Annotated in this window: 201 protein-coding genes and 3 tRNA genes (2 of these 204 cut by a window edge); 137 read left to right on the top strand and 67 right to left on the bottom strand. The window is 70.4% G+C overall.

What is annotated here, in order from left to right; genetic code table 11:
* A protein-coding gene (locus ASD23_RS17440) for an ATP-dependent DNA helicase (protein WP_082571628.1) crosses the window boundary here: on the top strand, positions 1-161 show its final stretch. 3,172 nt of this gene lie to the left of the window's left edge; the window shows 161 of its 3,333 coding nt (coding positions 3,173-3,333); its start codon lies off the left edge, out of view; it ends in the stop codon at positions 159-161.
* Here the strand turns inward: ASD23_RS17440 and ASD23_RS17435 are convergent.
* Positions 89-1,378 (bottom strand): phosphotransferase, encoded by a 1,290-nt coding sequence (locus ASD23_RS17435; protein ID WP_200941752.1) that lies wholly within the window; start codon positions 1,376-1,378, stop codon positions 89-91. The two genes, ASD23_RS17440 and ASD23_RS17435, sit on opposite strands and share 73 nt — an antisense overlap.
* 92 nt (positions 1,379-1,470) lie before the next feature.
* Here ASD23_RS17435 and nudC point away from each other — a divergent pair, with 92 nt between their 5' ends.
* Positions 1,471-2,421 carry an NAD(+) diphosphatase gene (nudC, locus tag ASD23_RS17430; RefSeq protein WP_056014411.1) on the top strand — a complete coding sequence of 317 codons (951 nt, stop codon included), beginning with the start codon at positions 1,471-1,473 and terminating at the stop codon, positions 2,419-2,421.
* 2 nt (positions 2,422-2,423) lie between these two features.
* Positions 2,424-4,238 (top strand): ATP-dependent helicase, encoded by a 1,815-nt coding sequence (locus ASD23_RS17425; RefSeq protein WP_056014997.1) that lies wholly within the window; start codon positions 2,424-2,426, stop codon positions 4,236-4,238.
* Between the two features lie 825 nt (positions 4,239-5,063).
* Here the strand turns inward: ASD23_RS17425 and ASD23_RS17420 are convergent.
* Positions 5,064-6,434 carry a zinc-dependent metalloprotease gene (locus ASD23_RS17420; RefSeq protein WP_056014408.1) on the bottom strand — a complete coding sequence of 457 codons (1,371 nt, stop codon included), beginning with the start codon at positions 6,432-6,434 and terminating at the stop codon, positions 5,064-5,066.
* 150 nt (positions 6,435-6,584) lie between these two features.
* Between ASD23_RS17420 and ASD23_RS17415 the strand changes: the two genes are divergently transcribed.
* The 3 genes from ASD23_RS17415 to ASD23_RS17405 all read left to right on the top strand — a co-directional run bounded on the left by ASD23_RS17415 (position 6,585) and on the right by ASD23_RS17405 (position 11,567).
* Positions 6,585-7,736, top strand: a complete 1,152-nt coding sequence (locus ASD23_RS17415; RefSeq protein WP_235507805.1) for a YlbL family protein — start codon at positions 6,585-6,587, stop codon at positions 7,734-7,736.
* Between the two features lie 71 nt (positions 7,737-7,807).
* Positions 7,808-10,702, top strand: a complete 2,895-nt coding sequence (locus tag ASD23_RS17410) for a UPF0182 family membrane protein (RefSeq protein ID WP_082571627.1) — start codon at positions 7,808-7,810, stop codon at positions 10,700-10,702.
* Between the two features lies 1 nt (position 10,703).
* Entirely contained in the window at positions 10,704-11,567 is an 864-nt protein-coding gene (locus tag ASD23_RS17405; protein WP_056014404.1) for a class I SAM-dependent methyltransferase, read from the top strand.
* Positions 11,568-11,656: 89 nt separating this feature from the next.
* On the opposite strand, the gene ASD23_RS17400 is transcribed toward ASD23_RS17405, so the two are convergent.
* Positions 11,657-13,039 (bottom strand): glycoside hydrolase family 18 protein, encoded by a 1,383-nt coding sequence (locus ASD23_RS17400; protein WP_056014401.1) that lies wholly within the window; start codon positions 13,037-13,039, stop codon positions 11,657-11,659.
* A gap of 286 nt (positions 13,040-13,325) precedes the next feature.
* Between ASD23_RS17400 and ASD23_RS17395 the strand changes: the two genes are divergently transcribed.
* The 9 genes from ASD23_RS17395 to ASD23_RS17355 all read left to right on the top strand — a co-directional run bounded on the left by ASD23_RS17395 (position 13,326) and on the right by ASD23_RS17355 (position 21,231).
* Positions 13,326-13,402: transfer RNA gene (locus ASD23_RS17395), tRNA-Met, on the top strand.
* 170 nt (positions 13,403-13,572) lie between these two features.
* Positions 13,573-14,466 carry a DUF1684 domain-containing protein gene (locus tag ASD23_RS17390; RefSeq protein WP_056014398.1) on the top strand — a complete coding sequence of 298 codons (894 nt, stop codon included), beginning with the start codon at positions 13,573-13,575 and terminating at the stop codon, positions 14,464-14,466.
* A gap of 20 nt (positions 14,467-14,486) precedes the next feature.
* Positions 14,487-15,650 (top strand): LLM class flavin-dependent oxidoreductase, encoded by a 1,164-nt coding sequence (locus ASD23_RS17385; RefSeq protein ID WP_056014394.1) that lies wholly within the window; start codon positions 14,487-14,489, stop codon positions 15,648-15,650.
* Positions 15,651-15,687: 37 nt separating this feature from the next.
* Positions 15,688-16,242 carry a GNAT family N-acetyltransferase gene (locus tag ASD23_RS17380; RefSeq protein ID WP_056014391.1) on the top strand — a complete coding sequence of 185 codons (555 nt, stop codon included), beginning with the start codon at positions 15,688-15,690 and terminating at the stop codon, positions 16,240-16,242.
* A complete protein-coding gene (locus ASD23_RS17375; protein ID WP_056014388.1) occupies positions 16,239-17,354 on the top strand; it encodes an FAD-dependent oxidoreductase in 1,116 nt (371 codons plus the stop codon). The genes ASD23_RS17380 and ASD23_RS17375 overlap by 4 nt, the downstream gene beginning before the upstream one ends.
* Positions 17,355-17,590: 236 nt before the next feature.
* The gene (locus ASD23_RS17370) at positions 17,591-18,094 is read left to right on the top strand and encodes a GNAT family N-acetyltransferase (protein ID WP_056014385.1); all 504 of its coding nucleotides are present in this window, start codon (positions 17,591-17,593) and stop codon (positions 18,092-18,094) included.
* Positions 18,091-19,275 carry an amino acid ABC transporter permease gene (locus ASD23_RS17365; RefSeq protein ID WP_082571626.1) on the top strand — a complete coding sequence of 395 codons (1,185 nt, stop codon included), beginning with the start codon at positions 18,091-18,093 and terminating at the stop codon, positions 19,273-19,275. The genes ASD23_RS17370 and ASD23_RS17365 overlap by 4 nt, the downstream gene beginning before the upstream one ends.
* On the top strand, positions 19,272-20,096 hold the full coding sequence (locus ASD23_RS17360; RefSeq protein ID WP_082571625.1) for an amino acid ABC transporter ATP-binding protein: 825 nt from the start codon (positions 19,272-19,274) through the stop codon (positions 20,094-20,096). Before ASD23_RS17365 ends, ASD23_RS17360 begins: the two co-directional genes overlap by 4 nt.
* A gap of 112 nt (positions 20,097-20,208) precedes the next feature.
* The gene (locus tag ASD23_RS17355) at positions 20,209-21,231 is read left to right on the top strand and encodes an ABC transporter substrate-binding protein (protein WP_056014382.1); all 1,023 of its coding nucleotides are present in this window, start codon (positions 20,209-20,211) and stop codon (positions 21,229-21,231) included.
* Positions 21,232-21,301: 70 nt separating this feature from the next.
* On the opposite strand, the gene ASD23_RS17350 is transcribed toward ASD23_RS17355, so the two are convergent.
* The 3 genes from ASD23_RS17350 to ASD23_RS17340 are packed head-to-tail and all read right to left on the bottom strand — an operon-like array spanning position 21,302 to position 25,114.
* Positions 21,302-22,567 (bottom strand): LLM class flavin-dependent oxidoreductase, encoded by a 1,266-nt coding sequence (locus ASD23_RS17350; protein WP_235507804.1) that lies wholly within the window; start codon positions 22,565-22,567, stop codon positions 21,302-21,304.
* The gene (locus ASD23_RS17345) at positions 22,557-23,927 is read right to left on the bottom strand and encodes an NtaA/DmoA family FMN-dependent monooxygenase (RefSeq protein ID WP_056014377.1); all 1,371 of its coding nucleotides are present in this window, start codon (positions 23,925-23,927) and stop codon (positions 22,557-22,559) included. The genes ASD23_RS17350 and ASD23_RS17345 overlap by 11 nt, the downstream gene beginning before the upstream one ends.
* Positions 23,924-25,114 carry an LLM class flavin-dependent oxidoreductase gene (locus ASD23_RS17340; RefSeq protein ID WP_056014374.1) on the bottom strand — a complete coding sequence of 397 codons (1,191 nt, stop codon included), beginning with the start codon at positions 25,112-25,114 and terminating at the stop codon, positions 23,924-23,926. The genes ASD23_RS17345 and ASD23_RS17340 overlap by 4 nt, the downstream gene beginning before the upstream one ends.
* 231 nt (positions 25,115-25,345) lie before the next feature.
* Between ASD23_RS17340 and ASD23_RS17335 the strand changes: the two genes are divergently transcribed.
* From ASD23_RS17335 to ASD23_RS17305, 7 genes are all read left to right on the top strand, one after another.
* Complete coding sequence (locus ASD23_RS17335; RefSeq protein WP_056014372.1) at positions 25,346-26,680, top strand: M20/M25/M40 family metallo-hydrolase; 1,335 nt, start codon at positions 25,346-25,348, stop codon at positions 26,678-26,680.
* Between the two features lie 163 nt (positions 26,681-26,843).
* Entirely contained in the window at positions 26,844-27,437 is a 594-nt protein-coding gene (gene msuE / locus ASD23_RS17330) for an FMN reductase (RefSeq protein ID WP_056014367.1), read from the top strand.
* A gap of 127 nt (positions 27,438-27,564) precedes the next feature.
* Positions 27,565-27,641 (top strand) — tRNA-Met (locus ASD23_RS17325).
* 294 nt (positions 27,642-27,935) lie between these two features.
* Positions 27,936-28,574, top strand: a complete 639-nt coding sequence (locus ASD23_RS17320; RefSeq protein WP_056014364.1) for a TetR/AcrR family transcriptional regulator C-terminal domain-containing protein — start codon at positions 27,936-27,938, stop codon at positions 28,572-28,574.
* A gap of 120 nt (positions 28,575-28,694) precedes the next feature.
* Complete coding sequence (locus ASD23_RS17315) at positions 28,695-30,635, top strand: alpha/beta hydrolase family protein (protein ID WP_162248762.1); 1,941 nt, start codon at positions 28,695-28,697, stop codon at positions 30,633-30,635.
* A 187-nt stretch (positions 30,636-30,822) separates the two neighbouring features.
* Entirely contained in the window at positions 30,823-31,716 is an 894-nt protein-coding gene (locus tag ASD23_RS17310) for a formylglycine-generating enzyme family protein (protein WP_082571624.1), read from the top strand.
* A 73-nt stretch (positions 31,717-31,789) separates the two neighbouring features.
* Entirely contained in the window at positions 31,790-33,271 is a 1,482-nt protein-coding gene (locus tag ASD23_RS17305; protein WP_056014354.1) for an arylsulfatase, read from the top strand.
* Positions 33,272-33,308: 37 nt separating this feature from the next.
* Here ASD23_RS17305 and ASD23_RS17300 read toward each other — a convergent pair whose 3' ends face one another.
* The gene (locus ASD23_RS17300) at positions 33,309-33,539 is read right to left on the bottom strand and encodes a hypothetical protein (protein WP_056014350.1); all 231 of its coding nucleotides are present in this window, start codon (positions 33,537-33,539) and stop codon (positions 33,309-33,311) included.
* A 299-nt stretch (positions 33,540-33,838) separates the two neighbouring features.
* Between ASD23_RS17300 and ASD23_RS17295 the strand changes: the two genes are divergently transcribed.
* Complete coding sequence (locus ASD23_RS17295) at positions 33,839-34,330, top strand: universal stress protein (protein ID WP_056014347.1); 492 nt, start codon at positions 33,839-33,841, stop codon at positions 34,328-34,330.
* A 126-nt stretch (positions 34,331-34,456) separates the two neighbouring features.
* Here ASD23_RS17295 and ASD23_RS17290 read toward each other — a convergent pair whose 3' ends face one another.
* Positions 34,457-34,852 (bottom strand): SHOCT domain-containing protein, encoded by a 396-nt coding sequence (locus ASD23_RS17290; RefSeq protein WP_056014344.1) that lies wholly within the window; start codon positions 34,850-34,852, stop codon positions 34,457-34,459.
* 163 nt (positions 34,853-35,015) lie between these two features.
* On the opposite strand from ASD23_RS17290, the gene ASD23_RS17285 reads away from it, so the two are divergent.
* The gene (locus ASD23_RS17285) at positions 35,016-35,393 is read left to right on the top strand and encodes a DUF7882 family protein (protein WP_235507803.1); all 378 of its coding nucleotides are present in this window, start codon (positions 35,016-35,018) and stop codon (positions 35,391-35,393) included.
* Between the two features lie 31 nt (positions 35,394-35,424).
* Here the strand turns inward: ASD23_RS17285 and ASD23_RS17280 are convergent, their stop codons facing one another.
* The 3 genes from ASD23_RS17280 to ASD23_RS17275 form a co-directional block, all read right to left on the bottom strand.
* Positions 35,425-36,453 (bottom strand): magnesium transporter CorA family protein, encoded by a 1,029-nt coding sequence (locus ASD23_RS17280; RefSeq protein ID WP_082571623.1) that lies wholly within the window; start codon positions 36,451-36,453, stop codon positions 35,425-35,427.
* Positions 36,414-36,578 carry a hypothetical protein gene (locus ASD23_RS19135; RefSeq protein WP_165877506.1) on the bottom strand — a complete coding sequence of 55 codons (165 nt, stop codon included), beginning with the start codon at positions 36,576-36,578 and terminating at the stop codon, positions 36,414-36,416. The genes ASD23_RS17280 and ASD23_RS19135 overlap by 40 nt, the downstream gene beginning before the upstream one ends.
* A gap of 126 nt (positions 36,579-36,704) precedes the next feature.
* A complete protein-coding gene (locus tag ASD23_RS17275) occupies positions 36,705-37,187 on the bottom strand; it encodes a YciE/YciF ferroxidase family protein (protein ID WP_056014338.1) in 483 nt (160 codons plus the stop codon).
* A 276-nt stretch (positions 37,188-37,463) separates the two neighbouring features.
* Here ASD23_RS17275 and ASD23_RS18945 point away from each other — a divergent pair, with 276 nt between their 5' ends.
* Positions 37,464-37,628 (top strand): hypothetical protein, encoded by a 165-nt coding sequence (locus ASD23_RS18945; RefSeq protein ID WP_157377152.1) that lies wholly within the window; start codon positions 37,464-37,466, stop codon positions 37,626-37,628.
* A complete protein-coding gene (locus ASD23_RS17270) occupies positions 37,625-37,897 on the top strand; it encodes a hypothetical protein (RefSeq protein WP_056014335.1) in 273 nt (90 codons plus the stop codon). Before ASD23_RS18945 ends, ASD23_RS17270 begins: the two co-directional genes overlap by 4 nt.
* Before the next feature lie 82 nt (positions 37,898-37,979).
* On the opposite strand, the gene ASD23_RS17265 is transcribed toward ASD23_RS17270, so the two are convergent.
* The 3 genes from ASD23_RS17265 to ASD23_RS17255 form a co-directional block, all read right to left on the bottom strand.
* Entirely contained in the window at positions 37,980-38,306 is a 327-nt protein-coding gene (locus ASD23_RS17265) for a hypothetical protein (RefSeq protein WP_129232358.1), read from the bottom strand.
* Entirely contained in the window at positions 38,303-39,484 is a 1,182-nt protein-coding gene (locus ASD23_RS17260) for a carboxylate-amine ligase (protein WP_056014329.1), read from the bottom strand. The genes ASD23_RS17265 and ASD23_RS17260 overlap by 4 nt, the downstream gene beginning before the upstream one ends.
* A gap of 136 nt (positions 39,485-39,620) precedes the next feature.
* Complete coding sequence (locus tag ASD23_RS17255) at positions 39,621-40,193, bottom strand: CinA family protein (protein ID WP_235507802.1); 573 nt, start codon at positions 40,191-40,193, stop codon at positions 39,621-39,623.
* 227 nt (positions 40,194-40,420) lie between these two features.
* Between ASD23_RS17255 and ASD23_RS17250 the strand changes: the two genes are divergently transcribed.
* Complete coding sequence (locus ASD23_RS17250; RefSeq protein ID WP_056014325.1) at positions 40,421-41,308, top strand: SDR family oxidoreductase; 888 nt, start codon at positions 40,421-40,423, stop codon at positions 41,306-41,308.
* 52 nt (positions 41,309-41,360) lie between these two features.
* Positions 41,361-41,684: a DUF7882 family protein gene (locus ASD23_RS17245; RefSeq protein WP_056014321.1), complete on the top strand. Its 324-nt coding sequence runs from the start codon at positions 41,361-41,363 to the stop codon at positions 41,682-41,684.
* An 18-nt stretch (positions 41,685-41,702) separates the two neighbouring features.
* On the opposite strand, the gene helR is transcribed toward ASD23_RS17245, so the two are convergent.
* Complete coding sequence (gene helR / locus ASD23_RS17240) at positions 41,703-43,859, bottom strand: RNA polymerase recycling motor ATPase HelR (protein WP_235507801.1); 2,157 nt, start codon at positions 43,857-43,859, stop codon at positions 41,703-41,705.
* 288 nt (positions 43,860-44,147) lie between these two features.
* On the opposite strand from helR, the gene ASD23_RS17235 reads away from it, so the two are divergent.
* The gene (locus tag ASD23_RS17235) at positions 44,148-45,347 is read left to right on the top strand and encodes an AI-2E family transporter (protein WP_082571622.1); all 1,200 of its coding nucleotides are present in this window, start codon (positions 44,148-44,150) and stop codon (positions 45,345-45,347) included.
* A gap of 76 nt (positions 45,348-45,423) precedes the next feature.
* Positions 45,424-45,774, top strand: a complete 351-nt coding sequence (locus ASD23_RS17230) for a carboxymuconolactone decarboxylase family protein (protein WP_056014313.1) — start codon at positions 45,424-45,426, stop codon at positions 45,772-45,774.
* 30 nt (positions 45,775-45,804) lie between these two features.
* On the opposite strand, the gene ASD23_RS17225 is transcribed toward ASD23_RS17230, so the two are convergent.
* Positions 45,805-48,063, bottom strand: coding sequence for a LuxR C-terminal-related transcriptional regulator (locus ASD23_RS17225; protein ID WP_056014310.1), 2,259 nt, complete (start codon positions 48,061-48,063; stop codon positions 45,805-45,807).
* 227 nt (positions 48,064-48,290) lie between these two features.
* Here ASD23_RS17225 and ASD23_RS17220 point away from each other — a divergent pair, with 227 nt between their 5' ends.
* Positions 48,291-48,698 carry a DUF7144 family membrane protein gene (locus tag ASD23_RS17220; protein ID WP_056014308.1) on the top strand — a complete coding sequence of 136 codons (408 nt, stop codon included), beginning with the start codon at positions 48,291-48,293 and terminating at the stop codon, positions 48,696-48,698.
* A 97-nt stretch (positions 48,699-48,795) separates the two neighbouring features.
* Here the strand turns inward: ASD23_RS17220 and ASD23_RS17215 are convergent, their stop codons facing one another.
* Positions 48,796-50,256 (bottom strand): MFS transporter, encoded by a 1,461-nt coding sequence (locus ASD23_RS17215; protein WP_056014305.1) that lies wholly within the window; start codon positions 50,254-50,256, stop codon positions 48,796-48,798.
* A gap of 180 nt (positions 50,257-50,436) precedes the next feature.
* Between ASD23_RS17215 and ASD23_RS17210 the strand changes: the two genes are divergently transcribed.
* A complete protein-coding gene (locus tag ASD23_RS17210; protein ID WP_056014302.1) occupies positions 50,437-51,270 on the top strand; it encodes a carbon-nitrogen hydrolase family protein in 834 nt (277 codons plus the stop codon).
* Here the strand turns inward: ASD23_RS17210 and ASD23_RS17205 are convergent.
* The gene (locus ASD23_RS17205; protein ID WP_056014297.1) at positions 51,257-52,516 is read right to left on the bottom strand and encodes an aminotransferase class I/II-fold pyridoxal phosphate-dependent enzyme; all 1,260 of its coding nucleotides are present in this window, start codon (positions 52,514-52,516) and stop codon (positions 51,257-51,259) included. The two genes, ASD23_RS17210 and ASD23_RS17205, sit on opposite strands and share 14 nt — an antisense overlap.
* Positions 52,517-52,682: 166 nt before the next feature.
* Between ASD23_RS17205 and ASD23_RS17200 the strand changes: the two genes are divergently transcribed.
* The 5 genes from ASD23_RS17200 to ASD23_RS17180 all read left to right on the top strand — a co-directional run bounded on the left by ASD23_RS17200 (position 52,683) and on the right by ASD23_RS17180 (position 58,755).
* Positions 52,683-54,485: a S1C family serine protease gene (locus ASD23_RS17200; RefSeq protein ID WP_056014294.1), complete on the top strand. Its 1,803-nt coding sequence runs from the start codon at positions 52,683-52,685 to the stop codon at positions 54,483-54,485.
* A 145-nt stretch (positions 54,486-54,630) separates the two neighbouring features.
* Positions 54,631-55,662 carry a glycosyltransferase family 2 protein gene (locus tag ASD23_RS17195; RefSeq protein WP_235507800.1) on the top strand — a complete coding sequence of 344 codons (1,032 nt, stop codon included), beginning with the start codon at positions 54,631-54,633 and terminating at the stop codon, positions 55,660-55,662.
* A 5-nt stretch (positions 55,663-55,667) separates the two neighbouring features.
* The gene (locus ASD23_RS17190; protein WP_056014287.1) at positions 55,668-56,480 is read left to right on the top strand and encodes a CDP-alcohol phosphatidyltransferase family protein; all 813 of its coding nucleotides are present in this window, start codon (positions 55,668-55,670) and stop codon (positions 56,478-56,480) included.
* 49 nt (positions 56,481-56,529) lie between these two features.
* On the top strand, positions 56,530-57,375 hold the full coding sequence (locus tag ASD23_RS17185) for a glycosyltransferase family 2 protein (RefSeq protein WP_056014985.1): 846 nt from the start codon (positions 56,530-56,532) through the stop codon (positions 57,373-57,375).
* Positions 57,376-57,456: 81 nt separating this feature from the next.
* Positions 57,457-58,755, top strand: a complete 1,299-nt coding sequence (locus ASD23_RS17180) for a CDP-glycerol glycerophosphotransferase family protein (RefSeq protein ID WP_056014283.1) — start codon at positions 57,457-57,459, stop codon at positions 58,753-58,755.
* 30 nt (positions 58,756-58,785) lie between these two features.
* Here ASD23_RS17180 and ASD23_RS17175 read toward each other — a convergent pair whose 3' ends face one another.
* The 3 genes from ASD23_RS17175 to ASD23_RS17165 are packed head-to-tail and all read right to left on the bottom strand — an operon-like array spanning position 58,786 to position 61,091.
* Positions 58,786-59,250 carry a GbsR/MarR family transcriptional regulator gene (locus ASD23_RS17175; RefSeq protein ID WP_056014278.1) on the bottom strand — a complete coding sequence of 155 codons (465 nt, stop codon included), beginning with the start codon at positions 59,248-59,250 and terminating at the stop codon, positions 58,786-58,788.
* Positions 59,243-60,049 (bottom strand): alpha/beta fold hydrolase, encoded by an 807-nt coding sequence (locus tag ASD23_RS17170; protein WP_056014275.1) that lies wholly within the window; start codon positions 60,047-60,049, stop codon positions 59,243-59,245. The genes ASD23_RS17175 and ASD23_RS17170 overlap by 8 nt, the downstream gene beginning before the upstream one ends.
* A 19-nt stretch (positions 60,050-60,068) precedes the next feature.
* Positions 60,069-61,091: a hypothetical protein gene (locus tag ASD23_RS17165; RefSeq protein WP_056014272.1), complete on the bottom strand. Its 1,023-nt coding sequence runs from the start codon at positions 61,089-61,091 to the stop codon at positions 60,069-60,071.
* Between the two features lie 216 nt (positions 61,092-61,307).
* Between ASD23_RS17165 and ASD23_RS17160 the strand changes: the two genes are divergently transcribed.
* Positions 61,308-71,366 carry a calcium-binding protein gene (locus tag ASD23_RS17160; protein WP_056014269.1) on the top strand — a complete coding sequence of 3,353 codons (10,059 nt, stop codon included), beginning with the start codon at positions 61,308-61,310 and terminating at the stop codon, positions 71,364-71,366.
* A gap of 60 nt (positions 71,367-71,426) precedes the next feature.
* Here the strand turns inward: ASD23_RS17160 and ASD23_RS17155 are convergent, their stop codons facing one another.
* A complete protein-coding gene (locus tag ASD23_RS17155) occupies positions 71,427-72,191 on the bottom strand; it encodes an ABC transporter ATP-binding protein (RefSeq protein ID WP_200941751.1) in 765 nt (254 codons plus the stop codon).
* Position 72,192: 1 nt separating this feature from the next.
* Positions 72,193-73,011 (bottom strand): ABC transporter permease, encoded by an 819-nt coding sequence (locus tag ASD23_RS17150; protein WP_056014266.1) that lies wholly within the window; start codon positions 73,009-73,011, stop codon positions 72,193-72,195.
* An 82-nt stretch (positions 73,012-73,093) separates the two neighbouring features.
* Here ASD23_RS17150 and ASD23_RS17145 point away from each other — a divergent pair, with 82 nt between their 5' ends.
* Entirely contained in the window at positions 73,094-73,642 is a 549-nt protein-coding gene (locus tag ASD23_RS17145) for an ECF transporter S component (RefSeq protein ID WP_056014263.1), read from the top strand.
* Between the two features lie 82 nt (positions 73,643-73,724).
* Here ASD23_RS17145 and ASD23_RS17140 read toward each other — a convergent pair whose 3' ends face one another.
* The gene (locus ASD23_RS17140) at positions 73,725-74,414 is read right to left on the bottom strand and encodes a phosphocholine cytidylyltransferase family protein (RefSeq protein ID WP_268753237.1); all 690 of its coding nucleotides are present in this window, start codon (positions 74,412-74,414) and stop codon (positions 73,725-73,727) included.
* 256 nt (positions 74,415-74,670) lie between these two features.
* On the opposite strand from ASD23_RS17140, the gene ASD23_RS19460 reads away from it, so the two are divergent.
* From ASD23_RS19460 to ASD23_RS17125, 3 genes are read left to right on the top strand one after another with little or no spacing between them, the layout of a single operon-like run.
* Positions 74,671-76,392 carry an ATP-binding cassette domain-containing protein gene (locus ASD23_RS19460; protein ID WP_442854328.1) on the top strand — a complete coding sequence of 574 codons (1,722 nt, stop codon included), beginning with the start codon at positions 74,671-74,673 and terminating at the stop codon, positions 76,390-76,392.
* Positions 76,368-77,942, top strand: a complete 1,575-nt coding sequence (locus ASD23_RS17130; protein WP_056014260.1) for a hypothetical protein — start codon at positions 76,368-76,370, stop codon at positions 77,940-77,942. Before ASD23_RS19460 ends, ASD23_RS17130 begins: the two co-directional genes overlap by 25 nt.
* 10 nt (positions 77,943-77,952) lie before the next feature.
* On the top strand, positions 77,953-78,240 hold the full coding sequence (locus tag ASD23_RS17125; RefSeq protein WP_056014257.1) for a DUF3039 domain-containing protein: 288 nt from the start codon (positions 77,953-77,955) through the stop codon (positions 78,238-78,240).
* 7 nt (positions 78,241-78,247) lie between these two features.
* On the opposite strand, the gene ASD23_RS17120 is transcribed toward ASD23_RS17125, so the two are convergent.
* Positions 78,248-79,567: a nicotinate phosphoribosyltransferase gene (locus ASD23_RS17120; RefSeq protein WP_082571619.1), complete on the bottom strand. Its 1,320-nt coding sequence runs from the start codon at positions 79,565-79,567 to the stop codon at positions 78,248-78,250.
* A 55-nt stretch (positions 79,568-79,622) separates the two neighbouring features.
* Here ASD23_RS17120 and murI point away from each other — a divergent pair, with 55 nt between their 5' ends.
* The 3 genes from murI to rdgB are packed head-to-tail and all read left to right on the top strand — an operon-like array spanning position 79,623 to position 81,855.
* Complete coding sequence (murI, locus tag ASD23_RS17115) at positions 79,623-80,468, top strand: glutamate racemase (RefSeq protein WP_056014975.1); 846 nt, start codon at positions 79,623-79,625, stop codon at positions 80,466-80,468.
* The gene (gene rph / locus ASD23_RS17110; RefSeq protein WP_056014254.1) at positions 80,465-81,238 is read left to right on the top strand and encodes a ribonuclease PH; all 774 of its coding nucleotides are present in this window, start codon (positions 80,465-80,467) and stop codon (positions 81,236-81,238) included. Before murI ends, rph begins: the two co-directional genes overlap by 4 nt.
* Positions 81,239-81,243: 5 nt before the next feature.
* Positions 81,244-81,855, top strand: a complete 612-nt coding sequence (gene rdgB, locus ASD23_RS17105; RefSeq protein ID WP_056014250.1) for an RdgB/HAM1 family non-canonical purine NTP pyrophosphatase — start codon at positions 81,244-81,246, stop codon at positions 81,853-81,855.
* Positions 81,856-81,891: 36 nt separating this feature from the next.
* Here rdgB and ASD23_RS17100 read toward each other — a convergent pair whose 3' ends face one another.
* Positions 81,892-82,140, bottom strand: a complete 249-nt coding sequence (locus ASD23_RS17100) for a WhiB family transcriptional regulator (protein WP_022893204.1) — start codon at positions 82,138-82,140, stop codon at positions 81,892-81,894.
* 204 nt (positions 82,141-82,344) lie between these two features.
* Between ASD23_RS17100 and ASD23_RS17095 the strand changes: the two genes are divergently transcribed.
* Entirely contained in the window at positions 82,345-82,815 is a 471-nt protein-coding gene (locus ASD23_RS17095) for a hypothetical protein (RefSeq protein ID WP_235507799.1), read from the top strand.
* Here ASD23_RS17095 and bcp read toward each other — a convergent pair.
* From bcp to aroA, 3 genes are all read right to left on the bottom strand, one after another.
* Positions 82,812-83,288 (bottom strand): thioredoxin-dependent thiol peroxidase, encoded by a 477-nt coding sequence (gene bcp, locus ASD23_RS17090; RefSeq protein WP_056014247.1) that lies wholly within the window; start codon positions 83,286-83,288, stop codon positions 82,812-82,814. The two genes, ASD23_RS17095 and bcp, sit on opposite strands and share 4 nt — an antisense overlap.
* A gap of 67 nt (positions 83,289-83,355) precedes the next feature.
* Positions 83,356-84,459, bottom strand: coding sequence for a ribosome small subunit-dependent GTPase A (gene rsgA / locus ASD23_RS17085; protein WP_056014243.1), 1,104 nt, complete (start codon positions 84,457-84,459; stop codon positions 83,356-83,358).
* On the bottom strand, positions 84,456-85,823 hold the full coding sequence (gene aroA / locus ASD23_RS17080; RefSeq protein WP_056014240.1) for a 3-phosphoshikimate 1-carboxyvinyltransferase: 1,368 nt from the start codon (positions 85,821-85,823) through the stop codon (positions 84,456-84,458). Before aroA ends, rsgA begins: the two co-directional genes overlap by 4 nt.
* Positions 85,824-85,935: 112 nt before the next feature.
* On the opposite strand from aroA, the gene ASD23_RS17075 reads away from it, so the two are divergent.
* The 3 genes from ASD23_RS17075 (at position 85,936) to ASD23_RS17065 (ending at position 89,171) form a co-directional block, all read left to right on the top strand.
* Entirely contained in the window at positions 85,936-86,616 is a 681-nt protein-coding gene (locus ASD23_RS17075; protein WP_082571618.1) for a sigma-70 family RNA polymerase sigma factor, read from the top strand.
* Entirely contained in the window at positions 86,613-86,864 is a 252-nt protein-coding gene (locus tag ASD23_RS17070) for a zf-HC2 domain-containing protein (RefSeq protein WP_056014237.1), read from the top strand. The genes ASD23_RS17075 and ASD23_RS17070 overlap by 4 nt, the downstream gene beginning before the upstream one ends.
* Positions 86,865-86,939: 75 nt before the next feature.
* A complete protein-coding gene (locus ASD23_RS17065) occupies positions 86,940-89,171 on the top strand; it encodes an MMPL family transporter (protein ID WP_235507798.1) in 2,232 nt (743 codons plus the stop codon).
* A 70-nt stretch (positions 89,172-89,241) separates the two neighbouring features.
* On the opposite strand, the gene ASD23_RS17060 is transcribed toward ASD23_RS17065, so the two are convergent.
* Positions 89,242-93,042 carry a multifunctional oxoglutarate decarboxylase/oxoglutarate dehydrogenase thiamine pyrophosphate-binding subunit/dihydrolipoyllysine-residue succinyltransferase subunit gene (locus ASD23_RS17060; RefSeq protein ID WP_056014234.1) on the bottom strand — a complete coding sequence of 1,267 codons (3,801 nt, stop codon included), beginning with the start codon at positions 93,040-93,042 and terminating at the stop codon, positions 89,242-89,244.
* Between the two features lie 141 nt (positions 93,043-93,183).
* On the opposite strand from ASD23_RS17060, the gene ASD23_RS17055 reads away from it, so the two are divergent.
* The 5 genes from ASD23_RS17055 to ASD23_RS17035 all read left to right on the top strand — a co-directional run bounded on the left by ASD23_RS17055 (position 93,184) and on the right by ASD23_RS17035 (position 98,453).
* The gene (locus tag ASD23_RS17055) at positions 93,184-94,623 is read left to right on the top strand and encodes a GuaB1 family IMP dehydrogenase-related protein (protein WP_056014231.1); all 1,440 of its coding nucleotides are present in this window, start codon (positions 93,184-93,186) and stop codon (positions 94,621-94,623) included.
* 69 nt (positions 94,624-94,692) lie between these two features.
* Positions 94,693-95,127, top strand: coding sequence for an ArsR/SmtB family transcription factor (locus ASD23_RS17050; RefSeq protein WP_056014226.1), 435 nt, complete (start codon positions 94,693-94,695; stop codon positions 95,125-95,127).
* A gap of 491 nt (positions 95,128-95,618) precedes the next feature.
* On the top strand, positions 95,619-96,947 hold the full coding sequence (locus ASD23_RS17045) for a hemolysin family protein (protein ID WP_056014224.1): 1,329 nt from the start codon (positions 95,619-95,621) through the stop codon (positions 96,945-96,947).
* A complete protein-coding gene (locus tag ASD23_RS17040) occupies positions 96,944-97,981 on the top strand; it encodes a hemolysin family protein (protein WP_056014221.1) in 1,038 nt (345 codons plus the stop codon). Before ASD23_RS17045 ends, ASD23_RS17040 begins: the two co-directional genes overlap by 4 nt.
* A gap of 97 nt (positions 97,982-98,078) precedes the next feature.
* Positions 98,079-98,453, top strand: a complete 375-nt coding sequence (locus ASD23_RS17035; RefSeq protein WP_056014218.1) for a VOC family protein — start codon at positions 98,079-98,081, stop codon at positions 98,451-98,453.
* Positions 98,454-98,476: 23 nt separating this feature from the next.
* Here the strand turns inward: ASD23_RS17035 and ASD23_RS17030 are convergent, their stop codons facing one another.
* Positions 98,477-99,115, bottom strand: coding sequence for an HAD family hydrolase (locus ASD23_RS17030; RefSeq protein ID WP_056014215.1), 639 nt, complete (start codon positions 99,113-99,115; stop codon positions 98,477-98,479).
* A 23-nt stretch (positions 99,116-99,138) separates the two neighbouring features.
* Between ASD23_RS17030 and ASD23_RS17025 the strand changes: the two genes are divergently transcribed.
* On the top strand, positions 99,139-99,987 hold the full coding sequence (locus tag ASD23_RS17025; RefSeq protein WP_056014212.1) for an ADP-dependent NAD(P)H-hydrate dehydratase: 849 nt from the start codon (positions 99,139-99,141) through the stop codon (positions 99,985-99,987).
* A gap of 11 nt (positions 99,988-99,998) precedes the next feature.
* Here ASD23_RS17025 and ASD23_RS17020 read toward each other — a convergent pair whose 3' ends face one another.
* The 3 genes from ASD23_RS17020 to ASD23_RS17010 all read right to left on the bottom strand — a co-directional run bounded on the left by ASD23_RS17020 (position 99,999) and on the right by ASD23_RS17010 (position 102,542).
* Positions 99,999-100,760, bottom strand: coding sequence for an amino acid ABC transporter ATP-binding protein (locus ASD23_RS17020; protein ID WP_056014207.1), 762 nt, complete (start codon positions 100,758-100,760; stop codon positions 99,999-100,001).
* The gene (locus ASD23_RS17015) at positions 100,757-101,635 is read right to left on the bottom strand and encodes an amino acid ABC transporter permease (RefSeq protein ID WP_056014204.1); all 879 of its coding nucleotides are present in this window, start codon (positions 101,633-101,635) and stop codon (positions 100,757-100,759) included. Before ASD23_RS17015 ends, ASD23_RS17020 begins: the two co-directional genes overlap by 4 nt.
* Before the next feature lie 76 nt (positions 101,636-101,711).
* Positions 101,712-102,542, bottom strand: a complete 831-nt coding sequence (locus tag ASD23_RS17010) for an ABC transporter substrate-binding protein (protein ID WP_056014967.1) — start codon at positions 102,540-102,542, stop codon at positions 101,712-101,714.
* Positions 102,543-102,637: 95 nt separating this feature from the next.
* Between ASD23_RS17010 and ASD23_RS17005 the strand changes: the two genes are divergently transcribed.
* The 3 genes from ASD23_RS17005 to ASD23_RS16995 are packed head-to-tail and all read left to right on the top strand — an operon-like array spanning position 102,638 to position 105,607.
* A complete protein-coding gene (locus ASD23_RS17005; protein WP_157377150.1) occupies positions 102,638-103,948 on the top strand; it encodes a glycosyltransferase 87 family protein in 1,311 nt (436 codons plus the stop codon).
* A gap of 11 nt (positions 103,949-103,959) precedes the next feature.
* Positions 103,960-104,277 carry a thiamine-binding protein gene (locus tag ASD23_RS17000; RefSeq protein ID WP_056014200.1) on the top strand — a complete coding sequence of 106 codons (318 nt, stop codon included), beginning with the start codon at positions 103,960-103,962 and terminating at the stop codon, positions 104,275-104,277.
* A 55-nt stretch (positions 104,278-104,332) separates the two neighbouring features.
* Positions 104,333-105,607, top strand: a complete 1,275-nt coding sequence (locus tag ASD23_RS16995) for an MFS transporter (protein WP_056014196.1) — start codon at positions 104,333-104,335, stop codon at positions 105,605-105,607.
* 27 nt (positions 105,608-105,634) lie between these two features.
* Here the strand turns inward: ASD23_RS16995 and ASD23_RS16990 are convergent, their stop codons facing one another.
* From ASD23_RS16990 to ASD23_RS16965, 6 genes are all read right to left on the bottom strand, one after another.
* A complete protein-coding gene (locus tag ASD23_RS16990; RefSeq protein ID WP_056014193.1) occupies positions 105,635-106,285 on the bottom strand; it encodes a response regulator transcription factor in 651 nt (216 codons plus the stop codon).
* On the bottom strand, positions 106,285-107,547 hold the full coding sequence (locus tag ASD23_RS16985; protein ID WP_056014191.1) for a hypothetical protein: 1,263 nt from the start codon (positions 107,545-107,547) through the stop codon (positions 106,285-106,287). Before ASD23_RS16985 ends, ASD23_RS16990 begins: the two co-directional genes overlap by 1 nt.
* A complete protein-coding gene (locus tag ASD23_RS16980; RefSeq protein ID WP_056014186.1) occupies positions 107,544-108,701 on the bottom strand; it encodes a sensor histidine kinase in 1,158 nt (385 codons plus the stop codon). The genes ASD23_RS16985 and ASD23_RS16980 overlap by 4 nt, the downstream gene beginning before the upstream one ends.
* Positions 108,702-108,797: 96 nt before the next feature.
* Entirely contained in the window at positions 108,798-110,003 is a 1,206-nt protein-coding gene (gene metX, locus ASD23_RS16975) for a homoserine O-acetyltransferase MetX (protein ID WP_056014183.1), read from the bottom strand.
* Between the two features lie 114 nt (positions 110,004-110,117).
* Positions 110,118-111,440, bottom strand: coding sequence for a bifunctional o-acetylhomoserine/o-acetylserine sulfhydrylase (locus tag ASD23_RS16970; protein ID WP_056014180.1), 1,323 nt, complete (start codon positions 111,438-111,440; stop codon positions 110,118-110,120).
* Between the two features lie 161 nt (positions 111,441-111,601).
* Complete coding sequence (locus tag ASD23_RS16965; RefSeq protein WP_235507797.1) at positions 111,602-112,654, bottom strand: acyltransferase family protein; 1,053 nt, start codon at positions 112,652-112,654, stop codon at positions 111,602-111,604.
* 96 nt (positions 112,655-112,750) lie between these two features.
* Between ASD23_RS16965 and ASD23_RS16960 the strand changes: the two genes are divergently transcribed.
* From ASD23_RS16960 to ASD23_RS16935, 6 genes are read left to right on the top strand one after another with little or no spacing between them, the layout of a single operon-like run.
* Positions 112,751-113,539: an SDR family NAD(P)-dependent oxidoreductase gene (locus ASD23_RS16960; RefSeq protein ID WP_200941750.1), complete on the top strand. Its 789-nt coding sequence runs from the start codon at positions 112,751-112,753 to the stop codon at positions 113,537-113,539.
* Positions 113,536-114,333 (top strand): potassium channel family protein, encoded by a 798-nt coding sequence (locus tag ASD23_RS16955; RefSeq protein WP_056014174.1) that lies wholly within the window; start codon positions 113,536-113,538, stop codon positions 114,331-114,333. Before ASD23_RS16960 ends, ASD23_RS16955 begins: the two co-directional genes overlap by 4 nt.
* A gap of 9 nt (positions 114,334-114,342) precedes the next feature.
* On the top strand, positions 114,343-114,867 hold the full coding sequence (locus ASD23_RS16950; protein WP_056014168.1) for a phosphoribosyltransferase: 525 nt from the start codon (positions 114,343-114,345) through the stop codon (positions 114,865-114,867).
* Positions 114,864-115,589: a Type 1 glutamine amidotransferase-like domain-containing protein gene (locus ASD23_RS16945; protein WP_056014165.1), complete on the top strand. Its 726-nt coding sequence runs from the start codon at positions 114,864-114,866 to the stop codon at positions 115,587-115,589. The genes ASD23_RS16950 and ASD23_RS16945 overlap by 4 nt, the downstream gene beginning before the upstream one ends.
* Positions 115,590-115,598: 9 nt before the next feature.
* Complete coding sequence (locus tag ASD23_RS16940) at positions 115,599-116,285, top strand: uracil-DNA glycosylase (protein WP_200941749.1); 687 nt, start codon at positions 115,599-115,601, stop codon at positions 116,283-116,285.
* A 55-nt stretch (positions 116,286-116,340) separates the two neighbouring features.
* Positions 116,341-116,919, top strand: a complete 579-nt coding sequence (locus ASD23_RS16935) for a GNAT family N-acetyltransferase (protein ID WP_056014160.1) — start codon at positions 116,341-116,343, stop codon at positions 116,917-116,919.
* Positions 116,920-116,973: 54 nt separating this feature from the next.
* Here the strand turns inward: ASD23_RS16935 and ASD23_RS16930 are convergent, their stop codons facing one another.
* Entirely contained in the window at positions 116,974-117,591 is a 618-nt protein-coding gene (locus tag ASD23_RS16930) for a hypothetical protein (RefSeq protein ID WP_056014152.1), read from the bottom strand.
* Positions 117,592-117,639: 48 nt separating this feature from the next.
* Here ASD23_RS16930 and ASD23_RS16925 point away from each other — a divergent pair, with 48 nt between their 5' ends.
* The 5 genes from ASD23_RS16925 to ASD23_RS16905 all read left to right on the top strand — a co-directional run bounded on the left by ASD23_RS16925 (position 117,640) and on the right by ASD23_RS16905 (position 124,203).
* Positions 117,640-119,064, top strand: coding sequence for an amidase (locus ASD23_RS16925; RefSeq protein ID WP_056014149.1), 1,425 nt, complete (start codon positions 117,640-117,642; stop codon positions 119,062-119,064).
* A gap of 101 nt (positions 119,065-119,165) precedes the next feature.
* The gene (locus tag ASD23_RS16920; protein WP_056014141.1) at positions 119,166-120,035 is read left to right on the top strand and encodes an ABC transporter ATP-binding protein; all 870 of its coding nucleotides are present in this window, start codon (positions 119,166-119,168) and stop codon (positions 120,033-120,035) included.
* 64 nt (positions 120,036-120,099) lie between these two features.
* Complete coding sequence (locus tag ASD23_RS16915) at positions 120,100-121,080, top strand: iron-siderophore ABC transporter substrate-binding protein (RefSeq protein ID WP_056014138.1); 981 nt, start codon at positions 120,100-120,102, stop codon at positions 121,078-121,080.
* On the top strand, positions 121,052-123,178 hold the full coding sequence (locus ASD23_RS16910; RefSeq protein ID WP_082571616.1) for an iron ABC transporter permease: 2,127 nt from the start codon (positions 121,052-121,054) through the stop codon (positions 123,176-123,178). The genes ASD23_RS16915 and ASD23_RS16910 overlap by 29 nt, the downstream gene beginning before the upstream one ends.
* A gap of 83 nt (positions 123,179-123,261) precedes the next feature.
* Positions 123,262-124,203 carry a siderophore-interacting protein gene (locus tag ASD23_RS16905; RefSeq protein WP_056014133.1) on the top strand — a complete coding sequence of 314 codons (942 nt, stop codon included), beginning with the start codon at positions 123,262-123,264 and terminating at the stop codon, positions 124,201-124,203.
* On the opposite strand, the gene ASD23_RS16900 is transcribed toward ASD23_RS16905, so the two are convergent.
* The 8 genes from ASD23_RS16900 to ASD23_RS16865 all read right to left on the bottom strand — a co-directional run bounded on the left by ASD23_RS16900 (position 124,166) and on the right by ASD23_RS16865 (position 132,094).
* On the bottom strand, positions 124,166-124,597 hold the full coding sequence (locus tag ASD23_RS16900; RefSeq protein ID WP_056014130.1) for a hypothetical protein: 432 nt from the start codon (positions 124,595-124,597) through the stop codon (positions 124,166-124,168). The genes ASD23_RS16905 and ASD23_RS16900 overlap by 38 nt on opposite strands.
* Positions 124,594-126,102 (bottom strand): dihydrolipoyl dehydrogenase family protein, encoded by a 1,509-nt coding sequence (locus ASD23_RS16895; protein ID WP_082571615.1) that lies wholly within the window; start codon positions 126,100-126,102, stop codon positions 124,594-124,596. The genes ASD23_RS16900 and ASD23_RS16895 overlap by 4 nt, the downstream gene beginning before the upstream one ends.
* 79 nt (positions 126,103-126,181) lie before the next feature.
* Positions 126,182-127,033: an arginase family protein gene (locus tag ASD23_RS16890; protein ID WP_056014127.1), complete on the bottom strand. Its 852-nt coding sequence runs from the start codon at positions 127,031-127,033 to the stop codon at positions 126,182-126,184.
* Positions 127,034-127,121: 88 nt separating this feature from the next.
* The gene (locus tag ASD23_RS16885) at positions 127,122-127,859 is read right to left on the bottom strand and encodes a PspA/IM30 family protein (protein ID WP_056014123.1); all 738 of its coding nucleotides are present in this window, start codon (positions 127,857-127,859) and stop codon (positions 127,122-127,124) included.
* 52 nt (positions 127,860-127,911) lie between these two features.
* The gene (locus ASD23_RS16880) at positions 127,912-129,927 is read right to left on the bottom strand and encodes a TPM domain-containing protein (RefSeq protein ID WP_056014120.1); all 2,016 of its coding nucleotides are present in this window, start codon (positions 129,925-129,927) and stop codon (positions 127,912-127,914) included.
* A gap of 206 nt (positions 129,928-130,133) precedes the next feature.
* Positions 130,134-130,206 (bottom strand) — tRNA-Arg (locus tag ASD23_RS16875).
* 65 nt (positions 130,207-130,271) lie between these two features.
* The gene (locus ASD23_RS16870) at positions 130,272-131,453 is read right to left on the bottom strand and encodes an ROK family transcriptional regulator (RefSeq protein WP_056014115.1); all 1,182 of its coding nucleotides are present in this window, start codon (positions 131,451-131,453) and stop codon (positions 130,272-130,274) included.
* Positions 131,454-131,470: 17 nt separating this feature from the next.
* Complete coding sequence (locus tag ASD23_RS16865) at positions 131,471-132,094, bottom strand: hypothetical protein (protein ID WP_056014112.1); 624 nt, start codon at positions 132,092-132,094, stop codon at positions 131,471-131,473.
* A 39-nt stretch (positions 132,095-132,133) separates the two neighbouring features.
* On the opposite strand from ASD23_RS16865, the gene ASD23_RS16860 reads away from it, so the two are divergent.
* From ASD23_RS16860 to prfA, 8 genes are all read left to right on the top strand, one after another.
* Positions 132,134-133,807, top strand: coding sequence for an arginine--tRNA ligase (locus ASD23_RS16860; RefSeq protein WP_056014109.1), 1,674 nt, complete (start codon positions 132,134-132,136; stop codon positions 133,805-133,807).
* Between the two features lie 26 nt (positions 133,808-133,833).
* A complete protein-coding gene (locus tag ASD23_RS16855) occupies positions 133,834-134,871 on the top strand; it encodes an LmeA family phospholipid-binding protein (protein ID WP_157377149.1) in 1,038 nt (345 codons plus the stop codon).
* Positions 134,872-135,078: 207 nt separating this feature from the next.
* Entirely contained in the window at positions 135,079-136,503 is a 1,425-nt protein-coding gene (lysA, locus tag ASD23_RS16850) for a diaminopimelate decarboxylase (RefSeq protein WP_056014100.1), read from the top strand.
* Positions 136,500-137,810 (top strand): homoserine dehydrogenase, encoded by a 1,311-nt coding sequence (locus tag ASD23_RS16845; RefSeq protein ID WP_056014097.1) that lies wholly within the window; start codon positions 136,500-136,502, stop codon positions 137,808-137,810. Before lysA ends, ASD23_RS16845 begins: the two co-directional genes overlap by 4 nt.
* Positions 137,807-138,907, top strand: coding sequence for a threonine synthase (thrC, locus tag ASD23_RS16840; protein WP_235507796.1), 1,101 nt, complete (start codon positions 137,807-137,809; stop codon positions 138,905-138,907). The genes ASD23_RS16845 and thrC overlap by 4 nt, the downstream gene beginning before the upstream one ends.
* Positions 138,904-139,878 (top strand): homoserine kinase, encoded by a 975-nt coding sequence (thrB, locus tag ASD23_RS16835; protein WP_056014094.1) that lies wholly within the window; start codon positions 138,904-138,906, stop codon positions 139,876-139,878. Before thrC ends, thrB begins: the two co-directional genes overlap by 4 nt.
* A 386-nt stretch (positions 139,879-140,264) precedes the next feature.
* The gene (gene rho / locus ASD23_RS16830) at positions 140,265-142,472 is read left to right on the top strand and encodes a transcription termination factor Rho (protein WP_056014091.1); all 2,208 of its coding nucleotides are present in this window, start codon (positions 140,265-140,267) and stop codon (positions 142,470-142,472) included.
* Between the two features lie 7 nt (positions 142,473-142,479).
* Positions 142,480-143,556 carry a peptide chain release factor 1 gene (prfA, locus tag ASD23_RS16825; RefSeq protein WP_056014087.1) on the top strand — a complete coding sequence of 359 codons (1,077 nt, stop codon included), beginning with the start codon at positions 142,480-142,482 and terminating at the stop codon, positions 143,554-143,556.
* A gap of 82 nt (positions 143,557-143,638) precedes the next feature.
* Here the strand turns inward: prfA and epsC are convergent, their stop codons facing one another.
* Together epsC and cysK are read right to left on the bottom strand one after the other, a co-directional pair.
* A complete protein-coding gene (epsC, locus tag ASD23_RS16820; protein ID WP_056014084.1) occupies positions 143,639-144,217 on the bottom strand; it encodes a serine O-acetyltransferase EpsC in 579 nt (192 codons plus the stop codon).
* A 94-nt stretch (positions 144,218-144,311) separates the two neighbouring features.
* Positions 144,312-145,247: a cysteine synthase A gene (gene cysK, locus ASD23_RS16815; protein WP_056014081.1), complete on the bottom strand. Its 936-nt coding sequence runs from the start codon at positions 145,245-145,247 to the stop codon at positions 144,312-144,314.
* A gap of 122 nt (positions 145,248-145,369) precedes the next feature.
* Here cysK and prmC point away from each other — a divergent pair, with 122 nt between their 5' ends.
* Positions 145,370-146,218 (top strand): peptide chain release factor N(5)-glutamine methyltransferase, encoded by an 849-nt coding sequence (gene prmC, locus ASD23_RS16810; RefSeq protein ID WP_235507815.1) that lies wholly within the window; start codon positions 145,370-145,372, stop codon positions 146,216-146,218.
* A gap of 34 nt (positions 146,219-146,252) precedes the next feature.
* Here the strand turns inward: prmC and ASD23_RS16805 are convergent, their stop codons facing one another.
* Positions 146,253-147,233, bottom strand: a complete 981-nt coding sequence (locus tag ASD23_RS16805; RefSeq protein WP_082571614.1) for a TetR/AcrR family transcriptional regulator — start codon at positions 147,231-147,233, stop codon at positions 146,253-146,255.
* A gap of 131 nt (positions 147,234-147,364) precedes the next feature.
* Between ASD23_RS16805 and ASD23_RS16800 the strand changes: the two genes are divergently transcribed.
* From ASD23_RS16800 to ASD23_RS16730, 15 genes are all read left to right on the top strand, one after another.
* Complete coding sequence (locus ASD23_RS16800; RefSeq protein WP_056014073.1) at positions 147,365-148,273, top strand: ATP-binding cassette domain-containing protein; 909 nt, start codon at positions 147,365-147,367, stop codon at positions 148,271-148,273.
* Between the two features lie 5 nt (positions 148,274-148,278).
* Positions 148,279-149,103 carry an ABC transporter permease gene (locus ASD23_RS16795; protein ID WP_082571662.1) on the top strand — a complete coding sequence of 275 codons (825 nt, stop codon included), beginning with the start codon at positions 148,279-148,281 and terminating at the stop codon, positions 149,101-149,103.
* 124 nt (positions 149,104-149,227) lie between these two features.
* On the top strand, positions 149,228-150,106 hold the full coding sequence (locus ASD23_RS16790; RefSeq protein ID WP_082571613.1) for an L-threonylcarbamoyladenylate synthase: 879 nt from the start codon (positions 149,228-149,230) through the stop codon (positions 150,104-150,106).
* Entirely contained in the window at positions 150,103-151,431 is a 1,329-nt protein-coding gene (locus tag ASD23_RS16785) for an MraY family glycosyltransferase (RefSeq protein WP_082571612.1), read from the top strand. Before ASD23_RS16790 ends, ASD23_RS16785 begins: the two co-directional genes overlap by 4 nt.
* Positions 151,428-151,904 carry a hypothetical protein gene (locus ASD23_RS16780; protein WP_056014070.1) on the top strand — a complete coding sequence of 159 codons (477 nt, stop codon included), beginning with the start codon at positions 151,428-151,430 and terminating at the stop codon, positions 151,902-151,904. The genes ASD23_RS16785 and ASD23_RS16780 overlap by 4 nt, the downstream gene beginning before the upstream one ends.
* A gap of 181 nt (positions 151,905-152,085) precedes the next feature.
* Entirely contained in the window at positions 152,086-152,865 is a 780-nt protein-coding gene (gene atpB / locus ASD23_RS16775) for a F0F1 ATP synthase subunit A (RefSeq protein ID WP_235507795.1), read from the top strand.
* A gap of 45 nt (positions 152,866-152,910) precedes the next feature.
* Complete coding sequence (atpE, locus tag ASD23_RS16770; protein WP_022888426.1) at positions 152,911-153,144, top strand: ATP synthase F0 subunit C; 234 nt, start codon at positions 152,911-152,913, stop codon at positions 153,142-153,144.
* A gap of 28 nt (positions 153,145-153,172) precedes the next feature.
* Positions 153,173-153,736 (top strand): F0F1 ATP synthase subunit B, encoded by a 564-nt coding sequence (locus tag ASD23_RS16765; RefSeq protein ID WP_056014062.1) that lies wholly within the window; start codon positions 153,173-153,175, stop codon positions 153,734-153,736.
* A 3-nt stretch (positions 153,737-153,739) separates the two neighbouring features.
* Positions 153,740-154,534, top strand: coding sequence for a F0F1 ATP synthase subunit delta (locus tag ASD23_RS16760; RefSeq protein ID WP_056014053.1), 795 nt, complete (start codon positions 153,740-153,742; stop codon positions 154,532-154,534).
* 77 nt (positions 154,535-154,611) lie between these two features.
* Positions 154,612-156,252 carry a F0F1 ATP synthase subunit alpha gene (gene atpA, locus ASD23_RS16755; protein ID WP_056014050.1) on the top strand — a complete coding sequence of 547 codons (1,641 nt, stop codon included), beginning with the start codon at positions 154,612-154,614 and terminating at the stop codon, positions 156,250-156,252.
* A gap of 94 nt (positions 156,253-156,346) precedes the next feature.
* The gene (locus ASD23_RS16750) at positions 156,347-157,255 is read left to right on the top strand and encodes a F0F1 ATP synthase subunit gamma (RefSeq protein WP_056014047.1); all 909 of its coding nucleotides are present in this window, start codon (positions 156,347-156,349) and stop codon (positions 157,253-157,255) included.
* A gap of 23 nt (positions 157,256-157,278) precedes the next feature.
* A complete protein-coding gene (gene atpD, locus ASD23_RS16745) occupies positions 157,279-158,742 on the top strand; it encodes a F0F1 ATP synthase subunit beta (protein WP_056014043.1) in 1,464 nt (487 codons plus the stop codon).
* A 2-nt stretch (positions 158,743-158,744) separates the two neighbouring features.
* Positions 158,745-159,005, top strand: a complete 261-nt coding sequence (locus tag ASD23_RS16740) for a F0F1 ATP synthase subunit epsilon (RefSeq protein ID WP_056014040.1) — start codon at positions 158,745-158,747, stop codon at positions 159,003-159,005.
* A 10-nt stretch (positions 159,006-159,015) separates the two neighbouring features.
* On the top strand, positions 159,016-159,588 hold the full coding sequence (locus ASD23_RS16735) for an AAA family ATPase (RefSeq protein WP_056014036.1): 573 nt from the start codon (positions 159,016-159,018) through the stop codon (positions 159,586-159,588).
* Positions 159,588-160,349 carry a YaaA family protein gene (locus ASD23_RS16730; RefSeq protein WP_056014033.1) on the top strand — a complete coding sequence of 254 codons (762 nt, stop codon included), beginning with the start codon at positions 159,588-159,590 and terminating at the stop codon, positions 160,347-160,349. The genes ASD23_RS16735 and ASD23_RS16730 overlap by 1 nt, the downstream gene beginning before the upstream one ends.
* A 58-nt stretch (positions 160,350-160,407) precedes the next feature.
* Here ASD23_RS16730 and ASD23_RS16725 read toward each other — a convergent pair whose 3' ends face one another.
* Positions 160,408-160,998, bottom strand: coding sequence for a DNA-3-methyladenine glycosylase I (locus tag ASD23_RS16725; RefSeq protein WP_056014951.1), 591 nt, complete (start codon positions 160,996-160,998; stop codon positions 160,408-160,410).
* Between the two features lie 5 nt (positions 160,999-161,003).
* Positions 161,004-161,495 carry a methylated-DNA--[protein]-cysteine S-methyltransferase gene (locus tag ASD23_RS16720; protein ID WP_056014029.1) on the bottom strand — a complete coding sequence of 164 codons (492 nt, stop codon included), beginning with the start codon at positions 161,493-161,495 and terminating at the stop codon, positions 161,004-161,006.
* A 189-nt stretch (positions 161,496-161,684) separates the two neighbouring features.
* On the opposite strand from ASD23_RS16720, the gene ASD23_RS16715 reads away from it, so the two are divergent.
* On the top strand, positions 161,685-162,827 hold the full coding sequence (locus ASD23_RS16715; RefSeq protein ID WP_056014025.1) for a DUF4192 family protein: 1,143 nt from the start codon (positions 161,685-161,687) through the stop codon (positions 162,825-162,827).
* 97 nt (positions 162,828-162,924) lie between these two features.
* On the opposite strand, the gene ASD23_RS16710 is transcribed toward ASD23_RS16715, so the two are convergent.
* Together ASD23_RS16710 and ASD23_RS16705 are read right to left on the bottom strand one after the other, a co-directional pair.
* Positions 162,925-164,313 (bottom strand): aspartate aminotransferase family protein, encoded by a 1,389-nt coding sequence (locus ASD23_RS16710; RefSeq protein WP_056014022.1) that lies wholly within the window; start codon positions 164,311-164,313, stop codon positions 162,925-162,927.
* 33 nt (positions 164,314-164,346) lie between these two features.
* A complete protein-coding gene (locus ASD23_RS16705; protein WP_056014018.1) occupies positions 164,347-164,829 on the bottom strand; it encodes an Lrp/AsnC family transcriptional regulator in 483 nt (160 codons plus the stop codon).
* Between the two features lie 181 nt (positions 164,830-165,010).
* Here ASD23_RS16705 and ASD23_RS16700 point away from each other — a divergent pair, with 181 nt between their 5' ends.
* The 13 genes from ASD23_RS16700 (at position 165,011) to ASD23_RS16640 (ending at position 187,189) form a co-directional block, all read left to right on the top strand.
* On the top strand, positions 165,011-166,072 hold the full coding sequence (locus ASD23_RS16700; protein ID WP_157377148.1) for an FHA domain-containing protein: 1,062 nt from the start codon (positions 165,011-165,013) through the stop codon (positions 166,070-166,072).
* A 25-nt stretch (positions 166,073-166,097) separates the two neighbouring features.
* On the top strand, positions 166,098-166,925 hold the full coding sequence (locus ASD23_RS16695) for a PP2C family protein-serine/threonine phosphatase (RefSeq protein ID WP_056014949.1): 828 nt from the start codon (positions 166,098-166,100) through the stop codon (positions 166,923-166,925).
* Positions 166,926-167,058: 133 nt separating this feature from the next.
* The gene (locus ASD23_RS16690; RefSeq protein ID WP_056014013.1) at positions 167,059-168,477 is read left to right on the top strand and encodes a serine/threonine-protein kinase; all 1,419 of its coding nucleotides are present in this window, start codon (positions 167,059-167,061) and stop codon (positions 168,475-168,477) included.
* Positions 168,477-174,365 carry an Ig-like domain-containing protein gene (locus ASD23_RS16685; RefSeq protein ID WP_157377147.1) on the top strand — a complete coding sequence of 1,963 codons (5,889 nt, stop codon included), beginning with the start codon at positions 168,477-168,479 and terminating at the stop codon, positions 174,363-174,365. Before ASD23_RS16690 ends, ASD23_RS16685 begins: the two co-directional genes overlap by 1 nt.
* A gap of 11 nt (positions 174,366-174,376) precedes the next feature.
* Positions 174,377-175,348: an AAA family ATPase gene (locus ASD23_RS16680; RefSeq protein WP_056014007.1), complete on the top strand. Its 972-nt coding sequence runs from the start codon at positions 174,377-174,379 to the stop codon at positions 175,346-175,348.
* Positions 175,345-176,673: a DUF58 domain-containing protein gene (locus ASD23_RS16675; RefSeq protein WP_235507794.1), complete on the top strand. Its 1,329-nt coding sequence runs from the start codon at positions 175,345-175,347 to the stop codon at positions 176,671-176,673. The genes ASD23_RS16680 and ASD23_RS16675 overlap by 4 nt, the downstream gene beginning before the upstream one ends.
* Before the next feature lie 32 nt (positions 176,674-176,705).
* Entirely contained in the window at positions 176,706-179,099 is a 2,394-nt protein-coding gene (locus tag ASD23_RS16670) for a transglutaminase domain-containing protein (RefSeq protein ID WP_056014003.1), read from the top strand.
* On the top strand, positions 179,096-179,707 hold the full coding sequence (locus ASD23_RS18940; RefSeq protein ID WP_158556783.1) for a zinc-ribbon domain-containing protein: 612 nt from the start codon (positions 179,096-179,098) through the stop codon (positions 179,705-179,707). The genes ASD23_RS16670 and ASD23_RS18940 overlap by 4 nt, the downstream gene beginning before the upstream one ends.
* Positions 179,708-179,841: 134 nt before the next feature.
* Positions 179,842-182,814, top strand: a complete 2,973-nt coding sequence (locus ASD23_RS16660; RefSeq protein WP_056013998.1) for an FtsK/SpoIIIE domain-containing protein — start codon at positions 179,842-179,844, stop codon at positions 182,812-182,814.
* Between the two features lie 148 nt (positions 182,815-182,962).
* On the top strand, positions 182,963-184,177 hold the full coding sequence (locus ASD23_RS16655) for an ABC transporter substrate-binding protein (RefSeq protein WP_235507793.1): 1,215 nt from the start codon (positions 182,963-182,965) through the stop codon (positions 184,175-184,177).
* Positions 184,178-184,179: 2 nt separating this feature from the next.
* A complete protein-coding gene (locus ASD23_RS16650) occupies positions 184,180-185,379 on the top strand; it encodes an ABC transporter ATP-binding protein (RefSeq protein WP_056013993.1) in 1,200 nt (399 codons plus the stop codon).
* A gap of 2 nt (positions 185,380-185,381) precedes the next feature.
* Positions 185,382-186,293: an ABC transporter permease gene (locus ASD23_RS16645; RefSeq protein ID WP_056013990.1), complete on the top strand. Its 912-nt coding sequence runs from the start codon at positions 185,382-185,384 to the stop codon at positions 186,291-186,293.
* A 113-nt stretch (positions 186,294-186,406) separates the two neighbouring features.
* On the top strand, positions 186,407-187,189 hold the full coding sequence (locus tag ASD23_RS16640) for an ABC transporter permease (RefSeq protein WP_235507814.1): 783 nt from the start codon (positions 186,407-186,409) through the stop codon (positions 187,187-187,189).
* Between the two features lie 100 nt (positions 187,190-187,289).
* On the opposite strand, the gene ASD23_RS16635 is transcribed toward ASD23_RS16640, so the two are convergent.
* Both ASD23_RS16635 and gabT read right to left on the bottom strand, forming a co-directional pair.
* Positions 187,290-188,279 (bottom strand): asparaginase, encoded by a 990-nt coding sequence (locus tag ASD23_RS16635; RefSeq protein ID WP_115962350.1) that lies wholly within the window; start codon positions 188,277-188,279, stop codon positions 187,290-187,292.
* Positions 188,280-188,284: 5 nt separating this feature from the next.
* Positions 188,285-189,661, bottom strand: a complete 1,377-nt coding sequence (gene gabT / locus ASD23_RS16630; protein ID WP_056013987.1) for a 4-aminobutyrate--2-oxoglutarate transaminase — start codon at positions 189,659-189,661, stop codon at positions 188,285-188,287.
* 82 nt (positions 189,662-189,743) lie between these two features.
* On the opposite strand from gabT, the gene ASD23_RS16625 reads away from it, so the two are divergent.
* Positions 189,744-190,223 carry an OsmC family protein gene (locus ASD23_RS16625; RefSeq protein WP_056014941.1) on the top strand — a complete coding sequence of 160 codons (480 nt, stop codon included), beginning with the start codon at positions 189,744-189,746 and terminating at the stop codon, positions 190,221-190,223.
* A 1-nt stretch (position 190,224) separates the two neighbouring features.
* On the opposite strand, the gene ASD23_RS16620 is transcribed toward ASD23_RS16625, so the two are convergent.
* Entirely contained in the window at positions 190,225-191,163 is a 939-nt protein-coding gene (locus ASD23_RS16620) for a hypothetical protein (RefSeq protein WP_056013984.1), read from the bottom strand.
* A gap of 46 nt (positions 191,164-191,209) precedes the next feature.
* Positions 191,210-191,968 (bottom strand): lysophospholipid acyltransferase family protein, encoded by a 759-nt coding sequence (locus ASD23_RS16615; protein ID WP_056013981.1) that lies wholly within the window; start codon positions 191,966-191,968, stop codon positions 191,210-191,212.
* A gap of 106 nt (positions 191,969-192,074) precedes the next feature.
* Here ASD23_RS16615 and ASD23_RS16610 point away from each other — a divergent pair, with 106 nt between their 5' ends.
* The 6 genes from ASD23_RS16610 to ASD23_RS16585 all read left to right on the top strand — a co-directional run bounded on the left by ASD23_RS16610 (position 192,075) and on the right by ASD23_RS16585 (position 197,629).
* On the top strand, positions 192,075-192,713 hold the full coding sequence (locus tag ASD23_RS16610) for a 4'-phosphopantetheinyl transferase family protein (RefSeq protein ID WP_056013978.1): 639 nt from the start codon (positions 192,075-192,077) through the stop codon (positions 192,711-192,713).
* Positions 192,714-192,763: 50 nt separating this feature from the next.
* On the top strand, positions 192,764-193,855 hold the full coding sequence (gene dxr / locus ASD23_RS16605) for a 1-deoxy-D-xylulose-5-phosphate reductoisomerase (protein ID WP_056013975.1): 1,092 nt from the start codon (positions 192,764-192,766) through the stop codon (positions 193,853-193,855).
* A gap of 68 nt (positions 193,856-193,923) precedes the next feature.
* Positions 193,924-195,249, top strand: coding sequence for a M50 family metallopeptidase (locus tag ASD23_RS16600; RefSeq protein ID WP_115962364.1), 1,326 nt, complete (start codon positions 193,924-193,926; stop codon positions 195,247-195,249).
* A gap of 115 nt (positions 195,250-195,364) precedes the next feature.
* Positions 195,365-196,531: a sensor histidine kinase gene (locus ASD23_RS16595; protein ID WP_056013969.1), complete on the top strand. Its 1,167-nt coding sequence runs from the start codon at positions 195,365-195,367 to the stop codon at positions 196,529-196,531.
* Positions 196,528-197,190 carry a response regulator transcription factor gene (locus ASD23_RS16590; RefSeq protein WP_056013967.1) on the top strand — a complete coding sequence of 221 codons (663 nt, stop codon included), beginning with the start codon at positions 196,528-196,530 and terminating at the stop codon, positions 197,188-197,190. The genes ASD23_RS16595 and ASD23_RS16590 overlap by 4 nt, the downstream gene beginning before the upstream one ends.
* A 76-nt stretch (positions 197,191-197,266) precedes the next feature.
* Complete coding sequence (locus tag ASD23_RS16585; protein WP_235507792.1) at positions 197,267-197,629, top strand: SHOCT domain-containing protein; 363 nt, start codon at positions 197,267-197,269, stop codon at positions 197,627-197,629.
* A gap of 98 nt (positions 197,630-197,727) precedes the next feature.
* On the opposite strand, the gene ASD23_RS16580 is transcribed toward ASD23_RS16585, so the two are convergent.
* Together ASD23_RS16580 and ASD23_RS16575 are read right to left on the bottom strand one after the other, a co-directional pair.
* A complete protein-coding gene (locus tag ASD23_RS16580; RefSeq protein ID WP_056013964.1) occupies positions 197,728-199,014 on the bottom strand; it encodes a low temperature requirement protein A in 1,287 nt (428 codons plus the stop codon).
* Positions 199,015-199,088: 74 nt separating this feature from the next.
* Positions 199,089-200,273: an acetyl-CoA C-acetyltransferase gene (locus tag ASD23_RS16575; protein ID WP_056013961.1), complete on the bottom strand. Its 1,185-nt coding sequence runs from the start codon at positions 200,271-200,273 to the stop codon at positions 199,089-199,091.
* Between the two features lie 121 nt (positions 200,274-200,394).
* Between ASD23_RS16575 and ASD23_RS16570 the strand changes: the two genes are divergently transcribed.
* From ASD23_RS16570 to ASD23_RS16540, 7 genes are all read left to right on the top strand, one after another.
* On the top strand, positions 200,395-201,168 hold the full coding sequence (locus ASD23_RS16570; protein ID WP_056013958.1) for a CoA transferase subunit A: 774 nt from the start codon (positions 200,395-200,397) through the stop codon (positions 201,166-201,168).
* Between the two features lies 1 nt (position 201,169).
* Positions 201,170-201,802 (top strand): CoA transferase subunit B, encoded by a 633-nt coding sequence (locus ASD23_RS16565; protein ID WP_200941748.1) that lies wholly within the window; start codon positions 201,170-201,172, stop codon positions 201,800-201,802.
* A 130-nt stretch (positions 201,803-201,932) separates the two neighbouring features.
* A complete protein-coding gene (locus ASD23_RS16560; RefSeq protein ID WP_056013956.1) occupies positions 201,933-202,649 on the top strand; it encodes a hypothetical protein in 717 nt (238 codons plus the stop codon).
* Positions 202,650-202,795: 146 nt separating this feature from the next.
* Positions 202,796-203,359, top strand: a complete 564-nt coding sequence (locus ASD23_RS16555; RefSeq protein ID WP_157377145.1) for a hypothetical protein — start codon at positions 202,796-202,798, stop codon at positions 203,357-203,359.
* An 87-nt stretch (positions 203,360-203,446) separates the two neighbouring features.
* The gene (ispG, locus tag ASD23_RS16550; RefSeq protein WP_056013951.1) at positions 203,447-204,577 is read left to right on the top strand and encodes a flavodoxin-dependent (E)-4-hydroxy-3-methylbut-2-enyl-diphosphate synthase; all 1,131 of its coding nucleotides are present in this window, start codon (positions 203,447-203,449) and stop codon (positions 204,575-204,577) included.
* A gap of 84 nt (positions 204,578-204,661) precedes the next feature.
* Positions 204,662-205,678, top strand: a complete 1,017-nt coding sequence (locus tag ASD23_RS16545) for a hypothetical protein (protein WP_056013949.1) — start codon at positions 204,662-204,664, stop codon at positions 205,676-205,678.
* Positions 205,679-205,748: 70 nt separating this feature from the next.
* Positions 205,749-205,940 (top strand): hypothetical protein, encoded by a 192-nt coding sequence (locus tag ASD23_RS16540; protein WP_056013947.1) that lies wholly within the window; start codon positions 205,749-205,751, stop codon positions 205,938-205,940.
* 24 nt (positions 205,941-205,964) lie between these two features.
* Here the strand turns inward: ASD23_RS16540 and ASD23_RS16535 are convergent, their stop codons facing one another.
* On the bottom strand, positions 205,965-207,401 hold the full coding sequence (locus ASD23_RS16535; protein WP_056013944.1) for an RNB domain-containing ribonuclease: 1,437 nt from the start codon (positions 207,399-207,401) through the stop codon (positions 205,965-205,967).
* Between the two features lie 26 nt (positions 207,402-207,427).
* On the opposite strand from ASD23_RS16535, the gene ASD23_RS16530 reads away from it, so the two are divergent.
* Both ASD23_RS16530 and ASD23_RS16525 read left to right on the top strand, forming a co-directional pair.
* Entirely contained in the window at positions 207,428-207,646 is a 219-nt protein-coding gene (locus ASD23_RS16530; RefSeq protein ID WP_056013941.1) for a hypothetical protein, read from the top strand.
* Positions 207,647-207,711: 65 nt separating this feature from the next.
* A complete protein-coding gene (locus tag ASD23_RS16525) occupies positions 207,712-209,475 on the top strand; it encodes a proline--tRNA ligase (RefSeq protein ID WP_200941747.1) in 1,764 nt (587 codons plus the stop codon).
* A gap of 60 nt (positions 209,476-209,535) precedes the next feature.
* Here ASD23_RS16525 and ASD23_RS16520 read toward each other — a convergent pair whose 3' ends face one another.
* Positions 209,536-211,059 (bottom strand): alanine/glycine:cation symporter family protein, encoded by a 1,524-nt coding sequence (locus tag ASD23_RS16520; RefSeq protein WP_056013938.1) that lies wholly within the window; start codon positions 211,057-211,059, stop codon positions 209,536-209,538.
* 214 nt (positions 211,060-211,273) lie between these two features.
* Here ASD23_RS16520 and ASD23_RS16515 point away from each other — a divergent pair, with 214 nt between their 5' ends.
* Positions 211,274-213,298 (top strand): PhoX family protein, encoded by a 2,025-nt coding sequence (locus ASD23_RS16515; RefSeq protein ID WP_056014933.1) that lies wholly within the window; start codon positions 211,274-211,276, stop codon positions 213,296-213,298.
* A 75-nt stretch (positions 213,299-213,373) separates the two neighbouring features.
* Here ASD23_RS16515 and ASD23_RS16510 read toward each other — a convergent pair whose 3' ends face one another.
* On the bottom strand, positions 213,374-214,987 hold the full coding sequence (locus ASD23_RS16510; RefSeq protein WP_056013935.1) for a flavin monoamine oxidase family protein: 1,614 nt from the start codon (positions 214,985-214,987) through the stop codon (positions 213,374-213,376).
* Between the two features lie 161 nt (positions 214,988-215,148).
* Between ASD23_RS16510 and ASD23_RS16505 the strand changes: the two genes are divergently transcribed.
* From ASD23_RS16505 to rbfA, 5 genes are all read left to right on the top strand, one after another.
* Complete coding sequence (locus ASD23_RS16505) at positions 215,149-215,706, top strand: helix-turn-helix domain-containing protein (protein ID WP_056013932.1); 558 nt, start codon at positions 215,149-215,151, stop codon at positions 215,704-215,706.
* A 143-nt stretch (positions 215,707-215,849) separates the two neighbouring features.
* Entirely contained in the window at positions 215,850-216,848 is a 999-nt protein-coding gene (nusA, locus tag ASD23_RS16500; protein WP_056013929.1) for a transcription termination factor NusA, read from the top strand.
* Positions 216,849-216,925: 77 nt separating this feature from the next.
* On the top strand, positions 216,926-217,189 hold the full coding sequence (locus ASD23_RS18695; protein WP_082571611.1) for a YlxR family protein: 264 nt from the start codon (positions 216,926-216,928) through the stop codon (positions 217,187-217,189).
* Positions 217,190-217,272: 83 nt separating this feature from the next.
* Entirely contained in the window at positions 217,273-220,101 is a 2,829-nt protein-coding gene (gene infB / locus ASD23_RS16495) for a translation initiation factor IF-2 (protein ID WP_056013926.1), read from the top strand.
* A gap of 126 nt (positions 220,102-220,227) precedes the next feature.
* Positions 220,228-220,716: a 30S ribosome-binding factor RbfA gene (gene rbfA, locus ASD23_RS16490; RefSeq protein ID WP_056013923.1), complete on the top strand. Its 489-nt coding sequence runs from the start codon at positions 220,228-220,230 to the stop codon at positions 220,714-220,716.
* Here the strand turns inward: rbfA and ASD23_RS16485 are convergent, their stop codons facing one another.
* Positions 220,717-221,607: an A/G-specific adenine glycosylase gene (locus ASD23_RS16485; protein ID WP_056013920.1), complete on the bottom strand. Its 891-nt coding sequence runs from the start codon at positions 221,605-221,607 to the stop codon at positions 220,717-220,719.
* Between the two features lie 47 nt (positions 221,608-221,654).
* Between ASD23_RS16485 and ASD23_RS19020 the strand changes: the two genes are divergently transcribed.
* From ASD23_RS19020 to ASD23_RS19130, 3 genes are all read left to right on the top strand, one after another.
* A complete protein-coding gene (locus tag ASD23_RS19020; RefSeq protein ID WP_056013917.1) occupies positions 221,655-222,257 on the top strand; it encodes a hypothetical protein in 603 nt (200 codons plus the stop codon).
* A gap of 271 nt (positions 222,258-222,528) precedes the next feature.
* The gene (locus ASD23_RS19365; protein ID WP_235507791.1) at positions 222,529-224,877 is read left to right on the top strand and encodes an InlB B-repeat-containing protein; all 2,349 of its coding nucleotides are present in this window, start codon (positions 222,529-222,531) and stop codon (positions 224,875-224,877) included.
* 355 nt (positions 224,878-225,232) lie between these two features.
* On the top strand, positions 225,233-226,351 hold the full coding sequence (locus ASD23_RS19130; RefSeq protein WP_200941746.1) for a hypothetical protein: 1,119 nt from the start codon (positions 225,233-225,235) through the stop codon (positions 226,349-226,351).
* A gap of 79 nt (positions 226,352-226,430) precedes the next feature.
* Here ASD23_RS19130 and ASD23_RS16465 read toward each other — a convergent pair whose 3' ends face one another.
* Entirely contained in the window at positions 226,431-227,426 is a 996-nt protein-coding gene (locus tag ASD23_RS16465) for a ketopantoate reductase family protein (protein ID WP_056013914.1), read from the bottom strand.
* 72 nt (positions 227,427-227,498) lie between these two features.
* On the opposite strand from ASD23_RS16465, the gene truB reads away from it, so the two are divergent.
* The 5 genes in view from truB to ASD23_RS16440 are tightly spaced (at most 32 nt apart) and all read left to right on the top strand, a layout consistent with a single transcriptional unit that may run on beyond the window.
* On the top strand, positions 227,499-228,428 hold the full coding sequence (truB, locus tag ASD23_RS16460) for a tRNA pseudouridine(55) synthase TruB (protein ID WP_056013911.1): 930 nt from the start codon (positions 227,499-227,501) through the stop codon (positions 228,426-228,428).
* A complete protein-coding gene (locus tag ASD23_RS16455; protein ID WP_056013908.1) occupies positions 228,425-228,793 on the top strand; it encodes a hypothetical protein in 369 nt (122 codons plus the stop codon). The genes truB and ASD23_RS16455 overlap by 4 nt, the downstream gene beginning before the upstream one ends.
* A gap of 26 nt (positions 228,794-228,819) precedes the next feature.
* A complete protein-coding gene (locus tag ASD23_RS16450; RefSeq protein ID WP_056013905.1) occupies positions 228,820-229,263 on the top strand; it encodes a hypothetical protein in 444 nt (147 codons plus the stop codon).
* Complete coding sequence (locus ASD23_RS16445; protein WP_056013901.1) at positions 229,260-230,192, top strand: bifunctional riboflavin kinase/FAD synthetase; 933 nt, start codon at positions 229,260-229,262, stop codon at positions 230,190-230,192. The genes ASD23_RS16450 and ASD23_RS16445 overlap by 4 nt, the downstream gene beginning before the upstream one ends.
* Before the next feature lie 32 nt (positions 230,193-230,224).
* Positions 230,225-230,686, top strand: the 5' portion of a protein-coding gene (locus ASD23_RS16440; RefSeq protein ID WP_056013897.1) for an MFS transporter. The gene runs 753 nt beyond the window's last position; only the first 462 of its 1,215 coding nucleotides appear in the window; it begins with the start codon at positions 230,225-230,227; the stop codon falls past the right edge of the window.

The following is a 230,686-nucleotide window of genomic DNA, read 5'->3' as shown; positions in this document are numbered from 1 at the left end:
ACGCGAACTGGGCCGGCGTCGAACCCGAGGCGATCGACGCGGTCTTCTACTTCGTCGAAGACGACCAGGTCATCAGGCCCGATGCCATCTACGACGAGGCGGCGTTGCGGCGTGCCTGGGCGTCGGTCGCGGCATCCGAGCCGGTGCCGTCGCCGCGCTGACCCGCCCGCCGATCGTCGGCCGGATCTGCCGGGCCGGCCGGATCTGCCGGCTCGGCCGGCTCTTCAACTGACGGTGACGCGTCGCCCCAGTCCGAGAGGTCGAGCGGAATGGGCGCGGTCGCGTCGAACGGCGCCGCGTCGCGTTCGCCCGCCTCACGGCGCTCGAGATCGGAGAAGTCGTAGCTGTCGGTGAGCAGGCTGCCGCCGGCTTCCCGCGACAGGCCGTCGCGTGGCGTCTCGTCGAGCATGCGCTCGACGTCGCCCACGGTGAGAATGGGTCCGGTCTCGGGGGAGAGCGGTTCGCTCGAGCGGTCGTGCACGCTCTCGACGAGCCCGTCGAGGAGTCCGACCGCGTCGGCGATGATGGCGTCGTCGCGCACCTCGACGCCGTGCAGCAGCCACTTCGCGAGCTCGAGCTCGCCGTAGAGCAGCGCTCGCTGCGGCAGGTGGGAATCGGCCTCACCGGCGCGGGCACCGAAGTAGGCGTCGAGTGCCCGCTCGGCGGCAGCACCGCGCGAGGTGAGCAGCCAGTGCAGATCGCGCGCGGGGTCGCCCTGCGCGAGCGCCGACCAGCCGATCAGGCCGGTGACGGTGTCGCCGTCGACGAGGAGCGAGTCGGCTGCGAGCGCGCCGTTGACGACGGTCGGGCGGAACCGCCACAGTGCGGCGTCGTCGGTCGCCTCCTCCCAGCGCCGGAGCAGCGCGGCGGGCAGGTGTCCGGTGTCGGCGGCACGGTCGATCAGCTCGACGACGGCGTCGTGCGATTCGTCGGCGGTCTGGCGGGGCAGGCCCGCGTCGGCGATGAAGCCCGTCGGCAGCGCGTGCACCGCGGCGAGGGCGAGGCCGACCGAGGTGGCGATGCCGTCGTGCTCGGTGAGCTCGTCGGCGGAGCGCGCGGCGCCGGGAACGAAGGTCGTGACGACGGCGCGGGTGCCGTCGATGGGCGCCTGGCCGACGACCTCGGGCAGGGCGAACGGCAGGCGCGAGCGGATGCCGGGGGTGAGTGCGCGGAGTGCCACGAGATCGGCCGACTGCTCGGACTCGGCGGCCTGCGAGCGGGGCACGCGCAGCACGAGCATGCGGTCGTCAGTGCTGCGCAGCAGCACCGCGTCGTAGGCGCCGTGGCTCCTGCGGGTGTGCGCACGCACGGCTCGCACCTCGAGTCCGGGCACCGCCGCCGTGGCCAACGCGGCTAGAGTGAGAGGAGGTCTGGCCATGGCATTCAGCTTAAGCAGGCAATCGCGACTGCGGGCGACCGCCACGCCTTCCGGCCGACTCCGACTCCGACCCGGGCAACGAGGGGTGGCACGTGATCGAACCGACATCGCCGGTGTTCGCGCAATCGACGATCGACCGGGATGCCGCGTCGCGCGCGGATGGCGAGCTCGAGGCCGTGCTCGACGCCGACCCCGAGACGAAGGTCGTTGCCGTGCACCGGGGGCGGGCGCTGATGGCCGAGCGCATCGACGGTTCGGCGCCGGCGCTGCAGCTGTCGCACCCGCACGCCCTTCCCGAGCCGGTGCTGCGCTGCTACCTCGGCCGGGCCGACGGCTCCCGCTTCGAACTGCGGGTCTTCGATGAGGATGCCGCGGCGACCATCGAGCCCGAATCGGCCAGGTGGCAGGGACTCCGCGATGCCGCGGCCGTGCTGGGCGTTCGCGATTCGAGCCTCCTCGTCGAGGCCGTCGCCCTCGCGAACTGGCACGAACGCCACGGTCGCTGCCCGCGCTGCGGCGCCGAGACGACCCCCGTGCAGGCCGGGTGGGCCCGGCGGTGCACGGTCGACGAGAGCCTGCACTTCCCGCGCACCGATCCTGCCGTCATCGTGCTCGTGACCGATGACGACGACCGCGTGCTGCTCGGATCGAACGCCCTCTGGGCGCAGAACCGCTACTCGCTGCTCGCGGGCTTCGTCGAGCCCGGCGAGGCGCTCGAGGCAGCCGTGGTCCGCGAGATCGAGGAGGAGGCGGGCATCCTCGTCGACCGGGTCGAGTACGTCGCCTCGCAGCCGTGGCCGTTCCCGGCGAGTCTCATGCTGGGCTTCACGGCGCGCATCGCCGCGGGCGCGGTGCCCTCGTCGGCGGTGCCCGACGGTGAGGAGATCCTCGAGCTCCGCTGGTTCTCACGTGACGAGATCGTCGCCGCGCAGGCCGAGATCGGGCTGCCGGGAGGCATCTCGATCGCACGCTGGCTGCTCGAGCGCTGGTACGGTGCCCCGCTCGATGCCGAGGGGGCGGGGCTCGCTTGGTCGACGTCGTGACCGTGTCGGACCCCCTGCTCGACGCGCTCGACGACGAGCAGCGGGTCGCGGCCGAGGCGTTGCTCGGGCCCGTGTGCGTGCTCGCGGGCGCCGGCACCGGCAAGACCCGGGCGATCACCCACCGCATCGCGTACGGCGTGGCCTCGGGGACCTACGACCCGGCTCGGGTGATGGCCCTGACCTTCACCTCGCGGTCCGCCGCCGAGCTGCGGGCGCGGCTCAGGGCCCTCGGAGCGGGTGCCGTGCAGGCGCGCACGTTCCACGCGGCGGCCCTCGCGCAGCTCAACCACTTCTGGCCGATCGTCGTCGGCGGCGGTGCGCCCCGGGTGCTCGAGTTCAAGGGGCGTCTGCTCGGCCAGGCGGCCGAGCGTGCTCGGGTGCGGGTCGACACGGCGACCCTGCGCGACGTCGCGGCCGAGATCGAGTGGCGCAAGGTCTCGGGGGCTGGGCCAGAGAGCTACGCCACTCGCCTCGCGACGCGGGGTGCGCCGGGCAACCTCACCGCAGAGCAGTTCCTCGCGGTCGTCGACGCCTACGAGTCGCTGAAGGACGAACGGCGCATGCTCGACTTCGAAGACGTGCTGCTCGCCATGGCCGGAATGATCGAGTCCGAGGCATCCGTCGCCATGCACGTGCGCGAGAGCTACCGTCACTTCATCGTCGACGAGTACCAGGACGTCTCGCCCGCGCAGCAGCAGCTGCTCGACCTCTGGCTCGGCGGTCGCCGCGATCTCTGCGTCGTCGGAGACGCCAGCCAGACCATCTACTCGTTCGCGGGCGCCAGCGCCGACTACCTGCTCGACTTCGAGCGCCGCTACGAGGGCGCCACGGTCGTACGGCTCGAGCGCAACTACCGTTCGACGAGCGAGATCGTCGACACTGCGAACCGGCTCATGCGAGGTCGTGCGGGCGCGTTGCGGCTCGAGGCCGTCACCGATGCAGACGAGACGGATGCCGCGGCGCCGGCGTCAGCCGCCACCCCGACGCCGTCGGGTGCGACGAAGCCGCAGACTTCCCTGAAGGACACCGGCGAGCCCTCGATCACCGAGTACGCCGACGACCTCGCCGAGGCCCGAGGCGTCGCGACCCGCATCCGCGCGAGCATCGACGCCGGTGCCGCACCCGAGTCCATCGCGGTGCTGATGCGCGTGAACTCGCAGACCGCGATCCTCGAGCGGGCGCTCGACGAGGTCGGGGTGGCCTCGCGCGTGCGCGGTGCCTCGCGCTTCTTCGACCAGCCCGAGGTGCGCGAAGCGGTGCACGCCCTGCGCGCCGCCGCGCTCACCGTGGCGGGCGAGCCGCTCTTCAAGTCGGTCAGCGACGTGCTGCGCGCCCTCGGCTGGAGCGCGCAGGCGCCCGACGGTCCGGGCGCGGTGCGCGCCCGATGGGAGTCGTTGAACGCGATCGCGAGGCTCGTCGACGACGCGCCGCCCGGCACGACGTTCCGGACGTTCGCCGACGAGCTGCGCGCCCGGGCCGAGGCCCAGCACGAGCCGACCGTCGCCGCCGTGACGCTGGCGACCATGCACTCGGCCAAGGGCCTCGAGTGGGACCACGTCTACATCGTCGGACTGACCGAGGGCATGCTCCCGATCGCCTACGCGAAGAGCTTCGACGCCATCGACGAGGAACGGCGACTGCTGTACGTCGGCATCACGCGGGCACGGCGGCGCCTCGAGTTGAGCTGGCCGCGTCAGGGCGGCGGGTATCGAGGCGAACGGGAGCCGTCGCGCTTCCTGCAGGAGCTCGGCACCCGCACTCGGGGTGCCACGGGTGCTGCGCCGGCGTCGCGGTCTCGCCCGGTCGGCCGAGCCTGATCGAGGCGCCCCGCAGCGGGTGCCGCGACCAGGCGAGTCGGTCGTCGACGACTGAGGCGACGAGTGCGGCGACATCGTGCACGGCCCTCGGCGTGCAGCTCGCTGCCGGACGACCGGCGAGTTGGGCGGCGATCACGGGCCAGGCGGGGTCGGAGTCGCGCCGCGCCAGCTCGAGGCAGCGCAGGCACGGCCCGTCGCCCGGCTCGATGAGCGGGCCGATGCGCGCGCCCTCGTCGTCGAACACGATCGCGAGGTGCGGCACGTCGGCACGCAGCCACGGCAGGTGCCGGGCGGGCGAGACCACCCAGGTCGCGGCGATGACCGCGAGCGCCACGTCCTCGGCCGCGAGCGCATCGTCATCGGCGCGCACCGGGTCGTAGCCGAGCATCGTGAGGTGCTCGGCGAGACGGTCGGCGATCTCGGGCGGTGCGTCCACGGCGACGCGGCGCGATCGAGCGGATGCCGCGGCATCCGTCACCGCTTCGAACGCCGGGGCGAGCAGCTCGAGGAATGCCCGCACGTCGTCGGGAGTGCCGCCGAGGGCCGTGCCGATGGTCTGGAGGGTCGAGGTCGATGCGCCGTGCCGGAGCGCCGAGATGAGCCCCGTCTCGAACGCGCCGGGATCGGGCAGCACGACGCGCGGCGTGGCACCGAACTGCAACTCGGTGGGGGAGCGCCACAAGATGGGCAGGATCGGGTCGATGCGCGGGGACATGCCGAGAGCATGCCGGAATCGCGCACCGACGCCCGGAATCCCTCCACAGGTTCGCGCGCGCGGGAGCGGCTCGGCCTGCGAGTCATTCAGCGCGGCGGCTCAGCCCGCGTTCAGCTCGGGGGTTCTTCGCCGTCTTCGCCGGGAGCCGCCGGCGTCTCGCCGCGGAGCAGCTGTTCGAGGGCCTGGTCGAACTCGTCGTCGGCCTCGGTGGTCTCGGTGCCCGTGAGGCGAGCGATGAGGCCCGTGGGGTCGTCGAGGTCTTCGGCGGTCGGCAGCAGGTCGGGATGCGACCAGAGGGCGTCGCGCGCCTCGACGCCCACCGCATCGGTGACCGCGCGCCACATGGCGGTCGCCTCGCGAAGGCGGCGTGGCCGCAGTTCGAGGCCGACGAGGGTCGCGAAGGCCGACTCGGCCGGACCGCCCGAAGCGCGGCGGCGACGGATCGTCTCGGCGATGGCGACGGACTTCGGCAGTCGAGCCGTGGCATCGGCGGTCGCCGCGTCGACCCAGCCCTCGACGAGCGCGAGCATCGTCTCGAGACGTGCGAGCGCCGCCTGCTGCGACTCGCTCTTCGCGCGGATCAGCGCACCGTTGACGACGGCGTTGCGCAGCTCTTCGGTGTTCGACGGGTCGAAGCCCTCTGCGAGCTCTTCGAGCCGGTCGGTGTCGATGTCGATGCCGCGGGCGAACGCCGTGATGGCGGTGATGAGGTGGAGGCGCAGCCAGCGCGCGTGCCGGAAGAGGCGCGCGTGGGCCAGCTCGCGAACGGCGAGGTAGAGCTCGATCTGATCGGTCGGGATGTCGAGGTCGTTGCCGAACTCCGCGGCGTTCTGCGGCAGGATCGCGGCACGGCCGTCGTCGAGGAGGGGGATGCCGATGTCTCCGCCCGAGACGACCTCGGTGGCGAGCTGGCCGACGACCTGCCCGAGCTGCATCGCGAACAGTGCTCCGCCGATGCCGCGCATCATGCGGCTCGCGCCCTCGATCATCGAGCGCATCTCTTCGGGAGCCTGCTCGCTCATGACCCGCGTGAGCGCGTCGGAGATCGAGAGGGCGACGGGCTCTGCCAGCTGGGACCAGATCGGCATCGTGGCGGCGACCCACGCGCGCCGCGTCATGAGCTCGGGAGTGGTGGGCAGCGCGCCGAAGTCGACGGCCTCGTCGAGCCACAGCGAGGCGACCTGGAAGGCCTGGTCGAACCGCGCCCGCTCGTCGTCGCCGACCTGGAGCTGGCCGCTCGCGGCGCGCTCCTCGCCCTGCTTGACCGCGACGCCCCAGTCGATGCCGTCGTCGGCCTTGTTCATCGCCTGCTGCAATTGCGAGAACAGTGCCGCCAGGCTCGCCGGGTCGTTGGGCAGGCCTGCTGCGCCCGCGAGGCTCGACGGATCGATGCCGCCGCCGCCCGAGAGCATCTCGCGGAGCATCTCGCGGAACTCGTCTTCGGGGCTCCGGTCGTCGGGCTCATCTTGCCGATCGGCCACTTTCGCCACCTCCCAGTCGCGTCTGGTTCAACCGTAACGCGGGGGCACGGCGGAGTGTCTGGGAAATGGCCTAGGCTGGGCGTTCCGGGTGTCCGCCCTTCGCGAACAGGGCCGGCACGCGAGTTCGAACACCGCCCGGAAGGATGTCGGTTGAGCATCTTCGACGACGAGACCCCAGGGTCGGACCACACCTCAGCGCCAGACCAGTCCCGCTGGAAGTCCGAGCCGAACGAGGGGCGTCGCCCACTGCGCGAGCGCATCGGATGGATCGCGATCACGGTCGCGATCGTGATCGGCGTGATCTTCGCGTTCATGCCGTCGCCCTACGTGATCGAGCAGCCCGGTCCCGTCTACGACACCCTCGGCGTCGCCGAGAACGGGGACGACGAAGAGGTGCCGCTCATCGAGATCCCCGATGAGACCACCTACCCCACCGACGGCGAGCTCAACCTCCTCACGGTCTCGGTCGTCGGTCGCCCCGGCCAGACGCCGAACTGGCTCGAGGTGCTCGCCGCCTGGTTCGACCGCACGCGTTCCGTCATCCCCGTCGAGGCGATCTTCCCCCCGGGCATCAGCAGCGAAGACCGCGACGCCCAGAACCAAGCCGCCATGGTCGACTCCCAGCAGGACGCGATCGCGGCCGCGCTCGTCGAGCTCGACTACGACTTCCCTCGCGAGGTGACGGTCGCCGGGCTCCTCGAGGGCTCGCCCGCCGACGGCATCCTCGAAGAGGGAGACGTCATCGTCTCGTTCGACGGCACCGACGTGAACTCGATCACCGAACTCCAGACAGCGGTGCGCGAGCACGGCACGGATGCCCCGGCGCAGGTCGACATCACCCGCGACGGCGCCCCGCTGACCGTCGAGGTGACCCCCGTCGACCGCGACGGCACGGCCGTCATCGGCGTGGGCGTGCGCATGGTCTACGAGTTCCCGATCGACGTCGAGCTGCAACTCGACGACGTCGGCGGCCCGAGCGCCGGCATGATGTTCGCGCTCGGCATCGTCGACAAGCTCACGCCCGGGCCCATGACGGGCGGCGAGATCTTCGCGGGCACGGGCACCATCGACTCGGCCGGCCGGGTCGGACCCATCGGAGGCATCCGCCAGAAGCTCTGGGGCGCCGAGCGCGCCGGTGCCGACTGGTTCCTCGCCCCCGAGTCGAACTGCGACGAAGTGAGCGGCAACGTGCCCGACGGCGTCACGGTGTTCGCCGTGAAGACCCTCGACGAGGCCCGCACGATCGTCGAAGACGTCGCCGACGGCGAAGTGACGGGGTCCTACCCCTCCTGTCCCGCCTGAACAGGCGATTCAAAGGAACGCAACTCTAGGATGGAATCCCGATCCCATCCCGACCGAACACGAGGCCGAGAGTGTCAGCACAGCCGCAAGAACCGAGGATCCCGCGCAGGCGCGCCCCGATCGCGATCACGATCGGCGTCGTCGCCGCGCTCGTCGTCGCGTTCTTCGCCTTCGCCGGCATCTACGCCGATGTGCTCTGGTACGACCAGCTCGGCTTCCTCTCGGTGCTCACCACCGAGTGGATCGCACGCATCGTGCTCTTCCTCATCGGCTTCGTGGCCATGGCGCTGCCCGTCTGGGGATCCATCCAGATCGCCTATCGTTCGCGTCCCGTCTACGCGAAGCTGAACTCGCAGCTCGACCGCTACCAAGAGGTGTTCGAGCCGCTGCGCCGTCTCGCGATGTACGGCATCCCGGTGGTGCTCGGCATCTTCGCCGGCGTCTCGGCGTCGAGCCGCTGGGAGGGCACCCTCGCGTGGCTGAACCGCACGCCGTTCGGCACGACCGACCCGCAGTTCGGGTTCGACGTCGGCTTCTACGTGTTCGAGCTGCCGTTCTACCGCTCCGTCGTGGGCTTCGCCTCCGCCGTCGTGCTGCTGTCGCTGCTGCTCGTCATCGCCACGAACTACCTCTATGGCGCGCTCCGCGTGAGCGGTCGCGAGATCGTCATCTCGAAGTCGGCGCGTATCCAGATCGCGGTGACCGCCGGCATCTATCTGCTGCTGCAGGCGGTGAGCATCTGGCTCGACCAGTACGCGACGGTGACCGAGACGGGTTCCCTCATCACGGGTGCCTCCTACACCGACGTCAACGCCACGATCCCGGGCCGGGGCATCCTCGCCGCGATCGCCGCGGTCGTCGCGGTGCTCTTCTTCATCACCGCGATCATCGGGCGCTGGCGCCTGCCGCTCGTCGGCACGGCGCTGCTCGTGGTCTCGAGCCTCCTCATCGGCTCCCTCTACCCCTGGGTCATCCAGCGCTTCCAGGTCGACCCGAGCGCGCGTTCGCTCGAGGAGCCGTACATCCAGCGCAACATCGACCTCACTCGAGACGCGTACGGCATCGCCGACGTCGAGGAGATCCCGTTCGAGGCGAAGACCGACGCCGAGCAGGGTGCGCTGCGCGAAGACGCCGCGACGACGGCGAGCATCCGCCTGATGGACCCGCTCGTGATCGGCCCGGCATTCCAGCAGCTCGAGCAGTTCCGCCAGTACTACCAGTTCCCGTCGGCCCTCGACGTCGACCGGTACGAGATCGACGGCGCCTCGCAAGACACGGTCGTCGCGGTGCGCGACGTGAACCTCTCGGGCCTCGGCGACGCCGAGACCTGGTTCAACTCGCACCTCGTCTACACGCACGGCTACGGACTCGTCGCCGCTGCGGGCAACCAGCGCTCGGTCGACGGCCAGCCGGTGTTCCTGCAGTCCGGCATTCCCTCGTCGGGCGTGCTCGGCGACTTCCAGCCGCGCGTGTACTTCGGCGAGAATTCGCCCGCATACTCGATCGTCGGTGCGCCGAAGGACGCGAAGCCGATCGAGCTCGACTACCCGTCGGGCTCCGAGGGCGCCGACCAGACGCAGACGACCTTCGCGGGCGACGGCGGTCCCAAGCTCGACAACGCCTTCACGAAGCTCGTGTACGCGCTGAAGTTCCAGTCCGAGCAGATCTTCCTCTCCGACCAGGTCACGACCGACTCGCAGATCCTCTACGACCGCGACCCCGTCGAGCGCGTGCAGAAGGTCGCCCCGTACCTGACGCTCGATTCCGACACCTACCCGTCGGTCGTCGACGGCAAGGTCGTCTGGATCGTCGACGGGTACACCCTCTCCGACCAGTACCCGTACTCCAACAAGGTCAGCATGAGCGAGGCGATCGCCGACAGCGAGACGCAGGCGCCGACGCTCGCCTTCGACGAGGTCAACTACATCCGCAACTCGGTGAAGGCCACGGTCGACGCGTACGACGGCACCGTGACGCTCTACGCGTGGGACGAGAAGGACCCGATCCTCCAGACCTGGCAGAAGGTCTTCCCGACGACGCTCGAACCGATGAGCAAGATGTCGGGCGACCTCATGAGCCACGTGCGCTACCCGTCCGACCTGTTCAAGGTGCAGCGCGAGGTGCTCGGCCGCTACCACGTGACCGAAGCGGTTCCGTTCTACTCGCGTGAAGACGCGTGGACGACGCCGAAGGACCCGACCGCCGACACCGGCAGCACGCTGCTGCAGCCGCCGTACTACCTGACGATGCAGATGCCCGGTCAAGACGAGCCGGCATACTCGCTCTACTCGACCTTCATCCCCGAGGCGCGCGGCGAGCAGAGCCGCAACGTCCTGCGCGGCTATCTCGCGGTCGACGCCGATGCCGGTGCCACCGACGGCGAACGCGCCGACGGGTACGGCAAGCTCAGGCTTCTGACGCTGCCCGAAGACGACAACGTGCCAGGCCCCGGTCAGGTGCAGGCCAAGTTCAACTCCGACCCGACGGTCTCGCAATCGCTGAACCTGCTGAAGCAGGGTCAGTCGAACGTGATCAACGGCAACCTGCTGACGGTACCGGTGGGCGGTGGCCTCCTCTACGTGCAACCGGTCTACGTCGAGTCAACCGGTAACACGAGCTACCCGCTGCTGCAGAAGGTGCTCGTCGCCTTCGGCGACCAGATCGCCTTCCAGGACACCCTCGACCTCGCGCTCGACGTGCTGTTCGGCGGCGACTCGGGCGCCGATGCCGGTGACAACGAGGTGGATCCGGGCGCGACGCCGCCGCCGACCGAGGAGGGCGGCGAGACGCCGACCGATCCGACGGCGCCGAGCGATGAGGTGCAGGCACTGCTGAACCAGGCGTCGCAGGCGCTGAAGAACAAGCAGGCCGCACTCGCTGCCGGTGACTGGGCCGCATACGGCGCCGCCGACGCGCAGCTCGCCGAGATCATCGCGAAGCTGCTCGAAGCCACCAAGGCGGAGTGACGTGGGCGTCGATCTGCGCGGAGGCGAGTGGCTCGACGACAATCTCGCGAACTGGGACGAACGCGTCGCGGTGCACGTGGCTTCCGAGATGTACGACCGCACCCGGCTCCGCGAGGGCGGCGACGTGCTCGATCCGATCGTGCGGGAGACGCTCGACCGGCTCTATCCGAACGGCCTCGAGGGTGTGCGGGTGCTGCACCTGCAGTGCCACTTCGGCTCCGACACCCTGTCGCTCGCGAATCTCGGCGCCACCGTCGTCGGTATCGACTTCTCGCCGCAGGCGGTCGCCGAGGCGCGCCGCATGGCCGAAGAGCTCGACCTCTCGCACCGCGCCCGGTTCATCGAGGCGAACGTCTACGACGCCCGCCACATGCTGCCCGAGCCCGAGTCGTTCGACCTCGTGTTCACCTCGTGGGGCACGATCGGCTGGCTGCCGGATGCCGCGGAGTGGGCGCGCATCGTCGCGTGGTTCGTGAAGCCCGGCGGCCGCTTCGTCTTCGCCGACGGGCACCCCGCCGCGTTCGTGTTCGACGGCGACGGCGGGCCAGGTGGTCTGCCGGTGTTCGCCTACCCGTACTCGAACGAGTCGCCCGACGTCATCGACGACCCGAGCGACTACGCCGACGCCGGGGCATCCCTCGCCAATGCGCGCACGTGGGAGTGGATGCATCCGCTCGCCGAGGTATTCGGGGCGCTCCGCGAGGCCGGCCTCGATGTCGAGACGTTCACCGAGCACTACCGCGTGCCATGGCGCATCTTCCCGGCGACCGTCGAGGTGGGCGAGGGCATGTACGGCTGGCCCGCCGAGCAGTGGCTGCCGCTCTCGTACGAGCTCGTCGCGGTGCCGCGCACGCCATCGGCCTGAGCAGGTCGGCGCTCGTCGCGGCCACGGCCCCTGAACAGCACGGATGCCTCGGAGCGAGTCTGCTCCGAGGCATCCGCTGTTCTCCGGTTTCAGTCGAGCGGGCCCTCCTCAGCTGACCGCAGGGCGTCGCCGAGTGCGCTGCCGAGCTCGCCCCGGTAGTCGCCCGAGAGGTCCCACCACATCGCGCCGCCGTAGCCCTGGGCGGCGAGCCACTCGGCCTTCGCGGTGACCGAGTTCGGGTCGTCGAGGCTCCACCATTGGCCGCTCGCGGCGTCGTACCGCCACGAGGCGCCGAGTGCGGGGTCGAAGTACGCCTCGCCGATGTCGCGGATCTCGTAGTACGGCTTCGTGCCGAGCGAGGTGACCGCGGGGTCGGGCGTCCATCCGGCGCGGTCGCCGACCGTCACTCCGGTCCAGCCCTGCCCGTAGGCCGCGAGGCCGACGTTCAGCTGGTCGGGGCGGGCGCCGCCGGCGGTGTAGAGCGCGACGGCGTTGTCGATCGCGAGGCCCCAGTTGTTGGCGCCGTCGGGGTGCAAGTTGCCCTGGTGGCCGGTGTTGCCGGTCCATCCGCCGGCGTAGTCGTAGCCCTGCACGTTGAGCCAGTCGATCGAGTCGAAGAGGCGAGCGGTGTTCCAGCCGCCCGCGTTCGTGTTCCAGCCGCCGGCGGGGCCGAACGCGGTGAGCAGGTAGTCCTCGCCCGTCTCGGCGCCGTAGGCATCGAGTTGCGCGCGGAACTCCTCCATGAGCGCGAGGAAGTTCTCCTTGTCCTCGGGCTTCGCGTTCGCCGTCTCGCCGCCGTTGACGGGCCACTCCCAGTCGACGTCGATGCCGTCGAAGACACCGGCCGCGGCGCCCGGGCCGCCGAGGGTGCCGACCTTCGGCAGGTCGCCCTTGAGGTAGACGTCGATGCACGAGGAGACGAGCGCGGCGCGGCTCTCGGGGGTGGATGCCGCCTCGGAGAAGTTGTCCGACCAGGTCCAGCCGCCGAGGGAGATGAGCACCTTCGTGTCGGGGCTGACCTCCTTCAGCTTCTTCAACTGATTGAAGTTGCCGGCGAGCCGCTGGTGCTTGTTCGCCTTGTCCTTCTTGCCGTCGACGGAGTCGGTCGCCGACACGAGCCGCAGGTAGTCGTTCTGGGCGTCGCCCTCGCCCGGGACATCCGTGATCTCGCACTTCAGGTTCGTCGTGACGTTGCCGAAGGCGTAGTTGATGTGGGTGACGTCGTCGATGGCCCCCGTGCGCAGGAGGTCCTCGATCTGGTAGTCGCGGGTGACCGGGGTGTCCGCCATGAGGTAACCGACGGAGCGGTAGCCGTTGATGTCGGCCGGGCCGCCGGAGCCGGCGTGATCGTGGTGGCCCTGGCCATGGCCGCCGTCTCCGTGGGCGAGTGCGGGGGAGACCGCCGAAGCGGCGATGAGCGCGGTCGCGGCGGCCGTGACGGCCGCTCCGCGGAGCAGGTGGCGTGGTGACATTGAATCCTCATCGATCGTCGTCGGAGCCGTGCTGGGTGAACGGTTGCGGCGACCGTAGCAAGGTCGGATCGAGTTTGGAAAGAGTCCTAACAAAGAATGGGGGATCGGGTGCACCCCGGCGCGGGATCGTTGCGGATTCCTCCATCGAATCGGGCGAACTGTGCAGTCCGTGCACACCTCTTCGGGTGCGTGAAAGCGGATGCCGCGGCGTCCGCCGCCCGTTTCATCACCTCCTCCGCCTCGATTCGACGGGGCCCGACACTCGTGATAGAGTTTCTTCTTGTGCCGCGGGGTGGAGCAGTTCGGTAGCTCGCTGGGCTCATAACCCAGAGGTCGTAGGTTCAAATCCTGCCCCCGCAACCAAATGTTCGTCAGAGCGCACAAGAAATCCCGGTCTCGAACGAGGCCGGGATTTCTGCGTTTGCGGCGTTCCATGACGGCCCCTCCCTCGTCCCGTGACCGGATGTTGCGGTCGGCGGCGATCCGTGACGGAGCCGCTGGCGATGCAGGCTCGCAGGCATGACAGTGGCGACATGACGACACTCGACGCCACTGCCACCGCCACCGCCGCTACTCCTGCCACCACCGCCAAGCTTGATCGCGCCGCCTTCGCACGCGAGTGGGAGGACTGGCACCGCGACCACGAGACCCGTCGGGCCGACCCGCACGGCTTCCTCGCCGTGACGGCGATCCACTGGCTCGACGAGACGCCCACCCGCTACGACGGCGTCCCGGGCAACTGGTGGACGGATGCCACGGGGCCCGTCGTCGAACTCGACGACGGCGAGTCCCTCGTGGCAGCCGACGGCACGGGCATCACGGGTCGCCACGCCTTCGGCCCGATCGTCGAGCGCGGCGGTGTCGTGGTGCGAGCCGGTGACGTCGCCGTCGAGGTGGCGCGCCGCGGTGGTCGCGACATCGTGCGACCTCGCGACCCCTCGAACCCCTATCTGGCGCGCTTCACCGGCACGCCCACCTACCTGCCGAACCCGCGCTGGATCGCTCGCGGGCGGTTCGTCCCCGTCGAGACGGCGCGCGAGGTCACGGTCGGCTCGGCCGCCGAGGGCCTGCAGCACGTCTACGAGGTGCCCGGCGAGGTGGAGTTCGAGCTGCGCGGCGAGACGTTCCGGCTCGTCGCGTTCAACGGTCACGCGCCCGGAACGCTCACCGTGCTCTTCACCGACGCCACGAGCGGGCTCACCACCTACGCGGCCAATCGCTCCCTCGAGATCGACGCTCCCGGCGCCGACGGCGGCGTGCTGCTCGACTTCAACCGAGCCGTGAACCTGCCCTGCGCCTACACCGACCACGCCACGTGCCCGCTGCCGCCCGCCGGCAACCGACTCCCGGTCGGCATCGAGGCCGGCGAGAAGACCCCGATCGAGCGAAACGTCGCCGACATCGCTGACGTCGCTGGCATCGTCTGACCTTCGAGCGGAGAGAACCCATGCGCTTCCAGATCCTCGACATCGTCCCGTACGTTCGGAACCCGCTCACCGGCCGGCTCGTGAGCCCGGCGGAACGGCTCGACCAGACCGTCGAGTTCGCCCGTCGGGCCGAACGCCTGGGCTTCGACGCCTTCGCGGTGGGGGAGCGCCACGCGGGACACTTCCTCTCGTCGTCGCCCACCGTGCTGCTCGGTGCGATCGCGGCCGTGACCTCGACCATCCGCCTGCAGACGGGGGTGACCGTCCTGTCGGTGCTCGACCCGGTGCGGGTCGCCGAGGACTACGCGACCATCGACCAGCTCTCGCGCGGGCGCCTCGACCTCACGATCGGCAAGGGCAACGAGGCAGCGCAGTTCCCGCTCTTCGGGCTCGAGATCGACGACCAATGGGAGCTCCTCGCCGACCGGTACGCACTGCTGCGCCGGCTCTGGCGCGAGACCGACGTCGACTGGGAGGCGACGCCGTACACGCGTGCGCAGCGCGGCACCACGACGCTGCCGCGGCCGTACGCCGGGGCGCCGCGGGTGTGGCACGGGTCGGCGACGACGCTCGCCTCGGCTGCACTGGCCGCGCGCTGGGGCGACCCGCTGTTCAGTGCGAACGCGATCCAGCCGCTGCGCAACTACGCGGTGCTCGTGCAGCACTACCGCGACGAGGTCGCCCGTCACGGCCACGATCCGCGGTTCGCGTACGTGGGGGCCGGCGCCGGTGCGCTGTTCATCGCCGATACGACGCAGCAGGCGCGCGAGCTGTACGGCCCGGTCTACGAAGCGCTCGTCGCGGCGACGAACGTGCCTGGCAACAACTCGACGTTCCGCGACATCGACCACGCGATCGCCGAGGGGCCCGCGCTCGTCGGCAGCCCGCAGCAGGTCATCGACAAGATCGGCCGCTTCCACGGCGCACTCGGGCACGACCTGCAGTCGATCAGCCTGCCGACGACACCGCCGGTCGAGCAGCAGGTCGAGCTCATCGAGCGGTTCGCGGCCGAGGTCGCGCCCGTCGCGCGGCGCGAGTTCCCGAGCACGCTCTGGGGGCCCGGAGATCCGTATGCGCAGCGGCCGGCGGTCAGCGGCGGCGTCGAAGCGGATGCCGCGGCCGTCGTCGAGGCCGCCTCGGCGCCCGCGGGCCGAATCGCCGAGTCTCGGGGAGCGGCCCGGTGAGCGGCGTGTCCGGTGTCCCCCGTAGGATCGAGGATCGATGAGCGACACCCAGCAGCCACAGGTGCGTCTCGCACGACCCGACGACTACGACGAGGTCGCCGCCCTGTCGCTTCGCGCCTACGAGCTCGACTACGAGATCTCCGACGGATACCGCGCCTCGATCCTCGCCGTCGGCGATCGCGCCGCCGAGCACGAGGTGTGGGTCGCCGCAGATGCCGCGACGGGCGCCCTGCTCGGTTCCGTCGCGACGCCTCGGCCGGGCCGCACCATCTCCCCGCTCGCGGAGCCCGGCGAACTCGACTTCCGGCTGCTCGCCGTCGACCCGTCGGCTCGCGGACGCGGTGTCGGCGCGCTCCTCACCCGCCATGTCATCGAACTCGCCCGGCAGCGTGGGCTCGACCGGGTCGTCATGAACAGCGGCCCGCAGATGGTGGGGGCGCACGCGCTCTACGAGAAGCTGGGGTTCACCCGCCTCACCGACCGCGAGCGCGAGATCGTCGACGGGGGCCGCACATTCCGGCTGCTCGCGTTCACCATCGACGTGCACGCCGGAGCTGAGGCCGGGCGCGACGAGCTCGGCGTCGCCTCATGAACGCGCTCGACACCGACGTCGTGGTGATCGGCGGGGGAGCGATGGGCTCCTCGGCCGCGTGGAACCTCGCGCGCCGCGGTCGCGAGGTCACCCTGCTCGAACGCTTCGCGCCGGGCCATCGCAACGGCGCCTCGCACGGTGCCTCCCGCAACTTCAACCTCGCGTACGCCGAGCCCGCACACGTCGCCATGCTGCTCGAGTCGCAGCTCGAGTGGCGCGAGCTCGAGGCCGAGACGCGCACCGCGATCCTCGACCAGGTGGGCCTCGTCGACCACGGGCGCAATCCCGGCCACGACCACGTGCACGCCGCGCTCGCCGCGGCCGGCATCCCGAGCGAGTTCCTGCCGCCCGAAGAGGCGGGGCGACGCTGGCCGGGCCTGCGATTCACGACGAGGGCCCTGCACCTGCCGACGGCCGGTCGTCTGAACGCGGATGCCGCGGTGCGGGCGTTCCAGTCGGCGGCGGCCGCTCGCGGAGCCGACGTCCGGCATGAGACCCCCGTGCGCAGCATCCGCGTGCTCGACGACGACCGCGTGCAGGTCGAGACCGATCGCGGAACGATCACGGCCCGCCGCGCAGTGGTGGCCGTCGGCGGCTGGACCTCGAAGCTGCTCGGCGGCCTCGTCGCCCTGCCGCGCCTCGTCGTCACGCAGGAGCAGCCCGCGCACTTCGCCGTGCTCGACGACACGATCACCTGGCCGGGCTTCAACCACCATCCGGGTGCCGACGACGACTGGTGGTACTCGGGCACCTACGGCATGCTCACCCCCGGCGAGGGCGTCAAGGCCGGATGGCACGGGGTGGGCCCCGTGGTCGATCCCGACCGGCGCGACTATGAGGCCGAGCCCGTGCAGTTCGCGGCGCTCCGCCGCTACGCCCGCGAATGGCTGCCCGGCGTCGACGCTGACGTCGCGACCCCGATCAGCTGCACGTACACGACCACGCCCGACTCGACCTTCGTGCTCGACGCCTCGGGGCCGATCACGGTCGGCGCCGGCTTCTCGGGGCACGGCTTCAAGTTCACGCCCGCGGTCGGCCGCATCCTCGCCGACCTGGCCGACGGGCGTCCGTCCCCGGGCATCTTCCGACTGGGGCGATTCACCACAGCCTGAACCGGCTTCGCTGGAGCCGGCGTAGGAGTTCGCCACATGCCGACGACGGAATTCGTCATGTGTCGATCCGTGAAGGCCGCCATTCCGACGTTCTCGCGCCGGAGTTGACGTGGGGTGACGCTATCGGTCGCCCCATGAATCACCCCGTTGCCCCCGCCCTTCGCCGCTCCGTAGCTTCGACTCGACCCGCTCCATCTCGGCAGCGGAATGCATCGACGAGCAGGACGGAGTGAGCGATGACCACCCAGTTGAGCGTGCGGCACGTGAGCGCGGACGACACGTTGGCGAAGCCGTTGCTCGCCGACCTCGAGCGCGAGTACGACGGCCGGTACGGCGACTTCTTCGGCGAACGTGCGAGCACGGAGCTGAACCGATATCCGGCGTCGGACTTCGCGCCGCCCCACGGCGCGTTCCTCGTCATCCTGGACGACGGCGAGCCGATCGCGGGCGGTGCGTTCAAGCGGTTCGACGACCGCACCGCCGAACTCAAGCGCGTGTGGACGCACCCCGATCATCGTGGCCGCGGCCTCGGTCGACGGGTCGTCGCCGAACTCGAGGACGTCGCGCGGAGCCGCGGCTACACCGCCGTGACGCTCACGACCGGGCCGCGCCAGCCCGAAGCCGTCGCGCTGTACCTGGCGAGCGGGTACACGCCTCGCTTCGACCCGTCGCTCCCGGCCGAGCAGATCGGCATCCACGCGTTCGACAAGGCGCTCGTCACCGAAGGAGTCCGCGCATGAGCCGCATCGTCGCCCCCCGATCCGAGACCACGGCGCATCCGGCAGGAACGGCGACGCCCACGAGCGACGCGGATGGCGCGACCGGCGAGGCGGCGTCGGCGAGCGAGCGACCGGCGGATGCCTCGGCGGACTCCGGGGCGCAGGCCGGCCCGGCGGGTGGCCGGCTGGACGCCGGCCTCCGCGTCGTGCCCGTCAAGCACTGGGGCCGCTGGGCGTTCTCGGCGATCGTCGCGTTCGTCATCCTCCAGTTCCTGTGGTCGCTCGCGACGAACCCGCAGTGGCAATGGGACGTGTTCGCGGAGTACTTCTTCGCACCGTCGGTGATCAACGGCCTGTGGCTGACGCTCGGTCTCACGGTCGTCTCGGGCGTCGCGGGCTTCGTGCTCGGCGCCGTGCTCGCCGTCTTCCGCCTGTCGAAGTCGCCGCTGCTGAACGCGGCGGCATGGTGGTACGTCTGGTTCTTCCGGTCCGTGCCGCTCGTCGTGCAGATCCTCGTCTGGTACAACCTCGGATACCTGTATCCGACGCTCGGACTCGGCACGCCGTTCACCACGGACTTCTGGATCGTCGAGTTCCCCACGACGACGCTCATCAGCGCATTCGCCGCGGCGGCCATCGGCCTGTCGCTCCACCAGGCCGCCTATTCGGCCGAGATCATCCGGGCCGGCATCCTCTCGGTCGATCAGGGCCAGCTCGAGGCCGCCGGCGCGCTCGGCCTGCCCCGCAGCATCCGCTTCTTCCGGATCACGCTGCCGCAGGCCGCTCGCGCCATCGTGCCGAACGCCTTCAACGAGATCATCGGGCTCGTGAAGGGCACCTCGGTCGTGTTCATCGTCGCGCTGCCCGAGCTGTTCTACACGGTGCAGGTCATCTACAACCGCAACCAGCGCGTCATCCCGCTGCTGCTCGTGGCGGTCGTCTGGTACGCCCTCATCACGACGGTGCTCTCGATCGCGCAGTACTACGTGGAGCGGCGCTACGCCCGCGGTTCGGTGCGCGAGCTGCCGCCGACGCCCGTGCAACGGGCCCGGCGCTGGGTCACGGAGCACTGGAACCGGCTCGGCGACGGGCACACCTCGGCCGAGCCGCCGCCCGCTCGACCCGCCCCCGCACGACCCGAACCCGCCACGTCGGCCGCTGCTGCGGCATCCGACCAGTCCCGCACCGGAGGTGCCGCATGACCAGCACGACGCTCACGCCCTCGTTCGACGAGCAGTACGTCGCGACGCGCAAGGTCGCGACCGTCGGCCGCGTCGAGATCTCGGACGTCACCAAGTCGTACGGTGCGAACACTGTGCTCCGCGACGTCTCCCTCGCGATCGAGCCCGGCCAGGTCGTGGCGCTGATCGGGCCGTCGGGTTCGGGCAAGTCGACCCTGCTGCGGGCGATCAACCACCTCGAGACCGTCGACCGCGGATCGGTCACCGTCGACGGGCAGTACATCGGGTACGAGCGGAGGGGCGACACGCTCCACGAGCTGCGCGAGGCCGAGATCCTGCGTCGACGCACTCAGGTCGGACTCGTCTTCCAGAACTTCAACCTGTTCCCGCACCTCACGGCGATCGAGAACATCATCGAGGCGCCGGTCGCGCACAAGCGGCTCACGTGGCCGGACGCTCGCGCGCTGGCCGAGGGCCTGCTCGCACGGGTCGGCCTCGCCGACAAGGCGGACCACTACCCGAGGCAGCTGTCGGGCGGCCAGCAGCAGCGCGTCGCGATCGCGAGGGCGCTCGCGCTGTCGCCCAAGGTGCTGCTGTTCGACGAACCGACCTCGGCGCTCGATCCCGAGCTCGTCGGCGAGGTGCTCGACGTCATCCGCGGCCTCGCCCGCGACGGGACGACGCTCGTGATCGTCACGCACGAGATCGGATTCGCCCGTGAGGTCGCCGATCGCATCGTGTTCCTCGATCACGGCGAGATCGTCGAGCAGGGAACCCCCGGCCAGGTGCTGCGGAACGCCCGGCACCGTCGCACCCGCGACTTCCTCGCGAAGGTGCTCTAGACCAGAGCGCCCGGCGAGAAGGACCCGGTGCTCGCATTGCACTGCGGGCACCGGGCGAATCCGAGAAACCGACCCGGCTATCGGACGGAAACAACACTAGGAGAGTCCTCTCATGGCAATCAACAAGAAGCAGCTGGGGGTGATCGTCGCGGGCGTCGCGGCCATCGCCATCATCGGCGGCGGCGTCGTCTGGGCGGTCGGCGCCGGCAACTCCGCCGCGGCCGAGGATGCGGCGTCCGGCAGCACCGAGGAGCAGGTGCAGGCGGCGTCGCAGTTCGACCTCACGTCGCAGAACGCCGAAGATCGCCCCACGGTCGAGCCCGTGCAGGCCGCGGTCGACGCGCTCGAGGCGAGCGGGTTCACGCCCATCGAGGCCGGCAAGCTCACCGTGGCGATCTCGCCGTTCGCGGCGCCGCTCGGCGTGCTCGCCTCGGACGACGACGCCACGATCATCGGTGCCGAGGCGGACTTCGGCTCACTCGTCGCCGACGGCCTCGGCCTCGAGTACAACCCGGTCGCCGTGAACTGGGCCGACTGGCCGCTCGGCATCCAGTCGGGCAAGTACGACCTCGTCGCGTCGAACGTCACGGTCACCGAGGAGCGCAAGGAGCTCTACGACTTCGCGAGCTACCGTCAGGACCTGCTCGGCTTCTACGTGCAGGCCGACAGCGACATCGACGCGATCGAGAGCGCAGCGGACATCTCGGGCCTGAAGATCGTCGTCGGCTCAGGCACCAACCAGGAGAAGATCCTGCTCGCCTGGAACGCCGAACTCGAGGAGGGCGGCGACGCGCCGGCCGAGCTCGTGTACTACGACGACCAGGCGGCATCGGACCTCGCGCTGTCGTCTGGCCGCGTCGACGCCTCGTTCGGGCCGAACGCGACCGCGGCGTACCGCGCCGCGACGACCGGCGAGACGAAGCTCGTCGGCACCTTGAACGGCGGATGGCCCGAGACCGCGCCGATCGCGACGGGAACACTGAAGGGCAACGGGCTCATCGAGCCGGTGCAGCTCGTGCTGCAGTCGATCATCGACGACGGGACCTACCAGGAGGTCCTCGACCGCTGGGCGCTGACCACGGAGGCCGTCGAGGAGTCCGAGATCAACCCGCCCGGGCTGCCGAAGTCCGAGTAGCAGCCTGAGAACGACGGATGCCGCGTGGCCGATGGGCCACGCGGCATCCGTTCGTTCACGGGCAGCCCGTTCAGGCGCTCGTGAGAGCCTCCCGATCGTGGGCGGTACGGGTGCCCTCGGCGAGATCCGCTGCGTCGGCGAGGCCGGATGCTCCCGCCCCCGACCAGGCGTCGGCGAGCAGCCGGTACGACGCGACTCGTGCGTCGTGGTCGTGTGTGATCGTCGTGACGAGCAGCTCGTCGGCGCCGGTGACGCGCTGGAGGGTCTCGAGCAGCCCGACGACGGTCTCGGGGGAGCCGACGAAGCGCGTGTCGAGCCGGTCCTGCACGGCGGTGAGCTCGATGGAGGCGAGCGCGGAGTCGGGCAGGGCCTCCTCCGGGCGCGGGTACGGCACGGCGCCCTGGCCCTCGCGGATCGAGAGCACCCACTCGGCGTAGCCTGCCGCGATGCGGTGCGCCTCGGCGTCGGTCTCGGCGACGACGACGTCGACCGACACGATCGTGTGCGGTCGGTCGAGCCCTGCCGACGGCTGGAAGTGCGCGCGGTACTCGGCCAGCGACTCGATGACCCCGCTGGGCGCGACATGGTAGTTGGCGCCGTAGGGAAGGCCGAGGCGCCCGGCGATGCGGGCGCTCTCCCCGGCGGTCGAGCCGTGGATCCAGACCTGCACGCCGCTGCCCTCGGCGGGCTGCACGGTGACGGCGATGCCGTCGCCCTCGTAGTCTCCGGCGAAGAAGGCCAGCAGGTCGTCGACCGTGTCGGCGAACCGCGTGGCGTCGCCGGGCTCCCGCCCGAGGAGCCGCCCCTGCAGCGCGAAGCGCGCTCGGTCGGCGTGGAACGGGCGCACCGGGGGCACGACGAGACCGTCGATGATGCGGTTGACGAGGGCCCCGGATGCCGCGACTGCGGGCTCCGCGGCCGGAGCTGACGCCGCGGCCCCCGCCGATGCCGGGGTCGGGAACCCCGAGCGGCCGAGGCCGAGGTCGACCCGGTCGGGCCACAGCGACGCGACGGTGCCGAACGCCTCCGCCACCTGGAGCGGCTCGTAGTTGCCGAGGATCGTCGCGGCCGTGCCGACGCGGATCCGCTCGGTCGCGCCGGCGATGATGCCGAGCAGGGTGTGCGGCGCCGACCCGGCGACGCCGGGGTTCAGGTGGTGCTCGGCCAGCCAGTAGCGCGCATACCCGAACGCCTCGGCGCGCCGCGCGAGGTCGATCGAGTTGCGCAGCGCCCCGCCCGCGGTGTCACCGTCGGCGATGGGCACGAGGTCGAGCACCGCGAGCGGCACGCGCCTCGCACGCGGCCTGCGGCCCGCGGCATCCGACTCAGCCGACACGACGCACCTCCTCGGCGACCTCGGTCGGTTCCGGCAGCCCGAGCGTGCGGCGCAGGGTCGCGCCCTCCTCGTACTCGGTGCGGTATACCCCGCGCTCCTGCAGTTCGGGGATGACCCGCTCGACGAACTCGTCGAGGCCGTGCGGCGAGGTGGTGCCGACGATGACGAAGCCGTCGGTCGCGCGCTCCTGCACGTAGCGGTCGAGCTCACGGGCGACGCTTGCGGGCGTGCCGACGAACGACTGGCGTCCGGTGACCGCGATGACGAGCTCGCGGATGCTGAGCCCCTCGGCCTCCGACCTGGCTCGCCAGGCTCGGGCGACCTGCACGGCGTTGGGATAGCGCGGTGCCCAGCCCTTGGTGATCGACGCCTCGGGATCGGGGTCGAACTCGGGGAGCGGCCCGTCGGGATCGCGGTCGGAGAGATCGACGCCCCAGACCTGCTCGAGCACCGTGATCGCGGTCTTCGGGCCGACCTGCGCGAGCGCGTCCTCGCGGGCCCGCTCCGCGGCCGCGGCCTCGGTGTCGCCGAGGGCGAAGGTGACGGCGGGCAGGATCTTCAGCGAGTCCTCGGTGCGGCCACGCCCGGCGAGCCGGCCCTTCACGTCGCGGTAGAACTGCTGCGCCTCCTCGAACACGCTGTGCCGCGAGAAGATGACCTCGGCGTGATCGGCGGCGAAGTCGCGGCCATCGGCCGAGTCGCCCGCCTGCACGATCACGGGATATCGCTGCGGGCTGCGCGGCACGTTGAACCGGCCCGCTACGTCGAACTGCGGCCCGTGATGCGCGAACGGCTCGATCGCGTCGTCGGCGAGGAAGCGCCCGCTCGCGCGGTCGGCCACGACGGCGTCGGGCGACCAGCTGTCCCACAGCACCTTCGCCACGCTGACGAACTCCGAGGCGCGCGAGTAGCGATCGCCGTGGTCGAGGTAGCCGCCACGGCGGAAGTTCGCGCCGTGGAACGCATCCGAGCTCGTCACGACGTTCCAGCCGGCCCGGCCGTTCGAGAGGTGGTCGAGCGTCGCGAGCTGGCGGGCGAGCTCGTAGGGCTCGTTGAACGTGGCACTCAGCGTGCCGACGAGGCCGATGTGGTGGGTGACCGCCGCCAGCGCGGCGAGCACCGCGAGGGTGTTCGGGCGGCCGACGACGTCGAGTTCGTGGATCCGTCCCTTGTGCTCGCGGAGCCGCAGCCCCTCGGCGAGGAAGAGGTAGTCGAACCGGCCGCGCTCAGCAGTGCGGGCGAAGTGCTCGAAGGCGGCGAAGTCGATCTGGCTGCGCTGCAGCGGGTCGTTCCAGACGGTCGTGTTGTTGACGCCGGGGAAATGGGCGGCCAGGTGCACCTGGCGGGGTGTCGTCGTCATGCTGCGGTCTCCTCCACGGCGTAGCGGTTGGCGGGGCGGTCGAAGCCGAGGCGTTCGCGCAGGGTGGCGCCCGGGGCATCCGCTCGATCGAATGCGGGCAGCACCCATTCGGCGAGCTGCTCGAGGTCGCGAGTGAGGCGGGCGGGGCGCAGTCGCACGCCGTCGTAGCCGAGCGCGGTCCAGGCGCCGATGCGCTCGACGAGTGCCTCGGGCGTGCCGGCGAAGATGAGGGCGTCGGATGTCGCCGGCGCACCGTGCGCGGCGTCGAGGCGTTCGAGCGCGGCGGTCGCCAGCGCGGGAGTCGCTTCGAGCAGCACGACGACGTCGGCGAGCACCGAGAGCGGCCGGCCCGTGCGGCCGACCCGCAGTTCGGCGTTGCGCACCTCGTCGAGGATCGATCTCGCCTGGCTTTCGTCGTGCGGCGTGACGAAGACGAGGTCTGCGCTCGTCGCGGCGAGCTCGTACGGAATCGTCTGGTGCGCGAGCGCGGTCACGAGCGGCTGGCCCTGCGGTGATCGCGGGGTGATCGATGGGCCCTTCACCGAGAACTGCGCGCCCTCGAAGTCGGCGTAGTGCAGCTTGTCGCGGTCGACGAAGCGCGCGGTCGCGGCATCCCGGATGATGGCGTCGTCCTCCCAGCCGTCCCAGAGGCGCCGCACGACCTCGACCGCGTCGCGGGCCTCGTCGAACAGTTCGCGGAGGAGGGCGGAGTCGCCCCGGCGCACCGCTTCGAGGTCGAGGGGCGCGAGGGTCCGGCGACCGAAGTGACGCGCCTCGTGCGCCGCACCCGAGACCTGCACGCGCCATCCCGCACGCCCGCGGCTCGCGAAGTCGAGCGTCTGCAGGCCGGTCGCGACGTGGAACGGCTCCGTGTGCGTGGTCGTCACCGTCGGCACGAGCCCGATGCGGGTCGTCGTCGGCGCGATGAAGGAGGCGATGAGGAGTGCGTCGAGGCGGCCGCGCACCTCGTCGGTCCGGTCGTCGGCGGCGCCGAACGCCGCTGACTGCAGGCCGAGGGCGTCCTCGATCGTGAGGAAGTCGACGCCGGCTCGTTCGGCGGTGCGTGCGAGGTCGATCCAGTAGCCGGTGCTGAAGAGTTCCGTTGGTCGCGCCGAGGGGTCGCGCCACGCGGCCGGGTGCCAGCCGGCGCCGTCGAGGGCGACTGCGATGGTCGTTCGTCGTGTCATGGCGGCCACTCTCCGCCCGGTATCCGATCACTGCAACGGCGCCCGTCACGGGGCGCCGTCGATCGCAACATCCCTTCACGCAGGATGCCGCGGGGCGGATCGCGCGCGTCATCCGCCGTCGCATTCGCTCACATCGCTTCACGGCGCGTCACGCGACACCATGCGGCTTGCCGTCGGTCGTCGGCGTCGGCACAGTGGTGGCGCGCGACCAGCGACAGGAGACTGAACGACATGACTTCCAGCCGAGTCCCCGCCGCAGGCTCGCTCCTCGAGGAGGAGGCCCTGCGGTTCATCCGCGACCTCATCCGCATCGAGAGCGTCAACACCGGCCGTCCCGACACCATCGGCGATGGTGAGACCCGCGCCGCCCGGTACGTGCAGGCCGCGCTCGAGGAGGTCGGGTACGAGACGACCCTGCTCGAGTCCCGGCCGGGCCGGGGGAGCGTCGTCGCCCGCCTCGCGGGACGCGATCCGTCCCGCGGGGCGCTCGTCGTGCACGCGCATCTCGACGTCGTCCCCGTCGAGGGGCAGGACTGGACGCATCCGCCCTTCGGGGCCGAGATCGAGGACGGCGTGCTCTACGGGCGCGGCGCCGTCGACATGAAGAACTTCGCCGGCGTCATCCTCGCGGTCGCGCGAGCGTTCAAGCGCGACGCCGAGGTGCCCGAGCGCGACCTGGTCTTCGCGTTCTTCGCCGATGAGGAGGCCGGGGGCGTGTGGGGCGCGAAGTGGCTCGTCGAGCACCACCCCGAGTTGTTCGAGGGAGCCACCGAGGCGCTCAGCGAGGTCGGCGGGTTCTCCGTGCCGCTCGCGCCCGGGCGCCGCGCCTACCTCGTTGCGACCGCCGAGAAGGGCGTCGCATGGGCCCGGTTGCGCACGCGCGGCCGCCCAGGCCACGGCTCGCGGCCGACGGCGGACAACGCCGTCGTGCGCCTCGCCCGCGCCGTCGCGGCGGTCGGCGAGCACCGCTTCCCGGTGACGCGCACCCCCGCCCTCGACGCGTTCCTCGAGCGGTTCGGAGCGGCGCGCGGCGTCGAGTTCACGGATGCCGCGCTCGAGACGCAGCTCGACGAGCTCGGGTTCGTCGGCGGCATCGTCGGCGCGACCCTGCGCGACACCGCGTCGCCGACCGTGCTCGAGGCCGGATCGAAGACCAACGTCATCCCCGCCGTGGCGACCGCCGCGCTCGACCTCCGGATCCTGCCCGGACACGAGGACACGTTCCGCGCCGACCTGCAGCGCCTCGTGGGCGACGACGTCGAGCTCGAGGTGGGGCGATGGATCCCGCCCATCGCCGCGCCACTCGATTCCCCGCTCCTCGGGATCGCCCAGCATGCGATCGCCGCCGAGGACGAGCACGGCGTCGTCGTGCCCTACCTGCTGCCTGCGAGCACCGACAACAAGCACCTCGCCCGCCTCGGCATCGCCGGCTACGGCTTCGTGCCGCTGCGGGTGCCCGACGACTTCGACGTGTTCTCGCAGTTCCACACGGCTGACGAGCACATCCCGGTCGACGCCCTGTACTTCTCCGCGCGCGTCACGTGGCGACTTCTCCGCGAGGCGTGACGCAGCAGGGCGCGGTCACGCGGCGACATCCGCGGGGCATCCGATCGCGTTCGACGGCCCATTCGTGACACCCGGATACGCCGCGTGAAGGCCCGTTTCGCTCGCTTACCCTGCGCGTCCGATGCGATCCCGGCATGGGCCGAAGGGGGTTAGCGTCCCATCCATGCCGAACATCTCCATCGTCGCCGTCTCCGGAAGCCTGCACTCGCCGTCGAAGACCACCGTGCTCGCCCGCGAGATCCTCGAGGGTTTCGCCACCGCCCTGCGTGCGGGTCAGGGCGATGACCTCGAGGTCGAGACGCACCTCATCGAGCTCTCCGACATCGGCCGCGAGTTCTCGGGAGCGCTCAGCCGCTCCGACCTGAGCCCGATCGCCGAGGAGGCGCTGCGCCGCATCGAGTCGGCCACGCTCCTCGTCGTCGCCAGCCCGGTGTACCGGGCCTCGTTCACGGGCCTGTTCAAGCACGTGTTCGACTTCGTCGGGCAGTACGCGCTCATCGACAAGCCGGTGCTGCTCGCGGCGACGGGAGGCAGCGACCGGCATGCGCTCATCATCGAGCACCAGTTCCGGCCGCTGTTCTCGTTCTTCCAGGCGATCACCCTGCCGATCGGCGTGTACGCCAGCGACACCGACTTCGTCGACTACCGCATCGATTCGCAGGCGCTGCGCGACCGCATCGAGCAAGCCATCAGCCGCGGTCTCCCGGTCGTTCGGAGCACGGTGCTGCCGGTATCGGAGTACGTCGCGACCTGGTAGCCGTGGGGGAGTCGACCCGGCGGTTCCTCTGAAGTGGTCGAGCGGTCTCGAACCGTGACGTAAACTGGTCGAACCACCGCAGATGACTCGATCATCCGGTGGATGACTGCCGCAAGGCAGTCGGTGACGCGGGGTGGAGCAGTTCGGTAGCTCGCTGGGCTCATAACCCAGAGGTCGTAGGTTCAAATCCTGCCCCCGCAACCAAGGTGTTCGTCAGAACCCACGAAGAAATCCCGGTCTCGAATGAGGCCGGGATTTCTGCGTTCACGGTGACGAGTCGTCGCTTTCGGCCAGATGCACGTCAGCTGCCGCTCAGCGGTGCGGTAAGCGGCGCGGCCGACCGTTGACTGCACGAACGTGCACCCTGTTGGGCGGACAGCGGCCCCCTGACTCGTCGACCGGCCGATCGAGCTCGGTTTCCTGGGAGGATGTGCGATTGCTGTTGGTTGTTTACGGCGTATGCTTATGCTGTAAACACGGCTCGGAAATGGAGGGGCGATGCGTGAGAAGCTGACGAAAGATCGAGTGATCGACGCCGCCATCGCGATCGCCGATGACGGCGGCCTTGAAGCGATCAGCATGCGCCGGGTCGGCGAGCAGCTCGCGGTCGAGGCGATGGCCCTCTATCGCCACGTGAGCAACAAGGACAAGCTTGTGAACTCGATGGTCGAGCGGGTGGCCGCCCGGTTCAGCGTTCCGCCGACGGAAACGGGCTGGAAAGGCGCGCTGCGAGCGAGCGGGATCGCCGCATACGAGGTACTGAAGGAACACCCGTGGGCGTCAGCCCCCCTCGCTTCGCGCGGACATGTCGGCCCGGAGCGGCTGCGCTACGTCGATGCCGTGCTGGACCGCCTCCGCGAAGGAGGGCTCTCCGTGCAGCTGGCGCACTATGCGTTGCATGCCTACGACGGTCACGTCATGGGCTCGATGCACCGGCAAGCCCGAAATGACGGCGAGGCGGACGCAGGTGTCGAGGTGGCAGCCCTTCGCGCCGGCGAGCTGTCGGCGCAGTACCCCCGCATCGCGGAATCGATGACCGAAGCAGTTCACGACGAAGACGCCGAGTTCGAGCTCATCCTCGATCTCATCCTCGACGGCTTCGATCGCCTCGCCCAGGCCGGACCGTCGAGGCCCTAGCCGGAGCGTCACCCCTCCAGGTTCCGCGTGCCCTGTCGCCCCAGGCACACACGCCCGGCCTCGTCGTGCGCCCGCGCCGACGAGACGGCAATTCCATGCACGTTCAGAAAGAGGACAATGATGACCTTCGACTCACCCCCCAAGCGTCAGTGGGCGCTCCTGAGCCTTGCGATCGCACTCGTGCTCCTCGGCGGCGCCCTCGGCGCCCTCGTCCAGACAGCGTTCGGCGCTGTCAGCGTCCGCGACATCACGATCGCCGGCGAACGCGGCGAGATGATCGCCGGCAAGCTCTACATCCCAGACTCCGCAACGGCGGAGACACCCGCGCCGGGAATCCTCGCGATCCACGGCGCGAACAACTCCAGCGAGATGCAGGATGCCTACGCGATCGAGCTGTCCCGACGCGGATATGTCGTGCTCGCGCCCGACCAGTACGGCCACGGTGGATCCGACGGACATCAGGAGTCCGGCTGGATCGGCGCGGCCGCCCTGCGCTATCTGCACGAGCTTCCGATGATCGACCCGGACAACGTCGGCATCGGCGGGCACTCCCGCGGCGGCGCCGAAGCCTACGTCGCCGCCGCGACCGAACCCGACCTATACCGGTCGATCGTGTTCGAAGCCTCCGGCCCGGTCCCGTACGCGCTGCCCGACCCCGAAAATCCGCCGACCCTCAAGAACGCGCTGTTCATCATGTCGTCGTTGGAGGAGTTCGCCGAACCGGTCTGGGGCGAAGCCGTACCCGCGAACGTGCCCGACGGTGACATCGCGATGGCCCAGGTCGGCACCGACCAGCCCGTCGTCCTCGACGAGGTCTACGGTGACGTCGCCGACGGTTCCGCGCGGAAGATGGTCCTCGTCGCCGGCAACCACCCGTTCATGACCTTCAGCTTCGATGCGGTCCAGAACGCCGTGGACTGGTACGGCCAGACCCTCGACGGGGGCACGGCGCTGAACGGGCAGGTGTGGATCTGGAAGGAGATCGGGGGAGGCCTCGCGCTCATCGGCGGCTTCCTCGCCGTGTTCGCCGTGGGCGGCCTGCTCTGGGGTTCGCCGGCGTTCGCTGCTGCGCGTCGACTGGTTCCCCCCGCTCGCGGCGAGCGCTTCGGGTGGCCGTGGCTCATCGCGGCGGCGATCACCGGCGTCGTCCCGGTCGTGACGTTCTGGCCGTTCCAGGAACTCGGCAACATCGGCCTGGCGGGCCTGCCGTTCTGGCCGCAGACGTGGGCCAACGGCATCCTCGCCTGGGCCGTTCTGAACGGCGCGATCTCGCTGGTGCTCATCGCGACCTGGTACGCCCGCTCCAAGCGTCGCGGCCGCGTCTCGGTGCACGACCTCGGCCTGACGGCGAGCGGAGGCTTCAGCTGGGCGGTCGTCGGCAGGTCAGCGGCCGTCGCGCTGCTCGCAGTGGGGTCCGCGTACCTGCTGCTCGTGCTCTCCAACTGGCTCTTCAAGACGGACTTCCGCTTCTACACGATGGCCCTCGCGATCATCGACGGGCGGCACTGGGCGATCTTCCTTGCCTACCTACTCCCGTTCGTCGCGTACCTCCTCGTGCTCAACGTCGGACTGAGCTCGCAATTGCGATGGACCGGGGCGAAGCTCACGCCGGCGCGGCAGATGATCGCATTCTCACTCGTCCTGGCTGCTCCGCTGCTCGTCGGCTTCCTCATCGACTACCTGCCGATGCTCACCGGGGGCACGATGCTGGTGAACGAGCCCCTCAAGTCGCAGTTCGTGCTGATCGGATACCAGTTCCTGATCATGCTCCCGCTCGCCGCGTGCCTGTCCGTGTACTTCTACAAGGCTTCAGGCTCGGTCTATACGGGAGCATTCACGGCCGCCCTCCTGATCGTGTGGAACATCACCACGACGACCACGATTCACGCTGACGACGGCGGCGAGTGGGGCGCAGGCGCCATCATCGCGAGGATCGTGGTGCCCATGCTCATCGGCATCGGATTGATCGTGCTGGCCGTCTTCCTCGCTCGAAGAGGACGTGGCGCCCCGGAGGAACCCGAGAGCACCACAGGTGAAGAAGCGCGCGAAGTCCGCGTCTGAGCACCTGACGAATTCCGCAGCAGGAGGCGCCGGTCCACGACGCCGCTGCGGAACAGGAGGGGGCGTCCGCCCGAGATCGGGCGCTCCCTCCGCCCTCTGCCCCGACCACATGAAGGGGTGCGGCGAACAGCACGGCCGGGATCCGGACACTCGGTACGGTTGATGCATGACAGTCGTTGACCGTGACATGGTGCTGATCGAGGGCGGATCGTTCCGTATGGGGTCCGACGAGTTCTACCCCGACGAGCGCCCCGTTCACGAGCGTCGGGTCGACCCGTTCTGGATCGACCGGCACGAGGTCACGAACGAGCAGTTCGCCGAGTTCGTCGAGGCGACGGGCTACGTGACCGTCGCGGAGCGCGAGTTGGACCCGGGAGCGTTCCCCGACGCGGATCCGGCCGATCTCGTTCCCGGGGCGATGGTGTTCACACCGACGAGCGGCCCAGTCGACCTCCGCGATTGGCGAGGGTGGTGGCGTTGGCAGCCCGGTGCGTACTGGCGGAGCCCCTTCGGCCCGGGGTCCTCGATCGACGAGCGCATGCGGCATCCGGCCGTCCATGTCTCCTTCGAGGACGCGACGTCGTACGCGGAATGGGCGGGGCTCCGGCTGCCCACCGAGGCCGAGCACGAGTTCGCGTCGCGCGGCGGCATCGATGGTGCGCCGTTCGCGTGGGGCGAGGAACCCTACCCGGGCGGCGTCGCGCAGGCGAACTCCTGGCTGGGCCGGTTTCCCTACGACAACCAGGGAGTGGGCGGAACGGCCGAGGTCGGCACGTACCCCGCGAACGGCTTCGGGTTGTTCGACATGATCGGCAACGTCTGGGAGTGGACGAGCGACTTCTACACGCCTCGCCATGTGCGATTGTCGGATGCACCGGTCGACGCCGGGAAGCGTGCGAACCTGCTCGCTCGCGCCAGCGCAGACGAGGCGTTCCCCGCGACGGCACGGCGGGTCCTCAAGGGCGGGTCCTTCCTGTGCTCGCCGGAGTACTGCCTGCGCTTCCGGCCGGCGGCGAGGTCGCCGCAATCGGAGGACACCGGGATGTCGCACATCGGATTCCGCTGCGCGAAGGACGCATAGCCGGCACCCGATCGCCGCATCGGCTCTGCTACCGTCCGAACGGAAGCCGAATCCAAGTGGGGGAGACGAAGAGATGGCCGAGAAGCCGAACATCATCCTGTTCATGTCGGACGACGTCGGGTGGGGCGACCTGGGATGCTACGGCGGCGGTGAGAACCGCGGTGCGCCCACGCCGAACCTCGATCGGCTCGCGGCCGAAGGCCTGCAGTTCATGTCGTTCTACGGGCAGCCGAGCTGCACCCCCGGGCGCGCCGCAGCCCTGACCGGTCGGCTTCCGATCCGCAGCGGCATGACGACGGTCGCCTTCCCCGGGCAGGGCGGCGGTCTGCCCGCAGGGGAGTGGACCCTCGCGAGCGTCCTCAAGAAGGCCGACTACGACACGTGCCACATCGGGAAGTGGCACCTCGGCGAGGACCCCTCCGCGATGCCGACGGCCCACGGCTTCGACGAGATGTACAACACGACGCTGTACCACCTGAACGCGTACACGTACACCGACAAGACCTTCAACCCCGACTTCCCGTTCGACGACGAGGCGACCATGAAGATGTGGGGCAACGTCACCGGGGCGATCGAGGGCAAGGCCGGCGAGGAGGCGCGCGAGGTCGAGAAGATCGACGCCTCGAACATCCCCTTCATCGACGAGAAGTCGACGAACCATGCGCTCGACTATCTCGACGACCACGCGAACGGCGAGAACCGGTTCTTCCTCTACCTGAACACCGCGAAACTGCATCAGCCGAACCTGCCGCACCCCGACTTCGAAGGTGCCTCGCTCGCCAAGTCGAAGTACCTCGACTCCCTCGTCGAGCTCGACCATCGGGTGGGTCAGGTCGTCGACAAGGTGCGAGAGCTCGGCATCGCCGAGAACACGCTCATCGTCTGGACGACCGACAACGGCGCGTGGCAAGACGTCTACCCCGACTGCGGGTACACCCCCTACCGCGGCACGAAGGGCACCGACTACGAGGGTGGGAGTCGGGTTCCCGCGATCGCGTGGTGGCCAGGCACGATCGAGGCCGGACGACGCAACTCCGAGATCGTCGGATCGCTCGACCTCATGGCCACCTTCGCGAACCTCGCCGGTGTGGACCTGCCGACCGACGACCGCGAGGGCGAGCCCACCATCTTCGACAGCTGCGACCAGTCCGCCCTCCTTCGGGGCGACGGGCCGTCCACCCGCGACCACTGGCTCTACATGACCGAGACCGAGATGGTCCCCGGAGCCATTCGCGTCGGCAAGTGGAAGGCGGTGTGGAACATCCGCGACGGCTGGCGTGGCCCCGCCTCGTACACGGCGATCGTCCCGGAACTGTTCGACCTCTGGCAGGACCCGCAGGAGCGCTACGACATCTTCATGACGAGTTATGCGGAGAAGACCTGGCAGGCGCCGCAGATGGCCGCACGTCTCCTCAGCGTGCTGCCGACCTACACGAAGTACCCCAATCGCCCGATCCAGTCCGCGGGAATCAGTTACGCCATGTTCGAGATCGAGGACGCGCAGGTGCAGGAGCAGCTCGCGAAGATGCTCCAGGGCTTGTCATCGGCCGGATGAACGCGAACCACGGCTCCGTTCGCGACGAGGCCGCAGCTCAGCCGATCGCCTCGTGGATCGCGCGAAGGGCGTCTTCGAGGCTGCCATAGGTCCGGACGACTCCGAGCCGTGGGCGCATCCACATCATCTCGTACACGCCGTCGAGGTCTTGGAGGTAGCCGATGATCCGGAGGTCGCCGTCTTCGAAGCGGCCGTCGCAGACACGCCACATCGTCTCGCTCAACGGGGTGAGGTCCACCTTCTCGGTGCTGCCTGCTGCTCGAAGCATCCGTACCCTCCCGTCTTGGGCGAAGGGTCGCACGCTCCCGGCGCTTGGGGGAACCCGAGCCGGGCGTGCGCGTCGATCTCGCGGTACCGCGTGCGACCCTTCTGTCGGCTCTCGGAACACCGACTCATTCGATTATCGGGAGCCGATCGACAGTGCAACAGGGACTTGACAAACCCATCGAAGAACGCCCAGAACGTCGTCCCGTGCGGGCGCCCGATCGCCTCTGGCGCGCGCGTGCCCGTCGTGCTTGACTGACCGAGGACGTTCCATGGTGCACATCGGAGAACTGGCGGTCGCGCATGTCGGAATCGGAAACCCATCTCGACGACGGACCGATCGTCGTGGGCGTCAAGCCCGGCATCCCCTTGCGGATCATCGAGACCGCGGAACGCACCGCGGCGTCGTTCGGGTGCGAGGTCGTGTTCGCCTACGTCGAGCTCAACAGCGCCCTCGTCGAGCTCGACGACACGGAGCTGCGCACCCGGGAGTCGCTCGATCCCAAGATGGACGACGAAATGGCGGGCGTCGCCGCAGAAGTCGGCGACATGCTCGAGGGGGCCCTCGCCGGCAGCGAGGTCTCCTGGTCGTTCCGAGTGCTCGCCGGCGATCCGGCGAGCGCGTTGTCGCGACTCGCCGCTGATCTCTCCTCGAGGATGCTCGTGGTCGGCACGCGTCGGCACGGGGGCCTCCACCGCGTCGAGGAGTTCTTCGCGGGCTCGGTCGCGAAGTCGCTCGCGATGGGTCAGGACCGCCCGGTGCTGCTCGTGCCGTTGAACCGCGTCGACCACTGAGTCGCGGCACTCAGGTGGCTCACGCCGCAGGCCCGAGCCGCCGGCCCCAGCCGAGACGAAGGGATCCCGGCCTCATGCGAGGCCGGGATCCCTTCGGTCGTCAGGTCGTTCGACCCACGCGGGGCGCTATGCGGACTGCAGCGCCTTCGCCTTGAGCGACTCGAACTCGGCCTGCGTGATCGCGCCGCTGTCGAGGAGTTGCTTGCCCTTCTCGATCTCCGCCGCCGTCGACGACGAGGAGGAAGAGCCTGCGACGCTCCGGATGTAGTCCGCACTCGCCGCCTGCGACTCCGCCACCCGGGCGGCATTGCGCTCCGCCATGCCGCGACCGCGCGCGATCAGGTAGATGAACGCCGCGAGGAAGGGCACGAACACCAGGAACAGGACCCAGAGAGCCTTCCCCCAGCCGTTCAGCGAGTGATCCCGGAAGATGTCGACGATCACCGTGATGAAGACCCAGATGCACGCGATGACCACGTAGAACCAGAAGAGCCAGATGATGAAGTCCCAGAAGCTGTTCATTGCCGACGGCCTTTCGTTTCGTCTGCCGCAGTTTCACTGCGGCTTCCGCGAGGCTATGGCTTCGGTCTCACGGGCGCATCATTCGAATCGGATGATTCGCCACGATGCGTTCTCGCAAGCCGCAAGGGGTGCCGGGAACTGCTCGAGGGCGTACCCTCAGCGCATGGGAACGTTGTACTACGGCGACTCCGGCACCCCTATCGGCATCGAAGATCGCACGCTCGCACACCTCAAGGTCGCGGTGATCACGAAACTCCGTCGTGGCGAGAGCTTCACCCTCTCGTGGCAGCACACCGAGGATCAGCCGCGCGGGCGGAGCACCATCTGGCTGCATCCCGCCGTCTCGCTGCGCTTCGTCTTCGACGAACCCGAGCAGCCCGAACTCAACCGGCACTGGATCGAGGAGCTCATGCGTTCCGCGAACAGCACCGGCGGGGTCCAACTCGTCGCCGAGGAGCTCGACACCACCCCGATCGAGACGATCCCGGAGCAACCGGTGCGCGTCGGCGTGGACGTCCAGCCCGTGGAGGACGGCGACTGACGGATCCCACGGCCCTCGAGAGACCGGCGGATCAGCCCTCGTCGACGTCTCCGCGTCGGCCGGACTTCCCGCCGAGCCATCCGCGCCGGCGGAATGCGACGTAGAACACGATGTCGAGCGCGAGCAGCGCGATGCCCACGGCGACCCAGCCGTACTCCCACTTGATGAGCGGCAGGTTCTTGAAGTTCATGCCGTACAGGCCCGCGGCGACGGTCGGAATCGCGAGCAGCGCCGCGAACGCCGAGATCGTGCGCATGTCCTGGTTCTGACGCGCGGCGACGTTGCTCTCGTGGCTGGAGACGACGGCGTCGAGTGCCTCGTGCTGGGCGGACGCGAGGCTCGCCACGCCCTCTGCGGCATGCTCGAGGTGCAGGAGATTCGGTTGGAGCGCCGGCTCGTCCGCGGCGAGCGCCTCGAGTTCCGACGTGCCCGCTCGAAGCGCCGCCGCGAGACCCGACGCGGCCCGATCGATCCTGCCGATGCGTTGCCGCAGCCGGTAGATGCGGCGGTAGTCCTCGCGCACTCGGCTGTCGAAGACCTCGGCCTCGACCTCGTCGAGATCCTGCTCGACCTCGGCACCGAGTTGGACGAAGTCGCGGACGACGGCGTCGAGGATGCGGTAGACGGCGGACAGCGGCGACGAGACCGCGTTCAGCGCGGGCGCATCGGGTTCGTCGGGTTCGTCGAGCACTGCCCCGATGTCGCGGATGTCCTCGTCGGGCCCGCGCTGCACGACGAGGAGTTCGTCGCCGTGCAGCACCATCGCGATGTCCGTGACGGCACGCGTGGATCCGTCGGCCGTCGGGTTGAGATCCCAGACGGTGAGGTACAGGTGACCGTCGAAGGTCTCGAACTTCGGATGCTGGCGTCCCTCGAGGAGGTCGGTCACGACGAGCGGGTGCAGCCCGAAACGGCGCCGCGCACGCTCCAGATCGTCCCGGCCCGGATTCACGAGGAGGACGGGCCGGAACTCGGGAGGCACGGCGTCCGCCAGGGGCCGTCCCAGGTCGAGGTCGTGGCTCACACGCTGTTGCGACCCGCGACCATCCGGATGATCCATCCGATCACGGCGATCGCGAGGAGGACCAACCCGACCCAGAGGAGGAAGTTGAGGGATTGCACGAGGCCACCGGTGATCGCCAGGATCACGGCGACGACGACGACGATGATCAGCAGGATGTTCATGGGAGACTCCCTTCGCCGGCCCCGGTCTGGGTGGGAGCGGGGCCATTCAGTGACGTAACAGTAGGCCGTCGGAATATTCGCCGTCGAGGGCTTGACAGGCGCGCCGCCCGCTCGGCGAGGATCTCGCTAGGCGAGGATCTTCTGCAGCGTCGTGCGCAGCTCCTCGCTGGTGTGGATCTCCTGGTCGAGGTTCGCCTGGAGGAGGCCGACCACCTCCGAGAGCCCCATGCTCTCGGCCGGAAGGATGAGCGACTCGTAGGCCGCGATCTCGTAGTGCTCGTTGCCGAGGGCGCAGGAGACGGCGACCTGATCACGCAGTTTGGCAGCGCTGCGCTCCAGCGTCGACGCCGCCTGCTTCGAGATGCCCTTCGTGCTCGGCGAGGGGGCCGTCGAGGACTTCAGGTCGGCGGCCGCGAACGCCTTCTGCAGATTGGCCAGTTGCTCCCTGGTCTCGTCGGCGTGGTGGCGGAACAGCTTCTTCACCTCTGCGCTCTTCGCAGCCTTCGTCAGCTCCTCGAGCGCGGCCAACGAGTCGTTCTCCATCGTCAGCGCCGTTCGCAGCTGGAAGTGAAACAGCTCCGTCGGCGTGTCGAGCGTCTGCTGGACCATTCGATCCTCCTTCACGTGTGGGCCGTCCATCTGGCGATGGGGCCGCTCCGGTCGTGTCCCGACCATGTTGGTCCAACGGCGTCGAGGGGGTGAAGGGGGTTGCCTCGATGGTGCTGCATATGCATCACCGGCTGGCTCCCGGCTCCTCGGCAGCCGAGTCCGCCGCGATGGAGTGCTCCTCGCCGAAATGTCAATCCCTTTCTGCGGAGTGCGGCCCCGCGTAGCTTCGAGATGCCGGCCCCGATGGCGTGGCCGGCCTGAACGAGGAGCACACCGATGAGAGACCCCGACCCTACGGAGTCGAACACGGACGACGAGCTCGACCGGGGGGTCGAAGCGGCGGAGCAGCATCAACAGGCTGAAGAGCACGCCGATCCCCACGAGCAGGTCGTCATCCGCGACCCCGAGACGGGTCGCACGAGCGAGGAGCCGGCACAATGAGTTCCGTACTCGATGAACCGACGCGCGACGAGCGCGCCTTCCGGTCGACCGGACTACCACCGATCGGACTGTGGTGGCCGATGCTCGAGCGCCCGCTCCGACGGGAGGTGCTGGAGAACGTCGATGCACCGCTGCGTGCCGTCGTCGTTCGCCGCATCTTCGAACTCTGCGAGCTCGACCCCGGCCGGGCGCCACGCCTCGGCGTCCGACTCGGCGACAATGAGCGCGCCTACATCGCCGGATGGATGCACTCGGTCGACTGGACCTGACACCTGATCGACCGGACCTGACGTCGTGGGCCTGACGCGTTCGTCGGAACCTGAGGGCCGCGTCAGGTGATCGCGGGCGGCCTCACTCGTCGGGGTGGGTTTCGCCCCGGTCGAAGCGATCACCGCCGTCGACGCTCGCAGCGAGTTCCGCTGCGACGCGGTCGAGTTCGCCCGCGGGAACGGTGAGCTGCGCGTCGCTGAGGCGTTGCGCGAGGGCCTGCCGGATGTCGTCGATGGAGTGGCGGCCGAGATCCGCGCGTGTCTGCGCGATGATGCCCTCCCACTTCGCACGGGTCGACGCATCGTTCTGGTCCATGATGGGTGCGTCCTGCACGCCGTCCGGGGCGGCGTCACTCCAGGCGTTGCCCCGCGAGTCCGGTTCGGAGTGCATTCCGGTGTCATTCGTCATGAGGCCACGCTGCCCTGACGGGCGGTGGGAGGGAAGGGGCTTGACATGAGTCCCGCGACCTCGGCGAACGGCATGGAGAGCGGAGTCGGCGCCCGGCGCTCCCGCCCGTCGCATCCTTCGCGATACAGCCCGCGCAGCCCGATCGCGCCCGAGTCGCGGTGACGCTCCCGTTGGCGCGCGGCACCGGTGCCCTCGAGGCGAATCCGCTCGAGTCCGTCGATCACGAGCTCGAGGTCTCCGGATGCCTCGAGCGAGGGGCGGATCCACTCGACGAGGCCGTCGGCCAGGGCCCACACGGTGCTCATCGTGCCGGAGAGCGGGTCGGGGAGCCGTGCGTCCGCCCCGCGGCGCCCGGCTTCCCAGAGCGCCGCGTCGACCAGTTCGGCCGGCGCGCAGGAGCCGGCGGCCCCCTGCGCGGAGGTGTCGACGATGGCACGGGTCAGGGCGGCTGCCATCACCGAGTCGTCGACCGAGAGCTGCGCGTCGAACACCCGCACCTCGACGGTCGGGAAACGCTCCGAGAGCCGGGCCGCCCATGCGATCGATCCCAGGTCGATGAGCGCTCCCATGTCCACCAGAAGCTGCGTGCGACGGCGATAGTCCGCGGCGTCGTCGAACACCGGCGGGCACCCGGCCGTCGGCATCCGTCGGAGGATGACGTTGCGCCAGCTCTCGAAGCCCGTGTCGCGGCCGTGCCAGAACGGTGAATCGCCGGTGATCGCGAGGAGGAACGGCAGCCAGTCGCGGGTGCCGTTCAACGCTCGGACTCGAGCATCCGGGTCGACGACCTCGACATGGACGTGCAGGCCGTTGACCTGGTGGTCGACGAGCATCTCGCCGAACTCGCTCGCGATGTGCCGGTACCGTTCGGTCGGCACGATCGCCGCGGCGCCGTCGACGTCAAACGGCGTGCCGCCGGCGAGGGGGATGACCGCGAGTTCGCGTGCCGCGTCACCGAGCGCCGTGCGGAACGCGAGGAGTTCCGTTCCGGCGGCCGCGACACCGGTCTGGATCGTCGTCGCGTACTCGAGTTGCGCCGCGAGGAACTCGCCGCCGATCTGCGGTGCCAGCTCCTCGCGTACGGAGAGCCGGTCCCTGATCTCACCCGCCAGGGACACCGGGACGAGGCGGTGAGGGTCCACCAGCATGAACTCCTCTTCGACTCCGAATCGCAGCATGGCCGTGTCCCTTCGCCGGGTGAGTCGAGTGTGACCGCGAACGACGGCGTGCTGGAAGGGGTTGACGGGTCCCCGGCCCGGTGTTAGCCGCTCGGCGCGGAGATCGGCGTCCCCTTCGCGGCTCCTCTCAACCCGCCTACGCCCCGTTCCCCCGGAGCGATTGATCCGGGCCTGGGGCCCGATCCTCCGACCTGCTGGAGGCCGGGTCCGAACCGGCGAGCACCTCGTCCAGCAGGCGGAACGCGTTCTCGACGGTGGCGTCGACGACGTCGGCCGGATCGCCCGCGAAGCGGAACTCCTCGACGACGGTGCGGTCGCCGACGGATGCCGCGATGAAGACCGTTCCCGGCGGGTTGCCCTCCACGGGGTCGGGGCCTCCCGCACCGGTCGCGGAGACGGCGATGCCGGCACCGAGGAGCCGCCTGACTCCCAGTGCCATCTCGACTGCGCACTTCGCCGTCACCACCGGCCCGGGAGTCACGCCGAGGACGTCGAACTTGACCCGGGAACTGTAGGCGACGACCCCGCCGGCGAACCAGTCCGATGCGTCGTCGGTCGCGGCCAGCGCCGCATCGATCGCACCGCCGGTCAGCGATTCGGCGACGGCGACCGTCGATGCCGACGACATCGCCCGGTCGCCGATGCGCTTCGCGAGCACCTCGATCCGCTCATCGTGCGGCGTCTGCGCGGCACCGGTCTCGTCGCTCACGGCATCCCCTGTTCGCCCTCGTCGAAGTTCGCCCTTCGCCCGTTCGCGCGCGGACGGGGCGTCGGTCGATCCCACGCTAGAGCGCGCCCGGCCCGACGAAGAAGGGGTTGACTTCGAGGGCGCGCGGGCGGGCTGTCAACCCCCTTTCGACTCGGGCCGATCGTTCATACGGTGAAGGTCACCGAGAACAGCAACAACGAAATCCCTACGACGATTGGAGGACGACCATGTCGCGATCCGAATCACTGATCGACCCGACCACGAAGCATCCCGCCGGCCCCTTTCCACGCCAGCAGCAGGACCCGCCCGGCCGCACCGAGGAGATGGCCCCGACGCCCGATCACGGGGAGGAGAGCTATCGCGGCGCGAACCGGCTGGTGGGGCGCAAGGCGCTGATCACCGGCGGCGACTCCGGCATCGGGAGGGCGGTCGCGATCGCGTTCGCCCGTGAGGGCGCCGACGTGGCGATCTCGTATCTCGAGAGCGAGGCGAGCGATGCCGAGGAGACGGCACGCTGGATCGAGGACGCCGGCCGCATGCCGCTCCTGCTCCCGGGCGATCTGCGGTCCGAAGCGCATTGCGAGCAGCTGATCGAGCGAGTGCGGTCGACCTTCGGCGGCCTCGACCTGCTCGTGCTGAACGCGGCGCACCAGCGCGACCGGGGCGGCATCGACGAGATCCCCACCGACGACTTCGAGACCGTCATGCGGGTGAACCTGTTCGCACCGGTCTTCCTGGCACGCGCAGCGGTGCCCCAGATGCAAGCCGGGGCGAGCATCATCACGACGACCTCGATCCAGGGGTTCGATCCCTCGTCCCGCCTCGTCGACTACGCGATGACGAAGGCCGCGCTGGTCGCGTTCACGAAGGCACTGGCCGAGGAGCTCGGGCCCCGAGGCATCCGCGTGAACGCCGTGGCGCCGGGCCCGATCTGGACTCCGCTGATCCCGGCGACCGGATGGCCCGACAAGCTGCCCGACTTCGGTCGCGACACGCCGCTCGGCCGGGCCGGCCAACCTGCGGAACTCGCGGGAGCGTACGTCTACCTCGCTTCGGAGGATGCGTCGTACGTCTCGGGCGCGATCGTGCCGGTCACGGGCGGACGCCCGCTGTAGAGCCCCGAACGGAGGTGGGACGCGGGGCGCGCGCGAGTCGTATCATTCGAGCATGGGCAAGCTCATCTACAGCACGTCCCTGCGCGAGTTCGACATCGACGACCGCGCCCTCGCCCACCTCCGCGTCGCGATCCTGACCAAGCTGCGCCGCTCAGAGAGCTTCGCGTTCACCTGGGAGCACGGGATCGAGCGCGGCAGCGGGCGAACGACGATGTGGATGAACCAGTCCATCCCCGTGCTGTTCGTCTTCAGCGGCAACCGGCCGCCGAAGCTCAACCGGATCTGGATCGAGGAGCTGATCCTCTCCGCCAGCAGCACCGCAGGGCTGCACCTCGTTCCGGAGCCCGAGGCGTCGGAGCCCTTCGAGCTCGACTGATCGCCCGACCGCCCGCCTTCACGTGTTCGTGAGGATCACGAGCCGCTGCGTCGCCCGGGTCATCGCGACGTACCGGTCGACCGCTCCCTCGATGCCGGTGCCGAACGACTCGGGGTCGATGAGCACCACGAGGTCGAACTCGAGGCCCTTCGCGAGCTCGGGCGTCAGGGACCTGACGCGCGCGGAACGACCGGATGCATTCGTACCACTGCCGCTCGCTGCGCTGCCTGCGATCACGCACGCGGTGCCCTCGGCGTGCTCGGCGAGCCATGCCTCGAGGATCCCGTCGAGCTCTGCGACCGCGCCATGGGCGACCGGGATGCCGCTGCTGCGCACCGACGTCGGCACGTTGGCATCGGGAATCGCCGCCCTGATGACGGGCTCCGCCTCGGCCATGACCTCCTCCGGAGTGCGGTAGTTGATCGTGAGGTGCGCGAGCGCGACGTGCTCGAGCCCGATGCGCGCGAGGCGCTCCTGCCAGGACTCGGTGAACCCGTGCCTCGCCTGGGCGCGGTCGCCGACGATGGTGAGGCTCCGCGACGGGCAGCGTGCGAGCACCATCCGCCACTCGGCATCCGTCAGCTCCTGTGCCTCGTCGACGACGATGTGGGCGAACGGCCCGACGAGTTCGTCGGCGCCGCGGCTCGGCAGTTCGGCCTCGTCGATCAACGAGTACTGCACGTCCTGACCGCGCAGCATCGTCATGACGCCCTCGCCGTCGTCGTGCACCTGCGCCTCGAGCAGGTTGTCGATGACGCGCGACATCTCCTCGCGCTGGGCGGCGGCGGCAGCCTCGCGCCGTCGGCGGTCGCGGGATGCCTCGGGGTCGCCGATGCGCTGCCGTGCCGCGTCGAGGTAGGGGAGGTCGGCGACGGTCCACGCACGGGGGTCGGGCCGCTGCAGCAGCCGCACCTCGTCGTCGGCGAGCCAGGGGGCGCATCGCCGGAGGTACGCGGGCACCGACCACAGATCGGCGACGACCCCGGCCGGATCGAGCACGGGCCAGGCGCGGTTGAAGGTCGTGCGGAGTTCTCGACTGTCGGCGAGGGCGGCGCGGAGCGCCTCGGGCTCGACGTCCTCGTCATGCTGTTCGGCCAGGATGCTCAGCAGCTCCTCCCAGACCTCGAGGCGGGCCTCGTTGTGCGGGGTGCCGGGCTCGGGAGCGTCGAATGCCTCGGCCCAGTCGTCGGCGTCGACCGACACGTCGGCCCATGGCGTCTCGATCGTCATGCCGGCGCGAGGCGGACGCTCGTAGTATCCGACCGCACGCTCGACGGCCTGCACGAGATCGCCCGAGGACTTCGCCCCGGCGACTGCCGGATCGGGCTCGGCTGCAGCGGCGGCGCCCTCCGGGACGAGGTCGCGGAGGGTGCAGGTCGCGACGCCCTCCTCGCCCAGCCCGGGGAGGATGTCGGCGACGTAGTCGAGGTAGGGCTGGTGCGGGCCGATGAACAGCACCCCGCCGCGACGGTGCCCGAGGCGCGGATCGGAGTAGAGCAGGTACGCCGTGCGGTGCAGCGCGACGACGGTCTTGCCGGTGCCGGGTCCGCCGTCGACGACGAGGGCGCCGCGGGAGCCGGCGCGGACGATCGCGTCCTGGTCGGCCTGGATGGTGCCGAGCACGTCCTGCATCCGGGCCGAGCGGGAGCTGCCGAGGCTCGCGATGAACGCCGACTGCTCGTCGAGCGCGGCATGCCCGTCGAGCGCGTCGGGCGTGAACACCTCGTCCCAGTAGTCGGTGACACGGCCGCGGGTCCAGCGATATCTGCGGCGGCTCGTCAGGCCCATGGGATCGCCGTGCGTCGCCCCGAAGAAGGGTTCCGCGGCGGGGGAGCGCCAGTCGACGAGCAGCCGGCGCCCGTCGGGCGCGGTGAGGCCGAGCCGCCCGATGTACACGGGCTCGCCGCCGTCGGCGGCGACGATCCGGCCGAGGCAGAGGTCGAGGCCGAAGCGGCGCAGGGTCCGCAGCCGGCCCGTGAGACGGTGGATCTCGAGGTCGCGATCGAGCGCGGCCTGGCCGCTCCCGCCGGGCGCCCTCCGCTCGACCGCGAGACGGTCGGAGACCTCGGCGATGGAGTGCCGGAGGGCCTCGGCGATGGCGGCGAACTGCGCCTCGTCGTCCGCGATGAGCGACGGGGCGGCCTTGGCGGCGAGGGAATCGGGAAGGTCGAACACGTGCGAAGTCAGTGCAGCTCCTCTGCGTCGTGAGCGGATGTCTCCGGCTCGGCCGACCAGTATGCGCCGCCGAAGGGGCCTTGCCGCAAGCCCCCCTCCCCGCGATATCCTGAGAGTGGAGAGCATGGGTGCTCTCCTTCGTCGTTTCTCCGCCTGTTCCGCGGGCTGTTCCGCCGGTGTTCGCGGTCATCCAGCTCCTTTCACCCGGATTGGGTGATGACCGCGGCTCCCCCCGGTCATAGGTTGTGCTCGCGTGCCGGTCTCCACGGCACGCGGATCGGAGTCCTCATGTGGTGGACGAAGAAGCGCTCGCCTGCGGTGACCGCGGCGTCGGCACCGCCGTCGGCGACCGCCCCGCCCGAAGCGGTCCTCGTGCGCGACGAGCACCGCAACGCGTTCATCCTCATGGGCATCGGCGGTGGCACGGTCGCGATCTTCGGCCTCGCCGCGATCTCGGGCATCTTCGCCCCGGTCTTCCTCGCCTTCGTGCTCACGATCTGCGTGCACCCCCTGCGGCTCTGGCTCGAGGCTCGCGGAGTGCCCCGGGGTATCGCGACAGGGTCGGTGATCCTCGCGGTGACGCTGCTCCTCGTCGGCCTCGGGTACTTGATCCTCATCGCCATCGGCCAGTTCGGCACGCTGCTGGCCGACTTCAGCGACGAGATCGCGGCGTTCGGCAAGTCCGTCGCGGCCTGGCTGAACTCGATCGGCATCGACTCCACCGAGGTGAGCACCATTGCGGCCGGCTTCGACCCGTCGTCGCTGCTCGGGTTCCTCGGCGGGATCGTCGGCGGACTCACCGGGTGGGTGACGGGCCTCGTGATCATCTTCACGATGCTGCTGCTCATGGCCATGGACGCGGCGTTCCTGCCGCACCTGCACCGCCAGCTGCAGCCGGTCCGCCCGCTCATCGTCTCGGGGTTCGTGAACTACGGCGACAACATCCGCCGCTACATGGTCGTGACCACGGTCCTCGGCCTCGCCCAGGGCGTCGTCAACTGGATCGCCCTGCTCATCCTCCAGGTGCCCGGCGCATTCATCTGGGGACTGCTGGCCTTCATCTGCTCGTTCATCCCGAACATCGGCTACTTCCTCGCGATCATCCCGCCGATCATCTTCGGCGCGCTCGTCGGCGGATGGCCCACGGTCATCGCCGTCATCATCGTCTACGGCGTGATCAACGCCGTCATCCAATCGATCATCCAGCCGCGCGTCGTCGGCAAGGCGGTGAGCCTCAGCCAGACGATCACGTTCTTCTCGGTGCTGTTCTGGGCCGTCGTGATCGGACCGATCGGTGCGATCCTCGCCATCCCGCTCACCCTGCTCGTGCGCCTCCTCCTCGTGGACTCGAACCCCTCGATGGGATGGATCCGGCCCATGCTCGGCGAGCTCGACGAGACGAAGCAGATCATGGCCGATTCCGACGCCGAGACCAAGGCCGCGCGCCAGGAGCGGAAGGCCGCGAAAGCGGCGAATCATCCGTTGTAGGTGATGCGGCGGGGGCCCTGCCGCGATTGTCTGTCAGAACGATGCTGCGCCGACGAGCAGAGGGGGAGGACGTCTCATGGACTACACCGACCGGCTGCGACGCCTGGCGATCAACGACGAACGGCTCGCCGAGACGGAGACCGGCGAGGTCGTCGCCGGAGCAGGCCGACTCGACCCCAAGTCGCTGGCGCTCGCGAGGATCGCCGCACTCGTCTCGATCGGCGGCGCAGAGCCGTCCTTCGGGGCGCAGGTCGACGCGGCGATCAGTGCCGGCACGACGGCGACGCAGATCGTGGACGTGCTGGTCGGCGTCATCCCCATCGTCGGGCTTCCGAGGGTCGTGGCAGCCGCGCCCAAGGTCGCCCTGGCGCTCGGGCACGACCTCGAGGTCGATGTCGACGAACTCGGAGCGGCCGAGCCGCGCTAGGCACCGGGCTCGGCGTTCGGGACCGTCGGCTCAGAGCCCCGAACCGAGCAGCCCGAGCTGCGTTGCACGCTCGACCGCATCGCTCCGTGCGGAGACGCCGAGCTTGCGATAGATCGATCCGAGCTCGGAGCTCACGGTGTTGCGCGAGACGAAGAGCCGCTCCCCGATCTCCCGGACGGAGAGGTGCGTCTGCAGGTACGGCAGGAGTCGCAGCTCCGCCGGGGTCAGCGGCGGGCCGCCGCCGTCGCCCTGCTGCTCGCTCATCGTCACGAGGCGCCGGAACTCCTCGACCTGCCGAGTGAGGGCGCCGAGCCCGGGCCTGCGGAGGAGGATGTCGTCGATCTCGCGCAGCAGGTGGTGCGCGGTCGCGTGATCGGCGACGGCCCAATAGACCTTGGCGAGCTGCAGCCGCGCCCGGACCGCGAGGTAGGGGAGCGCCTCGGTGCAGGCGGGGCGTGCGCGCATCGCACGAGTGAGTTCCCGGCGCACGGCGGCGAGGTCGCCGTGGTGGAGCGCGAGGCGTGCCGCCTGCGTGAACGCGAGCACCGCCGTCGCGTAGTCGTACATGTGCCGCTCGTCGATCGCCTCCAGTGACGCGGTGACGTGCGCCTCCGCCTCGTCCCATCGCCCGTCGTCCATCGACAGCAGCGCGAGCTCGGCCGCACAGGCGACGAGTCCCTCGGCGTTGCCCGTCGCCGAGGCGATCGCCGCGCCTTCGCTGAGCGCCGTCACGGCGCCAGGGACGTCGCCGACGAGCAACCTCGCCTCGCCGAGCAGCTGGAGGGCCTGATCCCGCCACGGGCTCCAGCTCGGCTCGGCCGCGCACGCGAGCTCCGCGTCGGCGAGCGCCTGCTCGGGGCCGGCGGCGCACATCGCCGATCGCAGCATCGCGCGGGCCGAGTCGAACGACGCCGAGCCGTCATCGGGCACGCCGTCGTACGAGATGTTCTCGAGCATCGACGCCCACCGTGCGGCCTCCGTGGACTGACCCGAGAGCGCCATGACCCATCCCGCGAGCACGGCGAGCGGGGGGTACGCCTCGATCGCCGGATCCCCGATCTCCCTCATCCATCGCTGCACGGTGGCGAGCTGCCCGGACTGATAGCTCGGCAGCGCCGTCGCGGCGACGAGACGTGCGGTTCGCGCGCGCTCGGCCGGCTGGTCGAGCAGCAGTTCGATCGCCATGGCCGTCGAGCCCTGCGCTTCGAACCAGCTCGCTGCCCGGCTCTGGAGTTCGGGCACGGCCTGCGATTCGAGGCGCCGGAGCTCGCCGAGCAGGAACTCGCGGTAGAGGGCGTGGTACCGGTACCAGCCGCGGCTGCGGTCGAGCGGCACGATGAACACGTTCGAGGCATCCAGTTCGGCGAGCACGAGCTGGGCGTCGTGGGTGCCGAGGATCGCATCGCAGAGCGGAGCAGAAAGGGTGTCGAGCACCGACGTGCGCCGGAGGAAGCGCTGGTGATGCTCGGGCAGGTTGACGAGGGACTCCCGGTACAGGTAGTCGGCGACATAGCGATCGTCGCCCGAGACGGTCGCCGGCGGCCGGTCGCCGTCGCCGGCGATCGCGGCGGCGAGCACGACGCCGACCGGCCAGCCCTCGGTGCGTTCGACGAGCTCGAGTGCATCGTCGGCCGAGAGCGGCACCTGCGTGTTCGCGAAGATCGCCTGGACGCCGACGGCATCGAGGGCGAGCTCATCGGCCGTGATCTCGAACGCATCCCCTTCGGCGCGCGCTCGAGCGATGTGCCAGGGTTCGCCGCGACTCGCGACGACGAGTTGCGAGCCGGCGGGGATGCCGGCGAAGACGACGCTGAGCACGTCGCGGCAGGCTGGATCACGCAGCTCCTGCAGGTCGTCGAGCACCAGCACGAACGGCGCCGGGGCACGGCGCAACGCGGCGGCGAGCAGCGGTGCCTCGCGGCCGAGCAGGGCGACGCCATGCCCGGTCACCGGGAGCGGCCCGCGCGCGCGACCGGCCTGGATGCGCGCCACGGCAGCAGCGAGGAGCGTCAGCAGTGCGGCCGGATCGTCGTCGTAGCGGTCGAGCGACACCCAGGCGACGGGGCGGCGCTCGCTCCGCGTCCATTCGGCGAGCAGGCTCGACTTGCCGTACCCGGCGGGGGCGGTGACCCCGACGAATCGGCGACCGCTCGAGCGGGCCGCCTCGATCTGCGGGGCGCGACTGACGTAGCCCTGGGCCGGCGGCTCCGGGGCTGAAAGTTTGGCGTCGAGCAGTTGCTGATCGAGCTCGACTCCCGGCGTCTCCGCCGACGGGGCATCACCGCGCACGGTCGAAGCATATTGACCGGTCGGCCGCGCAACAACGCCCCGATGTGGGTGTGTCGAGATGAGACCTGCGACGACGGATGCCCCGTGCTCCGCCGTTCACCCGCGAATCGGCAATCACGCGATGTGAATGATGCCCCGCGCTGCGATCAGGGCCACGCTGACGATTGTTCATTCGAATCGCCGGCCGACGATCACGCCGACGGCGCCGAGCAGGAGGGCACACGATCATGAGCACTGTTCCACAGCAGAGCGGGTGGATCGGATGGATCGGCTTCGCGGCCATCATCCTCATCCTCAACGGTGCGTTCAGCGCATTGCAGGCGTTCGTCGCGCTGCTCGGCTCCAACACGTACTACACGGTCACCGAAGAGGGACTCTTCCTCTTCGACATCACGGGCTGGGGATGGTGGAACCTCATCATCGGCCTGCTGCTCGTGCTCACCGGTGTCGCCCTGCTCTCGGGTGCGACCTGGGCGAGGGTCGTCGCGATCATCGTGGTCTCCCTGAGCGCGCTCGGGCAACTGCTCCTCATCCCGGCGCAGCCGTGGTGGTCGATCATCGTCATCGGCGTCGACATCCTCGTCATCTACGCGATCACCGCCCACGGCCGGGAGCTCGCGCAGGCCGACGGCTAGTCGCTGCCGACCTCGAGACTGCCGCAGGCACTGGAACCGGGGGGTCCAGTGCCTGCGGCCATGTTCGGCCGTGCCGCGGACTGCGCGGTGGCGGCGCTCAGCGAGCGGCCGGCACCGCCTCCGCGGCATCCGTCGGCGCACCCTCGCGGCGAGCCGCGGCATCCGCGCCCTTCGGCCGGATCAGCACGATCGCCAGCACGCAGCCGACGAGCATCGCGACGCCGGCGGCGACGAACGCGGCCGAGTAACCGCTCACGAACGCGTCGAGCTGACTCGCGGCGCCCGTGACGACGACACCGCCGGCGGCGGCCGCGTAGGCCGTGGTGAAGATCGACAGCCCGAGTGAGCCGCCGATCTGCATCGCCGCGTTCACGGTCGCGCTCGCCGCTCCGGCGTCATGACCGGCGACACCCGCGAGTGCGAGGTTCTGCATGGGCACGAAGAGCATCGCCATGCCGATGCCGAGCAGCACGAGCGCGGGCAGCACCTGCACGAGGTAGTCGCCGCCCACGGTGATGAGGCTGAGCAGGAAGAGCCCGCTCGCCGCGACCAGGGGGCCCGCGATCATGAGCGGTCGGGCGCCGAACCTCGACAAGAACCGGGTCGCGAGCGGCGCGACGAGCGCGATCACGATCGTCAGCGGCAGGCTCGCGAGACCGGCCTGCAGCGGTGAGAAGCCGAGCACGATCTGCAAGTGGAACGTCAGGTAGACGGTGGCGCCGATCATCACGCTGCCGGCGATCGCCTGCAGCAGGAACGCGCCGCCGCGCACGCGGTCGAGCACGATGCGCAGCGGCAGCAGCGGCTGGGCCACGCGCGACTCGACCCAGACGAAGAGCGCCAGCAGGGCGATGCCGGCAGCGATGAAGCCGATGGTGCCGATCGAGACCCAGCTCTCCTCGGCGAGCGTGAAGCCGAAGACGAGGGAGGCGAGGCCGAGCGCGACGGTCACGACACCGAGCCAGTCGTAGCGGTTGTCGCCCTCCGCCCGGCTCTCGGCGACGAGCACGGCGCCGGCGACGATTCCCACGATCACGATGGGCACGTTGACGAGCAGGCACCACCGCCAGTCGACGAACTCGGTGAGCAGGCCGCCGAGCACGAGGCCGACGCCGGCACCGGCGCCCGCTACCGAGCCGAACACCGCGAACGCAGTGTTGCGCTCGCGCCCGCCCGGGAAGGTCACGGTGAGCAGTGCGAGTGCCGCAGGCGCCATCATGGCGGCGAACGCGCCCTGCAGGCCGCGGGCCAGGATCAGCTCGCCGCCGCTCTGGGCGATGCCGCCGACGACGGAGGCCGCCCCGAATCCGGCCATGCCGACGAGGTAGGTGCGCTTGCGGCCCCAATAGTCGGCGATCCGGCCGCCGAGCAGGAGCAGTGCGCCGAACGCGAGGGCATAGGCGGTGACGACCCATTGACGTTCGGAGTCGCTGAGCCCGAGGGCGATCTGCGCCTGCGGGAGCGCGATGTTGACGATCGTGCCGTCGAGCACGACGACGAGTTGCGTCATCGCGAGGATCACGAGGACCCACCAGCGCCGGGAGGAGGAATTGGACATGGGCGTAGCCGAACCTTTCGGAGGAGAACGCGTGAATTCCGGGGTTTCCAGCCCGGATCGTTGCGCACTCTTCAGCGGCTCGACCACGCCAACCTCGGGGTTGGCCAGACGTCGAGGATATCAGTCGTCCCGTTGCAGCTGCCCCGAGCGCGCAGCCCAGCAGCGCCATAGGCTGGTGCCATGCAGAGGGAGACCGAGGGCTTCGGCGTCGCCGTCGCGCAGTTCGCGCCGAACGACGACGCGGCGCGCAATCGCAGCGAGATCGAGCGACTCGCCGCGCTCGCCGCAGGGCGCGGAGCAGGTCTCGTGGTCTTTCCCGAGTACTCGAGCCACTTCACGCCCGAACCGGGCGAAGGATGGCTCGCTGCGGCCGAATCGCTCGACGGCGCGTTCACGGCCCACCTCGCCGCGGTCGCCGATCGGCTCGGCGTGCACCTCGTCGCCGGCATGATCGAGCGGCTCGACCGCGACGGCGACGCCGCCGACGACCGACGCGTCGCGAACACCGTCGTCGCCGTCGCGCCCGGCGCCGGCATCGTCGCCACGTACCGCAAGCTGCACCTCTACGACGCGTTCGGGCAGCGGGAGTCGGCGTGGGTCGCCCCGGGAGCACTCGAGGCGCCCGAGATCTTCGAGGCCGGCGGCCTCCGCTTCGGCCTGCAGACCTGCTACGACGCGAGGTTCCCCGAGGTCACCCGTCGCATCGTCGATGCCGGCGCCGACGTCGTGTGCATGCCGGCCGAATGGGTGCGCGGTCCGTTGAAGGAGTCGCACTGGAGGGTGCTCACGACCGCGCGCGCGCTCGAGAACACGATCTACGTCGCCGCCGCCGACCACGCCCCGCCGATCGGCGCGGGCAACAGCATGGTCGTCGATCCCATGGGCGTCGAGCTGGTCACCATCGGCGACACGACGGATGTCGCGGTCACCTGGGTCTCGAAGGCACGCATCGACGCCGTCCGCACGGTCAACCCGGCGCTTGCACTGCGTCGCTTCACCGTCACCTCGCGCTGAGCCCGGCGAGGCGAGCGGAGGCCTCCTCGAGCACCTCGCGCCGCTTGCAGAACGCGAATCGGACGAGGCTGCGGGAGTCGCGGTGGCGATCGGGGTGCACGAACGCCGTGACGGGGACGCCGACCACGCCGGCGAGCCCTGGCAGCGCCCGGCAGAGCTCGGCGCCGTCGGTGTACCCGAGCGACGCGGCATCCGCGATCACGAAGTACCCGGCCTGCGGAAGCGAGAGGGCGAAGCCCGCCGCCTCGAGGCCGGAGGCGAGGAGGTCGCGCTTGGCCGCGAGAGCGGCCGCGGCATCGGTGAAGAAGGCGTCGGGCAGCCCGAGGCCGGTCGCGATGGCCGGCTGGAACGGTGCGCCGTTGACGTAGGTCAGGTACTGCTTCACGGCGAGCACGGCGGTCACGAGCGGCGCAGGCGCGGTGAGCCAGCCGACCTTCCACCCGGTCGTCGAGAAGGTCTTGCCGCCCGACGAGATCGAGATCGTGCGCTCGCGAGCTCCCGGCAGGGTCGCGATCGGGATGTGCGTCGCGCCGAACACGAGGTGCTCGTACACCTCGTCGGTGACGATCAGCGCGTCGTGCCGTTCAGCGAGCTCGACGACGAGCGCGAGGGTCTCGGCATCGAGCACGGCGCCCGTCGGGTTGTGCGGCGAGTTCACGAGGATCACGCGGGTGCGGTCGGTCACGGCCGCCCGTAGCTCGCCGTGGTCGGGCCGCCAGCCGCTGACGGCGCTGGACCCCGGCTCGCTCGCCAGCGGTTCGCGAGACCAGCGCAGCGGCACGGTGCGATGCACTCCGCCGGCGCGGGCGATGATCGCCGCGTACGCGTCGTAGTACGGCTCGAAGGTCACGACCTCGTCGCCGGTGTCGACGAATGCGAGCAGGGTGGCCGCGAGGGCCTCGGTGGCGCCCGCCGTCACGAGCACCTCGGATGCCGCGTCGACTTCGATGCCGTACCAACGGCGCTGATGCGCGGCGATCGCCTCGCGCAGCACCGGCATGCCGGGTCCGGGCGGGTACTGGTTCACGCCGTCGGCGATGGCCTGCCGCGCCGCCTCGAGCACCTCGGCCGGGCCGTCTTCGTCGGGGAAGCCCTGCCCGAGGTTGATCGCGCCCGTGCGCGACGCGAGCGCGCTCATCTCGGCGAAGATCGTGGGGGCGATCGAGCCGTCGGCGGCGAGGAGGCCGGCGCCGGCCGCGGTGCGCTGCCAGGGCGCACGGCCCGGCGCGGGGGAGTAATCGCTCACGTTCTCACCGTACGCGAGGGTAGCGCCGCTACGCTGGCGCAGGCAGCGAAGCTCCCGGCGACGGCATTCGGAGAAATCCCGGCGCGGGGATAGCAGAGTCATAGACTCCGCCGATCGGGCACACAGCTTGCTTCGGGATGCTGGCATCGCTTGGAAGGAGCACACCATGACCGACACCACGAACGGAGCCGCGGGGGAGCCCCGCGAGGACGACGTCATTCCGACGCCCGCGGCCGCCGAGAGCGCTGCCCCCGTCACCCCTGAGACTTCCGCCGCAGCGACCGAGACCGCGTCGCTGAGCGAGACCCCTGCGCCCGAGGCCGAGTCGACGGATGCCCCGGCGCCCGTGGCACCCGCGACCCCGGCCGCCCCCGCGGCGCCGGCAGCGGCAGCGCCCGCCGCCGCCGCACCCGTCGCAGCCCCTGCGGCCGCGGCGCCTGCCGCTGCACCCGCTGCACCCGCGGCCCCGACTCCGGCCCCGGCTCCCGCCGCGACCGGTACCGTCTACGAGCCCGGGCAGGAACCCCAGCCGTACAGCGCCCCGCAGTACACGAAGCAGCCGACCCAGCCGACCCAGCCCGTGGCCGCGGCATCCGCAGCCCCCGCGCAGCCCGGCCAGGTGCCGCCTGCCTTCGGCGGCCCCGCCGCGCCCCAGAACCAGACGCAGCCGACGGTGCCGCTCAACGGCGTCCCGGCCGCGGGCACCGCTCCCGCAGCGCCCAAGCAGCGTCGCGTCGGACTCGGCGTCGCCGCCGCGATCGTTGCCGCCGCGCTCATCGGCGGCGCATCGGGCGCCGGCATCAACGCCCTGCTCGCGAACGACAATGGTGCGCCGACGAGCGATGCCGCGAACTCCGCGCAGAACATCGTCGTCAACGACACCGACTCGGTCAACCAGATCACCGCCGTGGCAGCGAAGGCGAGCCCGAGCGTCGTGACGATCTCGGTCTCCGGCGGCCAGGCCGGCGGAACCGGCTCCGGCATCATCCTCTCCGACGACGGCTACGTGCTGACGAACACCCACGTCGTCACGCTCGACGGCGCGACGGGCGACCCGACCATCCAGGTCAAGACGAACGACGGCCACCTCTACACGGCCGAGCTCGTCGGCACCGACCCGCTCTCCGACCTCGCGGTCATCAAGCTGGTCGACGCCTCGGGCCTGACGCCCCTCGAGTTCGCCGACTCCGACAAGCTCAACGTCGGCGACACGGCGATCGCGATCGGTGCACCGCTCGGCCTCTCGGGCACCGTCACCAACGGCATCGTCAGCGCGCTCAACCGCTCCATCGACGTGGCCTCCTCGGCCGCGCCGACGACCCCCGACGACTCGCAGAGCGACGGCGGCGACCAGGGCGGCGAAGGCGGCGACGGCTCCGACAGCCCGTTCGACTTCTTCTTCGACCTGCCCGACCCCGAGGGCGGCGAGACCCCGCAGCAGCCGAGCGCTTCGGCCGGCCAGGTGTCGCTCCCGGTCATCCAGACGGATGCCGCGATCAACCCGGGCAACTCCGGCGGCGCGCTCGTCGACTCCGACGGCAAGCTCATCGGCGTGAACGTCGCGATCCTCTCCACGGGCGGCGCGGCCCAGGGCGAGACCGCCGGCAACATCGGCGTCGGCTTCGCCGTGCCGTCGAACCTGGCCAAGCGCATCGCCGAGGAGATCATCGAGAACGGCGCGGCCACGCACGGCCTGCTCGGCGCCACGGTGACCTCGGCCGAGGCCGAGGGGTCGAGCGACACCGTCGGTGCGCTCATCTCCGAGGCACCCGAGGGCGGTGCAGCCGCAGCCGCAGGTCTGCAGAAGGGTGATGTCGTCACCGAGTTCAACGGCGTGCCGATCACGGACCAGACCGATCTCACCGCGCAGGTCCGGGCGCTGCCCGGCGGTGCGAAGGCCGAACTGACCTTCACGCGCGACGGCGAGTCGCAGACGGTCACCGTGACCCTCGGAACGTTCGAGGGCTGATCGACCGATCGATCGACCGGCGGGTCCGGGTCCGAGCGGACCCGGGCCCGCTCTCGTGCGCCCACGGTCGCTCGAAGGCGCTGCTGCTAGGCTCGATCGACCCGAGCGACGAGTGAGGAACATGCCCGAGAACCACCCTGAAGCGATGCCCGCATCGCTCCTCGGCGTCTCCTACGTCATGCCGGTGCTGAACGATGCCTCGCACGTTCGAGCCGCCGTCGAGTCGATCCTCGCGCAGGACTACTCGGGGCCCGTCGAGGTGCTCATCGCCCTCGGGCCGTCGATCGACGGAACGAACGAGCTCGTCGCCGATCTGGCGGCTCGTGACGACCGCGTGCGCGTGCTCGAGAACGAGGTGGGCTCGACGCCCGCCGGGCTCAACATCGGCATCCGTGCGGCGCAGTACCCCGTCGTCGTGCGGGTCGACTCGCATTCGATGCTTCCCACCGACTACGCACGCATCGCGGTCGACGAACTCGAACGCACGGGCGCCGACAACGTCGGCGGCATCATGGACGCCCGCGGCGAGACCGCCTTCGAGCAGGCCGTCGCCCTCGCCTACACGACCAAGGTGGGGCTCGGCGGCTCCGCGTTCCACGTCGGCGGCTCGGCGGGCCCGGCCGACACCGTGTACCTCGGGGTGTTCCGCCGCGACGCGCTCCTGCGCGTGGGCCTCTTCGACGAGACCATCAAGCGCGGCCAGGACTGGGAGCTGAACCGGCGCCTGCGCGAGACCGGCGGCGTCGTCTGGTTCACCCCGCGGCTCGGCGTCACCTACCGGCCTCGTTCATCGCTCGATCGCCTCGCCCGCCAGATGTTCTCCACCGGACTCTGGCGCGGTGAACTCGCACGCCGGTTCCCGTCGGCGAACGGCATCCGCTACTTCGTGCCGCCCCTCATGGTGCTCGGCGTCGCGATCGGGCTCCTCGTCGGCATCGCCGGCCTCGTGCAGGCCGCGCTCGGTGCGGCGCCGTGGCTGCTCCTCGGCTTCGTCGTGCCCGTCGTGTACCTGCTCTTCGTGGTCGCGGCCACGCTCGTGTACGCCAGCAGGCGCGGTGCACGCACCGCGGCGTGGTTTCTCGTAGTGTTGCCCTGCATACACGTCTCGTGGGGGGTGGGCTTCGTGCCCGGATACCTCTCGCTGACGAGCAACATCGCCAGGCACACGGGAAGGTGACGCGGATGTCGCAGACCGGTCCGGTCACCACGAGACCCACGTCGATCGCGGAGCTCCGCGAGGTGACCCAGCCGCCCGAGGTGCGCGGTCGTCGCAACGCCGAGCACTGGACGGCGTCGCTGTACCTCCGCAACCTCTCGCCGTACCTCACGTGGATGCTGCTGAAGACCTCGATCTCGGCCAACGGCGTGACGGGGCTCATGATCCTCGTCGGGTGGTCGACGGCCGCGGCGCTGCTCATCCCCGGCATCTGGGGCGCACTGCTCGCGGTGGTGCTCGGCCAGCTGCAGATGCTCGTCGACTGCTGCGACGGCGAGGTCGCTCGCTGGCGCCGCACGTCGTCGCCCGCCGGCGTCTTCCTCGACAAGGTCGGGCACTACTCGACCGAGGCGCTCATCCCGCTCGCACTCGGCATCCGCGCCGCCGCCTATCCGCTGGAGTTCCCCGCCGACTTCCTCTGGACCACGATCGCCGCGCTCCTCGCGCTCGTCATCGTGCTCAACAAGGCGCTGAACGACATGGTGCACGTCGCCCGCGCGAACGCCGGTCTCGCCAAGCTCGCCGACACGCACGGCGAGACGGCCCCGCGCGGCGGCCTCGTCGCGAAGCTCCGCAAGGTGGCGCGATTCCTGCCGTTCCACCGCCTGTACCACTCGGTGGAGCTCACGCTCATCGCCTTCGCGGCGGCGCTCGTCGGACTCGTCGCGGGGCAACCGATCACCGACCGCATCGTGCTCGCGGTGCTCCTGCCGCTCGCCGTGCTCTCCGTGATCGGGCATTTCGTCGCGATCATGGCCTCCCGTCGTGTCCGGTCCTGAGCGGGCGGACGGCGCGGCACCTCCCCGTGTCGGCGTGGTCGTGCTCACGATGGGCAAGCGGCCCGACGATCTCGCGCGGGGCATCCGGAGCATCCTGGGCCAACGGGGCGTCGTCACCGATGTCGTGTGCGTCGGCAACGGCTGGGATCCGGCGACCGCGCAGCCGCCGCTCCCGCCCGAAGTGACGACGCTGCACCTGCCCGAGAACCTCGGCATCCCCGCCGGCCGCAACCGCGGCGTACCGCTCGTGACGGGCGAAGCGATCTTCTTCCTCGACGACGACGCCTTCCTGCCGAGCGACACCTTCCTCGCCGACGGATGCCGCATGCTCGCCGAGCGGCCCGAGATCGGCCTCATCCAGCCCCGGGTCGTCGACCCGACCGGCCGGGTCTCTCCCCGCCGCTGGATCCCGCGCATCCGCAAGGGCGAACCGTCGCACTCGAGCAACGTCTTCTCGTGCTGGGAGGGCGCCGTGCTCATGCCTCGCGCGGTCTTCGACGCGACCGGCGGCTGGGCCGACCCGTTCTTCTACGCGCACGAGGGCATCGAGCTGGCCTGGCGGGTGTGGGACACCGGGCATGTCGCGTGGTACGCCGGGGAGCTCGAGGCGGGGCATCCGGTCATCGACCCTGCACGGCACGCGTACTACTACCGGCTGAACGCCAGGAATCGCGTCTGGCTCGCGCGGCGGAATCTCCCCGCCGTGCTCGTGCCGTTCTACGTCGGCTCGTGGACGGCGATCCAGGTGCTGCGCTGGGCGCGACAGCCCGCGGCGCTCAAGGCCTGGTTCGCCGGATGGCGCGCCGGGTGGCGTGAGCACCCGGGGGAGCGGCGGCCGATGCGCTGGCGCACGATCTGGCGCATGACCCTCGCCGGGCGCCCTCCCGTGGTGTGACGCGGTAACGATCGGCTCTCAGTGCCGGCGCAGCGCCGGCAACGGGGCATCCGCTCAGCCCGACCTCGCTACCCTTGGACAGTGGGATTGAGGAAAGACGCGCGACGCGCCGTCAAGCTGGCCAAGGACATCATGTGGTCCAGGCGTGCACAGCGATCGCTCGGCGTGAAGCTCGCCGAGCAGGAGCCGCTGCAGCCGCACCGCTTCCGCGTCGGCGTCTACTTCGCCGACGGAAAGGTCAACCTCTACCAGCTGCGGCAGTGGTACGCCCCGCTCGCCGAACTCGCCGAGCGCCACCCGGTGCTCATCCTGAGCCGCGCATCAGGTGCAGCGCTCGCGCTGCTCGACGAGTCGCCGGTTCCCGTCGCCTACGTGCGCCGTGTCGCCGACCTCGAGCGCGTGATCGCCGAGCAAGATCTGCACGTCGTCTTCTACGTGAACCAGAACGCCAAGAACTTCCAGATGATGCGCTACGGCCGCCGCTGGCACGTGTTCATCAACCACGGCGAGTCCGACAAGATGTACATGACGACGAACCAGTTCAAGGCCTACGACTACTCCCTGATCGCGGGCGACGCGGCCCGGGCACGGCTCGAGAAGGTGCTCTGGGACTACGACTTCGACAAGCGCGCCATCCCCATCGGCCGGCCGCAGGCCGACCACTACCTCGACGGCGCGGCGCTGCCGTACACGCCCGACGACCGCGAGGTCGTGCTGTACGCGCCCACGTGGGAGGGCGACCGAGGTGCGGCCGCCTACGGCTCGATCGCCACGCACGGCGTCACCCTCGTGCAGGGACTGCTGGCCACCGGGCGACACCGGGTCATCTACCGGCCGCATCCGCGATCGGGCGTCGTCGACCACGAGTACGGTGCCGCGAACCGCGCGATCATCTCCGCGATCGAGGCGGCGAACGCCGCCGACCCGTCGGCGCAGCACATCTACGACGACGGCCCGAAGCTCGGATGGCAGCTCGCCGCGGCCGATGTCGCGATCGTCGACATCTCGGCGATGGTCTACGACCGCCTGGCGGCGGGCAAGCCGCTCCTGATCACCAGACCGACGAACCCCGAGGCGCAGATCGACACCTCGGGCTACCTGCAGGCGTGCGAATGGCTCGACGTGACCGACTCGGCGGCGATGGTCGCCCGGGTCGATGACGTCGCGCACGATGAGGCCGCGCTCGAGCGGCTCGGCGTCTGGGTGGAACGCTATTTCGGCGACCCGACGCCGGGCGTCACCACGGCGAGGTTCCACGCGGCGGTCGATCACCTCATGGCCGAGTGGGAGCGCTTCGCCGCCCTGCACGCCGCTGACGGCGAGATCGACGAGAGCGACGTGCGCGCCGGCGAACAGGACGAGGACGAACTCGAGGCCTAGCGTCGTCGGTCGACTCGGTGGGCGTGGGAGTCAGTGCCGCGGATCGCCGTCGCCGGCGTGATGCCGTCGCAACATCTCGTCACCCGCGTCGACGTAGCCCTCGAAGAGGCCGACGACCGCGTGCAGGCGTTCGCGAGCTCGTGCGTCCTCGGTGAGCGCAGTTCCCGAGCGCAGGGTTCGGATGAGGGTGCGCGTGCGTTCGTGGCTCGCGGCGAGCAACTGCTCGAATCCGCCGACGGCCTCCACGCGAAGTCGTCGACTGCCGGGCTGGGGGATGGTCCGCGCGAGCCCCCAGGAGACGAGCTCCCGGACCGCGGTACTCGCCCCGCCGGTACTGAGGCCGAGTTCGGCTCCGATGGTGTCGAGCGTCTCGGGGCCCTGCCGGAGCAGCAGGAATCCATAGACGCGCCCGGTCGCGCGTGAGAGGTTCCAGGCCGCGAGCGCGTCACCGACCGACTCGATGAACTCGGCGGCCCGTTCGTCGTGTTCACTCATGAGGCACCGCTGCCAGTACCTCGAGGAGCGCTGCCGTCGTCTGGTCGGGGGCATCGAGGGTCACGACGTGACCGGCACCCGTGATCACCCGTTCGCCGACGCCCTCGGCCCTCGCCCACTCCGGCATCGCCGTTGCGATGTTGCCCGTGCGATCGAGCTCCCCGCGGATGAGGCCGAGCGGAACGGGAGCACGGTAGTCCGCATCGGGATCGACGAACCCGACCGCAGCGCGCCAGACGTCGAGGAACACGCGCTTCGGCATCCGCGCGAACATCGCCTCCGTCGCGGTGATCGCCGCGGGCGTCACGGCTGACGCGCGAGCGAGCATGCCGGGCAGTCGCGATGCCGGTACGAGCGACAGGGCGGGAGCGGCGAGGCGCAGCGCACTGCGTTCGCCGCGCGAGAGCGGGCCCGTGTTCCAGGTCGAGTCGACGGCGACGAGTGCTCCGGCCCGACCGGGAACCCGGCGCACGAGCGCTTGTGCGATGTTGCCGCCGAGCGAGTGCCCCACGAGGGTGGGCTGCTGGAGTGAGAGGTGGTCGAGGAGTGCTGCGAGATCGTCGAGTGCGGCCTGCCCGCTGAAGCGAGTGCCGGGTTCGAGGTGCGAGGCGCCGTGGCCGCGCAGGTCGAATGCGACGACCGGGTGTCCGGCGTCGCGCAGCGCGCGGGCTTGCGGCGCGAACATCGAGTGATCCATGCCCGCGCCGTGGATGAGGACGACCGGTCGCGCGTCGCCGTCGAGCATCGCGAAGCGGATCGTCGCGCCCGGGCGCGAGAGGACGCGATCTAGATTCAGCATATTCTGAATATAGCGACATTCAGGTTCCCTCGGGTCGCTCCCCGTCGACCTGGGCGGATTCCGGAGCTGCATCGCCGTCGGGGCGGCGCGTGATCGCGCCTCGTGCGGCCCGGCCCGCGGCACGCCCTGCGGTCTGGATGCCGCGGCTCGCGCTGAGCGCTGCGCCGCCGACGACGGCGCCGGCGCGCGAGAGCCGCGACGCGGCCCCGCTCAGGATGGAGTCCCCCTCGCGCGGCTCGAGTTCGAGCGGCAGCGTCTGCGGAGCCTGGCCGAACGCGAATCGGGACTGCTTCAGGACGCGGCGGCCGAGCACGCTGTTGCCGATGCCGCCGATCGCCGCGCCGATGCCGAACGGGATCGCCTTGCCGATGATGCCGGCGCCGCCGCGCACCGCGAACTGCCTGATGAAGACGGTGCGCAACTTGTCGACCACCGGGCCCATGATCGCCCGCGGCATGCTGTTCGTGATGAGCTCGCCCCAGTAGACGTTGCGTGCGGCCCCGGTGCCCGAGGCCTGCCCGGCGAACTGGCGTACCAGGTCGACGCCTTCGTTGCCGAGCATGAGGGTCATCACGAGTGCCCGAGCGCGATCGGGGTTGTCGACGGCGATGCCGTGCACCTCGGCGACCGACTGCGCGAACAGGGCGGTGGCTTCGAGGAAGCCCGCCGTCTCGACGCCCGACAGCGCGAGCGTCACGCCCGTGCCGATGCCGGGGATCACGGCGGTCGCTCCGACGGCCGCGCCCCCGGTGGTGACGGCGGCGAGGTACCTGCGCTCGAGGATCCGCACGATCTGCTCGGGGCTGGCGCCGGGTGAACGCCGACGGACGGAACGCAGATGGGCGACCACGATCGGCCGCTGGATCGCGAGCACGCGATCGATGCCCCGTTCGACTCCGTGGGCACGCCCCTCGTCGGCGACGAATCCCGGTTCGGCGCTGAATCCCGGGTCGGCGCTGCTCGCGGAACGGTCGGTCTCGGGGTCGCCTTCTCGCGGCGCGCCAGAGCCCATCGAGGTGATCGTGTGCACGCGGTCCTGCATGTGGAGATTGTAAGCGGCCGAGTCGGGAGTCGTCAGTACGCGGCATCCGCCCTGCGATGTCGCAACCGAGGGGCTGGGTCGAAGGGCGTGGTTCGGGGGACATTTGCCCCCCAAAGTGAGGGTTTCTCTTGTCAGCGAAGTCTGCAGGGGAGTAGAACGGGCTCGAGCGCGTGCCGACCCGACATGCGCGGGGTGGCATCGAGCCGGGGGGAAATCATGCGTGCCCAGAACGACCAGAACCGCTTTGCTCTGCGCTCCGCAGGCGGCCGCCGCGAACGTCGACGTCGCGATTGGCGGCCCGGCCTCGCCGTCGTCGCCTCGATCGGCGCATGGACCCTCGCCCTGACCGGTGCACAAGTCGCATACGCGGATCCGGTCGCCGAACCCCAAGACGTCGCGAAGCTGCGCGCGGGGATCGCGGCGCTGGCGGAGGTCGCGCTCGGCGACTACGAAGACGTCGGTCCGCTCGCGAGCGCACTGCCGCTCGCCGATGTCGCACCGGGCGCCACCGTCGTGCGACCGGGCGCCGCGATGCAACTCGCCGCAACCCTCGAAGCGGGAGTCAAGACGGCACTCCTCGGACTCGCCGAGTCCGCGACGACCGCCGACTTCATGGCGGCCGTCGACGGGCTCGATGCGGACATCGCGGGCACGCACCTCGACCTGTCGACCGGAAACCTCGTCGACTCGGGTGACGCACGCGGCTTCGACCTCGCGATCACGGTTTCGCGCACCGTCGATTCGCCGCTCGCGATCGTCGACCCCGACGGCCCCGGCGGCCAACCGCTCCGGTTGGTCACGGCCCAGGCCGATCCGGCGCCGTACGACGTGGCATTCGAGTTCGAGGGTGCCGTGCGCACCGACCCGCAGGGGCTCCGATTCTGGCTCGACACGACCGGCGGCGAACCCGAGGTCGCCTTCCGTGCGGCACTCGCCGGCGATGACGCCTTCGCCTTCCCGGGCGGCGCGGCTGCGGTCGGCGTCGGCGACGTCGAGATCCTCGGCGACAGCTCCGTCGACGTCACGGCCGAATGGACCGGCACGATCGATGACGTGAACGGCGACGGCCGGCTCGCGATGTTCGAGCCAGCGGCCTTCGAGGGCGGTGAGGAGACTCCCGGCGAGCTGACCATGCCCGCCGAGCAGCTCACGACCTTCCACGTCGCGGGTGAGGCGACCGCCGACATCCGCTTCAGCTCCTCGTTGCTCGGGCTCGACGCGATCACCCCGCCGTCGCTCTCGCTGGACGCCGACCTCGCCACGACCCCCGACCTGCTCGCCGAGCTCACCGCGACGGACGGCGACCTCGAGGCGTTCGAGGCGTTCACGAGGATCGGACCGGTCGACCTCGTCTCGGGGCTCGTGCAGTACGGCACGCTGCTGCGCGCCCTGCAACGCCATCCCTCGGTCAACGCGCAACTGCCACTGCTGAGCGGGACCCTCGCCGACCTCTACGACCTCGGCGGCGAGTTCTCCGCGCTGGCGGAGTCGCTCGTGACCATCACCCCGCCTGCCGGTGACGACCCGACCGACCCGGCCGAGCCGCTCATCACCGTCGGCCTCACCACCGTCGGCGACCTCGCCGACGCGATCTCGAGCGAGATCACCGGCGCCGACGCGACGATCACACCGGTCTTCGACCGCGCCGACGAGTCGGTTCGGCTCGACTTCGACATCGAGACGCAGCTCGACGGTGTGCCGGAGGTCGTGCTTCCGCCGATCGATCCGAACCTGCCGGTGCCGGAACCCTCGGCTCAGCTCGCGTTCGGCGACCAGCTCCTCGATCAGACGGGCCTCCGCGGGGTCAGCGCGTCGGGAGGTGCGCAGACGCCGACGACGGACGTGGCCGTCGAGGTCGACCTGCCGATCGTGATCGACCTCTCCGAGGCCTCCAGCGATGGACCCGCAGGTCAGGACGATCCGGCGACGGCAGTCGTCGAGTTCGAGGACCCGATGGTGTTCGAGCGGTTCGAGACCGAACTCGTCGACGGGGCGGAGGTGACCCTCACGCAGGAGGTCGCCGTCGACCTCGTGGGCGAGGGGCAGATCGGCTTCGTGCCGGCCTCGGTGACCGGTGTGTACGAGCTCGAGCAGAACGGCTCGAACGCCACCACCGAAGCCGACGTGGATCCGGCCGCCGGTGGCGACGCCAGTCCGCGACTGACCGACCTCCTCGCGGGGCTCTATGCGAACGGGGGCGACGCGGCGAGCTACCCGCTCACGGAGGCGACCCGCCACGCCGCGGTGTCTGCGGCCCTCGAGGTGCACGGCCATGGCGCTGATCCGGCACAGCACTTCACCGCCGACCCCGGCACCATCACCGTCTCCGGCACGGGCTTCGACCCGTCGACCTACACTGCGGACGGCGCAAACGACGAAATGGCCCTGCTTCGAGCCTTGGACGTCGATACCTCGGCACCCGACCGACTCCTCGGGCGCGCGCTCGACGGTCTCGGCGAGGTCGTCGACGCCCTCGATTCGGTCGACTCCGCCCTCGGCGGCGGTGCCACCGTGCCGTTCCTGAACCGGGGTATCGAGCGTCTGCTGCGCGACGTGACCGGGCTCAAGGACTCGTACAACGCGTTCCGCGGCGGCCAATTGCCCGTCGACCTCGCCGTGTTCGAGACGGAACTCGAAACAGCCCTCGGGCTCGACATCGCGTTCCGCCTCCGCGACCTCGACGCCGGCGGCGGCCTCGACCCGGTGCTCGTCATCGACCTCTCGGGCGAGAAGGCCGCGGCGATCGACGTTCCACTCTCGCTCGCCGATGCCGACATCCCCGCGATCGCGGGAACCAGTGGCGCGGGCGAACTGCACGCGCAGCTCGCTGCAGCGCTCCAGGTCGGCGTAGTGGTCGGCCTCGAACCCGGTGACGCACCCAGTACGCCGCGGCTGCTCGACTCGAGCCGTCTGTCGATCACGGCCGAGGTCGCCGAATCGTCGCCCGGCGCGACGGAGCTCGCCGTGCACCTCGGGCCGTTCGCGGCCCAGCTCGGCGATGCGGCGAACCAGACCGGCCGCATCGCGGTCGGCGTCCAGTTCGGGCTCGAGCGATCGGATGCCCCGGAGCCCGGGGATGCCGCAGAGGCGCCGATACCGGTCGGCGACTTCTTCTCGGGCACGTTCGGCTTCACCGCCGAGTCCCCGGTCGACGGCGGCTACGAGTGCGCGGCACCCGGACAGGCTCCGATCACAGGGGAGTTCGGTTGCGCCGCACTCCCTGTGCTGTACGACCCGGGTACGGGCCTGCAGACGCTGAGCGGCGCACCGCGGGAGACGCCGAGCGCCGACGACTACCTCACGGTGACGATCGACGACCTGACGAGCGCGCCCGAGGTCGATGCGCCTGCCGCCCTCGCGACCGCGTTCGACGCACTCGACTTCAGCTTCGACAGCCTCACCGACGGGCTGAAGTCGATCGGCGTGCTGCTGAATCTCGCGATCCAGGCGAGCCAGGCAGGCGGGCAGCTTCCGGTCGTCGGCGAGGATCTCACGGCGCTCGCCGACGGCCTGGCGGACGTGAAGGCCTTCCTCGACGACCCGCAGATCCCGGGCATGCCGGGCGCGACTGTCGACGAAGCGGTGTTCGGCCCGCAGGGCGTGCGCCAGGCGCTCGCCGACAAGCTCATCGCGGCGGGCGTCCTGCGCGACTCCGACTACGGCGCCGTGGGCACGTGGCCCGCTGAGGCCGCCGGGGACACGACCGCCGACGCCACCGACCTCCGCGTCGTCCCCGTGTGCGACGACGGTGCGGGCGGTGAGGTGGTGTGCCCTGCAGGCGCGCCGCTCACCGACCTCCTCGACCTGCGCATCGAGCTCGAACTCGGGCAGGGTGCCCGCACGATCGCGGGCGACGGATGCCCCGACGCGACCGCCTGCCCCGGCACCGCCGAGATCCCTCTGGACCTCGGTCTGCCCGGCCTTCCGCTCTCGCTGACCGGCACGGTCACCGCGCAGGCGGGATGGACGATCGAGCTCGGCTTCGGCATCTCACGCGATGACGGCTTCTACCTGCTCGACAACCCCGTGCCCGGTACGGGTCTCGCCGACCCGGAAGCCGACGGCGGTCCGCAGGAGATCCGCGTCAACCTCGGTGCCCACCTCGTCGAATCGGTGCCGATCGCCGGCCGGATCGGCTTCATCGGCATGGAGGCGACCGACAACCGACCGGGCGACCAGGCGAGCGGTGCGAGCCTGACCGCACAGCTCGGCGTCGTTGCATCGGAATGCGACGGCCTCGACGGAACCCCCTTCGAAGCCGGTGTCGCGGCACCCGCCGATCACTGCACGGGTGTGATCCCGATCACCTCGTTCCTCTCGGGCGAGGTGGGCGAGTTCCTGACCGAGCCGAGCATCACCGGAGGCATCCACCTCGATCTCGCGATCAACACGGGCATCACGAGCGGTGAGACCTTCAGCACGGTGAACACGACCCTGCCGAGCTTCGTCGCGGACTTCACGCTCGACTGGGAGTTCACCGGCGACACGTCCAGCGACCCGGCGATCGCGCTCGATCACATCGGAGTGAAGGCCGGTGAGCTGTTCACCAAGATGTTCGGTGAGGTCATCTCCACGATCGACCCGATCATCGAGCCCATCGAGCCGATCCGGGAATTCCTGTTCTCACCCATTCCCGTGATCAGCGACCTCTCCGAGTTCTTCGACGGCCCGCCGGTGACCATGGTCGATCTCGCCGAGGCGAGCGGACTCGTCGACGTGTCGTTGCTGAAGGACATCAACCAGGTGTTCGAGTTCCTCGAGCTCGCGAGGACGCTCGCGAACGGCGATTCCATCACGCTGATCGAACACCTCGAGCTCTCGAGCAGTTCGGCGCAGGACTCTGCGCCGCCGACGCCCGACGAGGTGGAGGAGCTCTACGACGAGGACGCCGTCGTGGCCGAGGCGAGCTCCCCGGCGAAGAAGACGCAGTTCAGTTCGACGGTCAAGAGCCCGTTGACAGCTGCGGGTAAGGCCGGTGAGTTCGACGCACTCGGCGCATCTGCCGGGTCGGGCGACGTGTCGGACTTCAGCTACCCGGTGTTCGACGACCCCTCGTGTCTCGTCGGACTGCTGCTCGGCAAGGACTGCGCGGTCGTCGAATGGCGACCGGACCCACTGACGGTCCACATGGAGTACACCATGAGCTTCGGCCCGTTCTTCGGGGTGCTGTACGTGACCATCGGCGGGGCGCTCGACGCGAAGGCCGAGCTCGGCGCCGGAGTCTCCACTCGTGGCATCCGCATGCTCGGTGAGCAGGTGTTCTCGGGCGCCGAGGTGAAGCTCGACGCCGCGACGATCGCTGCGCCGTTCCTGCAGAGCCTGTACCTGACCGACCAGAATGCCGCTGGCAAGGACATCGCCGAGTTCGAGGTGTCGGGCACGATCACGGCCGGGGCGAAGCTCGACATCTTCATCGCCGAGGCCGGGGTGCGCGGCGGGATCACCGCGACCTTCGGATTGAACCTCAATGACACACCCGAGGCCGATGGTCGCATGCACATCGACGAGATCATCGAGAAGTTCCCCACGCCGATCTGCCTGTTCGACATCGAGGGCAAGCTCATCGCCTTCCTGGAGGTGTTCGCGGAGTTCGGCGTCTGCCCGTTCTGCTACTCCGACAGCTGGCGGCTCGCCGAGATCACGCTCTTCGAGTTCTCCTCGTCGTGCGCCGACGCCGAACCGGTGCTCGCCGAGGTGATCGACGATTGGGTCGAGCTCAACGTCGGCGATCGTGCGAACCCCGAGCGCAAGGCGTTCATGGAGGTGACGAACGAGAGTTTCACCGTCCGGCAGATGTCGGCCGAGCCCGACGGGGACGGCAAGTTCCCCTTCATCGTGACCGCGTTCGGGTACAGCCAGCCCTTCACAGGCGTGGGCGTGAAGCTCGCGTCGGGCGACGGCAACGACTCGTTCCTCTTCTCGGGCTCCGGCACCGGCGCGCAGGCCGGTGAGGACCCCGACGTCGAGTCGAATGTCGACGACGGCGAGACGCCCGACGATCCGAACCGGTGGAGCTTCACCGCGCCGGTCGTCGCGAACCTCGGCGTCGGCAACGACTCGATCGCGACCGGGGACGGCGCTGACACCGTCGACGGCGCGGCGGGCGACGACACCATCAGCCTCGGCGACGGCGCGAACATCGCCTCCGGCGATGACGCCGACGGCTCGGGCGACGGCGTCGACCAGCTCACCGGCGGCGACGACCTCGACACGTTGCGCGGCGGGGGGCTGAACGACGTCATCGACGGCGGTCTCGGCGGCGACCGGATCCTCGGCGACAGCGGCAACGACACGCTGCGTGGCGGCAAGGACAAGCTCAAGGTGCCCCCGGGTGCTCCGCTGCCCGAAGGCGTCTCGAACGAGATCGACGGCATCGACACGATCGTCGGCGGCCCCGGCAACGACACCATCCTCGGCGGCAGCGGTGGCGACAAGCTGTACGGCGACAGCGAGATCGCGAATGCCGTCGGCGACGAATCGCCGGCAGCGCTCGGCGATGACGGAACGGACCGCGTCGAGGGCGAGAGCGGAGCCGACCTGATCTACGGCGGAGGCCTCGACGACCTGCTCTTCGGCGGCTTCCGCCTGGCGACGACGGGGGTCGACGACTCCGCCGACCAGATCCAGGGCGGCGACGGCGCCGACCAGCTGTTCGGCTCGAACGGCGCAGACCTGCTCTTCGGCGGTCGCGGCGGCGACACCATCGCCGGCGAGGCGGGCACCGATGAGGTGCACGGCCAGTCCGACGACGACCCCGCGGTCGGCGGCGGCGTCGACGACGACAAGCTGTGGGGCGGACCGGGCGCCGACACGATCACCGGCGACGGCGGCGATGACGAGCTCATCGGCGACGGCGACGGTGCCGATGGCGGGACCATGGGCGGCGACACCGCCGACGGCGGCGACGGCGGCGACCTCGTGCTCGGCGACAACGGCACGATCGACGGCGGGCCCGGCGCGAGGGTCGCGCACCCGAGCGAGACCGTGGGTGTCGGAGACCCGAGGCTCGACGGCGGCGACGGCGCCGACGAGATCTACGGCGAAGGCGGCGCCGACTTCGCCTACGGCGGCGCGGGTCGGGACCTCGTCCACGGCAACGGCGGCGCCGACGAGGTGCACGGCGAAACCGGCGACGACGAGGTGTGGGGCGATGCGGATGCCGACGTCGGCTACGGCGGCCCCGGCAGCGACGTGGTGTTCGGCAACGCGGGCAGCGACCAGCTGCACGGTCAGGAGGGCATCGACCTCATCGTCGGCGGCCACAACGGGCTGACCGGCGCCGATGTCGGCGACGTCATGTACGGCGGGCCCGACGACGACCGTGCGTTCGGTGACGACGTCGACATCGCCGGCGGACTCAACGGCATGCTCGACGCCCTCGACGAGGTGACGATCACGCCATCGGCGGATGCGGCCACCTACGGGCCCGACACCGGCGACGGCGGCACGGGCTCCGACGAGTTCCACGGCCAGGACGCGGTCGACGCTCTCTACGGCGCCGACGACTACGACCAGCTCTTCGGCGAGCTCGACGGCGACCGGCTCGTCGGCGGCGCCGGTCCGGATGACCTCATCGGCGACCGTGGAACCATCGCGCCGCCGGCGCGGCTCGTCGAGGTTCCCGCGGGCGGCTGGGAGCCGGGCACGCCGAACGGGTCACCGATCACGGAGATCGAACTCGTCTCGCCGACGGTGGGCGGCGACGACCTGATCTGGGGTGACTTCGACACCGCTGATGCCCCGTGGCCGACCGGCGGCGACGACCGCGGCTTTGGCGGCCACGGCACCGACACGCTGCGCGGCGGCGCGCATGACGACCACCTCGAGGGCAACGGGGGGCAGGACCGGATCTTCGGCTTCGACGAGGACTCCGACCACTCGAGCGACGGCGCCGACGACCTCATCGGCGGCTCGTCACCGGTGAACCCGCTCGCCGACCCCGAGGGCGTGAACCTCGCACCCGATGAGGGCGAGATCGAGATGCAGGGCAACGGCGAAGACGACGTCATGACGGGCGACAACGCCGTGCTGACACGGCAGCCCGACCCCGACGACCCCGATGCCTGGCGCACCGACCCCGTCACCGGCGGCGTGTTCCGCGAGGTGTCCCTGCTCGACACCGAGAAGACCGGCGCGAGCCTCGACACCGTCTCGGGCGGCGACTTCATGCTCGGCAACGACGAGAACGACCGGATGTTCGGAGAGGGCGGCAACGACCTCGTGCAGGGCAACGCGCACGACGACCTCGTCGAGGGCGACCAGGACGGCGACTGGCTCGAGGGCAACGGCGACGAGGACGACCTCATCGGCGGCTCCTCGTTCCCCGACCAGCCCGACACCGGTGACGTGCTGTGGGGCGGCGGAGGGGCCGATGTGCTGACGGGCGACAACGCGTGCATCGTGCGCGACGTGCCCGGCGTCGACTTCGACCCGAGCTCGTGCGCGGCGCTCGACAGCCCGGCACCCGCGGACTTCCACTACGTGACGAGCCAGCTCGGTGTCGAGACGCGGCGCGGCCTCGTCTCGCACGACCTCGATGCGCCGGTCGCGAGCGAGTTCGGGCGCGACATCCTGAACGGCGGTTCCGGCGTCGACGCCGAGTTCGGGCAGGACGGCAACGACTTCCTGTTCGGCGACGGCGGCGCCGACTTCCAGCACGGCAACGGGGGCGCCGACGTCGTCGTGGGCGACCGGCAGCTCGGCCAGTACGGCGGCATCGTCCTGCCGCCGGAGGTCGGCGGCGTGCTGCCGGCGGTCGTGTCGCCGCCGTCGGGGCTGCCCGGTGCACCAAGCGTCGGCACCGAGCTCGTCGGCCCGGCCGAGGCGGACGGCCAGGACGACCAGTTCGGCGGTTCGAACCTCGCCGGCCACCGCGACTCCGGCGACTGGCTGTTCGGCGACGGCGAGGCCGACTTCCAGCTCGGCGACAACGGGGAGCTGAACCGCACGGTCGAGGGCGAGGGGGCGGATGCCGCCTACGCCGTGTACGAGGAGCGCTATCCGGGCAACGATGCGCCCGCCGACGGCTCGGCCGTCATCGAACGCGAGGTGACCCGCTACGACGTCGGGGCATCCGCGGGCGCGGGCGTGTGGGGTGCCGACCTCATCTTCGGCGGCAACGGCACCAACCCGCTGATCTCCGCAGGGGCCGGCGACGGAGACGACAGCCAATGGGGTCAGGACGGCGACGACAAGCTCTTCGGAGAGGACGGCGACGACGACCAGTTCGGCGAACTCGGTGCCGACACGATGTGGGGCGGCGACGGAGAGGACGCCATGGTGGGCGACCGCGGCGGCGTGCAGACCCGCTTCGTCGAGGTCGACGGCAGCGATGCCGACGACCCGGACATCCTCACGCACACGAGCCAGGGCCCTCCGGGCATCAACATCGGTGGTCCCGACTCCGGCGCGAAGGATGCCGTGCTGCATCCCTTCGAGGCGCACCCGCTGTATCGCGGCACGTCGCTCACGCACGATCGCGACGGTTCGGTGCTCGCACTGAACGGACATGAGGCCGGCGGAGCCGACCGCATGCGCGGCGGGCCGGGTCACGACTCGATGCACGGCGGCGAGGGCGCCGACGTCATGAACGGCGACTCCGGCGGCGACTACGCCTATGGCGACGACGGCGCCGACGTCATGTGGGGCGGGCGCGGCAACCCGGTGGTCGGAACACCCGACCTGCCGGGTCGCAACGCACCCGGTGCCGATGGACAGTGGATCGACGTGCTGTTCGGCGGCTACGGCGCGAACGCGACCGAAGCGGGGGCCGACATCATCGACTACCAGCCGCGTCCCGGAGTCGATCCGGCTCTCTGGGCGACGATGGTCGCGGCGTACGCCGACACGGCGCCTGAGAACTCCGGCGCCGAGACCAGGCAGCACCACCACGGCACCGACTGGCAGTACGGCGGCTGGGACCGCGACGTGCTGCAGGCGGATGTCTCGGCCAACGGTCCGAACGACGGCGACAAGCTGCTCGATTGGGGCGGCGCGTACAACCTGTACACCGCGTGCAACTCCGCCTACGGCGGCTGGAACGACGTGCGCAAGATCGACCCGAACAACCTGCTCGGGCTCGAGAAGCTCGCGTACCTGACGGGCGCCCGCTCCGACTTCGACGGGGCACCGACGCTCGGCGACGTGCAGGCGTCGGGCGGCTCGGCGTTCAGGGAGGCGGCGATCGTCTACACGAAGGACCTCAAGAACAACACGGGCAAGGCCTTCTCGGGCACGCCCGGCCACTTCGAGGACTTCATCTGCACGAGCGACTGACGAGCGGTGCGGATGTCGCGGGGCCCGTGCCCCGCGGCATCCGCATCGGCAGTACTGCTGCTAACCGACGCCGTGGTCGGCGTTGTAGCGGGCGAGCACGTCGTCGATCGGGCCGTCGAGCACGAGCGCGCCCTTGTCGAGGTAGAGGCCGCGCGTGCAGAACCGGCGGAGATCGCGTTCGTTGTGCGAGACGAAGAAGAGCGTGCGGCCGCCGGCGAGCAGTTCGTCGATGCGGCGGTAGCACTTCTCGCGGAACGCCTTGTCGCCCACCGCGAGCACCTCGTCGACGAGCATGATCGGTTCCTCGAGCTGCGAGATCACCGCGAAGGCGATGCGCACCTTCATGCCGCTCGAGAGGTGCTTGTAGGGCGTGTCGAGGAAATCGCCGATGTCGGCGAACTCGATGATCTCGTCGAACTTCGCGTCGATCTGCGCGTTCGTCATGCCGTGGAGTCCCGCCGTCAGGTAGACGTTGTCGCGCACGGTGAGATCGTCGACGAACCCGCCGGTGATCTCGATGAGCGGGGCGACGCCGCCCGTGATCTCGACGGTGCCCTCGTCGGCGATCATCACGCCCGCGACGAGCTTCAGCAGCGTCGACTTGCCCTGGCCGTTGCGGCCGACCACCCCGATGGCCTCGCCGGGGCGCACCTCGATCGAGACGTCCCGCAGCGCCCAGAACTCGCCGGGGCGGGTGCGGCGGCGGCGGCCGGCGAGCAGGTCCTTGAACGAGCGGCGACCACGGCGGTTGCGGCGGAAGCGGATGCCGAGCCCGGTCGTGCGAATGGCGAAGGGTGCCGAGGAGACAGCGGTCGTGGCATCCAAATCAGATCTCCTTCAGCACTTGGCGCTCCGAGGAGCGGAACACCCACAGGCCGACCGCGAGGATCGCGAGCGACATGAGCGCGGAGATCGCGACGTTGAACCAGTCGAGTTCGTCGGGGTAGAACCCGGCACGGTAGATGCCGAAGATGCCGGAGAGCGGGTTGAACGCCGCCCAGAAGTGCAGCTGCGGCGGCAGGTCGGTGACGCCGTAGATGATGGGAGAGGCGTAGAACAGGAAGCGCAGGGCGAGCTTGACCGCTCGCTCGAGGTCGCGGAAGAACACCACGAGCGGTGCCACCACCAGCGCGACGCCTGCGGTGAGCACGGCCTGCATCACGATCGCGATCGGGAACAGCGCGAGCTCCCAGTGGAGCTGGATCTCGTCGCGGAAGATCACGACGAACAGCGCCAGCACGGGCAGCGCGAGCAGGAACTCGATGCCCTTCGAGAGCACGATGCGGTTGACCCAGATCGTTCTCGGGATCATGGTCGAGCGGACGAGCTTGGCGTCCTTCAGGAAGGCGCGCGTCGAATCGGAGACCGACCCGTTGAACCACATCCACGGCAGCAGGGCCGACAGCAGGAAGACGAGGTAGGGCTCGGTGCCCACCGGCCGCTGGAAGACCTGGGTGAAGACGAACCAGTAGATGCCCGCCATCACGAGGGGGTCGAGCACCGACCACACGTAGCCGAGCGCGGACGTCGAGTAGCGCACCTTCAGGTCGCGAGTCGTGAGCAACCACAGCGAATGGCGGTACCTGGCCCACGGCGTCCGCTGCAGCGGATGGGCATCACCGTATGCTCTCGACACCGTGCTCATCACGCTCTCATCGTAGATGCCGTACCGGGGTAGATTTGTCTCAGACGGGTGGCAAGTGCCGAGCCCAGTCGGAAGGAGCCTCGTGCACCGCACCAGCACCCGCGTGATCCTGAGCTGCGCCGCGATCGGCGTCGGCGGCGGCCTGTTCGCCGCAGGAGCGGGCTACGCCGCCGGACTCATCGCCGGCATCGCCCCGATGCTCTACGGCATCACGATCGGCTCGCACTTCCTGCCGAGTGCCGTGGCGCTCGCGCTGCTCAAGCGTCCGGGCGTGGGCATCCTCACCGGTTTCATCGCGGGACTCGTCGGTGCGGCGTTCGCCCCGCACTGGATCCTGCGCTTCCTCGGCACGGGTCTCCTCGTCGGCGCACTGCTCGAGCTGCCGTTCTTCATCACGCGCTACAAGAACTGGTCGCCGTGGCTGTACTACGTCGCCGCGGGGGCCTCCGGCCTCATCCTCGCCGCCGGCACCTTCATCGCCCTCGGCCCCGAGCACTACGCGCCGTGGTTCTGGGCGCTCTACCTCGCGATGTTCGCGCTGAGCCCCATCGCCTTCACCTGGCTCGGCCGGGTGATCGCCGCGTCGCTCGCCAGGGCGGGCGTGGCGCGCACCCTGACGACGGGGCGCTGAGCCCCCTCGGCGCAGACGACAGAAGACGAAGAGAGCGGATGCCTCGTGGCATCCGCTCTCTTCTGCTGCGTTGTGCTGCAGGTCACACGAAGTGGTTCGCGCGCTCCAGGTCTTCGGCGAAGTCGATCTCGACCGCGTAGAGGTCGGAGATGTCCATCGGCTCGACGAGGAGGCCGTTCTGCTCGATCGCGAGCTCGAGGCCGCGCTCGAAGTAGTCCTGGTCGCCCACGCGCTGCAGGTGCGCGAGGAACGTGGCCTTGTCACGGCTCGAGATGTAGTTGATGCCCACGGCCTCGCCGAGACCGCCCTTGACGGTCTTGGACAGCGCCTTGATGTAGCCCTCGGCGCTCGTCGTGTACTTCACCTCTTCATCGGAGACCTTCGAGGTGTTGACCGTGACGAAGGACTGGTCGCGAGCGATGTAGGGCAGCGCGCGGTCGAGGATCGACGGGTCGAAGACGACGTCGCCGTTCATCCACAGCACGCCGCCGGGCTGCGACGCCGCGAGGGCGCGCATGAGGCTCTTCGAGGTGTTCGTCTGGTCGTACTCCTCGTTGTAGACGAACGACGCCTGCGGGAACGCCTCGATGATGTGCTCGAGCTTGTAGCCGACGACGATCGTCACGTTGGCGTTGCCGCCGAACGCGTGCTCGATGTTGTCGAACTGCTGGCCCATGATGGTGCGGCCGTCGCTGAGTTCGGTGAGGGGCTTGGGGAGGGATCGCCCGAGCCGGCTCCCCATGCCGGCCGCGAGAATCACGATCTGGGTCACTGCATCTCCTTCGGTGGGTCGGATGCCCCGGGCCCCCTCCTCGTCGCCGAGGATTGGCCCGGATTTCATCCGGAAGTTCACATATGGACACGCCGTTATGCCGGTACTCAGGATATCGGGGCCGTCCGCTGCCCACCATGTGGGGGTCAAGGTCGTAGTGCGATCGTGATACGACACTCAGCCGATACCCAGTCTCCCTTCGCAATCGCCTCCCGACAAGGCTCGCAAGGGCGGTACTGATTGATAGGTTGTCTGGGTGACTTCCGTTTCGCGCTCCGAACACGACGACGAAACTGCCGAAGGCACCGGCGCGGGGGCGTCCGAATCGACGCAGTCCCAGCCGGCGCGTTCGACAGCGGCGGCGAAGCGCCCTGCGCGCACGTCCGCTCCGAAGACGACCGACGCCACGACGGCGAGGTCGGCGAAGTCGACGGCGGCGAAGAAGTCCGCGGCCGCGACCGGGTCGAAGACCGCAGCCGCGAAGACGACGGCCGCCAAGACCGCCGCCGCGAAGACGACGGCCGCGAAGACGGCTGCCGCGAAGAAGCAGGCCGCCGCTGCAGCCGCAGCCGAGTCTGTCGAGTCCGCCGAAGGCGAGACGCTCGAGACCCCGCCGGCCTCCAAGCGCACGGCCGCGTCGCGCACCGCCTCCGCGAAGGCCGCAGCTGCGCGCGGCGAGGCCGCCAAGACCACGAGGGCTCCGCGTGCCACCGCGGCCAAGAGCACCGCGACCACCCGCACCGAGGCCGCAGCCACGGCAGCGTCGCGCCGTCAGTCGCAGCAGGTCGCTGCGGCGCTCACCACCGAGACGACGGCCGCCGAGCGGCCCACCCGCAAGGCTCCCGACACCGCCGCGGCGACGGTGTCGGAACCCCCGGTCGCGCCCGAGGGTCGCGCCGTGCGGTCCGAGATCGACGAGGAGACGGTGGAGCGCGCGCCGACTCGCCCGATCACCGGCACCGCAGCAGCAGCCTCGGCCGCGGCACTCGCCGGCAGCGAGGTCGCTGAGGCGCCCGCAGCAGAGTCCCCGGTCGTGGCTCCTGCCGCGGAAGCCCCGGTCGTCAGCGCCCCGTCGCCCGTAGCCGAGACGAGCGACGCCGTCGCCGCGGCATCCGGCAGCGCGGCCCAGGCCGTCGCGGTGATCCAGCCCGTCAAGAAGCCCGCGGCCCGCAAGAAGCGCTCGCTGCGCCCGGCTCGCAGCGCACCTCCGGCGACCGCGCCGAGGGTGCTCGCGATCGAGGGGCTCGTGAAGAAGTTCGGCGAGAACACTGCCGTCGACGGCATCAGCCTCGAGGTGCGCGCCGGCTCGTTCTTCGGCATCGTCGGCCCGAACGGCGCCGGCAAGACGACGACCCTCTCGATGGTCACCGGGCTCCTTCGCCCCGACTCGGGGTCCGTCCGCATCCACGACATCGACGCGTGGGCCAACCCCCAGGCGGCCAAGCGCGCCACGGGCGTGCTGCCCGACCGCCTGCGGCTGTTCGACCGGCTGACCGGTGCGCAGCTCCTCTACTACTCGGGAGTGCTGCGCGGTCTCGACAGCCGCACTGTGCGCGAGCGCAGCGCCGACCTGATCACGGCGTTCGGCCTCGACGACGCCGTCGACCGCCTGGTCGCCGACTACTCCGCGGGCATGACCAAGAAGATCGCGCTCGCGTGCGCCATGATCCACTCGCCGCGCCTTCTCGTGCTCGACGAGCCGTTCGAATCCGTCGACCCCGTGTCTGCGGCGAACCTCACCGAGATCCTCGAACGCTACGTGGCGGGCGGCGGCACCGTCGTGCTCTCGAGCCACGGCATGGATCTCATCGAGCGCGTCTGCGACTCCGCGGCGATCATCGTGGCCGGCCGCGTGCTCGCGGCCGGAACGCTCGACGAGGTCCGCGCCGGGCAGACCCTCGAAGACCGATTCGTCGAGCTCGCCGGCGGACGCAAGGCTGCGGAAGGCATGGAATGGTTGCACAGTTTCTCCGACTGAAACTGAGGCTGCTCGGCAACATCTTCCAGCGCAGTACCTGGCAAGTCGTCGGCATCGTCATCGGGCTGATCTACGGGCTCGGTCTCGCGGCACTGCTGTTCGCGTCGCTCGTCGGGCTGCGCTTCGTCGATGACGTCGACACCATCCGCGACGCCTTCGTCGTGGCCGGATCGATCACCGTGCTCGGCTTCATCGTCGTCCCGCTGATCTTCGGGGTCGACGACACGATGGACCCCCGGCGATTCGCACTCTTCGGCCTGCCCGACCGCTCGCTCGCGATCGGGCTCGCCGTGGCGGCCGTCGTCGGCATCCCGGCGCTCGTGCTCGCCATCGTGCTGCTCGGCACCGTGGTGACCTGGTCGCGCGGATTCGGCGAGACCCTCCTCGCGATCCTCGCCGCGGCGATCGCCTTCGCCACCTGCCTGCTGCTCGCGCGCGTCGCCACCGGCCTCGCCTCCCTGCTGCTCGCGACCCGACGGGCCCGCGAGCTCAGCGGCGTGCTCGGCCTGCTCCTGATCGTCATGGCGTCGCCGATCATCGTCGTGCTCGTCTCGGTCGACTGGGAGAGCTCGGGCGCCGAGGTCATGGCATCCATCGCCGGCGTGCTCTCCTGGACCCCGTTCGGCGCGGCCTTCGCGGTGCCCGGCGATGCGGCCGCTGGCGAGTGGGGCGCCGCGATCGTCAAGTTCCTGATCGCCGCGGCGAGCCTCGTGGTCATCTGGTTCGGCTGGAAGTCCCTCGTCGCCAAGATGCTCGTGACCCCCGGCCGCGAGGCCTCGGCGAAGAGCTACCGCGGTCTCGGCTGGTTCGACCGGCTCCCGCAGGGCGCCGCCGGCGCCGTCGCCGCACGCAGCTTCACCTACTGGTTCCGCGACGCCCGCTACTGGGTCTCGCTCGTCATGGTGCCGATCGTGCCCGTCATCGTGATGGTGCCGCTCAGCCTCGCCGGCGTGCCGACCGAGTACCTCTGGCTCATCCCGGTGCCGCTCATGTGCCTGTTCCTCGGCTGGAGCCTCCACAACGACACCGCCTACGACTCGACGGCTGTCTGGCTGCACGTCGTCTCCGGCGTGCGCGGGATCTCCGACCGCATCGGCCGCCTCGTGCCCGTGCTGATCGCGGGAGTGCTCGTCATCGGCCTCGGCAGCGCCGTCACGGTCTTCGTGCTGAACGACTGGCGCCTGCTGCCGTCGCTCCTCGGCGTGAGCACCGCGCTGCTGCTTGCGGGCCTCGGGGTCGGCTCGATCACGTCGGCCAGGTTCCCGTATCCCGCGGTCAAGCCCGGCGACAGCCCGTTCCAGCAGCCGCAGGCCACCGGCACGATCACGGCGCTCGTGCAGTCCATCACGATGATCGGCTCGCTGCTCATCGCGCTGCCCGCCGTGGTGTTCGCCGCGCTCGGCATCCTGGTCGATCCGGCATGGCACGCGGCATCCTTCGCCTCGGGAGTCGGGCTCGGCCTGCTGGTGCTCGTGGTCGGCGTGATGGCGGGCGGCCGGGTCTTCGACCGCCGCGGCCCCGAGATCGTCGGTGCCGCGATCCGCGCGTAGAATCGAACGCATGATCTCCTCCGTGCGCGTGAGCATCGCCGACCCCGGTTCGCCGGGTGGCGGCACCGACGTTCTCGACCGCGAGCTCGAGAAGCTCCTGAACGAAGAGGCCATCGAGCCCGGCGACCACGAGCGGTTCTCGCACTACGTGCAGAAGGACAAGATCCTGCAGTCGGCCCTCACCGGCAAACCCGTGAAGGCGTTGTGCGGCAAGAAGTGGACCCCGGGGCGCGACCCCGAGAAGTTCCCCGTCTGCCCGACCTGCAAGGCGATCTACGAGAAGATGAAGGCGGAGTAGCCCGCGCTCAGCGGTACGACGTCGGGATCACGGGTTCGCCGCGACCCAACCGGAACGCCTCGATCGGCAGCTCCTGCATGACCGTGGAGCGGTGCGCGCGCGCAGCCTCGGTGCCCGCCTCTCCGAGGAACGCGGGGTCGGGTTCGCCGCCGGCCATGAGCTGCACCATGAGCGGGCGCAACTCGGTGCCCGCCTCGAATTCCGCCTCGCCGTCGGGGCCGTCGCCCACGAAGACGAGTTCCTCGCGAGCGGTGAGGGTCGAGTCGAGGCGGCGCGCGGCGTTCTTGCGGCCGCCGACGCTCGCCTTCTGCGTCGACGCCTTCGCGACGGAGACCCACTCGCCGGCGTCGTCGCGACGTGCGACGAGCTTGAACACCATGCCCGCTGCCGGGAACCCAGAGCCGGTGACGACCGCCGTGCCGACGCCGTAGGCGTCGACCGGGGCACCCGAGAGCCCGGCGATCGTGAACTCGTCCAGATCGCTCGTGACGGTGATGCGCGTGTCGACGGCGCCGAGCGTGTCGAGCTGCTCGCGCACCGCGGCGACGACGGTCGGCAGGTCGCCCGAGTCGATGCGCACGGCGCCGAGCTCGGGTCCGGCGACCTTCACGGCGAGCTCGACGCCCTTCGTGATGTCGTAGGTGTCGACGAGCAGGGTCGTCTTCGGCCCGAAGGCCTCGACCTGGGCCCGGAACGCACTCTCTTCGGTGTCGTGCAGCAGCGTGAACGCGTGCGCGGCGGTGCCCATCGTCGGGATGCCCCAGGTGCGCCCCGCCTCGAGGTTCGAGGTGGCGTCGAATCCCGCGATGTAGGCGGCTCGCGCAGCGGCGATCGCCGAGCCCTCGCTCGTGCGGCGGGAGCCCATCTCGGCGATCGGCCGGCCGAGGGCGACGGAGACCATGCGCGCGGCGGCGCTCGCGACCGACGAGTCGTAGTTGAGGGTCGAGAGCACGACGGTCTCGAGCATGACCGCTTCGGCGAACGTCGCCTGGATCGTGAGCAGCGGCGAGCCGGGGAAGTAGGCCTCGCCCTCGCGGTAGCCCCAGATGTCGCCCGTGAACCGGTAGTCGGCGAGCCAGTCGAGGGTCGCCGGCCGCACCACCTCGTGCGCGCGGAGCCACTCGAGCTCGGCCTCCTCGAAGCGGAACCGCTGGATCAGCTCGAGCAGGCGCCCGGTGCCCGCGACGACGCCGTAGCGCCGCCCGTCGGGCAGGCGTCGCGCGAAGGCCTCGAACAGGCTCTCGCGATGGGCGGTGCCGTCGAGCAACGCGGCATCGACCATCGTCAGTTCGTATCGGTCGGTGAAGAGCGCTGCTGAGCCGGTCACCCGCCCAGCCTATCGAGGAGGGTGCGCTCAGCGAGGACCGCTACGCTTGCATGTCGTGACGGATGCACCGATCGGGATCTTCGACTCCGGGGTCGGCGGGCTCACCGTCGCCCGGGCCGTGAAAGATCAGTTGCCCAACGAGTCGATCCTCTACATCGGCGACCTCGAGCACTCGCCTTATGGGCCGAAGAAGATCGCCGACGTGCGCGGCTACGCGCTCGCGGTGCTCGACGACCTCGTCGCGCAGGGCGTGAAGATGCTCGTGATCGCCTGCAACACGGCTTCGGCCGCGATGCTCCGCGATGCTCGCGAACGCTACGACGTGCCCGTCGTCGAGGTGATCCAGCCCGCCGTGCGTCGTGCCGTCGCGACGACGAAGACCGGCAGGGTCGGCGTCATCGGCACCGCAGGCACCATCAGCTCACGCGCGTACGACGACGCGTTCGCCGCGGCCCCGCATCTCGAGCTGTTCTCGCGGGCCTGCCCGAGGTTCGTGGAGTTCGTCGAAGCCGGCGTCACCACCGGCGACGAGCTGCTCGCCGTCACCGAGGAGTACCTCGCGCCCCTCAAGCGGGCGCGCATCGACACCCTCGTGCTGGGCTGCACGCACTACCCGTTCCTGAAGGGCGCGATCTCCTACGTCATGGGCGAGGAGGTCTCGCTCGTCTCGAGCGATGTCGAGACGGCGAACGACGTCTACCGGGTGCTCGTCGGCACCGGCACCGAACGCCGAGCCGCGACTCCGCCGAGCTACCGCTACGAGGCGACGGGCCGCTCGACGAGCGCGTTCCTCGACCTCGCCCATCGCCTCATCGGCCCCGAGATCCCGAGCGTCGAGCTCGTGGAGACGGGTGCCGTCACGATTCCAGACCACGTACGGCTTCGACAGGAGAACGCATGACCGAGGCATCCGAGCCCACCACCCTCATCCGCGCCGACGGGCGCACCGCCGATCAGCTGCGGGCGGTGACCATCGAGCGCGGCTGGAGCGAGCACGCCGAGGGCAGCGCCCTCATCTCGTTCGGCAAGACCAAGGTGCTCTGCACAGCTTCGTTCACGAACGGCGTGCCCCGCTGGATGAACGGCAAGGGCAAGGGCTGGGTCACCGCCGAGTACTCGATGCTGCCGCGCGCCACCAACACGCGCAACGACCGCGAGGCCGTCAAGGGCCGCATCGGCGGGCGCACGCACGAGATCAGCCGCCTGATCGGTCGCAGCCTCCGCGCCGTGGTCGACACCAAGGGGCTCGGCGAGAACACCATCCAGATCGACTGCGACGTGCTGCAGGCCGACGGCGGCACCCGCACCGCCGCGATCACGGGCGCCTACGTCGCACTCGCGGACGCGATCGAGTGGGCTCGGGCCAAGAAGTTCGTGGGCCAGCGCGCCCAGCCGCTCATCGACACGGTCTCAGCGGTGTCGGTCGGCATCATCGACGGCACGCCGATGCTCGACCTCGCCTACGTCGAGGACGTGCGCGCCGAGACCGACATGAACGTCGTCGCGACGGGCCGCGGCCTCTTCGTCGAGGTGCAGGGCACGGCCGAGGGCGCGCCGTTCGACCGCCGCGAGCTCGACTCGCTGCTCGACCTCGCCCTCGCGGGCACCGCCGAGCTCACCCGCATCCAGCAGCGCGTGCTCGCCGAGGCCGTCGCGGCAGCGGGGGAGTGACGCCGATGGGCCTCGAGATCGTGCTCGCCACCCACAACCAGCACAAGGTCGACGAGTTCCAGAAGATCCTGGGCGAGCGGATGCCGGGGCTCACGGTACTCGCCTACGACGGGCCCGAACCCGTCGAGGACGGCACCTCATTCGAGGAGAACGCGTTCATCAAGGCGAGAGCAGCTGCCGCGCACACCGGCCGCATCGCCCTCGCCGACGACTCGGGCATCGCAGTGGACGTCATGGGCGGGTCGCCGGGCATCTTCTCCGCCCGATGGGCGGGGCCCGGTCGGGGTGCGCAGGCGAACCTCGACCTGCTGCTCGCGCAGCTCGGCGACATCCGCGACCCGCATCGCACCGGGCACTTCCACTGCACGATCGCGCTCGTGGTGCCCGAGGCGGCCGGCGGCCCGCACGAGTACGCCGCCGTCGGCCTGTGGCCGGGGCGCATCGCGCTCGAGGAGTCCGGGGCGCACGGATTCGGGTACGACCCGATCTTCATGCCGGAGGGCTTCGAGGTCTCCGCAGCCGAGCTCGCGCCCGAGGTGAAGAACTCGCACAGTCATCGGGCCAGGGCGTTCTCGGCACTCATTCCCGAGCTCGAGCGGATCATCGCAGCTCGATGAGCGGAACGGCGGCCGGGTCGACCGGCCGCCGACTCGCTAGGACGCGCGGCGGGCGCGAGCGGCGCGGCGCTTGAGGGCGCGGCGCTCGTCTTCGCTGAGGCCACCCCACACGCCCGAGTCCTGACCGGTCTCGAGGGCGTACTGCAGGCAGATCTCGGTGACGGTGCAGCGACCGCACACGGTCTTCGCCTTCTCGATCTGGTCGACGGCGGGGCCGGTGTTGCCGACCGGGAAGAAGAGTTCCGGGTCTGCGGTGAGGCAGGCGGCCTTGTCGCGCCAATCCATATGGGGATGCTCCTTGCGGGGTGTACTTCGATTGCAGACGCGCACGATTGCGCTTGCCGAAACCGGCTGCTGCAGGGGGAAAGCCGAATCTCGGGAAGTAGGATCAGAGACTGATCGGCTCACGTCCCTGTGAGCATCAATTCGGCCTCATAAATGGTCGCATAGCGGAGAGATCGAATCAATAGCTGTGTATGGGATAACCCTGTGAATCCGCGCGAGGATGCCCCCCTCGAGGCGCACGACGACTCATCCGACCGCGTTGCAACCCCCGATACCGGTGTGCGCACCGCACTCGTCGTGGTGAGCGTGCTGCTGCTCCTCGAAGCCGCAGCGATGGTCGCCCTCGTGATCTGGCTCGTGATCGACCTGTTCTCGCTCGAGCCGTCGTCGTACGCCACGGCGATCGCACTGCTCGTGCTCGTCGCGATCGGCGCCATCTGGGTGGTGACCGTGGCGCTCGGGTCGCTCCGGCAGGCGCCGTGGTCGCGGGCGGCGGCGATCGTCTGGCAGATCCTGCAGGTCTCGATCGCCGTCGGCGCCTTCCAGGGCCTGTTCGCGCGCCCCGACGTGGGATGGGCGCTGCTGGTGCCCGCGATCACCGTCGTCGGGCTCCTGCTGTGGGCCCCGGTGCGCCTCGCCTACACGCGCCCCGAGGACGACGCGGCCGAGCTCTAGCCGTCGAGGCCGAGGTCGCGGCGCAGTCGCGCCACGTGCCCGGTCGCCTTGACGTTGTAGAACGCGCGCTCGATGCGGCCGTCTTCGCCGACCACGAATGTCGAGCGGATGGATCCGACGACGATCTTGCCGTAAAGCGACTTCTCTCCCCAGACGCCGTACGTCTGCTGCACCGCGAGGTCGGTGTCGGAGAGCAGCGTGTAGGTCAGCCGGTCACGGGCGGCGAACGCGGCGAGCTTCGCGACGTCGTCCTTCGAGACGCCGAGCACTCGGATGCCGGCGCTCGCGAACGAGTTCAGGTTGTCGCGGAAGTCGCAGGCCTCGGTCGTGCAGCCCGGGGTCATCGCCTCGGGGTAGAAGTAGAGCACCACCTTGGAGCCGCGGAGCTCCGAGAGGGTGACCGCGTCGCCGTTCTGGTCGAGCAGGGTGAAGTCGGGAGCGAGGTCGCCGGGGGCGAGTCGTGCATCGGTCATACCTCCATGGTAGGCACGTCGACGGATGCCTCGGCGCCGCTGGAGCCCGCACGCCGGCGTTGCCTCGTCAGACTGCGGTGCCGCCCGCGAAGGTCGTGAGCAGGCGCTGCAGGGACTCCAGGCGGGCCGGGCCGGTCTCGCCGAGCTCTCCGGCGGCGACCGCCTCGGCCATGGCGCAGTCGGGGGCATCGGGCAGGTGCGTGCACCCGCGCGGGCAGCGCTCGGCCAGTCGGTCGAGGTCGGTGAAGGCGCGCAGGATGTTCGCCCGATCGACGTGTCCGAGGCCGAACGAGCGCACACCGGGGGTGTCGATGACCCAGCCGGTTCCCGGCTCTGCGCCGGAGGGCCGTGCGCCGGGTGCGTCGGCGTCGGGGAGGTCGGCGGCGTCGAAGCGCAGCCACACCGTCGACGAGGACGTGTGGCGACCGCGGCCCGTGACGACGTTCACGTGGCCGGTGGCGCGCTTGGCGCTCGGCACGAGGGCATTCACGAGCGTGGACTTGCCGACGCCCGAGTGGCCGACGAACACCGTGCGGTGGCCGACGAGCACGCGTGCGATCTCGTCGAGCGGCATGGAATCCTCACCGCTGAGGAAGACGGTCAGGTCGAGGCCGGCGAAGTTGCGGAGGAACTCGGCCGGGTCGGCGAGGTCGGTCTTGGTGATGACGAGGAGCGGGCGGATGCCCGCGTCGAACGCCGCGACGAGGTAGCGGTCGAGCAGTCGGATGCGCGGTTCGGGGTTCGCTGCGGCCACGACGATGAGCATCTGGTCGGCGTTGGCGACGATGACGCGCTCGACCTCGTCGGTGTCGTCGGCGCTGCGTCGCAGGAGGGTCGTGCGCTCGCCGACCCGCACGATGCGCGAGAGGGTGCCCGGTTCGCCGGACGTGTCGCCGACGAGGTCGACGTGATCGCCCGTGACGACCGACTTGCGGCGCAGTTCGCTGGCACGCGCCGCAGTGATCACGCGTTCGTCGGGGCCGTTCTCGTCGATCAGCACGCTGTAGCGCCCGCGGTCGACGCCGATCACCATGCCGGCGACGGCATCGGCGTGCTCGGGTCGCTGCTTCGTGCGCGGCCTGCTGCCACGGCGGCTCGGCCGCACCCGCACGTCGGACTCGTCGAACTCGGGCTCGTCGTCCTCGTCGTCGTCGGTGCTCCACCAGGTCATGCCAGCATCTGCTCCCAGAGCGCGGTGAACTGGGGGAGGGTCTTGCCCGTCGACGCGATGTCGTCGACGATGACGCCGGGCACCGCGAGGCCGATGATCGCGCCGCTCGTGGCCATGCGGTGATCGGCGTACGCCCGCCACGGCCCGCCGTGGAGGGGCGCCGGCACGATGCGCAGGCCGTCGTCGAGTTCGGTGACGTCGCCCCCGAGCCCGTTGATCTCTGCGGTGAGGGCGGCGAGGCGGTCGGTCTCGTGATGACGGATGTGACCGATGCCGGTGATCGTCGAGGGTCCGTCGGCGAGGGCCGCGAGCGCCACGAGGTTCGGCGCGAGCTCACCGGCCTCCGAGAGGTCGAGGTCGACGCCGCGGATGCCGCGGCCGCCGTCGCTCCGTTCGGGCGCGTGCACGGTGAGCCGGTCGCCCTCGACCTCGACTCGAGCGCCGAACAGCGGCAGGATCTGCGCGAGCTGCGCGCCGACCTGCGTGGTCGCGGCGGGCCAGCCCGTGATCGTGACGGAACCGCCGGCGACGAGCGCCGCGACGAGGAACGGCGCGGCGTTCGACAGGTCGGGCTCGATGTCGACGTCGATCGCGCGGATCGGTCCGGGTGCGACCGTCCACCGACCGGGCTCCGGGCTCGTCACCTCGACGCCGCGCGCACGGAGGGTCTCGATCGTCATCTCGATGTGCGGCATGCTCGGCAGCCGCTCGCCGGAGTGGGTCAGGTCGAGGCCGTGCTCGAACCGCGGGGCCGACAGCAGCAGTGCGGAGACGAACTGGCTCGACGCCGAGGCGTCGATCTCGAGCGGCCCGCCGCCGACCGAGCCGGTGCCGTGCACGGTGAACGGGAGGGTGCCGCGCCGGTCGTCGTCGAGGTCGACGCCGAGGGCGTGCAAGCCGTCGATCACCCCGGCCATGGGGCGGCGGCGCGCATGCTCGTCGCCGTCGAACATCGTGGGGCCGAGTGCGAGCGCGGCGACCGGCGGCAGGAACCGCATGACGGTGCCGGCGAGCCCGCAGTCGATGGTGGTCGAGCCGAGCAGCTCCTCGGCGGGCGTCACCCGGAGGTCGTCGCCGAATCCGCCGTGGCCGGGCACCCGCTCGAACCGGGTGCCGAGGGCGCGCAGGCCCTCGACCATGAGCTCGCTGTCGCGCGACCAGAGCGGCGCGCGCAGCGTCGACGGCCCGTCGGCGAGGGCGGCCAGCACGAGCTCGCGATTGGTGAGCGATTTCGAGCCGGGCAGGCCCAGCACCGCGGAGAGCGGGGCCGCGGCGACCGGCGCGCGCCACCCGTCATCCGTCTCGGTCTGCCGTGCATCGCCGTACGGATCGAATTCGGGTGCGGAATACTTCGAAATCTGCATCGGTTATCAACAGTAGCGTCCGGAAACGCGGAAGGAGTCGGTGTTGCGCATGTCGATCGGAGTACTCGAACGCCCCGCGGTCACAGGGGTCGACGATCTAGGATGGCCGGTGATGACTGCCGACCAGATCGATGCGACGCCGACCGACCCCGAGGCTGCCGAGACCTCCGACCCCGGGGCTTCTGACAGCGAAGCGGCCGCGCGGCCGCTCAGCGAGCTCTTCGAAGAACAGGCGCTGCCGTTCATCGACCAGCTCTACGCCGCCGCGCTGCGCATGACGAAGAACCCGGCCGACGCGCAGGACCTCGTGCAGGAGACGTTCGTCAAGGCGTTCGGGGCATTCGGGCAGTTCACCCAGGGCACCAACCTGAAGGCGTGGCTGTACCGCATCCTCACGAACACCTTCATCAACAGCTACCGCAAGAAGCAGCGCGAGCCGTACCAGGGCACGATCGACGACCTCGAGGACTGGCAGCTCGGCGGCGCCGAGTCGACCACCGCGCGGGCGAGCCGCTCGGCCGAGGCCGAGGCGATCGACCACCTGCCCGACAGCGCCGTGAAGGACGCACTGCAGGCCCTGCCTGAAGACTTCCGTCTCGCGGTGTACTTCGCCGACGTCGAGGGCTTCTCCTACCAGGAGATCGCCGACATGATGAACACCCCCATCGGGACCGTGATGAGCCGCCTGCACCGTGGCAGGCGCCTGCTCCGCGAATCCCTCGCCGACTACGCCCGCGAACAGGGATTCGCCGCGGGAGAGAAGTCAGCCAAACCCACCAGGAGCACGAAATGACCGACTGCGGCTGCGACAAGGCGAGGGCCGAACTCGAGGAGTACCTGCACAACGAGCTTCGGGCGGCGGATGCATCCGACATCCGCGAGCACGTCGCGAACTGCGCCGACTGCCAGGCGGAGCTGCGCGTCGGCGTGGCGATCACCGAGGTCGTGCAGCGCGCGTGCCGCGAGAGCGCGCCCGAGCAGCTGCGGGTGCAGGTGCTGTCGCAGATCCGGCTGTACCAGTCGACGCACACCGTCGCCTGACGGTTCCGAGCGGCGTGCCGGTCTCAATCGTTCGTTCGATGCGGGCGATGACCGCCGCACCGTAGCGTCGGTGATGTGATCGACGACTCCGACCGAACGGCCAAGCGCCGCGTGCCCACGTGGCTGCGCGTCGCCATTCCCGCTGCCCTCATCCTCATCTGGTTCGCGCTCTTCGGCGCCGGCGGCGCGGCGTTCGGCTCGCTGAGCGACGTCTCGACGAACGACCAGGCGCAGTTCCTCCCCGCATCGGCCGAGGCGACCGAGGTGACCGAGCTGCAGGAGGGCTTCCGCGACTCCAATGACATCCCGGCGATCGTCGTGATCGCCGGCGACGAGGCGCTCGACGACGACCAGCTCGCCGAGATCGACGACCTCAGGGACGACCTGCTCGCGGTCGACGGCGTGAACGCCGACGGCGCGTCGCCCGTGCTCGCGTCCGACGACGGCGCCGCGGTCCAGATGATCCTGCCGATCGAGAAGGTCGAGGGCGGGGAGAAGCCGGCCGAGATCGTCGCCGAGGTCCGATCGGTGCTGGACGAGCACCCGATCGACGGGACCACGGCCGCCGTGACCGGCCCCGCCGGCTTCACCGCCGACCTCTCGGCGGCGTTCAGCGGCATCGACGGACTGCTGCTCGCCGTCGCGCTCGCCGCGGTGTTCCTCATCCTCATCGTCGTCTACCGCTCGCCGCTGCTGCCGTTCATCGTGCTCTTCACGAGCCTCACGGCGCTCTGCGCCTCGGTCTTCACGGTCGTGGCGCTCGCTCGCGCAGACATCCTGCTGCTCTCGGGGCAGACGCAGGGCATCCTGTTCATCCTCGTGATCGGCGCGGCCACCGACTACGCGCTGCTCTACATCTCGCGCTACCGCGAGACCCTCGCGCACCACGAACGCAAGTGGGACGCCACGTGGGCGGCGCTGAAGGGCTCGTGGGAGCCGATCGTGGCCTCGGGCGGCACCGTCATCGTCGGCCTCCTCATCCTGCTCGTGAGCGAGCTGACGTCGAACAAGGTGCTCGGTCCGGTCGCAGCGATCGGCATCGTGTTCGCCGTGCTCGCCGCGCTGACGCTCCTGCCCGCGCTGCTCCTCTGGGCTGGGCGCGCCGCCTTCTGGCCGAGGAAGGTCGCCCACGTCGGCGACCGCGCCGAGGTGCACGCCCGTCACGCGGCCGGCGTCGTCGACGCCTCGGCGCCCGACGAGTCCGACCTGCCCGATCGGGGCATCTGGGCGGGTGTCGGCCGACTCGTCTCGAAGCGACCGCGCACCGTCTGGATCGTCTCGGTGCTCGCACTCGGCGCCATGTCCCTCGGCCTCGCACAGCTCGACGCCGACGGCGTCGCGTCGAGCGAGTTCGTGCTGGGCGAGTCGCAGGCGCGCGACGGCCAGGCGATGCTCGGCGAGCACTTCCCAGCCGGGTCGGGCACCCCGGCGATCGTCATCGGCCCCGAGGACGAGCTGCAGCAGATGGCCGATGTCGCGCTCGACACGACCGGCGTGGACTCCGTCGCCGTCGTGAGTGCCGACTCGCCGGCCGGCACCGCGCCGGTCACGAGCGACGGCGTCGAGGCCTTCGGTCCGCCCGGCACGCCGGCACCTGCCCCGACCGTCGTGGACGGCGAGGTGCAGCTGCAGGTCACGCTCACCGACCCGTCGGACTCCCTCGAGGCCGAGGCGACGGTCGGCGAGCTCCGCTCGAACCTCGACGAGGTCGGCACCGACGTGCTCGTCGGCGGCCAGACCGCGGTCGCGCTCGACACCAACGCCGCGGCGATCGCCGACCGCACGCTCGTGATCCCGCTCGTGCTCGCCGCGATCCTCGTGATCCTGATGCTCCTGCTGCGATCCATCGTGGCGCCGCTCATCCTGATCGGCAGCGTCGTGCTCTCGTTCGCTGCCGCACTCGGCGTCTCGGCCCTGGTGTTCGAGCACGTGTTCCACTTCCCCGGGGCCGACCCGTCGGTGCCGCTCTTCGGATTCGTGTTCCTCGTCGCGCTCGGCGTCGACTACAACATCTTCCTGATGACGCGGGTGCGCGAGGAGTCCCTGCGGTTCGGCACGCGGTCCGGCATCATCCGGGGGGTGCGGCTCACGGGCGGCGTCATCACCTCGGCCGGGCTCGTGCTCGCAGCGACGTTCGCGGCGCTCGGAGTGCTGCCGATCCTGTTCCTCGCGCAGATCTCGTTCATCGTCGCCTTCGGCGTGCTGCTCGACACGTTCCTCGTTCGCACGCTCCTGGTGCCCGCGCTCGCGTACGACATCGGGCGAGCCATCTGGTGGCCGAGCAAGCTGTCGCGCGGCAAGGCCTGAGCAGGCGGAACGACGAAGCGAGCGGATGCCCCGGGGCATCCGCTCGCTTCGTTCGTTGCTGTTCGGGTCGCTACAGCGTCGTCGCGGTGCGCACGAGCTCCGCCTGCTCAGCGGCGTGCCGCTTCGCGGAACCGGTGGCGGGCGACGCCGCAGCCGTTCGCGCGACGACCCGCACTGGGCGGTCGCCGAGCTTGTTCGTCTCGATGATGAAGTACGGCCACGCGCCCTGGTTCTCGGGCTCGTCCTGCGCCCACATCAGCTCGGCGTTCGGGTACGAGTCCGCGACGTCCTTCAGCTGACCGGCGGGCAGCGGGTACAGCTGCTCGAGACGGACGACGGCGACCTCGGTGTTCTGCTGCTTCTCGAGCTCGGTGATGAGGTCGTAGTAGATCTTGCCCGAGACGAACACGACGCGCTTGACGGCGGCCCTGTCGGTGATGCGGGCGTCGTCGATGACGGGTTCGAAGCGGCCGCTCGTGAAGTCGTCGACCTCGCTCGTCGCGCCGCGGAGGCGGAGCATCGCCTTCGGCGTGAAGACGATCAGCGGGCGGCGCGGGCGGGCGTAGGCCTGGCGGCGCAGCAGGTGGAAGTACGACGCGGGCGTCGACGGGCGTGCCACCGTCATGTTGTTCTCGGCGCAGAGCTGGAGGTACCGCTCGATGCGGGCGCTCGAGTGGTCGGGACCCTGACCCTCGTAGCCGTGCGGCAGCAGGAGCACGACGCTCGAGCGCTGGCCCCACTTCTGCTCGGCCGACGAGATGAACTCGTCGATGATGGTCTGCGCGCCGTTGGCGAAGTCGCCGAACTGCGCCTCCCACATCACGAGTGCGTCGGCGCGCTCGACGGAGTAGCCGTACTCGAAGCCCATCGCCGCGTATTCGGAGAGCAGGGAGTCGTAGATCCAGAAGCGCGCCTGGTTCTCGGAGAGGTTCTGGAGCGGCAGCCACTCCTGGCCGTTCACCCGGTCGTGCAGCACGGCGTGGCGCTGCACGAACGTGCCGCGACGCGCGTCTTGCCCGGCGAAGCGCACCGGCGTGCCCTCGAGGAGGAGCGAACCGAGCGCGAGCAGCTCGCCGAAGCCCCAGTCGACCTTGCCGTTGCGGCTCATGTCGAGGCGCTTCGTCAGGAGCTGCTGGATCTTCGGGTGCACCGTGAAGCCCGAGGGCTTGTTGTTGAACGCGTCGCCGATGGCGTGCACGACCTCGGTCGAGACGCCGGTGGTCTCGAGCTCGCCGGCGACGGGCTCTTCGGGCTTGGCGGAATCGGTCGCCCCGATGATCGGGATGGCGCCGGTCTGCGCGGCGTGCGTCTCGGCGAAGGCGCGCTCGAGCCGGTCCTGGAAGTCGCGGTGCGCCTCTTCGTACTCGAGCTCGGTGATGTCGCCGCGGCCGACGAGCGCCTCGGTGTAGAGCTTGCGCACGGAGCGCTTCGCCTCGATTAGGTTGTACATGAGCGGCTGCGTCATCGAGGGGTCGTCGCCCTCGTTGTGGCCGCGACGGCGGAAGCAGACGAGGTCGATGACGACGTCGCGCTTGAACTCCTGGCGGTAGCGGAACGCGAGCTCGGCCACGCGGACGACGGCCTCGGGGTCGTCGCCGTTCACGTGGAAGATCGGGGCCTGGATCGTCTTCGCGACATCCGTCGAGTAGATCGACGAGCGGGCGTCGCCCGGCACCGTCGTGAAACCGACCTGGTTGTTGACGACGATGTGGATCGTGCCGCCCGTGCGGTAGCCGCGGAGCTGCGACATCTGCATGGTCTCGAGCACGACGCCCTGACCGGCCATCGCGGCGTCGCCGTGCACGAGGATCGGCAGCGTCGAGAACGTGCCGATCGGCTTCCGGTCCTGCTTGGCGCGCACGATGCCCTCGAGCACGCCGTCGACGGCTTCGAGGTGCGAGGGGTTCGCGGCGAGCGAGACCGGAATCTGGTGCCCGTCGTCGGCGGTGAAGGTGCCCTGGGTGCCGAGGTGGTACTTGACGTCACCCGAGCCCGAGAAGCCCTTCGACTGCTGGGTGCCCTCGAACTCGCGGAACACCTGGCCGTAGGTCTTGCCGGCGATGTTCGTGAGCACGTTCAGGCGGCCGCGGTGCGCCATGCCGATGGCGACCTCGTCGAGGCCCTCCTTCGCGGCGCCCTGCAGGATCTCGTCGAGCATCGGGATGACGGACTCGCCGCCCTCGAGGCTGAAGCGCTTCTGGCCGACGTACTTCGTCTGCAGGAAGGTCTCGAACGCCTCGGCCTCGTTGAGCTTGCCGAGGATGCGCATCTGCTCGTCGTGCGTCGGCTTCTCATAGCTGCGCTCGACCTCGTTCTGGATCCACTTGCGCTGCACGGGGTCCTGGATGTGCATGTACTCGATGCCGATCGTGCGGCAGTACGAGTCGCGGAGCACGCCGAGGATGTCGCGGAGCTGTGCGGTGCGCGTGTCGCCGAAGCCGCCGGTGACGAACTCCCGGTCGAGGTCCCAGAAGGTCAGGCCGTGGCTCGCGATGTCGAGGTCGGGGTGGGAGCGCTGCACGTACTCGAGCGGGTCGATGTCGGCCATGAGGTGGCCGCGCACGCGGAAGGCGTTGATGAGCTCCTGCACGCGAGCGGTCTTGTCGATCGCGCTCGCGATGTCGACCGAGATGTCGGGCGCCCAGCGGATCGGCTCGTAGGGGAGCCGGAGCGCGGCGAAGAGGTTCTCGTAGAAGCCGCGCTGGCCGAGGAGCAGCTCGTGCACCTTCTTCAGGAACTCGCCCGAGCCGGCGCCCTGGATGACGCGGTGGTCGTAGGTCGAGGTCAGCGTGATCGTCTTGCCGATCGCGAGGTGCGCGAGGGTCTTCTCTGAGGCGCCCTGGAACTCGGCGGGGTACTCGAGGGCGCCGGCGCCGATGATGCAGCCCTGGCCCCGCATGAGCCGGGGCACCGAGTGCACGGTGCCGATTCCGCCGGGGTTGGTCAGCGAGACCGTGGCGCCGGCGAAGTCATCGGCCTTCAGCTTGTTCTGGCGGGCGCGCTGGACGAGGTCTTCGTACGCGGCGAGGTACTCGTTGAACGTCATCGTCTCGGCGCGCTTGATCGCGGGCACGAGCAGGGCACGGGTGCCGTCGGGCTTCGGAATGTCGATCGCGATGCCGAGGCCGATGTGCGCGGGCTTGACGAGGCTCGGCTTGCCGTCGGGCTCGGCGTAGTAGACGTTCTGGCTCGGGAACTCCTTGAGCGCCTGGATGAGCGCCCAACCGATGAGGTGGGTGAAGGAGATCTTGCCGCCGCGCGAACGCCGCAGGTGATTGTTGATCACGATGCGGTTGTCGATCATGAGCTTCGCCGGGATCGTGCGGACGCTCGTGGCGGTCGGCACGGTGAGCGAGGCGTCCATGTTGGCCGCGAGCGCCTTCGGCATGCCCTTGAGGGTGACGACCTCGTCTTCCTTCGGGGCGTCGGCGACGACGGGCTGCGGGCTCGTGACGGGCACATCGGCCGGCACGGGCTGCGTGCGCGGGGCGACCGACGTCGTGCGCGCCGCCGGGGTCTGACCGATGACGGGCACGGGTGCCGTGGACGGCGCGGCGTGCTCGGCCGAAGTCGCTGCCGGGGGCGTGGAGCCCGCCGGTGCCGGGGGCGTGGAGCCCGCCGGTGCCGCGGGTGGGGCGGCCTCAGCCGCGGGCGTCGCCGCCGCGGCATCCGTCGCCGGTGCCCCGGTCGTCGGGTCTGCGCCCTCGGTCTTCACCTGGCGGTAGTGCTCGAGCACCGGCCACCAGGTCTTGTCGACCGATTGGGGATCGACGAGGAACTTCTCGTACATCTCGTCGACGAGCCATTCGTTGGCTCCGTATTCGCCCGACGTCGTCTCGTCGGATCCCGACCCGGTCAATTGGCTCGACACAGCCTCTCGCCCACTCTCTCCATTGATGCTGGAATTACCTGCTCCGTGGTCTCGCCATACGCGCGGGCATGACGAATCACCGTCTCCCAGCCTAATCCCCTCGATGGAGCCCTGAGCACGGCGCGGCGGTAGCGTGGCGGCATGGAGTTCTACCGGACGACACCCAGCCACGACCTCACCTACTCGGACGTGTTCCTCGTTCCGAGTCGTTCCGCCGTCACGAGCCGTCTCGACGTCTCGCTCGCGCCCGATGACGGCTCGGGCGCCTCCATCCCGCTCGTGTCGGCGAACATGAACTCGATCACCGGTCCGCGACTGGCTGCCACGCTCGCACGCCGCGGCGGGCTCGGCGTGCTGCCGCAGGACATGCACCTGCAGGACCTCGACGCGGCGATCCGCGCGGTCAAGGCGCAGTCGCCGCGCTTCGACACTCCGCACGACTTCAGTCCGGATGCCACGGCCGCCGACGCACTCGAGGTGCTGCCGCCGATCGCGGGTCACGGCATCGTGCTGCACGACTCGCGAGGCGAGTACGTCGGATGCATCCCCGCCGATCGCCTCGCGACGGCCCTGCCCGATGCGCGCCTCGGCGACCTCGTGCACGGCGGGCTCGCCTCCCTCGACGCCGACGACGTGTCGTCGCCCCGCAGGGCCTTCGATCTCATGGTCGAAGCCGGCCTCGAGTTCGCCCCGGTGCTCGAGCACGGGCGCGTGGTCGGCACCCTCAGCCGCCGGAGCGCGCTGCGCGGCACGATCTACGAGCCGAACGTCGACGCCGGCGGACGGCTCAGGGTGGCGGCCGCGGTCGGCATCAACGGCGACGTCGCGGCGAAGGCGACGGCGCTCGCGGTCGCGGGCGTCGACATGCTCGTGATCGACACCGCGCACGGGCACCAAGAGGGCATGCTCCGCGCCGTGTCGATCGTTCGCGACCTCGGGCTCGACCTCCCGATCGTCGCGGGCAACATCGTGACCGCCGACGCGGTCGCCGACCTCGTCGAGGCCGGTGCCGACGTGCTGAAGGTGGGGGTCGGGCCGGGCGCGATGTGCACGACCCGCATGATGACCGCCGTCGGTCGCCCCCAGTTCTCCGCGGTGCTCGAGACGGCCGAGGCCGCTCGGGAGCTCGGCGCGGCCGTGTGGGCCGACGGCGGCGTGCGCTACCCGCGCGACGTCGCCCTCGCGCTCGCCGCCGGGGCGGCATCGGTCATGATCGGCTCCTGGTTCGCGGGCACCATCGAGGCTCCGGGCCTGCTGCGGCACGATGCATCCGGTCGCCTCTACAAGGAGAGCTGGGGCATGGCCTCGACGAAGGCCGTGCGCGAGCGCTTCGACCGGCTCTCGCCCTACGAGCTGGCGCGTAAGGAGCTGTTCGCCGAGGGCATCTCGTCGTCGGCCATCTCGCTCGACCCGCTGCGCCCCTCGATCGAGGACCTGCTCGACATGATCACCTCGGGGGTGCGCAGCTCGTTCACGTACGCGGGTGCGCGCACGCTCGAGGAGTTCCGCGACCGCGCGCTCGTCGGCATCCAGTCGGCGGCGGGATACGAGGAGGGCAAGGCGCTGCCCGTCAGCTGGTGAACCGATGCAGCCCCAGGGCTGTGGATGGCGCCGGCCGACCCGCCGCTCGCGCGGATACGCTGCGGTGCCATGGCGCATCCGTTCGAGATCATGGCTCAGCCGATCCGTCGCCGGATCGTCGAGGTGCTCGCGGTCGGCGACCACACGGCCGGTGAACTCTGCGACGTCGTGACGGTCGAGCACGGGGTCTCGCGGACCGCGGTCTCCCACCACCTGGCCGCGCTGCGGGAACGCGGCGTGGTCCGTTCGGATGTCGACGCCGCCGATCCGCGGGCCAGACGGTACTTCCTCGATTCGGAGTTCCTGATGCGGCTCGACGACGCCGTCTGCGAGCTCTTCGAGCTCTGGGACCATCGGTACGGCACCGCGCAGGGCCGGGCGCCGCTCGTCGACCCGCGTCGCACCAGGGTGCGCCTCCACCGGTTCGGGGACGCGGCAGATCGACGCCGCGCGCGATCGATCACGGCGTGGACCGACGACGACGCGGCGGAACGCTCGAACTGACCGGTGACCGATGCCCGCTCGCCGGTGACCGGTGACGGCAGTCCTCGATCGTGTCGTTCGAGTCGGAGACCGAACGGTCGTGATCGATGTCTCGCTGAATTCCTCGTGTGAGATCTGCCTCATGTGAGGCAGATCTCACATGGTGAGAGACGAGTGACGTTCGCCCTGGTCGGGATGATCTCGGGCACGGCAGTGCAGGGGAGGGCAGGGCAGGCAGGGCAGGCAGGGCACGGCAGTGCAGGGGAGGGCAGGGCAGGGTGGGCAGGGCACGGCAGTGCAGTGCAGGGGAGGGCAGGGAAGGGTAGGCAGGGCACGGCAGTGCAGGGGAGGGCAGGGCAGGGCGAAGCGTATGCGGAGGGCGTGTGACGCTCCGGTTACAGCTGGGCGATCGCACGGAGCGCGCCGATATACTGAGGCGACAATGGACGATCCTCCCTCTGCCACTGCTCCCGGTCATAGACCCCCGCCCGTGACTGCTCGCGGAGGTGGCGATGTCTGAGTGGATACTCCTCGGCATCGGGCTCCTCCTCACGATCGGCACGGGCTTGTTCGTCGCCAGCGAGTTCGCCCTCGTCAATCTCGATCGGGCCGACCTCGAGGCGCGTCGCGCGAGGGGTGAGACGAAGCTCGCGCTCACCATCGCAGCGCTGAAGATCACCTCGACGCACCTGTCGAGCGCGCAGCTCGGCATCACGCTGACCACACTGCTCACCGGCTACACGATGGAGCCGGCGATCTCGTCGCTCCTCGCAGGTCCGCTGGCCGCGATCGGCGTGCCCGAGGCGTTCGTGCGCCCCGTCGGCACCATCACCGCGGTCGTCGTCGCCACCCTGCTCTCGATGGTCCTCGGCGAGCTCGTGCCCAAGAACTTCGCGCTCGCCCTGCCGCGGCAGACGGCGGTGCTCGTGATCCCCTTCCAGACGGCGTTCACGTGGGTCTTCCGTCCCGCCATCTCGCTGCTGAACGGCAGCGCGAACGGAATCCTCCGCTCCTTCGGCATCGAGCCGAAGGAGGAGCTCTCCGGTGCCCGATCAGCCGAGGAGCTCTCGTCGCTCGTGCGGCGCTCGGCGAGTGCTGGAATGCTCGAGCAAGACACGGCGACGCTCCTCGGCCGCACCCTGCGATTCGCCGACCACGACGCCTCCGACGTGATGACCCCGCGCCCGCGCGTCGCCGCCGTGCAGCGCCAGGAGCCGGCCGAAGCAGTGCTCGAGCTCGCACGGACGACCGGGTACTCGCGCTTCCCCGTGTACGACGAGAACCTCGACGACGTCGTCGGGCTCGTGCACGTCAAGCAGGCGGTCGCGGTTCCGCGAGAGAAGCGCTCCGAGGTGCCGGCATCGGCGCTGCAGTCCGACGCGCTGCGCGTGCCCGAGACGATGAAGCTCGACACGCTCCTCGAAGAGCTCAGGGGTCGCGGCTACCAGATGGCCGTCGTGGTCGACGAGTACGGCGGCACTGCGGGGGTGGCCACCCTCGAGGACCTCGTCGAGGAGCTCGTCGGCGAGGTCTCCGACGAGCACGATCGCACGCGCGCCGGCATCGTCCGGCGCGGCGACGACGTGAGCTTCCCCGGAATACTGCGACCCGACGAACTGCTCGAGCGCACCGGCATCCGCGTGCCCGAGAACGGAGACTACGAGACCGTGGCCGGATTCGTCATGGCCGAACTCGGGCGACTGCCCGCCGTCGGCGACGAGGTGCTCATCGAAGACGGCACGCTCGTCGTGCAGCGACTCGACGGACGTCGCATCGACCGGGTGAGGTTCGTGCCGAACCCCCTGCCCGAAGCCGACGACCTCGAAGGGGGCGACCGATGAGCGACTGGGCCGGCATCGTCTGGCTGATCGTGCTGCTCATCGCGAACGCCTTCTTCGTCGGCGCCGAGTTCGCCGTCATCTCGGCTCGGCGATCGCAGATCGAGCCGCTCGCCGAGCAGGGCAAGCGCAGCGCCAAGACCGCGCTCTGGGCCATGGAGCACGCGACGCTCATGCTCGCCATGAGCCAGCTCGGCATCACGATCTGCTCGCTGCTGATCCTGAACGTGTCCGAGCCCGCGATCCACCACCTGCTGGAGGTGCCGCTGCACCTCACGGGCTGGTCGGCCGAGGTCGTCTCGACGATCGCGTTCATCGTGACCCTCGTGCTCGTGTCCTACCTGCACGTCGTGTTCGGCGAGATGGTGCCGAAGAACCTGTCGTTCTCGGTGCCCGACCGGGCGGTGCTGCTGCTCGCGCCGCCGCTCGTCTTCCTCGCCCGCATCTTCCGGCCCATCATCGTGGCGCTGAACGCCACCGCCAACGGGGTGCTCCGGCTCTTCGGCGTCGAGCCGAAGAACGAGGCGAACTCGACCTTCACGCTCGAGGAGGTGCAGACGATCGTGCACCAGTCGCGCCGCGAGGGCGTCCTCGACGACGCGAGCGGCACCCTGACCGCCGCCTTCGAGTTCACGACGAAGCGCGTGCAGGATGTCGCGGTGCCGCTCGAGTCGCTCGTCAGCCTGCCGCCAGCTGCGACTCCCCGCGACGTGGAGCGAGCAGTGGCTCGTCGCGGGTTCTCGCGCTATCCGATCCTCGACGAGTCGGGTGAGCCCGACGGCTATGTGCACCTGAAGGACGTGATCGACCTCGACGACGACGAGCTCGACGACCCGATCCCGGCCAAGCGCGTGCGTCGTCTCGTGTCGATCTACGCGGGCACCGACCTCGAGGACGCGCTCGCGACGATGCGTCGCCTCGGCACGCACGTCGCCCGCACCTTCGATGAGGACGGCGCGACGACGGGGGTCATCTTCCTCGAGGACATCATCGAGGAGCTCGTGGGCGAAGTGCAGGACGCCACGCGACGCGGCTGATCCGCGCGCGCCGGCGGCGGGTGCTCTCCCGGATGGGGGACTGCCGCCGCCTGGCGGCGCGCGTAGACTCCGGAATGGATGAAAGCGAGGATCCATCATGTTCGAGTCAGCGCGTGCGTACTCCGTCCTTCCGGCATCCGACCTCGAGCGGGCCGTCCGGTACTGGAAGGACACCTTCGACCTCGACCCGGTGATGACCGACGAGACCGGCGTGCTCTTCGAGGTCGCGGGCGGACGCGTGCTCGTCTACGAGACGCAGTTCGCCGGCACGGCTCGCAACACCGCGTTCGGCATCGACACCGACGACCTCGACGCGGCGATGTCGGAGCTCCGGTCGCGCGGCGTCGAGTTCGCCGACTATGACATGCCGGGTCTCACGACCGTCGACGGCGTCGCCGAGATGGACGGAATGCGGTCCGCCTGGTTCACCGACAGCGAGGGCAACATCATCGCCATCGGCGAGCGCAGCTGACCTCCGGCCTGCCCGGGGCCGGCTCAGACGAGGGCGCGGAGCCACGCCTCGAGCGATGCGGCATCCGTGAACACGTGCCCGTCGCCGCCGACCGCCTTCGCGCCCTCGACGTTCTCGGCCTTGTTGTCGATGAACACGAAGTCGGATGCCGCGATGCCGAGCTCGTCGATGACGTGCTCGTAGATCGCGGCGTCGGGCTTCACCAGGTCGAGCTCGCCGCTGACGAACACCCGGTCGAACAGCGGGGCGAACGAACCGTGCCGCAGCCACCCCGAGTAGTCCGCGCCCGCGTTGGAGAGCAGCGCGAGACGGGTGCCGCCCGCCGAGAGGGCGTGCAGCACGCCGAGCGTGCCCGGATCGAGCGACAGCCAGCCCCGGTGATCGATCGCCCAGAGCTCGTGCACGTCGACGGCGTTCCATTCGACGCCCAGATCTGCCGCGACGGCCTGCCAGTACTCGGCGATCGAGGTGGTGCCGCGGTCGAGGCCCGTTCGATGCTCCCAGTAGGCCGTCCAGAACTCCTCGGCACGCTCGCGCACCCCGGCGCGCGCCAGCAGACTCGCTCGGTCGGCTTCGCTCGGCTCGCGTGAGATGACCTCGCCGTAGTCGAAGACGACGACACGGGGAGCGAGGGTGATCGGTGCGGGAAGTGTCTGAGGCATCGCCGCCAACCTATCGTGGGAGCATGAACAGCCCGTGGCAGGAATGGACCGCCGCCGATGCGGCGGAATGGATCGCGGCACCGCTCGCCGATGACGACAAGTACTCGCGAGGCGTGCTCGGCATCGTGGCCGGCTCGCCCGAGTACCCGGGTGCGGCGGTGCTGTCCGTGGAGGCCGCGCATCGCGCCGGCCTCGGCATGGTGCGCTACACCGGCCCCCGGGCGGTGCGCACGGCGGTGCTCGCCCGCCGGCCCGAGACCGTCACCGCGCCCGGCCGGGTGCAGGCGTGGCTCGTCGGCTCCGGCATCGACATGGGGCGGCGCTCGTTCATGCTCATGGGCGACCTGCAGGGATCGCTCGCGTCCGGTCTGCCCGTCGTGCTCGACGCCGGTGCGCTCGACCTCGTCGGCACCCACACGGCACCCACAGTCATCACGCCTCACGCCAGGGAACTCGCCGCCCTGCTCGCCTCGCGCGAGATCGACACGAGCATCGCGCAGGTGCGCGACGACCCGGCCGGTTGGGCGCTCCGGGCCGCGAAGGAACTCGGGGTGGCCGTGCTGCTGAAGGGCGCGGTCACGCACGTCTGCGATCCCGACGGCGATCGCTACACGATCACGGCGCCGACCCACTGGCTGGCCTCGGCCGGCACCGGAGACGTGCTCGGCGGCATCCTCGGAGCCCTCGTCGCCACCCACCACGAGCGCATCACGGAGGACGCGGAGGTGCTCACGGCACTCGCGGCGACCGCGGCGTGGGTGCACGGCGAGGCGGCGCGGCGTGCGACCGCCGCGGTCGGCGGCGGACCGATCACGGCGCTCGACATCGCCGAGTCGATCCCGCCCGTCATCGGCGCCCTGCTCGCGGGCTGAGCGAATCCGCCTCAGCCGGCGAGGAACCTCGCGAGGAACTCGCGCGTGCGCTCTTCGCGGGGCGCCTCGAAGAACTGCCGCGCCGGGGCGTCCTCGATGATCCGGCCGGCGTCGAGGAAGACGACGCGGTCGGCGACCTCGCGCGCGAACGCCATCTCGTGCGTGGCCATCACGATCGTCGTGCCGCCGTCGGCGAGGGAGCGCACGAGCGCGAGCACCTCGCCGACGAGCTCGGGGTCGAGGGCGCTCGTCACCTCGTCGAGCAGCAGCAGCTCTGGCCCGGTCGCGATCGCGCGCACGATCGCGGCGCGCTGCTGCTGGCCTCCCGACAGCCGGTCGGGGAACGCGCGGGCGAAGTCGGCCAGCCCGATCGAGGCGAGCAGCTCGAGCCCTCGGCGCTCGGCCTCGGCGCGCGGCACCCGGTGCACGAGCCGCGACGCGAGCGTCACGTTGTCGAGCACGCTGAGGTGGGGGAACAGGTTGTAGTGCTGGAAGACGACTCCGATGCGGGCCCGCACGCCGTCGGCGTCGACGCGAGGATCGCTGACGTCCTCGCCGCGCAGCAGGATCTCGCCGTCGTCGACCTGCTCGATCAGGTTGATCGTGCGGAGCAGGGTCGACTTGCCCGACCCGCTCGCACCGACGAGCGCGACGACCTCGTGCGCCGCCACGTCGAGGTCGATGCCGTCGAGCACGACGTGGTCGCCGAACGCCCGGCGGACGCCTCGGAGCCGCAGCACCGGCTCGGCCATGGCAGCGGATGGCGCGCTCATACGATGCTCCCGACCTGCTCGCGTGCCCGCATGCGCGCCGACACCCAGTCGGTGAGCCTGATCGTCGGCCACGCGAGCAGCACGAAGAGCAGGCCGGCGACGACGTACGGCGTGTAGTTGAAGAAATGCGCGGTCTCGATCTGGGCCGCGCGCACTGCGTCGACGGCCCCGAGCACGGAGATGAGGCCGACGTCCTTCTGCATCGCGACGAAGTCGTTCATGAGTGCGGGCGTGACCTTCCGCAGGGCCTGCGGTAGCACGACGCGGCGCATCGTCTGGCCGTGGCTGAGGCCCAGCGAGCGCGCGGCGAGGCGCTGGGACGGATGAACCGCTTCGATCCCGGCACGGAACACCTCTGACACGTACGCCGAGTAGACGAGGATCAGAGCGATCGTTCCCCACACCGCGACGGGCACGCGCGGCAGGAAGTCGAGTCCGGGCAGGCCGAAGCCGACGAGGTACAGCACGATGATGAGCGGCATGCCGCGGAAGAGGTCGGTGTAACCGGCCGCGAGCGCCCGCAGCGGGAAGAACACCGGGCCGCGCAGCGTGCGCATCGTCGCGAGCAGCAGGGCGACGAGCACGACGCCGATGGCCGCGAACACGAGCACGCGGATGTTCAGCCAGAGGCCCTCGAGGATGCGGGGGAGCGAGGCGAGTGCGACCGTCGGGTCGAAGAACGTCTGCTGCACCTGCGCCCACCCGGGCGAGCCGATGAGGGCCCACGCGAGCAGGCCCGCGAGCACGATCGTCGAGAGCGCACTGACGAGCACCGAGCGACCGGTCTGGCGCTTCCGGAACGCGCGCCGCTCGAGTTCGAGGGTGCTCGGCTGCCACGCGGTCGACGAGCCGCGGGCGTCGGTCGTGTCGGTCACGGACTCACGCTATCGGCGGTCGGCGGATGTCGCGGCATCCGCATTTCGGACGACCGGGTCGTTCGGAGCACCGGCGTCACTCGAGAACGGGTGCGCCGCCCTCGCCGCCGAGCCATTCGGCGGCGAGCTCGTCGAGCGTGCCCCGCTCGCGGAGGGCGTCGACGGCTGCCGTCACCTCGGCCGTGAGCGGCGAGCCCTTGGCGAGCACGAGACCGAACGCGTCGCCGCCGCCGGCGGTCGCAGGGAGCTGGCCGACGATCTTGCCGCCGTCGAGCTCGACGCCCGTGAGGTAGAACGCGGTCGGCAGGTCGACGACGATCGCGTCGACCGTGCCGCTCTGGAGCGCGAGCTTGGCATCGTCGTTGGTGTTGAAGACCTGGGCGCCGGCGGTCGGGGCGATGACCTCCTCGACGGCGGCGAAGCTCGTCGTGCCGGTCTGCGCGCCCACGAGGAGGTCCTTCAGGTCGGCGATCGAGGTGGCCGACGCGGCGGGCGAGGATTCGGTCGTGATGACCACCTGGGTGGTCTCGTAGTACGGCGACGAGAAGTCCACGTTCTGCTCGCGCTCGTCGGTGATCGAGAACTGCTGCAGGTTGATGTCGAAGTCCTTCGGCCCCGGTGCGATGGCCTGCTCGAAGGTCGAGCGCACCCAGACGACGTCGTCGGCGGCGAAGCCGAGCTCGTCGGCCACGGCATAGGCGACGGCGGCCTCGAAGCCCTCGCCCGACTCGGGGTCGTCGTCGAGCACCCACGGGAAGTAGGCGGGCTCGCCGGTCGCGATCGTGAGCTTGCCGTCGGTCACGTAGTCGCCGCCGCCCGACGCATCGCCCGCGCCACCGGCGCAACCGGCGAGAGCGAGGGTCGCGGATGCCGCGATGATGATCGCGGTGAGGGAGCGTCGGGTCATGGTGGCCTCCATACGGGTGTGCCTCCAGCATCGCGGATGCCGCCGAGCGCCGGGGGGCGCGTGGCGGAATGTGACGCTCGGCTAGGCTCGTCGCCATGACGGACGGGGACGAGCGCGAGGCATCCGCTCACCGCATCCGCCGGTTCCTCGGCACGAGGGCCGCGCTCTGGACGGGCTTCGCGCTCGTGCACGCCGCGCTCATCTGGCTGAACCTGGCCGCGCCCGGCTACCCGCTCGGGGACGTGACGGCCGTGTACCGGCTCTGGGCCGAGAACGCCGCGCACGGTTGGCTGCGCATGGGCATCGACGCGCCGTGGGTCTACCCGATCCTCGCCTTCGCGCCGATGGCCGCGTCGCTGGCATTCGGCTCCGCCTGGTACGCACAGACGTGGCTCGCGATCGTGACCGTGCTGGACGCGATCGCGTTCAGCGTGCTCATCGGCCGCGCGAGCCTCTCGCGCCCGCGCCGGATCGCGGCCTGGTGGTGGCTCGGCTTCCTCGCGCTTCTCGGCCCGATCGCCTTCGGCCGGATCGACGCCATCACGGTGCCGTTCGCGATCACCGGCCTGCTGTGGGCGGCCGGCCGGCCGCGGGTGGCCGCGACCCTGCTCACGATCGGCGCATGGATCAAGGTCTGGCCCGCTGCGCTCGTCGCCGCGCTCGTGATCGCCGCGCGCCGGCGGCTCGAGGTGCTCACCGTCGCGGTGTCGCTCAGCGTCGGCATCCTCGGCGTCAGCCTGCTGGCGGGTGCGGGCACCAACGCGATGGGGTTCATCGCCGAGCAGGCGGGGCGGGGGCTCCAGGTCGAGGCGCCGCTCGCGGTGGCCTGGCTGTGGCAGATCGTCGCGGGATCGAAGTCGGTGCGGATCGTCTACGACCGCCAGATCCTGACGTTCCAGATCGACGGCCCCGGTGCGGATGTCGCGGCAGCCCTGACCACCCCGCTGATGGCCCTCGGTGTCCTCGTCGTCGTGCTCGTCGGAGTTCGCGCAGCTCGCCGGGGCGCCGTGTTCGGACGCCTGCTGCCGCCGCTCGCGCTCTCGCTCGTGGTGGTGCTCATGCTCGCGAACAAGGTCGGCTCGCCGCAGTTCGCGACCTGGCTCGCGGCTCCGGTGATCCTCGGGCTCGTCCTGCGCCCGGGGCGGTTCGCCGTGCCGGCGTTCGTCGCCGCGTCGATCGCGCTCTTCACGCACATCATCTACCCCTACTGGTACGGCTGGCTGCTGATCGCCGACCCCGCCTTCGTCCTCCTGCTGACGGGCAAGTCGCTGCTCCTCGTGGTGCTGCTCGTCTGGGGCATCCGCTCGATCTGGCGGCTCGGCTCGCCGCGCTCGCCGCGATCACCGCGCTCGAGCGTGCGCGAGGCAGACGCGGTCGGCAGCACAATGGACCTCGACGACCACTGAAGGAGACGAACATGCTGGTGGCATTCTCAGTCGCGCCGAGCGGCACGGGCAGGAACGACGGATCGGTGCACGACGCCGTCGCGGCGGCGGTGCGCATCGTGCGGGAGTCGGGCCTGCCGAACCGCACCGACTCGATGTTCACCACGATCGAGGGCGACTGGGACGAGGTCTTCGACGTCGTGCGCCGCGCCACCGAGGCCGTCGGGGAGTACGGCTCGCGCGTCTCGCTCGTGCTGAAGGCCGACATCCGTCCGGGATACGTCGGCGAGCTCGAGGCGAAGCTCGATCGGCTCGAGACGGCGATGGAGGGGCTCGACTCCGGCGCGTGAGGCGCCGTCGACCGACCGCATCGAATCGATTCGAGTTCTGTGCGAGAATCGACGGGTGACCCTCTCCGACGACGGGCCGACGACACTGTCGCCGGCCCGCATCCGTTTCGCGCTCCTCGCGCTCGCCCTCGGCGGCTTCGCCATCGGTTCGACCGAGTTCGTGGCCATGGGCCTGCTTCCGAACATCGCGTACGACCTCCTGCCAGAGCTCTACGCGCAGTCGTCGGCCGATGCGAACGCGAACGCCGGCTGGATCATCTCGGCCTACGCCCTCGGCGTCGTGGTCGGTGCGCCGACGATCGCGGCAGCGGCCGCCCGCTGGCCCCGCAAGCGGCTCCTGCTCACGCTCCTGACCGCCTTCACGCTCGGCACCATCGCGTCGGCCGTGCTGCCGAGCTTCGAGCTCGTGCTCATCGCCCGGTTCATCTCGGCCCTGCCGCACGGCGCCTACTTCGGCATCGCCTCGCTCGTCGCCGCGAGCCTGATGGGCCCCGGCAAGCGCGCGCGAGGCGTCGCCCTCGTGCTCTCGGGGCTCACGATCGCGAACGTCATCGGCGTCCCCGCGATCACGTGGCTCGGCCAGCTCGCCGGCTGGCGCGTCGCTTACCTCGCGGTCGCCGCGATCTTCGCCCTCACCTTCGTGGCGGTGCTCATCGCCGTGCCATGGCAGGCGGGCGACCCCGGAGCGACGATGAAGCGCGAACTGAAGGCGTTCACCCGGGCCCAGGTGTGGTTCGCCCTCGGCATCGGCGCGGTCGGCTTCGGCGGCCTCTTCGCCGTCTACAGCTACGTTGCACCGCTCGCCACCGACGTGACCGGACTGCCCGAGGAGTTCGTGCCGTTCGTGCTCGTCGCGATCGGCGTCGGCATGACCGTCGGCAACCTCGTGGGCGGCCGACTCGCCGACTGGAGCGTGCGTCGCTCGATGTACCTGTTCTTCGCAGTCCTCGCCGGCGCGCTCGTGCTGCTCGGGTTCACGGCGTCGAGCCCGTACGGCCTCCTCGCTGGCGTGCTGCTCGTGGGCGCGGCATCCGCGGCCCTCTCGCCCACCATCCAGGCACGGCTCATGGACGTCGCACGCGACAGCCAGTCGATCGCCGCGGCACTGAACCACTCCGCGCTGAACATCGGCAACAGCCTCGGCGCACTGCTCGGCGGCATCGCGATCGCAGGCGGCCTCGGCTACGTCGCCCCGATCTGGATCGGGCTCGTGCTCACGCTCGCCGGGGCACTGCTCGCCGTGACCTCGTTCGCGCTGGATCGCTCCCGTGCGCGCCGCGGCGTCGCGGTGCCGTATGCCACGGGCGCGATGCACGCCGTCGAGTCGTGAGCCCGACTCGGTCGGCGTGAACCCGACTCAGTCGGACTGCAGCAGGATGCCGTCGAGGATCGCGCGCTTGCGCAGCGCCACCTTGGTGCCGACGTCGTACCCTGCCGCCCGGTACTTCTCGCGGATGCGCTTGAGGTAGCTCTTGGCCGTCTCCTCGGAGATGCCGAGCTGGAACGCCACGGCCTTGACCGGCTGACCGGCCCCGTAGAGCGCCATCACTCGGCGCTCCTGCGCCGAGAGCTTCGGCGACGTGCCCTCTGCGGTGAGCGCGAGTTCGAGCTCGGGCGTCAGGTAGGACTCGCCGATGCGGGCCGCGCGGATCGCCTCGATGATGGTCTCGACCGGCTCGGACTTCACGAGGTAGCCGAGGGCACCCGACCCGAGGGCCTCGCGAACGACGGTCGGCTCCGAGTAGGTGCTCATGAGCATCGTCTGCACGCCGGCGGACTTCAGCATCGACAGCTTCAGCGAGATCGGGATGTTGTCGCGCAGGTCGAGGTCGAGGAGCACGACGTCGACCGGGAACTCGGGATGGGCGAGGAGCTCGGACCACGAGGGCACCGCGGCGAGCAACTCGATGTCGGGCGCTGCCGTTCGTATCCACTCGGAGAGCGCCCCCAGCAGCATGCGATGGTCGTCGACGATCGCCAGGCGGATCGGTGGAGCGCTCTCAGTCATCAGATTCCCCTTTTACGGGCCGCCCCGCGGACGGCCGTACCGCCTGCCGAGACGTTCGGGTCGACCCGGCAGTCGATGTCGATTCGAAAGGATTCGGGCCCAGGAACGACATCGTGTGTACCGACTGTACCGAGTGCATCCCACGTTGCGGGGTCGACGCGACGTTGAACGACGCCTGAGACCTCGATCGAGAGCTGCAGATCGGGCGATTCGGGGTCGGAGGCGTTGCGGGGCTCACGGCAGATGACGTGCGCTGCGAGCTCGGCCGTGCCCTTCGAATGCTCCCCGACGAGGAACCACAGGCCGAGCAGCAGTCCGTCGCGCTGATCGGACGAGAGCACGCCGGCCAACCCGCCGGGATCGTCGACCGTGACCCGATTGCTGAGATACGCCGACTCGGTGACGGCGTGTCGCAGCCAGGTGTCGTTGCGTCCCTCGATGAGCCGCACGCGCAGCCGTGCGGCGAGATCGCCGGCACGTTCGGCCGCTTCGGCGGGGAGCGGGATGGCGATGCGTCCCGAGCCGACGTCGTCGAGGAGCGATTCGGCGTCGAAGTCGAGCTGCGCGAGTTCCTCGGAGGCGCGCATGCCCACGGCGGTGCGGGGCGTCGAGACGGTGCTCTGCACGAGGGAGAGGTCGAGCTCGCGTCGGATGAGCCTGCGGAACCCGCCGATCGCGATCACGGCGACGGCCATCGGCAGCACCGTGGTCGCCGCGACGGTGAGCCCGCTCACCGTGTAGTGGCCCGCCGTCGCGACCTGGAGGAGCGCGGACACGGCGATCGCAGCGCCGATCAGGCTCGCGACCAGCATCGGGATCCGCGTGCCGCGGATCGCGGCCACCGGCATCAGCACGGCCCCCGCCGCCGCCGCCGCGGTCGGCGTGACACCGAGGTGCAGCAATCCCATCGTCGCCGTCAGGTCGAGCCACACGGGTGCGACGAGCGCGAGGAGCAGCACGACGTACAGCACGTCGGGCAGCGGGGCGTTGCGCGACACGAGGCGGGAGACCACGCCGATGCCGACGACGCCGACGAGCGCGAGCCAGGCCGGCCATGGGCCTGGCCCCGGAGGGAAGAGCGGGGCCAGGGTCACGGCGTGCGCGAGGTGGCCGATGATGATGAAGGCCGAGGCGATCGTGATGCCGGTGGCCAGGCGTCGGCCGCCGTGGCTCTCGCGGACGTCGCCGGCTGCCCGTGCCGATCGGCTCGGCCGCCGGAACTGACGCCCGAGCGTGGTCGCTGCGATCCGCGGTTCGCTCATGGCTTCGGCACCTCGAGCATCACCGTCGTGCCCGAGCCCGGCGAGGAGAAGATCCGAGCGCGACCGCCGACCACGCTGAGCCGGCCGACGACCGACTCCGCGTAACCGAGCCGGCCGCCGCCGACCGCGTCGGGTTCGAAGCCCGAGCCGGCGTCGGTGACCATCGCCCTGACCGTGCGCTCGTCGTCGCTGACCGTGACATCCGCCTCGGTGACCCCTGAGTGCCGGCGAACGTTCTCGAGGCACTCGCCGAGCGCGCCGAGCAGCGCGTCGAGCGTGTCGCGGGGCAGCGCGAGCCTGCCGGCACCGTGCCAGTTCACGTCGAGCCCCATGCGTGCGAACCGCTGGCGCACCGACTCGAAGGTGACGCCGAGGCTGTCGTCGTCGGCCTCGGGGGAGAAGACCGCGGTCGAGCCGCGGTCGAGCGGCGCACCGAGCCGCAACTGCTTGAGCAGCCGCGCATCGTCGCCGGCCTGCTGGCGGAGCGCGCCGGCGCCGACCCCGACGCCCGAGTGGGCGAGCAGGCTCAACGTCGCGAGCACGGTGTCGTGCAGCACGCGGGCATCCTGTCGCTGCTGCGACTCCAGCTCGCTCGCGAGCCGCTCGGCCTCGTGGGCGCGGCCGACCTCGTGGATGCGGTCGGCGGCGGCGGCGATCGAGCGGTCGAGCCAGACGCCGATCGAGGAGTTCGCGGCCCAGCCCATGAGCGCGCCGATCGCGACGGTCTGCATCGTGTGACCGGTGACCGCGACGACGCCGACGGCGATGAGCACGGCCGCGAGGAGTCCGAGCACGATGAATGCCCCGTCGGGCCGGACGATGAGCGGGATCGCCACCGACGACGCCGTGACCGCGGCGGTGACGGCCATCGCCGAGACGGCGACGGGATCGATCACGGGCGCGGCGCCGAGCACGCTGATGAGCGCCACCGAGCAGGCCACCGCCCCGAGGGCGGGCGCGATGGCACCGCGAGCCGTGTACACGACGATGCAGACGATGACGCCGGCGCTGAGCACCGCGGCGAGGAGGAGTTCGAGGCCCGTCGACGCCCCGGGCACGAGCAGGCACAGGAACGACCCGACCGCGCCGCTCAGGCCCGACACCCTCGCGAGTCTGCGGAGCAGCCGGTCGCGTTCCTTGTGGATGCGCTTCATGACACCCCCTCGGCATGGTCGGCACCGTGGAATCGCACGCTGTCCTTCGAAGGGTAGCGGAGTCCGCGCACGCAGGGGAGGTCGGCGTCGCGGCGCTCAGGCCGAGAGCAGCTCGCCGATCGCGGCGGCGATCGCGTCATCCTCGATGAGGAAGGCGTCATGGCCGTATTCGGAGGCGACGACGACCGGCGAGCGGCCGTGGATGCTCGCCCGCAGCCCGGCAGCGATCTCGACCTGGCCGGCGAGCGGGAAGTAGCGGTCGCTGTCGATGCCCAGCACGAGGCTCTTCGCCTCGACCTGCGCGAGCGCCGCCGCGACGCCGCCGCGTCCCCGCGCGATGTCGTGCGAGTTCATCGCCTCGGTGAGCACGATGTAGCTGTTGGCGTCGAAGCGCCGCGTGAACTTGTTCCCGTGGAAGTCGAGGTACGACTCGACCGCGAACCGGCCGTCGCCCCCGAGCGGGTCGAGGTCGGACTGCCAGCTGCGTGCGAAGCGCTGGTTGAGTTCGCTCGCCGTGCGGTAGTTGAGCATCGCCATGCGCCGGGCGAGGGCGAGCCCGCGGGTCGGGCCGTCGCCGTCGGGAGCGTCGTAGAACTCGCCGCCGCGGAACGCCGGGTCGGTGCGGATGGCCTCGATCTGCACCGAGTTCAGGGCGATCTGGTCGGCCGTGCTCGCGGCGGGAGCCGCCAGCACCGCGATGCGCTCGACCGCGTCGGGGGCCATGATCGCCCACTCGAGCACGTGCATGGCGCCCATCGACCCGCCGACGACGGCGGCGAATCGCTCGATGCCGAGTTCGCGCGCGAACGCGATCTGCGCGCGCACCTGGTCGCGAATGGTGAGGAACGGGAAGCGGATGCCCCACTCGGCGCCGTCGCTCGCGAGGGAGGCCGGTCCGGTCGAGCCCTGGCACCCGCCGAGCACGTTCGGCGCCACGACGAACCAGCGGTCGGTGTCGATCGCGAGGCCCGGACCGACGATGCCGGGCCACCAGCCGGCGCTCGGGTGAGCGGGGCCGGCTGGCCCCGCGACGTGGCTGTCGCCGGTCAGCGCGTGCAGGACGAGGATCGCGTTGTCGCGGGCGGGGGAGAGCGTGCCCCACTGCTCGTAGGCGATGCGCGCCGACGGCAGGATGCGGCCGGACTCGAGGGCGACGTCTCCGATGCCCACGAACCGGCGATCGCCCACGGCGTCGCCCTCTCGCCAGGCGCCGGTGGTCGGCGCGCGGCCGGCGAGCGACGCGGCACGCGCCTCGGTGACGATGCTCGCGGGCACCGCATCGGCCGTCGTCTGCCAGTCCATGCTTCGATTCTTCCCGAGCCGGGGGGCCCGCCGTGCATTGTTACGCCAGTCGTGGAGACGACGGATGCCGCGGGCCCGACCGGGCCCGCGGCATCCGTGTTCGATGGTCGCGTGTCAGACGCGAGCGGCCTCCGTGGCGGCGCGCGCCGCGGCGAAGCCGGCCTGGAGGTCGGCCTTCAGGTCGTCGACGTTCTCGATGCCGACCGAGAGGCGCACGAGGCCGGGCGTGACGCCGGTCGTGAGCTGCTGCTCGGGGGTCAGCTGCGAGTGCGTCGTCGACGCGGGGTGGATGACGAGCGAGCGCACGTCGCCGATGTTCGCGAGGTGGCTGAACAGCGACAGGTTGTCGACGAGCGCACGGCCGGCGTCGACGCCGCCCTTCAGCTCGAACGAGAGCACCGCGCCGACGCCCTTGGGCGCGTAGGTGTTCGCCGCCGCGTACCAGGGGCTCGACGGCAGGCCCGAGTAGTTGACGCTCGCGACGTCGGGGTGGTTGTCGAGCCACTCCGCGATCTCCTGCGCGTTCTGCACGTGCCGCTCGATGCGGAGCGAGAGCGTCTCGATGCCCTGGATGAGCAGCCACGCGCTGTTCGGCGCGATCGCGGCACCGAGGTCGCGGAGCAGCTGCACCCGGGCCTTGATGATGTAGGCGAGCCCGTCGCCGACCGCGGCCGTGTAGCTCGCGCCGTGGTACGAGGGGTCGGGCTCGGTCAGGCCCGGGAACCGCTCGACGTTCTTCGACCACTCGAACGTGCCGCCGTCGACGATGACGCCGCCGATGGTGGTGCCGTGGCCGCCGAGGAACTTCGTGGCCGAGTGGATGATGATGTCGGCGCCGTGCTCGAACGGGCGGATGAGGTACGGCGTCGCGATCGTGTTGTCGACGATCAGTGGCACGCCCGAGTCGTGCGCGACGTCCGACACGAGGCCGATGTCGAGCACGTTGATCTTCGGGTTGCCGATGGTCTCGGCGAAGAAGAGCTTGGTGTTCGGGCGCACGGCGCGGCGCCACTCGTCGGCGTCGTCCTGGTTCTCGACGAAGGTCGTCTCGATGCCGAGCTTGGCGAGCGTGTACTTGAAGAGGTTGTAGGTGCCGCCGTAGATCGACGACGAGGAGACGATGTGGTCGCCCGCCTGCGCGATGTTCAGCACGGCGAAGGTGGAGGCCGACTGGCCGGAGGCCACGAGCAGTGCGCCGGTGCCGCCCTCGAGGGCGGCGATCCGCTCTTCGACCACGGCCTGCGTCGGGTTCTGGATGCGCGTGTAGATGTTGCCGAACTCGGCCAGCGCGAACAGGTTCTGCGCGTGCTCGGCGCTGTTGAACACGTACGAGGTGGTCTGGTAGATCGGCGTGGCGCGGGCGTTGGTCACGGGGTCGGGAGCGGCCCCCGAGTGCACCTGCTTGGTCTCGAAGCGCCAGTCGGCGGTCTCGGTCATGGAGTCTCCTCAGGAACGGCTCGGGCGGGTTCGCCGCAGCTTTCGAGCAACGTTAGGCGCGCCGGTGGCGGCGGGCAACGGATGCCGCAACACGGCGTCACCTCGGCGGCATCCGCTCGTCGGCGCACACCGCGCGGCGGGCGGGTCCTCCCGGTCGGCGGCTAGCGCGGCTCGCCGTCGGGGGGCAGCACGAGCGTGCCGGTCGCGGTCGACGGCTCGGGGCGGAACATCCACCGCGCCCGAGGCTCGACGAGCGGCCGGAACACGCGCCGCACCGGCTTCAGCGAGAGCACGATCGAGATCCCGATGCAGAACAGCATCATCGCCGGAAGCACCCAGAACGGCTGGTCGCCTGCGAGGACCGGCGTCTCGCGGAACGGGAAGAGGACGAAGGAGTGCAGCAGGTAGATGTACATGGTGGCGGTGCCGAAGGGGGTGAACCAGTGCGCACCACGCGGCATGAGCACGAGGAACGCGACCGACAGCAGCATCGCGAAGAGCAGGAGCCCCAAGCGGATGGCGCCCGACCACGGCTCGTCGTAGCCGATCGCCTCGTACGACTCGTCGTAGAGCATGAAGCGACGCAGCTTCAGGTCGCGCCACGTCTCGATCGCGAGCGGCATGAGCGCGAGCGTCGTGCCGAACAGCACGATCGCCCCGGCGCGCCACCGCCAGGCCACCGCCGAACTGAGCTCGAGCCATCGCCCGGTGAGCTGCCACTGCCGCAGCTTCCACCCGAACACGAAGAACGGCAGCATCCCGAGCGTGCGGGAGAGCGCGAGGGTGGAGTCGATCGTCTCGGTGTAGCCGGCTCCGATGGAGATCGCGATCGCGATGAGCAGGGGGAATCGCAGGAGCACGAGGTAGGGCAGCACGATGCGCCAGACCGCGAGGGCGATGAGGAACCAGAGGGTCCACGACGCCGTCGTGTAGTCGAGCGCGAATTCGCCCCCGAGCAGCCACTTGATGATCGTCCAGATCGTCTCGAAGATGAGGAAGGGGAAGACGATGTCGGTGAGGATCTGACGGAGGGCCCTCGCGTTCGGCGGGCCGGACTTGGCGAAGTACCCGCTCACCGTGACGAAGACCGCCACGTGGAACGAGTAGATGAACAGGTAGACGCTGTACGCCGAGTTCGACTCGCCGATGAGCGGGAGGATGCCGTGGCCGATGACCACGAGCGTGATCGCGATCCACCGGGCGTTGTCCCACATGGGGACACGTCTGCGCTTGGTCGGGGGTGCCGGCTGTCGCGAGTGCATCAGTCCATTCAACCGCACGAGCAGCGTCGGGCAGGGCAGAATGGGCGCATGAGCGAGCTGCGAGTGGTCGTGACCGGTGCGAGTTCCGGGATCGGCGAGGCGACCGTGCGGGCGTTCCGCGCGGCCGGTTGGGACGTCGTCGGGGTCGCCCGCCGCGAGGAGCGCCTGCGGGCGCTCGCCGAGGAGACCGGGGCATCCGTCGTCGTCGCCGACCTGACGAAGCAGGCCGACGTCGACCGGCTCCGCGACCATCTCGAGGCGACCGGCCCCGTGCACGCCCTCGTCAACAACGCGGGCGGCGCCAAGGGCCTGGATTCCGTCGAGGCCTCCGACGTCGACGACTGGGCGTGGATGTTCGAGGTCAACGTGCTCGCCGTGAAGCGCGTGACGAGCACGCTGCTGCCGCTGCTGCGGCGCGGCGCCGTCGAGCGCGGGGTCGCCGACATCGTGAACGTGACCTCGATCGCCGGCCACACGGCCTACGTGGGCGGCGGCGGGTACAACGCCGCGAAGTTCGCCGCGCACGCGCTCACCGAGGTGCTCCGGCTCGAGCTCAACGGGGAGCCTCTGCGGGTCATCGAGGTCGCTCCCGGCATGGTCAAGACCGACGAGTTCGCGCTCGTGCGCTTCGGCGGCGACCGTGCGAGGGCCGATGCCGTCTACGACGACGTGCCGGAACCGCTCGTGGCGGAGGACATCGCCGCGGTGATCACCGACGCCGTGCTGAAGCCCCGGCACGTCGACCTCGACCTCATCGTCGTCAAGCCCGTCGCCCAGGCCGCGCCGTACCGTCTGACGAAGGGCGAGCTCGCGGTTCGGCCGGAGGTCGTCCGGTGACCCTCCGAGGCGCGTCGGAGGGCGACTCGGAGACGGCTCGCCGCACCCGCTACGTCGACGTGACCGCACGCGCCCTCGCGCTGCTCGGAGTCGCGTTCGTGACGGCGTACACGGTGTACGTGCTCTGGCAGGAGCGACCGCAGTGGGTGACGACGGTGATCTTCTCGATCCTCCTGCTCACCTGGGCGATCTTCGTCGTCGACGTCGTCATCCGCATCGTGCTCACGCCGCACGGCCGGCGCTGGCACTACGCCTGGCATCATCCGCTCGAGGTGCTCTCGGCCATCCTGCCGGTGTTCCGCGCGCTGCGGGTCGTTGGCCTCCTGCAGGATCTCCCGGTCCTGAAGCGGCACACGCCGAGTGCCGTGCGGGCGCAGTTCATCATCCTCGCCCTCGCGTACGCCTGCGCGTGGGTGTTCTTCCTCGCACTGGCGACGCTCGAGGCCGAGCGCTATGCCGAGGGAGCGAACATCGTGACCTTCGGCGACGCCATCTGGTGGGCGATCGTCACGATCGCCACGGTGGGCTACGGCGACGAGTACCCGGTGACCGCGCTCGGCCGCTTCTACGCGGTGCTGCTCATGGCGGGCGGCATCGCCATCGTGGGAACGGCCTCGGCGACGATCATCTCGGTCCTGAACGAGCGGGTCGCCGGACTCAGGCACGAGGGGCACGGGCTCGCGGCGCCCACGCTCGGCACCGGCGAAGAGCCCGATCCGACCGAGACGCATGCACTGCCACCCGAGTCGGCGGAGAGCCCCGACGTCGAGCGTCCTGCCGGGGCCGGCGGGTAGCCTGTCAGGATGACCTTCGATGCCAACGACGCAGCCCTCGGAACCGATGGCATCCGCCGTGAGATCCTCACCTGGGACGAGTTCGGCGAAGCGGCGCGCACCCTCGCCGCCGACGTGCTCCGCTCGGGATTCCGCCCCGACGTCGTGATCGCGATCGCCCGTGGCGGCCTGCTGCTCGCGGGTGCGATCTCGTACGCGCTCGGCACCAAGGCGTGCGGCTCGATCAACGTCGAGTTCTACTCGGGCATCGACGAGCGCCTGCCCGAGCCGGTGCTGCACCCGCCGATGCTCGACGCTCCGGCGCTCGGCGGCAAGCGCGTGCTGCTCGTCGACGATGTCTCCGACTCGGGCCGCACCCTCGCGAAGGTGCTCGGCCTGCTCACCGACGAGGGCGCCGAGGTGCGCACCGCGACCCTGTACACGAAGTCCCACACGGTGCTCGCGCCCGACTTCGACTACCGGCGCACCGACGACTGGATCGTCTTCCCGTGGTCGGCGCTGCCGCCCGTCGAGGTCGTCGAGGGCGCCGCGTGAGCATCCACCTCATCGGCGGCGGGGCGACCACGAGCGCGGATGCCGCGTTGCACGCGCCGTTCGTCGCCGAAGCCGCTGCCCGGGCCCGCGCGGCGGGCCGTGATCGGCCGCGCATCGCCGTGATCTCGCTGCACCCCGAGGCCGAGGAGAAGGCGGCGGCGCTCGCCGAGCTCCTGACGGCGGCGGGCGACGGAGGCGGCATCGAAGCGCAAACCACCGCAGGTCGGCCCGGCGAGCCGGTCCCGCCCGGCGCGATCGCCGACGTCGACGGCGTCGCCGTCGGCGGCGGCGTCGTCGAAGACGTGCGCGCCGGACTCGAACCGCTGTTCGGCGAGCTGCGCCGGCTCGTCTCCGTCGGGGTGCCCTACCTCGGCGTCTCGGCCGGGGCGATGATCGCGGCCGAGGGGTCGCTCGCGGGCGGCACGCGCATCGGCGGCGTCGCCGTCGCGCCAGAGGAGCCCGGCGAACCGGGGCTCGAACTCGAGATCGAGGCCGGCATCGGCCTGGTCGACGTCGCCATCGAGGTGCACGTGGCCCAGCGGGGCATGCTCTCCCGGCTGGTCGCCGCCGTCGAGTCCGGGCTCATCACCGGCGGTCTCGGCATCGACGAGCGCACGGCGCTGATCGTGGGCGACGGCCGCCTCCGAGCCGAGGGTCACGGCAGCGTCTGGCGCGTGCTGCCGACGGAGGGCGGCGTGCTCGTCTCGACGATCGGCGCCTGAGTGGACCGGGTGACGTTGCCCGACGAGTTCGCGGCCGGTCTCGTCGACCCCGGGTGGGCCGCGGCCCTCGCGCCGGTCGCGCCGACGATCGCCGAGCTCGGCGGGTTCCTGCGCGCCGAGACGGAAGCGGGCCGCGGGTACCTCCCGGCGGGCGAGCACGTGCTCCGCGCGTTCCGGGCCCCGCTCGACGACGTGCGCGTGCTCATCGTGGGCCAGGACCCGTACCCCACGCCGGGGCATCCGATCGGGCTCTCCTTCGCGGTCGACGGGCATGTCCGCCCGCTGCCGCGGAGCCTCGCCAACATCTCGCGGGAACTCGTCGACGACCTCGGCGCACCCCCGCTCGAGCACGGCGACCTCACGCACTGGAGCGCGAACGGCGTCATGCTGCTGAACCGCGTGCTGACGGTCGAGCCGGGTGTGCCGGGTTCGCACCGGGGCAGGGGATGGGAGGCCGTCACCGACCACGCGGTCCGGTCCCTCGTCGCGCGTGACGCACCGCTCGTCGCGATCCTCTGGGGCAAGGACGCGCAACGACTCGCGCCGCTCCTCGGGTCGACGCCGGTGATCGAGTCGGCGCATCCGAGCCCGCTCTCGGCCTCGCGCGGGTTCTTCGGTTCGCGTCCGTTCAGCCGCGCGAACGCGCTGCTCGAGGCGCAGGGCGCCGACCCGGTCGACTGGAGCCCGCCCGCGTGAACGACCAGGCGACCGCGTAACCCGGCGGCAACACGCCGCGGGTATTCTGGGCCGCATGCTCGAAGAGGAATACCAGGAGCGCCGCGTGCTCCCACCCCACCTCCGCAAGCCCGTGCCCGCCGAGTCCCCGTTCGAGTACGCGATCCGCGATGCCGTCGCCACCGACCTGCCCGCGGTGCGGGAGATCTACAACTACTACGTCGCCAATTCCACGGTCACGTTCGATGAAGACGCGATGACGCTGAAGGAGTGGAAGACGAAGTTCGCCTACCTCGACAAGCTCGGCATGCCGTTCATCGTCGCGGAGTCGCCGAGCGGACAGTTGCTCGGGTACGCCCTCGTCGCGCCGTGGAAGCCGAAGCGGGCCTACCGGTTCACGGTCGAGAACTCGATCTACCTCGGCCCCGCGGCATCCGGCAAGGGTCTCGGGCGAGTGCTGCTCACCGAGCTCATCGAGCGCTCGAAGGCAGCGGGTCTCAAGGAGATGATCGCCGTCATCGCCGATCAGGGCGCCGAGGCGTCGATCGCGCTGCACGAGAAGTTCGGCTTCGAGGAGATCGGCCGCATGGGCCGGGTGGGCTACAAGTTCGAGCGCTGGCTCGGCACCGTGCTGCTGCAGAAGTCGCTCAAGTAGTCGAGCGGATGCCTCGGCGCGCGCCTCGCACGCGAGGGCGACGGGGGCAGGCGCTCACGTGAAGAAGCTGACCTCGACCTCTGCCGCGAGCATCGCGAGCAGCGCCGAGGCGAGGCCCGTCGCGAGCAGCAGGCCGGGGTGCGCGAGTCCGATCGTGATCCGGCGCAGCCCGGGCGCGTTCGCCAGCAGTGACGCCGGCACCTCGCTCGACGCGGGCGCCTCGCCCCAGCCGCGGAGTCGTGCGAGGAACCACGAGCAGCGCACGATGAGCGCGGCCCAGAGCACGGTGGCGGCGAGGGGTGTGATCGCGGAGAGCACCTCGAATCCGATGCCCGTGATCTCGTCCTCCTTGCCCTCGGCGGCGAGCTGGATCGAGGTCGAGATGGCGGCGCCGAGCACGACCGAGCCCGACCAGGCGAAGAAGGCGAACACGAGCGTCAGGTAGCGCGAGAAGAAATGACCGAACACCGAGCTGCGGTGCTCGAGATGATCGCGCGGCGTCGCCCGCAGCACGGCGATCGTCGCGACGAGGCTCGGCGCGACGAGCAGCACGACGAGGAGCGCCCAGAGCCACGTCGGCCAGTCGAGGAAGGCGGCGACGACGATGACGACGACGAACAGCGCGGCCCAGACCGCGCCCCAGACGAGCGGATGCCTCGTGATCGCCTGCATGGCCCCACGATAGCGTTGCGGCGCGGCATGCAGCCGTAGGCTCGGAGCATGACGTCCCTGCACGATCACACGGCCCTCGAGCTCCATCAGATGCTGCAGCGGGGCGACATCTCGCCCGTCGAGGTGACGGAGCACTACCTCGCCCGCATCGAGCGGCTCGATCCCGAGGTCGGGGCGTTCGCGACCGTCACGCCCGAGGCCGCACTCGAGCGGTCGGCCCGCGTGGCGTCCGAGGTGCCGAAGACGGCGCCGCTGTGGGGGTTGCCCCTCGCCGACAAGGACCTGCACCTGCGGGCCGGGGTGCCGGCGCGGTTCGGCTCCCGGGCGTTCACCGATTTCGTGCCGGACACCTCCGACGAGCTCGTGCGGGCGGTCGACGTCGCCGGGGCCGTCAGCCTCGGGAAGACGCAGACGCCCGAGTTCGGACTTCCCTCGTACACCGAGGGGGTCGGCACGATTCCGACCAGGAACCCGTGGGACCTCGCGCTCGGCGCCGGCGGCTCCAGCGGGGGAGCGGCGGCGGCCGTGGCATCCGGAATGCTGCCGTTCGCGCCGGGCTCCGACGGCGGCGGGTCGATCAGGATCCCCGCGGCGTCGTGCGGGCTCGTGGGCGTCAAGCCCAGCCGCGGACGGGTGCCAGGGGGCTCAGGGCTCACGAGCCTGGCGGGGCTCGGCGTGGCCGGACCGCTCGCCCGCACGGTCGCCGATGCCGCCCTGCTCCTCGACGGGATCATCGCGCCGTCGGGGTATCCGGCGGGGCATCGCTTCGCGGTGCGCGCGCCCGGCGACGACGGACCGTTCCTCGGCGCGGCCATCCGAGGTGAGGGCAGATTCCAGCTCGGCGTCATGACCGACTCGCCGTGGGACGAGGCCTACGACATCGCGATCGACCCCGAGGCCCGCTCGGCGCTCGACCTCGCCATCGAAGCCTTCGAGGGCCTCGGACACGGCATGGAGGCGATGGCTCCTGCCCCGGAACCCGGGTACCCCGAGGCGTTCCGCACGATCTGGCAGGCGGGAGCCGCGACGATCCCCGTCGACGGCGAGGCCGAGGCGATGCTCGAACCGCTGACGCGCTGGCTGCTCGCCCGAGGGCGGGCGCTGCCGGCTCGTCAGCTCGCCGAGTCGCTCGCCTGGCTGACGGGCTTCGAGGAGCGGGTCATCCGCCGGTTCGCCTCGTACGACGCGGTGCTCACGCCGGCGCTGGCACTGACGCCGCGGCCCGTCGGCTGGTACGACCCCGATGACGGCGAGCGCAACTTCGCCCAGCAGGTGCAGTTCACGCCGTTCACCTCGTTCGTCAACGTCTCGGGGCTGCCGGCGATCACCGTGCCGGTCGCCGAGACGGTCGATGGCGTGCCCATGGGCGTGCAGCTCATCGGGCGCCCCGGAGGGGAGGCGACGCTCTTCGCGATCGCCGCGCAGCTCGAGCGGCGGATCGGCCGGAGCAGGCGGCATCCGGCGATCTGGTGACGTCGGCGACGATGGTGCCATGCGGCATCGACGACGGACTGTGACGAGGTGGCCGAAACCCGGATTGACGGAGTTAGGTAAGCCTCACCTATAGTGGAGCCATGCTCGGTCTCGACCTCACCCTCTCCTACGACGGCGCCCCCGTGGTGCACGGCGCGGAGATCCACCTCGAACCGGGCAAGGTCACCGCGCTCGTCGGCCCGAACGGCAGCGGCAAGTCGACGCTGCTGCGCTCGCTCGCCCGCCTGCACCGGCCCGACGCCGGGCGCGTGCTCCTGGCCGACGACGGTCGCACGATCAGCGAAGGCTCGCACGCCACCGAGCCCGCCGACCTCCTCGAGCACGGCATCGACGCTGCGACGCTGAACGGCCGCGAGTTCGCCCGCCGCGTCACCCTGCTCGCCCAGAGCCGCCCGACACCCGGCGGTATCACGGTGCGCGAGCTCGTCGAGTTCGGTCGCCACCCCCACCGGGGCCGGTGGGTCGCCGGCGACGCCGACGGCGCCGCGATCGTCCGCCGGGCCATGGAGCTCACCGGGGTCGCCGAGTTCGCCGAGCAGTCCGTCGACCGTCTCTCGGGCGGGCAGCTGCAGCGCGTCTGGCTCGCCTCGTGCCTCGCGCAGGACACGAGCGTGCTCCTCCTCGACGAACCGACGACCTACCTCGACCTGCGCTACCAGGTCGAACTCCTCGACCTCATCCGCGAGCTCGCCGACGAGCACGGGGTCACGATCGGCGTCGTGCTCCACGACCTCGACCAGGCGGCCGCCGTGGCCGATCGGGTGGTGCTGCTCGAATCAGGCCGGGTCCGCGCCGTCGGCACGCCCGCCGAAGTGCTCGTCTCCGACGTGCTGAGCTCGGCCTACGGCATCCGCGTCGACGTCGAGGTCGACGACCGGGGCTGCATCACGACCTGCCCCATCGGGCGCTACAACACGCGTGAACGCGTCGAACGCCTCGCCGTCGCCTAGCCACTTTCCTCCCATCCACCCCCTCGCGTGGGACCCCCATGCCCGCGCACGATCGAAGGACATCATGAGTAGAGCTGCCGCAACCCGGCCGACCATCGCCCTGACCGCCGTCGCCGCGGCATCCCTGCTGCTGCTGACCGGCTGCGGCACGACCGAAGAGGCCGGCGCGGCGAGCGGCGATGCCGCGATCGTGATCACCGACGACCGCGGCGAATCGGTCGAGCTCTCCGCTCCCGCTGAGAAGATCGTCGCCCTCGAATGGAACACGGCCGAGAACCTCGTCGCGCTCGGCGTCATGCCCGTCGGCGTCGCCGACGTCGAGGGCTACACCGACTGGGTGCAGTCCGAGGCGCTCGACGAGAGCGTCACGGATGTCGGCGGCCGCGGCGAGCCGTCGGTCGACGCCATCGCGGGCCTCGCGCCCGACCTCGTGCTCACGACCACCGACCTCTCCGAGTCGGTCATCGCCCAGATCGAGGAGTTCGCGCCGGTGCTCGTCGTGCGCGGCGCCGACGCCTCGAACCCCATCGGGCAGATGGAGTCGAACCTCGAGCGCATCGCGACCGCGACCGGCCGCGAGGCCGAGGGCGAGGAGCTGCTCGCCGGCTTCGACGAGAAGCTCGCCGAGGGCAAGGCCGCGCTCGAGGCCGCCGGTCTCGCCGGCGCGCCGTTCATGATGAGCGATGCCTGGGCCAGCGGCGGCCAGGTCGCCATCCGCCCGTACGCCGAGGGAGCACTCCTGACCGCGGTCACCGAGGAACTCGGGCTCGAGAACGCCTGGACGGGTGAGGGCGACGCCGACTACGGCCTCGGCTCGACCGACGTCGAGGGCCTGACCGCCGTGCCCGACGTGGAGTTCCTCTACATCAGCAACGGCGATGTCGACGCCTACCAGATCGAGCTCGGCGAGAACGCCGTGTGGAAGTCGCTGCCCTTCGTGCAGAGCGGCAACGTGCACCGTCTGCCCGACGGCATCTGGATGTTCGGCGGTCCCTCGTCGATGAACGACTACGTCGATGCCGTCGTCGCGACCCTTGCCGGCTGAACAGGCACGCGCGGTTGACGGTGCACAGACGCTGAGTCCCGCCCGAGGCGGGGCCGCCCGGCCCCGCCTCGGCGCGGTGCTGCTGCTTGCCATCGGTCTCGTCGTCGCCACGCTGCTCGCCGCAGTGCACGTGACGCAGGGATCCGCCGACGTGGGCCTGCCCGAACTGCTCGGACTGCTCGGCGGGGGATCCGACGACCAGGCCGCCGCCGTGCTCGTCGCGTCGCGGATGCCGCGGCTCGCCGCCGGTGTGCTCGTCGGCATCGCGCTCGGCGTCGCCGGCCTCGTCATGCAGAGCATCTCCCGCAACGTGCTGGCCTCGCCCGACACGCTCGCGGTCAACGCCGGCTCGTACCTCGCCGTCGTGGCGGTCACGGCGTTCGGCATCGCGCTCCCCGTGGTCGGCGGCGGCGCCGTCGCCTTCCTCGGCGGACTCGCGGCGGCCGGCCTCGTGCTCGCCCTCTCTGCGGGCGGTGGCCGCGGCGGCGGCACGGTTCGCCTCGTGCTCGCCGGATCGGCGATCGCGCTCGCCCTCACCGCCCTCACCACGATGCTGCTCCTGCTCTACCCGGAACGCACCGAGGGCCTCTTCGCCTGGGGCAACGGCACGCTCGCCCAGACGGGCATGGAGCCCATGCTCCAACTCGGCCCGGTGGTGCTCCTCGCCGTCGCCGCCCTCTTCCTCTTCGCGCGGCAGTTCGACCTCATCGCGCTCGGCGACGACACCGCGACGGTGCTCGGCGTACCGGTGCGCCGCACCCGGCTCATCGGGCTCCTCCTCGCCGTGCTGCTGTCGGCGGCGGCCGTCACGGTGGCGGGCCCCATCGGCTTCGTCGGCCTCGCGGCACCCGCGATCGTCCGGCTCATCGCCGTGCGCGTGCCCGGCATGCAGCGGCACGTGATCCTGATCCCCGCGTCGGCGCTCATGGGCGTCATCGTCGTGCTCGGCGCCGACGTGCTCCTGCGCCTCGCGTTCGGAGGACAGGCCGGCGTCGAGGTGCCGACGGGTGTCGTCACCACGATCTTCGGCGCCGTGTTCCTGATCGCACTCGCGCTGCGCGCCCGCGCATCGTCGGAGAGCGGCACCGGGTTCGTCATCGGCGCCGGGCTCTCGCCACGCGGCCGCCGGCTCGTGATCGCGGCATCCGCTGTGCTGCTCGTCGTGCTCGCCTTCGTGTCGCTCCTCCTCGGCGACGCCAAGATGCTCGGCGGCGACGTGCTCAACTGGGCGACCGGGCAGGCCGGGCCGCTCGTCGAGTTCGTGATGAACACGCGCGCACCGCGGGTCGCCGCGGCGATCCTCGCGGGCGCAGCACTCGCGCTCGCGGGCACGGTCGTGCAGGCGGTCTCGCGCAACCCGCTCGCCGAGCCCGCGATCCTCGGCGTGACCGGCGGCGCCGGCGTCGGTGCCGTGCTCGTGATCACCTTCTGGCCGCTCGCGACGTTCCTCGGCGTGACGGTCGGCGGACTCGCCGGTGCGGCACTCGCGGCGCTCATCGTGTTCGGCCTCGCGATGCGAGGCGGACTCGCCTCGACGCGGCTCATCCTGATCGGACTCGGCGTCTCTGCGGCGGCGGCCGCCATCACCTCGATGCTCATCATCGCGACCGACCCGTACAACGCGGCGAAGGCGCTCACCTGGATGTCGGGCTCGACCTACGGCCGCACGTTCCCGCAGCTGATCCCGCTCGCGATCGTGACCCTCGTCGCCGTGCCGGTGCTCGCCTCGGCGCGCCGCGAACTCGACCTGCTCGCGTTCGACGACGACACCCCGCGCGTGCTCGGCGTGCGGCTCGGCTCGACCCGGCTCGGCCTGCTCGCCGTCAGCGTCGCCCTCACAGCGACCGCGGTCTCGGCCGTCGGCGTGATCGGCTTCGTCGGCCTCGTCGCCCCGCACGCGGCACGAGCGCTCGTCGGCTCGCGGCACGCGCTCGTGCTGCCGCTCGCGGCCCTCCTCGGCGCACTGCTCGTGTGCGTCGCCGACACGCTCGGCCGGACCGTCATCGCGCCCGCCCAGCTCCCCGCCGGCCTCCTCACGGCAGTCGTCGGCGCCCCCTACTTCGTTTGGCTGCTCTGGCGTTCGCGCCGCAGCGGCTGACCTCATCCGACTTCGTCCGGCTGCTCTGGCGTTCGCGCCGCAGCGGCTGACCGACCGCCCCCTTCCGACAGGAGAGTTTCGCAATGGCCAAGCCCGGTTACCGAGTGTTCGACACGAGCGTCGCCGAGATCCGGCGGATGTCGCCGCACTTCGTGCGCGTGACGTTCCGCTCCGACGACCTGCGCGACTTCGGCTGGGACGGCCCCGACCAGCGCATCAAGGTCGTGCTCCCGCTCGCCTCGAGCGGCTTCGACGACGTGCCCGTCGAGGGCGAGTGGTACGCGTCGTGGCGGGCGCTGCCCGACGACCGCCGGAACCCCATCCGCACCTACACGATCCGGGCGACCCGCCCGGATCTCGGCGAGCTGGACGTCGACTTCGTCGCCCACGGCGACAGCGGGCCGGCGTCGCGCTGGATCGCGGCGGCGGCCGTCGGCGACCGCATGCTCGTCATCGGTCCCGATGCCATGAGCGAGGAGGACTCGGGCGGCTGGGAGTGGAACCCCGGCGCGGCACGCACCCTGCTGATCGCGGGTGACGAGACCGCGGTGCCCGCGGTCGGCGCGATCCTCGAGCAGTTGCCGGCGGACGCCCGCGGAGCGGTGTTCCTCGAGGTGCCGGAGGCCGGCGACGTGCTCGAGCTGCGCGCGCCGTCCGGAGTCGCCGTGCACTGGCTTCCGCGCGGCGACGCGGAGGGCGGCGGGCAGGCGGGGGAGTCGCAGTACGGCGCGCGCCTCGTCGACGCGGTCACCGCGTGGGCCGATGCCTGGGTCGCGGCCGACCCCGCTGCGGCCGCCGTGCCGGCGGCAGGCCCCGTCGCGGCGCGCGAACTGCCGGCCCTCGACGACGACGAGATCCTCTGGGAGGTGCCGGCCGCCGCCGACGACGGAGGGCTCTACGCCTGGCTCGCGGGCGAGGCGTCGGCGATCACGACCCTCCGCCGCCACCTCGTGAAGGGGATCGGCGTCGATCGGCGCCGGGTCGCCTTCATGGGCTACTGGAAGCTCGGCCGCGCCGAGGGGTAGGCAGGTAGCCGCCCGCCTCGAGGCCGGCCTCGATCTCGAAGCGGTTCTTCAACGGATTGCGCCCGGCGACGAGGTAGAGCAGCGGGAAGAGCATGCCGTACTTCAGCCACTGCTGCTTGTGCACGGCCTCGTGGCCCAGCACGCGCTCGCCGTCGTTGCGGTTCGTGAGGTAGCAACCGCCCACGCACGAGCCGCCGCGACCGAAGGTCCACTTCGGCATGCCCGTGAAGACGAAGAGCCCGTGCCGGCGTTCGACCCTGCCGGTGCTCCAGATGAAGCCCCACGTGAAGCCGACCGCCGTCGCCCACCAGTACCCGAGACGACTGATGGGGGAGTCCGTCAGGCGGATGCGGAGCGTGCGGTCGCCGGTGCGCGTCGGGAGATCGCCGCTCACGCCGCGGCCTCGTCGGCCTCGTCGGCCTCGTCGGCATCGCCGTCAGCGGATGCCGCGGCATCCGCTGCCCCGGGCCTGCCGAGCGCTTCGAGCAGTCGCAACCACACCTCGCTCATCGTCGGGAACGCCGGCACGGCATGCCAGAGGCGATCGACCGGCACCTCGCCGACGATCGCGATGGTCGCCGACTGCAGGAGCTCGGCGACGTCCGAACCCACGAACGTGGCCCCGACGACGGTGCCGCGACCGGCGTCGACGACGAGTCTCGCCTGCCCCTCGTACCCGTCGGCGTGGATGCCGGCGCCGCTGACCGACGCGAACGACACGTCGGCGACGCGGATGTCGCGCCCGTCGCGCTCGGCCGCTGCCGCGGTGAGGCCGACCGAGACCGCCTCGGGTTCGGCGAACACGACCTGCGGCACCGCCGAATGGTCGGCGGTCGCGACGTGCGCACCCCACGGCGCGGTCTCCTCGGGCCGTCCGAGCGCGCGTGCGGCCACGAGATCGCCCACCGCGCGTGCCTGGTATTTGCCCTGGTGCGTGAGCAGGGCCCGGTGGTTGAGGTCGCCCACGGCGTAGAGCCACGGCCGCTCAGCGTTGCCGTCGGCGTGCGTCGCGAGCATCGTGTCGTCGACGGCCACCCAGTCGCCGGGCTCGAGCCCGATCGTCTCAAGACCGAGCCGTTCGGAGCGGGGCCGGCGCCCGGTGGCGACGAGCACCTCGTCGGCGGTGACGGTCTCGCCGCCGGCGAGCGTGACGACGACCTCATCAGCGGTGGTGCGCTCGACCCGTTCGACGGCGGCACCGAGGCGAACGGATGCCCCGAGCCCTCTCAGCCCGTTCGCGACCGCCTCGCCGGCGAACGGCTCCATGCCGCTGAGCAGTCCGCTGCGGGCGAGCACGGTGACCTCGGTGCCGAGCCCCGCGAAGGCGGTGGCCATCTCGACGCCGGTGACCCCGCCGCCGATGACGACGAGCCTCGTGGGCGGCGCGGTGACGCTCGTCGCCTCGCGGCTCGTCCACGGCCGTGATTCGGCGAGGCCGTCGATCGGCGGAATGACGGGGTCGGTTCCCGTCGCGACGATCACGGCGTGACGGGCCCGGTAGACGACCGTGTCTCCGTCGGCGCGCTCGACGACGACGCGTCGCACGCCGTCGAGGCGGCCGTGGCCGCGTTCGAGGCCGACGCCGATGCTCTCGAGCCAGTCGGCGCCGCCCTGGTCGCTCCAATCGGAGACCCAGTAGTCGCGCCGTGCCAGCACGGCGGGCACGTCGAGCCCGCCGGTGACGGCCTGCTTCGCCCCGTCGACGCGCTGGGCGGCGCGGAGTGCGGCCGCGCTCCGCAACAGCGTCTTCGAGGGGATGCACGCCCAGTAGGAGCACTCACCGCCCACGAGCTCCCGTTCGACGAGCACGACCTCGAGCCCGGCTGCGCGCGCCCGGTCGGCGGCGTTCTCTCCGACCGGCCCGCCGCCGATGACGATGACGTCGACTTCGCGTTCCATCCCGTTCCCCTCCGGCCACCGGCACGTGCCGATGCCTGAAGCCCAGCCTAGGCAGAAGCGGGCGCCGTCGGGCCGGTGGTCAGCGGAGCGCCCCGCCGCCGGAGGTGAGCGCCCCGACGAGGCGCAGGATGGTCGGCAGGTCGTCGTCGGCCGATTGCGGTGACGCAGGTGCGAATCCGGCGATCGCCGCGCCCGCGATCGGGAACCTCGCGGCGACGGCGCGCACGAGGGCGACGAGCTCCGCGGTGCCGATGCCGAAGGGCATCGGATACGAGAGCCCGGCGAGGGCAGCGGGGTCGAGCACGTCGAGGTCGATGTGGATGAAGACCTGCGACGCGCCCGTCGCCTCGAGGGCGGCGATGACGAGCGAGGGGTCGGAGAGGTCCTCGACGGTGAGCGTCGCCACGTCGTGCGCCTCGATGAACCGGCGCTCCTCGTCGTCGATGGCCCGGATGCCGCCGAGCACGAGTCGCTCGGGGGCGACGCGCGTCTCGGGGTCGAGCGCGAGCCCTTCTGCGCCTTCGCCGACGATCGCCCGCAGCGTCATGCCGCCGAATCCGCCCGATGGCGACGTCTCGGGCGTGTTGAGGTCGGGGTGGGCGTCGAGCCAGAGCACGGCGAGGTCGCCGGCCGCGCGGGAGGAGGCGTGACCGACCGAGGCGAGCGAGGCGCCGCAGTCGCCGCCGATCGTGAGCGCCCAGTCGGGGACCCGGGAGAGCGCCTCGGCCGTGCGCTCACGCACCCGCAGGAGGGTGCTGTATCGCTGCACCCCGGTGCCGAGCGACTCGCCCGCCTCGACGGGCACCTCGACGACGATGGTCGAGGAACTCGGGAGGTCGCCGAGGATGGCGGCGGCGCCATCGGCATGGCTCATGGCACGGGAGGAGACGGATCCCTGCCAGAGCGGGACCACCACGAACGTTGCGGGCATGTCGTCCAGTATCGCGCGTTCCGCTGCGGGTCGAGCCGGTCGAGCCGGTCGAGACCGAGGTTTCGACCGGCCCGACCCCGCGGATCGATCAGCCGCCGATGGCGCCCTGGCTCGATCCGCCGGCCTTCAGGGCGGCGAGTCGGGCGTCGACCTCGGTGAGCTCGCCCAGGTCGTCGAGCTCGTTGAACTGCGCGTCGAGGCTGGATGCCGCGAGCTCGGCCTGGCCGCGCACGACGGCCTCCTCACGACGGATCTTGTCCTCGAAGCGGCCGATGTCGCTCGTCGGGTCGAGGATGTCGATCGACTTGACCGCGTCCTGCACCTGGCGCTGCGCTGCGGCGGTCTTCGCCCGGGCGACGAGCTCGGAGCGCTTGTTCTGCAGCTGGACGAGCTTCTCCTTCATGCCGTTCAGGCCCGACTTCAGCTTGTCGACGACCTCGGTCTGCGCGGCGATCTGGGGCTCGGCGGCCTTGGCCTCGTTCTCCGAGGAGATCTGACGGCTCAGCGCGACCTTCGCGAGGTTGTCGAACTTGTCGGCACCCGCCGCGTCGCCGGCCGTGCGCAGTTCGTCGCCCTTCCGGCTCGCGGCCACGGCCTTCTCGCCCCACTCGCGCGCCGCCTCGACGTCTTCGCGGTGGTCGTCCTCGAGGAGGCGAAGGTTGCCGATGGTCTCGGCGATGGCGGCCTCGGCGTCGGCGATCGCGTTCGTGAAGTCGCGCACCATCTGGTCGAGCATCAACTGCGGGTCTTCCGCCTGGTCGATGAGGTTGTTGATGTTGGCTCGCACGAGCTGCGAGATCCGTCCGAAGATGGACTGCTTTGCCATGGTGGTTCCTTTCGTGGTGTTCAGAGTTCGGTCGTGCCGGTCGATGGTCGGATCAGAATCGCCCTCCGCTTCCGCGCCGCGAACGGGTCGCGGAGCCGCCGAAGCTGCCGGCGGAACGGCCACTGCTGCGTCCGCCGCCGAATCCTCCGGAGGAGCGCCCGCCGCCGAAGCCGCCGCCCCCTCCGCCGCCCCCTCCGCCGCCGCCCAGGACCGAGTTGATGAGGATGCCGCCGAGCACAGCGCCGAGGACGTCGCCGCCGCCCGATGAGCCGCCGGTGCCGCCGCCGAAGCCGCCCATGCCGCCCCCGTAGCCGCCGACGTCGCGCTGGGCGAGCGACATGGCCTCCGCTGCGAGGCGCTCGGCCCGCTGTGCCGAGGTGAGCGCGGAGGCGGGGTCGGTCGCGGCGGCGCCCTGTGCCTCCACGAGCAGTCGGCCCGCCTCGGCGAGTCGCGTTCGGGCCTCCGCACCGATCGCTCCCCGGCGGGCGACCAGGTAGTCCTCGGCGGCCTGCACCTGCGATCGCGCGGTCGTGAGCGATCGGGAGAGCTGCGCCTGTACGCGAGCGGCCTGCTCCGCGGCATCCCGCACGCTCTGGATCGCGGCGTCGATCTCGGCGTCGACCTGCTCGAGCTTCGCCTGCAGGGCGATCGGGTCGCGCCCGGGGGCCGCGATCGCGGCACGCAGCGCAGCCGACTCTGCGGCCACTCGATCGGCGAGTACGCCGGCCCCTGCGTCTTGGAGGCCGCGCGCGACCGCGACGTCGCGGTCGAGTTCGTCGACGCCGGCGGCGACCGCGGCGTCGGCAGCCGCGAGGTCGGCGGCGAGTCGATCGACGGCGGCCGTGAGCAGCTCCGTCTGGTCGACCGCCTCCTCGGCCGCGCGGATGCCGACTGCGGCCTGGGCGGCGTCGCCCGCCGAGACATCCGTGCTCGCGGCGGCGAGGGCCTCTCGGGCGAAGCCCATGCGCGACCGTGCCTGCGTCAGGTTGTCGCTGACCGGTACAGTGGCGGATGCCGCGTACTGGGCGCCGAGTGCGGCGAGACGCTGCTCGGCCGGCGCGATGGTCGCCTCGGCCGCGACCGCCGCCTGCTGCACCCGCGCGAGCTGGGCGGGTGCGTCGCGTTCGAGCGCTCGGAGCTCGTCGAACTGCTCCGCCTGCTCGTCGAGCGCCGCGTCGGCCTCGCCCGTGAGGCGGATGATGCCGCCGTACCATTCGCGCCGCTCGTCGTCGGTGTCTGGCGTTGCGTCGTCGAGCTGCTGCTGCAGGGTGAACGCCTGCGCGACCTTCTCCTTCGCCGCGTCGAGCGCGGCGCGGAAGGACTCGGTCGAGGCCTCGCCGTACGAGGCGACGGCGAACCCGAGTTCCTCCTCGCTCGTCTTGACCGCGTCGTCGATCTGCACGAGGGCGCTGCCCGCCTGACGGCGCAGTTCCTCGATCGAGGGCAGCGGCACCCCGCCCTCGCCCGCTGCAGCGCGCTTCTTCTTGCGCCGCGCCAGCACGATCGCGATGATCACGACGACGATCGCGGCGATGGCGATGAACCAGACGAAGCCCCAGCCGTTTCCGCCGCCGCTGCTGCCCCCGCTCGCCGATCCGTCGGCGATCGCGTTCGCCCCCGCGATCGCTGCCCCCGCCCAGTCCTCGTCGCGGAGTTCCGGTTCGATCACCTCGAGGCTGATGCGGTCGAGCTCCTCAGCGGAGATCGAGGCGTCGCTCGCCGCGGAGAGGTAGTAGGCGCGACCGTCGACGGCGACGGCGAGCAGGTAGTCCTCGCTGCCCAGGTTGTTGGCGATGGCCGTCTCATCGGCCCAGTCGGCCGCCGAGGCGGGATTCGTGAACTCGTCGACGTAGGCGACGAAGAGCTGCCGTCCGCTGCGGTCGGCAGCGGCGTCGAGTGCGGCGACGACGTCATCGGCCTGGCCGCCGAGTGCCCCGACGGTGTCGACGACGGGGGAGGAGGTGAACGAGACGGGGTCCTCAGCCCATGCGAGCCCGGTCGCGCCGGCTCCGATCACCGCCCCTGCGACGATCGCGAGAGCCGCGGACCACTTGCGTACTGCGCGCATGCACCAGTGCCTTTCCCCCGTCCGAGCGGACGATCCAGAGTCTATGGGGCGGCGCTGGGGCTCGTCCACGGTCTGAGGGGCAAGTCGGCGCGAGTCGGCCGGAGCACGGGCGTGTACGAGAAAAGCCCCGGCCGACGGGCCGAAGCTTCTCGAATCATGTGCTGGATCATCGGCGCGAAGCGCCGACCCCACCACCACTCACAACGTGCCCCCGGAGGGATTCGAACCCCCGACCTACGGTACCGGAAACCGGCGCTCTATCCCCTGAGCTACGGAGGCGCACAGCTAGAGACATTACCACTTCGCGGGACCCCGCCCGACCCGTCGGACGCGGTCGGTTCGGCTCAGGAGAGGCTGAGGCGGGCGACGGTTCCGAGCAGGTCGTCGCGCACCTTCGCGGTCAGGAACGCGCGTGCGCCGTGCAGCACGGGGTCGTGGTCGATGTGCGTCGCGACGACCTCGGGATACCACCGGCTGATGCTGCGGATGCCGCGCTCCACCGCCTCGGCGAGGGGCTGTCCGCCGACGATCGCGGTGGGGCCGGCGAGCACGAGCCGGCCGGGATCGAGGGTCGCGAGGAGCGGCAGGGAGATGTGCGCGACGCGCTCGCCGATCTCCTCGACGATCGCCGCCCGATCGGGGCTCGCGGCGATGGCCTCGAGTGCGGAGCGATGGTCGGCGTCGTCGAGACCGTGGGCGGCCGCGATGCGGCGCACCGCCACGGCGCCGGCGAGATCCTGACTCGTGACGGCGTGCTCGTCGAGCGCCTGGGCGGCGGCCGACAGCGGGAGGAAGCCGATCTCGCCCGCGCCGCCGAAGCTGCCGCGGTGCAGGTCGCCGGCCACGTCGAAGGACGCGCCGACGCCGTTGCCGAGCCAGAGCAGCGCGAAGACGTCGCGACCCTCGCCCGCGCCGGACTCGCGTTCGGCGATCGCGGCGAGGTTGACGTCGTTCTCGACGAACACCGAGACGCCGAGCTCGGTCGCGAGCGCCTGCCGGAGGCCGCTGACCGGCCAACCGGGCAGGGTCTCGCTGAACAGGGTTCCCTCTTCGCCCGGATCGACGTAGCCGGCCGTGCCGATGCACACCGTGTGCACGACGGAGGGGTCGGTGCCCGCGGCCTCGCTCGCGTCGCGGATCGCCGTGCGGACCTCGCGCACCGCATCGCGATCGGCGGGATCGCGGGACAGCGCCGTGCGCACGACCGGCCGTTCGCCGCCGGCCGCGTCGACCACCGAGGCGCGCAGTTCGTCGGCTTCGATCGCGATCGCGACGCCGAGAGGTCGGTCGGTGCGCGCGGCGTACAGCGTCGCGCTGCGGCCGGGATTGCCGGCGACCTGTCCGCGCTCCTCGACGACGCCCGCGGCGATCAGTCGGGTCATCATCATCGACGCGGTGGGCTTGGAGACGCCGACGAGTTCGCAGATGCGGTTGCGGGTGAGTGGCCCGTGGTCGAGCAGCGCCGAGAGGCCGACGCGGTCGTTGACCGCGCCGAGCCATGAGGGGGTGCCCTGAGCTGATCTCATCGTCGCGGCGGCGTGGGTCAGGCGGCGGGGAGGTTGGCGAGCACGTCGGACACGAGCTGGCCGGCGTCGCCGGGTTCGAAGAGCGCTGCGGAGCGGATCACGATCCAGTACGGGCCGCTGAAGACCTGCACCTCTCCGTTGCCGGCCGCCTGGGTGAAGTAACCCTCGATCTCGGGAGGGGTTCCGTAGGTGGGCACCGGGGTCGACTCCATGGCGGCATCGCTCTGGTGGGCGAGCAGCGCGGCGGGCGGGGGAGTCGCGACGCCGACCTCGATGACCTCGCCGCTCGTCTGGTTCATCCAGCCGCACGCGGTGCCGGCCTCGTCGCCGACGATCGCGGCCATGTGGTCGCCTGAGGCCTCGAAATCGGGAGCCGTGCCGAAGTTCGGGTTGAAGGCGTAGACCTGGTCGGGCGTCAGCAGCGCGTCGCACTCGATCGCGAACGGCACCGCGGGCTCAGCGGTCTCGGTGGGCACCGCCGAGGAGGACGAGCTGGGCGTCTCGCTCGCCTGCGGCGGGGCGGTCGTCTTGTCGGGGTCGGCGGTGGCCCCGGTGCATCCGCTCAGCAGCATCACGGATGCCGCGACCACGAGTACGGCGGCGGCGGGACGGGTGCGGGACAGACGGGGCGAGCGCAGCATGTGACGAACCTTATCAATGGCGGCGGGTAGGATTTGCGGGTGACTCCCGCCGATCTTTCGCACGCCCTGTACGCCCTCGTCCTCGCCATCGTCGAGCGACGTCGCGCGGCGGGCGACGAGGTCGCGTTCGAGCTCACCGCGAACGACGTCGCGCTCGAGCGCCCGAAGAACCGCGAGCACGGCGACTGGGCGTCCAACATCGCGATGCGCGTCGCGAAGCCGCTCGGCGTGAACCCGCGCGAACTCGCGACCGAACTCGCGACCGGCCTCGCCGGCGTCGACGGCGTCGCGAGCGCCGAGGTGGCCGGACCGGGCTTCATCAACGTCCGGCTCGACGCCGCAGCGGCCGGAGCCCTCGCGAAGACCATCGTCGAGGCGGGCGCCGGCTACGGCACGAGCGACACTCTGGCGGGCAGCGTCATCAACCTCGAGTTCGTGTCGGCGAACCCCACCGGCCCGCTGCACATCGGCCACACCCGCTGGGCCGCGCTCGGCGACTCCATCGGGCGCGTCCTCCGTGCCGCCGGTGCCGAGGTGGCCAACGAGTACTACATCAACGACGCCGGCAACCAGATGGAGAACTTCGGCGCCTCGGTGCTCGCCGCGGCGAAGGGCGAACCGACCCCCGAGGGCGGCTACCCGGGCGCCTACATCGGCGAGCTCGCCCGCCAGGTGCTCGAGCGCGAGCCGAAGCTCCTCGAACTCGACCACGCCGTGGCGCTGCACACCGCGACCGAGATCGCCTACGAGCTGCAGCTCGCCGAGATCCGCGCCTCGCTCGCCCGGTTCAACGTGCACTTCGACGTGTGGACGAGCGAACGCCGCCTCCACCGCAAGGGCGATGACGGGCTCTCCGACACCGACACCGCGGTCGAGCGACTGCGCGCCCAGGGCCACGTCTTCGAGCTCGACGGTGCCGTGTGGGTGCGCACGACCGACTTCGGCGACGATAAAGACCGGGTCATCCGTCGCGCCAACGGCGTCTACACCTACTTCGCCGCCGACGCCGCCTATTACCTCGACAAGAGCGACCGGGGCTTCGCGCACAAGATCTACCTGCTGGGCGCCGACCACCACGGCTACGTGCACCGGCTGAAGGCCCTCGCCGGCGCCGCGGGCGACGACCCCGCGCGCGACATCGAGGTGCTCATCGGCCAGCTCGTGTCGATCAACGGCGCCAAGCTCTCGAAGCGCGCCGGCAACATCATCGAGCTCGACGACCTGCAGGCCTGGCTCGGCACCGACGCGCTGCGCTACACGCTCGGCCGCTACCCCGCCGATTCGCCGCTCACGATCGATCCCGAGATCCTGCAGCGCCGCACGAACGACAATCCCGTCTTCTACGTGCAGTACGCGCACGCCCGCACGTGCGCGGTCGACCGCAACGCGGCATCCGTCGGTCTCGACCGCTCGTCGTTCGCGCCCGAGCTGCTGACCCACGAGACGGAGTCGGCGCTGCTCGGCGCACTGCAGGAGTTCCCGCGCATCGTCGCCCAGGCGGCCGAGCTCCGCGAACCGCACCGCGTGGCCCGCTACATCGAGGAGCTCGCGGGCCTCTACCATCGCTGGTACGACAACTGCCGGGTGCTCCCGCTCGGCGAGGAGCCGATCGGCGAGCTGCACCGCACGAGGCTCTGGTTGAACGACGCGACGGGTCAGGTCATTCGCAACGGCCTCGAACTCCTCGGCGTGTCGGCACCCGACCGCATGTGACCCACCACCCCGACACGGAGGCCCCGATGGCGAAGCACGGCGACGAGCACGACGCGGGCGAGACTCCTGAGTCGACGGGGCCGGTCGAACCGGTCGAGACCGACGAGGCGCAGCCGACGGAGGTCATCGAGACGGGTGACGACGGCGCGGGCGCCACGTTGGTCATCGAGACGGATGCCGCGGACGAGCAGCCGACCGAGGTGTTCGAGCCGTACGCGGCCGCGGGCGCTGCGGCCGGTGCGTCGGCCTCGGCCGCCGCCGGAGCTGCTGCGCCCGAGGCGGACCTCACCGAGGCCGGCGACGGCGAACCCCGCCCGCGCCGGCGGCTCGGTCGCGCAGCACGCATCTGGATCGTCGTCGGCGTCGTCCTGGCCGTCGTCGTCGCGCTCGTCGTCGTCGCCGACATCGTCGCCCGCGGCATCGCCGAGGATCGGGTCGCGGAGGAGATCGAGGCCAACCTGCCCGACGGCGTCGACGGCGACGTCAACGTGACCATCGGCGGGTTCTCGGTGATCGCCCAGTACCTCTCCGGCACGATGCAGCACGTCGAACTCGACGCGCCCGAACTCACCGTCGAGGGCGCGCCCGTCGCCGTCTCGGTCGTCGCCGAGGGCATGCCGGTCGATCTGGCATCGCCGGTCGACCGACTGACGGCGACCATCACCGCCGATGCCGACTCGATCAACCAGCTGATCACGGTCGCGGGCGTCGAGACCGGGCTCACCCTCGGCGACGGCACGGTCGGCTACGAGGGCCGCATCGAGATCTTCGGCCTTCCGATCACGTACCAGGTGACCGCCACCCCCGTGGCAGCGGGCGATTCGGTGCTGCTCGAACCCGAAGGCGTCGAGGTCGGCGCGGTCGGCGCGTCGATCGACGTGTCGGGCATCATCGAGCGGCTGCTCGGCGGCGACCCGCTCGAGATCTGCATCGCCGACCGGCTGCCAGAGGGCGTCGAACTCGAGTCGATCGCGGTGGCACCTGGCGCCGCCGCGATCCGGCTCCAGGCCGACGGCCTCGTGCTCGACGCCTCGAGCCTCGAGCAGAAGGGCGCCTGCGGGTAACCCCCGGCGTCGCCCGCTCCGCGAACCGGCCCCAGCACGGTGCCGACCGGCCTCACGACCGGTCGATTCGGCTCGGCATGCACGCCTCGGTAGACTCGCGGTACGCCGACCCACAAGGTCGACGCGCACAGCAGGCTTCAGGAACCGATCCGGGTTCGCTCGCCGCGAGCGATCCATGACATCGTCTTCCGTCCGTGAGGTTCCCCCGTGGCATCCACCGCATCCGTCCCCGGATGGCTCAGCGTGCCCGACGACGCCAACGCACTCGCGCCGCTCGTCTGGCCCGCGGATGCCGTGCGCGACGAGGCCGGCCGGCTCGTGATCGGCGGCCGCGACGCGGCGTCGCTCGCCGCCGAGTTCGGCACCCCGCTCTACGTCGTCGACGAGGCCGACGCCCGCGCCCGCGCGGCCCGCATCGCGCGCGCCTTCGACGCCGCCGCGGCTTCCATCGGCACCTCTGTGACGGTGTATTACGCGGGCAAGGCCTTCCTCTCGGGCGCGGTCGTGCGCTGGGTGACCGACGAGGGCCTCGCCGTCGACGTCTGCACGGGCGGCGAGCTCGCCGTCGCGCTCGCGGCAGGTGCCGACCCGGCTCGCATCGGGTTCCACGGCAACAACAAGTCGCTCGCCGAGATCGAGCGCGGGGTCGACGCGGGCGTCGGCGCGATCGTCATCGACAGCGAGATCGAGATCGAGCGGGTCGCGGATGCCGCGGCGCGCGCCGGCCGCATCCAGCCGGTGCGGCTCCGCGTCAACAGCGGCGTGCACGCCTCGACCCACGAGTTCCTCGCGACGGCGCACGAAGACCAGAAGTTCGGCGTGCCGCTCGACCGCGCGGTCGAGCTCGGCGCCCGTATCCGCTCGCACGCCTCGCTCGACTTCCTCGGACTGCACTGCCACATCGGGTCCCAGATCTTCGACGCCGCGGGCTTCGCCGAGTCGGCCGAACGGCTGCTCGGCGTGCACGCCGAACTCTCGAAGGCGGCCCCGGTTCCCGAGCTGAACCTCGGCGGCGGATTCGGCATCGCCTACACCTCCGCCGACGAGCCCGAGCCGATCGAGCAGATCGCGCAGGGCATCGCCGCCGCCGTCGCGAACGGATGCCGCGTGCACGACGTGCCGGTGCCGAAGCTCGCCTTCGAGCCCGGGCGGTCGATCATCGGCCCGGCGGGCGTCACGCTCTACACGGTCGGCACGATCAAGCCCGTGCCGATCGACGGCGGGGTGCGCCACTACGTCTCGGTCGACGGCGGAATGAGCGACAACGCCCGCACCGCGCTCTACGGCGCCGAGTACTCGGCCCGCATCGCCTCCCGCGTCTCCGATGCCGCGCCCGCGCTCGTGCGGGTCGCGGGCAAGCACTGCGAATCGGGCGACATCGTCGTCGACGCCGAGTACTTGCCGGGCGACGTCGCCCCGGGCGACCTGCTGGCCGTGCCGGCCACCGGCGCCTACTGCTGGTCGCTCGCCTCGAACTACAACCACGTGCCGCGCCCGCCGGTCGTCGCCGTCCGCGACGGCGTGGCGCGCATCATCGTGCACGGCGAGACCGAGGCGCAGCTGCTCTCCCGCGACGCCGGGCTCGAGGCATCCGCCGGAAACGACCGCGCCATCGAAGGGAACCCTGCATGATCGAGTACCGCTCCATCCGAGTGGGCCTGCTCGGAGCGGGCTCCGTCGGCTCGCAGGTGGCACGCCTCCTGCTCGAGCACTCCGACGAGCTCGCCCAGCGCATCGGCGCCCGCATCGAGCTCGTCGGCATCGCCGTGCGGGACCTCGACGCCAAGCGCGACGCCGAGCTTCCCCGAGAGCTCCTGACGACCGACGCCGACGCGCTCATCGTCGGCTCCGACATCGTCATCGAGCTCATGGGCGGCATCGAGCCCGCCCGCACGCTCGTGCTCCAGGCGATCGCCTCGGGTGCCGACGTCGTGACGGGCAACAAGGCGCTGCTCGCGAGCCACGGCCCCGAGCTCTTCGCCGCAGCGGAGCAGGTCGGTGCGCAGCTCTCCTACGAGGCCGCCGTCGCCGGAGCCATCCCGATCATCCGCCCGCTCCGCGACAGCCTCGCCGGCGACCGGGTCGACCGGATCCTCGGCATCGTGAACGGCACCACGAACTTCATCCTCGACCGCATGGACCAGACGGGGGCCTCCCTCGAAGACGCCCTCGCGACCGCGACGGAGCTCGGGTACGCCGAGGCCGACCCGACCGCCGACATCGGCGGGTACGACGCTGCGCAGAAGGCGGCGATCCTCGCGAGCCTCGCCTTCCACACGAGCGTCCCCGTCGAGGCCGTGCACCGCGAGGGCATCACGGGCGTCTCGGCCGAGCAGGTCGACTCAGCACGTCGCGCGGGCTACGTCGTGAAGCTCCTCGCCATCTGCGAACGACTGACCGATGCCGAGACTGGCGAGGAGGGCGTCTCTGCGCGCGTCTACCCGGCGCTCGTGCCCCGCAGCCACCCGCTGGCCGCCGTGCACGGCGCGAACAACGCCGTGTTCGTCGAGGCATCCGCTGCCGGCCCCCTCATGTTCTACGGCGCCGGTGCCGGGGGAGTGCCGACCGCCTCCGCCGTGCTCGGCGACCTCGTCGCCATCGCGCGCCGGCACGTCATCGGCGGCCCGGGCACGGCCGAGTCCACCCATGCGGCACTGCCCGTGCTCGACATCGGGCGCATCACCACGCGATACGCCATCACGCTCGAGGTCGAAGACGAACCGGGCGTGCTCGAGCAGATCGCGCACACCTTCGCTGCACACGGCGTCTCCGTCGAGCAGTTGCAGCAGACCGTCAGCGAGGGCTCGGAGCGGGCTACGCTGGTGATCGGGACGCACGAGGCGAAGGAGTCCGCGCTCGCCGAGACCGTCGCCGCCCTCGCCCAGAGCCCAGTCGTCGCATCCGTCGCGTCCGTCCTCCGAGTCGAAGGAGCAGTGTGAACACCCCCATCACCCCCAAGGCCAACTCGCGTCAATGGCGCGGAGTCATCCGCGAGTACGCGCACCGGCTCGACGTCACCGACGCGACCCCGGTCATCACCCTCGGCGAGGGCGGCACGCCGCTCCTTCCGGCCCCGGCGCTCTCGGCCCGCACCGGCGCCGACGTCTGGGTGAAGTTCGAGGGCATGAATCCCACGGGCTCCTTCAAGGACCGCGGCATGACCATGGCCGTCACGAAGGCCGTCGAGCACGGCGCGAAGGTCGTCATCTGCGCGTCGACCGGCAACACCTCCGCGTCGGCCGCCGCGTACGCCACGCACGCGGGCATCAAGGCCGCGGTGCTCGTGCCCGAGGGCAAGATCGCCATGGGCAAGCTCAGCCAGGCCATCGCCCACAACGCCGAGCTGCTGCAGGTGCAGGGCAACTTCGACGACTGCCTCGACATCGCCCGCGACCTCGCGGCGAACTACCCCGTGCACCTCGTCAACTCGGTGAACAACGACCGCATCGAGGGGCAGAAGACGGCGGCGTTCGAGGTCGTCGAGGCGCTCGGCGACGCGCCCGACTTCCACTTCATCCCGGTCGGCAACGCCGGCAACTACACCGCGTACACGCGCGGCTACCGTGAAGACATCGCGATCGGCAACGCCACGCGGATGCCGCGGATGTTCGGCTTCCAGGCCTCGGGCTCCGCGCCGATCGTGCGCGGCGAGCCGGTGAAGGACCCCGACACCATCGCGAGCGCGATCCGCATCGGCAACCCGGCATCGTGGGAGCTCGCCCTGCAGGCGCGCGACGAGACCGACGGCTACTTCGGCGCGATCGACGACGACAAGATCCTCGAGGCCCAGCGCATCCTCTCGGCCGAGGTCGGCATCTTCGTCGAGCCCGCGTCGGCCATCTCGGTCGCCGGACTCCTCGAGCGCTCCGCCGCCGGCGTCATCCCCGCCGGGGCGCGCGTCGTGCTCACGGTCACAGGCCACGGCCTGAAGGACCCGCAGTGGGCGCTCCGCACGGCCGACGGCTCCGACGTGCAGCCGACGATCGTGCCGGTCGACACCGCGCAGATCGCCTCGGTGCTCGGACTCTCCTCATGACCGCCCCCGCCGCCGCGCAGCACCTCGACGCGTCGTCGGCGCTGATCGGGCGCCGCGTGCTCGTCAAGGTGCCGGCCACCTCGGCGAACCTCGGCCCCGGGTTCGACACGCTCGGGCTCGCGCTGGCCAGGTACGACGAGCTCGAGGTCTCGGTTCCGGATGCGTCGACGGATGCCCCGGGGCTCGAGATCGAGGTGCACGGCGTCGGCGAGGGCGAGGTGCCGCTCGACGAGCGTCACCTCGTGGTGCGGGCGATCGCCCACACCTTCGCCCGTGCAGGGGTGCCGATGCCGGCGCTCAAGCTCGTGGCGCACAACGTCATTCCGCACGGCCGCGGCCTCGGCTCATCGGGTGCCGCGATCGTCGCGGGCGTCGTGGCGGCCAAGGGCCTGCTCGAGGGCATCGTCGACTTCAGCGCCGACGAACTGCTCGACCTCGCGACCGAGCTCGAGGGCCACCCCGACAACGTGGCGCCGGCGCTCTTCGGCGGGCTCACGATCGCCTGGGTGACGCCCGAGGGGCCTCGTCACAAGAAGCTCATGGTGCACCGCGGCGTCTCGCCGCTCGTGCTCGTGCCCGAGCACGAGATGTCGACGGCGCTCGCCCGTTCGCTGCAGCCCGAGTCGGTGCCGCACGAAGACGCCGTGTTCAACGTGTCGCGTTCGGCGCTGCTCGTGGCGGCGTTGATCCAGAGCCCCGAGCTGCTCTTCCAGGCCACCGAAGACAAGTTGCACCAGCACTACCGTGCCGCGGCGATGCCCGAGACCGACCGGCTGATCCGGGTGCTTCGCGAGGCGGGGCATCCTGCCGTCGTCTCCGGCGCCGGGCCGTCGATCCTCGTGCTCGCGAGCGACCCGAGCGAGCGCGCGGCGGCCATCGCCATCGTCGAGGCCTCCGCCGACACGGCCTGGCAGGCGCTGCCGCTCGCGGTCGACTTCAAGGGCGCGACGGTCGTCAACGCGGAGCGTTGACGACCGCCGCGCAAGGCGGCAGCCCCACGGCGACATCGTCGACGTCGTCGGCGCAGCCGGCGGGACTCGGGAGAGCGCTCAGGTGACGCCGCCCCTCGCGGAAGACCGGAGAGCGCAAGGCGGCAGAGTCATGGCGTGATCGCCCGCGCGACATCCTCTCCACAGGCGCGTCGCGTGGCGGGACGAACGGCTCGGTGGTGATAGACTGACCACGCACCCGGCAGGTGACGCACTGTTCGCGTCCCAGCTCGCTCGTGCAATTCCCGGCAATCTATTGCTTTCGCTCTCGCGCGTGTCTGCGCCTTCGTGCGCACCGGCATCGCTCGTGCCAGCGATCAGCTCTCCTGAATCCGCAACTCTTGCGACAGGGGAAAGGAACATACCCAGTGACCAACGGAACCGACCACGCCGATCGCGTGGCCAACACCGCCCGCCTGTCCTCCATGAAGGTCGCCGAGCTCCAGGAGCTCGCCGCATCCCTCGGCCTGGCAGGCGGTTCGAAGCGCCGAAAGGGAGAACTCGTGGAGTTGATCTCCGAGCACCAGGCGTCGGCGGCCGACGGCGGGTCCACCGTCTCGGCCGATCAGCTCGAGGCCCCCGTGGCCGAGCAGGCCGCTCCCGTCGAACTCGACGTGCCGGCTGAGATCGACGCGCCCGCAGAGCCCTCGGCCCCGGCCGCCGAGCTCGCGGCCGAGGCGCCCGCGACCACCGCTCCCACGCGCCAGCGCCGTCAGCCGCGCCGCGCCACGAGCGCGACCACGTCGGCCGTGCAGCACGTCAACGCCGGCGGTGCCGGTGTCGGCCTCGTGCCCGAGACCGCGGCTCCGGCCTCCGCCGAGACCGACGAGGCCCGCGAGGCCGCTCGTGCCGCAGTGCGCGAGGAGCTCGCGGCTGCGACGGGCGAGGGTGCACGCGGCCCGCAGTCGACCGAAGACGGCGACGCGGCATCCGAGGAGCCCCGCCAGGGCCGCAGCCGCAACCGCGGCCGTCGCGGCGGCGAGCGTGGCGATCGCGCCGAGCGCGGCGACGACGCCCAGAAGGGCGAGCAGAAGCAGGGCGAGCGCCAGTCCGGCCGGCAGAACGACCGCCAGAACGGCGACCAGGGCCGGAAGGGCGAGGAGCAGGGCGCGAAGTCCGGCGAGTCCCGTCAGAACGGCGACGCCGACAAGTCGAAGCAGCAGGGCGAGGGCCGTGGCCGCGACAACCAGGCCCGTGACGGCCAGGCGCGCGACAACCAGGGCGGCCGCGACAACCAGGGCGGCCGTGACAACCAGGCTCGCGAAACCCAGGGCCGTGACGGCCAGTCGCGCGACCCCCAGGCGCAGCTCGATGGCGAAGGCGGCCGTCGCAACCGCTACCGCGACCGCAAGCGTCGCGGCCAGGGCATGGGTGACGAGCTCGAGCCCGAGATCCTCGACGACGACGTGCTGATCCCCATCGCGGGCATCCTCGACGTCCTCGACAACTACGCGTTCGTGCGCACGACCGGATACCTGCCCGGCCCGAGCGACGTCTACGTCTCGCTCGGCCAGGTGAAGAAGTACAACCTGCGCAAGGGCGATGCGGTCGTCGGCGCCATCAAGCAGCCGCGCGACAACGACTCGAACAGCCGTCAGAAGTACAACGCGCTCGTGAAGGTCGACTCGATCAACGGTCAGACGACCGACGAGGCGGCGGCCCGCGTCGAGTTCCAGAGCCTCACCCCGCTCTACCCGCAGGAGCGCCTGCGCCTCGAGACCGAGCCCACCAAGCTCACGCAGCGCATCATCGATCTCGTCGCCCCGATCGGCAAGGGCCAGCGCGGCCTCATCGTCGCGCCCCCGAAGGCCGGCAAGACGATCGTGCTGCAGCAGATCGCCAACGCGATCTCGATCAACAACCCCGAGGTCCACCTCATGGTCGTGCTCGTCGACGAGCGCCCCGAAGAGGTCACCGACATGCAGCGCACGGTGAAGGGCGAGGTCATCGCCTCGACCTTCGACCGTCCGGCCGAAGACCACACGACGGTCGCCGAGCTCGCCATCGAGCGTGCGAAGCGCCTCGTCGAGCTCGGTCACGACGTCGTCGTGCTGCTCGACTCCATCACGCGCCTCGGCCGTGCGTACAACCTCGCCGCACCGGCCTCCGGGCGCATCCTCTCCGGCGGTGTCGACGCTTCGGCGCTGTACCCGCCGAAGCGGTTCTTCGGTGCTGCGCGCAACATCGAGAACGGCGGCTCGCTGACCATCCTCGCCACGGCGCTCGTCGAGACCGGGTCGAAGATGGACGAGGTGATCTTCGAGGAGTTCAAGGGCACCGGCAACTCCGAGCTGCGCCTCTCGCGTCAGCTCGCCGACAAGCGCATCTTCCCGGCGGTCGACGTCAACGCGTCGTCCACGCGCCGCGAAGAGATGCTGCTCTCGGCCGACGAGGTCAAGATCACCTGGAAGCTGCGACGCGCCCTCGCGGGCCTCGACCAGCAGCCGGCGCTCGAAGCCGTCCTCGGCCGCTTGAAGGAGACGCAGTCGAACGTCGAGTTCCTCATGCTCATGCAGAAGTCGATGCCGGTCGCCGGCCACGGCAACTCGCACGGGCACGAGACCGACCACCGCTGAGGCATCCGTGTTCGAGTCCGTCCAGAGCCTGCTCGCCGAGCACGCGAAGCTGCAGGAGGAGCTCGCCGACCCGGCGCTCCACGCCGACGCCGCGCGGGCGAAGAAGGTCAACCGGCGCTACGCCGAGCTGAGCCGGATCGTCTCCGCGCACTCGGCGTGGCTCGAGGCGCAGGACGACCTCGCCGCCGCGCGTGAACTCGCGAAGGAGGACGAGGCGTTCGCCGAAGAGGTGCCGGCGCTCGAAGAGGGGCTCGCCGCCGCTCAGGAGCGGCTCCGACGGCTCCTGATCCCGCGCGACCCCGACGACGGCCGCGACGTGATCATGGAGATCAAGGGCGGTGAGGGCGGCGCCGAGAGCGCCCTCTTCGCCGGCGACCTGCTTCGCATGTACATGCAGTACGCGCAGTCCAAGGGCTGGAAGATCGAGCTCCTCGACCAGAACGAGTCCGACCTGGGCGGCTACAAAGACGTCCAGGTCGCGATCAAGTCGAACGCGAGCGACCCGTCACAGGGCGTCTGGGCGCACCTCAAGTACGAGGGCGGCGTGCATCGCGTGCAGCGAGTGCCCGTCACCGAGACGCAGGGGCGCATCCACACCTCGACGACGGGCGTGCTCGTCTTCCCCGAGGTCGATGAGCCCGAAGAGGTCGACATCAACCAGAACGACCTGAAGATCGACGTCTACCGTTCCTCCGGCCCCGGCGGTCAGTCGGTCAACACGACCGACTCGGCGGTGCGCATCACCCACCTGCCCACGGGCATCGTGGTGTCGATGCAGAACGAGAAGTCGCAGCTGCAGAACCGCGAGGCCGCGATGCGCGTGCTCCGCGCCCGCATCCTCGCGCGCCAGCAGGAGGAGATCGCGGCGGCGGCGTCCGACGCCCGCAAGTCGCAGATCCGCTCGATGGACCGTTCGGAGCGCATCCGCACGTACAACTTCCCCGAGAACCGCATAGCCGATCACCGCACCGGCTACAAGGCCTACAACCTCGACCAGGTGATGAACGGCGCGCTCGAGCCGATCATCGAGTCGGCCATCCAGGCCGACGAAGAGGCGCGGCTCGCGCACCTCGGCGACCAGTAGTCGCACCCCACACGAGACGGATGCCCCGGACACCTCGAGTGTCCGGGGCATCCGTCGTCTCATGGACGAGGGCTTCGGCGCCTCAGATGTGCCAGTCGTGGATGCCGCGGGCGGCGTCGGCCGTCTCGTGCGAGAGCGGCTTGAACGTCGCGGGGATGCCGACGACGAGCGAGTGCGCGGGGGCGTCCTTCGTGACGACCGCGTTCGCGCCGATCGCGCTCCACGCGCCGATCGTGATGTCGCCGAGCACCTTCGCGCCGGCCCCGACGGTGACGCCGTCCTCGAGCGTCGGATGCCGCTTCGCCCCGCGGTTGGCGCCGCGGGCGGCCTTTCCACCGAGGGTGACGCCGTGGTAGAGCATCACGTCGTCGCCGACGACGGCCGTCTCGCCCACGACGACGCCCATGCCGTGGTCGATGAAGAAGCGGCGGCCGATCGTGGCGCCGGGGTGGATCTCGACGCCCGTGAGGAACCGCACGAGCTGCGAGATGATGCGGGCGGGCAGGCGCAGCCCGGCCCGCCAGAGGATGTGGGCGAGCCGGTAGCCCCAGATGGCGTGGAGGCCGGAGTACGCGAGGAACACCTCGAGGTTTCCACGAGACGCGGGGTCGTGCGCGCGCGCCGTCGCGATGTCCTCGCGCAGTGCTCTGAAGAAGGTCACGTCGATAGTCAATCAGTCCGTACGTCGATCGGATGCACCGAGCGCCCGGACAACGTCGTGGACGCTGCGCCGGGCGCTCGGGTGCAGGGGTCGCTCAGTCGCGCAGGTCTTCGTACAGCACGGTCGAGACGTACCGCTCGCCGAAGTCGGGCACGACGACGACGATCGTCTTGCCGTCGTTCTCGGGGCGCTTCGCGACCTCGAGTGCGGCCCAGACGGCAGCACCCGATGAGATGCCGCCGAGGATCGCCTCGTCGGTCGCGAGTGCACGAGCGGTCGCGATGGCGTCGCTCGTGGCGACGTCGATGACCTCGTCGTAGACCTCGCGGTCGAGGATGTCGGGCACGAAGTTCGCGCCGAGGCCCTGGATCTTGTGGGGGCCCGGCGTGCCCTGCGTGAGGATAGGGGAGTCGGCCGGCTCGACGGCGATGACCTGCACGCCGCTGTTCTGCTCCTTGAGGTAGCGCCCGGCGCCGGTGATGGTGCCGCCCGTGCCGATGCCGGCGACGAAGATGTCGACGGCGCCGTCGGTGTCGGCCCAGATCTCGGGGCCGGTCGTCGCGTGGTGGATCGCCGGGTTCGCCTCGTTGGCGAACTGGCGGGCGAGGATCGCGCCGGGGGTGGCCGCGACGATCTCGTCGGCCTTCGCGACCGCGCCCTTCATGCCCTCGGAGCCGGGGGTCAGCACGATCTCCGCGCCGTAGGCGCGCAGCAGCACGCGACGTTCGACGCTCATGGTCTCGGGCATGGTGAGGATGACGCGGTAGCCGCGAGCGGCGCCGACGAGGGCGAGCGCGATGCCGGTGTTGCCGCTCGTGCCCTCGACGATGGTGCCGCCCGGGGTCAGCTCGCCCGACTTCTCGGCCGCGTCGATGATCGCGACGCCGATGCGGTCCTTGACGCTCGCGGCGGGGTTGTAGAACTCGAGCTTGGCGAGCACCGTGGCGCCTGCGCCCTCGGTGAGCCGGTTGAGGCGCACGAGCGGCGTGCGACCGACGACCTCGGTGATGTTCTCGTAGATCTGCGCCATGGGCTTGCCTCTCGGGTCAGGTGGTGGACGACGGCCTCAGCCTAGGCTTCGGCTCGCATGGAGGCGAGTGCGTTACATTCCATTGCGTGGATACGACGACTCCCGACGCCCGTGCGCGATCACTGCGCGAGATCCGAGACGAGACGGTGTCGACGCTCGCCTCCGCCGGCGTCCCCGACCCCGAGGTCGACGCCGACCTCCTGATCGGACACGTGCTCGGTCTCTCTCGCGGGGCGGTGCACGCACGCATCGTCGTCGGCGCCGAGGTCGGCCGAGCGGATGCCGCTGCGCTCGCCCCCCTCGTTGCGCGTCGCGCCCTGCGCGAGCCGCTGCAGCACATCACCGGTCGCGCGGCGTTCCGCAATCTCGACCTCCAGGTCGGACCGGGCGTCTTCGTGCCGCGGCCGGAGACCGAGCAGGTGGCGCAGCTCGCGATCGACGCGCTCGCCTCGGCGGCCGAGCCGGAGCCGATCGGCGTCGACCTCGGCACGGGCAGTGGCGCGATCGCCCTCGCGCTCGCGACCGAGGTGCCGCACGCTCGGGTGTGGGCGGTCGAGAAGTCTCCCGAGGCGTTCGTGTGGACGACGCGCAACGTCGCCGAGGTCGCCGCCCCGAATCTCGAGCTCGTCTTCGGTGATCTCGCCGACGCCCTGCCCGAACTCGACGGCCGGGTGGCCGTCGTGGTGTCGAACCCGCCATACGTCCCGCTCCGCGACATGCCGCGGGATCCCGAGGTGCGACTCCACGACCCCGAGCAGGCCCTCTACGGCGGCGCCGACGGGCTCGACGTGATCCGCGTGCTCTCCCGGCGCGCGCTCGCGCTGCTGCGGCCGGGCGGCGCACTCGTGATCGAGCACGGTGAGGAGCAGTCGGCGGCGATCGCCGACATCCTCGCGGCTGACGGCTGGCGGGCGATCGCGCACCACCGCGACCTCACGACGCGCGATCGGGCGACCTCGGCCCTGCGCTGAGGGCGCCTGCCTCGCGTCGCGACCGGCGACGGGCCTACTTCGCCCGCTCCGCCTTCTCGCGTGCGTTCCGCTCGCGCTCGAGCGCGTGCTTGATGGCATCGCGTTCGCGCTTCTGCGCTTCGCGCAGTGCCTTCTCGGCCTCCCGACGAGCCTTCGCCGCCTCTCGGACCTGCTTGTCGCGGGGGAGTTCGAGCGTCGGCGGCAGCGGCTCCGCGGCGCCGGCGGCGGCGCCGGACTCGACGCGGCCGACGTGGTACTCGATGCCGTCGAGGATGCGCTCCAGACCGAATGAGAAGTCGTCGTCGGTCTCCTCGAAGTCGGTGCCGGGCTCGGCGACGTAGCCGCCGGCCGCGAGGAGCGGGCTCAGGTAGGGGAACCGCTCGGGGGTGACGAGCTCGGCGAGGGCCTCGAAGTAGTTCGCCCCCGTGACATCCGCGGGGTCCGCGGCCGCTGCCGCTGCCGCGCCGATGTCGCGCTCCTGCGCCCCGGTGGCCCGCGCGTAGCTCGTCAGCAGCAGCAGGGTCGACATCTTCTCGCCGTCGCTGAAGGGGAGCGAGCGCACCTCGCGCAGGAACCAGTCGACGATGAGCAGGCTGTTGGGCGTGATCGGCGCGCCGGAGACGGGGATGTCGACGAGCCAGGGGTGTTCGCGGTATGCGGCGCGCATCGCGAGCACCCAGGCCGTGACGCCGTCGCGCCAACCGCGCTCGATCGATTCGTCGGGCACGGGCGGCAGCACCGCGCCCTCCTGCATGAGCAGGATCAGGTCGTCCTTGCTCGTGACGTAGCGGTAGAGCGACATCGTCGTGAATCCGAGCGAGGCGGCGACACGGCTCATCGACACCGCGCCGAGGCCCTCGGCGTCGGCGATCTCGACAGCCGCGTCGACGATGCGTTCGATCGAGAGCTCCCGTTTCGGTCCGCGCTGCGGGTTCGCCGCGACACCCCACGCGAGCGCGACGCCTCGGGGCAGTTCGGGATCGCGTCGTTCGGGAGTCGCACGCTCAGGGCTCACAAGGGGTCCGTTCTCGATTGGTGTTGACCACAGTCTAGAACTGTGTATTACTTAAACAACAGTGCATCACATAAACAGTTTGCGTCATACGCAGAACGACGCAGGCGCAGATCAGAGAAACGGAGAGATCCATGTCAGTCGCCATCGACACGCACGGGCTCCGCAAGCGCTTCGGGTCCACCGAAGTGCTCGCCGGCCTCGACCTCAGCGTGCCCGCAGGGTCGGTGTTCGCATTGCTCGGCCCGAACGGCGCCGGCAAGACGACCACCATCAACATCCTGACGACGCTCGTGAAGCCGGATGCCGGTGTCGCCCGGGTCGCGGGCTTCGATGTCGCGGCATCGCCCGAGGAGGTCAAGGGGCGCATCGCCCTCACCGGCCAGTCGGCCGCCGTCGACGAGGTGCTCACCGGCACCGAGAACCTCGTCATGATGGGGCGACTCTCGGGCCTCGGCCGTCAGGCGGCGCGCGACCGCGCGGACGAACTGCTCGAACGGTTCGACCTGACGGATGCCGCGCACCGCCGTCTCGGCACCTACTCGGGCGGCATGCGCCGGCGCCTCGACCTCGCCCTCAGCCTCGTCGTCGACGTGCCGATCCTCTTCCTCGACGAACCGACCACCGGTCTCGACACGCGCAGTCGGCAGGAGCTCTGGAACGTCATCCGCTCGCTCACCGAAGCCGGTACGACGGTCTTCCTCACGACGCAGTACCTCGAGGAGGCCGACCAGCTCGCCGACCGCATCGCCGTGCTCGACCGCGGACGAGTCGCCGCCGAGGGTACCGCCGACGAGCTCAAGGCCCGCATCGGGGGCGATGTCGTCGAGCTCCGCAACGCCGACGGCGCGCTGCTCCTCGAACTGCCGACCGACGGCAGCGTGCACGGACTGCGCGCCGCCATCGACCGGCTCGACCACTCGCCGGCGTCGGCCACCGAGGGCACGCAGGTCTCCATCCGCCGCCCCAGCCTCGACGACGTGTTCCTCGCGATCACGGCCGGCGCCGAGGCATCCGCCCCCGAACTCATCGAATCGAAGTGACCGACATGACGACACTCATCGCCCCGCCCCGCCCCGCAGTTCCGGGCCCGGCGGCACCCGCTCGCGCACGACTCGGCGCGTTCACCGCCGAGTCGACGTTCATCGGCCGGAGCTTCCGCCATTCCGTGCGCGACGTCGAGGCCCTGCTCATGGCGATCATGCTTCCGACGATGCTGATGCTGATGTTCACCTTCATCTTCGGCAACGCGATCGACCCGTCGGGCGGCTACGTCGACTACGTGGTGCCGGGCATCATCCTGCTGTGCGCCGGCTTCGGCGCGTCGTCGACGGCGATCTCGGTCTCGCGAGACATGACCACCGGCATCATCGACCGGTTCCGCACGATGCCGGTGCGGAGTGGCGCGGTGCTCACGGGTCACGTGGTCGCGAGCCTCGCGCGAAACCTCGTCGCGACCGGCGTCGTGATCGTCGTCGCCCTGCTCGTCGGCTTCCGCCCCGACGCGACGCTGCTCGGATGGCTCGCCGCGTTCGGCCTGGTGGCGCTCTACATCCTGACGATCACCTACCTGTTCGCGGCGATCGGGCTCGCGGCGTCGAGCCCTGAGGCGGCCAGCGGGTTCGGCTTCATCCTGCTGTTCCTGCCCTACGTCTCGAGCGCCTTCGTGCCGGTCGAGACGATGCCCGAGTGGCTGCAATGGGTCGCCGAGTACCAGCCGATCACTCCCATCATCGAGACCATTCGCGGATTCTTGATGGACACGCCGGTCGACGACACCGTCTGGTGGGCGCTCGGCTGGTGCCTCGCCATCCTGCTCGTCGCGATCGTCTGGGGCGGCCTGCTGTTCCGCCGCAAGGCCGGTCGTCGCTGAGACGGTCGAACGGCAGCGGATGCCGCGGCGCACGTCTGCGCCGCGGCATCCGCTCGTCGGGATCAGGAGGGCGCCGATGACCGTCGCGGTCCAGCCCGGAGTGCTGGTCTAGAATCGGCAGGTCATGACTGCCATCTACGACTGTTCGGTCGACTCAGAGCTCCTCACCGGCATGCGCCTCGCACGGAGCGCCATCGGGCGGGGGGAACTCGTCGTCATCCCCACCGACACCGTCTACGGCGTCGCCGCCGACGCGTTCGATCCGAAGGCGGTCTCGCGGCTCCTCGACGCCAAGGGCCGCGACCGCACCTCGCCGCCGCCCGTGCTCATCCCGGGCATCCCGACCCTCGACGCCCTCGCCAGCGAGGTGCCGCCGGCCGTGCGCCAGCTCGTCGGCGAGTTCTGGCCCGGCGGGCTGACCGTGATCCTCCACGCGCAGCCGTCGCTGCAGTGGGACCTCGGCGAGACGCGCGGCACCGTGGCGCTCCGCATGCCGGCGAACCCGATCGCGCTCGAGCTCCTCGCCGAGACTGGCCCGCTCGCGGTGTCGTCGGCGAACCGCTCCGGCGAACCGTCGGCGACCGTGGCGGCCGACGCCGCCGAGATGCTCGGCGACTCGGTCTCCGTCTACCTCGACGGCGGCCCAGCCGGCGGCTCGTACGAGGCCATCGGAGAGCGCGAGGGCGACACGTCCTCGACGATCGTCGACGCGACGGCGCTCGCCCGCGAGGGAGGACGCCTCCGCATCGTGCGCGCGGGAGTCATCTCCCGGGAGCGCATCGCGGCGGTCGTGGGGGAGGAGCTCCTCGAGCCCGAGGCCGCGCCCGAGCCCGAGGTTGAGGCCGCGCCTGAGGCTGAGGCCGAAGCCGTGGCCGAAGCCGTGGCCGAGGTCGAGCCGGAGTCAGCCCTCGAGGCCGAGGTCGCAGCGGACGCCGCATCCGAGCCGGCAACTGCTCGACAGGCCGCGACCCCTGCGGACGACGGGGACGCTGCCGCCTCATGACCCTCTTCCTGGCCATCGCCCTGCTGACGGCGCTCGTGACCTTCGGCGGATCGATCATCGTCTGGAAGCTGAGCCTGAAGTACAAGCTCTACCCGAAGATCCGCGAGCGCGACGTGCACACGCGGCCCACCCCGCGCCTCGGCGGTGTCGCGATGTTCGTCGGGATCCTCATCGCCTTCGGCGCCGCGGCGTTCGTCTCCACGCTCGGGTCGTCGCGGTTCTCGAACATCGCGATCGTGTTCCAGAACCCAGGCCAGATCCTCGCGATCCTCGGCGCGGCGCTCCTCATCGTGATCGTCGGCGTCGCCGACGACATCTGGGACCTCGACTGGACGACCAAGCTCGCCGCCCAGTTCCTCGCGGCCGGGCTCATCACCTGGCAGGGCGTCTCGATCGTGTCGTTGCCGATCGGCGGCATCACGGTCGGCTCGTCGTGGATGTTCGCGATCATCACCGTCTTCGTCATCGTGCTCGTGATGAACGCGGTCAACTTCATCGACGGGCTCGACGGGCTCGTCGCGGGCGTCGCCCTCATCGCGAACGGCGTGTTCTTCCTCTACTCCTACCTGCTCGTGCAGCAGACCTCGCCCACGAACTACTTCAACCTCGCCTCGCTCGTGGCGATCATCCTCGTCGGCGCGTGCGCCGGGTTCCTCCCGCTCAACTGGCACCCCGCGAAACTCTTCATGGGTGATGCCGGCGCACTCCTCATCGGCCTGCTCATGGCCACCTCCGCCGTCGCGGTCACGGGCCAGCTGAACCCCACCGGCGTCGGACTCAACCAGTTCGTGGCGGCGTTCATCCCGATCCTGCTGCCGTTCGCGGTGCTCGTGATCCCGCTGCTCGACTTCGGGCTCGCGGTGATGCGGCGCCTCCGTGCCGGCAAGTCGCCGTTCTCGGCCGACCGCAAGCACCTCCATCACCGCCTGCTCGACATGGGGCACTCCCACCTCCACGCGGTGCTGATCCTCTACGGCTGGACCGCGGTCGCGTCGATCGGATGCCTCCTCACCTATGTGTTCCCGGTGTACTTCAAGATCTCCTCGCTCTGGGCGATCCTCGCGCTGTTCGTCGGGTTCGTCATCTGCGCCGTGATCACCCTCGCTCCGCTCGGGCGCCGCAAGCGACTCACCGTCGCCGCCGAGGCCGTCGCGGTCGACGAGGTCCCCGCAGCGGATGTCGCGGGGCTCGACGAACTGGCGGGCTCGGAGGCATCCGCTGGACCGGCTCTCGATGACGAAACTTCACTCGACCCGGCCGGGAGCCCGGCTTCCGCTCAGGACGGCTCGGTAGAATCCAGCGACCCCGAACCTGGAGCACGATGAACGACGCACGCCCCGAAGCCGACCGCACGCCGACCTCGAACCCCGTACTGAAGCGGGCCCTCATCTGGGGCGGTGTGCTCGCCGGGGTGATCCTCGTCGTGGGGGCCATCCTTGGCTACGTGCTCGCCGGCGTGCCCGGGCTCCTCGGCGCACTCGTCGGCACGCTCATGGCGGTCGTGTTCATGGGCATCACCGCCGCGAGCATCCTCGCCGCCAACCGCTTCGCATCGAGCGACCTCTTCGTCGGGGCCTTCTTCGGCATCGTGCTCGGCGGCTGGATCCTGAAGTTCATCGTCTTCATCGTGCTCGTCGTGGTGCTCCGCGACGCCGACTGGCTGAACACGACGGCGCTCTTCCTCAGCCTCGTCGCGGGCGTGCTCGCCTCGCTCGCCGTCGACGTGATCGTCGTCGCGAAGTCGCGCCTGCCCTACGTCAGCGATGTCGAACTGCCGAAGGCGCCCACCGAGGACTGAGGCGGTCTCGGCGATTCGTCTGCCGCCCGAAGTATTGCTAGAGTAATGGGGATCCCCCCACGGTTCTGCCCTGCTCGCGCACGGGCTGCCGAGGTCCATGTTCGTCGCCGCGAGAGCTGAGCTCCACGCCCCGAAACAGGAGAAAGCGCTGCTAGCTAACGCTCTGAACCTGCTGGTTCCGATGTCAACCGATGATGGTGGCTTCCACGGGCCGTCGATCGACGAATTCTTCCCCGGGCCGCTGCTCTTCGAAGACACCAACTTCGAGATCAACCGCATCATCCTCGTCCGCTGGGTCGCGGTCATCGCCCTGCTGCTCGTGTTCTGGCTCGGCACCCGTCGCATGAGCGTCGTGCCCGGGCGGTTCCAGAGCCTCGTCGAGATGGGTCTCGACATGGTGCGTGTGAACATCGCCGACGACCTGCTCGGCAAGAAGGACGGCAAGCGGTTCCTGCCGATCCTCACGACCATGTTCTTCATGATCCTGTTCATGAATCTCACGGGTGTCATCCCGTTCCTGAACATCGCCGGCACCTCCGTCATCGGCGTGCCGCTCGTGCTCGCGATCGTCGCGTACGTCACCTTCATCTACGCGGGCGTCAAGAAGAGCCCCAAGAACTTCTTCAAGAACTCGCTCTTCCCCTCGGGTGTGCCGTGGCCGGTGTACATCATCGTCACGCCGATCGAATTCATCTCGACGTTCATCATCCGTCCGATCACCCTCACGCTCCGACTCATGATGAACATGATCGTCGGCCACCTCCTGCTGGTCCTCTTCTTCGCGGCGACGCAGTTCTTCGTCGTGACGATGAGCGGATGGTGGACCCTGCTCGGCGTCGGAACGCTGGCCTTCGGCCTCGCGTTCACGCTGTTCGAGGTCCTCGTCGCCGTCCTGCAGGCGTACGTCTTCGCACTTCTCACCGCGGTCTACATCCAGCTCGCGGTCGCAGAAGAGCACTGAGCCCGGGCATCCGCCCAGAACATTCCCTAGGAAAGGAAACCCAACGTGGACGCAACCACCGTTCTCGCTGAGATCAACGGCAACATCGCGACGGTCGGCTACGGCCTCGCGGCCATCGGCCCGGCCATCGGCGTCGGCATCGTCGTCGGCAAGACGATCGAGGGCGTCGCCCGTCAGCCCGAGCTGGCCGGCCGCCTCCAGGTGCTGATGTGGATCGGTATCGCCTTCACCGAGGCGCTCGCCTTCATCGGCATCGCCACCTACTTCATCTTCGTCTGATCCATTCGCCGCAACTGAGGAGGCCAACGTGCTTCATGCAGTACTGAGCGCTGCAACCGAGGGTGGCGAGACCCACAGCCCGGTGATTCCGGAGTGGTACGACATCATCTGGTCGTCGGTCTGCTTCATCATCATCCTCATCTTCTTCTGGAAGTACGTGCTCCCGCGCGTGCAGAAGCTGCTCGATGAGCGCGGCGAGGCGATCGAGGGCAACATCGCGAAGGCCGACGAGGCGCAGCGCAAGGCCGAGGCGGCACTCGAGGAGTACACCGCCCAGCTCGCCGACGCGCGCACCGAAGCCGGTCGCATCCGCGAGACCGCTCGCGACGACAGCAAGAAGATCGTCGCCGAGGCCAAGGACGCCGCAACCGTCGAGGCCGCTCGCGTCACCGCGAGCGCACAGGCGCAGATCGAGGCGGAGCGCCAGACGGCACTCGTCTCGCTCCGCTCCGAGGTGGGCACGCTCGCCATCGACCTCGCATCGGGAGTCATCGGCGAGTCGCTCACCGACGACGCCAAGGCGACCGCGGTCGTCGACCGCTTCCTCGCCGAACTGGAGGCCTCCGAGGCCGCCGCCGGAGGGAAGAAGTAGTCCATGGGTAGCGCTACGAGAGAGGCCATGGCCGGCTCGAAGGCCGCGCTCGCGGAGCTCGGCCGCGCCGAGCTCCCCGTCGCCGAGGCCCTCCTCGCCGCCGGCCGTGTCATCGGCGAGTCCGCGCACCTGCGCACGGCTCTCATCGACACCGAGGCCGATGTCGCGCAGAAGCGCGCGCTCGTCGAGGCCGTGTTCGGCTCCCGCATTCCGGCCGAGGCCGCCTCGCTCCTGGTGAGCGCGGCTTCGCGCCGGTGGTCGTCGGGCGACGACTTCCTCGCCGGCATCGAGGAGATCGGCATCCGCGTCGCCGCGGACTCCGCTCCCGACACCGTCGACCTCGACTCCGAACTGCTCGCCTTCGAGCGTGCGGTCGCCGGAGATGCCGAGCTCGAGCTCGCGCTCGGGTCGAAGCTCGGCGAGACCGACGCGAAGACGAAGATCGTCGACCGGCTCCTCGTCGGCAAGGCATCGCCGCAGGCGGTCGTGATCGTGCGGCACCTCGTGCAGCAGCCTCGCGGTCGCCGCATCGGCGAGCTGCTCCGCCACGGGGCATCCGTCGTCGCAGACCAGCGCGGATTCGACATCGCGACGGTCACGAGTGCGGTTCCGCTCACCGCCGCCCAGCTGGGCCGGCTCGAGCAGGGCCTCGCCGTCCAGGCGGGCCGCCGTGTCCGCTTCGACACCATCGTCGACCCCGCCGTGCTCGGCGGGATCCGCGTGCAGATCGGCGACGACGTCATCGACGGCAGCGTCGCCTCGCGCCTCAGTTCGCTGCGGCAGAAGCTTGCCGGCTGACGCCGGTTGAAACGACCGGCGTCCGCGCCGTGACACACCAGTAGCTGTACAACCGGTACAGAAAAAGGGAAAAGACAATGGCAGAACTCACCATCAGCCCCGACGAGATCCGTTCGGCTCTCTCGGAGTTCGTCTCGTCGTACGAGCCGGGACAGGCGGAGAAGACCGAGGTCGGGTACGTCACCGACGCCGGCGACGGCATCGCGCACGTCGAAGGTCTTCCCTCGGTCATGGCGAACGAGCTGATCCGCTTCGCGGACGGCACGCTCGGTCTCGCGCAGAACCTCGACGAAGACGAGATCGGCGTCGTCGTGCTCGGCGAGTTCACCGGCATCGAAGAGGGCATGGAGGTGACCCGCACCGGCGAGGTCCTCTCCGTCCCGGTCGGCGAGGGCTACCTCGGCCGCGTCGTCGACCCGCTCGGCCACCCGATCGACGGCCTCGGCGAGATCACCGGCATCGAGGGCCGTCGTGCCCTCGAGTTGCAGGCGCCCGGCGTCATGCAGCGCAAGTCGGTGCACGAGCCGCTGCAGACCGGCATCAAGGCCATCGACGCGATGATCCCCGTCGGCCGCGGCCAGCGTCAGCTCATCATCGGCGACCGCCAGACCGGTAAGACGGCCATCGCGATCGACACGATCATCAACCAGAAGGCCAACTGGGAGACCGGCGACCCGTCGAAGCAGGTTCGCTGCATCTACGTCGCCGTCGGCCAGAAGGGCTCGACCATCGCCTCGGTGAAGGGCGCGCTCGAAGACGCCGGAGCCATGGAGTACACGACCATCGTCGCGGCTCCCGCCTCCGACCCGGCCGGCTTCAAGTACCTGGCTCCGTACACCGGCTCGGCGATCGGCCAGCACTGGATGTACGACTCCAAGCACGTCCTCATCATCTTCGACGACCTGTCGAAGCAGGCCGAGGCCTACCGCGCCGTGTCGCTGCTCCTGCGTCGTCCGCCGGGACGCGAGGCGTACCCCGGTGACGTCTTCTACCTGCACTCGCGTCTGCTCGAGCGTTGCGCGAAGCTCTCCGATGAGCTGGGCGCCGGCTCGATGACGGGCTTGCCGATCATCGAGACGAAGGCGAACGACGTCTCGGCGTACATCCCGACCAACGTGATCTCGATCACCGACGGCCAGATCTTCCTCCAGTCCGACCTGTTCAACTCGAACCAGCGCCCTGCTGTCGACGTCGGCATCTCGGTCTCCCGAGTCGGCGGTGACGCACAGGTCAAGTCGATCAAGAAGGTCTCCGGCACGCTGAAGCTCGAGCTCGCGCAGTACCGCTCGCTCGAGGCGTTCGCGATGTTCGCATCCGACCTCGACGCTGCCAGCCGCCGTCAGCTCGCCCGAGGCGCACGCCTCACCGAGCTGCTCAAGCAGCCGCAGTACTCGCCGATGTCCGTCGAGAAGCAGGTCGTCTCGATCTGGGCCGGAACCAACGGCAAGCTCGACGAGGTGCCGGTCGAAGACATCCTCCGGTTCGAGAGCGAGCTGCACGACTTCCTCGCCCGCAACACCAAGGTGCTCGACTCGTTGCGCGAGACGAACGTGCTCTCCGACGAGACCGCGGCCGAACTCGCGACGGCAGTCGACACGTTCAAGCTCGAGTTCCAGACCGGCGAGGGCAAGCCGCTCGCCTCGGTCGGTTCCGAGCAGTTCGAGGCGATCGCTGAAGAAGAGGTCGTCCAGGAGAAGATCGTCAAGGGTCGCCGCTAGTCATTCCGAGGTTCCCTGAGGCTCTCGACGGGAACTGACCTCACGGGGTCGAGTCGAGAGCCTCAGTACCAGGAAGACAGGACACAGGAGAAACATGGGAGCGCAGCTTCGGGTCTACCGGCAGAAGATCAAATCTGCCCAGACGACCAAGAAGATCACGCGGGCGATGGAGCTCATCTCCGCCTCGCGGATCCAGAAGGCTCAGGCGCGCGTTGCGGCGTCGGAGCCGTATTCGACCGCCATCACTCGCGCAGTCTCGGCCGTTGCGAGCTACTCGAACGTGGCACACGTGCTGACGACCGAGCCGGAGCGCATCGATCGCGCTGCGATCGTGATCTTCACGTCCGACCGCGGCCTCGCCGGTGCGTTCAACTCGCAGGTGCTGCGTGAAGCAGAGGAGCTCACCGAGCTCCTGAAGGGCCAGGGCAAGGCGGTCGAGTACTTCCTCGTCGGGCGCAAGTCCGTCGGCTACTTCAACTTCCGGCACCGCGCCTTCGAGCGCAGCTGGATCGGCGGCACCGACAACCCCGACTTCGACACGGCGAAGGAGATCGCCGACGCCGTGCTCGAGGCGTTCCTGCGGGACGCGACCGACGGCGGCGTCGACGAGATCCACATCGTCTACAACCGCTTCGTGAGCCGCATCACCCAGGTTCCGGTGGTCACCCGCCTGCTCCCGCTCGAGGTCGTCGAGAGCGACGAGGCTCCCGAGGCTTCGACGAAGCACGAGGTGTTCCCGCTCTACGAGTTCGAGCCCGACGCCGAGACCGTCCTCGACGGCCTCCTGCCGGTCTACATCGAGAGCCGCATCTACAACGCGATGCTGCAGTCGTCGGCGGCGAAGCACGCTGCCACGCAGAAGGCGATGAAGTCGGCGAGCGACAACGCCGACAAGCTCATCACCGACTACACGCGTCTGGCGAACAATGCGCGCCAGTCCGAGATCACCCAGCAGATTTCCGAGATCGTGGGCGGCGCTGACGCGCTGTCGTCCGCCAAGTAGCCCCTTACGAAGAGAGAGAACACATGACTGACACCGCTACCGCCCCGGCCGCGGCCGCGCCTGTGGCCGGCGCCGTCGGCCGCGTCGCCCGGGTCACCGGCCCCGTCGTCGACATCGAGTTCCCGCACGACTCGATCCCCCCGATCTACAACGCGCTGAAGACCGAGATCACCATCGACGGCAACACCACGGTGCTGACGCTCGAGGTCGCACAGCACCTCGGTGACGACCTGGTCCGCGCGATCGCCCTCAACCCGACCGACGGTCTGGTTCGTGGCCAGGAGGTCACCGACACGGGCGCCTCGATCTCGGTTCCCGTCGGCGACGTCACCAAGGGCAAGGTCTTCAACGTCATCGGCGAGGTGCTGAACGCGGCTCCCGGCGAGCAGATCGAGATCACCGAGCGTTGGCCGATCCACCGCAAGGCTCCGGCCTTCGACCAGCTCGAGTCGAAGACCTCCATGTTCGAGACCGGCATCAAGGTCATCGACCTCCTGACGCCGTACGTGCAGGGTGGCAAGATCGGCCTCTTCGGTGGTGCGGGTGTCGGCAAGACCGTCCTCATCCAGGAGATGATCCAGCGCGTCGCGCAGGACCACGGTGGTGTGTCGGTGTTCGCCGGTGTCGGCGAGCGCACCCGTGAGGGCAACGACCTCATCCACGAGATGGAGGAGGCGGGCGTCTTCGACAAGACCGCCCTCGTCTTCGGCCAGATGGACGAGCCGCCGGGAACGCGTCTCCGCGTCGCCCTGTCGGCCCTGACCATGGCGGAGTACTTCCGCGATGTGCAGAAGCAGGACGTCCTGCTCTTCATCGACAACATCTTCCGCTTCACGCAGGCCGGTTCCGAGGTTTCGACGCTCCTCGGCCGCATGCCGTCGGCCGTGGGCTACCAGCCCAACCTCGCCGACGAGATGGGCGTCCTGCAGGAGCGCATCACCTCGACGCGCGGACACTCGATCACCTCGCTGCAGGCGATCTACGTCCCCGCCGACGACTACACCGACCCGGCGCCGGCGACCACCTTCGCCCACCTCGACGCCACGACCGAGCTGTCGCGTGCGATCGCGTCGAAGGGCCTCTACCCGGCCGTCGACCCGCTGACCTCGACCTCGCGCATCCTCGACCCCCGTTACCTGGGCGAGGACCACTACCGCGTCGCCACCACGGTCAAGCAGATCCTCCAGAAGAACAAGGAACTGCAGGAGATCATCGCGATCCTCGGTGTCGACGAGCTCTCCGAGGAAGACAAGATCACGGTGTCGCGTGCGCGCCGTATCGAGCAGTTCCTCTCTCAGAACACCTACATGGCGAAGAAGTTCACCGGAGTCGAGGGCTCGACGGTTCCGCTCAAGGACACGATCGAGTCGTTCGACGCGATCGCCAAGGGCGAGTTCGACCACGTGGCCGAGCAGGCCTTCTTCAACGTCGGTGGCATCTCCGACGTCGAAGAGAAGTGGGCGCAGATCCAGAAGGAGAACGGCTGAGCATGGCCAGCCTCAACGTGAGTGTCGTCTCGGCCGACCAGCAGGTCTGGTCGGGCGAGGCGACCATGGTGGTGGCACGCACCGTCGAAGGCGAGATCGGCATCCTGCCGGGTCACGAGCCGATGCTCGCGATCCTCGCCGGCGGCGAAGTGCGGGTCACCCTGCCCGGCGGCGAGAAGATCACCGCCAATGCCGACGACGGATTCCTGTCGGTGCAGGCGAACGCGGTGCAGGTCGTCGCGTCCCGCGCCGAGCTCGTCTGAGGGGGAACGGATGCAGGGGGAGCAGCCGATCGAACGCCAGTTCGGTGACCTGAGTGTCACCCAGCTCATCGTCATGGCCGGGTTGCCGGGTGCGGGAAAGTCGACGATCGGTGAGATCATCGGCGCCCGGCTCGGCGCCACGGTCGTGTCCGTCGACCCGATCGAGTCCGCGATCCTGCGGGCCGGCATCGATGCCGACCAGCCGACCGGTCTCGCCGCCTACCTCGTGGCCGAGGAGATCGCCGAGAAGGAACTCGACTCGGGTCGTACGGTGATCGTCGACGCGGTCAATGCGGGTGAGGCTGCTCGTCTGCAGTGGCGCGACCTCGCGGAGCGTGCCGATGTGCGCCTTCGGGTCATCGAGGTCGTGTGCTCCGACGAAGCACTGCACCGCTCGCGCCTCGAGAAGCGCGAGCGCAAGCTCCCGCACCTCGAGGAGACGACCTGGCGCGCCGTGGAGCAGAGCCTCGAGGGGTATGCGGCCTGGACCGGACCGTCGTCGGCCCTGCCGCGTGTCACGATCGACAGCATCGGATCGCTCGGCTCGAACGTCGACGCGGCCCTCGCCTTCATCGGCTCGTAGTGCGGCTGCTCCTCCCGCCGTCCGAGACCAAACGCGACGGCGGCATCGATGCCGCGCTCGACCTGGAGCAGCTCTCGTTCGCCTCGCTCACCTCGATCCGAACGATCACGACTGCCGCGGTGGCGGAGCTGGCGCTCGAGCCCGACGACATGATGCGGGCACTCAAGCTCGGCCCCCGGCAAGGAAACGAGGTCGACCGCAATCGCGATGTGCTCCAGTCTCCGACGATGCCGGCGATCGATCGCTACACCGGCGTCCTCTTCGATGCGCTCGATGCCCCCACGCTCGATGACGACGCACGGTCGTATGCCGCTGACCACGTCGTCGTGCACTCGGCACTCTTCGGATTGCTCGGGGCTACGGACCCGATCCCGGCGTACCGGCTCTCCCACGATTCGCGCCTGCCGGCGATCCGGCTGAAGGCGCTCTGGCGCGACGCGATCGCGACCGAACTCGCGAGGGAGTCCGGGGTCGTCCTCGATCTTCGTTCCGAGGCCTACGTCGACCTCGGGCCCGCTCCCGAGCGCGCGGAAGCGGCGTTCGTCCGGGTGGTCTCGGTCGATGGTTCCGGTCGGCGACGAGCACTGAACCACTTCAACAAGCGCGCGAAGGGACTCTTCACCCGTGCCGTGTTGACGGCCAGGCCTCAGATCGCGTCGGTCGACGAACTCATCGAGTGGGCGCACGCCGCGGGCTTCTCGCTCACGCTCGGCCCGGAACGGGACGCCGCAGGCGTTCGCGAACTCGAACTCGTCGCCTGACCGCGGCCGGGCCTGGATCGGCGCGCGGATCGGACCTGCGCGCGGGCCGGCGATCAGGTTAGGCCGCGGCGGTACGGGCCGAACGATGACAGGCCGCGAGATGGTCGTCGACCATGCCCGACGCCTGCATGAGCGCATACATCGTCGTCGGCCCCACGAAGCGGAATCCGCGTCGGCGCAGTTCCTTGCTCATCGCAGTCGACTCGGGCGTCGTGGCGGGGACCTCCGCGAAGGTCGACGGTGCGACCGAGCTGGGTCGCGGTGCGAAGCTCCAGAGCAGTTCGTCGATCGGCAGGTCGAGGTCGAGGGTGGCCCGGGCATTCTGGATCGTCGCCTCGATCTTGCCGCGGTGCCGGATGATGCGCTCGTCGCCGAGCAGGCGGGTGACGTCGTCGTCGGTCATGACGGCGATGCGCCGGGCATCGAACCCGTGGAACACCTCGCGGAAGGCCGGACGGCGCCGGAGGATCGTGATCCACGAGAGACCTGCCTGGAAGCCCTCGAGGCAGACCTTCTCGAAGAGTCGCACCGGATCGTGCTGGGGCGTGCCCCACTCCTCGTCGTGGTAGCGACGGTACTCGGGATCGACGGCTCCCCACCCGCACCGTGCGAGTCCGTCGTCTCCGACGATGATCTCGGGTCTGGGGATGACGCTCACGCGGCGAACCCGATCTGCTCGTGGCCGAGCAGCCAGAGCTTCGTGGGAACGCCCTCGCCGCCGGAGTAGCCGGTGATGCGGCCGTCGCTCGCGAGCACTCGGTGGCAGCCCACGAGGATCGGCACGGGGTTCGCGCCTACGGCGCCGCCGATGGCTCTGGCCGAACCCGGCTTGCCGACCGCGGCGGCGAGCGCGCCGTAGGAGGTCGCCTCGCCCCACTGGAGGCGCTCGAGCTCGGCCCAGACGGCCTGCTGGAACGGGGTGCCGGTGAGCCGCACCGGAACGTCGAAGTCGAGGCGCTGCCCCGCGAAGTACTCGACGAGCTGGTCGCGAGCGGTGCGGAGCACGTCGTTGGGGTGTTCTGGAGCGTCATCGTGGGGGAGCATGCCGCCGCTCTCGATGGAGAGGCTCGTGACGGCCTCGTCATCGGCGACGAGTTCGAGACGCCCGATCGGGCTGTCGAGGCGGATGAGGTACACGTTCGTCATGATTCGAGCGTAACCCCGGCGTGCGACACCGGCTCGCGGGAATCGGACATCGCGGACTCCCCGGGTATCCCCGGGTTGTGGAGGACGAGTCGGTCCCACTCCTCCTCCACATCGGCCGCCGCGGCGCGACCGGATACCGATCGTCGCCGACTCCGCCGGAGCAGCCCGGCGAAGACGCACGCTCGGCGCATGACCACCATCATCCGCGCCGAAGCGGCGCACGACTTCCTCGCCCTCGTCCCGTCGCTGGCCGGCTTCCATCCCCAGCGGTCCCTCGTCTGCGTGGCCTTCAGCGGCAACCGCACGGCAGGGGTCCTGCGCTACGACCTGCCACGGCTGGTGCGTGATCGCGCCCCGCTCGTCGCATCGGTCATCGGTGCGATGTGCCGCATGCCGGGCGTCGACGCCGTCGTGCCGATCGTGTACACGGCGGCCCGGTTCGGCACCGGACGCGGGATGCCGCAACGCGCGCTGCTCGGAATGCTGACAGCCCGGGCCGAGGAGGCGGGATTCCTCGTGCGGGATGCGCTGTGCCGGGCAGCCGACGGGTGGGGTTCCCTGCTCGACCCGACGACACCCGCAGCGGGACATCCGCTCGCGCTCATCGACGAGAGCCCCGTGGCATCGCTCGCCGGCGATGTTCGCGAGGTCGCGGCCTCGCCGTCCGCGAGTGCAGAGCTGCCACGTGAGGAACCCGACGTCGCCGGTCCCATCGCCGAGGCGCTCGGTCAGCTCGCCGGTCACGGGCGCGAGGACGCGCTGCGGCGGCTCGGCGCCGACGGCGACCCGGTGGCGCTCGTGGAGTCGCTCGTCGCACGCGACGCACTGCATCCGCCGCTCCGCCTGGCCTGGTTCCTCCACCTCGCCTCCGTACCCGCCGTACGCGACGCGATGATGCTGCAGGTGGCCTTCGGAGCACTGGTCGGCGAGGCGGCCCATGACGATGCGATCGCCACGGCCGAACGCGCGGCCGAGCACGATGAGACGATCGACGGACTCGTCGTGCGGGAACTGGCGAGCGGCACGACGTGCGAGATGAGCGAGATGCTCTCTCGCCTGATGATCGGCCACTCGCAGTTGCGTCCCGATGCCGGCCGCGTGGAACGGGCCCTCGCGGTACTGCGCCGCGCGATCGCGAATGCGCCGCCGGCCCAACGTGTCGGACCGCTCTGCATCGCGGCCTGGCTCTCGTGGTCGCTCGGCCGCGGCTCGGCGGCGGGAGCGTTCATCGACCGCGCGATCGAGCTCGATCCCGCGCACTCGATGGCGGGCCTGCTCGCGGCACTCATCGGCAGTGGCACGCTGCCCGAGTGGGCGTTCAGCGGCCGGTGACCTCCACCGACGGCACGATGAGTGGGCGAGCGGCGAGGTCGTGCAGCTCGCCCGACGGAGGATCCCCATGGGACACCCGTCGGGCGAGCTTCGGTCGTCAGAGGCGGTTGGATGCCTCGGTCAGCACTCCGCGCAGCTTCTGCTCGATCTCTGCGAACTCGGCCGGACCGATCGTGAGCGGCGGTGCGAGCTGGATCACGGGGTCGCCGCGGTCGTCGGCACGGCAGTACAGGCCGGCGTCGAACAGTGCCTTCGACAGGAACCCGCGGAGCAGCCGCTCGGACTCGTCGTCATCGAACGTCTCGCGGGTCTCCTTGTCCTTCACGAGCTCGATGCCGAAGAAGTAGCCGTCGCCGCGCACATCGCCGACGATCGGCAGGTCGAGCAGCTTCTCGAGCTCGGCGCGGAACAGCGGCGAGTTCTCGCGAACGCGCTCGTTGAGCCCCTCCTCCTCGAAGATGTCGAGGTTCTCGAGCGCGACCGCGGCGGAGACCGGGTGACCGCCGAAGGTGTAGCCGTGGTAGAACGACGTGTTGCCCTCGGCGAAGGGAGCGTAGATCTTCTCGGAGACGATCGTCGCGCCGATGGGGGAGTAACCCGATGTCATGGCCTTCGCGCACGTGATCATGTCGGGCTCGTAGCCGTAGGCGTCGCACGCGAACATGTGCCCGAGACGGCCGAACGCGCAGATGACCTCGTCGGAGACGAGCAGCACGTCGTACTGGTCGCAGATCTCGCGCACGCGCTTGAAGTAGCCGGGGGGCGGCGGGAAGCAGCCGCCCGAGTTCTGCACGGGCTCGAGGAACACCGCGGCGACCGTCTCGGGGCCCTCGAAGAGGATCATCTCCTCGATGCGGTTCGCAGCCCAGAGGCCGAAGGCCTCGAGGTCGTCGGCCGGGGCGCCCATCTCGGCGGCACGGTAGAAGTTCGTGTTCGGCACGCGGAAGCCGCCGGGGGTCACCGGCTCGAACATCTCCTTCATGCCGGGGATGCCGGTGATCGCGAGGGCGCCCTGCGGGGTGCCGTGGTAGGCCACCGAACGCGAGATCACCTTGTGCTTCGTGGGGCGGCCCTGGAGCTTCCAGTAGTACTTCGCGAGCTTGAACGCCGTCTCGACGGCCTCACCGCCACCGGTCGAGAAGAACACCCGGTTCAGATCGCCGGGTGCATACCCCGCGAGCCGATCGGCCAGCTCGATCGCCGACGGGTGGGCGTACGACCAGATCGGGAAGAAGGCGAGCTGCTCGGCCTGCTTCGCGGCGACCTCGGCGAGGCGCGCGCGCCCGTGGCCCGCGTTCACGACGAAGAGGCCCGCGAGACCGTCGAAGTACTCGCGCCCCTGCACGTCGTAGACGTGGTGGCCCTTTCCGCGGGTGATGATCGGCACCCCCGACGTCTCCATCGTGGACTGCCGGGAGAAGTGCATCCAGAGATGATCCTTCGCCTTCTGCTGCAGCGCGTCGTTGTCATAGACCGTTCCGGTCATGCCATTCCCTTTCTCGATGAGCACTCGCCTGTCTCAGCGAGTGCCCCAGTTGTAGAACTGCTTCTGGAGCTTCAGGTAGACGAACGTCTCGGTGGACTGCACGCCCTCGACGACGCGGATGCGGGTGTTGAGCAGGTCGAGCAGCTCGTCGTCGTTCTCGCAGACGACCTCGGCCATCACGTCGAAGCTGCCGGCCGTGAGCACGACGTAGTCGATCTCGGGGATCTCGGCGAGTCGCGCCGCGACGACACGGGTGTCTCCCGTGGTGCGGATGCCGATCATGGCCTGCGTCGTGAAGCCGAGCTGCATCGGGTCGGTCACCGCGACGATCTGCATGACGCCCGACTCGGTGAGCCGCTGGACGCGCTGCCGCACAGCGGCTTCGGACAGTCCGACGGCCTTGCCGACATCCGCATAGGAGCGGCGCCCGTCGGCCTGGAGCTGCTCGATGATCGCCTTGGAAACGTCGTCGAGCTGCACAGGCCGGGGCTGCGAGGAACGCCCGTTGTTCGTCATGGCACGATTGTGACAGTGACCGATGCCTCGTGCAAGCGATTCCGTTGAATTCTGGTTCCAAATCAACTGAATCCACAGCAATCGTCGAGATTTCGCGACGGAACGCGTCTGGCCGACGATCGTCGGCCGATGATGCCGAACCCCTCGTGCGCACGGCGGGCACGGTGCCAGAATGTTCCGCATGGTCTCCGGCGCTGTCTCGAGTACGGCGGTGGCCGGCGCGCGTGCGTGGGACGTGATCGTGGGCGACCGGTTCATCGCCGCGCTCGTCGCGCCCGCACCCGAACCGGTGCTGAGCGCGCTCGCCGAGGCGGCGAGCGACGGCGGTCTCGCGCTCGAGGCGCTCGTCGGCATCGTCCCGTCGGGCCGCGTCGATCCGATCGAGTCCTTCGGGCTCGTCTGGTGGGACGAGGCGGCGACCACGCAGGTCACCGCCGTCGTCCGGGGGGACGCGGTCGTCGACCTCGCCTCGCCGGGTGGGAGTCGCCGGTTCGACGCGCGGGGGATCCGGCCGTGGCATCTCGCCGACTTCGACGACGTCGTGGCCCTGCGCATCACGGATGCCGCGGCACCCCTCGATCGCGTGCAGGCCGCGGGCGAGCCCGTGGTCCACCGGCGCGCGAGCCTGCGCACCTCGTCGGTCGAGTGGACGGCGGAGGCGCGGCAGCCCGACGCGCCCGCGCCCACGCCGTGGCTCGACGCGGACACCCTGCTCACCCCTCGCCGCCATGAACCGGGCTTCGAGGAGTCCGTCGCCGACACGATCGTCACGCCCCGGACCGGCACGCGGGTCGGCGAGCCGCCCGGTGCGCCGACGACGTCGTCGGGAGGGGTGACGCCGCCGGCGCTACTGCCGGCCGATCACGACGGCGCCGCGGCCGATGCGAACGGCCCTCGGTTCCGCATCGGCGACGGAGTGCCGCTCACGGTCGCGGCGCCCGTGCTGATCGGGCGAAAGCCGCTGCCGCCGCGCATCTCAGGCAGCGGTGTGCAGCCCGAACTCCTCGCGGTCGAATCCCCGGCGGCGGTGGTCTCGGGCACCCACCTCGAACTCCGCCTCGTCGGCTCCCGCCTCGTCGCGACCGACCTGCACTCGACGAACGGCACCGTGCTCCGCACGGCCTCGGGCGCGCGTCGGCTCCGAGCGGGGGAGTCCATCGTCGTGCTTCCCGGCGCCACCCTCGACCTCGGAGACGATACGATCATCGAGATCCTCTCCGCCCAGGGTGCTCCCGGCGCATGACCCGAACAGACAGCAGGCCTCACAGGTGACCCAGATCGGCAATGGCAACGCCCGCCACCGGATCACGCTGCCCGACGGCACCGAGGTCACGCTCGCGTGGGCGGCGGTCACCGACACGGGACTCCGCCGCGAGGTCAATGAAGACAGCTTCATCGCCCAGGCGCCGGTGTTCGCCGTCGCCGACGGCATGGGCGGCCATGCCGCCGGCGACTTCGCGAGTGCCGCCGTCGTCACTCGGCTCGCCGAACACGGCGGGAAGACGCTCGTCGGCACGCCCGAGATCGACCACGCGCTCCGTCTGGCGGTGCAGGACATGGGCCGCGGTGCCGGCGTCACCGACGAGGGCAGTGGCACCACGGTGACCGGGGCGGCGCTCGGCGCCATCGCCGACGAACCGGCGTGGATCGTCTTCAACATCGGCGACTCGCGCGTCTACCGTCTGGTCGGCGGCGTCCTCGAGCAATTGACGGTCGACCACTCGATCGTGCAGGAACTCGTCGATGCCGGGCAGATCACGAGGGAGGAGGCCGACACCCATCCGCACTCGAACGTGATCACCCGCGCGGTCGGCTTCCACGAGGCGCCGATCCCCGATTACCGCGCGATCGCCGTCGAACCCGGGATGCGCCTCCTGATCTGCTCCGACGGACTCACGAAAGAGCTCACGACCTACGGCATCCGCCACTTCCTCATGGCCAACGCGAAGGCCGAGAAGGCCGCACGTCAGCTGCTCGAAGCCGCGCTCGGCAACGGCGGCCGCGACAACGTGACCGCGATCGTCGTCGACGTGCTGAAGGTCGTGCGCCCCGCGGGCGCGCAGTCGTCGGGCGAGGTCGAGCCGGCACGCGGCTGACCCCGGGGCGGCTCGGCCGTCCGAGCTGTGCACAGCACCACGAGGCATCCGTCACCCGCGGATACAATGATGGGCACCGGGCGCCGCCGGCCACCGGGCGGCGTCGAACCGACCCAGAGCAGGCAGGAGGACCGTGTCTCGCCGACTGCCGTCCACACCGCCGAACCTGCCTGGCTTCGCGTTCATCCGCGTGCTCGGATCGGGCGGCTTCGCCGACGTCTTCCTCTACGAGCAGAACATGCCTCGTCGCCTCGTCGCCGTGAAGGTGCTGCTCGCCGAGGTCGTCAACGACGACCTGCGGCAGATGTTCCAGGCCGAGGCGAACCTCATGGCCCAGCTCTCCTCGCACCCGTCGATCCTCACCGTCTACCAGGCCAGCGTCGCCGCCGACGGACGCCCGTACCTCGTGATGGAGTACTGCTCGGCCTCGCTCGGGCAGCGCTACCGGGCCGTCCAGCTGCCGCTCGCCGAGGTGCTGTCCGTCGGCGTGCGCATCGCGAGCGCGGTCGAGACGGCCCATCGACAGGGCGTGCTGCACCGGGACATCAAGCCCTCGAACATCCTCACCACCGCGTACGGGCACCCGGTGCTCTCCGACTTCGGCATCGCGGCGACCCTCGGCGAGGCGGAGTCCTCCGACGCCGTCGGACTGTCGATCCCGTGGTCGGCGCCAGAGGTGCTGCACGACGAGGTGTCCGGCAGCGTGGCGAGCGAGGTGTGGTCGCTCGGCGCCACCGTGTACTCGCTCCTCGCCGGCCGCAGCCCGTTCGAGACGCCCGGAGGAGACAACGGGTCCGGGGCGCTCATGGCCCGCATCGACAAGGCGAAGTACACGCCGACCGGGCGGATCGACGTGCCGAAGAGCCTCGAGCAGGTGCTCGCACGGTCGATGTCGCTTCGGCCGTCCGCCCGGCAGTCGAGCGCCCTCGAGTTCATCCGAGACCTGCAGTCGGTCGAGGAGGAGCTCGGGCTCTCGCAGACGCCGCTCGAAGTGGCGATGGACGACTGGGCACTCGCCACCGCGGTCGACGTCGACGAGCAGACCCGCATCAGCGGGACCCACGGCACCGGTGAGGGGGCGCCGCGACGTCGGCGTTCGCGCAGCGCGCTCGCCGCGACCCGGTCCGAGGCGGATTCGCGCCCGCGCGATCACGGCACCGGGCGCATCCGGACGACCCCGCCGACGTCGGCGCGCCTGGCCTGGGGCATCTCCCTCGTCTCCGTGCTCCTGATCGCGCTCGTCGGCGCCGGCGCGTACTTCGTGATCCAGGGCACGAGGTCGATCCCGGTCGTCACCGACGTGCAGGGCGTCGTCGCGGGCGAGACCGTGACCTTCTCCTGGAACGACCCAGGGCTCCAGGCGTCCGACGCGTACGTCGTGACCGTCGACGGCGAGACCCGCCCGCTGCAACGCGAGGCGAGGGTGACCGTGCCCGCCGAAGACGGAGACCGGGTCTGCGCGAGCGTCAAGGTCGCGCGAGACGGCAAGACCGGGGACTCGAGCGCTGAACGCTGCGTCGACGTGACGGTCGACCTCGACCAGGGATCATGATGCCGAGGCTTCCCGATCTCAGCCGTCTCCCGAAGCCGCGATCCGCAGCGATCACCGCGGCGGCGACGACCGCTGTGGTGGCCCTCGTGGCCGGTGTCGCGATCGCCTCCGGCGGGTATGCGGCGCAACGGGTCGATCTGGGCGACGCGGCGGTCTGGGTCAGCAGCAATGAGCATCAGGCGATCGGGCGCGCGAACACGGCGCTGCTCGAACTGAACTCGGTGGTCGAGACCGGCTCGACGGGCATCGACATCCTGCAGCAGGGCCCCACGGTGCTCGCGCTCGACCGTGCGCGCGCGACGGTGCGCGTGATCGATGCGACGACGTCGAGCATCTCGGAGACGGTCGCGGTCCCTCCCGACGATGCGATGCTCTCGCTCGCCGGATCACGGGTCGTCATCGTCTCCGACGGCGACGTCTGGACGACACCGCTCGACGCGTTCGCGCAGTTCGACGCCGACGCGGAACCCATGCTGTCGTTCGGCAAGGGGTCGGTGACGTCCGTTGATCCCGACGGCACGCTCGTCGCGTACACGCCCTCGACCGGCGACGTCGCGCTGGTCGACGCTGCAGACGCGGAGACCGCGCGCACGCGCTGGCAGATCGAATCGGTCGCCGGCGACCCCGACGTGCAGATCACCTCGGTCGCCGATCGCTGGGCGGTGTTGGACGCCGGCACTCGGACCCTCCACCTCGATCGCGGCGCCGTCGACCTCTCCGAGTTCGTCGCGGCCAACGACGAGCCCGTGCTGCAGCAAGCCTCGAGCCACGGCGATGAGGTCGCGATCGCGACGCGGCGCGGTCTCATCACCGTGGGTCTCGACGGCGGTGCGCCGATCACGCGGGTCGACGGGCGGTCGGGCCTGCCCGCGGTCCCGATCGTGCACAACGGCTGCCTCTACGCGGCGTGGGCGGCCGGCACCGCCGTGCGCGCCTGCGGAGCCGGCCCGGCGGAACCCTTCGAACTCCCGTCGGCGACCCGGAGCGGCGACTACACCTACCTCGCCAACGGCGCCACGCTCGTGCTCAACGAACGGCGCAGCGGCAAGACCTGGGCGGTCGGCGCCGAGTTCGGACTGATCGACAACTGGCAGGAGCTGCTCGACATCGAGCGCGACGAGGAGACGATCGAGCAGAACGACCCCGATACCCCGCCGACGATCGAGAAGAGCCAGGTGGCGCCCGTCGCGGCCGACGACGAGTTCGGTGCCCGCCCCGGGCGGACGACGCCATTGCCCGTGCTCCTGAACGACTACGACGCCAACGGCGACGCACTCGTCATCGAGGCCGTCGACGGCGAACTGCCGCCCGGAGTCGCGCTCGACCGGATCGCCGAGAACCAGCAACTGCAGCTCGTGCTCGGCGACGAGGCATCCGGTGTCATCGCCTTCGGGTACACGGTCGACGACGGCTTCGGTGGCGCAGCGCACGCCACGGTGAGCGTGACCGTGCGCGAGACGGACGAGAACGCACCGCCCGAGCAGCGGCGGTCCACCAAGGCCCTCGTGCAGCAGGGCGGCCGCGTCAGCACGGCGGTGCTCGGCGACTGGGTTGACCCCGACGGCGATCCGTTCTTCCTCAAGCGGGCCACCTCGGCCGAACCCGATTCGTTGTCGTCGACGGCCGACGGCGTGGTCGTCTTCGACGAGAAGGGCGGCGCCGGGGCCGAGCGCTCGGTCTCCCTCGAGGTGTCCGACGGCCGAGACACCGCCGTCGGCGTGCTCGGCCTCGGCGTGCGCGCTCCCGGAGACGTGCCGCTCGTGGCCGATCCGTTCGTCGTGCTCGCGACGGCGGGCCAGGAGGTGCGCGTCGACCCGCTGCAGCACGTGCGCGGCGGGTCCGGGACCATCCAGCTGAGCGCCGTGCCCGCCAAGCCGGATGCGCAGCTCACCCCCGACTTCGACGGCGGCACCTTCCGGTTCGTGAGCTCGGCCGTGCGCACCCACTCCCTCGAATACACGGTGACCGACGGCACCTGGACGACGACGGGCGTGGTCAGGGTCGACGTCTCCGCGCCGCCCGAGCTCGGCACCACGCCCATCACGGTGCCGCACACGGCGTTCGTCCGCAACAGCGAGCCGGTCGACGTCGACGTGCTCGCCACCGACATCGACCCGACGGGCGGGGTGCTGATCCTCACCGGCTTGGGCGAACCCGAGGCCGAGGCCGCCGTGCAGGTCGAGGTCATCGAGCATCGCATCCTCCGGGTCACCCTCTCCGGCCCGCTCGAGACGGGGTCGACGGTGTTCGGGTACCGCATCAGCAACGGCCTCGCGGAAGCCGAGGGCGAGGTGACCGTCGTCGAGGTGCCGCAGCTCGAAGTCGCCCAACCGCCCGTCGCGGTGCCCGACAAGATCTCGGCACGCACGGGCGATGTCGTCGACATCGCTGTGCTCGCCAACGACGAGCATCCCGATGCGCTGCCGATCACGCTCGAGCCGGTCCTCGAACGCGAGCCGGAGGCCGGGCTCCTCTTCGTCGACGGCGACCGCCTCCGCTACTTCGCTCCCGAGACGCCGGGGGAGTACGAGGCCGTGTACCGCATCACCGGGCCGGGTCCGCAGTCGGCGACCGCCACCGTGCAGATGTCGGTGCGTGCAGCGGATCCCGAGACCAACACCCCACCGGTGCCGGCCACGGTGACCGCCCGCGTGCTCGCGGGCGACACCGTCCGCATCCCGGTGCCGCTCAGCGGATCCGACCCCGAGGGCGACAGCGTGCAACTCCTCGGCCAGGGCGGCAACCCCGAGCTCGGCAACGTCACCTCGCACGGCGCCGACTGGTTCGAGTACCAGGCGGGCGAGTACTCGGCCGGAACCGACGAGTTCGAGTACGAGGTCGTCGACGCGCTCGGCGCCCCTGCCGTCGGCACGGTCCGCGTCGGCATCGCCCCACGACTCGACGGTGCGCGCAAGCCGATCGCCGGCAATGACGTCGTCGAGGTGCGCCCTGGCCGAACGGTCGCCGTCCGGGTCCTCGAGAACGACTCCGACCCCGACGGGGGTGCGCTCACCCTGGAGAGCGTCGAGGCGACCGAGGGCGATGCCGTCGCGGACATCGTCGACGACACGATCGAAGTCGTCGTGCCTCCCGGTGAGGGCGAGTACGGGTTCGTGTACGTCATCCAGAACGAACAGCTCAGCGAGGCTTCGACCTTCCTCAGCATCATCGCCCGCGACGATGCGCCGCTGGCCCGCCCCGAGGCATCCGACACGGTCCTCACGCTGAGCGACATCCTCGACAAGGAGTTCGTGAACGTCCCGGTGCTGCGCAACGTGTTCCTCGCCGATGCCGACGTGTCGGATCTCGTCGTGGGGCTCGTCGACGGGTACGACGCGGGCGCCGAGGTGCGCCGGGACGGGAGCATCCGCGTGCAGGTCGAGGACCGCCGCCGTGTCATCCCGTTCTCCGTGGCCCACCCAGAGGACCCCTCGATCGTCGCCTACGCGTTCATCTGGGTGCCGGGCCGTGACGATGCACTGCCGCAACTGCGCGCCGACGCTCCCCGTGTCGAGGTCATGAGCGGCGAGGAGTTGGAGCTCGAGCTCGACGACTTCGTCATCGCGGCGTCCGGTCGCCCGGTGCGGATCACGGATGCCGCGACGGTGCGCGCCTCGCACAGCGACGGCTCCGACCTGGTGGTCGACCAGGACACGTTGCGGTATCGCAGCGAGGAGGGGTACTACGGACCGGCATCGCTCTCGTTCACGGTCACCGACGGCGAGTCGGCGACGGATCCGTCCGCCCGGACCGGAACCATCGTGATCCCGATCGAGGTGGCACCGACCGAGGACCAGCCGCCGGTCTTCACCGGCGGCGTCATCGACTTCGAACCCGGGCAGTCGAAGGACATCGACCTCGTGAAGCTCACGAACTACCCGTATCCCTCGGAACGGGACGAGCTCGCGTACCGACTGCTGCCGCCGCCGACGGAGGGCTTCCGCTTCTCCCTCGACGGCTCGCACCTCACGATCGAGGCGGATGCATCGACGACCAACGGCACCGTGGCGACGGTCGCCATCGGCGTCGCCGATGAGGCGGGCGACGGCAGGTCCGGGCGCATCGAGCTGCACGTGGTCCCGTCGACGAGACCGATCGCCCGACCGGCGGCCGACACCGCCGTCGCGCAGCGCGGGCGGACCACGACGATCGACGTGTTGGCCAACGACGGGGCGACCAACCCGTTCCCCGACGTGCCGCTCCGCGTCGTCGATGTGCGCGGGGCCGATGCCGACAGCCTTCCCGACGGGATCTCGATCGTGCCGAGCGACGACCGGTCGAAGCTCGAGGTGACGGTCGCCCAGGGGGCGGCGCCGGTGAACTCGACGGTGCAGTACGAGGTGGCCGACGCGACCGGCGACGCCGCCCGCAACGCATGGGGCCTCGTCACGATCTCCGTGCAGGACCGGCCAGACCCCGTCACCGGCGCACAGGTCACGGGTTTCGGCGACCGCACCCTCGACCTCGTGTTCGGGGCGGGCGCCTTCAACAACTCCCCGATCACGGGGTACGAGATCGAGCTCGTCGATGCCGCGACGGGCGACGCCGTGAGTTCCTCCGAGTGCGCTGCGACGACGTGCACCGTCTCGACCCCCGGCAACGGCCAGTCCGATGCCGTGCAGGTGCGCATCAGGGCGAGGAACGGCATCGGCCTCTCGGATCCGGTCGAGGCGCCCGGTCCGGTGTGGTCCGACGTGATCCCGCCGCCGCCCTCCGGGGTGCGGGCTGTTCCGCGCGACGGGTACCTCCGCGTCGAGTGGGATCCGGTGCCCGCGGGGTCCGGCAGCGCCATCGGGTCGTACGTCGTCACGGTCGCCGGCGTCTCGAACGAGGTCTCCGCGGCGGCCGCGTGCACGGCGACGCTCTGCTCGACGGACTCGCAGCCGCTCGAGAACGGCAGCCAGGTGCCGATCACGGTCGGAGCCAGGAACCAGGCACTCCCGGCTCTCGCGGTCTGGACCGAGGCGGGCACCAGCGGAACCCCCTTCGGTCCGCCGGTCGCCGGCGCGATCTTCGTCAACGGCGACGCCGCGGCCGGCACCGTCACCGTCGCCTGGGACGCATTCGGCGGCAACGGGGATCCCATCGGCGGGTACTTCGTGCAGCGCCTCGTCGACGGGGCGTCAGGGGTACCCGGTGGGGCGCAGGCGTGCTCGGTCACGAGCCCGGCTCCCGGGAGCGTCGTCGCGCCGTCGAGCGGGGGAACGGTCGCCGAGGTCGTGCACGTCGGGCCCGGAACGACGAGCGTGCAGTTCGCGGGCACCGGTGCGGAGGCGACGAGGTACTCCTTCCTCGTCTGGGGCTACAATCGGGCGGCCTGCGCCAACACCGAGGTCGTCGGCACGATCGTGCGGCCGTCGCCCGATGCCATCCGGAAGGTCGACAGTCGCATGGGAATGCGCACCGCCGACGTCTACGACCGGTACATCGCCGGGGTCTCGCCGGGTGCCTGGCGATACGACATCGTCGCCGTCGACGGCAACGGCGCGCAGATCCCGGGCACGCTGCAGAGCTTCGGCGGCTCCGGATGGGCGCAAGAACTCTTCGCCAGGCCGTTCGGCGAGACGGTCCGGTTCCAGGTGCGGAGCTGCTCGATCTGGGGGAGCTGCGGCCCGTGGTCGGAGGTGCTGCCCTCCGACGCCCGCCCCTCGCTGACGTTCGCACTCCCCAGCCGCGCGTGGAACGAAGCCGCGAAGACCTGGTCGTGGACCTCGGCGCCGGAGAACTCCGGACTCCCAGTGACCTTCAGCTGCGGCGTCGACGGCGACCGCAACGGCCGGCAGGCGCAGACCCCCACGAGCTGCGACATCCCGGAGGCGAAACCGGGCGACCTCGTCTGGTTGGATGTTGAGATCGCGGACGTCGTCGTCCGCTACCAGAACCGCTAGAAGGAGCCGAGATGACCATGACCCCCGATGAGGCGGCGCGGTTCGCCGCGACCCTCGATCGACTCGTCGGCGCGGTCGAGGAAGTGCTGCTCGGCAAGAACCGGGTCATCAGGCTCGCGTTCACGGCGTTCCTCAGCGAGGGTCACCTGCTGCTCGACGACGTGCCGGGCACCGGGAAGACCTCGCTCGCGCGGGCGATGGCCCAGTCGATCGACGGCACGAGCAATCGCGTCCAGTTCACCCCCGACCTGCTCCCCGGGGACATCACGGGCGTCACGGTGTACGACCAGCGCTCCGGCGTGTTCGAGTTCCACCCGGGGCCCGTCTTCGCGAACATCGTGCTCGCCGACGAGATCAACCGGGCGAGCCCGAAGACGCAGTCGGCGCTGCTCGAGGTCATGGAAGAGGGACAGGTCACCGTCGACGGCGTGACGCATCCCGTGGGGCATCCGTTCATGGTCATCGCGACGCAGAACCCGGTCGAGCAGGCGGGAACCTACCGTCTCCCCGAGGCGCAGCTCGACCGCTTCCTGATGCGCACGTCCATCGGCTACCCCGACCACGCCTCCACCATCCGGATCCTGGAGGGCGCAGACCAGCGAGCCCACGAGCACCGCGTCTCGTCGCAGCTCGCGGCGGAGGAGGTCGTGGATCTCGCCGCGGTGGCACGCACGGTCTACGTCGACCCCACGATCCACGACTACGTCTCACGCATCGTCGACGCCACGCGCACCGCTCGCGAGGTGCGTCTCGGGGTCAGCGTGCGCGGGGCGCTCGCCCTGATCCGCGCGGCGAAGACCCACGCGGCCGGGCGGGGCCGCCACTACGTCGTGCCCGATGACGTGAAGGCGCTCGCCGAGCCCGTGCTGGCGCACCGGCTGATCCTCGACCCCGAAGCCGAGTTCGACGGCGTCACCGCGTCGAACATGATCGCCCAGGTGTTGATCGAGACGCCTCCTCCCTCGACCAGGCAAGCGGTGTGACGCTCACCCAGACCAGAACGACCATCCCCGAGGACGCCCGAAGAGAGGGCGTGCTCGCGGTGGTCATCGGGCGCGCCGTCGTGGCGGGGAGCCGCGCAGCTGCTGCCGTCGGGCGGGCCGCCCGCATGGTGCAGGGCGTCGTGACGCCACTCGGCTGGTCGGTGATCGTCGTCGCAGCGGTCGCACTCGTGGGCGGGTACACCTGGGGTTGGCTCGAGCTCATCGCGCTCGGGTGGGGACTCGGGGTGCTCGCTGTCGCGGCATCCGTCTGGTTGATCGGACGCGGTGCCGGCACCATCCAGCTCGTGCTGCCGTCGCCGCGCGTCGTGGTCGGCGAACCGGCCGAAGCGCGGCTCATCGCCGCCAACCCCGGCCGGCGGCGATTCGGCGGGGTGCAGCTCGAACTCCCGGTCGGCCGCCGCATCGTCGAACGGGTCCTGCCCGGGCTGCCGCGAGGGGGCGTGTTCGACGAGCAGTTCTCGATCCCGACCGAGCGGCGCGGCGTCGTGCCGGTCGGCCCTGCGCGCACGGTGCGCGCGGACCCGATCGGCCTCATGCGGCGCGAGTACGTGTGGTCGGAGACGGCCGAACTCCACGTGCACCCGCGTACCGTGCCGATCAACGCGCTGAGCACCGGATTCATCCGCGACCTCGAGGGAACGCCGACACGCGACCTCACGGCGAGCGACATCGCCTTCCACGCGCTGCGCGAGTACGTGCCCGGCGACGATCGCCGGTTCATCCACTGGCGCAGCTCGGCGAAGACCGGGACGTTCATGGTGCGTCAGTTCGAGGAGACCCGGCGAAGCCGCCTCATGGTGCTGCTCGATCTGGACCCCGGCTCGTACGTCGACGAGGCCGAATTCGAACTCGCCGTCAGCGCTGCCGCGTCCGTCGGCGCTCGGGCGATCCGCGACGCACGGACCGTGTCGTTCGTGGTCTCGGGTCGCCAGCGCGGGTCCGGCGCGGGCACCGGGCGCAATGCCATGCGCGAACTCCCGACGGTCTCCCGCGACCGGCTCCTCGACGCGCTCTGCGTCGTCGAGACCGAGCCGGATGCGGTGATGCTCCCCGATGTCGCCCGCGCAGCGGCCGAGACGCTTGCGGGCGTGTCGCTCGCCTTCATCGTCACCGGTACTGCTCGCGGCGTCGCACCGCTGCGCTCCGCGGCGACCCGGCTCCCGCCAGGTGTCGAGAGCGTCGCGGTGCAGTGCTCGCCCGAGGGCGAGGCGAGTGCCCGCACGATCGCCGGGCTCACCGTCTTCGGCATCGGCTACCTCGAGGACCTGCGCGCGATGCTCGCGAGATCGGCGTCGGTGACATGACCCCTCGTGCACCGGCGGGAGCCCGCAGATTCGTGCCCACCCTCGTCACGGTCGTGCTCGTCGTCGCCATGCTCGCTGCGGCGATGCTGCCCTGGTGGCCCGTCTACGAGAGCCCGGCGTTCGTGGTGGCCGCAGCGGTCGCGATCGCCGCGGGAGTGGCGATCGGCGTCGTCGGAGCGCGGTTCCGCCTTCCCTCCTGGATCATCGTGCTCGCGGTGTTCGGCGCGTACCTGGTGCTCGGCGTGCCGGCCGCGGTGCCCGGCGCCGCGATCGGCGGGATCCTGCCGAGTCCGTCCGGAATCGTCGAGCTCATCGCGGGCGCCGCACTCTCGTGGAAGCAGCTCGTCACGATCTCGGTTCCCGTGGGCTCCTACCAGGCGCTGCTCGTGCCCCCGTTCCTCCTTGGCCTGATCGCCGCCACCGCCGCGATCTCGATCGCGCTGCGCAGTCGGCGCCCCGCTGCCGCCGCATTGCCGCCCGCCGCGCTCCTCATCGCGGGCATCGCACTCGGAGTCGTGCACTCGGCACTCGCCGTGGAGGCGGGCATCGCGTTCCTCATCACCGCGGTGGCCTGGCTCGTGCGCGTCGCCATCGCCGACCGGCGCGCGATCACCGTCGGCCGCCGTGTCGAGGCGGCGCTCACCGACGCGCGCCGGGTGCTCGGCGCCGCGTCGCTCGTGGCCATCGCGGTGGTGGGTGCGACCGCGGCATCCGTGGCGCTGCCGGTGCCGCCGCGCAACGTCGTACGGGCGGAGCTGCAGCCGCCGTTCGAGCCGAGGCGTCACGACAGCCCGCTCGCGGGGTTCCGCGCCGCCTTCGACGAGGACGTCGCCGATGACGTGATGCTCGACGTCCGCGGGCTTCCCGACGGTGCCGGCCTGCGCATGGCGACGCTCGACTCGTACGACGGCATCGTCTACACGGTCGGCGGGGCGGAAGGCGCCTCCGCGTCCGGACGATTCACACGGGTGCCCTATCGTCTCGACCAATCGGGCGTGAGCGGCGACACCGAGCGGCTCGAGATCGAGGTCGAGGTCGAGAACTACTCCGAGGTGTGGGTGCCGGGGGTTGGCCGCCTCGAACGCATGACGTTCGGCGGACCACGTGCCGAGACGCTCACGGAGTCGTTCTTCTACAACGAGGTGACGAGCACGGGCGCGGTGCAGCGACCGCTGCAGTCGGGTGATCGCTACGCGGCGACCTCGGTGGTGCCCGTCGATCCTTCGGAGCTCGACGGGCTGAACCCCGGCACGAGCGTGCTTCCCGCGACGCCCGACATGCCCAAGGAGCTCGCGCAGCTGCTCGACGAGTGGGCGCCGGTGTCCGATGATCCCGGCGCCCGACTGGAGGCCGTCATCGAGGGATTCCGTGCGAACGGATACGTGAGCCACGGCCTCGAGGAGAATGCGCCGAGCAGGTCGGGTCATTCGCTCGATCGGCTCGCGGATCTCGCGGTCGAACGGCCGATGGTCGGCGACGGCGAGCAGTACGCGGTCGCCGCGGCCCTCATGGCCCGCCGAATCGGCTTCCCGGCGCGAGTCGTCGTCGGGTACCTTCCCGGCGCGGCCGACGACGACGCTTCGGACACGACCGAGCCGCCGGGCGGGAGCTCCGATACGGGTGGGGCCGATGCGACCGGTCAGACCGATGCGACGCCTGAGGGTGGTGGTGATGTCGCGCCGCGGGAGACGGATGCCGCGAGCGAGCGCGCTCCCGACGGCGTCACGCGTTTCGCGAGCGACGACAAGCAGGCCTGGATCGAGGTGCAGGCCGCTGACGGAACCTGGGTCCCGGTCGACCCGAACCCGGCGCCGCGTCCCATTCCCGAGCGCGAGCCCGACCAGCCCACGATCGTGTCGAGGCCGCAGTCGGCGCTGCCGCCGCCCGCGGAGCGCACGCCGGTCGACGACCTGTCGAACGAGCCCGAGACCCCGCCCGACGACCCCGACGACAGTGCGGACGCATGGGTTCAGGCGCTGCTCGCCGTCCTCGGCGTCGCGGGAATCGTGCTGGGCGTGCTCGCGCTCATCGCGAGTCCCTTCCTCGCCATCGTCGTCGCCAAGATGCGGCGGCGACGGCTGCGGCGCAGGGCATCGACCGCGGTCGAACGAATCGAGGGCGGGTGGCAGGAGTTCGCGGACTCGGCGGCCGACTACGGCTATCCGATCCGGCCGACGGCGACGCGCGCCGAGCAGGCGGCGACGGTCGGCGGGCTCGCGCCGCTCGTGCTCGCCTCGGTCGTCGATCGCGCCGTGTTCGCACCCGACGGACCGATGGAGGGCGACGACCTCGTGGTCTGGGAATCGGTCGACGAGCTGCAGGAGCGGCTCGGGGCGCCGAGATCGCTGCGCGAGCGGGTGCGAGCGGCGGTCTCGCTCACCTCGCTCGGCGGGTACGCTGTGACCCGGAGAGGAGCGCGTTCGTGACGTGTCGGATCTGCGGAGCAGAGCTGCCCGATGGGGCGATGTTCTGCGGCGAGTGCGGCAGCTCGACGAGCGCCACGCCGGAATCCCGCAGGCGGCCCGATCCGAGGCCCGGCGACACGACGGTGATCGAGCGGCCCGCCCGTCGCAACAGCGGCGTGATCTCCATCCCGGTCGACGGCTTCCGTGCCGCGGTCGCGATCGAGGCGTCGGATGCTGCGACCGGCGAGTTCTTCGCCGCGGCAGCGCCTGAGCAGCACGAGCAGTTGCTCACGACGCCCGCCGCGACGAGATTCGTGTTGACGTTCAGCACGGGCGAGTCGCGCACGGTCTTCGGCACCGGGCTCATCGGCCGTCGCCCCCTGCCCCAGCCCGGTGAGGTGTTCGACCATCTCGTGCAGATCGCAGACCGGTCGTTGTCGGTGTCGAAGACCCACGTCGAGTTCGGCGAGCACGACGGCACGCTCTGGATCGCCGACCGCTTCTCGGGCAACGGCACCATCGTGCGGCGCATCGACGACGGCGCGATGCGTTGCGAGCCGGGCAGGCGCTACCTCGTGCCGCGGGGGAGCCGTGTCGAGCTCGCCGAGCAGTTCTTCGTCGTCTCCTGACGCGTTCCACCCGATTCGGGCGAGACGTCTCCGAGTCCCGCCGACTCGTCCTCCACAGCATGCCGTCAGCCGATCCAGTGCCCCGCGCGCCGTCCGTGGCCGCCGAAGGGTCGCCCGCGTGATCGGATCGCGTCGTGGACCGATTCGACATCGCACCCGTATCGCTGGAGACGCCCCTCTCGCTGCCGCCGGCGCCGGCCGATCCTGCTCGAGCCGGGTTCCCGCTCATCGCGTCGCTCGCCCCCGTCGCGGGGGCGCTCGCGCTGTGGGCGATCACCGGGTCGCCGTTCTCCCTCGTGTTCGCGGTGCTGGGGCCGATCGTGGCGATCGGCTCGATGCTCGATGCCCGTCGTTCGGCGCGTCGTCTGCGACGACGGGCCGGCGCCGATCGACGGCGACTCGTCGGCGAACTCCGCCTCGAGATCGGTGAGCGACACCGTCTCGAACGCCGGGCGGCATGGCACCGCACGCCGTCCTCCCGATCGCTGCTCGAGCACTCGGTGCATCCTGCGTGGCGCGAAGCGGCGCTTCCGCCGCTCGTGCTCGGGCGGGGCGCGGCCGCGAGCGCGCTGCGCGTCGAGGGTGCCCCCGTCGACGCCGACGATCGAGCGCTGCTCCTCGCCGCGGCTCGACTCGACGACGCCCCGATGTCCGTCGACGCAGGGGCGGGTATCGGATTCGTCGGCGAGCTCCCGCTCGCGAGGGCGGCGGCGCGTGCGAGTGCCGTGCAGTTCGCGCACCATGGGCATCCGCGCCACTTCGCGATCGATGCCGAAGGGCCGGAGGACGGCAATTGGGCGTGGTTGCGCCTGCTGCCCCATCGCGGAGCGCGGGCGACTGCTCGACTGGTCGTCGTCGAGACCGGAGCTCGGCCGCCGTCGCCGAAGCCGCGGCCATCGTCGCCCACGTCGTCGGCGTTCGCAGCAGCCGACGACCGATCGCGTGTCTCGATCGTCGCGATCGCGCGAACGGCGGCCGAATTGCCCCCGGGGCTCGGTACGATCGTGACCCTGCACGCGCCCGATGCGGCGCTCGTCCAGCACGGCGGTGCGGAGACGCACGTCGTGCCCTCGCTCGTCGGCGTCGCCGAAGTCGCCCGCTGGGCGCAGTCCCTGTCGGCGATCGCGGCGCGAGCCGGCCTCGACGATCGATCGAACGAGCTTCCTCGCCGGCTGCAGCTCGACGAGCTGCAGCCGCCGGCAGGCACCGGGCTCGATCGCTCGAGCCTCTCGGCCCTCGTCGGACGCGTGGCCGGCGATGCCCTCGAACTCGACCTCGCCCGGTGCGGTCCGCATGCGCTCGTCGCGGGCACGACCGGCAGCGGCAAGAGCGAGTTCCTGCTCGCGTGGATCGTCGCCCTCGCCTCCGCCCACTCGCCGGCGCGCGTCTCGTTCCTCCTCGTCGACTTCAAGGGCGGCGCGGCGTTCGAGCCCGTGCGCGGCCTGCCGCACGTCACGGGCATCGTGACCGACCTCGACGAGTCGGAGGCGGAGCGGGCGGTGCAGAGCCTTCGGGCCGAGCTCACCCACCGCGAGACGGTGCTCGCTCGGTCGGGCGCACGCGACATCGCCGGGCTCGACGCGGGCGTCGAGCTCGCGCGACTCGTGATCGTCGTCGACGAGTTCCAGGCCATGCTCGAGCGCTTCCCCGAGCTCGGGGCCATCATCGCGGACATCGCCGCACGCGGGCGCTCGCTCGGAGTGCACCTCGTGCTCGCCTCGCAGCGGCCGAACGGCGTCGTTCGCGAGCAGGTCACCGCGAACTGCGCGATCCGCGTGTCGTTGCGCGTGCTGCAGCGAGCCGATAGCGAAGCGGTGGTCGGAACCACCGCGGCATCCGAGATCCCGCCCGACCTGCCCGGTCGCGGCGTGATCGACCGAGGCGACGGATGCCCCGTGCTGTTCCATTCGGCCGTGGCGACGCCGAGCGCGATCACCGCGGTGATCGCTCGATCGGCCGGGATGCCGCGGGCTCGCCGTACCTGGCTCGATCCGCTGCCCCCGCGCATCGCCCCTGATTCGGTGACCGAGCTCCTCGGGGATCCGCGCCCGACATCGCCCGACGGGCATCGCGCCGTCGCCCCCGCATTCGACGGCTACGGGTTCGGCGTGGTCGACGAACCGGAGCGGCAGCGGCGGAGCCTTGCGCGATGGGCGCCGCAGCGCGACGGCGCCCTCCTCGTGCTCGGCGCTCCCGGCAGTGGTCGGAGCACGGCACTGGCGGCGGTCGAGCGGGCGGCGAGTGAGTCGGTTGCGAGCATCGCGGCCGCGGCATCCGCCACGCTCCGCCTTCGCGGTCCGTCGAGCGCCGACTGGGACGGACTCGTGGCTGCGAGGGCAGCGGTCCGCGGGGCGGCGCCACCGCCGGCCCTCATCGTGATCGACGACCTCGACGTGAGGTTCCGTGCCTGGCCGGAGGAGTACCGTCATGAGGCCTTCGCGATGGTGGAGTCCCTGATCAGGGAAGGACGAGCGAGGGGAGTGGCGGTCGCGGCATCGGCCGTCGACCCGCTCGCGCTCGGCCACGGTCTCCGCGACGCCTTCGGAAGCCGACTGCTTCTACGCCATGCCGCGCGTTCGGATCTCGTGCAGTCCGGTGGTCGCGGGGAGCTCTGGCGCGCGAGCGCCGGTGCCGGCGCCGGCGAATGGCGGGGGCGACGAGTGCAGGTGGTCATGGCGACGGAGTCCGAGACTCCGGGGACACCCGAGGTATCCCTCCTCGAACTGCGGCCCGACCTTCCGTACGCGATCGCGTCCGTGGCGCCGCGCGCGGCAGCTGCGCTGATCGCGGCTGCAGGGCGGAGCCCGGTCCTCCTCACTGCCGGTGGCGAGCCTGCGGTCAGGGCCGCGATCGCCGCACATCCCATCGATGCATCCCCGCCGGCGATCGTGGGCGACGCGGAGGCCTGGGCGGCGAGCTGGTCGTTGCTCGCGAACCTTCGGGAGGAGGCGGCGTTCGTGGTGCACGGCAGCGCGGCCGAGTATCGCGCCCTCATGCGCACGCGCGGGCTCCCTCCGCTCCTCGATGACGGGGCTGGTCAGTGCTGGGTCATCGAGCCCGGGCATGATGTGCGCCGTGCGCTCTGGCCGAGCCGCCGAATCCACTGAATCGGTCGCAAGATCGGGCGAGAAGCGCTGATTCCGCACGAGATGTTCGCAGAAATTAACGATTTGGACATCATCGAGTGATTTCAGCCCAGCAGTGTGGCAGTATCTTCCCACCCTTGCACTGCAGCAAACCGAAACGGAGTCCCCCGTGAATCGACGCCCCCTGCCCCAGGACCCGATGATGCGAGCACTCATCGCCCAGGCCCGACAGATGCAGCTGAATCGCCGTACGCTGCTCGCCGGAGCGGGCGCCGGAGCCACCGCCCTGGCCCTCGCGGCGTGCTCCACGGGCGGTGCCCAGGGCAAGCCCACGGCCGCGGCCGACACCTCGCCGACCGACAAGACGGTCAACTGGGCGAACTGGGCCGCCTACATCGACGAAGACGACAGCGGCGCGTACCCCACGCTCGAGCGCTTCACGGAAGAGACCGGAATCGAGGTCAACTACGAGGTCGCCGTCGACGACAACAACACCTACTACGGCAAGGTGAAGGACCAGCTCGCCCTCGGCAAGGACATCGGCGCCGACACCGCTGTGCTCACCGACTGGATGGCCGCACGCTGGATCCGCTTCGGGTACACCCAGAAGCTGAACCACGACAACATCCCGAACATCGTGAACCTGAACCCGGCGCTGCGCGACCCCGACTTCGACAAGGGCCGGGCGTACACGCTGCCCTGGCAGGGCGGCTTCGCGGGCATCTGCTGGAACAAGGAGGCGATCCCCGGCGGCATCGAATCGGTCGAAGACCTCTGGAACTCCGAGCTCAAGGGCCGAGTGGGCGTGCTCTCCGAGATGCGCGACACCATGGGCCTCATCCTGCAGCAGAACGGCGTCGACATCGCGGGCGACTGGGGCGACGAGGAGTTCGACGCGGCCATCGAGGTGCTGCGCGAGCAGGTCGAATCCGGCCAGGTGCGCAACATCAAGGGCAACTCCTACCTCGAAGACCTCAAGAGCGAAGACACCCTCGCCGCGATCTGCTGGTCGGGCGACATCACGGTCATCAACGCCGAAGCGGGCGACAAGTGGGAGTTCGCGATCCCGACCGCGGGCGGCACGCTGTGGAACGACAACTTCCTCGTGCCGATCGGTTCGCCCCGCAAGGCGAACACCGAAGCCCTCATGAACTTCTACTACGACCCCGAGGTCGCCGCCGAGGTGGCAGCCTGGGTGAACTTCATCACGCCGGTCGTCGGCGCGAAGGAGGCCGCGATCGCGATCGACCCCGAGCTCGCCGAGAACCAGCTCATCTTCCCGAACGAGGAGACGCTGTCGAACGCGCACATCTTCCGTTCCCTGAGCGGCGCCGAGGAGCAGAAGTACCAGGCGCAGTTCCAGAGCATCCTCCTGGGGGCCTGAGCGTGTCGGTACGCGAGTTCGCCGAACGCGGCGCAGATCTCGAACTCGTCGGCATCCAGAAGCGGTTCCCGGGCTTCACCGCGATCGAAGACCTCGATCTCACGATCCCGGCCGGTTCCTTCTTCGCCCTGCTCGGCCCTTCCGGCTGCGGCAAGACGACGACGCTCCGGCTCGTGGCCGGCCTCGAAGAGCCGACGAGCGGTCGCATCCTGATCGGCGGCCGCGACGTCACGGGCACGAAGGCGCATGAACGGCCCGTCAACACGGTGTTCCAGAGCTACGCGCTGTTCCCGCACATGTCGGTGCTCGAGAACGTCGCGTTCGGGCTCAAGCGGCGCCGGATCGGCGACGCACTCGGACGGGCGCACGAGGCGCTCCGTCTCGTCGAACTCGATCACCTCGCGCAGCGCCGCCCGGCACAGCTCTCCGGTGGGCAGCAGCAGCGCGTCGCGCTGGCCAGGGCCATCGTCAATCGCCCGGCCCTCCTGCTCCTCGACGAGCCGCTCGGCGCGCTCGACCTCAAGCTGCGCCGCCAGATGCAGCTCGAACTGAAGACCATCCAGGAAGAGGTCGGGCTCACGTTCCTCCACGTGACGCACGACCAGGAGGAGGCCATGACCATGGCCGACACGGTCGCGGTCATGAACAAGGGCGCGATCGAGCAGATGGGCGCGCCGGCCGAACTCTACGAGCTGCCGCGCACCTCGTTCGTCGCGAACTTCCTCGGCCAGTCGAACCTGTTCACGGGCGACGTCGCAGGCGTGACGGATGCCGCGATCACGGTCGACATCGCGGGTGCTCGCGTGATCGTGCCCACCGCGCGGGCGCAGCGCCACAAGGGTCGAGTGACCATCGGCGTGCGGCCCGAGAAGGTCACGCTCTCCCGAGAGGCGATCGCACCGTCGTCCGATCGCAACGCGCTCGGGCCGGGCCGGGTCGTCGACGTGTCGTTCTCGGGTGTGAGCACGCAGTACCTCGTCGCGATCCCCGAAGCCGGCACCGTCACCGTCTTCGCGCAGAACACCGGTTCGGGTCCCGTCGTCGGCGAGGGAGCCGAGGTCTGGATCTCGTGGCCCGTCGAGCACGGCTTCGGCCTCGACGATGTGGCGGAGCCTTCATCGCGGTTCGCCGCGGACGACGACACCACCTCGATCGCCGCGCAGCGCCGTGAGGAGCTCGTCACGGAGCTCGAGGAGGGCTGACCATGGCCTTCGCCGCCTTCCAGACCGCAGAGGTCGTTCCCCAGGCGCCGCGGAAGCGCAGCAGGATCGCACTGTTCCTGCTGCTCCCCGGCCTGCTCTACCTCGTGCTGTTCTTCATCACCCCGCTCTTCTCGCTCCTGCTCACTTCGCTGCAGGCGCCGAGCGAGTTCGGCGACATCGGCCAGTACGACTACGCGTTCAACTGGCAGAACTACGTCACGGTGATGACCGACTACTGGCCGCACATCGTCCGCTCCTTCGGGTACGCGCTCGCGGCCACCGTGTTCGCACTGCTCTTCAGCTATCCGCTCGCGTACTTCATCGGGGTGAAGGCGCGGCGGTGGCCGATGCTGCAGGGGCTCATGCTCGTGCTGGTGATCGCACCGTTCTTCATCAGCTTCCTGCTCCGCACCCTCGCGTGGAAGCAGTTGCTCTCCGATGAGTCGTTCGTCATCACCTCGTTGAAGGCGCTCTCGCTCATGGCGCCCGACGCGCACTTCACGGGTACGCCGTTCGCGGTGATCTTCGGTCTGACGTACAACTTCATCCCGTTCATGACCCTGCCGCTGTACACGACCCTCGAGCGCCTCGACCTGCGCTACCTCGAGGCGGGGAGCGACCTCTATGCGAACCCGTTCACGGTGTTCCGCAAGGTCACCATCCCGCTGTCGATGCCGGGCATCGTGGCGGGCACACTGCTCACCTTCATCCCGGCTGCGGGTGACTACGTGAACGCGAGCCGAGACTTCCTCGGCGGGCCCGACACGCAGATGATGGGCAACGTGATCGAGGCGAACTTCCTCGTGCTGCTGAACTATCCTGCGGCCGCGGCGCTCTCGATCATCCTCATGGCGGCGATCCTCGTGCTCGTCGGCGTCTACGTCAAGCGATCCGGAACGGAGGACCTGCTGTGAGCGGAGAAGTCCAGGCGGCTGCCGTGCTCGGCGGCCTCGGTGAGAGCCAGGAGCTCGATTCGCGCGGCCCGCGCGGGCGGGTTCGCCCGCGACGGCTCGGGCTCGGCGACTGGCTGCTGCCCGTGTACACGGTCATCGCGTTCGTGTTCCTGCTCATCCCGATCGCGTACACCTTCGTGTTCTCGTTCAACGACTCGATCAAGTCGAACATCTCCTGGCGTGGGTTCACCTTCGACAAGTGGCTGAACGTCTGCACCGTCGAGGGCGGGGCCGTGTGCGAAGCCTTCGGCAACAGCATCATCATCGGCATCGCGGCCACCGTCATCGCGACGACGCTCGGCACCATGATCGCGATCGCACTCGTGCGCTACCGGTTCCGTGCCCGCGGTGCGATCAGCCTGCTGCTGTTCCTGCCGATGGCCACGCCCGAGGTCGTGCTCGGAGCCGGCCTCGCAGCGCAGTTCCTCGCCGTCGGCGTCGCGAAGGACATGACGACGATCATCCTCGCGCACACGATGTTCTGCATCAGCTTCGTCGTGGTGACGGTCAAGGCTCGCGTCGCGAGCCTCGATCCGGCGCTCGAAGAGGCGGGCCGCGACCTCTACGGCTCACCGTCGCAGGTGTTCTGGAGGGTGACGTTCCCGCTGCTGCTTCCCGGCATCGTGGCGGCGGCGCTGTTGTCATTCGCACTCAGCTTCGACGACTTCATCATCACGAACTTCAACTCGGGTGCGGTGTCGACGTTCCCGAAGTACATCTACATCTCGGCGTCGCGCGGCATCCCGGCCGAGGCGAACGTCATCGCCTCGGCGGTGTTCCTCTTCGCCCTGGTGCTCGTGATCGTCGCGCAGGTCTCCCGCGCGGCACGTGCGAAACGGCTCGCGAAACTCGGCTGACCCGAACAGATCGAGAGAGCGGATGCCGCAGGGGGAGTGATCCCGCTGCGGCATCCGCTTCGCTGCCCGGCACCGATCCGGGAACCGGGTGCGGGTCGATTCAGACGGTGGCCCTGATCGTGCCGACGCGCTGCTCGCCGCCCATGACCCAGAGATCGAGCTCGGTCTGCACGGCGTCGATGGCCTCGTGGTCGATCGCACCCGACTGCGCGAGCAGCCGCAGCGCGATGATCGTCGAGGCGCGGGCCGATCCGTCGAGCACCTTGAGCGCGACGGTGGTGCCGTCGGGCGCCGTCATGACCATGACGCCCTCGGCGCCGATCTTCGCGAAGACGCCGAGGCGCTCGACGGCGACGGTGTCGGGCTGGCCGGGGCCGCCCACGGCCCAGGCGTGCTCGCGCACCGACTCGGTGAGGGCCGCGGCCTCGCGATACAGCGCGAACGGCGAGCCCGCCGCGGCGGTCGTGATCTTCTGGATGCCACGGCCGAGTCCGCCGAGGCTGATCGCGTGCACGGGCGCACCGCACCCGTCGATCGCCGTCGCCGCAGGTCGCTCGCCCGTGAAGCGCTCGATGACGTCGAGCACGCGCTTCTGCAGCGGGTGGTCGAGCTCGAGGTAGCTCTCGAGCGGCCACTCGTTGGCGACGCAGGCGAGGAGCATCGCCGAGTGCTTGCCCGAGCAGTTCATGTAGACGCGCTCGCGCGGTCCGCCGGAGCGGATGAGCTGCTCGCGCGCCACCTGGTCGGACGGCGCGGCCGGCGGGCAGCCGAGCGCCGATTCGGGCAGGGACTCACGTTCGAGCAGGCGGCGCACGAGGGCGACGTGCGCGGCGGTGCCCGAGTGGCTCGCGGTGGCGATGGCGGCGTCTTCGCCCCGGAGCGTGACGCCCGAGGTCATGACGGCGACGGCCTGGAACGGCTTCAGGCAGGACCGGGGGAAGATCGGGGTGACGACGTCGCCGAGGGCGCGCATCACCTCGCCTTCGGGGGAGAGCACGACGGCGGAACCCGCGTGCCGGGACTCGATGAAACCACTACGTTCGACCACGGCGAGTTCGACGGAATCAGTGACTGAGAATGTGCCGGCCACCTGTTCTATCCGAGGGAGGCGAAGGCGTCGTCGAGCACGCGGAGACCGTCTTCGATGAGCGCGTCGCTCACCGCCAGGCTCGGCAGGAACCGCAGCACGTTGCCGTAGGTGCCGGCGCTGAGGAAGAGCACGCCGTGCTGTGCGGCGAAGGCGACGATCGCGGTGACGGCTTCGGCGTTCGGAGCCTTCGTGGACTGCCCGGTGCCCGGCTGCACGAGCTCGATCGCGATCATCGCGCCCTTGCCGCGGATCTCGCCGATGATGTCGTAGCGTGCCGCGAGCCGCTCGAGGCCGGCGCGGAAGGTCGCCTCGATGCGCTCGGCCTCGGCGAGGAGGTCGTGCTCGTCGATCGATTCGAAGACGGCGATCGCTGCGGCGCACGCAACGGGGTTGCCGCCGAAGGTGCCGCCGAGCCCGCCGGGCTGCGACGCGTCCATGATCTCGGCACGGCCGGTGACCGCGGCGAGAGGCAGGCCGCCCGCGATGCCCTTCGCCGAGAGCACGAGGTCGGGCTCCCAGCCGAAGTGCTCGCTCGCGTAGTAGCGGCCGGTGCGGGCCATTCCCGACTGGATCTCGTCGGCGATCATCACGACACCGTTCTCGGTGCACCAGGTCTGCAGAGTGGGCAGGAACCCGTCGGCGGGAACCATGAACCCGCCTTCGCCCTGGATGGGCTCGACGACGAGGCAGGCGAGGTCGCTCGCCCCGATGACCTTCTCGAGGTAGCCGATCGTGCGTGCCGCGGCATCCGCGCCCGACAGTCCGTCGCGGTAGGGGTAGGAGCTCGGGGCGTGGTAGACGTCGCCCGCGAGCGGGCCGAAGCCGGTCGCGTAGGGCATCGCCTTGTAGTTCATCGCCATCGTGAGGTTCGTGCGGCCGTGGTAGGCGTGGTCGAGCACGGCGACGGCACGGCGGCCGGTGTGCTTGCGCGCGATCTTGACGCCGTTCTCGACGGCCTCGGCGCCCGAGTTGACGAGCACGCTCTTCTTCTCCCAGTTGCCGGGAGTGTGCTCGGCGAGGAGCTCGGCGACGCGGACGTACTCCTCGTAGGGGGTGATCGTGAAGAGCGTGTGGATGACGTCCTGCAGCTGGTCGGCCGCGGCCGCGACGACGCGCTGCTCGGTGTGGCCGATCGTCGTCACGCCGATGCCGGCGCCGAAGTCGATGAACTGGTTGCCGTCGACGTCGACGAGGATCGCGCCGTTCGCGCGCTCGATGTAGACGGGCAGCGCCGAGGACACGCCGGAGGAGACGACCTTCGATCGTCGGGCCTGCAGCTCCTGCGACTTCGGACCGGGGATGGCGGTCACGATCTTGCGCTCCTGCGGCACGGTGTAGACCGGGGCGGCGGCTGTCTGGGCGTCGATGCGGGTATCAGTCATGGTTCCTCCACCTTATCGAGGCCCCGAGACCGGCATCGGGCAGAATCGGATGGCGCGGCTCGCGTGCACGATCGGAGGAACCATGCTCGGCGAACACTACTACGAGATCGAGGTCGAGTGGCAGGGCGATCGCGGCACGGGCACCTCCGGATACCGCGACTACGGCCGCCAGCACGTCGTGCGCGCGACCGGCAAGCTGCACGACATCGCCGGTTCGAGCGACCGCACCTTCCACGGCGACCGCGAGCGGTGGAATCCCGAGGAGCTGCTGCTCGCCGCGCTCGGCGAATGCCACATGCTCTCCTACCTGCACGTGGCGACGAACCACGGCGTCGTCGTGCGGAGCTACACGGACGCGCCCACCGGGCACATGCGCGAGGATGGCACGGGCGGCGGCGCATTCGTCGAGGTCGTGCTGCGGCCGCGGATCGAGGTCGCGGATGCCTCGATGCTCGAGCTCGCCGCCGAGCTCCACGCCGAGGCCTCCGCGAAGTGCTTCATCGCGGCGTCCGTCGCCTTCCCGGTGCGGCACGAACCGGTCGTGACCGTCAGCGGGCGCTGAATCAGTCGGCGCTGAGCCGCACCGGCGGAACGGCGGGCAGCGTCGCCTCGGGGATCGGGCAGGCGTGGCCGCCGACGAGCCGGCTGCACGGCGGCAGGAACCCGGGGTAGCGCTCGGCCTGCGGGTCGCCGAACCAGCGGTGCCAGAGCCGCCAGAAGTTGAGGTTGCCGAACGCGGAGCAGCCGTCGCCGATCTCAGGGTCCGCCACGGCGGCCGGGTTCGGCTGGTAGGGCGTGTAGTTGTACAGGTTCGCCGTGGCCTGGTTGGCGATGGCGACGGTCGACGCGCCGCACGCGGCATCCGGATGGAACCCCACGTCGACCGCTCCGACGCGGTAGGCGCGGTCGGGCTGCTCGGTGTACTGGCGGAACTGCCAGGCCGCGTTGTAGACCTGATTGAAGAACCCGAAGTACTTCGCATCGCAGTCGGCCGTGTCGGGGCAGCCGTACCCCGTGGCGCGGAGGTAGCCCGACTCGCTCGGCCGGGTGAGCAGCGACTGCTCCTTCTGCAGCAGCACGAGCAGGGTCTTCGGGCTGATGCCGCACGCCGCAGCGACCTTCGAGACGATGCGACTCGCCCGTTCGCGGATGCCGCCGCGGTACTCCGCGCAGTGGCCGGGCCCTGCCGCGGCTTGCGTCGTGGTGCTCTGCATGAAGTCGGCGAGGCACGGCACCCGGTCTTCGGGGCGGCAGTCGAGCCCCTCGAAGAACGCCTGGACCTCGTCTTCGCTCATCGCGCCGCTGTCGTAGAACGAGTCGTCGCTCACGATATAGCCCGGGTCGAACTCCGTGGCGGGCGGAATCGGGCGGTCGACGACCGCGGTCGCGTCGGTGCCGCCCGCAGCGGCCTTCTGCACGTCGATCGGTCCGGCGCACGCCGCGAGGGCGAGCACGACGGCCACGGTCGCGGCGACGCGGCTGATGATCGAGGCGGGGCGCATCGGACTGACGATACCGGGGCGAGGCCGGGAACGGCTGGGAATCCGGTCAGATCCGCTCGCGCGGCACGACCCGGTCGGCGAGCTTGGCGAGGGCGCCCTGCGGCGGGGTCTCGTTGTAGACGCCCGCGAGTTCCTGCTCGCTGAGCGCGTGGATCGCGGCCATGATCTCGTCGGTCGCAGCGCGGCGGGCGCGTCCGGAGGTCGGCTGGCCGTGACGGCTCAGGTCGAGGGGCTCGCCGAAGCGGACGGTGACGGGGCGCACGCGGGGCAGCTTCGCCCCGACGGGCTGGATCGCCTCGGTGCCGATGAGGCCGACCGGGACGACCTTGGCGCCCGTCGTGAGCGCGAGCCACGCCACGCCCGTGCGGCCCCGGTAGAGCCGGCCGTCGAGCGAGCGGGTGCCCTCGGGGTAGAGGGCGAAGGCGTTGCCGGCGTCGAGGATGCGTCGGCCCGCGTCGAGGGCCTCCTGCGCCTGCGAGCCGGCGCCGCGCTCGACCGCGACGGCGCCGATCGCGCCGAAGAAGGTGCGCGAGACCCAACCCGAGAAGCCCGTGCCGGTGAAGTACGTCGACTTGGCGAGGAACTGCACGGGGCGCGGCGAGGCGAGCGGGATCACGATGCTGTCGACGAACGAGAGGTGGTTCGAGGCGAGGATGACCGGACCCCGCATCGGCACGTGCTCGGCTCCGGTGATCTTCGGCCGGTAGACGAGCCGCACAAGTGGGCGGAGGAAACCGCGGACGATGCGGTAAAGCGGGCCCTGCCGCACTGGAGCCGGCACGGCGTCGCCTTCGATCTCTGTCACCGTTCGACCCTACGGCCGGCGACATGCACGCCGCGGCATATCCGATTCCCCGCGCGTCGGACGAATCGCAGCGGATGCCGCGGCGCCCGTGCGAGAGGATGGGTGCATGGATGTCGCGGCGGAGGGTGAGCTCATCGAGCTCGAAGCCTCCGGCGTGCGCGTCGTGGTGGTCACGAGGGGCCGTCGCGGGCCGGCAGCCGACACGGTGCTGCGCGGGCTGGTCGCCAATGCGACGGGCGTTCCCGCCGACGACGTCGAGCTCGTGCACGCCTGCGCCGAGTGCGGGGCGCGGCACGGGCGGCCGTCCGTCGCCTATCCGCTCACTCCGTCGGGGGCGACGTGGTTCGCCGATGTCGCCGTCTTCGGCGACGCGGTCGTCGGCGCCGCAGCCACGAGGCATCCGGTCGGTGTCGGCATCGAATCCGCCGCGCTCGAGTCGGGCGCCGTCATCGACGAGGCGGCGTTCCATGCCAGCGAGCGGGCCGCCCTCGACCGCTTCGACCCGGCCGCGCGTGCGATCGCCCGCGCGACGCTCTGGGCGCGGAAGTCCGCGCTGCTTCGTGCCGTCGGCCACACCGAGTTCATCGAGCCGTCGCGGCTGGCGCTCACCCTGCCGAGCGATGACGGCGGCGTCGGCCGCATCGAGGTGAGCCCGCCGGAGTTCGGTTCCGGATGGCGCGGCATCCGCTTCCACGACGTCGCCGTACCCGGGAACCGGGCGGCGACCGTGGCCGTGCTCTCCTGACGCGCTCTGCGCCCCGGATCGGCGTCCGGCGCTCCGGATACAGTGGGGATGTGCGCTCCGTCATCATCCTCGGCTCATCCGGTTCGATCGGCACCCAGGCCCTCGACGTCATCAGGGCGAACCCTCGGCGATTCGACGTCGTCGGCCTGGCCGTCGGGTCTAACCGCGCAGTCCTCGACGCGCAGGCCGCGGAGTTCTCGGTCGAGCACACGGCGGTCGGCATCGAAGAGGCAGAGCAGCTCGTGCGCGACGTCGACGCCGATGTCGTGCTGAACGGCATCACCGGCTCCGTCGGCCTCGGGCCGACCCTCGCCACCCTCGAGCGCGGCACGACCCTCGCCCTCGCCAACAAGGAGTCGCTCATCGTGGGCGGAGATCTCGTGACCCGCCTCGCGAAGCCCGGCCAGATCGTGCCCGTCGACTCCGAGCACTCGGCGATCGCGCAGGCGTTGCGCTCGGGCACCGACGACGAGGTGCGCCGACTCGTGCTGACCGCCTCGGGTGGCCCCTTCCGCGGTCGCCGGCGCGACGAGCTCACCGCGGTCACGCCGGCCGAGGCGCTCGCGCACCCGACCTGGGACATGGGCCTCGTCGTGACGACCAACTCGGCGACGCTCGTGAACAAGGGACTCGAGGTGATCGAGGCGCACCTGCTCTTCGACGTCGAGTACGACCGCATCGACGTCGTCGTGCATCCCCAGTCGATCGTCCACTCGATGGTCGAGTTCGTCGACGGCTCCACGATCGCGCAGGCGTCGCCGCCCGACATGCGCCTGCCGATCTCCCTCGGCCTCGACTGGCCGAATCGGGTGGCGGCCGTCGGCGCACCGCTCGACTGGACGCGTGCGCAGGAATGGACGTTCGAGCCGCTCGACGGCGCGGCGTTCCCCGCGGTCGCGCTCGCCAAGCAGGTCGGACGCGCCGGCGGCGAGTATCCCGCCGTGTTCAACGCGGCCAACGAGGAGGCGGTCACCGCGTTCCACGCCGGCCGCATCGGGTTCCTCGACATCGTCGACATCGTGCGCGACGTCGTCGAGCATCACGAGGCATCCGATGCCGTGCTCTCGGTCGCGTCGCTCGCCGAGGCCGAGCGCAGCGCCCGGCGCGCGGCCGAGGCCCGCATCGCCCGCATCTCGGGCTGAAGCGCCGCCCGCCGAGCTCACAGCCGACCGCCAGCGCACTCAAAGCCGACAGCACTACGCTTGCAGCCGTGGATTCCGTGCTCGCCTTCATCATCGGCGTCGTCATCATCGTGATCGGCCTCGCCGTGTCGATCGGCCTGCACGAGATCGGGCACCTGGTGCCGGCCAAGATCTTCGGCGTCAAGGTCACCCAGTACATGATCGGCTTCGGCCCGACCATCTGGTCGCGCCGGAAGGGCGAGACCGAGTACGGCGTGAAGGCCATCCCGCTCGGCGGCTACATCTCGATGATCGGCATGTTCCCGCCCGCGAAGGGCGAGCAGGTGCACGCCGACAGCACGGGCTTCTTCCGCGGACTCGTGCAGGACGCCCGCGACTCGAGTACCGAGTCGATCACGGCCGGCGACGAGCACCGCGCCTTCTACCTGCTGCCGGTATGGAAGCGCATCATCGTCATGTTCGGCGGGCCGTTCATGAACCTCCTGCTCGCGATCCTGCTCTTCGGCATCCTGCTCATGGGCTTCGGCGTCGCGCAGGCGTCGACGACCGTCGGCTCGGTCTCGGCGTGCGCACTGCCCGCCACGAGCGAACGGCAGACGTGCGAGGCCGGCGACCCTGCCGCCCCCGGTGCCGCCGCCGGAATCGAACCCGGCGACCGCATCGTCTCGGTCGACGGCGAGCCCATCGAGTCGTGGAACGAGTCGACCGCGATCATCCGCGCCCACCCCGACGAGCCGGTCGCGTTCGTCGTCGAACGCGACGGCGAGACCGTCGAGCTCGAGGTCACCCCGATGCTCAGCGAGCGGTACGTGTTCGACGACAAGGGCCGGGTCGTGACGGATGCCTCGGGCACCGAGATGACCGAAGCCGCCGGGTTCGTCGGCATCGGCCCCGCGACCGAGATCGTGCAGCAGCCGGCGACCGCCGTGCTGCCCGCGGTCGGCGAGAACGTGGCCGGCGTCGCCGGTATCATCCTGAACCTGCCGCAGCGCATCATCGACGTCGCCAACGCCGCCTTCGGGCCGGAGGAGCGCGACCCCAACGGGCCGATGTCGGTCGTCGGGGTCGGTCGCCTGGCGGGCGAGATCGCGACGATCGACGAGATCCCGATCGCCTCGAAGGCCGCGACCATGATCGGCATCCTCGGCTCGCTGAACATCGCGCTCTTCGTCTTCAACCTCATCCCGCTGCTGCCGCTCGACGGCGGTCACATCGCCGGAGCGCTCTGGGAGGGTATCCGACGCGGGTTCGCCAAGCTCTTCCGGCGCCCCGACCCGGGGCCCGTCGACCTTGCGAAGCTCATGCCCGTGACCCTCGCGGTCGTCGTCATCTTCGGTGCGATGAGCGCCCTCCTCATCTACGCCGACATCGTCAAGCCGGTGCAGCTCCTCTGACCGGACCGCTGAACACCCGCGCCGCGGCACGCTCGCTCTCGTACTCCGCTCGGAGTAGCGAGTGAGTCACCGCGGGGCGGATCCGGGCGGGCGGCCCCGGCGATACGATCTGGGAATGCCCGTGCCCCAGTGGGACGGTCGCCCCGAACGATTCCGGCCGCCGCCGCGCGTCGTGCTGTTCGCGCCCGTCGTCATCAGCCTCATCGTGCAGGTTCCCGCCGCGATCGGCATCGCGGTGTGGACGCACGTCGGGTGGGCCGCGGGCATCGCCCAGGTGGCCCTCGCCGCGGCGGGAGCGCTCGCGCTCCTCGGTGCCGGGCGTTACCCGGGGCCGACGGTCGCCGTGGTCGCCGCCGCCGCGCTCGCCGATCTCGTGCTGACGCCCGATCTCGGGCCGCCGTACATCGCCGTGGCGTTCGCGATCGTGCTGGCCGTCGCGCGCGGCGCCGTCGTCTGGGCGGTCTCGTCGGTCGTCGCGGCCTGGGTCGCGGCGATCGTGCTCGGGTCGATGCTCGGGTTGTCGTGGCATCCCTTCCGCATCGCGTTCACGACGCTCGCGCTCGCCGTGTGCTTCGGCATTGGTTGGTTCGTGCGCGTGCGGCGCGCGCGTGCCTCTGCCTTCCGCGCCGAGGCGATGCGGCGCCGTCAGAGCGCCGAGGAGCGCGAACGCGTGCGCATCGCCCGCGAGCTGCACGACGTCATCGGGCACGCCCTCTCGCAGATCAACGTGCAGGCGAGCGTCGGCCTGCATCTCATGGACCGTGACCCGGAGCAGGCCCGCACGGCGCTCGGCAGCATCAAGGAGACCTCGAAGTCGGCGCTCGACGAGGTGCGCACCGTGCTCGGCGTCATCCGCGACGGCGAGGCGCCGCTCGTGCCGCAGGCCGAGCTCGCCGAGCTGCCGCGGCTCATCCGAGGCATCCGCTCGCCCGGTCTCGAGGCGCGACTCGTCGACCGGCTCGCCGAGCCGCCGAGGCGTGCCGTGCAGTTCGCCGGCTACCGCATCGCGCAGGAGGCGCTCACGAACGTGGTGCGCCATGCCGGGGCGACCGAGGCCGTCGTGACCGTCGAGCGGTCGGGCGACGAGTTCGTGCTCACGGTCGACGACGACGGAGTCGGCCCGGCCGGCGCCGGCGCGGACGTCGCCGACCACGGCGAAGGCAGCGGCATCCTCGGCATGCGCGAACGCGCGGCGCTCCTGGGCGGATCGGTCGAGCTCGCTGCCTCGCCGCTCGGCGGCACTCGCATCACCGCGCGACTGCCGTGGGGAGGCGTGGCATGATCCGCGTCGCGCTCGCCGACGACCAGGTGCTCGTGCGCGCCGGCTTCCGTGCCCTGCTCGCGGCCGAGGACGACGTCGAGGTCGTGGGGGAGGCGTCGAGCGGCACCGAGCTGCTCGAGCTCGTGCGGCGGGAACCCGTCGACGTCGTGCTGATGGACATCCGCATGCCCGACGGCGACGGACTCTGGGCGACCGAGCAGATCGCCGCCGATCCACAGCTCGCAGGGGTGCGCGTCGTCATCGTCACGACCTTCGAACTCGACGAGTACGTCGCCCGGGCGGTGCGGGCGGGGGCGAGCGGATTCCTCGTGAAGGACACCGAACCCGTCGACCTCATCCGCGCGGTGCGCGTCGTCGCCGAGGGTGAGGCCCTGCTCTCGCCCGGCGTGACGAAGCGGCTCCTCGAGCGCATGTCGATCGGGCTCCGCGATGCACCGGACGAGAGCCTGCTCGCGGCCCTCACCGACCGCGAACGCGAGGTGCTGCGCCTCGTGGGCCTCGGTCTCACGAACGATGAGATCGCCGAGCGGCTGGTGCTGAGCCCGCTGACGGCGAAGACGCATGTCTCGCGCATCATGTCGAAGCTCGCGGCGCGCGATCGCGTGCACCTCGTGGTCGTGGCGTACGAGTCGGGGCTCGTCGCTCCGGGCTGGCAGTAGCCGCGACGGCCGGCACTGCTCCCGGGGGAGCAGTCGAAGTGTCTCCGGCGGGCGGATTCGCCGAGGCGAGAGTCTCGTGAGACTCGGATCGACGGCCTGGACCGCAGGCCGCACGATCAAGGGACACAACATGTTCGCCACCCTCGCCACCACCGCGGTGGTCACTCACGCCGGCCCCTGGGCGGCCGGGTTCGGATGGGTCTTCTTCCTCATCCCCGTCTTCTGGTTCCTCGTCATCGGCCTGATCATCTTCCTGGTCACGCGGAGCCGTCGTCGCTACTGGGCGCACGGCGGGCCCGACGGCTCCTATGGTCCGCCATGGATGCGCGCGGGCAGTGCCGAGTCGACGCTCTCCGAGCGCTTCGCCAAGGGCGACATCGACGAGACCGAGTACCGTGCCCGCCTCGAGGTGCTGCGCGCGAATCGCCCGAACGCCTAGCGCTGGATCACCACGCGAGGGGCGGATGCCGCGGCATCCGCCCCTCGTCGCATGCCCGCATGCGGCGCGCCCGGTTGATCGCCTGCCGTGCAGCCCGGTCAGTGCCCGAGGGCCCGACGCAGCGCGGCCGACTGGTGACGGTGGCCGACCGTCTCGTAGCCGACCACGACGACGAACGGCGACGCCGCCGTGATGAGGATGCCCACACCGAAGGTCGCTCCGGCGGCCACGGCGGCGACCGCGGCGACGAGCACCAGCAGGCTGCCGATGAACAGCCAGATGTGGAACGGGTCGAACTGCCGCAGCAGCAGCGAGTAGATGGTGAACAGCGCGACCATGAAGACGCCCACGGGGACGACAACGGTGAGCAGCGCCGGCACGAGGCCGATGTGGGCGACGCCTTCGATCTCGTAGGCCGCCACGTGCAGGCCCGCCCCTGCGCCGGCGAGGGCGATGAAGATGAAGTAGTGGAGGTAGCCCCACACGAACCCGCGTTCCCGGAAGCGCTGCAGCACCTTGCCCGACGGCATCGTGAAGTACACCCACCAGAGCCCGAACGCGAGCGCCGTGCCGCCGAAGGCCACGGCGGCGGCCTCGACCGACCAGTCCTGCTCGTCGATCACGGCCGAGATCGCGAGGATCGTGCCGAGGATGATCTCACCGAGCGTGATGATGACGAGCAGGCCGTAGCGCTCGGCGATGTGGTGGGCGTGCCAGGGAGTGCCGCCCCCGGGACCGTGCTCTGCGACGTAGGGCCCCACGAGTTCGAGCACGATCAGCACCGCCGTGATCGCGAGTGTCGGCACGAGAGGCAGGTTGATGAAGATGACGGCGATCCAGCCGAGCTGGGCGATCGACACGAAGACGACGTAGGTGAGCGCGGTGCGGCGGCGGGCGCCGTCGTGCTTCGCAGCGCGCAGCCAGAGTGCGATCGTGGCGACGCGCATGACGACGTAGCCGGCGACGACCACCCCGTTGTCGACGTGCTCGCCCTCGTCGAGCGAGTGGAAGAGATCGGGCAGGCCCAGCGCCAGGACCAGCACGCCGAGCATCTCCACCATGGTCGCCACACGGAAGAAGATGTCGTCGTTGTCATACGCCGACGCGAGCCACGAGTAGTTGATCCACGCCCACCAGATCGCGAAGACGGCGAACAGGAAGCCGACGATCGCCGGCATCCAGTGGCCGAGCTCGAGCAGGTGCGCGGTCTGCGCCCCGGCCTGGCTGAACGCGACGACGAACGTGAGGTCGAAGAGCAGCTCGAGCGGCGTGGAGGCGCGATGGGCCTCCTTGGGGTCGCGGCCGACCATCCGTCGCAGGCGGTGGTCGAGCGGCGGCCGGGCGGACGCCGCGGTGCCTGCATCCTGCGTCTGCTGATCGCTCATCGTGAGGCCCTCTCGGGGCGCACCGGCGGCGCCCGTCGCATCATGCTGTCACAGGCGCCGCGGGTGCCGCTCGGTCAGCGCGAGAGCAGCAGCGCCTCGCCCTGACCGCCGCCGCCGCAGAGCGCGACGGCCGCGCGGCCCTCGCCGCGACGGGAGAGTTCGAGCGCGGCGTGCAGGGCGAGCCTCGCGCCGGACGCGCCGATGGGGTGGCCGAGGGCGATGGCGCCGCCGTGCACGTTGACGACCTCCGCCGAGAGGCCGAGCTCGCGGGCGGACTCGAGCGAGACCGCGGCGAACGCCTCGTTGATCTCGACGAGGTCGAGCTCGTCTGCGCTGCCACCGGACTTCTCGAGTGCAGCCGCGATCGCGTTGGCGGGCTGCGCGTGCAGCGAGTTGTCGGGGCCCGCGACCTGACCGGCCGCCCCGACGAGCGCGAGCCAGGGGAGCCCGCGGGACTCGGCCCACTCGCGGCTCGCGACGACGACGGCCGCCGCGCCGTCGGAGAGCGGCGAGGAGTTGCCCGCCGTGATCGTGCCCGCGGCGTTGAACGCGGGGCGCAGCTTCGCGAGCACCTCGACGGTGGAGTCGGGGCGAACGCCCTGGTCTTCGGCGACGATCATCGGGTCGCCCTTGCGCTGGGGAATCTCGACCGGCACGATCTCGTCGGCGAAGAGGCCGTCGGCCTGTGCGGCACCGGCGCGAACGTGGGATGCCGCGGCGATCTCGTCCTGTGCCGCTCGCGTGATCTCGTAGCGTCCGTTGAAGCGCTCGGTCGAGGCGCCCATCGACTCGCGGTCGAAGGCGTCGGTGAGTCCGTCGTGGGCGGCGTGGTCGAGCATCTCCCACGAGCCGTAGGCCTGGCCGCGACGGGAGCCGGGCAGCAGGTGCGGGGCGTTCGTCATGGATTCCTGGCCGCCGGCCACGACGACGGATGCCTCGCCGAGGCGGATGAGCCTCGCGGCATCCGTGATCGCGACGAGGCCGGACAGGCAGACCTTGTTGACGGTGGTGGCGGGAACGCGCCACGGGATGCCGGCGGCGACCGCCGACTGCTTCGCGGGGTTCTGGCCGGCGCCGGCCTGGAGCACCTGGCCCATGATCACGGCGTCGACGTCGTCGGGGGAGACCCCGGCCTTCTCGAGCGCGCCGCGGATGGCGACGGTGCCGAGCTCGACGGCCGTCTGGCCCGCGAGGTTGCCGTTGATGCGGGCGAACGGCGTGCGCGCCCCCGCGATGATGACGACGTCGGGTAGGGACATGTTCAGGACTCCTTCGTCAGAGCGCGGCTCTTGCGCGGTGGAACCATTCTACGATTCAGTTAGTGAGTATTCACCGACGGATCCGTCGGTTCGCAGCTCATCGACATGGAGGTCGCGGAACATGACACTCGACAAGGTCGTCGGGTCCGCTCAAGAGGCGGTCTCCGACATCCCGAGCGGGGCCAGTCTCGCCGTGGGCGGATTCGGCCTCTGCGGCATCCCGATGGTGCTCATCCAAGCCCTGCTCGACGCAGGCGTCGATGGGCTCTCCGTCGTCTCGAACAACTGCGGCGTCGACGACTGGGGCCTCGGCGTCCTGCTCGCGAAGCAGCGCATCGCCAAGATGACCTCGTCGTACGTCGGCGAGAACAAGGAGTTCGAGCGGCAGTACCTCTCGGGCGAGCTCGAGCTCGAGCTCACCCCGCAGGGCACGCTCGCCGAGAAGCTGCGGGCCGGCGGCAGCGGCATCGCCGCGTTCTTCACGCAGACCGGCGTCGGCACGCAGGTCGCCGAGGGCGGGCTGCCCCGGCGCTACAACGGCGACGGATCGATCGCGGTCGCGAGCCCCGCGAAACCAGTGCAGACCTTCGACGTGGCCGGCGTGCCCCGCGACTTCGTGCTCGAAGAGGCCATCACGACCGACTTCTCCCTCGTGCACGCGCTGAAGGGCGACCGCTACGGCAACCTCGTCTTCGACAAGTCGGCGCGCAACTTCTCGCCCCTCGCGGCGATGGCCGGCCGGGTCTGCATCGCGCAGGTCGAGGAGATCGTCGAGGCCGGCGACCTCGACCCCGACACCGTGCACCTGCCCGGCATCTACGTCGACCGCGTCGTGGTCGTCGGTTCCGACATCGAGAAGCGCATCGAACGCCGCACCGTGCGGGAGGGGAACTGAGATGGCACTGACCCGCTTCGAGATGGCCGCGAGAGCCGCCCGGGAACTCGCCGACGGCTCGTACGTCAACCTCGGCATCGGGCTGCCGACGCTTGTGCCGAATTACGTGCCCGACGGGGTCACGATCCTGCTGCAGTCCGAGAACGGCATCCTCGGCGTCGGGCCGTACCCGACCGACGATGCGGTCGACCCCGACCTCATCAACGCCGGCAAGGAGACGGTGACGGTGCTGCCCGGTGCCGCGTACTTCGACTCGGCGACGAGCTTCGGCATGATCCGCGGCGGCAAGATCGACGCCGCCATCCTCGGCGCCATGCAGGTCTCCGCGACGGGCGACCTCGCCAACTGGATGATCCCCGGCAAGATGGTCAAGGGCCCGGGCGGCGCGATGGACCTCGTGCACGGCGCCCGCAAGGTGGTCGTGCTCATGGAGCACGTCGCGAAAGACGGCTCGGCGAAGATCGTGAACGAATGCTCGCTGCCGCTCACCGGTCGCGCGGTCGTGCACCGCATCATCACCGACCTCGCCGTCATCGACGTGACGCCCGAGGGTCTGCGCCTCGTCGAGTGCGCCCCGGGGGTGAGCGTCGACGAGGTCGTCGCCGCCACCGAGCCGCCGCTCATCACGGGCTGATCGCAGGTTGCGTGCCGTTCCGAATTCCAGTTCCGCCGCGCTCCGGAGCCGGCGACCGCCTCAGTGCGGTCCCTGACGTTCCGTGGTGCCACTGTGCCGGATACTGGTCCGACCATCGGAACGGAGGACCATGAACCATTTCACGGCGCCACGCGGCGCGATCGCAGCTGTCGGTGCACTCGTGCTCGCGGCGACGCTGCTGGCGGGGTGCTCGGCGGCTCCAGCGCCATCTTCGCCGTCAACGATTGCGAAGGAGACGCCCGGTCCGACGCCTGTACCGGAACCGCTCGACGCCGTGACCTCGGTCGTCGCGCGCCCGCGGGCCATCGAACTGCAGGACGCAAACGGGTCCGTCGTGCAGTCGCTCGACTTTCTCTCGGACCCGGCCGCAGCGGTTGCGATGCTGACGACGGTGTTCGGCGCATCTCCGACGATCGAGGAGGATGCGGGCTCGAGTCAGGAACCTCCGAGCACGGTTCGCCGGTGGGCCGGCTTCGAGCTCAGAGAGCCGCGGTATGACGACGCGATACCCGAGGCGGAGCAGGGCCCTTGGTATCCGGAGTTCAGGGTCGCCTTCACTGCGGCGGCATCCGGCGATGTCCGGCTCGAAACGAATTCCGGCCATGTGGCCGGCGAACCATGGGCCGACTTCGCGGCATCGCCCGACGCGATCACGAACGGACTGTGCGAAGAACGGTATGGCGAGGTCGTCGTCCTCCCGAGGACCTACTCCGACGGCACGGTGGAGGATTCCCGGAACTCGGTCGAGTTCCGGGCATCCGACGACGGGACGACCATCGCGCGGGTCGAGGCACCGCGCGTCATGCATCGCGACGGCTGCGCGTGAGCGCCGGCACACGATGGAGTCTCACAGCAGTTGTGCTTGCGATGACGGCCCTGTTGAGCGGATGCTTCGGGCCTCCGCCGTCGCCCACGCCGACTCCGTCGCCCACCACGAGTGCGGTACCGACCCCGACGTCGACCCCGACGCCCGTGGCCGAACCGCTGGCTGCAGTCACCGCAATGGTCGTGCGGCCGCAGTCGCTCGAGCTCCGGGACGACGAGGGCGCTGTCGTCGCTGCCCTCGACTACATGTCGGCGCCTGCCGACGCGATAGCCGTGCTGACCGACCTGTTCGATGCGCCGCCGGTGGACGAGTCGTATCGTGGCACGAACCACACCCCGCCCGGAGTGTTCCACTCCTGGGACGAATTCGTGCTCGACGAACGGTTCTACGACGAAGAGCGTCGTGACGGCGGAGCCCTCGACTACGTCTGGCCGCGCTTCGCCGTGTACTTCGACGGGCCGAGCGCGCGCGGGTTCGATCTCGTCAGTGAACAAGGGATTCACGCTGCAGATGCATGGTCGACACTCTCGGGTGACCCGGTCTTCGATGCGAACCTCTGGACGTGCGTCGGGACGCCGATCGAGACCGTCGATTTCGCTCGTCCGGATGGTCAACCCGAAACGGCGACGGTCGTCGCCACGCCGACGGAAGACGGATCCGTCGTCAAATGGCTCGGGGCGCCCGTCATGATCGCCGACGGTTGCGCGTGAGGCTCGAACGAGTCCGGGATGCCGCTTCGCAGCCGACGACCACCCGCGCCGAAGTAGACTCGTCTCGTGCCTGCTGTGAATCTCGGAATGCCCAAAGTCCCTGAGGTACTGGCCCCGCGACGCAAGTCCCGCCAGATCAAGGTGGGCAAGGTGCTCGTCGGCGGTGACGCCCAGGTGAGCGTGCAGTCGATGACGACGACGCCGACGACGAACATCAACGCCACGCTGCAGCAGATCGCCGAGCTCACGGCATCGGGCTGCGACATCGTGCGCGTCGCCGTACCGAGCCGCGACGACGCCGAGGCGCTGCCGATCATCGCGAAGAAGAGCCAGATCCCGGTCATCGCCGACATCCACTTCCAGCCGAACTACGTGTTCCAGGCGATCGATGCCGGTTGTGCCGCGGTACGCGTCAACCCGGGCAACATCCGCAAGTTCGACGACAAGGTCGGCGAGATCGCGGCGGCGGCGAAGGCGGCCGGCGTGAGCCTGCGCATCGGCGTCAACGCCGGATCGCTCGATCCGCGACTGCTGCAGAAGTACGGCAAGGCGACGCCCGAGGCGCTCGTCGAGTCGGCGGTCTGGGAGGCGAGCCTCTTCGAGGAGCACGACTTCCACGACTTCAAGATCTCGGTCAAGCACAACGACCCCATCGTCATGGTCAAGGCCTACCGACTGCTGGCCGAGCGAGGCGACTGGCCGCTGCACCTCGGCGTCACCGAGGCGGGCCCGGCATTCCAGGGCACGATCAAGTCGGCCACCGCGTTCGGCATCCTCCTCGGCGAGGGCATCGGCGACACGATCCGCGTCTCGCTTTCGGCTCCGCCGGTCGAAGAGGTCAAGGTGGGCCTGCAGATCCTGCAGTCGCTGAACCTCCGCGAGCGCAAGCTCGAGATCGTCTCGTGCCCGTCGTGCGGCCGCGCGCAGGTCGACGTCTACAAGCTCGCGAACGACGTCACCGATGGCCTCGAGGGCATGACCGTGCCACTCCGCGTCGCCGTCATGGGCTGCGTCGTCAACGGCCCGGGCGAGGCCCGTGAGGCCGACCTCGGCGTGGCATCCGGCAACGGCAAGGGCCAGATCTTCGTCAAGGGCGAGGTCATCAAGACCGTGCCCGAGTCCGAGATCGTCGCGACCCTCATCGAGGAGGCCAACCGCATCGCCGACGAGATGGGCGCCGACGCGCCGGTCGGCACTCCTGAGGTGCTGACGCCCTAGCGACGCCGATCGCCGGCGAAGCGTGACCGAATCGAGACGTCGTCGCCCGAGTCGTGGCCGGTGCCGAGGCGCTACATTTCAGGGATGACGCGCACTGCCACCATCGTTCTCGCCGGCATCCTCCTCTCGGTCCTCACCGGCTGCGCGGCAACGGCTGAGGCGGATCCGACGCACTCGCCCGAGCCGGTTCCGAGTGCCGAGCCGAGCGCCGAGCCCGCCGCGGCACCGAAGCCGGCCATCGCCCTCGGGGGTTCCTGCGATGCGCTCGTCGATGAGGCGACCCTGTCCGGGCTCGTCGGCGGCGACGTCGCTCCGATCGAAGCCGAGAACTTCGGCCGGGTGTGGGCGATCGCGGTGCTCGGCGGACTCGACTGCGGATGGATGGAGCAGGACGGTGACGCCTACGTCCAGCTCGAGGTGATCCCCGCAACCGGCCTCGACGCCCAGGTCGCCGCTGCTGGCGCGGCATCGCCCGAGTGCGGCTTCGGCGGGTCCGATCCAGAACGGATGTGCTCCTTCAGCACCGAGGTCGGCGGGTACTGGTTCTCGGGGATCGTCAGTGTGTCGAATGCCGCGACCGACACGGCTCCCGGCGTCATCGAGGAACTCACGTCACGACTCGAGGCGGCGGCCGCGGAGTCGGCGCCCGTTCCGGCAGTGCTTCCGCCCGGGATGTGGATCGCGCACGACGACTGCGCCGCCTTCGGGGCTTCGATCGACACGAGCGCGATCCTCGGCATGCCGTTCACGGCGGCGGAGGGGAACCGCGGCGGGCCGGCGACGCCCGGATTCGTGGGATCGATCGAGGCGGTCGGAGACTTCCCGTGCGTCTGGTCGAGCGCCGATGGGAACCGCTGGTTCGCAACAGAACTGCTGCCGGGCGCCGGGTGGGGGGTCACCGAACTGTCGTCCACCGAGGGAGCCGAATCCGTCGTGGTCGACGGTGCCGTGCAGGCAGTCGTCCTGCCGGTCGATGGCGGCGGGTCGGTCGTGTACGCCACCGATGGTGCGAACCTCGCATGGGTGTCGGTACCCGGCGACGTCGATCGGACCACGGCGTCGGCGCTGACCGCCGCGGTGATGGACGCGGCCTCGCGCTGAGACGCGCCCGAGCGTATGGTGGGCGGCACACGGATGCCCCGGGAGCATCCGATCGCGAGAGGAGACCGCAATGAGCGGTGACGGCAGCGAGTTCGAGTACCCCGATGCGGCGGGCTACCCCGACGGCATGGGCACCCTGCACGAGGGCATCGACGACGGCCCGGACGGCACCGATGCGGATGCCGAAGCGGCCGCGACGGCGACCGAGGGCGACCTCGAGGAGTTCGCCCTCGACGACGAGGAAGACGACGAGGGCGTCTGACCGCGAGGCGCGTCGCCGAGCGCGTCAGGCGGATGCTGCGACGGCCCCGAACTCGATCGTGCCCGTGGCGATGTCGGCTGCGAGCAGCAACACCTCGAGTGCGGTGCCGGCGCGAACGCCGACGGGTGCAGGGCACATCGCCGTGACCGCGGGTTCGGCGAGCTGCAGCACCACTCGCTCACCGCGCACCTCGAGCACCGTCGCGCGGAAGTGTTCGCCGACGCGAGCGCTGAGCAGTGCGGCTTCGACTCGCGCGATCGACTCGGCCTCGAGCCGGCCGGCGCGCTGCGAGGAGGCGCCCATGAGCGAGGGCAGTTCGTGGAGCGAGGCACGGGCCCAATCGGGCACCTCCCGTTTCGCGCAGAGCGCCTCGCAGACGACGAGCCCCCACCGGTCGACGAGGCGGCGCAGCGGCGCCGTGACATGGGCGTACGGCGCCGCGAGTGCGGATTGGATCGGATCGGGCGGGACCTCGCCGTCGACGGCGAGGTAGCCGGCACCTCGGAAGAGTCCGGACGCCGCCTGCATCACCGCGAGCGAGGCGGGGTCGTCACGGTCGAGCCCGCGGAGGTATTCGCCGTAGGAGACGGTCTCGGGCCAGGGCAGTCCGAGCGCGCGGGTCTGCGCGCGGAAGGCCGTGGTGCGCTCCTCGCTCGGCTTCGGCATCGTGCGGAGCACGCCGACGCGTGCGTCGAGCATGAGCTGCGCCGCCGCCATGCCGGTCATGAGCGAGAGCTGCGCGTTCCACTCCTCGACCGGCAGTGGGTGGCGGCGCTCGAGGGAGTAGCCGCCGTCGGCGGTGCGCACGATCTCCTCATCGGGGGAGTTGAGGCTCGCGCCGCCGCGAGCACGCTCGAGCTCGATGCGCAGCATCCCGACCTCCCGCAGCAGCGCGAGCGGGGAGTCGCCGTCGCCGGCATCGATGCGCGCCTGCGCCTCGTCGTACGTGAGCTGTTCGCGCGATCGCACCATCGCCCGGGTGAGTCCGGTCGACGTCACCTCGCCCTCCTCGTCGAGCTCGAACGCCCAGACGAAGGCGCTCCGATCCGCGTCCGGCAGCAGCGACGCACGGTCCTCGCTGAGCACCACCGGATGCAGTGGTACCCGGCCGTCGGCGGCGTAGAGCGTCTGGCCCCTGCGCCGGGCCTCGAGGTCGACGGCGCCGCCCGGGTACACCCAGCCCGGGACATCCGCGATCGCGTAGTGCACGAGGAAGCCGCCGGCCAGGCGTTCGATGCAGAGCGCCTGGTCGAGGTCGGTCGACCCCAGCGGGTCGATCGTGAGGAAGGCCAGGTGACGGAGGTCGGTACCGGGGGCGGCCGCGCGCATCGACTCGGCCTCTGCGAGCACTTCGGGCGAGAAGGACTCTGGCACGTCGAGTTCGGCCCGGAGCTTGGCGAGGGCGACCGCCAGTTCGCTCTGCGCGACGGACTCCGTGACGTGCGTTCGGCGGCTCGGCATGGCCCCAGCCTAGATAGAATCCGGGGATGACCATCAACAGCCGCCACCTCGAGAATGCCGCCAACGCCCGCGACGACGCGTACCACCTCATCGAGGAGTTCGAAGACGGCGACGTGCACCCTCGCGTGCTCGAGGTGCTCGAAAGCCTCGACACCGCGCTGTTCGACCTCATCAACTGGGCCGACCAGGTCACCCGCCACCTCGCCGAGAGCGGCGTCGAAGTTGTGGACGTCGACCTCACCTGAGGCCCTCCTGCACCCGTCCTGACAACAGGGCGGGAGGCATCCGCCGCGCTCAGTAGAATCGTCGGGTGCCCACACGCCTGACGAACTACTTCCTCCGTACGCTCCGCGAAGACCCCGCCGACGCCGAGGTCACGAGCCACCGACTGCTCGTGCGCGCCGGCTACATCAGGCGCCAGGCGCCAGGCGTGTTCGCGTGGCTGCCGCTGGGCCTGCGCGTGAAGGCGAAGATCGAGGCGATCATCCGCGAGGAGATGACGAACGCGGGCGCGCACGAGGTGCACTTCCCTGCGCTGCTGCCGCGCGAGCCCTACGAGGTCACGAACCGCTGGACCGAGTACGGCGACAACCTCTTCCGCCTGCAGGACCGCAGGGGAACCGACTACCTGCTCGCGCCGACGCACGAGGAGGTCTTCACGCTGCTCGTGAAGGACCTCTACAACTCGTACAAGGACCTGCCGCTGTCGATCTACCAGATCCAGGACAAGTACCGCGATGAGGCCCGGCCGCGCGCCGGTCTCCTGCGCGGCCGCGAGTTCACGATGAAGGACGCGTACTCGTTCGACATCTCCGACGAGGGACTCGACGCGAGCTACCAGGCGCAGCGCGACGCCTACGAGCGGATCTTCGCGCGGCTCGGCCTCGAGTACGTCATCGTCAAGGCGGATGCCGGTGCGATGGGCGGCTCGAAGAGCGAGGAGTTCCTGCACCCGACCCCCGTCGGCGAAGACACCTTCGTTCGCTCGGCCGGCGGTTACGCGGCCAACGTCGAGGCGTTCGAGACGATCGTGCCCGAGTCGATCCCGTTCGAGGGACTGCCGGCACCCGTCGTGCTCGATTCGCCGAACACGCCCACGATCGCGACCCTCGTCGACCTCGCGAACGCCGAGTACCCGCGGCCCGACGGCCGCGCGTGGACCTCGGCCGACACCCTGAAGAACGTCGTGCTCGCTGTCGTGGCGCCCGACGGCACCCGCGAACTCGTCGTGATCGGCCTGCCCGGCGACCGCGACGTCGAGATGAAGCGCGTCGAGGTCGCGTTCGCTCCGGGTGAGGTCGAGCCCGCGACCGAGGCCGACTTCGCCAAGCACCCCGGCCTCGTGAAGGGCTACATCGGCCCCTGGTCCGAGAGCGGCGCCGTGCTCGGCGAGGAGTCCGCCACCGGCATCCGCTTCCTCGTCGATCCGCGCGTCGTCGACGGCACCGAGTGGATCACCGGCGCCAACGTCGACCAGAAGCACGTCTTCGGTCTCGTCGCGGGCCGCGATTTCGTCGCCGACGGCACCGTCGAGGCATCCAACGTGCTGCCCGGCGACCCCGCGCCCGACGGCTCGGGCCCCGTCGAACTCGCCCGCGGCATGGAGATCGGCCACGTGTTCCAGCTCGGGCGCAAGTACGCCGAGGCGCTCGGCCTCAAGGTGCTCGACGAGAACGGCAAGCTCGCGACCGTCACGATGGGTTCATACGGCATCGGCGTCACGCGTATCCTCGCGATCATCGCCGAAGACAACAACGACGACAAGGGCCTCATCTGGCCGGCTGCCGTTGCGCCGTTCGACGTGCACGTGGTCGCGACCGGTCGTGACGAAGCGGTGTTCGAGGCGGCGGAGACGATCGTCGCCGAGCTCGAGGCATCCGGGTTCGACGTGCTCTACGACGACCGACCCAAGGTCTCGCCCGGCGTCAAGTTCGGCGACGCCGAGCTCATCGGCGTCCCGAAGATCGTGATCGCCGGCCGCGGCGTCGCCGAGGGCATCGTCGAGGTCTGGGACCGGGCGACGGGGGAGCGCACGCAGGTCGCGATCGGCGAGGTCGCCGCAGCGCTCGCCTGACGAACCGAGCTCACCCGAACCGCTCGCCCGGCGATCCGATCGATCGCCTGGGCGGGCGGTTCAGTGCTTCTCGCCGGTCTCGTGCTGCTCGTGCAGGTGGTCGCGGTGCTTCTCGGCCTCGTGCCGCAGCGTCGCGAGGTCGAGCGGGCCGGTGACGGTGAGCTCGTCCTCCCAGCACTCGATGCCGCCGACATCGGGCAGCAGGGCGCGGGTGAAGACGGGGTTCCGGCCATCCCGCCGCTGTTTGGTGTAGTCGCGCAGCAGGCGGAAGGCGATTCCCGAGAGCAATGCGATCGCCACCAGGTTGATGAGCGCCATGATGCCCATGATGCCGTCGGCGGTGTTCCAGATGAGATCCGAGGATGCCACCGAGCCGACGAAGATCGCGACGACGACGAGGATCCGATAGCCGGCGAGCACCGAGCGCCGCGGGGTGATGAACTCGATGTTGGACTCGCCGTAATAGTAGTTGCCGAGGATCGAGCTGAAGGCGAGCAGGAAGATGATGACGCTCAGCGCGATGCTCGACCAGGCACCGAGATTCGACACGACGGCGTTCTGCGTCAGCCCGATGCCTCGTGTGGCGTTCTCGAGGTCGGGACTCGAGACCAGGATGATGAAGGCCGTGATCGAGCAGACTAGGAAGGTGTCGAAGTAGACGCCGAGCGTCTGCACGAGCCCCTGCTTCACGGGGTGCGTCACGGCGGCGCTCGCGCCGGCGTTCGGCGCGGAACCGAGCCCCGCCTCGTTCGAGAACATGCCGCGCTTCACCCCGGTCAACACGATCATGCCGAGCGTCGCGCCGACGACCTCGTTGAACCCGAACGCCTCGGTGAAGATCGAGGCGAACACCTCGGGGAACTTCTCGAAGTTCATGGCGACGATCACGAGGCCGAGCAGCAGGTAGAGCAGGGCCATGAGGGGCACGACCGCCTGGGTGACCGAGGCGATGCGGCGGACACCGCCGAACACGACGAGCGCGGTGAGCACGGCGAGCACGAGGCCGACGACCCAGGAGACCCAGTCGGGGGCGCCGTCGGGGCTGATCGTCACGGCGACCGTCGCGCTGATCGTGTTGGCCTGGAGCGATGAGAACGCGAACGGGAAGCAGATGATGAGCACGATCGCGAAGAGCACGCCCATCCAGCGCGCACGCAGGCCGCGCTCCATGTAGTACGCCGGTCCGCCGCGGAAGCCGTCCTGGTCGCGCACCTTGAACAGCTGCCCGAGCGTCGACTCCACGAAGCTCGAGGCGCCGCCGACGAAGGCCATCAGCCACATCCAGAAGATCGCGCCCGGGCCGCCGATCGCGATCGCCGTGCCGACGCCCGCGATGTTCCCGACGCCGACTCGCGACGCCGCCGAGATGGTGAACGCCTGGAACGCCGACACCGATTGCGGCTCGCCTGCGGCGTCGCGCGGGGTCTTGTCGGTCAGCGTGCGGAACATCTCGGGGATCAGGCGGAACTGCACCACGCCGGACCGCAAGGTGAAGTACACCCCGAGGATCACGACCACGGGCAAGACGATCCAGGTCCAGAGCACGTCGCCCCCGGCGAGCACCCATTCGTTCACGGCATCCATGTGCCCAGTATCGCGAGCGCGGCCCGGGTGCGGTGCGGCGGCGCGCCGCGGCGGGCATGAGGCGCGAGGCCCTCGATCGTTCACCGCGGGTTCACCCCTCGTTCAGCGGTCGTCCGAAGCGGATTCGGATTCCGCGAGCACTGTGCAGAAAGGCATCCCGACCCCCGAGCGTGAGGACCGATCTGTGACGATCACCGACATCCAGCTGTTCCCCATGGCCGATCACGTGCGAGGCAAGCGCTCGCCGGTGACGTGCCACTTCAAGTGCGGCAACGCCTGCCTGGGCCCCGAGTGCAACACCTCCGCGAACCCCGCCTTCCGCGAGATCGCCTCCGCCGCACTGTCGCGTCGGGCGCTGCTCGGGCTCGGTGCAGCCGGTGCGGTGGGCATCGCCCTCGCCGCAGCGACGCCGGCCGGCTCGGCCCTCGCCGCTCCCGGCGGCGGAGCCTCCGGCGCGCTCGGCGGCCTCCCGTTCGATGCGATCTCGCCGGTGCCGAAGCTCGTCGACGACTTCAACGTTCCCGAGGGCTACAGCTGGGCCCCCATCATCCGCTGGGGCGACCCGCTCTTCTCGGGGGTGCCTGCGCTCGACTTCGACCACCAGACGCCTGAGGCGCAGGCGGGCCAGTTCGGCTACAACTGCGACTACCTCGACATCATCGCCGACCGGAGCGGTCGCACGGGCGTGCTCGTGAACAACCACGAGTACGTGAACCCTGGCATCATGTTCGCGCCGACGAGCGACGCGGCCGAGCTCGACCGGCGCGCGGCGATCTACAAGGCGGCGCACGGCTTCTCCGTCGTGGAGCTGCGCCGCAGCAAGATCGGCCAACCGTGGCGCTACCTGGTCGACGGTCGCCGCAACCGCCGCATCACGGCCGACACGGTGTTCGAGGCGACCGGGCCCGCGGCGGGCAGCGAGCTGCTGAAGACCGCCGAAGATCCCGAGGGCCGTTGGATCAAGGGCACGCTCGGCAATTGCGCCGGCGGAACCACCCCGTGGGGCACCGTGCTGTCGGGTGAGGAGAACTTCGACGGCTACTTCGTCTGGGCGGCCGACACGGCCGGACAGAAGCGCTATCGGGCGACGCCGAGCACGAAGTCGACCTACACGTTCGAGCGCATCGACCCGCGCTTCGACGCCCACGACGCCGGCTTCGTGAACGAGCCCAACCGCTTCGGCTGGATCGTCGAGATCGACCCGGAAGACCCGGCATCGACCCCGCGCAAGCACACCGCGATGGGCCGGTTCAAGCACGAGGGCGCCAACGTCATCATCGCCGGAGACGGCCGCGCCGTCGCCTACATGGGCGACGACCAGACGAACGACTACCTCTACAAGTTCGTCTCCAGGGGCACCTTCGACCCGAAGAACACCCCCGTCGCCCGACGCAACAACCTGGGGCTGCTGAGCGAGGGCGACCTCTACGTCGCCAAGTTCGCGGGCAACTCGCCGGCGGCCGAGATCACCGGCACCGGCGCGCTTCCCGCCGACGGGCGCTTCGACGGCACGGGCCAGTGGATTCCGCTCACGCAGAACGGGGAGAGCGTCATTCCCGGCATGACGACCGAGGAAGTGCTCGTGTTCACGCGGCTCGCGGCCGACACGGTCGGCGCGACGAAGATGGACCGCCCCGAGGACGTGCAGCCCAACTCGAAGACGGGCAAGGTGTACGTCGCGCTCACCAACAACTCGTCGCGGACCCTCGCGACGATCGACGAGGCGAACCCCGTCACGGGCAATCGCAACGGGCACATCATCGAGCTGACCGAGACGGCGGGCCAGTCTGGTGCCGCGTTCGGCTGGAGCATCCTGCTGCTCTGCGGCGACCCGGCGGTCGACCAGAACACCTACTTCGCCGGGTTCCCGAAGGAGCTCGTGTCACCCATCTCATGTCCCGACAACCTTGCGTTCGACTCCGCGGGCAACCTCTGGATCTCGACCGACGGCGCCCCCAGCAAGATCGGCTTCAACGACGGACTCTTCAAGGTGCCGCTCGAGGGACCCGACCGCGGCCGCGTGCAGCAGTTCCTCTCGGTGCCGCGCGATGGCGAGACCTGCGGTCCGGTCATCCACGACCAGGAGGGAATGGTCTTCGTGGCCGTGCAGCACCCGGGCGAAGAAGGGACGGTCGCGGCGCCGACCTCCTTCTTCCCCGACTACGTGCCGTCCCACCGGCCCGAGAGCGGCCTCGTGGCCGCGCCCCGGCCCTCCGTCGTGCAGGTCTGGCGCGGCTAGCTCGCCACGACCAGCGCCGCGCTCGCAGAAGCGGGTGACGGATGCCGCGGCATCCGTCACCCGCAGCGCGTACGGCTACGCCGCGACGGCCTTCGCGGCCCGCTCACCGGACACCACGGCGCCGTTCAGGAAGCCGAAGTACTCGACGCTCGTGTGCTCGCCGGCGAAGTGCACGTTGCCCTCGGGTGTCGAGCCCGCACCGAAGAGCGAGGTGTATTGCCCGGGCCGCAGCACGGTGTACGCGCCCTTCGACCACGGGTTCGCCCACCAGAAGTCGCGATACGACTTGCCGGTGTACGCCGCGGTCATCCCGGGGAAGATCGGTTCGGTCTGCGCGAGGAGCCCGCTGACCTGCGCGGCGCTCGCTGGTCCGAACGCGTTGCCCGTCCAGGCCTTCACCTGGTCGCCCGAGGGGAAGTAGTTGAACACGCCGGTCGGCAGGGGGTGGTCGGCGGTGTCGTCCCATCCGCATTGGAAGCCGCTCTTGTTCGTGTACGCGGCGCCGCCGTAGCCCTGCTCGACCCACGGGCGGTGGCTCACCTGCACGTGCACCTTCGCATTCGCGCCCAGGCCGACCTCGTCGATCGCGCGCAGCTTCAGGGCCGAGAAGCCCGACTGCGTGAGGTCGCAGTCGCGCAGGGTGGTGAACGGGAGGGCGAGGATGGCTCGGTCGGCGGTCTGGTCGACGGTCGAGTTGCCGACCCGGAAGCTGAGCCGCACGGTGCCGTCGGCGTTGCGCTTGACGGCGGTGAGCTTGTAGCCGTAGCGCACGGTGTTCGCCGGCAGTTCCTCGAGCATGCGGGAGACCAGCAGGTCGTTGCCGCCGTTCACGGAGTACTTCTCGTCGGCGCCGTTGACGGGCGAGAGGCTGTTCTGCGCGTTCCACCCGAGCAGGTAGATGAGACTCAGCGCCGACTGCTCGTGCGGTTCGAGCCCGTACTCGCTCATCACGTTCGACTGCATGAGCTTGGCGAAGCGGCTCGAGAGCCCGCCGGGCACGTTGGCGGCGAGCCACTGGTCGACGGTCAACTGGTCGAGGGCGACGCCGGCCGCCGTGTGGTTGTCGTAGGTCTGGCAGTACGGCGCGCTCGCGAGTGCCGCCTTGAAGGCCTGGTAGACGACTCCCCAGTCGGCGTTCGCGTCGTCGTAGGGGTAGTCGGCTCCGTCGATCCAGTACTTGTCGTCCCACCCCTGGTAGCTGCCCCCGGCGACCACGTCGAGGCTCAGGCCCAGGTTCGACGCGAGGTTGCGGGTGGCGTTGTGGTCGGTGTTGATCAGGGCGCCGCCATGTTCGACGACGATGCCGTCGTCGAAGTATCCGCGCAGGCTGTAGCAGCGGCCGCCGGCCCTGGCGCTGCCCTCGTAGATCGTCGAGGCGATGCCCTTGACGCGCCAGAGCCAGTGGGCGGCGCGCACGCCGGCGAGACCTGCGCCGACGATCAGGACTCGGGGTGCCGGGCCGGGCTTGGCCACCGCGGCGTGGGCGGGCGTCGCCATGGCGAGGGCGGCGCCGGCACCGATCGCACCGCCGGCGATGAGCGCATTGCGCCTGCTGATGCCGTCGGGAGCCTCCGCTGCGCGCCCGAGCACGTCGTCGACGGGGACGCCCGTGCGGTCGGCTTCGGCGTGCACGCGGAGGATGCGGCCGAGCCGTGCGCTGAGCGGGGTGGTGCCTCGGGAACCTGTCATGATGAGAGCCTCGCAATCCGTGTTGGTTGGGATCAGTGCTGCTTAACATGTTGCTTAGTGCAATTGAGCAGGATGCCTCGTGGCGCGTCAAGCCCCAACTTCTCGCGTCGGCGGCCGAACCGCGGCCCGCGACACCCGCGAGACGGTGACTGGAGGTGGGAATGACCGGCAACGACGTCGGCGACCAGGTGCGTCGCTACCGGGTCGCCCGGCGGATGTCGCAGCGCGCCCTCGGCGAGCAGGCCGGCGTCACCTCGGGGTTCCTCAGCCAGCTCGAGACGGGCCGGGCCAACGCGAGCATCTCGACGCTGCGCCGCCTCGCCGACGCGCTCGGCGTCGGCCTCGCCGACCTCGTCGAACCCGGCCCGGTGTCGGCGGCTCGCGTCGTGCGAGCGGGCCTCCGGCGCACGCTCTCCGCGAGCGACGGCATGACGAAGACCTTCCTCACCGAGCCGCCGTTCGGGCACCTCGAGATGTACGCGGTCACCATGGAACCCGGGGGATCGACCGGCCCGAGCCAGTATCGGCACGGCGACTCGGAGGAGGTGCTGCTCGTGCTGCGGGGACGCGTTCGCGTCGAACTCGCCGACGAGGTGCACGAGCTCGAAACCGGAGACAGCATCGTCTTCGCGAGCAGCACGCCGCACCGGGTGGCGAACGGCGGCGACGGCGAGGCCGAGCTCGTCTGGGTGAACAGTCCGCCCACGCCCGCCGATTGAGGACCCCGTGCGACGACGGGGGTCGTCGATGGCGTGTCGCGGCGTCCAGCATGGCTGACCGGGGGCCGCGACATCCGGTACCGTAGAGTCCTGTCCGCTCCGAGGGGAAGCGGCGTGAGAGCTGAATAGAGGAGGCCGGGTTCATGGATATCGACCTCAGCGTGCTGCGGATGATGGAGCGCGAGAAAGAGATCCCATTCGACGAGCTGGTGGAGATCATCGAGCAGGCCATTCTCATGGCGTACTTGAAGCACACCCATCCCGACCAGCACGGCCACGCGAACCCCGACGGCGCCCGTGCGCACCTCGATCGCAAGACCGGCCACGTCTCGGTGTTCGTCCCCGAGCTCGATGAAGAGGGCAACGTCGTCGGCGAGGCCGAAGACAGCCCGAGCGACTTCGGCCGCATCGCCGCGTTCGCCGCGAAGCAGGTCATCAACCAGCGACTGCGCGACATCGCCGACGACGCCGTGCTCGGCGAGTTCCGCGGGCGCGAGGGCGACATCGTCGCCGGCGTCATCCAGCAGGGGCCGAACCCGCGCATGGTGCACATCGACCTCGGCTCGGTCGAGGCGATCCTGCCTCCCGAAGAGCAGGTGCCCGGCGAGGAGTACCTGCACGGCCAGCGCATCCGCGTCTACGTGACGAGCGTCGCCAAGGGCCTCAAGGGCCCGTCGATCACCGTCTCGCGCACCCACCCGGCACTCGTGCGCAAGCTCTTCGCACTCGAGGTGCCCGAGATCGCCTCGGGTGTCGTCGAGATCGTCTCGCTCGCCCGCGAGGCCGGACACCGCACGAAGATCGCCGTGCGCGCGACCCAGCCCGGCGTGAACGCGAAGGGCGCAGCGATCGGCGAGCTCGGCCAGCGCGTTCGCGCCGTCACCGCCGAACTCGGCGCCGAGAAGATCGACATCGTCGACTGGAACGACGACCTTGCGACCTTCGTCGCGAGCGCGTTGAGCCCTGCGAAGGTCACGAGCGCGTTCGTGATCGACGAGGCGACGCGCGCCGTGCGCGCCCTCGTGCCCGACTACCAGCTCTCGCTCGCGATCGGCAAGGAGGGCCAGAACGCCCGCCTCGCCGCGAAGCTCACGGGGGCGAAGATCGACATCCAGCCCGACTCGGTCCTCGAGTCCGACTGAGTCCAACGGCCGCCGAGCGGTCGCCGTCATGTCCACCCATCGGCCGCCGTCGGCGGCCGCACAGCGCAGAGTGTAAGATGGAACCCGTCAGAACGTGCATCGGATGCCGTTCGCGCGCCCCAAGGTCCTCACTTCTGAGGGTCGTCTCCCAGAACTCCCACGTCGTGGCCGATGTCACGGCTGTGCTTCCGGGCAGGGGTGCGTGGTTGCATCCGACACTCGAGTGCTACCGCCTCGCCGTTCGGAAGCACGCCTTCGGGCGAGCGCTCCGCATTCGCGGCGACGTGGACACCGGCAACGTAGAGAACAGGCTGAACCCACAAGTGATGACCAATGAGTGACAACTAATGAGCGGCTCGAAATGAGTCCCGTCCGCCATTGATGGTCTGCCCCTGTCCGGGCGCAGGCCCGGAACAGGAGAGAAGTGGCTGCCAAACCACGCGTACACGAGATCGCAAGCGAACTCGGTGTCGACAGCAAGATCGCCCTTGAGAAGCTCAAGGAGATGGGCGAGTACGTCAAGGGACCCTCGTCGTCCATCGAACCCCCCGTCGCGCGTCGCCTGAAGGCGGCGCTCGAGGCCGCAGGCGCGGCCGCTTCCGCAGCCCCTGCCGCATCGGCACCTGCGAAGCCGGCAGCGGCAACCGCCGCGAAGCCCGGCGCCAAGCCCGGCCCGAAGCCGGCCCCGAAGGCTCCGGCCGCTCCCGAGGCTCCGGCCCCGGCTCCGGTCGAGGCGGCAGAGGCCCCCGTCGCCGAGGCGCCGCTCACGGTCGCCGAGCGCCAGGCCCAGGCCGAAGAGCGCGCAGCGCAGGCTGCAGCCGAGAAGTCGACGGATGCCCCGGCAGCCGCTTCGACCGCGGGTGACGGCGACGCCGTCAAGCCCGGTGGCGCCCCGAAGCCCGGTGCCGCTGCCGCGCCGCGTCCCGGCGCCCCCCGCCCCGCAGGCGGCGGCACGCCCCGACCCGGCAACAACCCCTTCTCGAGCTCGCAGGGCATGGGCTCGCGTCCCGCCCAGCCGCGCCCGGGCAACAACCCGTTCTCGAGCGCGCAGGGCATGGGCCAGCGCCCGAGCCCCGGCAACATCCCGCGCCCGCAGGCGCCGCGACCCGGTTCGCCGCGTCCCGGTGCTCCGCGTCCGGCCGGTGCAGGCGGTCGCCCCGGCGGCGGCTTCCAGCGCCCCGGCGGCGCAGGCGCCGGTGCAGGCGCCCGTCCCGGCGGTGCCGGCGGCGGCTTCCAGCGCCCCGGCGGCGCACCCGGCGGCGGCTTCGGCGGTCCGCGTCCCGCGGGTGGCGGCGGCCGTGGTCGCGGTCCCGGCGGCGGCACGGCAGGTGCCTTCGGTCGTGGTGGCGGCAAGAGCAAGTCGCGCAAGTCGAAGCGGACGAAGCGGGCCGAATTCGAGATGCGGGAGGCCCCGTCGCTCGGCGGCGTGAGCGTTCCCCGCGGCGACGGCAACACCGTCATCCGTCTGCGTCGCGGTTCGTCGATCTCCGACTTCGCCGACAAGATCGACGCGAACCCCGGTTCGCTCGTGACGGTGCTGTTCCACCTCGGTGAGATGGCCACGGCGACCGAGTCGCTCGACGAGGCCACCTTCCAGGTGCTCGGCGAAGAGCTCGGCTACAAGATCCAGGTCGTCTCGCCCGAAGACGAAGACCGCGAGCTCCTCGAGGGCTTCGACATCGACCTCGACCAGGAGCTCGAGGACGAGACTGACGAAGACCTCCAGCAGCGTCCTCCGGTCGTCACCGTCATGGGTCACGTCGACCACGGTAAGACGCGACTCCTCGACGCGATCCGCAACGCGAACGTCGTCGCAGGCGAGGCCGGCGGCATCACCCAGCACATCGGTGCGTACCAGGTGCACACCGAGCACGAGGGCATCGACCGCGCGATCACCTTCATCGACACCCCGGGTCACGAGGCGTTCACCGCCATGCGTGCACGTGGTGCGCAGGTGACCGACATCGCGATCCTCGTGGTCGCGGCCGACGACGGCATCATGCCGCAGACGGTCGAGGCGCTGAACCACGCACAGTCGGCGAACGTGCCGATCGTGGTCGCGGTGAACAAGATCGACAAGCCCGACGCCAACCCGGCGAAGGTGCGCCAGCAGCTCACCGAGTTCGGCCTCGTCGCCGAGGAGTACGGCGGAGACGTCATGTTCGTCGACGTCTCGGCCCGCGAGAACATCGGCATCCAGGACCTGCTCGACGCAGTGCTCCTGACCGCCGACGCCGGGCTTGACCTCCGCGCGAACCCGAACAAGGACGCCCGCGGTGTCGCCATCGAGGCGAAGCTCGACAAGGGCCGTGGTGCGGTCGCGACCGTGCTCATCCAGTCGGGAACGCTGCGCGTCGGCGACGCGATCGTCGCAGGTACGGCCTACGGCCGCGTTCGTGCGATGGTCGACGAGAACGGCGACGCCGTGGCCGAGGCCACCCCGTCGCGGCCCGTACAGGTGCAGGGCCTCTCGAGCGTCCCGCGCGCCGGCGACACCTTCCTCGTCACCGAGGAGGACCGCACCGCGCGTCAGATCGCCGAGAAGCGAGAGGCCGCAGAGCGCAACGCCCAGCTGGCCAAGGCGCGCAAGCGCATCTCGCTCGAGGACTTCACCCGTGCGCTCGAAGAGGGCAAGGTCGAGTCGCTCAACCTCATCATCAAGGGTGACGTGTCGGGTGCCGTCGAGGCACTCGAGGAGTCGCTCATGAAGATCGAGGTCGACGACAGCGTGCAGCTGCGCATCCTCCACCGCGGCGTCGGTGCCATCACCGAGAGCGACGTGAACCTCGCGACGATCGACAACGCGATCATCGTGGGCTTCAACGTGCGTCCCGACACGAAGGCGCGCGAGCGCGCCGCTCGCGAGGGCGTCGACATCCGCTTCTACTCGGTGATCTACAACGCCATCGACGAGATCGAGGACTCGCTCAAGGGCATGCTCAAGCCCGAGTACGAAGAGGTCCAGTCGGGCGTCGCCGAGATCCGCGAGGTGTTCCGCTCCTCGAAGTTCGGAAACATCGCCGGTGTCATCGTGCGGTCGGGAACGATCACGCGAAACGCCAAGGCTCGTGTCATCCGCGATGGCGTCGTCGTCGGCGACAACCTCGCGATCGAGTCGCTGCGTCGTTTCAAGGACGACGTCACCGAGGTCCGCACGGACTTCGAGGCGGGCATCGGCCTCGGCAAGTTCAACGACATCCAGGTCGGCGACGAGATCGAGACCATCGAGATGCGGGAGAAGCCCCGGGCGTAGATCGTGTGCAGGGGTCCCCGTTCTTCACTCCGGTGAAGAGCGGGGACCCCTACCCCGATTCACCGGAGTGAAGAATCAGGAACCCCAAGGGTGCAAGGCCCCGGGGGAGAAGAAGGGCTGAGGGACATGGCGGATCCGGCACGGGCCAGGAAGATGGCCGATCGCATCAAGGAGATCGTGGCCAAGCGGCTCGACAAGGGCCTGCGCGACCCGAGACTCGGGTTCGTCACGATCACCGACGTCCGCGTCACGGGCGACCTGCAGCACGCGAGCATCTTCTACACGGTGTACGGCACCGACGAGGAGCGCGAAGACTCGGCCAAGGCCCTCAAGGCCGCGACCGGGATGCTCCGCAGCGAGGTCGGACGCAACATCACGGCGCGGCTCACCCCGTCGCTCGAGTTCATCGCCGACGCGATCCCCGAGAACGCCGAGCACATCAGCGCACTCCTCCGCGAGGCGCAGACGCGCGACGCCGAGACGGCGTCGCTCGCCGCGACGGCCGAGTACGCCGGCGAGGCCGACCCGTACGTGAAGCCCCGCGAGTTCGACGAGGACGGCGAAGAGATCCTCGACGGCGACGACAGCGTCGACGAATCGGATGCCGCGCGCTGATCAGCCCTCGGGCAGCCGGTAGCCGTCGTCGTCACGAACGGCGAGTCCGTCGGCGACGAGCGTCATGAGCGCACGGTCGAGCTGTGCGACGTCGGCCCAGACGGGCTCGAACTCGGCTCGTCCGACGGGGCGGTGCGCCGCCCTGAGCTCGCGCATGACGAGTCCGCGCACCTGGCGGTCGGAGCCCTCGAAGCGCGCCTGCACGGCCTTCCTCGGGCCCGTGTAGGCGGGGTAGCCGGCGTCGCGCCAGGCGCAGGAGCCGGCGATCGGGCAGGCACCGCATTCAGGCGCCCGCGCCGTGCAGACCGTGGCACCGAGCTCCATGGCGCCCGCGTTGAACCGGCGGGCTTCATCGTCGTCGCGGGGGAGCAGCTCCGCCATCGCGGCGAGGTCCTGCTTCGTCGACGGCGGGCCCGGCTCGGCCTGCCCCGAGACCGCGCGAGCGATGACCCGTCGCGTGTTGGTGTCGACGACCGGGACCCGCAGCCCGAAGGCGAACGCCGCGATCGCGCGCGCCGTGTACGGTCCGACGCCCTGCAGGGCGAGCAGTGCCTCGAGGTCGGCGGGCACCTCGCCGCCGTGCCGCTCGACGATCTCGACCGCCGCGCGATGGAGCCACAGCGCACGTCGCGGATACCCCAGCCGGTCCCACGCGCGCACCGCCTCCGACGGCGGCTCCGCCGCGAGGGCTGCGGGTGTCGGCCAGCGCTCGATCCACGCCTCCCACCGTGGCACGACCCTCGCGACCTGCGTCTGCTGCAGCATGAACTCGCTCACGAGCACGGCCCACGGGGAGACGTCGGCGGCGCGCCACGGCAGCGGCCGCGCGGCATCCGCGAACCAGGCGACGACCGCAGGCGCGATCGCGTCAGGGGTCGGCGTTCGGGGCATCCGTCCAGCCTACGGCGATGCGGATGTCCCGGAGCTAGGCTCATCGCATGAGGCTCGTCACCACGCCCCGGGTCACCTTCCTGCGCTCGATCGCCGACGAGGTGCTGCAGCACCACGGCCGCGGGCGCATGATCGTCGCGATCGACGGACCGCTGCGAAGCGGCAAGACCGAGCTCGCCGACGATCTCGCCGAGGTGCTCGCGGAACGCGACCACGCGGTGTTCCGCGCGAGCATGGAGGGCTTCCACCGTTCGCGGGAGGCGCAGGCGGTCTTCGGCGACGACACCCCGGATCGGTACTACCGGTACGGATTCGACGAGTCGGCACTGCGCCGCGTGCTCGTCGAGCCGTTCCGACTCGGCGGCTCGACCGCCTTCGTCACCCGGGTCTTCGATCCGACGCGGGACGCATGGGTGGAACCGAAGTGGATCACGGGGCCCGAGGACGCGATCCTCGTGCTCGACGGTCGATTCGTGCTCCGCCCGCGGCTCGCCGGCCTCTGGGACGTGCGCATCGCGCTCGACGGCGACCCCTTGGATCCTGCCGACCGGATCGCCTACGCCGAGAGCGACCCTCGTCTGGAGGCATCAGTGGTGATCGACAACAGCGACCCGGAGCATCCGCGTCGGCGCTTCTTCGACAGCTGCTGACCGGCCGCAGGGCCGTCGCAGCCCGGTTTGTCCCCCATTCGGGAGGAATTTCGTACCCCGATCGAGGAAAAGGGTGACGTGTCCCCGTTTCTGAGGACATAATGGGGGACACAGCCAAGCCCCCCGGCTACGCGAACCCGAAATCACCACCCGAACCACCCGACGTCAGTCGACGAGCGCACCGCGCCCGTCGGCGTCGCTGTGCGCCCCGAGCGCCGCCGTCACCTCGGATTCGACGACCCTGCCGGGCCGACCGATGGAGACACCCCGAATGAGCAAGCCCGGCGCCGCTCTGGCGCACGCCGACGGCGATGCCCGCACTCGTGTGCGATGGTCGTCACGACGCCCGTTCCGCCGCATCGCGGCCATCCTCACCTCACTCGCGCTCGGCGCGGGAATCGCCGTCGTCGGCGTCGCAGCGCCCGCGAGCGCGCACACCGGCGACCTCAAGGCCAATGCCGTCTGCAACACCGAGACCGGCATGTACGACGTGACGTACACGTTGACCCTCTCGAACGTGCCGAGCGGCAAGACCGGCACGACGATGTGGCGCGTCGGCACCACCAAGTTCGACGGGACGCCGAAGAGCGCGAAGGGCATGGACCGCGGGCCGATCTCGACGACCGGCAACAAGACCATCACGCTCGGTACCGAGCAGCTGGCCGGCGACACGAAGAGCTTCGGCCCCTGGGTCTACGCGTACACGACGTGGAACGGGGCGACCAAGGGATCCGACGGGCAGCTCAAGCAGCAGCTCGCGGGCGACTGCGGTGACGAGACGCCCGTGAAGAAGATCGAGTTCTGCCACGCGACCGGCAGTGCCTCCAACCCGTACGTGCGCATCGAGACGGCCGTCGAAGCCTTCTACAACGCGGGCCACATCGACCACAAGGGCGACATCTGGCCGGCATTCTCGTACAAGAAGCACGGCAAGGTCATCTCGGTGCCGGCACAGGGCGATCAGAGCCTGCTCGAGTACGAGGACTGCGTCAAGCCCGTCGTCAAGATCCCGGTCGAGGGCGCACCGACGTTCTCCGACACCTGCGGACCAGACAACGAGAAACTGACCGTGCCTGAAGACACGGCGAGGATCGACTGGAACTCATCGGAGTCGGACGGCGTCATCACGGTGACGGCGACGGCGAAGCCGGGCTACGAGTTCAAGAAGGGCGAGAAGACGACGTGGACGTTCACGATCGACGACAAGCCCTGCGTCGTGCAGGTCGTCGGCGCTCCCGCGTTCTCCGACAAGTGCGGTGCCGACAACGAGAAGTTGACGGTTCCCGAGGACACGGCGACGATCGACTGGAACTCGACCGAGGTCGATGGAGTCATCACGGTCACTGCGACGGCGAAGCCGGGCAACGTCTTCCCCGAGGGTGCGACGAAGGCATGGACCTTCACGATCGACGACAAGCCGTGCGTGATCGAGCTGGTCGGCGCCCCCGACTTCAGTGACAAGTGCGGTGTTGACAACGAGAAGTTGACGGTTCCCGAGGACACGGCGACGATCGACTGGAACTCGACCGAGGTCGATGGCGTCATCACGGTCACTGCGACGGCGAAGCCGGGCAACGTCTTCCCCGAGGGTGCGACGAAGGCATGGACCTTCACGATCAACGACGCACCGTGCATCGTCGACGTCGTCGGCGAGCCGACGTTCAGCGACAAGTGCGGTGCTGACAACGAGAAGCTGACCGTCCCCGAAGACACGGACACGATCGACTGGAACTCCTCGGAGGAGAACGGCACGATCACGGTCACCGCGACCGCCAAGGCCGGCTCCGCATTCCCGGTCGGTGCCAAGGACGAGTGGACCTTCGTGGTGAACGACGCTCCTTGTGCGATCGAGCTCGTGGGTGCGCCGGAATTCTCCGACAAGTGCGGTCCCGACAACGAGAAGCTGACGGTTCCGTCGGACACCGACACCATCGACTGGGCCTCGGCCGACGCGAACGGGGTCTGGACGGTGACCGCCACGGCGAAGCCCGGATACGCGTTCGAGGAGGGGGGCCCGGTCACCTGGGCGTTCCCGTACAGTGACAAGCCCTGCATTGCGCCGACGCTCACTGGTTCGTTCGCGACCGGCGTCTGCGAGGCGGACTCGCCGTGGATCACCTTCGATGTCGAGATGACGGACCCCGACAGCCAGTCGACCGGCAACACGGCCTCGCTCGTGATGACCGACGGCACCAACACCGAGACGATCGTGCTGGGCGACCTCGAGAACGGCAGCCTGTCGGGCAAGGTGCTCTGGCCCGGTGCGTCCGTCGATGCCGATGGCAAGGCCAACGGATGGCCCGGCTGGGCGCTCGTCGGCGACAAGTGGATCGAGGTCGACGACAACTTCGCCTGGACTCGCGGTGACATCACGGCACAGCTCGTGGTCAACCCCGAGCTCGACGTGAAGATCTCGTACCCGCCGGCCACGCCGAACTGTGCCATCGGACCGAAGGTCACGCCTCCGGGCGGCGAGGGCGGTACTCCCGCCGCGTCGAACGGTACGGGCCTCGCCAGCACCGGTTTCGCCGGAACGACGATCGCGATCGTCGCCGGCATCATCGTGATCGCCGGTGTCGCGTTCCTCGTGGTGGCTCGAATCCGCCGCAAGCGGGCATAGCATTCGCTGAAGCACGACTGAGGGGGCCCGGTTCGCCGGGTCCCCTCGGTGCTGATACCCCAGTTCGGGGGTGAATCACCATCTCCGGGGCCGCAACGGCGAGCCTGTCCCCTTTTCGGACGACATACTTGACGACATTGCACCGCCCCCGGCAGCAGTGATACCCGAAACCCGAAACACCCGAGCTGATCGACGCTGCACCACGCGGCGATCTGGCCGCGCACGTCCGAACACGACCACGGCATATACCCGTGTGCCGGTCGCATCGGACTCGCACGGCACGTCGCGCTTCGGCGCGCAGTCGACGCTCCTGGTATCGCAGGCCCACGCCGGCCGACCCCAGGAGATTCATTCGATGAGGAACACCCGCGCACTCCGCGTCGCGGCGACGATGGTCGGCGCGCTCGCGCTGACCCTCGCCGTCGGCGCATTGCCCGCCCAGGCCGCTCAGCCCGATTTCATCTGCGAACCGCTCGATTCCGGCAAGATCGACACGACCGGCAGCCCCGCGACGGTCACCGTCACGGCGCCCGCGGGACAGTTGATCGACGGCTATTGCGTCAAGGCCGGCACCACGAAGTACTTCGTGCCTGTCGTGCCCCCGCAGGCGACGGTCGTCATCGATCACCCCGACAAGGACTCCGTCAGCCACTACTCGTACAGCTATTTCACGCCGACGACGCCCGACCCCGAGAAGCTCGCCATTCCGGGCGACCCTGCCTGGGCGGACAAGTGCGGCACCGACGCCGACGGCTTCACCCTGCCGTCGGACACCGATGACATCGACTGGTCGACGACCGGACTCGTCGGCGGTCTCGAGCGGCTGACGGCGACGGTGAAGGGCACCAAGACCTTCACCGACGGCGCGACCACGAAGACCTTCGAGCACGTCTTCACCGATGAGGACTGCGACCCCACGACGGAGACGGCGACGCTCGACGGTTCCGTGGCGACGGGTGTCTGCGAGGCGGACTCCCCGTGGATCCACTACAACGTGAAGCTGACCGACCCCGAGGGCACGGTGACGAACCGATCGGTCTCCCTCGTCATGACCGACGGCACGAACACCGAGACGATCGTGCTGGGTGACCTCAAGTCCGACGGCACGCTCGAAGGCAAGAAGCTGTGGCCCGGTGCCTCTGTCGACGCCGACGGCAAGGCCAACGGATGGCCGGGCTGGGCGCTCGTCGACGGCAAGTGGGTCGAGACCGACGGCAACTTCGCCTGGACCCGCGGTATCACGGAGGCGAAGCTCGTCGTGAACCCCGAGACCGCGGTGACGATCTCGTACCCGGAGGCGACTCCCGTATGCGCCACCGGCCCGGAAGCAACGCCCCCGGGTGGCGGCAACGGCAGCACGGCCCTCGCCGAGACCGGCTTCGCCGGCACATCGATCGCGATCGTCGCGGGCATCATCGTGATCGCCGGTGCCGCGTTCCTCGTGGTGGCTCGCATCCGCCGCCGGCGCGCATAGCGTTCGCCGAGAATGACTGAGGGGGCCCGGTTCGCCGGGCCCCCTTCGTCGTCGCCCGGGCCGGTACGCTCGTCGTCGCTCAGGCCGGCACGTCGGCGAGCACGCGCTCGACCGGCAGCGACGAGCCGCGTTTCTCGACCTCGTGCACGAGCGCGGTGAGCGCCCGGTTCACGGGCGCGTCGAGGCCGACGGCCGAGGCCTGGCGCACGACCGCGCCGTTCAGGAAGTCGATCTCGGTCGGCTGCCCGCGCCGCAGGCTCTGCTGCGTCGATCCGAGGTTCGGCACGCCGCCCATGCGCACGCGCATCGACCACGGCAGCATTTGTCCGATCGCGAGCGGCAGTCGTGCGAAGAACCGCAGACGCCGGTCGCCGAGCCCCTGCAGCGAGCCGAAGTGCACGCCCTGGGCGACGGCGATGCGCACGGTCTCCCGCATCGATGCCGTCACGACGCGGCGCAGGCGTCGGTCGTCGACGACGTCCTGCACGCTGCGGCCGACGATCGCGGGCACGGCGTTCAGCATGTTGACGACGAGCTTCGTCCACTGCGCGCCTCGGAAACCGGGGATCGCGACGACCGGAACCGCCGCGGAGAGCACGGCGGCGACGCGCGTGCACTCGGCGTCGGCCGGGCCGTCGCCGCGTCCGAGGTAGCTCGTCGCCGGCGTCGTGACACGCACGACACCGGGCTCCGTGTAGTTGGCGGCGATGATCGAGAGCAGGCCCATGCAGGAGGCGCGGGGGAGGAGCCGTTCAGCGGTCCTGACGCCGTCGAGGCCGTTCTGCACGACGACGACGGGCACGTCGCCGATGAGCTCGGCGTTGTCGGCGATGGCGGATGCCGCGTCCTGCGCCTTCGTGCAGACGAGCACGAGTTCGGGGGCCATCGTGAGCCGCTCGCCGGCGGTCACGCGGGCATGCACCTCCCCGTAGGCGCCGCTGAGGGCGATGCCCGACTCGCGGATCGCCGCGAGCCCTGCGCCGCGTGCCGTGACCTCCACGTCGTGGCCCGCCTTGGAGAGCAGTGCCGCGAACGTGCCGCCGAGCGCGCCTGCGCCGATGATGCCGATCCTCACCGCTCCAGCGTAGGCGTGCCCGCGCGGGCCGGTCGCGCGGGCGGGCCGCGTGCGGCTGTTAGCCTGTACGGCGTGAACAGCGGCATCCTCCTCGTCGACAAGCCGCAGGGAATCACGAGCCACGACGTGGTCTCGCGCATGCGCCGCCTCGCCGGCACGCGCAAGATCGGCCACGCAGGGACCCTCGACCCGATGGCCACTGGCCTCCTCGTCCTGGGCGTGAACGGCGCCACCCGCCTCCTGCACTACCTCGTCGGCCTCGACAAGGAATACCTCGCCACCATCCGCCTCGGGTGGAACACGACGACCGATGACGCCGAGGGCGACGCGCTCGCCGCCGCCTCCGCCGACGTCGTCGCCGCGGTCGCCGAAGACGACGTGCGGGCCGCGATCGTGCCGCTCACGGGAGCCATCGAGCAAGTGCCGAGCGCGGTCAGCGCCATCAAGGTCGCCGGCAAGCGCGCGTACCAGCGCGTGCGCGACGGCGAGACCGTCGAACTGGCGTCCCGCAAGGTCACCGTCTCGGCGTTCGAGATCCTCGCGTTCCGGGCCGGCGACGGCCACCTCGACGTCGACGTCCGCGTCGAGTGCTCGTCGGGCACGTACATCCGCGCCCTCGCGCGGGACCTCGGCGCCGCGCTCGGCACGGGCGGACACCTCACCGCGCTCCGGCGTACGCGCATCGGTCGCTTCGGCGTCGACGAGGCCGGCGAGCTCGAGGGATTCGACGTCGCGAGCGCCATCATGAGCCCAGCGGATGCCGCGCGGCGGGCCCTGCCCACCGTGACGCTCACGGCCCAGCAGGCCGTCGACCTCGGCCACGGCAAGCGGGTCGACGTCGACGCGGTGGCCGGCCTCGAGGCATCCGACGCCCCGGTGCCCGCGGTGCTCGCTGCCATCGACCCTCGCGACCACCTGGTCGCGATCGTCGAACCCCGCGGACGGCAGCTGAAGGTCGTCACCGGATTCCCGCCCGCAGAGCCGCAGGGCGGCGAAGCATGATCGAGTGGTTCACCTGGGTGCAGCTCGCCGTCGCGGTCGCGGCCGGCCTGCTCTGCATCGCGATGGGGCTCGCCGGTCGGGTGCCGGGCGATCTGACGATCGGTGCACTCGCCCTCGTCGAGGTCCTCCTCCTCGTGCAGGTCGTCGTCGCGTTCATCGCGCCGGCGCTCGGCAACGAGCCGACGGGCAGCGTGCTCGAGTTCGGCACCTACCTCGTCGGCGCCCTCATCCTTCCGCCCGCGGCCGCCTTCTGGGCGCTGCTCGAACGCAACCGCTGGTCGACGGTCATCCTCGGCGTCGCCGCGCTGTCGGTGGGCGTCATGGTCTACCGAATGTTCCAGATCTGGACCGTGCAGCAGGCGTGAGCGCCCGTCTGAGAGAATCGATCGACATGAGTGACGTGCGCAGTGCCGAACCCGAGGCACGAGAAGGCCGACGGATGAGCGGCATCGGGCGAGTGCTCGTGGCCGTGTACGGGGTGCTCGCGCTCGCGGCGACGGGGCGCTCGTTCGTGCAGATCGCATCGAAGTTCGACGAGGCGCCGCTCGCGTACACGCTCTCGGCGCTCGCCGCGGTCGTCTACATCGTCGCGACCATCGCGTTGATCCGACCCGGGGCGGGTTGGTACCGCGTCGCCTGGGCGACGATCGTGTTCGAGTTCACCGGCGTCATCGTCATCGGCACGCTGAGCATCGTCTTCCCCGAACTCTTCCCGCACGACACTGTGTGGTCGCGATTCGGTGCCGGCTACCTGTTCATCCCCCTCGTGCTGCCCGTGCTCGGAATGTGGTGGCTCGCACGTCATCGCCCGACTTCGAAAGCGGATGCCTCGTGAAGACCTTCAAGGGACTCGGCGCCGTGCCCACGGGTCTCGGCCCGTCCGTCGTGACGATCGGCAAGTTCGACGGCGTGCACCAGGGCCACCGAGCGGTCATCGCCCGCGCCCGCGGCATCGCCGAGCAACGCGAGCTCGCGACGATCGTCGTCACCTTCGACCGCAACCCGCTCGCCCTGCTGGCACCCGACAAGTGCCCCGACTCGCTCGTGAGCGTGCGCCAGAAGCTCGAGCTGCTCGCCACGACGGGCGTCGACGCCACGCTGCTGCTGCCGTTCGACCGCGCGCTCGCCTCGGTGCCGGCCACCGAATTCGTCGAGCGCGTGCTGGTCGACGCGCTCGACGCCAAGGCCGTGCTCGTCGGCGCCGACTTCCGCTACGGAGCCCGGGGCGCGGGAGACGTGCCGCTGCTGATCGAGCTCGGTGCGAAGTTCGGGTTCACGGTCGAAGTCATCGACGACGTGCGGCCCGAGGGGGAGCGGCGCGTCTCCTCCACGTGGATCCGCGAGCTCCTCGCCGAGGGCGACGTGCGACGGGCGACCGAACTGCTCGGCCACACGCCGACGGTGTCGGGCATCGTCGTGCACGGGGCTGCCCGCGGACGCGAGCTCGGGTATCCGACGGCGAACCTGTCGCCCGAGTCCGAGGGACTCATCCCGTCGGACGGCGTGTACGCGGGCTGGCTGACCGACGCCGGAACGCGGTATCCGGCCGCGATCTCGGTCGGCGACAACCCGACGTTCCAGGGTGTCGCGAAGAAGCAGGTCGAGGCCTACGTGCTCGATCGGGAGCTCGACCTCTACGACCACGTCGTCGACGTCGAGTTCGTCGAGCGCATCCGCGGCATGGTCGCGTTCACGAGCATCGAGGCGCTCGTCGACACCATCCGCGACGACGTCGAGCGCTCACGGGTCATCCTCGGCGCCTGAGCGCGAAGCGCCCCGCCTCTAGACTCGAGGGAATGACCTCGCTCGCGCCCCGACCGCTCTGGGCGGGTCGAACCCTCGCCCTCGTGGGCATCGTGCTCGTGGCGTTCAACCTCCGCACCGCGGTGGCGTCGCTCTCGCCGATCCTCCACCAGCTCGAGGTCGAGCTGCCGCTCGCGCCGGTGGTCGTCGGCTTCCTCGGCATGCTGCCGCCGCTCTGCTACGCGCTCTTCGGCATCCTGACTCCGATGGTCGCGAAGCGACTCGGGCTCGAGCTGACGCTCATCATCGCGCTCGTGGCGCTCTCGATCGGGCTCGCCGGTCGCGGGCTGGCGGGTTCGGCGCTCTGGCTCGTGGCGGCGTCGGCGGCGACGTTCGCGGCGATCGGCGTCGGCAACGTGCTGCTCCCGCCGCTCGTGAAGCGGTACTTCCCCGATCGCATCGGCCTCGTCACGACGATCTACGTGACGGCGATGTCGATCAGCACATTCATGCCG

It is taken from the genome of Agromyces sp. Root1464 (assembly GCF_001427265.1).
In the GTDB taxonomy this organism is placed as follows: Bacteria; Actinomycetota; Actinomycetes; order Actinomycetales; family Microbacteriaceae; genus Agromyces; species Agromyces fucosus.
This window is presented reverse-complemented; position numbering and strand designations above follow the sequence as displayed.

Coding starts and splice junctions, on each gene's coding strand:
- ASD23_RS17435 (WP_200941752.1), bottom strand. CDS start 1,378: ATGGCCAGACCTCCTCTCACTCTAGCCGCGTTGGCCACGGCGGCGGTG.
- ASD23_RS17400 (WP_056014401.1), bottom strand. CDS start 13,039: ATGTCACCACGCCACCTGCTCCGCGGAGCGGCCGTCACGGCCGCCGCG.
- ASD23_RS17390 (WP_056014398.1), top strand. CDS start 13,573: ATGACGACACTCGACGCCACTGCCACCGCCACCGCCGCTACTCCTGCC.
- ASD23_RS17385 (WP_056014394.1), top strand. CDS start 14,487: ATGCGCTTCCAGATCCTCGACATCGTCCCGTACGTTCGGAACCCGCTC.
- ASD23_RS17380 (WP_056014391.1), top strand. CDS start 15,688: ATGAGCGACACCCAGCAGCCACAGGTGCGTCTCGCACGACCCGACGAC.
- ASD23_RS17375 (WP_056014388.1), top strand. CDS start 16,239: ATGAACGCGCTCGACACCGACGTCGTGGTGATCGGCGGGGGAGCGATG.
- ASD23_RS17370 (WP_056014385.1), top strand. CDS start 17,591: ATGACCACCCAGTTGAGCGTGCGGCACGTGAGCGCGGACGACACGTTG.
- ASD23_RS17365 (WP_082571626.1), top strand. CDS start 18,091: ATGAGCCGCATCGTCGCCCCCCGATCCGAGACCACGGCGCATCCGGCA.
- ASD23_RS17360 (WP_082571625.1), top strand. CDS start 19,272: ATGACCAGCACGACGCTCACGCCCTCGTTCGACGAGCAGTACGTCGCG.
- ASD23_RS17355 (WP_056014382.1), top strand. CDS start 20,209: ATGGCAATCAACAAGAAGCAGCTGGGGGTGATCGTCGCGGGCGTCGCG.
- ASD23_RS17345 (WP_056014377.1), bottom strand. CDS start 23,927: ATGACGACGACACCCCGCCAGGTGCACCTGGCCGCCCATTTCCCCGGC.
- ASD23_RS17340 (WP_056014374.1), bottom strand. CDS start 25,114: ATGACACGACGAACGACCATCGCAGTCGCCCTCGACGGCGCCGGCTGG.
- ASD23_RS17335 (WP_056014372.1), top strand. CDS start 25,346: ATGACTTCCAGCCGAGTCCCCGCCGCAGGCTCGCTCCTCGAGGAGGAG.
- msuE (WP_056014367.1), top strand. CDS start 26,844: ATGCCGAACATCTCCATCGTCGCCGTCTCCGGAAGCCTGCACTCGCCG.
- ASD23_RS17320 (WP_056014364.1), top strand. CDS start 27,936: ATGCGTGAGAAGCTGACGAAAGATCGAGTGATCGACGCCGCCATCGCG.
- ASD23_RS17315 (WP_162248762.1), top strand. CDS start 28,695: ATGACCTTCGACTCACCCCCCAAGCGTCAGTGGGCGCTCCTGAGCCTT.
- ASD23_RS17310 (WP_082571624.1), top strand. CDS start 30,823: ATGGTGCTGATCGAGGGCGGATCGTTCCGTATGGGGTCCGACGAGTTC.
- ASD23_RS17305 (WP_056014354.1), top strand. CDS start 31,790: ATGGCCGAGAAGCCGAACATCATCCTGTTCATGTCGGACGACGTCGGG.
- ASD23_RS17300 (WP_056014350.1), bottom strand. CDS start 33,539: ATGCTTCGAGCAGCAGGCAGCACCGAGAAGGTGGACCTCACCCCGTTG.
- ASD23_RS17295 (WP_056014347.1), top strand. CDS start 33,839: ATGTCGGAATCGGAAACCCATCTCGACGACGGACCGATCGTCGTGGGC.
- ASD23_RS17290 (WP_056014344.1), bottom strand. CDS start 34,852: ATGAACAGCTTCTGGGACTTCATCATCTGGCTCTTCTGGTTCTACGTG.
- ASD23_RS17285 (WP_235507803.1), top strand. CDS start 35,016: ATGGGAACGTTGTACTACGGCGACTCCGGCACCCCTATCGGCATCGAA.
- ASD23_RS17280 (WP_082571623.1), bottom strand. CDS start 36,453: ATGGATCATCCGGATGGTCGCGGGTCGCAACAGCGTGTGAGCCACGAC.
- ASD23_RS19135 (WP_165877506.1), bottom strand. CDS start 36,578: ATGAACATCCTGCTGATCATCGTCGTCGTCGTCGCCGTGATCCTGGCG.
- ASD23_RS17275 (WP_056014338.1), bottom strand. CDS start 37,187: ATGGTCCAGCAGACGCTCGACACGCCGACGGAGCTGTTTCACTTCCAG.
- ASD23_RS18945 (WP_157377152.1), top strand. CDS start 37,464: ATGAGAGACCCCGACCCTACGGAGTCGAACACGGACGACGAGCTCGAC.
- ASD23_RS17270 (WP_056014335.1), top strand. CDS start 37,625: ATGAGTTCCGTACTCGATGAACCGACGCGCGACGAGCGCGCCTTCCGG.
- ASD23_RS17265 (WP_129232358.1), bottom strand. CDS start 38,306: ATGACGAATGACACCGGAATGCACTCCGAACCGGACTCGCGGGGCAAC.
- ASD23_RS17260 (WP_056014329.1), bottom strand. CDS start 39,484: ATGCTGCGATTCGGAGTCGAAGAGGAGTTCATGCTGGTGGACCCTCAC.
- ASD23_RS17250 (WP_056014325.1), top strand. CDS start 40,421: ATGTCGCGATCCGAATCACTGATCGACCCGACCACGAAGCATCCCGCC.
- ASD23_RS17245 (WP_056014321.1), top strand. CDS start 41,361: ATGGGCAAGCTCATCTACAGCACGTCCCTGCGCGAGTTCGACATCGAC.
- ASD23_RS17235 (WP_082571622.1), top strand. CDS start 44,148: ATGTGGTGGACGAAGAAGCGCTCGCCTGCGGTGACCGCGGCGTCGGCA.
- ASD23_RS17230 (WP_056014313.1), top strand. CDS start 45,424: ATGGACTACACCGACCGGCTGCGACGCCTGGCGATCAACGACGAACGG.
- ASD23_RS17220 (WP_056014308.1), top strand. CDS start 48,291: ATGAGCACTGTTCCACAGCAGAGCGGGTGGATCGGATGGATCGGCTTC.
- ASD23_RS17215 (WP_056014305.1), bottom strand. CDS start 50,256: ATGTCCAATTCCTCCTCCCGGCGCTGGTGGGTCCTCGTGATCCTCGCG.
- ASD23_RS17210 (WP_056014302.1), top strand. CDS start 50,437: ATGCAGAGGGAGACCGAGGGCTTCGGCGTCGCCGTCGCGCAGTTCGCG.
- ASD23_RS17200 (WP_056014294.1), top strand. CDS start 52,683: ATGACCGACACCACGAACGGAGCCGCGGGGGAGCCCCGCGAGGACGAC.
- ASD23_RS17195 (WP_235507800.1), top strand. CDS start 54,631: ATGCCCGCATCGCTCCTCGGCGTCTCCTACGTCATGCCGGTGCTGAAC.
- ASD23_RS17190 (WP_056014287.1), top strand. CDS start 55,668: ATGTCGCAGACCGGTCCGGTCACCACGAGACCCACGTCGATCGCGGAG.
- ASD23_RS17185 (WP_056014985.1), top strand. CDS start 56,530: ATGGGCAAGCGGCCCGACGATCTCGCGCGGGGCATCCGGAGCATCCTG.
- ASD23_RS17175 (WP_056014278.1), bottom strand. CDS start 59,250: ATGAGTGAACACGACGAACGGGCCGCCGAGTTCATCGAGTCGGTCGGT.
- ASD23_RS17170 (WP_056014275.1), bottom strand. CDS start 60,049: ATGCTGAATCTAGATCGCGTCCTCTCGCGCCCGGGCGCGACGATCCGC.
- ASD23_RS17165 (WP_056014272.1), bottom strand. CDS start 61,091: ATGCAGGACCGCGTGCACACGATCACCTCGATGGGCTCTGGCGCGCCG.
- ASD23_RS17160 (WP_056014269.1), top strand. CDS start 61,308: ATGCGTGCCCAGAACGACCAGAACCGCTTTGCTCTGCGCTCCGCAGGC.
- ASD23_RS17150 (WP_056014266.1), bottom strand. CDS start 73,011: ATGAGCACGGTGTCGAGAGCATACGGTGATGCCCATCCGCTGCAGCGG.
- ASD23_RS17130 (WP_056014260.1), top strand. CDS start 76,368: ATGGTTGCACAGTTTCTCCGACTGAAACTGAGGCTGCTCGGCAACATC.
- ASD23_RS17125 (WP_056014257.1), top strand. CDS start 77,953: ATGATCTCCTCCGTGCGCGTGAGCATCGCCGACCCCGGTTCGCCGGGT.
- rph (WP_056014254.1), top strand. CDS start 80,465: ATGACCGAGGCATCCGAGCCCACCACCCTCATCCGCGCCGACGGGCGC.
- rdgB (WP_056014250.1), top strand. CDS start 81,244: ATGGGCCTCGAGATCGTGCTCGCCACCCACAACCAGCACAAGGTCGAC.
- ASD23_RS17100 (WP_022893204.1), bottom strand. CDS start 82,140: ATGGATTGGCGCGACAAGGCCGCCTGCCTCACCGCAGACCCGGAACTC.
- bcp (WP_056014247.1), bottom strand. CDS start 83,288: ATGACCGATGCACGACTCGCCCCCGGCGACCTCGCTCCCGACTTCACC.
- rsgA (WP_056014243.1), bottom strand. CDS start 84,459: ATGACCTGGTGGAGCACCGACGACGACGAGGACGACGAGCCCGAGTTC.
- aroA (WP_056014240.1), bottom strand. CDS start 85,823: ATGCAGATTTCGAAGTATTCCGCACCCGAATTCGATCCGTACGGCGAT.
- ASD23_RS17075 (WP_082571618.1), top strand. CDS start 85,936: ATGACTGCCGACCAGATCGATGCGACGCCGACCGACCCCGAGGCTGCC.
- ASD23_RS17070 (WP_056014237.1), top strand. CDS start 86,613: ATGACCGACTGCGGCTGCGACAAGGCGAGGGCCGAACTCGAGGAGTAC.
- ASD23_RS17055 (WP_056014231.1), top strand. CDS start 93,184: ATGGAGTTCTACCGGACGACACCCAGCCACGACCTCACCTACTCGGAC.
- ASD23_RS17050 (WP_056014226.1), top strand. CDS start 94,693: ATGGCGCATCCGTTCGAGATCATGGCTCAGCCGATCCGTCGCCGGATC.
- ASD23_RS17045 (WP_056014224.1), top strand. CDS start 95,619: ATGTCTGAGTGGATACTCCTCGGCATCGGGCTCCTCCTCACGATCGGC.
- ASD23_RS17040 (WP_056014221.1), top strand. CDS start 96,944: ATGAGCGACTGGGCCGGCATCGTCTGGCTGATCGTGCTGCTCATCGCG.
- ASD23_RS17035 (WP_056014218.1), top strand. CDS start 98,079: ATGTTCGAGTCAGCGCGTGCGTACTCCGTCCTTCCGGCATCCGACCTC.
- ASD23_RS17030 (WP_056014215.1), bottom strand. CDS start 99,115: ATGCCTCAGACACTTCCCGCACCGATCACCCTCGCTCCCCGTGTCGTC.
- ASD23_RS17025 (WP_056014212.1), top strand. CDS start 99,139: ATGAACAGCCCGTGGCAGGAATGGACCGCCGCCGATGCGGCGGAATGG.
- ASD23_RS17020 (WP_056014207.1), bottom strand. CDS start 100,760: ATGAGCGCGCCATCCGCTGCCATGGCCGAGCCGGTGCTGCGGCTCCGA.
- ASD23_RS17010 (WP_056014967.1), bottom strand. CDS start 102,542: ATGACCCGACGCTCCCTCACCGCGATCATCATCGCGGCATCCGCGACC.
- ASD23_RS17005 (WP_157377150.1), top strand. CDS start 102,638: ATGACGGACGGGGACGAGCGCGAGGCATCCGCTCACCGCATCCGCCGG.
- ASD23_RS17000 (WP_056014200.1), top strand. CDS start 103,960: ATGCTGGTGGCATTCTCAGTCGCGCCGAGCGGCACGGGCAGGAACGAC.
- ASD23_RS16990 (WP_056014193.1), bottom strand. CDS start 106,285: ATGACTGAGAGCGCTCCACCGATCCGCCTGGCGATCGTCGACGACCAT.
- ASD23_RS16985 (WP_056014191.1), bottom strand. CDS start 107,547: ATGAGCGAACCGCGGATCGCAGCGACCACGCTCGGGCGTCAGTTCCGG.
- ASD23_RS16980 (WP_056014186.1), bottom strand. CDS start 108,701: ATGAAGCGCATCCACAAGGAACGCGACCGGCTGCTCCGCAGACTCGCG.
- metX (WP_056014183.1), bottom strand. CDS start 110,003: ATGGACTGGCAGACGACGGCCGATGCGGTGCCCGCGAGCATCGTCACC.
- ASD23_RS16970 (WP_056014180.1), bottom strand. CDS start 111,440: ATGACCGAGACCGCCGACTGGCGCTTCGAGACCAAGCAGGTGCACTCG.
- ASD23_RS16965 (WP_235507797.1), bottom strand. CDS start 112,654: ATGTGGGACAACGCCCGGTGGATCGCGATCACGCTCGTGGTCATCGGC.
- ASD23_RS16960 (WP_200941750.1), top strand. CDS start 112,751: ATGAGCGAGCTGCGAGTGGTCGTGACCGGTGCGAGTTCCGGGATCGGC.
- ASD23_RS16950 (WP_056014168.1), top strand. CDS start 114,343: ATGACCTTCGATGCCAACGACGCAGCCCTCGGAACCGATGGCATCCGC.
- ASD23_RS16935 (WP_056014160.1), top strand. CDS start 116,341: ATGCTCGAAGAGGAATACCAGGAGCGCCGCGTGCTCCCACCCCACCTC.
- ASD23_RS16930 (WP_056014152.1), bottom strand. CDS start 117,591: ATGCAGGCGATCACGAGGCATCCGCTCGTCTGGGGCGCGGTCTGGGCC.
- ASD23_RS16925 (WP_056014149.1), top strand. CDS start 117,640: ATGACGTCCCTGCACGATCACACGGCCCTCGAGCTCCATCAGATGCTG.
- ASD23_RS16920 (WP_056014141.1), top strand. CDS start 119,166: ATGCTCGGTCTCGACCTCACCCTCTCCTACGACGGCGCCCCCGTGGTG.
- ASD23_RS16915 (WP_056014138.1), top strand. CDS start 120,100: ATGAGTAGAGCTGCCGCAACCCGGCCGACCATCGCCCTGACCGCCGTC.
- ASD23_RS16910 (WP_082571616.1), top strand. CDS start 121,052: ATGCCGTCGTCGCGACCCTTGCCGGCTGAACAGGCACGCGCGGTTGAC.
- ASD23_RS16905 (WP_056014133.1), top strand. CDS start 123,262: ATGGCCAAGCCCGGTTACCGAGTGTTCGACACGAGCGTCGCCGAGATC.
- ASD23_RS16895 (WP_082571615.1), bottom strand. CDS start 126,102: ATGGAACGCGAAGTCGACGTCATCGTCATCGGCGGCGGGCCGGTCGGA.
- ASD23_RS16890 (WP_056014127.1), bottom strand. CDS start 127,033: ATGCCCGCAACGTTCGTGGTGGTCCCGCTCTGGCAGGGATCCGTCTCC.
- ASD23_RS16885 (WP_056014123.1), bottom strand. CDS start 127,859: ATGGCAAAGCAGTCCATCTTCGGACGGATCTCGCAGCTCGTGCGAGCC.
- ASD23_RS16880 (WP_056014120.1), bottom strand. CDS start 129,927: ATGCGCGCAGTACGCAAGTGGTCCGCGGCTCTCGCGATCGTCGCAGGG.
- ASD23_RS16870 (WP_056014115.1), bottom strand. CDS start 131,453: ATGAGATCAGCTCAGGGCACCCCCTCATGGCTCGGCGCGGTCAACGAC.
- ASD23_RS16865 (WP_056014112.1), bottom strand. CDS start 132,094: ATGCTGCGCTCGCCCCGTCTGTCCCGCACCCGTCCCGCCGCCGCCGTA.
- ASD23_RS16855 (WP_157377149.1), top strand. CDS start 133,834: ATGGCGAAGCACGGCGACGAGCACGACGCGGGCGAGACTCCTGAGTCG.
- ASD23_RS16845 (WP_056014097.1), top strand. CDS start 136,500: ATGATCGAGTACCGCTCCATCCGAGTGGGCCTGCTCGGAGCGGGCTCC.
- thrB (WP_056014094.1), top strand. CDS start 138,904: ATGACCGCCCCCGCCGCCGCGCAGCACCTCGACGCGTCGTCGGCGCTG.
- cysK (WP_056014081.1), bottom strand. CDS start 145,247: ATGGCGCAGATCTACGAGAACATCACCGAGGTCGTCGGTCGCACGCCG.
- ASD23_RS16800 (WP_056014073.1), top strand. CDS start 147,365: ATGTCAGTCGCCATCGACACGCACGGGCTCCGCAAGCGCTTCGGGTCC.
- ASD23_RS16795 (WP_082571662.1), top strand. CDS start 148,279: ATGACGACACTCATCGCCCCGCCCCGCCCCGCAGTTCCGGGCCCGGCG.
- ASD23_RS16790 (WP_082571613.1), top strand. CDS start 149,228: ATGACTGCCATCTACGACTGTTCGGTCGACTCAGAGCTCCTCACCGGC.
- ASD23_RS16785 (WP_082571612.1), top strand. CDS start 150,103: ATGACCCTCTTCCTGGCCATCGCCCTGCTGACGGCGCTCGTGACCTTC.
- ASD23_RS16780 (WP_056014070.1), top strand. CDS start 151,428: ATGAACGACGCACGCCCCGAAGCCGACCGCACGCCGACCTCGAACCCC.
- atpB (WP_235507795.1), top strand. CDS start 152,086: ATGTCAACCGATGATGGTGGCTTCCACGGGCCGTCGATCGACGAATTC.
- ASD23_RS16760 (WP_056014053.1), top strand. CDS start 153,740: ATGGGTAGCGCTACGAGAGAGGCCATGGCCGGCTCGAAGGCCGCGCTC.
- atpA (WP_056014050.1), top strand. CDS start 154,612: ATGGCAGAACTCACCATCAGCCCCGACGAGATCCGTTCGGCTCTCTCG.
- ASD23_RS16750 (WP_056014047.1), top strand. CDS start 156,347: ATGGGAGCGCAGCTTCGGGTCTACCGGCAGAAGATCAAATCTGCCCAG.
- atpD (WP_056014043.1), top strand. CDS start 157,279: ATGACTGACACCGCTACCGCCCCGGCCGCGGCCGCGCCTGTGGCCGGC.
- ASD23_RS16740 (WP_056014040.1), top strand. CDS start 158,745: ATGGCCAGCCTCAACGTGAGTGTCGTCTCGGCCGACCAGCAGGTCTGG.
- ASD23_RS16735 (WP_056014036.1), top strand. CDS start 159,016: ATGCAGGGGGAGCAGCCGATCGAACGCCAGTTCGGTGACCTGAGTGTC.
- ASD23_RS16720 (WP_056014029.1), bottom strand. CDS start 161,495: ATGACGAACGTGTACCTCATCCGCCTCGACAGCCCGATCGGGCGTCTC.
- ASD23_RS16715 (WP_056014025.1), top strand. CDS start 161,685: ATGACCACCATCATCCGCGCCGAAGCGGCGCACGACTTCCTCGCCCTC.
- ASD23_RS16710 (WP_056014022.1), bottom strand. CDS start 164,313: ATGACCGGAACGGTCTATGACAACGACGCGCTGCAGCAGAAGGCGAAG.
- ASD23_RS16705 (WP_056014018.1), bottom strand. CDS start 164,829: ATGACGAACAACGGGCGTTCCTCGCAGCCCCGGCCTGTGCAGCTCGAC.
- ASD23_RS16700 (WP_157377148.1), top strand. CDS start 165,011: ATGGTCTCCGGCGCTGTCTCGAGTACGGCGGTGGCCGGCGCGCGTGCG.
- ASD23_RS16685 (WP_157377147.1), top strand. CDS start 168,477: ATGCCGAGGCTTCCCGATCTCAGCCGTCTCCCGAAGCCGCGATCCGCA.
- ASD23_RS16680 (WP_056014007.1), top strand. CDS start 174,377: ATGACCATGACCCCCGATGAGGCGGCGCGGTTCGCCGCGACCCTCGAT.
- ASD23_RS16645 (WP_056013990.1), top strand. CDS start 185,382: ATGGCCTTCGCCGCCTTCCAGACCGCAGAGGTCGTTCCCCAGGCGCCG.
- gabT (WP_056013987.1), bottom strand. CDS start 189,661: ATGACTGATACCCGCATCGACGCCCAGACAGCCGCCGCCCCGGTCTAC.
- ASD23_RS16625 (WP_056014941.1), top strand. CDS start 189,744: ATGCTCGGCGAACACTACTACGAGATCGAGGTCGAGTGGCAGGGCGAT.
- ASD23_RS16620 (WP_056013984.1), bottom strand. CDS start 191,163: ATGCGCCCCGCCTCGATCATCAGCCGCGTCGCCGCGACCGTGGCCGTC.
- ASD23_RS16610 (WP_056013978.1), top strand. CDS start 192,075: ATGGATGTCGCGGCGGAGGGTGAGCTCATCGAGCTCGAAGCCTCCGGC.
- ASD23_RS16595 (WP_056013969.1), top strand. CDS start 195,365: ATGCCCGTGCCCCAGTGGGACGGTCGCCCCGAACGATTCCGGCCGCCG.
- ASD23_RS16590 (WP_056013967.1), top strand. CDS start 196,528: ATGATCCGCGTCGCGCTCGCCGACGACCAGGTGCTCGTGCGCGCCGGC.
- ASD23_RS16580 (WP_056013964.1), bottom strand. CDS start 199,014: ATGAGCGATCAGCAGACGCAGGATGCAGGCACCGCGGCGTCCGCCCGG.
- ASD23_RS16575 (WP_056013961.1), bottom strand. CDS start 200,273: ATGTCCCTACCCGACGTCGTCATCATCGCGGGGGCGCGCACGCCGTTC.
- ASD23_RS16570 (WP_056013958.1), top strand. CDS start 200,395: ATGACACTCGACAAGGTCGTCGGGTCCGCTCAAGAGGCGGTCTCCGAC.
- ASD23_RS16565 (WP_200941748.1), top strand. CDS start 201,170: ATGGCACTGACCCGCTTCGAGATGGCCGCGAGAGCCGCCCGGGAACTC.
- ASD23_RS16560 (WP_056013956.1), top strand. CDS start 201,933: ATGAACCATTTCACGGCGCCACGCGGCGCGATCGCAGCTGTCGGTGCA.
- ispG (WP_056013951.1), top strand. CDS start 203,447: ATGCCCAAAGTCCCTGAGGTACTGGCCCCGCGACGCAAGTCCCGCCAG.
- ASD23_RS16545 (WP_056013949.1), top strand. CDS start 204,662: ATGACGCGCACTGCCACCATCGTTCTCGCCGGCATCCTCCTCTCGGTC.
- ASD23_RS16540 (WP_056013947.1), top strand. CDS start 205,749: ATGAGCGGTGACGGCAGCGAGTTCGAGTACCCCGATGCGGCGGGCTAC.
- ASD23_RS16535 (WP_056013944.1), bottom strand. CDS start 207,401: ATGCCGAGCCGCCGAACGCACGTCACGGAGTCCGTCGCGCAGAGCGAA.
- ASD23_RS16530 (WP_056013941.1), top strand. CDS start 207,428: ATGACCATCAACAGCCGCCACCTCGAGAATGCCGCCAACGCCCGCGAC.
- ASD23_RS16520 (WP_056013938.1), bottom strand. CDS start 211,059: ATGGATGCCGTGAACGAATGGGTGCTCGCCGGGGGCGACGTGCTCTGG.
- ASD23_RS16515 (WP_056014933.1), top strand. CDS start 211,274: ATGGCCGATCACGTGCGAGGCAAGCGCTCGCCGGTGACGTGCCACTTC.
- ASD23_RS16510 (WP_056013935.1), bottom strand. CDS start 214,987: ATGACAGGTTCCCGAGGCACCACCCCGCTCAGCGCACGGCTCGGCCGC.
- ASD23_RS16505 (WP_056013932.1), top strand. CDS start 215,149: ATGACCGGCAACGACGTCGGCGACCAGGTGCGTCGCTACCGGGTCGCC.
- nusA (WP_056013929.1), top strand. CDS start 215,850: ATGGATATCGACCTCAGCGTGCTGCGGATGATGGAGCGCGAGAAAGAG.
- ASD23_RS18695 (WP_082571611.1), top strand. CDS start 216,926: ATGGAACCCGTCAGAACGTGCATCGGATGCCGTTCGCGCGCCCCAAGG.
- rbfA (WP_056013923.1), top strand. CDS start 220,228: ATGGCGGATCCGGCACGGGCCAGGAAGATGGCCGATCGCATCAAGGAG.
- ASD23_RS16485 (WP_056013920.1), bottom strand. CDS start 221,607: ATGCCCCGAACGCCGACCCCTGACGCGATCGCGCCTGCGGTCGTCGCC.
- ASD23_RS19020 (WP_056013917.1), top strand. CDS start 221,655: ATGAGGCTCGTCACCACGCCCCGGGTCACCTTCCTGCGCTCGATCGCC.
- ASD23_RS19365 (WP_235507791.1), top strand. CDS start 222,529: ATGAGCAAGCCCGGCGCCGCTCTGGCGCACGCCGACGGCGATGCCCGC.
- ASD23_RS19130 (WP_200941746.1), top strand. CDS start 225,233: ATGAGGAACACCCGCGCACTCCGCGTCGCGGCGACGATGGTCGGCGCG.
- ASD23_RS16455 (WP_056013908.1), top strand. CDS start 228,425: ATGATCGAGTGGTTCACCTGGGTGCAGCTCGCCGTCGCGGTCGCGGCC.
- ASD23_RS16450 (WP_056013905.1), top strand. CDS start 228,820: ATGAGTGACGTGCGCAGTGCCGAACCCGAGGCACGAGAAGGCCGACGG.